Source organism: Brevundimonas sp., assembly GCF_047617075.1.
Taxonomy (GTDB): domain Bacteria; phylum Pseudomonadota; class Alphaproteobacteria; order Caulobacterales; family Caulobacteraceae; genus Brevundimonas.
Window position 1 is genome coordinate 110,684 of record NZ_JBLGCI010000004.1, and the last position, 183,255, is coordinate 293,938.

Genomic DNA, 183,255 nt, shown 5'->3' on the forward strand with positions numbered 1-183,255 from the left:
CGAGCGTTCAGCTCAGCCAGACGGGCGAGACGCTCAAGCTGCAGGTCCGGAACACTATTCAGCATCGCGAGCGCCCGGCGCCCCGACGGCATGGTCCGCAGGGTCGAGATAACATCCACGCCGTACCAACCGTATCCCGAGGGCGAATAGATCAGTCGCCAGAGCAGGCTGCGAAAGCGGAACGTCTTCGCCAGCGCGCGCCACAGCGGCCACACGGCCTCGGGGGCTAGCGGGTCTTCGTTTGCAGCCGCGCCGCCAGACTGGATGTGTCCCACCGATTACCCCCCATGGCCTGAACTTCTGAATAGAACTGATCTACCAGCGCCGTCACGGCCAGATGGCTGCCGTTGGCGCGGGCCTCGTCCAGCACCAGGCCCAGGTCCTTGCGCATCCAGTCCACGGCGAAGCCGAAGTCGAACTCGCCCTTGGCCATGGTGGCCCAGCGGTTGTCCATCTGCCACGACTGGGCCGCGCCCTTGGATATCGCCGCCTGCACCGCCTCGGGCTCCAGTCCGGCGTTCTGCGCAAAGTGAACCGCCTCGGCCAGCCCCTGAACCACCCCCGCGATGCAGATCTGGTTGACCATCTTGGTCAGCTGCCCCGACCCGGCCGGTCCCATCAGGCGCATGGCCTTGGCGTAGGCCGCCAGCACCGGCTCGACCCGGGCGAAGGCCGCCGCATCGCCGCCCGCCATGACCGTCAACTGGCCGTTCTCCGCGCCCGCCTGTCCCCCCGAAACCGGGGCGTCGACGAAGGCCCGCCCGCCCTCGCTGGCCAGCGCCGCCATCTCGCGCGCCACCGTGGCAGAGGTGGTGGTGTGGTCCACGATGACCGCACCCTCCGCCAGATGCGGCAGCGCCTCGCCCACCACCTGACGCACGTCGTCGTCATTTCCCACGCACAGGATGAACAGCTCTGCCCCCGCCGCCGCCTCGGCCACGGTGGGCGCAAAATTCCCGCCCGTCCGCTCGGCCCAGGCCCGCGCCTTGTCTGGCGAGCGGTTGAAGCCGGCCACATCGTGCCCGGCCTTGGCCAGATGCCCGGCCATGGGTCCGCCCATGACGCCCAGTCCGGCGAATGCGATCTTCACAGTCCGTCCTCCCCGATGCGGCCGTAATGTCCCCGGAAGAACACCAGCCCGTCTCCGCCCTCGGCCGCGAAGCTCTCCACCTCGCCCACGATGGTCACATGGTCGCCCATGGGAATGCGCTGAGTGGTGCGGCAGTCCAGCCGGGTGATGGCGTGCTTCAGGCGCGGCGCGCCCTCGCCCGCCCGCTCATATTCATCGTCCCTCAGCACGCAGTCGCCCCGCGCGAAGCGGGCGGCGATGTGCCGGTCCTCGGCGCCCAGCACATGGATGCTGAACCGCTGCGCCGCCTCGAACGCCTTCCACCGCTGCGAGCTTTCGTCCATGCACCACAGCACCAGACGCGGCTCCAGCGACACGGAGGTGAAGCTGTTGATAGTGACGCCCAGCGGCCCGTCGGCGGTGTCCGCCGTCACCACGCACACGCCGGTGGCGAAGCCGCCCAGCGCCCGGCGATAGGCCACGGCTTCCGGCACGTCGTCTTCGGTCTGGGGATCGATGGTCACGCGGTCTCCACGGTCGGCTCACCCGGACCTAGGCGGCGGGCGCGGCGGTGGCAACCGTCCCGTTTCGGGAAACTCCGCCTTAACCTCATTCAGGCAGGGTCCGCTCACCATTGCGGGGTGCGTTCCATGTCCATGAGCGATCGTCCGATCCTCATCAAGAAGGTCAAGAAGAGCGGCGGCCACGGCCACCACGGCGGCGCGTGGAAGGTGGCCTATGCCGACTTCGTCACCGCCATGATGGCCTTCTTCCTGCTCATGTGGCTGATCAACACCACGGACCCGGAACAGAAGCGTGGCATCGCCGAGTATTTCGCCCCCGCCAGCGTTTCGTCCACAACCAGCGGCTCTGGCGGTATTCTGGGCGGCACGGCGCTGGGCGACGACGGAGCCCAGGGCTCCGGCTCCCGCTCGGTCATCGAACAGCTGGCCCCCGAAGCTCCCGAACAGGTCGAGGACGCCGGCCAGAGCAGCAATCTGGCCGCCGCCACCGAGGCCGAGCTGCGCGAGGAGATCGCCCGCCGCGAGGCCCAGGAGTTCGCAAGCGCCGCCGCCTCCCTGCGCCAGGCCATGCAGGACATGCCCGAGCTGGCCGAGCTGTCGCGCCACCTTATAATCGACCAGACGCCCGAGGGCCTGCGCATCCAGCTGGTGGATCAGGAGGGCCGCTCCATGTTCGACAACAGCTCGGCCCAGCCCAACGAGCGCGCCCGCGTCCTGCTGCGCGCCGTATCCCGGGTCATCAACCAGCTGCCCAACCGGGTCACCATCACCGGCCACACGAGCGCCGTTGCGGGCCAGCGCCGCGCCAGCGCGCCGGGCGACTGGTCGCTGTCCTCAGCCCGCGCCGACGCCTCGCGCCAGCTGCTTCAGGGCGCCGGCGTCGATCCGGACCGGGTCTATCAGGTCTCCGGCAAGGCGGGATCCGATCCCCTCTATCCGGACGACCCCACCCTGGCCGGCAACCGCCGCATCTCCATCGTGCTGCTGCGCGAGGCGCCGGTGTTGCCCTCGGACACCAGTCTGTGAAACCCCGGCCCGCCTCTCGCGCGAAGGCGCTTGCGGCGGGCGGCGATTTGCCCCCAAATCCTGTCAGGTCGAACTATCGGCCTGATTTCGTACAGGTTGCTGGAGCGTGACCAGACACATTCCGACACGGCAGCTGCGGTTCTTCATGACCGCCACCGCGCCTTGTCCCTACCTGCCCGGACAGGTGGAGCGGAAGGTGTTCGCCAACCTGCCCTTTTCCGACGGGGCGGACGTCAACGACCAACTGACCAGCGCCGGCTTCCGCCGCAGCCAGAACATCGCCTATCGCCCCGCCTGTGAGGCCTGCGACGCCTGCGTCTCGGTGCGCCTGCCGGTGGCCGATTTCGTCTTCAGCCGGTCCCAGCGCAAGGTGATGAACCGCAACGCCGACCTCGTCCGCGCCCTGGTCGAGGCCGAGGCCACCATGGAGCAGTTCGACCTGCTGCGTCGCTATCTGACCACGCGCCACCCCGGCGGCGGCATGACCGACATGACCTGGCAGGACTATGTGGCCATGGTCGAGGACACGGCGGTCCGCACGCACTTGATCGAATACCGCCTGCCCTCCGACGACGGCGGCCCGGGCGAGCTGGTGGGCGTTTGCCTGACCGACCTGCTGTCGGACGGCTTGTCCATGGTCTACAGCTTCTTCGACCCGCGTCTTGAGCGGCGCAGCCTCGGCGTCTTCGCCGTGCTGGACCACGTCCGCCAGGCCGCTCTGATCGACGCGCCCTACGTCTATCTGGGCTACTGGGTCCAGGGCTCCAGCAAGATGGACTACAAGGGCCGCTTCCGCCCCATGGAGGTGCTGCGCCCACCCGGGTGGACTCTGGTGGTTTGAACGATCAGGCGGCGCGGGCGATGACCCGGTCGCGGCCCGAAGTCTTGGCCTCGTAAAGCGCCTCATCCGCCCGCTTGAGCAGGGCCTCGGGGGTATCGTGCTCGCCCTGCGTGGCCGCCACACCCGCCGATATGGTGATGGTCAATAGTTCCTTGCCGCCCATGATGCGGAAGGGGGCCCCGCCCACGTCGCGGCGGATACGGTCCGCGACCCGCTCGGCGGCCTCCAGCGAGGCGCCGGGCATGACCACCACGAACTCCTCCCCGCCATAGCGGCAAGGCAGGTCGATGGCCCGCACATTGGTGGCCAGGCGCACCGCGAACTCGCGCAGCACCTCGTCGCCCGCGTCATGGCCGAAGCCGTCGTTGACGGCTTTGAAGTGGTCGATGTCGAGCACCATCACCGCCGCCGGCTCTCCGCCGCGCGAGGCGCGGGTGGCGAGGGCCTGCAGCTGGGTGGTCATGTAGCGGCGGTTGTGTAGGCCGGTCAGCGGATCGGTGACGGCCATCTCCAGGCTGTGGTCCAGCTTGTCGCGCAGGAAGTCGGTATAGCGTTTGCGCCGGATCTGGGTGCGCGCGCGGGCCGCCAGTTCCTGGGCGTCCACCGGACGGGTCAGCACGTCGTTGACGCCCAGCTCCAGCGCCTTGACCAGACGCTGCCGATCCTCCGGCTCGATGATGATGAGCAGCGGCAAATGGCGCGTAGCTTCCGCGGAGCGGATGTGGGCGGCGAGGCGCAGGCCGTCGAAGCTGTCGGCCGCCGCGTTGATGATCATCAGGTCCACAGGCCCGCGCGACGCCATCAGGGCGTTGCCGGCGTCGGACTCGATGACAGGGCGATGCTCTTCCTTGAGCTGGTCGAAGATTTTCGCCGCCTGACGCGCGTTGTCATCCACGATCAGGACACGCCCGCCGATGCCGCGCATGCGGGCGGAGCCTTCCTCAAGGCCCAGCTTGCGCCCGGATTCCTCGCGCTCGCGCAGTTCGTCCATGACCAGCTTCAGCCGGCTGAGCGAGCGCACGCGGGCGAACAAAACCACGTCGTCGATGGGCTTGGTGACAAAGTCGTCGGCGCCGGCCTCCAGCCCCTTGATGCGGTCCTCGCGGCCGTCCAGGGCGGTGACCATGACCACCGGGATGTGGCGGGTGAGCGGGTCGGCCTTCAGCCTGCGGCAGGTTTCGAACCCGTCCATGCCGGGCATCATGACGTCCAGCAGGATGATGTCCGGCTGGTCGCGGGCCGCGATCTCGAGGGCCGTCGGACCGTCGGAGCATTTCAGAACGTCGTAGTACTCGATGGTCAGCTTGGCCTCGAGCACGCGGACGTTCGCCTCGACGTCGTCGACCACCAGAATGCGTGCGGTCATCGGCCTGCCTCGCTACGCCACATACCGTTTCACGGTGTCCAGGAAGCCCATCACCGAAATGGGCTTGGATATATACGCTTCACACCCCCCCTCGCGGATGCGTTCCTCGTCCCCTTTCATCGCAAAGGCGGTGACGGCGATAACGGGAATATGGGCCAGATCCTCGTCCTCCTTGAGCCACTTGGTGACCTCGAGGCCGGAGATTTCGGGCAGCTGGATGTCCATCAGGATCAGATTGGGGCGATGCTCGCGCGCCATGGCCAGGGCCTGCAGCCCCTCGCGGGTTTGCAGAGTCTCGTAGCCCTGGGAATCGAGCAGATCATGAAAGAGCTTCATGTTCAGCTCGTTATCCTCGACGATGAGGACTTTCTTGGACATCATCACCGGACCGGTCTGTTCCCTGCCGAGACGCTTCGGCCATCCCCATATGGTCAGGAACGGCCCGCATCTTGTTGAGCGCCACTATGGCCGGGCATCCTTAAGTTGGCGTGAAGGGCGAACACCGGGCGATGAAGGCCATCTGCCGTGACTGTCTGTGGACCGGCGACCGGGCGGTTTCGCGCTGTCCGGCGTGCGGATCGCCGCGCGTGGTGGCCCACGACGAGCTGGACCACCTTATCATCGCCCACCTGGACTGCGACGCCTTCTACGCCTCGGTTGAGAAACGCGACCGGCCCGAGCTGCGCGACAAGCCGGTGATCGTGGGCGGGGGTAAGCGCGGGGTGGTGTCCACCGCCTGCTATGTGGCGCGGCTGTACGGCGTCGGCTCGGCCATGCCCATGTTCAATGCGCTAAAGGCCTGCCCGGAAGCCGTTGTCATCAAACCGGATTTCGCCAAGTACAAGCATGAGAGCGGCCGCATTCTGGGCGCGCTGGCGAAGCTGACGCCTCTGATACAGACCTTGTCGCTGGACGAGGCCTGGGCCGACCTGTCGGGCACCGAGCGCTTGAACGGCGGACCGCCCGCCTTCCAGCTTATCCGGTTGCAAAAACAGATCGAGGAAGAGACCGGCCTGACCGTCTCCATCGGCCTGGCGCCCAACCGGTTCCTGGCCAAGATCGCGTCGGAACTGGACAAGCCGCGCGGTTTTTCGGTGATCGGCGCCGCCGAAGCGAAGAGCCTGCTGGCCGACAAGCCGGTCACTATCCTGCCCGGCGTGGGCAAGGTGTTCTCCAAAAGCCTGCGCAGCGACGGCTACGCCACCGTGGGGGATCTGGCGCGCGAAGACGTGAAGACGCTGGTGCGGCGCTATGGGGAATCCGGCCTGCGCCTGCATGATCTGTCCCACGCCCGCGACGCCCGTCCTGTGAACCCGGACCATGACCGCAAGGGCATGAGCGCCGAAACCACCTTCAACGACGACCTGAGCACGCTTGAATCGCTGGAGGCCGAGCTGTGGCCCCTGTGCGAGAAGCTGGCGGCCAAGGCCCGCCGCGACGGTGTGGCCAGCCGGGTGATCGTGCTGAAGCTGCGCGCCACCGACTTCCGCATCTACACGCGCCGACGCAGCGTGCCTGATCCGATCCAGACGGCGCGCGGCCTGTTCGCCGTGGGCCGCGAGCTGCTGAAGCCCGAGATCGGCCGCCCCTGGCGCCTGATCGGCATCGGCATGGCCGAGATCGTGGACGCCGAGGACGCGCCCGCCGGGCTGTTCGCCCACGACCAGACCCGCGCGCTGAAGACCGAAACCACCATCGACGCCCTGAGGGAAAAGTACGGCGCGGGCGCCGTGGTCGCCGGGCGGGCGTTGAAGCCGGGCGCCGGGACGTCTAAATCCCGTGCAAAGCCTCAGGAGCCCACATGACCATCGAAGCCCGCCTCAAAGACCTCGGCATCGACCTGCCGAAGCCCGCCGCCGCCGTGGCCAACTATGTGCCCTTCGTGCGCGCCGGAAATCTGGTCCACATCTCGGGCCAGCTGTCGAACGACGCCAAGGGCGGCATCAAGGGCACGGTCGGCGACGACGTGGATCTGGAGACGGCGGTGGCCGGCGCGCGCCTGTGCGGCATCAATCTGGTGGCCCAGATCAAGGCCGCCTGCGACGGCGATCTGGAGCGGGTGGTGCGCATCGTCAAGCTGGGCGGCTTCGTCCAGGCGGCGGGCGACTTCATCGAGATCCCCAAGGTCATCAACGGCTGTTCCGACCTGATGGTGGACGTGTTCGGCGACGCCGGCCGCCACGCCCGCTCGGCCGTGGGCGTCTATCGCCTGCCGCTGGGCTTCGCCGTCGAGGTGGACGCCGTCGTCGAGGTGCGGTGAGCACCGACGCCGACTTCATCCTGAAGGTCCACGGCCGCATCGAACAGATCGGTCGCGACGCCTGGGACGCCTGCGCGGCGCACGCGGGCGACCCGTTCGTGGGCTATGACTTCCTGAACGCCTGCGAGGAAGCGGGCTGTGCGGTGGAGGCGCAGGGTTGGGGCCCGCGCCACCTGTCGCTGCACGGCCCAGACGACGCCGTGCTGGGGGTCATGCCGCTCTATCTGAAGGGCCACAGCCAGGGCGAGTACGTCTTCGACCACGCCTGGGCCGACGCCTATGAGCGCGCGGGCGGGCGCTATTATCCCAAGCTGCTGTCGGCGGTGCCGTTCACGCCCGTGACGGGACCACGCCTGCTGAACGCGCCGGGGACCGACGCCGCCACCGTGGGCGCGGCGCTGCTGCAAGGCGCGCGGACCCTGTGCGACCGCACCGGCGCCTCGTCTCTGCATGTGAACTTCCCGGACGCCGATCAGTGGCGGCTGATGGGCGACCAGGGCCTGCTGCTGCGTCAGGACATGCAGTACGTCTGGCGCAACGACGGCTACGCCGCCTTTGACGACTTTCTGGCCGCCCTCTCCTCCTCCCGGCGCAAGACCATCCGGCGCGAGCGACGCGACGCCCAGGCGGGGCTGGACATCCGCGTGCTGACCGGCGGCGACATCACCGAGGCGCACTGGGACGCCTTCCACGAATTCTATCTGGACACCGGCGACCGCAAATGGGGCCGGCCCTATCTGAATCGGGCGTTCTTCAGCCTGATCGGCGCGCGCATGAACGACCGCATCGCCCTGGTCATGGCCTTCGACGGCGGCCGCCCCATCGCCGGCGCACTGAACTTCATCGGCCGCGACGCCCTGTACGGCCGCCAGTGGGGCACACTGGAGGACCGGCCGTTCCTGCATTTCGAGCTGTGCTACTATCAGGCCATCGCGTTCGCCATCGCGCGGGGCCTGTCCCGCGTCGAGGCCGGAGCCCAGGGCGAGCACAAGATGGCGCGCGGCTATCTGCCCACGCCGGTCTACTCGGCCCACCACATCGCCGATCCGATGCTGCGCGGCCCGGTGGCTGACTATCTGGATCAGGAACGCCCCGCCGTCGCCGCCGAGATCGAGGCCATGACGGCGGCGTATTCGCCGTTCCGATCGGCGTGATCTATGCTGGATGAAGCAACAGAAGGAGCCCGCCCATGAGCCTTCACGGCGCCTACGACCCCGACAACATCTTCGCCAAGATTCTGCGGGGCGAGATCCCGGCGGTGAAGGTGTGGGAGGACGAGCATGTCCTGGCCTTCATGGACGTGTTTCCCCAGTCCGAGGGCCATGTGCTGGTGATCTCGAAGACCTCCACCGCCCGCAACATGCTGGAGATCGAGCCCGAGGCGCTGGCGCGGATCACCGAGGCGGTGCGACGGCTGTCGGTGGCGGTGGACAAGGCGCTGAAGCCCGACGGGATCACGATCAGCCAGTTCAACGGGGACGCCGGCGGCCAGACCATCTTTCACCTGCATTTCCACATCGTGCCCCGCTGGGCCGATCGGCCCCTGAAGGGCCACGGCCATGCGCCCATGGCCGAGACTGACACGCTGCGCGCGCTGGCGGACCGGATCGCCGCGAAACTGGATTGATCGGACGGCTTGCGGTCACCGGCCGCACCCCTCATAACCCCACGCCGAAGCGCCGGTTTAGCTCAGCTGGTAGAGCAGCGGTTTTGTAAACCGAAGGTCGCGGGTTCGATTCCTGCAACCGGCACCATTCGCCTTCAGGGCCGCCCGTTCAGGGGACAAGCCCGCCTACATCGCCGACACCCTCGTCGTCCTTGTCCGGCTTGTCGCCGTCGGTTCGGCGCTGAAGGGCATCTGCTTCTTCCCCCAGGTCGTCGGCCTCCTTCTCGATCTGATCGGGGTCCAGGTTGTGCGGATCGGTGTGTTCGGTCATGGACCTGCTCCCTTGATGGCTGTCCCATGAGAATTCTTCAGCCCGACTGATGTTCCGCCCGCGACGCTTCGCCGATTTTCAAGCCGCGACCGGACTGGTAGGCCATGAGGCTCGTCATCGACGGTGGAATAACGGAGACCGCAATGCGCACAATCCGCACCATTGCCCTTGTGGGCGCTGTCACGGCTCTTGCTTCCTGCGGCTCAGGGGATGAACAGACCCCCGACGAGACTGCGGCGCCGCCCGCCCCGGCTCCCGAGGCCCGCGTGCTGACCGATGAGGAGCGCGCCGCGATCCTGGCCTCCCTCCCCGCCCCGTACAGCGAAGCGGACACCGAGAACGGCCGGCGGGTCTTCGCGCGCTGCCGGTCGTGCCACACCCTGCCCGAGGGCGGGCCGAACATGACGGGGCCGAACCTGTGGGGCGTGTTCGGGCGTCAGGCAGGATCGGTCGAGGGCTACAACTATTCCCCCGCCCTGCGCGAGGCGAACTTCACCTGGACGGCGGAGCAGCTGGACCAATGGCTGAACGACCCGCGCGGCTTTCTGCCCGGCAACAAGATGAGCTTCGCCGGGGTGCGCGACGAGACGGACCGCCGCGACCTGATCGCCTGGCTGAAGGTGGAGACCGGCTACACGCCTGAGTGAGCGGGGTTACTCCGCCGCGTGCTTGAGCGCGTCGTTGGCGGCGACCTCCTGGGCCTCCCACTCCTCGATCTTGCGGGCCGTGTACTCCGGCGAGCGGGTGAAGCGCGCCAGGGCGCCGTAGATCACCGGCACCACGAACAGGGTCAGCAGGGTGGCGAACAGGGCGCCGGAGAAGATCACCACGCCGATGGTCTGGCGGCTGGCCGCGCCCGCGCCCTGCCACAACACCAGCGGCAGGGCGCCGAAGGCGGTGGCGATGGAGGTCATGATGATGGGGCGCAGGCGGAGAGCCGAGGCCTCCACGATGGCTTCCTTCACCGTTCGTCCCTGATCGCGCAGCTGGTTGGCGAATTCCACGATCAGGATGCCGTTCTTGGCCGCCACCCCGATCAGGATGATCAGCCCGATCTGGGAATAGATGTTCAGGCTGGACCCGGCCATGACCAGGCCGAACAGCCCGCCGGCCGCGGCGAGCGGCACGGTCAGCATGATGACCGCCGGCGTGATCCAGCTCTCGAACTGCGCCGCCAGCACCAGAAACACCAGGATCAAGGCCAGACCGAAGGCCAGGGCCACCGCCCCGCCCGCCTCGGCCTGATCCCGGGCCGCGCCGCCCCAGCGGACCGTGGCCACGCCCTGCGGCTGCTGAGCGGCCTGTTCCTCGAACCACTCCACCGCATCGGTGATGGTGTAGCCGGGATTCAGGTCGGCGCTGAGGGTGATCTCGCGCTGACGATCCAGGCGGCGCCGGTCAGGCGTGTCGCCGGAGGTCTGGGTCTGGACCACCGACGACAGGGGCACAAGCTCGCCGGATCCCGTCGCGACATAGAGGGTGCGCAGGTCGTCGACGCTGGAGCGGTTCTCGCGATCCGTCTGCAGGATCACGTCGTACTCCTGACCGCCCCGGATGTAGGTGGTGGCGCGGCGGGAGCCGAACATGGTCTCCAGCGTTCGGCCAATGTTCTGGGAGGACACGCCCAGAGCGGCCGCCTGTTGCGGGTCCACGTCCACCAGCAGACGCGGTGCGTTGGGCTCGTAATTCAGGCGGGGGCGCGACAGGCCGGGATTGTCCAGCGATGCGTTCATGATCGGCTGGACCCACTCGTAAAGACGCTCGTATTCGGCGCCGACGATGATGAAGTCCACCGAGTTGCCGCCACCGCCCCGGAAGGAGCCGGGGGTGGAAGCGTTGACCTGGGCGCCGGTCTGGTTGCGCAGGGACTGGTTCAGCTCCTGAGCGATTTCGTCAGCGGAGCGATCCCGCTCGCCCCAGTCCGCCAAGGTCAGGATGGCGTTGCCAGCGTTGAAGCCGGAGCCCCAGCCCGGCGCGGAGATCAGATAGGAATCCGCCTCGCCCGACTGATGATATTCGGCAAGCTGCGGCTCCAGCCCCAGCATGATGTCGCGGGTGTAGTTGAACCCGGCGCCTTCCGGCCCCTGAACCCGAACCATGACCCGGCCGCGATCCTCGTTGGGCACCAGTTCGTTCGGCAGGCTCATGAACATCGCCACCGCGCCCACGACGACCAGAACGACCACGACCGCGACTCCGGCGACCGCCTGGCGTGCGCCAAGAAGGCCTTCCAAAGACGCCTGATATGATCGCTTCAGGGCGTCCATGCCCGCGTCCACCCGGCGCGCCACCCACCCCTGGCCCGAAGCCGGACGCAGGATCTTGGACGCCATCATCGGCGACAGGCTGAGCGCCAGGAAGGCGGAGAAGAAGATGGCGGCGGTGATGGCCACCGCCAGCTCCACGAACAGGCGCCCCACATAACCAGGCAGGAACATGAGCGGCGCGAACACCGAGATCAGCACGACGGTGGTGGCGACCACGGCGAAGAACACCTGACGGGCGCCGCGCTCGGCGCCGACCAGCGGGGGCTCGCCGTGATCGATACGGCGCTGGATGTTCTCGGTCACGACAATGGCGTCATCCACCACCAGTCCGATGGCCAGAACCAGGGCCAGCAGGGTCAACAGATTCAGCGAGAACCCGAAAGGCGCCAGGATGATAAAGGTGGACAGCAAACAGATGGGCGCCACCACCGACGGGATGATCGCGGCCCGCAGGGTGCCCAGGAAGATGAAGTTCACCAGCCCCACCAGCGCCAGGGCGATGCCGATGGTGATCCAGACCTCGTCGATGGCGTGCTTGGTGAAAACGGAGTTGTCCGAGCCCACAACGAGTTCGCTGCCTTCGGGCAGGCCGGGCTGAACCTCTTCCATCAGGGCGCGGACGCCCTCGGAAATCTCCAGGTCGTTGGCCTGGGACTGTCGGGTGATGGCCAGCCCGATCTGGTCCAGCCCGTTGCCCCGGAACAGACGGCGATCTTCGGCCGGCGCCTCTTCCACCCGGGCGATATCGCCCAGTCGGGTGACATAGGCGCCGTCACCGGAGCCCGAGGCGCTGACAGGCAGATTGGCGAACTCTGCGGGCGTCGCATAGTTGCGCGCGACCCGCACGGTGTAGTCCTTGTCCACGGACTCCAGCGTGCCGGCGGGCAGCTCGATGTTCTGGCGCGTCAGGGCGGATTCCACATCCGTCACCGTCAGCCCGCGCGCGCCCAGGGCGGCGGCGTCCAGCCAGATACGCATGCTGTATTCCTGGTCCCCGTAGATGTTCACGGCGGCCACGCCCGGCACTACCGAAAACCGGTCGACCAGATAGCGATCGGCGTAGTCGGTCAGCTCCAGCCGGTTCATGGTTTCGGAGCGCAGGAACAGGATCATGATGGGCTGGCCGTCGGTATCGGCCTTGGCCACCTCCGGCGGGTCCGCCTGATCCGGCAGGTTGCCCAGAACGCGAGAGATGCGGTCGCGCACGTCGTTGGCCGCGTCGTCGATGTTGCGGTCCAGAGAGAACTCGATGGTCACCCGAGAGCGGCCGTCCCGGCTGGACGAGGTGACGCGCTCGATGCCCTGGATGCCCGCGATGCGCTGCTCGATCGGTTCAGTGATCCGGCTCTCGATCACCTCGGCCGAGGCGCCCGGATAGTTGGTGCTGACCGAGACGATGGGCGGGTCAACGTCCGGCAGCTCGCGCACCGGCAGGAAGAAGAACGCCGCCGCGCCGATGACGCACAGAACGATGGCCGCGACAGCGGCGAAGACGGGGCGACGAACGGCGACGTCTGACAGCATCATGGCGCGGACGTCCTTGTAACGGCGCCGCCCTCGGGCGGATTCTGCGAAGAAGCGCTATCACCGGACGAACTGGCGACCTGCACCGCCGCGCCCGGCTGGATGCGGTTGAGGCCCGAGCCGATGACTCGGTCGCCGGGATCCAGCCCCTGCAGAATCTCGACCATCCCGGATTCTACAGCGCCGGTCTGGACCTCGATGCGCTGGGCGGTGCTGCGGTCGCCGTCTGTAGCGATCCGATAGACGAAGGCGCCGGAGCCTTCGTACTGCACCGCCGCCTCTGGCACAGCCGCGGCCGTGCGCTGACCCTGCTGCACCGAGACACGCATGCTCATGCCGGGCCGGATCGACAGATCGGGATTGGGGAACTCGGCCCGCGCGGTCAGGGCGCGGGTCTGCGGATCGATGCGGGTGTCCAGGTCGGCGATGCGGCCCGAGAACTCTCGGCCGGGATAGGCGTCGGCGCGCGCCGTGATCTCCACGCCAGGCCGCAGCACCGGCAGGTAGCGTTCAGGCACCTGGAAGTCCACGCGCACCACCGAGATGTCGTCCAGGGTGGCGATCACGGTTCCGGGGTTCACCAGGGTGCCGGGTGTGACGGTGCTGAGTCCCAGCACGCCCGCGAAGGGCGCCCGGATCATGCGCTCGCCGCGACGGGCCTGCGCGGCCTCCAGCGCCGCTTCGGCGGTTTCGAAATCGGTGCGGGCCTGTTCGGCCGTGACGCGCGGCGCGATGCCCCGCTCGGCGAGACCCTCCCAGCGCTCCATATCGCGGCGGGCCTGACGCACCCGCGCCTCGGCTTCGATGATGCCCGCGTCCTGCTCATCGGCGCGCAACTCAACCAAAGGCGCGCCGGCGGCCACCCGCTGCCCATCCGAGAAAAAGACTCGCGTGATGAGTTCGGTGTTGCTCGAGGTAATGTCCACGGACCGGCGGCCGCGCGCCACGCCCAGAACCTCGAAACTGTCGCTGAAGGCGCGGTCAACCACGCGGATCTCGGCCACTTCCTGAGCGCCGCGTCCGCCGCCCGGCCCGCCCGGCCCGCCGCCCTCCTCGCCCGCGAACGCCATGCGCAGAACCACCGCGACCACCATCAAGGCTACGGCGGCGACGGCGGCGAAGAGAAAGAAATGTCGTTTCAGCACAATGAGCGATCCGGCGGGTTGGGGAGTGGGCAAGCCCTTATCGGCCTCGCTCGTGGAAGCAAGCCCGATTGCACTAACGTGGTGAAGTTACGGAATCCGTCGCTTTCGGATGCGCTTTCTCAAAACCGTCGCCAGACGGCCAGGATCGGGCCGCTGGAGTCCGGGACATTGCGACCGGCCATGGTGTGCCGCCACCCGGCTTGCAGACTCCAGTCGCCCGAGGTGCGCACCACCGATGTCTCCAGATTGGCCCACTCGCTGCCCTGTTCGCTGCGTCCGGCGAACACCTGATTCAGCATGCTCCAGCCCGGCGCCAGCTCGGCGCCCGCCGTCAGGTCCAGCCGCGTCTCGTCCGGCAGGCCGTCACGCAGTCGCCGCGCCGCCTGCACCTCCACGAACGCCCCCCGCCACGCAAACGAGCGCCCGGCCAAAACACGCAGGTCCCAGTCACTGTCGCCTGCGCCCGGCGGCGCATAGACGGCGTTGCGCGCGTCGCCGCCCCAGGCATGGCCCGCATAGACGCTGAGAACCGTCCAGTCGTCTCGCCAGACATTGACCCGCACACCCAACTCCAGAGGCCCGCGGCCCTGATAGTCGAGAAAGGCGTCTTCCCCATCCTGCCAGTCGCCCTTGAACTGCAATGTGATGCGGTCGGTCAGGCCATGCTCGGCGAACAGTCCCAGCACCTGATCGATCTGGTCCGCAGGCAAGGGTGCGTGAGCACCGGACAGATCGAAGGCTTCGTCCGCCCGCATGCTCTCGAACTTGAGGATCAGCTGGGTTTCGCCCTTGGGGGTCGGCCATGCGCCGGCAGACGCGACCGCCGGCGCGAGCATCGCCATGGCGGTCGCCACCCCGATGACCTTCCTGATCAGGCGTCGTATCCCGGCGAGCGGCGGTCGAGCTGGCGCAAGGCGCCCGGCCACGCCAGGGACGAAATGAAGGCGATGGCCTGTCCTTGCTCCTTCGTTTCCGCCTGGGCTGCGTCGGGGGCGATGAGGACGCCGTCCCTTCCCGCGCTGAGAGCGCCGATCTGCTGACGGCAGGCTCGCTCCAGAAAGAATATCCCGACCCACGCTGCGGCCGCCGTCGCGCCCACCGCCATGGTGCCGTGGTTGCGCAGCAGCATCAGCGGCTTGTCACCCAGGTCGGCCACCAGACGCTCACGCTCATCGTGGTTCAGGGCCAGGCCCTCATAGCCGTGATAGGCCACCTGATGCTGAAGCAGGCAGGCGTTCTGGCTGAGGGGAAGCAAGCCGTCCTTCTGCGCCGCGACCGCCACGCCCGCATCGGTGTGCAGGTGGATGACGAATTTCGCATCCTCGCGCGCCGCATGGACCGCCGAATGGATCGTGAAGCCCGCCGGATTGATGAAGTTCGAGGTTTCCTGAACCACGTTGCCGTCGAGATCGACCTTGACCAGCAGCGAGGCGGTCATCTCCTCGAAATAGTAACCGTAGGGGTTGATCAGAAAGTGATGCTCAGGCCCCGGCACGCGGGCCGAGATGTGGGTGAAGATCATGTCGTCCCACCCGTGCAGGGCGACCAGCCGATACAGCGCCGCCAGTTCGACGCGAACCTGCCATTCCGCCTCGGAAACCTTCGATTTCAAGGATGTGGACGCGCCGTCCACCATGACCGTCTCCCAAAGCAACCTGCCATGAGCCACCGTCGCCCCGCCCGCCTCGAGCGTCAAGGTTAGCGGCGCGTTAACCGTGCTTTCACCCGGCTGCGGCCAAGGTGAAGCTCGACGGGACCGCCGTCGCGAATCGGAGGCATGCCTTGGCCACGGCCCTGACCCGAAACAGCGCTTCCGCTCCAGGCGCGGCGGACCTTCTGACCCTGGCGCGCAGCCGCGATGTCGGCGACCAGCAGCGACTGCTGCGCGGGGTCGCCGCCCTTTGCGAGGCGGCTCCGCCACAGGCCGGCGATCCGGCCCATCAAATTCTGGGCGAGATCTTTCTGACGCTCGCTGAAAAGGCCGAGCGCGATATTCGCCGCACCCTTGCCGAGTGTCTGGCCAAAGCAGAATGGGCGCCGCCTGCCCTGATCAACACTCTGGCGCTGGACGAGATCGAAATCGCCCGGCCGGTGATCGCCGGCAGCCCCCTGTTGAAGGATCAGGAACTGCTGAAAATCCTGGTCGAATGCACCATTGAACATCAGATCGAAGTCGCCCGCCGTCCGCGTATCAGCGGCCGGGTGGCCGACGCCATCCTCGATGCGGGCGAGCCGGCGGTCATGACCGCCCTGGCCGCCAACCGCACCGCCGAAATCGGCGAATCGGGCGTGCGCCGGCTGGTTGAGGCGTCCCAGCGCATCGCAGCCCTGCGGGCCCCGTTAGTGCGGCACCCGGCCATGAACGACCAACTGGCGCAGCAGCTCTACGCCTGGGTCGGCCATGCCTTGCGCCAGGCCCTGTCGGAACGGTTCAGCGTGGACGCCCCCTCGCTGGACAGCGCCATCGACGAGGCTGTCCGCGCGGCTTATGTGCGCAAGGGCGAAGCGCCCGCGCTGTCTCTTGAGGATGACCCCGCTCGCGACGAGATGGAGCGGCGGCTGGTGGCCAAGATGGACGCGGCCGGACAGCTGCGGCCCGGCTATCTGATCCGCGCGATCCGCGAAGGACGACTCAGCCTGTTCGAGCACGCCCTGTCGGCGCTGGGGGGCTTCCCCCTCAGCCAGGTGCGTGCGTCCGTGCGCGGCGATTCGCCCGAGCCCCTTCGTCTGGCCTGCGCGGCCGTGGGAATCGACCGCGCCGTCTTCCCCGCGATTCTCGAAGAAGTCCGCAAGCTGAGCGGCGGACTGCCCGGCGGCGAACTGCGCAAGGCCCGATTCATGGAGCGTTCGGGCGAAAGCGCCGCCCGCGCCTTCCGGGCGTCGCGCGCCGCCTGACTGCCTTGCCGGGTTTGACTTCCTCGTCGCGGTCCGGTTGCAGTGACGCGTGAATACATTGCCGCCCTCCCCCCGTATCGCCTTCGCCGCCAGTGACAGGCCGGAAGCCCAGGCGGCGCGCGACGCCCTGGCGACCCGTTACCCCTCGGCGCCCGAGGAGCAGGCCGACGTCATCGTGGCCTTGGGGGGCGACGGCTTCATGCTGGAAATCCTGCATACGCACATCAACAGGCGAACGCCCGTTTTCGGCATGAACCGCGGCTCTGTGGGCTTTCTGATGAATGACTTCAGCGAGGACGGGCTCATCGAACGGCTGACCGGGGCGGTCGCCACCGTCATCCATCCGCTCGAGATGCGGGCCTGGACCAGCGAGGCGCAGGTCCAGACGGGCCTGGCCATCAACGAGGTGTCGCTGCTGCGCCAGACCCGCCAGAGCGCCAAGCTGCGCATCATGGTGGACGGCCGGGTACGCATGGAAGAACTCAGCTGCGACGGCGCGCTGGTTTCGACGCCGGCGGGCTCTACGGCCTATAACCTGTCGGCGCATGGTCCCATCATTCCGCTCGACGCCAAGATGCTGGCCCTGACTCCCATCAGCGCCTTTCGCCCCCGGCGCTGGCGCGGCGCCCTGCTGCCCCACGACGCCGAGGTCTGCTTCGAGGTCATCGAGCCCGACAAGCGGCCGGTCAGCGCCGTGGCCGATAATTTCGAGGTCCGGCGGGCACGCAAGGTGGAGGTCCGCGAACGGCGCGACATCGCCCTGACCATGCTGTTCGACGCCGACCGGTCGTTCGAGGAACGGGTTCTGGCCGAACAATTCACCGCCTGAGTCACGGGTTCTTAAGGCGCGGCGGTCATTGTCATGGCGCGCCATAGTCAGGAGCCTGCCGTGACCAAGTCCGCCCATTTCATCCAGCCGCCCAACACCCTGCGCCAGAAGGTCGGCGGTGGTTTCAGCGGCATTGATGCAGGCGCGATCGCCAAGGCGGAAGAAGCGCTTGCCGCCATGGCCGACCAGTTCGGCGCATGGCTGCAGGACGAAATCGACAAGATGGATGTGGCCTGGGCCGCTATTCAGGCCGAGGGCTATACGACCGCCACGGCCGAGGGCCTGTATTTCCGCGCCCATGATCTGAAGGGTCTGGGCGGCACCTATCAATATCCGCTGGTGACACGTCTTGCCGGCTCCATGTGCCGCCTGCTGGACAACGCCGATCAGCGCATGGCCGCGCCCTTGCCGCTGCTGGAAGCTCACATTCACGCCATCAAGGCGGTGGTCCGCGACAAGATCCAGACCGACGACCATCCTGTCGGCAAGGCCCTGGCCGAGGAACTCGAAGGTCAGGTCGCCGCCTTCAAGGGCTGATTCAGAAAGACCTCCTCCCCATTTCATGGGGAGATGGCGCGGGCGCGCCTCAGCGCCCGTGACGGAGGGGGCGGCGCAGGCGGCAAGGATTCGTGGCGGGTCATGCGGCAAGCGCCGAGCCTCCCCCTCCACCACGCCCTGCGGGCGCGGTCCCCCTCCCCAGGAATGGGGAGGAGATAGTTGAGGCTCAGGCCGCGTTTGCGGCCGCCACCTCCGGCTCCGGCGTCCGGTCGAGGCGCTCGAGCAGGTAGGCCATGTCCTCGCGCGGCGTATGGGGCCGCTGGGTCAGGAATCGCTCGAGCATGCGCTGCTGGAACCGGTCTCCGGTCATGTCGGCGCCCTCGGACTGCATCGAACGCCAGGTGTCGACGCCTGCGCGGAAAGCCTGGAACAGCCGCGGCGGAAGCCCGGCGCGATCATAGATCGCCCTCAGCCCCAGAGGCCCGGCGTCATGCACCATCAGCCAGGCCCGCTCGTGTGAGACACCCGCCAGTTCCGACAAGCCATGCTCGAAAAACGCCATCTGTCCGCGCGCCAGGCCGCGCAGAAGCAGCGAGGCGTTCAGGGCCTTTCGAGCATTCAGGGTCGCCACGAAATTGGCCATGTCCGGCGCGGCGCCGGCCTGATCGATCAGATCGACCGTGGCCCGCTCGCGCGTGAACTGCGCCAGTTGAATGGCCACCTCGGGGGCCAGGGCATGGCGAGAAACCAGATGGTCGCGCACGGCTTCACTGGCCAGACCGATCAGCTTTTCGGTGATCGCCATGGGCAGGACCGGACGGTAGGCCAGGGCCGCCACCAGTTCCCTTGACGTCCCGAAGCGCTGGACCGCGCGGCCCATGGCGCTCTCGGACAGGTCGGCGTTGTCGTTTGCGGCCAGGGTCCGCACGGCCAGCTCGCCCGCCTCGGCGGCGATCACGTCCGCCACATCCCGCGAAACCTTCGGTCGCCCGGCCACGGCCGTCTGACGCGAGGAAGAGCCGCTGCGGACAATCTCGATCAGATCCTCGTCAGTGAAAGCCGGAGAAAAGGCGATCATGGGCATGGCCACGCTGTCCACGTCCCGGGCCAACCGCCGCGCCACGTCACGAGGAACCAGATCGGAGGATTTCAGGGTCACAGCTAACGCCCGACGCACCATCTCGGCCACATCACCCGCCAGCACGCGAAGGATCTTTTCGGCGGCCGCACGGTCCATGTCGCTCAGGTCGGCGCGATCCATGGCCCGGCACAGCTTGTGGGCGGCTGTTGCGCGCTCATCGTCATCACCGCTCTTGATCAGGCGGTGCAGGTCCAGGTCGGTCAGGCGGGCGCGTGATGCGGTCATGTCAGCTTCCGGAAATCAGGCGCAGATGATGTCGCCGGCATCCTTAAGGTCGCGTTTACCGTAACGCCCGGAAGCGAATTTCGAGCGCCGTTCGCTTAAGTCTGACGCGATTCCCCAGGCGGCGCGAACGCCCTCAGGAAGGTGCTCGCCTCTCCCTCCCCCTGGGTTCCCAGCAGCATGTTCAGCAGGCTTTGATCCTGGCTGAGCCGGTCCATCCGCGCGGCGATCATCTGGTCGCGCTCGCTCAGCTGCGGTGCGGCCGGCTGCTGGGGCGCGCCCACCGCCGGATGGTCGCCGGCCGTCCTCTGCAGATTGGCGTGAACCTCGGCCACGGTCGCCGCACGGCCGTCCCGGTAGAAGATCGAGCGGTTGGCCGCAGCAGCCCGGGGAAACAGCGCCGCCGCCGAGGCGCCCGGCCGGGTGGCCATCGCCTCCATCAGGGTCGCCGCGCCCGCCGGGCCAAGGAAGTGCGCGGCGTAAAGGTCGCCGCCCCCCGGCTCCCGGCCCGTGCGTCCCCTCAGATAGGCCGCGTTCGACGAGGCCAGCTCGGCCGCCATCACTGACGCGGCGTGGGCGTCAAAACGCAAATCCATCACCACGTTTCTGGCGGATCCCTGAACCCGCCAGCGCCCGTCCGAGCCTTGATGAATGAGATCGGCGTATTGGCCATAGCCATGCCGATGGCCGTGCTGCTTGAGGGTGGCCAGCCAGGTCTGCTCGATGAACTGGAACAGGCCCGCGGCCGTGGACGTGCGCGCCTGGGCCTGGGGGTTCAGGGCGCTTTCGCGGCGGGCCGTGCGCATCAGGAAATCGAAGTCCACGCCGGTCGCGCTGGAGGCACGCCGAATGGCCGCCTCCACGCCGCCCGATGAGGGAATCGCTCCAATGCTCATAGTGTTGACGCTCGTTTACGTTGGTTAACGAAACCCTAAGCTTCGTTAACGGGGCGTTGTGATCCACAGATGGCTCGCGCGACCATCACGGACTGCTGATCAAGCGGCGCCGTAAAGTCGCCACAACCCAGGCGCGACACTCTGTTCGTCGGACCCCGGTTTTCCGATGGTCTGACCTGGAAACGAGAGCCTGCCCACGGCCTCGGCGAAATCGCAGACGGTTCCGCTTCAGCCGATCAGGCTCCCGAAAAACAAGGGAGTGGACGGCCATGATGATGAAGCTCGCAGGCGGACCCGGTTCGGTTCATCCGCTGGATTTCAACAACCGCAAGAGACCGGTGCCGCGCTGGGTCTGGTTGGCGGTCGGCGCCTCGCTGCTGGTGCACGGCGCGGCCGGAGTGTGGCTGTACCAGCAAAGGTTCGAGCTGCGCGCGCCGGAAGCCAGGCCGGAGCCGCCGACCACTGTCATAGAGATCATGCAGCGGCCCCGCCCTCCCGAGCCCCAGACTGCCGAAACGCCGCCGCCGCCCACGGCCATCCACCGGCCCGCGCCCAGCCCCGTACACCCGACGGAAATCCTGCCGATACCGCCGCTGGACACGCCGTTCACCAGTGACTTCAACCCCATCGTCATCGCGCCGACACCCAACCCTCCGGCCGAGACACAGGCGGATCCGACGCCTCCGGGGCCGCCGGTCATCAACAATCCGAGATGGATCGCACGGCCCACGCCGGATCAGATGGGACGCGCCTATCCCGACCGCGCGGCGCGTGACGGGACTGAAGGCGCGGCCACACTCCAATGCTCCGTCACGGCGCGGGGCAGCCTGACCGGCTGTTCGGTGATGTCGGAGACCCCGGGCGGACAGGGCTTCGGCCGGGCGGCCATGCAGCTGTCGCGGCATTTCCGCCTCAGCCCCCGCACCGTGGACGGACAGGCGGTGGAAGGCGCCGTGGTCACCATCCCCCTGACCTTCCAGCTGAACTAGAAACGCAGTGGATCGAAGGCGGCCGCAAAGGCCGCCTTCGGTTCGCCCGCAATGGCGCCGGCCACTGTCTGCGCCACCGCCGGCGCCAGCAGCCAGCCATTGCGGCGCGGCGCCAGGGCGGCTAACAGCCCCTCCCCCAGCGCCCCCGCCATGGGCAGGCCGTCCGGAGAGGCGCCGCGCACGCCCACCCGGGTCCGCCGCACGCCCACGGACGTCAGATCGAAGAACCGTCCGGCCGCCTCAATCATGCGCTTGGCCTGCACTGAATCCGGCGCCAGGTCCCGGCGGTCGAAATCCATGCTGGCCCCAACCAGAACGCCGTCGGTCATGGGGGCGACATAGGCGCCAGGACCACGCCGCATACGCTCGATCTGAAGGCCGTAAATCTGTTCCAGCTGCCCCCGGATGGGCCGGATCAGGTCGATGATGCGGACCGCCTCGGGCGTCAGACCGGGGATCGCCGCCTCCGGTCCGGTGGCCAGGACCACGGATCGTGCGCTGACGACGTCGCCGGACTGAAGCCGCGCCTGCCAACGCGCGCCGTCGGGGATCAGTTCGACCGCGCGGTCCATGACGATATTCAAACCGGACCATGCCCTGAGGGCCGCCATCGCCGGCGCCGCCTCAACGCGCCAGTCGTCGGGCGTGGACGTCACGCCGCCCTCCACCCAGGCTGCAAATCCGAGGTTGAGCAGCCGTTCGCCTACGGAGGCGGCGTCCGGCCCGCACCATTCCGAACCCTCGGCCGACAGGGTGACGCCGATCCGTTCCGCGAACTCAGGCCACAGGTCGCGCGCCTCGCGCAGCAGTTCGGCTCGCTCTCGAGTGACATTCTCCAGCGCGCATTCCAGGGCCGGCGCGATCATGCCCGCCGCCACGGACGAAGCGTTGTCGCCACCGGGATCGACCACGGTCACGCGCCGCCCGCGAACGGTCAGTTCAACCGCCGTCGCCAGGCCCAGGACGCCTGCGCCGATGATCAGGATTTCGCTGGAGGAAGACACGCGCCGTCATCGACCGGCGCGCGTCCTTTTTCAAGCTATTCGGCCGCCATTCGCGCCGCCCGGGCACGATCCAGTCGCTTGGTCAGCGCCTCGTGCTGTTTCCACAGCGCCTTGGGCAGGCGGTCGCCGAACTGCTCGAAGAAACCCGGAATCAGGGCCGCTTCCTCGCTCCAGACCTCGGGATCCACATCCAGCAGCGTGTCCAGCTGCGCCTCGGTCAGGTCGACCCCGTCCAGATCCAGCGCCTCCGCCGTGGGCACCCGGCCCACCGGGGTATCGATCGCCTCGGCCTCATCCTCAAGGCGCTGGGTGATCCACTTCAGCACCCGCACGTTGTCGCCGAAGCCCGGCCAGATGAAGCGGCCGTCCTGATCCTTGCGAAACCAGTTGACGAAGAAGATGCGCGGCAGCTTCGCCGCGTCGGCCTTCTCGCCCAGCTCCAGCCAGTGGGCGAAATAGTCACCCATGTTGTAGCCGCAGAACGGCAGCATGGCGAAGGGATCGCGGCGCAGCTCGCCGACCCGGTTCTCCGCCGCCGCCGTGCCCTCGGACGCCACGGTGGAGCCCATGAACACGCCGTGCTCCCAGTCGAAGGCCTCGGTCACCAGCGGCACGGCGCTGGCCCGGCGCCCGCCGAAAAGGATGGCGCTGATGGGCACGCCCGCCGGGTCTTCCCACTCGGGCGCAATCGTCGGGCACTGCTCGGCGGGGGCCGCAAAGCGCGAATTGGGGTGCGCCGCCGGTTCGCCAGACGCGGGGTCGTAGGGGCGCCCCTTCCAGTCGGTAAGCCCCTCGGGCGCGTCCTTCGTCAGACCTTCCCACCACACGTCGTTGTCGGCGGTCAGGGCCACATTAGTGAAGACGGTGTTCTTCGTCAGGGTGGCCAGAGCGTTCTGGTTGGTGTTGCGGCTGGTGCCCGGCGCCACGCCGAAGAAGCCCGCCTCAGGGTTCACCGCATACAACCGCCCATCGTCGCCGAAGCGCATCCAGGCGATGTCGTCGCCCACCGTCTCGGCCTTCCAGCCGTCAAGCGTCGGCTGCAGCATGGCCAGATTGGTCTTGCCGCAGGCGCTGGGGAAGGCGGCGGCGACGTAGTGCACTCGCCCCTTGGGATCGGTCAGCTTCAGGATCAGCATGTGCTCGGCCAACCAGCCTTCGTCGCGGGCCATGACCGAGGCGATGCGCAGGGCGTAGCATTTCTTGCCCAGAAGGGCGTTGCCGCCATAGCCGGAGCCGTAAGACCAGATTTCCCGCGTCTCGGGGAAATGGACGATCCACTTTTCGTCGTTACAGGGCCAGGGCACATCCGCCTGACCCGTGGCGAGCGGCGCGCCAAGCGTATGAACGGCCGGTACGAAGACTCCATCCTCGCCCAGCTGATCCAGAGCGGCCTGACCCATGCGCGTCATGATCCGCATGGACAGGGCCACATAGCCGCTATCGGTGATCTCCACGCCCAGGGCGCTGATCTTCGAGCCCAGCGGCCCCATGCAGAACGGGACAACGTACATTGTGCGGCCCGCCATGCAGCCGTCGAACAGGCCGTTCAGCCGCTCGCGCATCTGAGTCGGATCGGACCAATTGTTGGTGGGCCCCGCGTCGGCCTGGTCCTGTGAACAGATGAAGGTGCGGCTTTCGACCCGCGCCACGTCCTTGGGGTCCGAGGCGGCGTAATAGCAACCGGGCCGGGTCTCGGGATTCAGCGGGCGCAAGGTGCCGCGCGCCACCAGATCGGCGGCGATCGCGTCGGCCTCGGCCTGCGAACCGTCGCACCAGTGGACCCGGTCGGGGCGAGTCAGGGCGGCGATCTCGGTCACCCATTGAATCAAGCCACGGTGCTGCGTCGGGGCGGCGTCCAGCCCCGGAATCATCTCGGTGTTCAACGCACGTCTCCCTGAGCATTCCCAGGCCCGGCGATCTGTCGCCGCCATGGCCTCACGACGATCACGCCGTGTTACATGCTGGCAGAAACACCCCTTCTGACGCGGCGTCAACCGGCGCAAGAATCCACCCCCGGGCGGCGCGGTTAGGCGACAAACAGGGCTTTTCCGTTCGCGGGAGGGCGCGTCGGCGGCTAATGAGTAACCATGCAGACCATGGATTCCATCACCGCCCTGCCCGACGGCGCCGCGTCCTCACCGGCCGCGAGCCGCAACGTGGAGCCCATCCTGAATGTGCTGAGGGCGCACCTGCCCGCGCGCGGCCGTGTGCTGGAAATCGCTTCGGGCAGTGGCGAACACGCACTCGCCTTCGCCCGCGCCTTGTCCGGTCTGGACTGGTCGCCCAGCGACCCGTCGCAGGACGCCCGCACCAGTATCGCCGCCTGGCGGAAAACGGCGGGCCCGGAGAATCTAAAGCCCCCGCTGGCCCTCGACGCCGCCGACCCGGCCATATGGCCGGAGGGACCATTCCACGCCGTGGTCTGCATCAACATGGCGCACATCAGCCCGTGGGCCGCGACCGATGGCCTGATACGCGGCGCGGCGCAGGTGCTGGTCCCCGGAGGCCTGCTTTATCTGTATGGTCCCTGGCGCGAGGCCGACGTCCCGCTGGCGCCGTCCAACGCGGAATTCGACCAGAATCTGAAAGCCCGCAACCCCGAGTGGGGATTGCGGGCTCTAGAAGACGTCTCAGCGCTGGCTCGCGATCACGGCCTGCGTCTGACCCTGCGGGTCGAGATGCCGGCCAACAACCTGAGCCTGCTGCTGCGCAAGGCCTAGCCCAAAGGCTTAACCCAGGGTCTGGGCGACCAGAGCCAGTTGCTCGCGCGTCATCAGCGGGGTCGCGCCCTCGCTGTCGATCACCGCGCCGGGCGCTTCCGCCAGGCTGGCCGGATCAATGTCCATGGCCCTCGCCGCCTGAAGCACACCTTCACCGAACGCCAGAACCGTCATGCCGTTCGCGCGCGCCGTGGTGATCATCTTGGCGACCTTCTCCTCGGCCGCCGGGTCCGGCGCGCCGCCCGGGATGACCAGACCGGCGACAGAGCCTTGCTCGATGTCGCTCATCTGGGCCGTCGGCAGGACGGTCACACCGCCGACCGACAGGCTGGCGTCTCCGGTGGAGATCGGCGCCATGGACAGGCCTTCGTACTGCATCATCTGCTCGACATCGCCCAAGGGGCCGAAGTTCATCGAGCGGCGCATGGCCAGGCCCACACGGGCGCGAATGGGCGTGCGACGAAATCCGCCGCGGGGTTTTCCAGATTTACCGGCGTTGCGTTGAGCGTTCATGCTTCTCCTGAAAGGTTGATCTCAAGTCGACGGACAGCACGACGCCGTCCATTTCCTCACGCTTTCGTGTCAAAGACACGAAAATGACGGCGTGAACCGCCGCCGCGTCAGGCGCGGGGCGGGACAAGACAATCCGTCATGTGGATGCCTTCTGATATAGGTCTTCGGCCCTTCGGGTCAACCGCTCAGCCTTGCCGTGAGGCGTGCGCCTCGCCAAAAGAAGCCTCCTTCACCACGGATCGACCATGGCCTTCACCCGCACCTATGACGGCGACGAACCCGTCCGCATCAACAAGTGGCTGGGCCAGACCGGCGTCTGTTCGCGCCGAGAAGCCGAAGGCCTCATCGGCCAGGGGCTGGTGCGCATCGACGGCGAGGTGGTCACCGACGCGGGCCGCAAGATCCAGCCGGGGCAAACCCTGATTCTCAGCGACGCCGCCGAGGCGGAACTGGCGTCTGGCGTCACGATCGTCCTGCACAAGCCCGTCGGCTACGTCTCGGGCCAGCCGGAGCCCGGCAAAATCCCGGCGGTGCGGCTGCTGACCGGCGCCAACCGCATTGGTGCGGGCCAGACCCCGGCGAAGGACGCTTCCCTGCCCCCCATCGGACGACTGGACGAGGATTCACGGGGCCTGCTGCTGCTGTCCACTGACGGCGTCGTGGCAAAGGCCGTGATCGGCCCGCAGTCCGAGCTGGACAAGGAGTATCTGGTCACGGTCCGGGGGCCCATCACTGAACGCAAGCTTAGCCTGCTGCGTCACGGCCTCGAGCTGGACGACCGCCAGCTGAAGCCCGCCCGCGTCACCGTTGTGCAGGGTCAGACGATGCGCTTCATCCTGACCGAAGGGCGAAACCGCCAGATCCGGCGCATGTGCGATCTTGTGGAACTACGCGTCACCGACCTGCACCGCATCCGCATCGGTCCGCTGGCGCTCGGCGATCTTCCCGAAGGGAAATGGCGCGTGCTTACCGCTGACGAGCGCTCGGCGCTGATCCGCGGCTCCACCGCGCGTTAGGTCGGGGGCACTGCGGTGGTCGGGGCGCCGCGAGCCTCAACGGGCGGCAGATCCCGCCCGCCCGCGAACCGCACTAGGGCGTCGATGCGTTTCTCGATCGGAGGGTGCGTGGCGAACAGGCCTGCGAAGCCGGCGCCCTTCTCCTGATTGTCCAGGAACATGCCGCGCAGTTCGTCAGGCGCTTCCAGCTTCGACTGACCCGACACCTTGCGCAGGGCCGAGATCATGGCGTCGGGGTTCTTGGTCAGCTCGGCCGCGCCCGCGTCGGCCACATATTCGCGGGTGCGCGACAGCATCATGCGGATGACCGCCGCCAGCACGAAGCCGATCACGGCGATAGCCAGGCCGATCAGGATCAGCGGCCCGGCGTTCTTGTTGTTGCCGCCACGCCCGCCGCGCGAGAAGAACAGGCCCCGGAACACCAGCTCGGCCATGACGCTGATGATGCCGGCGAAGATCGAGGCGATCACCATGGTGCGCACGTCCTTGTTGATGACGTGGGTCAGTTCGTGGGCCAGCACCGCTTCCATCTCGTCCCGGTCCAGGGCGCCCATCAGGCCGCGCGTGACGGTGACGGAATAGCGCCCTTCGTGCAGGCCCGAGGCGTAGGCGTTCAGTTCCTGCCGCTCGATGATGCGCAGGGTTGGGGTGCGCATGCCTCGCGAGATGGAGAGGTTTTCCAGCAGGTTGTAGAGCTCGGGCTCATCGCGCCGCTCCACCTTCCTGGCGCCGGTCATGGCGTCGATCATGGCCTGGCTGCCGAAATAGGAGATGGCGAACCAGACGGCGGCGACGATCAGAGCCGTCGGCACGGTCCAGCCCAGCATCGAGCCGGCCAGGGCCATGTCGTCGCCGAGGGTTCCGCCCGAGTTGGGGATGACCCCGAACCCCATCAGCACCAGCTGCAGCCCGTACAGGATCACCACCAGCAGCACCGGGAACCCGGCCAGCAGCAGGATCGAGCGGGTGTTGTTGGCCCAGATGTGGGTCTTGAGCCCGACGGCCTGACCGTAAAAAGCGGCCATGATCCCTTAGAACTTCACCTGCGGCGGGGCGGCGTTCATGGCCGCGCGATCCGCCTCGCCGAGATCGAAGAAGGGCTTGTCCGAGCCGAAGCCCACCACGGCGGCGAACAGCACGGTCGGGAACTGGCGACGCACGGCGTTGAACTCGGCCACGGCGTTGTTGAAGAACCGGCGGGCGGCGGCCAGCTTGTTCTCGATGTCCGACAGCTCGTTCTGCAGCTGCAGGAAGTTGGTGTTGGCCTTCAGGTCCGGATAGGCCTCGGCCACCGCGAACAGACGCCCGAGGGCGGCGGTCAGCATGTTCTCGGCCTGGACCTTCTCGTTGACGCTGCCGGCGCCCTGGGCGGCGGCGCGGGCCTGGGTGACGGCCTCCAGCGTGCCGCGCTCATGGCCCGCGTAGCCCTTCACGGCCTCCACTAGATTGGGGATCAGATCCTGACGCTGACGCAGTTGCACGTCGATGTCGGCGAACGCCTGATCCGCGCCCTGATCCAGCGCCACCAGCTTGTTGTAGGCGCCGACGACGAGAAACAGCAGAACGACGACGATGACGCCGATGATGATCCAGGTGATCATGAAGGTTACCTCCTGTGTGAAAGGCATTATCGCGTGAATGGGCGCCCGACCCCAAGTGAAATCGAGGTCAGGAATGCAAATGCCGCGGAGCCGCCCCTCGTTTAAAACCCGTCAGTCGCCCATCCACCAGCGGAACTGCTGGCCTTCGAACACGCGCTCGCCGACAGTCAGGGTTCCGGTGAGCACCGGCCCCTCGCTGGCGCCGAGGTTGCGACGGGCCAGCCCCAGCGCGTCGCCGTCCAGTTCCGCCTCCAGCGTGATGATGCCCACCTCCGGCGACCGGCCCTGGAACCGCACACCCGTGTCGGTGATCTCATAGGCCTCGGGAAGAACCCGCGCGGTTTCGGAATAGTACTCCTGCCCCAATTCGTTCACGCCTGTCGGGCTGGCCAAATTGTCGAACTCGACCATGATCGGGCCATAGGCATCGCTGCGCTCGCCGCCCTCCCAGGCGTCCATGTCGCTTTCCAGCAGCACGCTGATGTTACGAAGACGCCAGCTCCCGACCTGAACGGGGGTCGCCGGCATGTAATAGCCCGAGACATCCTGGCTAATCTCGTGGCTGAAGCCGCTGAGCCATTCAGACGCCTCCGGCGCCTCAGCTTCGACCGGCTCCGCTTCCACGGGCGGCTCGGCCGTCTGCCGTTCACAGGCGGCGACAGCCAGGGCCGCAGCCCCGACGATGATCCATTTGCGCATGACAGTCCCCCTCGCTTGACGCGTAAGGAAAGGAAGCACCCCTCGCCGCCGTCGTCTACCGCGCCAGACCCTGGTCCATGGCGCGGAAGCCCTGAACGATCAGCTCGGTGGCGGCGATGAAGCGGGCCGGCTCGACCCGTTCATAGTCGTCGGTCGGCTCGTGATAGTCGGGATGGAAGTCCACGCCGAAATAGACGAACGGAATGCGCTCCCGATGAAACACGGCGTGGTCCGAGCTGTTGACCCAGTTGTCCGCGCCCGTGTCGCTGGGCGTATCCTTGCCCATGACCAGCCGCACGCTGCCCACCGGCTGGATGGGCTCCAGCATCGGGCGCAGCTGCGGATACTGCCAGGTCCCGGTGGCCCACAGATAGCCGTCGTCCACCCGCGCGGTCATGTCCAGATTGACGTTCAGGGCGATGGACTCCAGCGGCACCGGCGGGCGCTGGATGAACTGGTCGGCCCCGATGAGGCCCCGCTCCTCCCCGTCCAGCGCCACGAACAGCACCGAGTGGGCCGGCGCCTCGGCCTTCAGTCGCGCGGCCAGCTCCAGCATGGACGCCACGCCCGAAGCGTTGTCGTCGGCGCCGTTGTACAGCCGCCCCTCGTAGGTGCCCATGTGGTCATAGTGCGCCGTGACCACGATGTAGCGGTCCGGCCGCGCAGTCCCGCGGATCAGGCCCACCACGTTCACCCCGTCATAGCTGACCGCCCCGATGCGGCTGCGGTTCGGCGCGCTCCATTCCTGCAGGCGCCCGGTCAGCGGCGCCTCGACGCCCAGCGCCTCCAGCCGAGCGACGATGTACTCGCGCGCCCGCTGACCGCCGGGCGAGCCGGTGTCGCGCCCCTCCATATCGTCGTGGGACAGGATGCGCAGGTCCTCCAGCAGTTGCCGCGACGCCGCCGGAATGGCGGGCGCCTCGACGGTCGTGGCGGCGTCCCCGCCAGCCGGAGGCGCGGCGGTCTCGCAAGACGCCAGGATCAGGGCGGCGACGGCGGCCGAAAGGACAGTAAGGCGCATCGGGAACTCCGTAAGGTTTCCATCCGCTCTAGCGGTTCGCGGACGCGTCGTCAGCTAAACGAACTGTCATTCAGCCTCGACCGATGACGCCGCCCGGCAAGGGCCCTAGATTGCGGCTCAATCAGCGGACGAATCCCCGATGCCTGACACCTCCGTCGAAAACCTGACCGAAGCCGAGGCGGCGGGCGAGCTGCAGCGCCTGGCCGAGGCCATCGCCCACCACGACCTGCTGTATCACGGCCAGGACGCGCCGGAGATCAGCGACGCCGACTATGACGCGCTCAAGGCCCGCAACGCCGCCATCGAGGCCCGCTTCCCCCATCTGGTCAGCGCGGATTCGCCGTCCCTGCGCGTCGGCGCTCCGGCCTCGACCCAGTTCGCGCCGGTGCGTCACGGCGCGCCCATGCTGTCGCTGGATAACGCCTTTGACGAGGGCGAGGTGCGCGAGTTCGCCGCCCGCGTGGCCCGATTCCTGAAGCTGCCCGGCGACGAGGTGGTGGCCTTCACCGCCGAGCCGAAGATCGACGGCCTGTCCGCCAGCCTGCTCTATGTGGACGGCGAACTGGTCACCGGCGCAACGCGCGGCGACGGCCGAACCGGCGAGGATGTCACCGCCAATCTGCGCACCATCGCCGAGATTCCACAGCGCTTGGCCGGCTCCGGCTGGCCCGACCGAATCGAGATCCGCGGCGAAGTTTACGCCCCCACCGAGGCCTTCGACGCCTTCAACGCCGCCGCCGAGGCGGACGGAAAGCGCACCTACGCCAACCCCCGCAATTTCGCCGCCGGCTCTTTGCGCCAGAAGGACCCGGCCATCACGGCCCAGCGCCCCCTGCACTTCTTCGCCTACGCCTGGGGCGAGTTCTCCGCCGACTTCGCCGAGACCCAGTGGGACGCCCTGCAAAAGCTCAAGGCCTGGGGCTTCCGCGTCAACGACCGCTCCAAGCGGGTCGAGGGCGCCGAAGAACTCATGGCGCTGTATCGCAGTCTGGAGACCGACCGCGCCACCCTCGGCTATGACATCGACGGCGTGGTCTACAAGGTCGACCGGCTGGACTGGCAGAAGCGCCTCGGCTTCGTCGCCCGCAGTCCCCGCTGGGCCGTCGCCCACAAGTTCCCGGCGCAGCAGGCCACCACGGTGCTGGAGGCCATCGACATCCAGGTTGGCCGCACCGGCTCCCTGACCCCCGTGGCCCGTCTGCACCCCGTCACCGTCGGCGGCGTGGTGGTGCGCAACGCCACCCTTCACAACGAGGACGAGATCGCCCGGCTGGACGTGCGCATCGGCGACACGGTGATCCTGCAGCGGGCCGGCGACGTCATCCCGCAGATCCTCGGCGTCGTCTCAGAAAAACGGCCCAAAACCGCGAAAGCTTTCGATTTTCCGGACCACTGCCCTGTCTGCGGTTCCGAAGCCGTGCGCGAGGGCGACGAGGTCAAGCGGCGCTGCACCGGCGGGTTGGTGTGCGAGGCCCAGATCATCGAGCGCCTCAAGCATTTTGTCAGCCGCCGCGCCTTCGACATTGAAGGTCTTGGGGAAAAACAGCTCACGGCCTTCCACGCTCGCGGCTGGATCAACGAGCCCGCCGACATCTTCCGCCTCGCCCGCGACGCCGAAAAGCTGGACGTGCTGCGCGAGGAAGACGGCTACGGCGAAACCAGCGTGGCCAATCTGGTCGCCGGCATCGACGCCCGCCGCACCATCGCCCTGGACCGCTTCCTGTTCGGACTGGGCATCCGCGATATCGGCGAGCAGACCTCGCTGGTTCTGGCCCGCGCCTACGAGACCTGGGACGCGCTCAAGGCCGCCTGCCTGGCCGCCGCCAAGGGCGTGCCCAGCGAGGCCTGGACCCGCCTGTCCGAAACCCACGCCGTATCGCCCCGCGTGCTGATCCTGATGGCCGAGGCGCGGCCGCCGGCCGAGGATCCATGGCCCGACGCGCCGCTGGACCAGAAGATCGCCCTCGCCTTCCCCGGCATGGCGGCGCCCGCCCGGCGCGGCCTCGCCGAACTGGCCGCCGACTGGCCCGCCATTGTCCAATGGGCCCGCGTGGCGCGTGAGGAAGGTCCCTCCGAGATCCTCAACCAGATCGCGGGCGTTTCCGGCGTCGGCCCCGTGGCCGCTCGCGAACTGGCACGCTTCTTCCATGAGCCGCACAACCTCGCCGTGGTCGCGGCGCTGGAAACCGAGCTGACAGCGATTGAAGCCGTCGAACGGCCGGTCCAGAACTCTCCCGTGTCCGGCAAGACCGTCGTCTTCACCGGCTCGCTGGAGCGCTTCACCCGCGACGAGGCCAAGGCCCGCGCGGAAAGCCTCGGGGCCAAGGTGTCCGGCTCCGTGTCGAAGAAAACCGACTACGTGGTCGCGGGCCCCGGCGCGGGTTCAAAGCTCAAGGACGCTGAGAAGCACGGCGTGACGGTGCTGACCGAGGACGAGTGGCTCGCCCTCATCGGCTGAGCCCCGTCACAGCGACCTGGCGAACGCTTCCAGCTCTTCCGGGCCGTTCAGAGCGACGCTTTCGGCGTCCGGGGCGATGCGCTTGGCCATGCCGGTCAGGACCTTGCCCGAACCGACCTCGGCGAATCGCTGCACGCCGCCTTCACCAGCCATCCATTCCATGGATTCGCGCCAGCGCACGCGGCCGGTGACCTGCTCCACCAGAAGGCGGCGGATGACTTCCGGATCTGTCTCGGGGCTGGCGGTGACGTTGGCGACCACCGGCACGACCGGCGCCACGATCTTCGCGTCGGCCAGGGCGTCGGCCATGGCCTGGGCCGCCGGCTGCATCAGGGGGCAGTGGAACGGCGCCGAGACGTTCAGCGGAATGGCGCGCGCGCCCAGCTCCTTGGCCTTCTCGATGGCCCGATCCACGGCGGCCTTCTCGCCGGAAATCACCACATTACCGTTGTTGTTGTCATTGGCCACGACGCAGACGCCCAGCGCCGAACCGGCCTTCGCCGCCTCCTCGGCCAGGGCCAGGTCGGACTTCGGCCCGATCAGCGAGGCCATGGCGCCCTTGCCCACCGGCACGGCCTTCTGCATCGACTGGCCGCGCAGCTTCAGCAGGCGCGCGGTGTCCGCCACCGACAGGGCGCCCGCCGCCGCCAGGGCCGAGTACTCACCCAGCGAATGACCCGCCACGAACGCGGCGCGCGACACGTCCACCCCGAACTCCACCTTCAGCGCCCGGATCACCGCCAGCGACACGGCCATCAGCGCCGGCTGGGCGTTTTCGGTCAGGGTCAGCTGATCCTCAGGCCCCTCGCGCATGATCATGCTGAGCTTCTGGCCCAGGGCGTCGTCCACTTCCTGAAACACCTCGCGCGCGGCGGGAAAGGCGTCGGCCAGCTGCGCGCCCATGCCCACGCTCTGGCTGCCCTGACCGGGGAAAAGAAGGGCCAGAAGGGGTCCTGCGGTCATGACATGTCTCCGTATGATTCCGGGCGCGAGGGGTAGGCCATGGGCCGGAAGCTGGCAAGCCGCCAGCTTTGCCGTATCATGGGTCTGGCGTGCCGCTAGAGACGCCGGAGACACAGCGATGAACCGTCTGACCGCAATGCTGGGGTTCGCCTATGTGGCGGTTATGGCGGGGGTGATCGTCGTCGGTCCCTTCGGCTATCCCGGGTACAATTCTCTCGGCCAGCACATCAGCGAAATGGGCGCGACCGGTGCGCCTGACGGGCCGCTGATCAGTACGCTGTTCATCGCCACCAGCGTGCTGCTGATCGCTTTCTGGCTGCTGTGTCTCAAAGCCCTGCCCTTCACTGGTTTGCGCGCGGCGGGCCTTATCCTTCTGGCCGCCAATGGAGCAGGCCTGCTCGGAGCGGGCGTCTATCCGTGTGACTTCGAGTGTGCGCGCAGCGACCCCAGCGTGGCCCAGCAACTGCACGACCTGTTCGGCGGCCTCGGCTATCTCAGCGGCGTGCTCGGCCTGTTCTTGTTGGCGCTTGGCCTGCGCAGTCTGGACGGCTGGTTGCGGCTGTTCCCGCTGGTCATGATCTGCGCTGTGGTCGCAGCGTTGAGCCTTCTTCTTATCGCCCCCGATTTCCCCTGGCACGGCGCCGCCCAGCGGGTGCTGGAGGCAAGCTTCATGATCGTGATCCTCGCGGTGGCGCTCCGCTTATGGCGTTCGTCCGCCCGCTGACATGAAACCGTGACCCGGGGTTGCTAGGACGCGGCCATGATCCAGTCCCGTCGCGCCTTCATGGCCTCCGCCACCGCCGCCGCCCTTTCCGCCTACGCCGCCCGCGCGCAAGCGGTCCAGCAGGGCCAGGTTCCCGCCGCACGTGGCTTCGTGGACGGCCCGTCCCGCAACGAGGTGTTCGGCTACGGCCCCATGCGGGCGGACCCCGAAGGCATTCTCGATCTGCCGGAGGGTTTCTCCTATCGCGTCATCTCGCGCGTGGGCCAGCGCATGGACGACGGTCTCGTGACCCCGGACAAGTTCGACGGCATGGGCTGTTTCGCTCTGGACGACGACCGAGTGGCTCTGGTGCGTAACCATGAGCTGGACCAGGAAGAAGCAAACCTCGGCGCCTTCGCACGGCCGGATCAGGACGACGACTTCAACTGGGACCGCATCTACGGCCGCCAGGCCGACGGCGCCCCGATCGCGGGCGGCACGTCCACGGTGGTCTACAACCTGCGCACCGGCCAGACCGAGCGCCAGCACCTGAGCCTGGCGGGCACCAACAACAACTGCGCCGGCGGCGTCACGCCATGGGGCTCGTGGCTGTCGTGCGAGGAGACCACGGACGGCGTGGCCGACGGCCTGCCCCAGGACCACGGCTGGGTCTTCGAGGTGCCCGCCGCCGACCGCCGGGCCGCCGAACCCCTGCCCATCCGCGCTATGGGCCGGTTCAAGCACGAGGCCGTGTGCATCGATCCGCGCACCGGCGTGGCCTATCTGACCGAGGATACGGGCGACAGCCTGTTCTACCGCTACCTGCCCAACGACCGGCGCAACCTGCATGCGGGTGGGCGGCTACAGGCCCTGGTGCTGATCGACGCCGAGCGTGGCGACACCCGCAACTGGCACGGCCACTACTGGAGCCAGGGCGAGCGCAAGGCCGTGCGCTGGATCGACATGGACGGGGTGGAGAGCCCCGACGCCGACCTGAACCTGCGCGGCCATGCGGCGGGCGCTGCGGTGTTCGCGCGCGGCGAGGGCGTCCATTGGGCGGGCGACCACCTGTACTTCACCTGCACCTCGGGCGGCCCGGCCGAGTGCGGCCAGATCATGCGCTATGATCCCAGCCGCTTCGAGGGCCAGTCCGGCGAGGCGGATGAGCCGGGCCACCTGACCCTGTTCGTGGAGTCCGGCGACCGGGCGGTGCTGGATTATGTGGACAACATCACCCTCGCCCCCAACGGCCACGTCATCGGCTGCGAGGACAAGCAGCGCGGCGTCCAGCACGTGAAGGGCGTCACGCCCGACGGCCGCGTCTACGCCATCGCGCGCAACGCCCTCGACATCGAGGAGCCGGGCGGATCGAACACCGAGTTCGCCGGGGCCTGCTGGTCGCCGGACGGGCGCGTCCTGTTCGTGAACCAGTATTCGCCGGGCCGCACCCTCGCCATCACCGGCCCCTGGGACGCGTTCAGGATCTAAGCGGTCGCCACCTTCGCCAGGGCCGCCGTCATGCGTTCGGCGGCCTTCAGGCGATCCTCCGGCGTGGGCCAGTCGCCCTTGACCACGATCTTCTGATCGGGACGGATTTTCCACGCGGCGGGGTTCTTCTGGATGATCCCCACCAGACCCATGGGGTTGGGGAAGCTGTCGTTCCTCAGAGTCAGCACGGCTCCCAGCGGGCCCATATCGATCTTGGCGATGTTGGCCGTGCGGCAGTTGGCCTTGATCTCCACGATGCGCAGCAACTGCGCCGCCTCGTCGGGCAGCGGGCCGAACCGGTCGATCAGTTCGGCGGCCAGGGCTTCGCGGTCCGTGGACTGCTCAGCGTCCGACAGGCGGCGATACAGGCTGAGGCGGACGTTGAGGTCCGGCACGTAATCTTCTGGAATAAGGACCGCCGCCCCGACATTGATCTGGGGTGACCAGCCGCGGTCCGGCGCTTGCTCGCCTTTCTCCCGCAGCTCGGCGACCGCGTCCTCCAGCATCTGCTGGTACAGCTCGACACCGACCTCGCGGATGTGGCCTGACTGTTCGTCGCCCAGCAGATTGCCGCCGCCGCGCTGGTCCAGATCGTGGCTGGCCAGCTGGAAGCCGGCGCCCAGATTGTCCAGCGACTGCAGCACCTGAAGGCGCCGTTCGGCCGACAGGGTCATGGGCTTCTTGGGATCAGTGGTCAGATAGGCGAAGGCGCGCGCCTTGGACCGGCCCACCCTTCCCCGGATCTGGTACAGCTGGGCCAGGCCGAACATGTCCGCCCGGTGCACGATCAGGGTATTGGCCGTGGGAATGTCCAGGCCCGATTCAACGATGGTGGTCGACACCAGCACGTCATAGGACCCGTCGTAGAAGGCGCCCATGACCTCTTCCAGCTGGGTCGGCGCCATCTGTCCGTGGCCGACCACGAACTTCACTTCGGGCACCTGTTCGCGCAGGAATTTCTCGATGTCCGGCAGGTCCGACAGGCGCGGCGCCACGTAATAGGCCTGGCCGCCGCGATACTTTTCGCGCAGCAGCGCCTCGCGCACCATCACCGGGTCCCACGGCGCCACATAGGTGCGCACGGCCAGACGGTCGACCGGCGGGGTGGCGATGATGGACATCTCGCGGATGCCGGTCAGGGCCATCTGCAAGGTGCGCGGAATGGGCGTGGCGGTCAGGGTCAGCAGGTGCACGTCCGCGCGCAGGTTCTTGAGCTTCTCCTTGTGCTTGACGCCGAAGTGCTGCTCCTCGTCCACGATCACCAGACCCAAGTTCTTGAACCCGACCTGTTCGGACAGCACCGCATGGGTGCCCACGATGATCTCGACTGAGCCGTCCTTCAGCCCGGCGCGGGTCTCGTTGGCTTCCTTGCCCGGCACCATGCGCGACAGCTGGCGCACCGTGACCGGCCAGCCGGCGAAGCGCTCGGTGAAGGTCTTGTAGTGCTGGCGCGACAACAGCGTGGTGGGGCAGACCACAGCCACCTGCATGCCGCTCATGGCCGCCACGAAGGCGGCGCGCAGGGCCACCTCGGTCTTGCCGAAGCCCACGTCGCCGCAGATCAGCCGGTCCATGGGCTGGCCCTTGCCCAGATCCTCCAGCACGTCGCCGATGGCGTTCAGCTGATCGTCCGTCTCCTCATAGGGGAAGCGGGCGCAGAATTCGTCGAACAGCCCCTGCGGCGGGGTCACCGCGTCGGTGGTGCGCAGGGCGCGCTTGGCGGCCAGGGCGATCAGCCCCTCGGCCATCTCGCGCAGACGTTCCTTGGCCTTGGCCTTGCGTCCCTGCCATCCGGCGCCGCCCAGTCGGTCCAGTTGAACGCCGTCGGAATCGGTCCCGTAGCGGGTCAGCAGGTCGATGTTCTCGACCGGCAGATACAGCTTCGACTCGCCCGCATAGAGCAGTTCCAGACAGTCGTGGGGCGCGTCCTGGATCTCGAGCGTCTTGAGCCCCTCATAGCGTCCGATGCCGTGATCCAGATGCACCACCAGATCGCCGGTGGTCAGGGCCGAGGCCTCGGCCAGGAAGTTCGACGCCCGGCGCTTGCGGCGCGGCCGCGCCAGACGGTCGCCCAGAATGTCGGTCTCGGAGATCACCGCCAGGTCGTCGGTGATGAAGCCGGTGTCCACCGGCAGCACCGCGCGCAGGTACAGTCCCTCCGGCGCCGCCTTCACATCGCGCCAGTCGCGCACGGCCACGATGTGATCCAGCCCGTGATCGGTCAGCATGGCGGACAGACGGTCGGACGAGCCCTCGGTCCACGAGGCGAACAGGACGCGCTGCCCTTGCCCTTTCAGACGCTTGGCGTGGTCGGCCACGGCGGCGAACAGATTGACGCTGTCCTGCGCCCGCTCGGCGGCGAAGTTGCGCCCCAGACGGCCGCCCGCTGCCTCGCCGTCCCGCTGGAACGGGGTGAACCGCCGGATCGGTCGCGGCGCCAGAGCGGCGCGCCAATCCTCGTCATCCAGATACAGCCGGTCCAGCGGCAGGGCGCGATAGGCCGATCCGCCCCGGCCCTGCGAGGCCTCGCGTCGGGACTCGTAGGCGTCGCGCGCCAGCGTCAACCGCTCGCCCCGCGCATCCTCCACATTGTGGTCGAGGAAGACGGGCGAACCCTCTGGCAGATAATCGAAAAAGGTCTCCATCCGCTCGTAGAACAGCGGTAGGAAATGCTCGGCGCCCTGACGCCGGGCGCCCGCGCTGACGGCGGCGTAGAGCGGATCATCGCCAGCCGCGCCGAACAGGTTCAGATAGCCCTGACGGAACCGCGAGATGGCGTCAGCATCCAGCAGCACCTCGGACACCGGCGACAACTCGACGGCCTTTAGTTGCTGCGTCGAGCGCTGGGTGGCCGGATCGAACGCGCGGATCGACTCCAGCTCCTGCCCGAACATGTCCAGGCGCACGGGCTCGTCGAAGCCCGGCGGGAATACGTCGATGACGCCGCCGCGAACGGCGTACTCGCCCCGCTCAGAAACGGTGGAGGCGCGCACATAGCCGTTGACGGCGAAATAGGCTTCCAGCGCCGCCGTATCCAGCTCGCGGCCAACGCGCGTTTCAAAAGCAGCGGCCGTGGTGGCCTCCCGCGGCGGCGTGCGCTGGGTCACCGCCCCGACCGTGGCGACGATCAGCAGCGGCGTCCGGTCTTTGGGATCGCGCCGCGCCAGCCGCGTGAGCGCGGCCATGCGCTGGGCCGACACCGCCGGCGTGGGGCTCATCCGGTCGTAGGGCAGACAGTCCCATGCTGGATATTCCAGCACTTCAACGTCATGGGCGAAAAAGCGGAATGCCTGAATGAAGGCGTTCGCCCGTGCGTAGTCCCGCGCCACGAACAGGGCCGCGCCGCCCGTCTCGGTCAGGTGCTCCGCCAGAACGCGGGCGTCCATACCCTCCGGCGTGCCCGACAACTCGTGGTCATCGACGGCGATGATCGAACCGTCCATCAGCCGATGCCCTTCTGCACCGCCACCGCCACATGCTCGGCCATGAACGCGCGGATGTCGGCCAGGACCGGCGTCTCGAACTCGGCCGGGGCCGGTTCACGCCCGATGATCCAGCCGTAGAGCGGCTGATCCTCATTGGTCATCAGGGCCTCCAGCTGATCCAGCTGATCGTCCGAGTAGGTCACGGCGACCCGGTCAACGAACGGGCCCAGCACCATGTCCGCCTCGCGGAAGCCCCGCCGCCAGGCGCGGAAGCTCAGGCGTTTCAGGCGCGCTTCACGCGCTTGCGGACGTGCGATTTCCTCGGCCACGGTCATTCCGTTCCGTCAAAACAAACAAGGGCGTTCACATAGCGTTCCCACAGGCGCTTCGCCACCGGCTATGTTCCTCAAATGCGGCCCGAGATTCTCTTTCCCCTGTTCGCCGAGGTCACGACCCTGAAGGGCGTGGGCGCCAAGGTCGCGCCCCAGATCACGAAGGTGGCCGGTCCGCTGGTGCGCGATCTGATGTTCCTGGCCCCCACCGGCCTGGTTCATCGCCGCGCCACCACGGCGGATCAGGCGCTGGAGGGCGAGGTGGCGATCCTGGACGTGATCGTTGACCGCCACATCCGTCCCCACAAGATCGGCGCCCCGTGGAAGGTGCGGGCCTCGGACCCCACCGGCTTCGTGCACCTGATCTGGTTCCGGGGCGGTCCGCATCTGGAGCGACTGCTCCCGCCGGGCGAGCGGCGCATCGTCAGCGGCAAGGTCGAAGTCTTCAACAACGAGATCCAGATTCTCCATCCCGATGTGGTCAAGGCCGAGGCCGCCGGCGACATCCCCCTCGCCGAGACGATCTATCCGTCGACCGAGGGGCTGGCGCGCCGCATCGTGCGCCGTCTGGCGCTGGAGGCGCTGAAAACCGCGCCGGAGCTGCCGGAATGGCAAGACCCCGCCTGGATAGAACGCAAGCGCTGGCCCGGCTGGCGCGCGGCGCTGGAGGTGCTGCACAATCCCCAGACCGAGGCCGACCTGTCGCCGGACGCCCCGCCGCGCCTTCGTCTGGCCTATGACGAACTGCTGGCGCACCAACTGGCCCTCGCCCGGCGCCGCCAGTCACGGCAAACCGTCGACGCCCCGGTCATCACGCCAGGCCCCGCCTCGGAACAGATGCTGGCCGCCCTGCCCTTCGACCTGACCGGCGCCCAGAAACAGGCCATCGTGGAAATCCGCGCCGATCTGGCCTCGGGCGAGCAGATGGGCCGTCTGCTGCAGGGCGATGTCGGCTCAGGCAAGACGGCGGTGGCGGCTATCGCCATGGCCGATGCGGCCGCCAGCGGGCGCCAGTCCGCCCTGATGGCGCCCACCGAGATTCTGGCCCGTCAGCACTACCAGCGCCTCGCCCCCATGCTGGAGAGCGCCGGCGTGCGCGCCGTGCTGCTGACCGGGCGCGATACGGCGGCGGAGCGGCGGCCCAAGCTGGCGGCTCTCGCGTCCGGCGATGCCCAGGTCGCCATCGGCACCCACGCCCTGTTTCAGGACGCCGTGGCCTTCCATGATCTGGCCCTCGCCGTCATCGACGAACAGCACCGCTTCGGCGTCAGCGAACGCCAGCGACTTCAGGCCAAGGGCAAGGGCGGGGTCCACCTCCTGACCATGTCCGCCACCCCCATTCCCCGCACGCTGGAGCTGACCCAGTACGGCGATCTGGACGTGTCCCGCCTGCGCGAGAAGCCGCCCGGCCGCACGCCGGTCACAACCGCTGTCCTCCCGCTGGCGCGCATCGAGGAAGTGGCCAACCGGCTCAAGGCGGCGGTGGCCGAGGGGGCGCAGGCCTACTGGATATGTCCGCTGGTGGCCGAGTCCGAGGCCGTGGATCTGGCGGCGGCCGAGGCCCGCGCCGTGGAGCTGCGCGCCCATCTGGGCCTGAACGTGGGCCTCGCCCACGGCCAGATGAACGGCGCCGACCGCGAAAGCGTCATGACCGCCTTCTCCGAGGGCCATGTGCCGGTGCTGGTGGCCACGACCGTTGTGGAGGTGGGTGTGGACGTGCCGAACGCCACCATCATGGTCATCGAGCACGCCGACCGCTTCGGCCTGGCCCAGCTGCACCAGCTGCGCGGCCGCGTGGGGCGCGGCTCGAAACAGAGCGCCTGCATCCTGCTGTACGGCGATCTGGGCGATGTGGCCCGCGAGCGGCTGGACGTCCTGCGCCGCTCGGAGGACGGCTTCGAGATCGCCGAGGAGGACTTCCGCCTGCGCGGCGGCGGCGATCCTCTGGGCCTGAAACAGAGTGGCTTTCCCGCCTACCGCTTCGCAGACCCGATCCGCCACCGAGAGCTGATCATGGCCGCATCCGACGACGCTCGTCTGATCCTGAATCGCGACCCGGACCTGACGTCAGAGCGCGGCAAGGCCGTTCAGGTGCTGGAGGCGCTGTTCGACTGGCGCGCGGACCGCCCTTCGGCGGACTGATCCCAAGCCCGCAGGCGCCGCTCCACATCGGCCTCAAGATCGGCATAGAACAGATTGTAGGACGCCGCTTTTCTACGATCCGCCCATGAGCCCGTCTGACGGAACGCGTCAGACTCCGGGCGGGAGTATCGCAGCACGCCGTCCTGGCACTGGACCGACACCTGCCGGTTCAGGAAGGCGGGGCGAACGCCCCACTCCAGGTCTGTGGCGTTGGCGCCGCCCAGATGCTCGCGCTGTTCGGCGTGGCGGTCCGTCAGCGTCCCCAGCACTGGATTGACGCAAAGGTAGGGCCGCTCCCCCAGCAGCTCCAGCGTGCCCTGCTCGGTCCAGGCCATGGCGCGCCGATCCAGCCGCCTCAGGGCTTCCTCGTCCATTTCGCGCACCTGAACCCAGGCGAAGACGCAGCCTGTCTCCGCCCGGTCGCGGCAGGCGGGCAGAGCCGCGGCCGGCCCGTATTCGTCGGCAGGAACCACCGCGTCCATCAGATAGGCCGCCACCAGACGCCCGCGCAGGCTTGCATCGGGAGCGACCCGCTCGCGCAGCAGCCGGGCGGCCAACTCCCCGCCCTGCTCTACGCCGGCGACGATGATGGGGCCGTCCGGGTTGCGCGTCAGCCAGGCGTCGAAGGCGGCGAGGACGTCCTGATAGGCGAAGGCCCGGGCCTCACGCGCATCCTCGCGGATAGTCAGGCGGGTGTAGAGGCTGGCCTGACGATAGAGTGGAACGCTCACCGCCCCCGACCGCGCGAACAGCGCGGCGTGATTGGGCAGGACCGAGCGCCTCAACCAGGCTTCAGCCCCGGGCTCGTCGATGGGCGCGTTCCAGTGATCACCGCCGTCATAGGTGGTGGGATGCACGAAGAAGACCGCAGGCTCACCCGTCGCGGCCTCCTCCAGCAGGGCCCAGGCCGAACGCTGGGCATAGTCGGGCGCGGGCGGCGGATCATAGGTCTGGAAAGGCACCTCGGGGTCCAGGCCCGAGCGCAGGATATCGCCGCGCCAGATCAGGATGGCGACAACAGCGAGGGTCACCAGCCCGATCAGCGCGCCGCCGATGATGCGGCGGATCAACAAACCGGAAGCGCGCTGGCTCAAGACGCCTTACGCCGCCTTCCGCGCCGCCTGGCGCTTGGCCAGGTCGTCGAAGGCGATCAGATCGGCGGCCAGAGCCTCGAACTGGTCCAGCGGCACCATGTTGGGGCCGTCCGAGGGCGCGTTGTCCGGATCCTGGTGGGTCTCCATGAATACCGCATCCACGCCCACGGCCACGGCGGCGCGCGCCAGAACGGGCACGAACTCGCGCTGGCCGCCCGAGGACGTGCCCTGCCCGCCCGGCTGCTGCACGCTGTGGGTGGCGTCGAACACCACCGGACAGCCGATGTCCCGCAGCACCGGCAGGGCGCGCATGTCCGACACCAGGGTGTTGTAGCCGAAGCTGGCGCCGCGCTCGCACGCCATGACGTTCGGGTTTCCGGCGCCCGTCACCTTGGCGATGACATTCTTCATGTCCCACGGGGCCAGGAACTGGCCCTTCTTGATGTTGATGGCCTTGCCCGTCTGCGCGGCGGCGATCAGCAGGTCCGTCTGGCGCGACAGGAATGCGGGGATCTGCAGCACATCCACCACTTCCCCGGCGATGCGGCACTGTTCTTCATTGTGCACGTCGGTCAGGACCGGCAGGCCCAGGGTCTCGCGAATCTCCGCGAAGATGGGCAGTGAGCCTTCGAGGCCAAAGCCCCGCGCCGCATTGGCCGAGGTGCGGTTCGCCTTGTCAAAGCTGGTTTTGTAGATGATCCCCACGTCCAGCCGCTCGCCGATCTCCTTCAGCGCTGACGCCATTTCCAGGGCGTGCTGTCGGCTTTCCAGCTGGCACGGTCCGGCGATGAAGACGATGCGGCCGCCTCCGCCGATGCGCACCGGACGCGACAGGCCCTGGGAGAGTTCGATCACAGCGTTGGGCTTCACGAAGGCAAATCCTTGTATGTTTTCAGCATGCGCGGCGTCCGCGCGCCGTTCATGACGTATCTATGCGGCGTTCAGGTGGCCTATGGGCCGCCGAAACGCAAGATTACCACGGAGACCGCCTGAGTGGCCAACGACACGCCTGCCCCCGTCATCGTCTGGTTCCGGCGCGATCTCAGGATCGCCGACAACCCCGCCCTGACCGAAGCGGCGGCGACCGGAACGCAGGTGATCCCTCTCTATATCCACGATGAGTCCCTGGACGGCCGCCCCATGGGCGCGGCGTCAAAATGGTGGCTGGACAAGTCCCTGCGCGCCCTGGCCGCCGACCTGAAGGATCGCGGCGCGTCACTGGTGCTGCGGTCCGGCGACGCCGAAGCGGTCTTGCGCGCGGTGATCAAGGAGACGGGCGCCCAGACCGTGCTGATGAACCGCATGTTCGAGCCCGCAGCGTGGGAGCAGGACGCCGAAATTGCGCACGGGCTGAAGGCGGACGGCGTGACCTGTCGCGGCTTCAACGGGACGATGCTGGCCCGGCCGGGCTCGGTCCGAACGGGTCAGGATGCCCCCTACAAGGTGTTCACCCCCTTCCTCAGGGCGCTGCTCGACGCCGCTGAGGAGCCCGCCCCCCGAGACGGACCGCGCACGCTGGACGGTGTCGAGGGTGTGAAAACCGAAACCATCGACGACTGGGGGCTGCACCCGGAAGGGCCGGATTGGTCGAAAGGGTTCGACTGGACCCCGGGCGAAGCGGGCGCTCGCGAGGCCTTGTCGCACTTTCTGGCGGGCCCGCTGAAGACCTACGGCGATGGCCGGGACATTCCCGGCGAGGACGGGACCAGCCGCCTGTCTCCGCATCTGCATTTCGGCGAGATCAGTCCGTGGCGCGCCGTCCGCGCGGCGCGTCAGGCCGCTGAGGATGGGCGGGTTTCGGGCAAACAGGCCGAAAAGTTCGTCAGCGAAGTGGGTTGGCGCGAGTTCTCGACCCACCTGCTGCACCAGTTTCCGTACATGGCCGAGCGCGCGTTCCGGCCCGAGTTCGACGCCATGGCCTGGCGCAACGACGCCAAGGGCCTGGAGGCCTGGAAACGCGGAATGACCGGCTATCCCATCGTGGACGCAGGGATGCGCCAGCTCTGGCGCACCGGCTGGATGCACAACCGCGTGCGCATGATCGTGGCGTCCTTCCTGATCAAGGACCTGCTCATCGACTGGCGCGAGGGAGAGGCGTGGTTCTGGGACACCCTTGTGGACGCCGACATGGGAAACAACATCCAAAACTGGCAATGGGTCGCCGGATCGGGTGCGGACGCCGCTCCGTACTTCCGCATTTTCAATCCTGTGACCCAGGGCGAGAAATTCGACGGGGACGGAAAGTATGTGCGACGCTGGATTCCTGAACTGGCCAGGCTGTCGGATCGCTGGATCCACGCGCCCTGGACCGCGCCGCGCGAGGTTCTGGACGGGGCGGGCGTCCGCCTGGGGCGTGACTATCCGGCGCCGATCGTCGACCATGCCAAGGCGCGACAGCGCGCCCTGGACGCTCTGGAGGACATCAAGTCCGCACGGGACAAGGACTGAGGGGAGGTTCGCATGACCGCTGTGACGCCCGATATCGCCGCAACCGCCGCCCGTACCCCCACGGGGTTCGGCATCCTGCTTAGAATTCTGGCCGGTAACTGGGCCATCGGCCGATTGACCGTGCGGCTGCCGAACGGCGCAGTGCACGAACTGGTCGGCAAGAAGACCGGACCCGCCGCAATCCTTGTGGTCAAGGACTACGCCTTCGCCAAGCGTGTGCTGACCTCCGGCGATATCGGTTTTGCGGAAGGCTACATGGCCGATGAATGGGACACGCCGCATCTGGCCGGCCTGCTTGAAGTGCTGGTGAGGAACTACGAAGGCATCGAACGCCTGTTCGACGGCAACCCCCTGATGCAGGCCGTTCACTGGGTTCGCCACAAGCTGAACCGCAACAGCCGGGAGGGCGCCCGCAAGAACATCCACGCCCATTATGATCTGGGCAACGCCTTCTATGAGGCGTGGCTGGACGAGACCATGACCTATTCTTCGGCGGTGTTCGAAAAGCCCGGCGAGGCGCTGGAGACCGCGCAGACCCGCAAGTACCGAAAACTGGCCGAAGCCATGGATCTCAAGGCGGGTCACCGGGTGCTGGAGATCGGTTGCGGTTGGGGGGGCTTCGCTGAGTATGCGGCGAAGGAAGTGGGCGCCCACGTCACGGGCATCACCATCTCGACAGAACAGCACGCCTACGCCACGCGGCGGCTGGCCGAAGCCGGCCTTTCAGACCGCGCCGACATCCAGATGATCGACTACCGGGACGTCCAGGGCCGTTTCGACCGCGTGGCGTCCGTCGAGATGTTCGAGGCGGTGGGTCAGGAATACTGGCCGACCTATTTCGCCAAGATTCATGACGTGCTGGTTCCCGGCGGCCGGGCGGCCCTTCAGATCATCACCATGGATGACGACCTGTTCGCCGGCTACGACAAGCGCACGGACTTCATCCAGAAGTATGTCTTTCCCGGCGGCATGCTGCCCAGCGAGGCGGTGTTGAAACCCGTCATCGAACGCACCGGGCTGGCCTGGACCGGCATTGATCGATTCGGCCATTCGTACGCCGACACCCTGAAACGCTGGGACGAGCGGTTCATGGCCGCGTGGGACCAGATCCAGAAGATGGGCTTCGATGACCGCTTCCGCCGGCTGTGGCGGTTCTATCTGGCCTATTGCGAGGCGGGCTTCCGCGCCGACCGGATCAATGTGGTGCAACTGGCCCTGAGCCGGAGCTGAGGGCTCAATCCGGCTTGACCGCGCCCAGTTCGGCACGCGCGTCGTCCGCTTCGCGCACCAGCGCCGCGCGCTGATCCTCTGACCAGCGGTCCAGTGTCCGGTACGGCATGGCCAGCCGGGGGTTGTCGCGCAGGCGCCCCCGGTTGCGCTCCAGAAAGCCCCAGTACAGCCGGTTGAACGGACAGGCCTTGGGCCCGGACTTGGCCTTAACATCGAAGGCGCAGCCGCTGCAGTAATCGCTCATCCGGTCGATGTAGGCGCCAGACGCCGCGTACGGCTTTGAGCCGACGATGCCGCCGTCCGCGAAGGTGGCCATGCCCCGCGTGTTGGGCATCTCGACCCACTCATAGGCGTCGGCGAAGACCACCATGTACCATTCGTCCACCTGGTCAGGATGGACGCCCAGCAACACGGCCAGGTTGCCCGTGACCATGAGCCGCTGGATGTGGTGGGCATAGGCGTGACGGCGCACCTGCTTCACCGCGTCCGCGACGCAGGCCATGTCGGTTTCGCCCGACCAGAAGAACCACGGCAGCTCCCGGTCGGCGTCCAGATGATTGCGGCGCAGGTACTCCGGCGCCTTCAGCCAGTAGATCCCCCGCACGAACTCCCGCCACCCCAGAATCTGGCGAATGAAGCCCTCCACCGCGTTCAGGGGCGCGCGGCCGGCGCGGTACTCCACCTCCGCCCGGCGACAGACCTCGAGCGGATCCAGCAGACCCATGTTGAGGGCCGTGGAGATCAGGCCGTGCCACAGGAAAGGCTCGTCCTGGGCCATGGCGTCCTGCCAGTCGCCGAAGCCGGGCAGGATGCGCTGGAGGAAATCCGCCAGCACCGCCTCGGCCTGATCGTGGGTCACCGGCCAGCCGAAGGCGTCCAGATCGCCAAAGTGATCCGCGAACCGGGCCTGCACCATGGCGATCACCTCGCGCGTGGCGTCATCCGGCGGACAGCGCACCCGCGACGGGGGGGCGATGGAAGCGGGCAGCCGCTTGCGGTTCTCGGCGTCGAAATTCCAGCGTCCGCTCTCCGGTTCTTCGCCGTCCATAAGCAGGCCGGTGCGCCGCCGCATTTCGCGATAGAAGAACTCCATGCGCAACTGACGCCGGCCCTCGGCCCAGCGCTCGAAAACCTCGTGCCCGCAGATGAAGCGGTCGTCCTCGCGCACCTGCACCGGCGCGGCGCAATCGGCGGCGAAGGCGCGAAAGGCCTCGGCCAGCCGCCACTCCCCCGGCTCGGTCAGGATAACACGCTCAGGGGCAAGGTCTTCGACGGCCCGGGCCAGCTCATCAACGATTGATTGGCGGTTATCCGGATCGTCCAACCGCACATAGCGAACCCTGACGCTCCGCTCGCTCAGCCGCGCGGCGAACGCCCGCATCCCGGCCAGCACCAGGGCGATCTTCTGCTTGTGGTGGCGCACATAGCCGGTCTCGCCCTCGACCTCGGCCATCAGCACCACATCGCGGGCGGGATCCAGATCGCGCAAGCTCGCCAGACCGTCGCTGAGCTGATCGCCCAGCACCAGACGCACGGCGCCCGTACGCTTCTCCGCCGTCATGCTAGTCTGCCCCCATGATCCATGATCCGCTCCTCTCTACAGACGGATTGGCCGCTCTTCTGGATGCGCCCGATGTCCGCATCATCGACGCCAGCTGGCGCATGGATGGAAGCCGTCCGGGCGACGATGCCCCCCGCATCCCCGGCGCCATTCGTTTCGATCTCGATGCGGTGGCGGACCACGCCAGCCCCCTGCCCCTTATGCTGCCTTCGCCCAGCGACTTCGCCGCGGCGGTCGGGGCCATGGGCATCGCGCACGACGATCACATCGTGGTCTATGACGAACAGGGCCTGTTCTCCGCAGCCCGGGTCTGGTGGACCTTCCGCACCATGGGCGCCCGGCGCGTCCAGGTACTGGACGGGGGCCTGCCCAAATGGAGGGCCGAAGGGCGTCCGGTTCAGGGCGGACCCGGCGCACCGCTGCCGCCCGCGGTCTTCCGACCTGACTTTCAGACCAGCAATGTCGCCGACCTTGATCACGTTCGGCGCGCGATGGACGACCCTGCGATCCATATTGTGGACGCCCGGCCCTCGGCGCGCTTTCTTGGAGAGGCGGTAGAGCCGCGCGCGGGCCTTCGCAGCGGCCACATGCCCGGGGCGCTCAACGTCCCCTTCGGCGACCTGTTGAACGCCGATGGCACATTGCGGACGCGCGATGAACTCGCCGAAGTCTTCTACCGCGCGGGCCTGAAGCCTGACCCATCGGTCATCACCACCTGCGGCTCGGGTGTAACGGCGGCGATCCTCACCCTGGCGCTGGCTGTGCTGGGCCGCGACAGCGCGGTCTATGACGGCTCGTGGGCCGAATGGGGAGCCCGGTCGGACACCCCGATCGAAACAGGCTAGGCCCATACCGCCGAAGCGGCCTATCGAATCGGCAGAGCGTACATCAGACCGCGCGGATTGGCGCTCCACTGCGCATTGAGGCCGCGGGCCAGATTCAATGACGACCGCGCCCCCAGATTGCGGTCGAAGATCTCGCCATAATTGCCCACGCCTGCGATAGCCTCCCGGGCCCAGGCGTCCGAAAGACCCATCATGGAGCCGAACCCGTCTTCCGCACCCAGCAGGCGCTGTACCCGAGGATCGGGCGAGTTCTCAGCAAGATCGTCCACGTTCTCCCGGGTCACGCCCAGCTCCTCGGCCAGGATCAGGGCGTTCAGGGTCCAGCGCACGATGTCAGCCCATTGGTCGTCGCCGCGCCGGACGACGGGGCCGAGCGGCTCCTTGGAGATCACGTCGGGCAGGATGGCGTGGGCCTGAGGGTTGCTCATCATGGTGCGCGCCGCCGCCAGCGCCGACACATCGCCGGTGAAGGCGTCGCAGTCCTCGGCCACATAGGCTTCGCGCGCCTCTTCCTCGCTCGCCGCCATGACCGGCTCGTAACGCAGGCTCCGCACCGAGAAATAGTCGCGCAGGTTCAGGGCCGTGGTGGAGTCCGACTGGACGCAGACACGCGCACCGTCCAGCTCCGTCGCACTGGTCAGGGCCAGAGACCGGCGCACCATGAAGCCCTGCCCGTCGTAATAGTTGACCCCGACGAACTCCATCCTCTCGCCCGCGTCGCGCGCCATCGTCCAGGAGGTGTTGCGCCACAGCACGTCGATGCGACCATCGGCCAGGGCCTCGAACCGGTCGCCGATCGCCAGCGGGACGAAGCGCACAGCGTCCGGATCGCCCAGCACCGCCGCCGCCGTGGCCCGGCAGAAGTCCACGTCGAACCCGCGCCACTGTCCGCGATTGTCCGTATAGGCGAAGCCCACCAGCCCCTCGTGCACGCCGCAGTTCAGCCGCCCGCGCGCCCGCACCGCCGCCAGGGTCTCGCTGGGCTCAGCGGCCTCCTCGGCCGGCAGCGGCGCGTCGGATGCGGGATCCGGTGCCTCGCGCTCGGGCTCGCGGTCACCGCAGGCCGCGAGCATCAGCAGCCCCGTCATCAGCCCCGCCCGGATTGCGCGCGCGATCATCATCCTCGCCTTCGTCTGAACCGTGCATCAGGTGTTAGAAGCCTTTGGCATGCCTCCGCAACCCGCGAGGCGCCTTTCAGCACCAGACGGGCGCATTCATGAGCCGACCCCCTTCCGACCGCACCCGCCTGATCCGTTCGGCGACCCGCAAGCCGACGCAGGGCCGCCGTCCGGTCAATCCACCCATCGAGCGTGCCTCCACGCTTTTGAACCCCAGCGCCTCGACCCTGCGCGATCCGTCGCTGGGGCCCGTCTACGCCATCGACGGCATGGCGGTTCAGCAGGAGCTCCGCGCCCTGATCGCCGAGATGGAGGGCGGGTCGGACGCCTGGCTGACCCCCACGGGACTGGCCGCCGTCACCATTCCGGTCCTGGCCCTGATGCGCCCCGGCGACACCGTCGTCGCCACCGACGCCATCTATGGCCCCAGCCGCCGGTTCCTAGACCGGTACATGGCCGCACGGGGCGTGACCACGCGCTATCATCCCGCCGACGCCACGACGGATCAGATCATCGCCGCCCTCGACGGCGCCAAGCTGCTGCTGATGGAATCCCCCGCCTCCCTGACCTTCGAGATGATCGACGTCCCCGCCGTCGCCGCGGCGGCGCGGGACAGGCGCGTGCTGACGGTCATGGACAACACCTGGTCCGCCGGGCTGGCCTTCCGGCCGCTGACCCACGGCGTCGACGTCAGCGTGCAGGCGGTCAGCAAATATGCAGCGGGCCATTCCGACCTGCTGATGGGCGCGATCGCCGTCGCCGATCCGCGCATCGGCAAGGCGATCCACGGCGCCATCGAGGACATGGGCTGGCACACGGCGCCGGACGAGGCCTGGCTGGCCCTGCGCGGCCTGCGCACCCTGCCCCTCCGTCTGGCCGAGCACGCCCGCTCGGCCCTGAAGGTCGCCCAGTGGCTGCAAGGTCGCCCGGAGGTCGCCCGCGTCCTCTACCCGCCCCTGCCCGGCTCGGTGGGCCATGACATCTGGAGCCACGACTACGCCGGCGCTGCGGGTCTGATGGGCGTGGTCCTGAACGACTCGAGCGAGGTGCAGGCCGAAGCGATGCTCGACGCCCTTACCCTGTTCGGCCTGGGCTATTCGTGGGGCGGCTTCGAGAGCCTGGCCACCCACGAGACGCACCAGCTGGCCATACGCCGTCACGCAGCCCCGCTGCCCGGCCCCCTGATCCGCCTGCACATCGGTCTGGAAGACCCGGACGACCTGATCGCCGACCTGGATCAGGCGATGATGACCGGGCGCGCGGCCTAGATCAGCCCCTGCATGAAGCGCACCCCGGTGCGTTCCGCGTACTTCTTCACCAGGACGCCGGCCTCCTGGATTTCTGGGTCGTCAGATTTGCGGGCCGCCGTGAAGGGGCGTTCCGCCTCCGGGATCGGGTGACCGAAAAGGGAGTTGGCGTACTGAACCTGAGCGATCAGACGCGCCTCCTCCGTGGGGTGCGACCCTTTGTGCAGGGCGCTGGTGTCCACCAGAAACACCGTGCCCGCGGGGCCGGTGATGCGCGCTTCCTTGTCCAGCAAGCCGTGCGCAGCCACGCTTTCGTCGGTATGCCGGCCGTCGGCCCACAGCGCGTCCGGGCGCTCTCTGTGTGTCCCCGGTATCATCGTGTGTGGACCCGATCCGGGCCCCACGTCCGTCAGATAGATGAACAGCTTCACGAACCCCAGGCGGTACATGTCGTGATGATAGAGCTGCGCCGTGTCGGACAGGCCCTTCTCGCTGCTGGGTGCGACGGAGTTGATGAACGACACCGGCACGTCGAAGATGGGCGGCACGCCCATGTATCGATGGACGATCGTGAGCAGCAGCGGATCCGAGGCGATCTGGTACATCTCCTCGAAACTGGTGATCCACTTGAAATTGGATTTGATCTGGAGCGGCGCATCCGGGGCGCCGGTCATCATGCGTTCGATGACGTCGCCATGGATGTCGGTCATGCGGCCGAGGATCTTGCCCTTGAGGCTCTCCACGATCTCCGGCGGGACGCGGAAGCGCGCCTTCCACATGCCCTTCTTCTGCAAGGACCTGACGGCGCCGCGAATGATTTCGTTGTGGTCGTCACCCTGAAACAGGCTGCGATTCAGGGCGTACTTCTCGGTCGGCACATGCGAAGCGAGGACGGAGCTGAAGACCTGATGGCTCTTTGATTTCGTCTCGGTGAAGGTCGAGCGCAACAGCATGTACTCGTCATGGGTGTTGCTGCGGGTTCGCGCATAGCGGCCATAGGCCTCGGCCATCTTGCGCACGTTGTAATTCGGCGGGAGGTAATCCCCCAGATTGCGGTTCAACTCCGCCGCCGCCAGACCCTCGATCTGCACCGAAGAGTTGCGCGCCTGGACAAGAATCCTGTCGCCGAATGCCATGTCAAAACCCCAGAGTGAGTATGAGACTGTCTATTCGCAAGCGACGCACCGGGCAAGCGGGCGGGCAAATTCGGCGTGGCGTCGGTGGGCTGTCTGGATTAGGTTGCCCCCATAGAGGGAGTGGTGCCTATGGCCGATGATAAAAGCGCTGATTTGATCCCGGCTGAAGCCCCAGTTCAGAAATATGCCGTGCGCGACGAGGCCAATCCTCGTTGGACGTCCCACTTCCGAAACAAGCTATTTACGGTGGCGAGGAAGCCTCTTTTTGATTCCAATGACAAGATATTCACGATTGGAAGCTGCTTCGCCGAAAGGATTCGCGCCTATCTTACTGCTGAAGGCTTTGACGTAGGCCCTCCGACATCTGGCATCCCGATGGATCTGGACAGGTTTCGGATCGATAGACTGCCCCAATACCCCCATCTTGACTATTATAATACATTCACCATCAGGCAGGAGTTTGAACGCCACATTGGCGAATGGACTCAGGATGATGACGACTACTGGACCGTGAAGGATCCGGTATGGGACGGCGAAACGGCCTATCAAGATCCCTATCGTCGCGCCACGTTTGGACGAACTCCGGAGGATTTAAGGGAAGCTGTCGGTCACGCCAGTTCTGCAATTGACCAGGGGATACGTGAGGCAGACGTCTTCTTCATGACGATGGGCATGGCCGAGGTGTTTCGCAACAAGCACAGCGGAAAGATCGCCTGTCAAAAGCCCGGTTACGCCCGAGGCGGCGGCGAAGAACAAACCGAATTTCATATGTCGTCGTATGAAGAAAACTACGCCAACCTAAAGAGAATAGTTGAAATCATAAAACAGGTAAGGCCCGGCGCCCGCATTGTCATGACGGTTTCTCCGGTCGCCCTGGCCCGAACTTTTGGTGATCAGGACATCGTCGCTGCGAACACAGAGGGTAAAAGCATCCTTCGCGCCGCTGTCGGCGCCATCGCCCGCGATTTTGCCGAAGTAACTTATTTTCCGTCATACGAACTGGTCATGGCGAATGCACCATACAGCTTCCGTGACGACGACGGACGGCATGTGTCGAACTGGATCGTGTCCAGAATTGTAAAGACATTCAAAGCGGCGCATTGCGCCACTGGGTGACCCCCGGGTGTTGATAGTTTTGCCGCCTCCCACATCGTTCTTCGCAAACCAACAAAGCCGATAGAAAGCCAAAATCGCCTCTGGTGAGACCGGTTTGGTTGGGCTAGTTGAACAACAAAATAGCCTTGCCCGCCCCTGTCCGGCACACTCAACCTTCACCGGGATTGTGAAAAATGACTGCAGTTGATCTCATCGTCAAAAAAGCAGGCGCGCGCACCAAGAAGAGTCAAGGAACCGCGTGGGGCAAAATTGGCGACAAGATCGACAAGATTTCTTCGGCGCGCCCTGACGATCACATCTCGACGATTCTCGCGGAGATGCGGGAACTCGACATTGGTCGACCTGATCCCAACAGCTTCTACAGAAAGAGAGAGCTGGTTCAGCCTCTGGGCAAAGCAGTCCTTAAACGCGTCGGGAAGACTTATGATGACTTCTTTATCTACCCTGATGTAACCAACGGACAATATACGACCTCTGCGGTCAGCTCGATCCGCTATCTGATGGGATGTGTTCGGGACGATACGACGGCCATCGTCGAACTGGGTAGCGGCTGGTCAGTTAACCTGTTCCAGATCTATGTCGGCCTAGGCCAGACTCGCTCAAAGACGATCGATTACCATGGCGCCGAATACACTGACGAGGGCCAGGCCGCTGCGCGCCGTCTGGCGGCCCATGACGGCAAAATCAATTATCATGCTCACAGCTTCGACTACCGGAACCCCGACATCTCGTTTCTAAACGACGTCAAAGGGCATATCCTGGTGTTCACGCGTCATTCGATCGAGCAGGTCGATGTGATCGACCCACGGCTTTACGACATGCTGGCCGCGCTCGACGCAGAGGTGACGCTCGTCCACATCGAGCCGACGGGATGGCAGCGCGACAAGACTCTCCTTTATCGCCGCAAGGCCAAGGACAACCGCTTCTTCGAGGATATCGGGGGTCTGATGCTCAGTGAAGTCAGCAGTCGGCGGCGCCAGCTCGAGAACGCGGCCTGGTGGTCGTGGCGTCTCGACTACAACCTCAACCTCAGCACGATTATAGGCCAAGCCAGCAAGAAGGGGCAGATTCGTATCGTCCGCCGCGAGTATGACTATGTTGCGGCCGCGAACATCCTCAATCCGTCGAGTCTCTATCACCTGGAATTCGTGCGCGGAGCCGCCGTCGAGCCGACGACCTGAAATCCATGCCGAATAGCGTCGCGGGGATTGGCTCTGATGATCTGGGCCGATTTCGCGTTGGCGCATGGGTGACGTCCGTTGAATCCCCTGAGCGCCGACAGCCGGTCAAATCAATCAACCTATCTTCAGGCGGATCACCATTCATTGCGCGGAAAATCTCGAAATTTCAGACGCGTATTGGATAGATTGATCGAGCTGACATAGAGTAGAAGTTATGCAGCCGACGCCGCTTGAACACGCCCGCTTTCTTGTCTTTCCACGACAATCCGACGGGCTCGCTATTTTCTTCTCGGACACCGGCAAGCCGGACCACGACTTCGCCTGGCGTGAGATCGGGAACCGGATCGACGCTTCGGTGATCCTCGTCAACAACGGCCCGAACCAGTGGTATCAGGGCGGGATCGACGGCCTGGGCGAAACCCGCGAGCAGGTCACGGCCACCTTTCGGGCATGGGCCGCTCATCTGGGGGCGACGCGCCTATACACCGTCGGCACGTCCATGGGCGGAACCGGCGCAATCCTGCACGGCGTTCCGCTGGGCGCCCGGGTGTTGGCCTTCGCCGCCGAAACCCGCATGGACTGGCCATGGTCCAATGTGCGCCGGCTGATGCAGGACGGTTTTCAACCGCCGATCATGGACCTGCGTCCGTTCATGGAGAAGGCGCGCGCGCCGATTTTCCTCTACGCCGGAGAGTGCGAACCGGTCGATCTGGTGTCGGCCCGGCATGTGGCGGATCTGGATTATGTCTTCGCGGACTCCATGCGCCGGGTTCAGCACGGCCCGCCGAACTACCTGAAAAAGCGTGATCGTCTGGACCCCCTGATCGACGCGTTCCTGCGCGATGAGATGCCCGCGCCGATGCCCGAGGGCGGCTGGGGCCTCGAGGGCGACTTCGCCCATGACCTGTACGGCGCCTATTGCGCGGACATGGAAAAACGGCATGCCGACACTGTACGCGCCGCCACCGCCGCCGTGCGCTTCTACCCCCGGTCAGAATACGCGAACTATCTGCTGGGCAAGGGGCTGTTGCTGACGAAGCAGTATGAGAAGGCCGAGGCGGCTCTGGCCGACGCCGTCCGGCTGCACCCCGGCCTGTGGCTGGCCCGGCTGCATCTGGCCAACGCCATAGCGAAACAGGGCCGGCTGGCCGAGGCCGTGGCGCTCTACAAGAAGATGGACCGGAACGTTATCGTGGGTGGCCGGGCCAACTACGCCCTGGGCCAGATATACCTCTCCAAGAACAGCCTCGCATCCGCCAGGAAACGGTTCGAAATGGCCGTAGAAATGGACCCGCACCGCGAGTCTTTCCGGGCCAAGCTGGATCAGGTTGCGGCTGAGCTGAACGCCTGAGGCGGCCAAATACGTCGGCGAGACGGGCTTTTTCGGCCTCGTCGTTCATTTGATCGGGGATGGCGCGCCCGGCAGGACTCGAACCTGCAACCGTCCGCTTAGAAGGCGGATGCTCTATCCGGTTGAGCTACGGGCGCCGTCAGGCATGCGGTGACGTAGCGCGAAGCGCCGCAGCCGCAAACAGAATCAGTGGGTCCAGGGCTGCTTGCGGCCCGGAGCGAAGTTGTCGGCGTACGCTTTGAGGATCAGCGGTGCGGCCTGGGGCTCGTGCAGCCGGAACGGGATGCCGTGCCGCTCAGCATAGGCCACCGCCTCCTCGGCCGTGTCGAAGGTCAGGCGCACCTGGCCGTTCATGTCGGTGGACGAGGTCCAGCCCATCAGCGGGTCGTTGGTGCGCGCGGTCGCCGGCTCGAACTCCAGAATCCAGTCGCGGGTCTTGGCGCGGCCGGACTGCATGGCGGTCTTAGCGGGACGGAAGATGCGCGCGAGCATGGCGGGCCCTGAAAAATCCAAAGGTCAGAAGCGGATCAGATAGCGCGCGTCGCGGCGCCGGTCCAGCATGCTCAAGCGGTCGCCGCCGACGCGTTGACCCTCAGCTTGCGCGCCACCCACCCTAGGGTCGGCCCCTGCACCAGGCTGGACACGATCACCACAAAGAAGACGATGTTGAAGATGGTCTGGGACCCCGGCACGCCCGCCACGATGGGAAACGTCGCCAGGACAATGGGCACCGCGCCGCGCAGGCCCGCCCAGGACACGAACAGCTTGGCGCGCCAGTCGAACTGTCGGAAGGGCGCCAAGCAGATGAACACGCTGATCGGCCGGGCCGCCAGCATCAGCACCGCCGTCACCGCCAGCCCCGGCAGCGCCACCCCGCCCAGCTGGCTGGGAAACACCAGCAACCCCAGCGACAGAAACATCACCACCTGCGCCAGCCACGCCAGACCGTCCTGGAACAGGCCGATAGTGCGCCGGGCCTGATACTCCCGATTGCCCGCCACGATGCCCGCGATATAGGCCGCCAGGAACCCGTTGCCGCCCAGCACGGCGGTCAGGCCGTAACTGAGCAGCGCCGCCCCGATCGACACCACCAGTGACAGCCCGCTGCCCCTCAGCCTCATTCGCTTGATCAGGGACGGTAGCGCATAGCCGATCACCACCCCCAGCACCGCGCCCAGTCCCATCTGCGTCAGGAACTGGGGCAAGAAGGGCAACAGGGACGCATCGGGCGTGGCCACCAGAACCAGCGCCGCCCCGACCAGAAAGATGGCCATGGGATCGTTGGAGCCGGACTCCAGCTCGATCAGCCCGGTAAGGTCTTCGCGAAGGTCGCCGCCCCCCTGCCCCCGCATGATGGCGAACACCGCCGCGGCGTCGGTGGACGCCACGACAGCGCCGAGCAGGAACCCCTGCGTGACCGTGAAGCCCAGCAGAAAGACCGCCGCAAGGCCGACGATCCCCGCGCTGATCATCACCCCGATGGTGGACAGCACCAGCGCCGGCCCGACCGAAGGCCGCACCAGCTTCCAGTTCGTATCCAGCCCGCCCGAGAACAGGATGAACACCAGGCACGCCACCCCGATCACCTGGGCGAAGGCGTAATCACTGAACACAATGCCGAACGGCCCGTCCGACCCGGCGATCATGCCAAGGGCCAGGAACCCGATCATGGCCGGCAGGCCGAACCGGCTGGACAGGCTGCCCGCCAGCACCGTGGACAGCAGCAGCACCGCGACCGCGAGAAAGGCGTAATCGATGGGGTTCATGCTGTCTTAGGACCGGACGAATCGTCCGAAGGCAACACCCATGCGGCCCCCGTCGCTTGAACCTCGGGGACTCAGGCGCTAGTCAGGCCGTCCCGTTGGGGAGTAGCCGCCGGCCGCCTTGAAGGTCGGGACCACGTCAACACATTCGCGCTTCGGCGCGTGGCGCGGTCAGCGGATGTCATCCGCCTGGCGAGACCAGCGCGTCCCACCGCCTCGCCGGCGGCGTGGGGTGCGCGTCTCGTCGTCCGGCGGAGCAGGCCCATGACCCCTGGCGCCATCGCCGTCCTGTCGATCAGCATGTCCACCGACGCCTTCGCGGCGGCCGTGGGACGCGGCGCCGCGCACCGGCCACAGCTGGCCCAGGCCCTGCGGGCAGGCCTGATTTTCGGAGTCATCGAGGCGGCCACCCCGGTGATCGGCTGGAGTCTCGGCCTGATCGCCGCTGGCGTGATCCAGCAGATCGACCACTGGATCGCCTTCGTGCTGCTGGCCGGCGTCGGCGCGCACATGGTCTGGCACGGCGTCCAGAGCGGCGGCGACGATCACCTCCCTGCCCGCCGCGGGCTGATGCCCCTGATCGCCACGGCGGTGGGCACCAGCATTGACGCCGCCGCCGTGGGCGTGGGTCTGGCCTTCATCGGGGTGAACATCTGGATCATCGCCCTCAGCATCGGCCTGACCACCTTCACCCTGACGACGATCGGCATGCTCATCGGCGCCCGCATCGGCGTCCGCACAGGCAAATACGCCGAACTCCTCGGAGGGCTGGCCCTCATCGGCATCGGAACATTCATCCTGGCCGAGCACATGGGCTGGTTGCAGGTCTAGACCCTCAGGCCCGCCTCACCTCGTCATCCGCCGCCCCTGCGTCATGCTGCACTGTGGCGATCGCCTCGATCAGCGATGCGGCGGTGATGGGTTTGGCCAGGTGCAGATCCGCGCCGGCGGCCAGGCTCTCAGCGATATGTTCAGGGAAACTGTTGGCCGTGAGCATCAGAACGGGCGTTCGTCCCCGACCCTCGCACGCCTCCACCGCCCGCAGGGCGCGCACCGCTGTCAGGCCATCCATCACCGGCATCATCATGTCCATCAGGACGATGTCGAAGGTCTGGGCCTCGAACGCCGCCACCGCCTGGGCGCCATCCTCCACCGCGATGCAGTCGGCGTCCATGGCGCCGAGGATCAGCTCCACCACCCGCCGATTAGTGACGTTGTCGTCGGCCAGCAGCACCCGCAGGGGCCCCAGCGCCGCCCTTGACGACGGCGCACCGGTCGGCTCGGCCGCGTCCGCAGCTGCGAGCCGCAGGTCGAACCAGAACGTCGCGCCTTCACCCGGTTCGCCGCGGCACTGGATTTCCCCGCCCATGGCCTTCACCAGATCACTGGAGATCGCCAATCCCAGACCGGTGCCGCCGAAGCGCCGGGTGATCGTGCCGTCCGCCTGCTTGAAGGGTTTGAATAGTTCAGCAGTCTGCTCGGGGCGGAAGCCGATCCCGGTGTCCGACACTTCGAAACGATATCGATCGCCGTCGACTGTGACGCTCAGGCGAACCGACCCAACGTCAGTGAATTTCACTGCATTGGAGACCAGATTGGTCAGCACCTGGCGCAGGCGCATCGCATCCACCATCACCCGCTCGTGCAGGTCGGGCGTGATCTCGGCACGCAGCTCCAGGCCCTTCTCGGACGCACGGAGACCGCAGAGGTCGATCACAGACCGGACCAGCGCCGCAATGCACGTGGGCTCCTGAACCAGCTTGAGCTCGCCGCTCTCGATGCGCGCCAGATCCAGAATATCGCCGATCAGTCCTTTCAACTGCTGCGACGAGGAGACGATGATGTCGTTGATCTCCTGCTGTCTCGGCGTCAGCCCGGTCGCGGCCAGCAGGTCGGCCATGCTGGTGACGCCGTTCAGGGGCGTGCGCAACTCATGGCTCATGTTGGCCAGGAAGGTCGACTTGGCCAGATTGGCGGCCTCGGCGTCCGCCTTCGCGCGAAGCAGGGCCTGGCGCTGCGCCTTGCGCTCGGAAATGTCTCGGATGTTGGCGTGGACATGGGCGCCGTCCTGATGACGGGACACAGACATCCAGAGCTCCACCTCAACAGCGCTCCCGTCACGGCGCACCGCCGTCAGCTCGAGGCGCCGGCCCAGCCGGGCGGTGCCCTGATCGCGCCAGCGGCCCATGGCGGCGCCGTGTGCGGGACGCATGTCTTCGGGAATGATGATCTCGACGCTCTTGCCGACGGCTTCGGCGCGGCTGTGACCGAAGAGGGTCTCGGCGCCGTCTGACCAGCTGACGATCATGCCCTGCTCATTGCAGTCAATGAGTGCGTCGGCCGAGGCATGCAGCGCCGTACGGACAGCGGTCATGCGATGACGCTGATGAAGGTCGGCGGCGGCGATGGCGGCGAGCCGCTTGAGCATCTGGCCCAGTTCAGGATCGAACGCTCGGGGTTCCGGACCCAGGACGCACAGGGCGCCCACCGCGCACCCGTTCACCAGCAGGGGGGCGCCAGCGTAAAAGCGGATGTAGGGATCCCCTTTGACGAAGGGATTGTTTTCAAAGCGCTCGTCCACCCGCGCATCTTCCACCCACATGACCTGATGCGGACGCTCGAGGGCGTGGGTGCAGAATGAATCCAGGCGGCGCGTTTCGCGCCGGTCAAAACCGACACTGCCCGCGAACCACTGGTTCTGCTCGTGCACCAGTGAGACCAGAGCCGTGGGCGCGCCGGCAAGCTCCGCCGCCAGCTGCGTCAACTCGCGGAAGATCGGCTCCTGCGGCTGGTTCATCAGGCACAGGGAGTCGAGCATAGCCAGACGCTGGCGTTCCGCGTTCGATTTCGGTTCGGAGGTCAAAATGCACACTCGCGTGAAAAAGGAATTCGGAATTCTTGCGGTTATTGAAACCCTGCAGTCATTGGAAGCGGAGTTCGGTTCGAAATAACGTCCAAAAATATGCGTTAACAGGGGCTCCAAGACGTGAATTATTCTTGAACGCACAACTATTCAGCGACCCAAAATGGGCGCTTTGGCTTGTTAGAAATCGGCCTTTCTTCCGCCATCTTGGGCGCATGCGGAAAAGGCAAAGCTTCGTCATGAGCGCGCCAGTTCCTCAGACGAGTGTCGCGGCTGCCTCGGCATCGGGGATTTCTTAACCCGTCCAGCGGATTGTGAGCTTCAGAAGGAGTTCCATGATGACTTGTGCAGCCTGTAAGGACGGCGTCGGTTTCGACCTGCCCATCACCATGGCGTTCCAGCCTATCGTCGATGTGAAGACAGAGACCGTCTTCGCCTATGAGGCCCTGGTCCGGGGTCAGGACGGCGGCGGCGCGGGCGGCGTCCTGGCGCAGGTGTCTGCAGAAAACCGGTATGCCTTCGATCAGCTGTGCCGCACCACCGCCATCGAATGGGCCTCAAAGCTGGACCTCACGGCCGAGGGCGCCAGCCTGTCGATCAACTTCCTGCCCAACGCCGTTTACGAGCCGCGCGCCTGTATCCGGGCGACCCTCGCCGCCGCCATGCGCACCAGCTTTCCGGTGAACCGGATCATCTTCGAGTTCACAGAGGATGAGTCCATGGACACGGCGCACATCCTGAACATCCTGCGCTCCTACCGGGCCATGGGCTTCAAGACCGCCATCGACGACTTCGGCGCCGGCTATGCGGGGCTGGGGCTGCTCAGCAAGTTTCAGCCGGACATCGTGAAGCTGGATATGGCGCTTATTCGCGGAATCGACACCGACCGCGTGAAGCGTGCAATCGTGTCCAACACCCTGAACATGCTGCGTGATCTGGGCATCGACCCCGTCTGCGAGGGGGTGGAGACGGTGGATGAACACGACGTCCTGCGGGATCTCGACGTGTCCCTCATGCAGGGCTATTTGCTCGCCAAACCTGCCGTTGAGGCTCTTTCGCCGGTTTCGTGGCCTCGCACGGCCGAGAGCCTTGCCCGCAGCGCATAGAAAGCCCTGGTCGGAGCGGCAGGATTCGAACCTGCGACCCTCTGCTCCCAAAGCAGATGCGCTACCAGGCTGCGCTACGCTCCGATCAGGCGGGGCTTATAGGCATGGCCGGGCGCCCGCCGCAATCGATCCCGGCGCGGACACGCCGTAATCTCAGTCGGCGTTGTTGAAGAAGGGGTGGCGCACGACGTCGCCCGGCTCAGCCCCGATCTCCTCCGTGCGGCCGGCACGAACCTCCAGCACCCCCTTGGCGGCGCCGTACGACGGAATGGTCTGGCGCGAGAACGGCGTGGTGTGCCGTGCGATGGAGACGATGCGGCCCTGATCGTCGATATAGACGATGTCCAGCGAGCTGGGCGTGTTCTCCATCCAGAAGCCCCGCTCGGCCATGTCGGGGAACTGGAACAGCATGCCCCGGTCGTCGGCCAGAGGCTCGCGGTACATCAGGCCGCGGGCGCGCTCGGCCTCGTCGTCGGCGATCTCGACCCAGAAGGCGTGCTCGCCGCTGTCCGTGACCACGGTCAGGGCCTCCAGCGGATTGCCCGACTCATCTCGCGGCGCGGACGACTGCGCACAGGCGGCCCCCGACAAAGCCATGGCCAGGGCGGCGGTCAGCAACAGGCGGCGGTGCATGGGCGGTATCCCGGATGAGGCGAGCAATGGCGGCATTACGCCTCAGCCGTCGCCAAATGTCATCCCTGTCCGGGTTCGATCTCGGCGACCACCAGACCCTTGGGTCCGCGCGCGAACCGCACCCGCACCGTGTGGCCCGGCAGCAGGTCGTCCAGCCCGCAGCGGCGCAGGGTCTCGATATGAATGAAGATGTCGTCCTGATCGCCGTCGCGGACCACGAAACCATAGCCCTTGGCGCGGTTGAACCATTTCACCGTCGCCGGCTCCATGGGACCGTCGGCCTCAAGGGGCGGACGCGCGGGGCGGCGTGTGAAGGCGTCCAGATTGCTGGTGGACCGGCGCAGGCCGTCATAGCCCGCGCCCTGACCGGGTTCCGGCTCGCTCAGCGACACGATCTCGGTGGCCTGCCAGCCCTTGGGACGGCGCACGGCGTCGCAGGTGATGGCGGCGCCCTCCGCCGCGTCGTCACGGCCGTGGTCGCGCAGGCTGGAGACATGCAGCAGCACGTCTTTCATGCCCGTGAGCGAAGGATCATCAGGCACGATGAAGCCGTACCCCTTCGCCGGGTCGAACCATTTGACATGACCGGACATGCGGACCGTCTCGGTCGTCACGTCCTCATCCACTTCGTACGCTGACATGCTTCCCCCGCCTGCGACCCTCGTGTGCAGACGCAACATGCTTAACACGGTTCGATGAACGTGGGAGGGGCAGAAACGGAAATTTCGCGCCTTACGCGAGAATCATCCGCAATACGCGCGCTGATTCGGGGCGAATGCCCGCGTTCCGCATGACGATTTCGGGGGAGCCCCGCGTGGCAGTCCCTAGGGGAATCGAACCCCTCTTTCTAGGTTGAAAACCTAGCGTCCTAACCGATAGACGAAGGGACCGCTGCGCGAGAGCCGGCGATATAGCGGCCCCTCCCGAACGTTGCAAGCGGGGTCTGACTAAAAATCGTCGCTCGTTTCACGGCGCGGGTCGTGGGCGTCCTCGATCTCGAACTGAACGCCCCGGCGGCCATTCCAGTCATCCGCCTTCAGACGACCCACAACGCTCAGCCCCGTGGCGCCGGACAGCAGCGCCCGGCCCAGCGGCAGGTCGGCGCAGCGCCAGGCGATGGCCTTGACCGAGGCGCCGTCCGCCGCCGTCAGCCGGCACCGCACGTGGCCGCCGTTCATGGCCACGGGCTCGCGCGCCGTCACCCGGTCCAGGGCGAACAGCGGCTCGGGATTGGATGGGCCATAGGGCGCCAGGCGCTCGAAGTCCTCGAACAGGCCACGATTGGCGGCGCGGCAGTCGAGCAGCGCGTCCACGTCCACCACGTCCAGAACCTCGGCCGCCGCCTGCTGATCGGCCAGCGTGTCTTCCAGAAAGGCGCGCGCGGCCTCGATGCGGTCCCCCGCCACGGTCAGGCCCGCCGCCATGGCATGCCCGCCGCCCGCCATGAGATGACCCGCCTCCCATGCCGCCTGCACCGCGCGGCCGAGATTCACGCCCGGCTGCGACCGGCCAGAGCCCTTGCCCACGCCTGTCGCAGGATCGACCCCGATGACGACCACCGGCTTTCTCCAGCGTTCGCGCAGCCGCCCGGCCACGATGCCCACCACGCCGGGATGCCAGCCCTCGCCCTCCACCACGATGATGGCGCGGTCCAGCGCGTCGGGGCCCCGGCTCTCCACCTTGCGCACGGCGGCCTCGGTGACCTCGCGCTCCACCTGGCGGCGGGACTGGTTCAGAGCGTCCAGTTCCGCAGCGATGCTCGCGGCTTCGGCTGGATCATCGGTGGACAGCAGGCGCGCGCCCAGATCGGCCCGGCCGATGCGCCCGCCCGCATTGATTCGCGGCCCCAGGATGAATCCCGCATGGCTGGCCTTGGCCGGCCCCGGCTCCATCCCGGCCACGGCCAGCAGCGCCGCCAGCCCAGGATTGCGCCAATCCGACATCACCTTCAGCCCCAAAGCCGCCAAGGCCCTGTTGAAGCCGTTCAGCGCCGTGACGTCGCAAATGGCCCCCAGCGCCGCCAGATCCAGCCACTGGCGCAGGTCCGGCTCGGCCCAGTCGGCGAACAGGCCCCGCGCCCGCGCCGCCCGGTTCAGCGCCGCCAGCAGCACGAACACCACCCCCGCCGCCGCCAGATTGCCCTGTCCAGAGTTGCAGCCCGGCCGGTTCGGATTGACCACCGCCTCGCAGGCGGGCGGCTGTTCGCGCATCAGGTGATGATCCACCACCACGACCTTCAGGCCTATGGCCGCCGCGTGGGCCACCGCCTCCACCGCCGCCGCGCCGCAGTCCACCGTGATGACCAGATCGGCGCCGCTGGCCTTCAGCGTCTCGAACGCCTTCGGACTGGGCCCGTACCCCTCGGTCAGCCGGTCGGGCACATAGATCGGCAGCGCCGCCCCCATGGCCCGGAACCAGCGCACCAGCAGCGCCGCGCTGGACGCCCCGTCCACGTCATAGTCCGCGAACACATGGATGCTCTGGCCCGCCGTCAGGGCGTCCAGAATGACCTCGGCGGCCTTGTCCATGTCCAGAAAGCTGGACGGATCGGGAAACAGCGCCCTCAGGGTCGGGCTCAGAAAGTGCTCGCCCTGGTCGGCGGTCACGCCCCGGGCCGCCAGCGCCCGCGCCAGCGGCTCGGCCAGCCCCAGCCCCTGCATGTGCGCGCGCACGGTCGCGCCCTCAGCGGGCCGCTGGCGCCACGCACGACCGGACAGGGAGCGCGACACGCCCAGAAAGTTCACCGCCGTCGCCGCGCCGCCGTCAGCCATGGAGCATACGCCTCGTCTTTTCGCATCAGTCTGAACGACAGGGTCGTCGGATTCGGTCGCAGGCGCGAAATCCGCCGGTCAGCGCGGATCGATGGGCGGCGGCGGTTCTGAACGTTCGCGCAGGGACCGGGCGAAGGCCTCCACCTCCGCGGCCGTGCGTGCCGTGTCGACGCTCATGCGCGCGCCCTCCACCCGCCGGCGGATCTCACTCGCATAGGCCTCAGGGTCGTCGTTCAGGGTCCAGTCGATGGCCGCTGCGCTGCGGTTGAGGGCCTCGCCCGTCTGATCCAGCCCTGCGACCTGCGCGGCGATCACCCCCGCGTCCGGCACATCCGTCGGCGCGCTCGGAAAATCAGCCCATCGCGGGTACTCGCGATTGGCGTCCACCAGCCCCTGAATACGCTCGGTCAACGGCGATTGCGGATCGGTCTTGGCCGCGAACGGCGCCCCGCATGCGCCCACCAGGCCGCAAACTGCCGAAATCGCCAGAATTTTCATCGCTGATGCGTTCATCTTGAGCCCGGTCATATGCCATCATGGTCCGGCGAGGAAGGGCGACGCCGCCTCACGTCGATCCAGCACGGAGCCGTTCATGGCCACGCCGCCGAAAAAGCCCCCGACGCGTAAGGCCAAGAAGGCCGCGCCGAAGACCGCCGCGCCTCGCGCCGCCAAGCCGACGACAGCAAAACCGAAGACCGCGAAACCCGCGCCTGAGCCTGAGGCGGCCACCGCCCCTCCCCCGCCCCGAATGGACGCCTTCGACCCGTTCTCCATCGGCGCCGAACAGCGCCGCATGCTGGAAACCCTGTCCCTGAACATCGCCAAGGCGGCCATGACGGCCCAGTCGGCCTTGGCCGAAGCGGCGCTCAGCCGCGCTGACCGGCCCGTGTCCCTGTCGCCCGATCCGCTCAATGTCGGCCCCGCCATGACCTCGGTCATGACCAGTCTCGCCTCCCGCCCCGAACGCCTGTTCCAGGCCCAGGCCGACCTGTTCGGCCGCTACATGACCCTGTGGACCGACACCGCCCGGCGCGCGGCGGGTGAGGACGTGCCGGTGACCGCCGCTCCGGACAAGCGGTTCAAGGACCCGGCGTGGGCGGAAAACCCCATGTTCGACGTGATGCGCCAGTCCTATCTGGTCACCGCAGACTGGATGAACAATCTCATCGCCAGCGCCGATGACGTGGACCCTCGCACCCGTCGCCGCGCCGAGTTCTTCACCAAGCTGCTGACCGACGCCTTCTCCCCGTCCAACTTCCTGGCCTCCAACCCCGCGGCGCTGAAGGCTCTGGCCGACACCAGCGGCGAGAGTCTGGTCAGGGGGATGCAGAATTTCGCCGCGGACCTGGAGCGCGGCGGCGGCAAGCTGGCCATCAGCCAGGCTGACTACGGCAAGTTCCGCGTGGGCGAGAATGTGGCCACCAGCCCCGGCCAGGTGGTCTGGCGCGACGAGCTGTTCGAGCTGATCCAGTACGACGCCGCGACGGACAAACAGCGCGCGATTCCGCTGCTGATCTTCCCGCCCTGGATCAACAAATTCTATATTCTGGACCTGCAGCCGGCGAACTCCATGATCCGCTGGCTCTCGGAACAGGGCTTCACCGTCTTCGTCTGTTCCTGGGTCAATCCGGACGCCGACAAGGCCGCCTTCGGTTTCGACGACTATCTGGAAAAGGGCATCTACCGCGCCACCTCCAAGGTGATGGAGCAATGCGGCACGGACCGGCTGAACACCGTCGGCTACTGCATCGGCGGCACCCTGATGGGCGCGGCCATGGCGCACATGGCGGCCAAGGGGGACAAGCGGGTCAACGCCTGCACCTTCTTCGCCGCCCAGCATGATTTCGAGGAAGCCGGCGACCTGCTGCTGTTCACCGACGATCACTGGCTGGCCGAGATCGAGGGCATGATGGACGAGGCGGGCGGCGTCCTGCCGGGCAGCGCCATGGCCGACACCTTCAACGCCCTGCGCGCCAATGACCTGATCTGGTCGTTCTTCGTCAGCAACTATCTGCTGGGCAAGGACCCGCCGTCCTTCGACCTGCTGTTCTGGAACGCCGACCAGACCCGCATGCCCAAGGCCCTGCACATGGCCTATCTGCGCCAGATGTACGGCAAGAACGCCCTGGCCAAGGGCGAGTTCGAGATCGGCGGCGTCCGCGTGGACCTGTCTCAGGTGAAAACGCCCATCTACGCCCAGGCCAGCCGCGAGGACCACATCGCGCCCATGAACTCGGTCTATCGCTCGACGCAACTGTTCGGCGGGCCGGTCACCTACACCCTGGCGGGCTCGGGCCACATCGCCGGCGTGGTCAACCACCCGGCGGCGGTGAAGTACCAGCACTGGACCAACGACGCCCTGCCCGAAACCCTCGCCGAATGGCAGGCGGGCGCCGAGCAGCACCCGGGGTCGTGGTGGCCGCACTGGGCCGCATGGCTGCATGAGCGGGCGGGCGACTGGATCGAGGCCCGCGATCCGAAGAAGGGCGCGCTCAAGCCCGTGGAACCTGCGCCCGGTTCCTATGTGAAGGTGAAGTCTTGAAGCGTATCGATCCCAACGTCCTGCTGGCCGTCAGCACCCTGCTCTCGCTGGCCGTTCTGGTGATGAGCGCCACGGTGTTTGGCCCGGCCGATCCCCCCTGGCGCTATGTGGCGACGGCGGCGGTCGTCACGGTCGCCTTCCTGGCGCTGCAACCGTTCGTTCCCCGTTTCATGAAGATGAACAAAGGCCCGCTGATCATCCCGGAGGCGCCCGGCGCGGCGGTGTGGGCGGCGATCTACCCCGGCCTCATCATGCTGGCCGCTATTCTGCCGCCCCTATTTCCCGGCGTCAGTTTCGGGCTGGCGGTGGTGATCGGCGGCGTGATCCTCGGTTCGACCATCGAGTCCGCGATCATGAGCATACGGCGCGCCTAGTCCCGCCGTTTCCCTCTCTCCATAGCTATCCGATCCGGAGCCCCTCCAGCACCTTTCGCACGGCGTCCGGGATGGGGACCGGGCGGCGGGTTTCGCGGTTCACATAGACGTGGGTGAAGTGGCCGAAGGCGGCGGCGTCCGGCTCGTCGCCCCTGAACAGGCCGACCTCGTAGCGCACGCTGCTGGTCCCGATGCGGGCCACGCGGACGCCGGCGTCCACCCGGTCCGGAAAGGTGATGGGCGCGGCGTAGCGGCAGCCGGTCTCGACCACCAGGCCGATGACGGGGCTGGTCGCGGGATCCAGCACGCCTTGTTCGATCAGGTGCGTGTTCACCGCGGTGTCGAAGAAGCTGTAATAGACCACATTGTTCACATGGCCGTAGACGTCGTTGTCCATCCAGCGCGTGGTGATGGACCGGATGGCCGGGAAGTCGGCGCGGGTCGGCAGCGGGTCGCTCACAGGGCTTCCTCGTACAGGGCGCGGGCGTCGGAGAGCGTCACCTCGCGCGGATTGTTGATGAGCAGCCGCTGCACCTGCATGGCGTCGTGGGCCAGGCGGTCCAGGTGCTGGACCTCGACCCCCAGCTCAGACAGGCGCTGCTCCATGGGCATTTCGGCGGTCAGGGCGGCGATCTCGTCCACGAAGGCCGCGGCGTCCGGCTTCAGCCCGATGGCGGCGGCCAGTTCGGCGTAGAGCGGCCCGGCGGCGGGCAGGTTGAACCGCAGCACCGGCCCCAGCACCAGGGCGTTGGACAGGCCGTGGGGCGCGTGGAAAATCCCGCCGATGGGATAGGCCAGCGCATGGACCGCGGCCACCGGCGCATTGGCGAAGGCCATGCCCGCCAGCAGCGAGCCCTGCAGCATGGCCCGGCGCGCGGGCAGGTCCGCGCCGTCGGCGATGACCCGCCGGATATTGCCGTGCAACAGTTTCAGCGCCGCCACCGCCAGACTGTCGGACACCGGGTTCTTCTTGTGCCTCGAGGTATAGGCCTCGATGGCGTGGACCATAGCGTCGACGCCCGTCATGGCTGTGACGCGCGGCGGCAGGCCCGTGGTCAGGGTGGCGTCCAGAATGGCCGCGTCGGGATACAGCAAGGGCGAGACGACGCCCTTCTTCTGATCGTCGGGCATGGTGACGATGGCGATGTTGGTGACTTCCGATCCGGTGCCCGCCGTGGTGGGCACCTGCACCAGCGGCAGGCGCGGTCCCTTGGCCAGGCCGATGCCGTAGATGTCCGGCAGGGCCTGATCGGTCCCTGCCAGCAAAGCGACCAGCTTGGCCGTGTCCAGCGACGAGCCGCCACCCAGCCCCACCACGCCGTCGGCTCCAGCCGCTCGCGCCGCCGTCACCGCCGCCATGACCGAGGCCTCGGGCGGATCGGCCAACACCTCGCTGAAGACCGAGGCGGTCACGCCCGCAGCCTTCAGGGCGTCCAGAATCGGCTGCACCACGCCCGCGCTCACCAGTCCCGCGTCGGTGACGATGAATGGACGGCTCACGCCCATGCCGTTCAGGAATTCCGCCAGCTTCAGGGCGGCGCCGTCCTCGCACAGGATTCGCGGCGTGGTCTCGAACGAAAAGCCGGTCATGGTCGCGTCCTCCGAGCGCCAGCGAAGCGCGGATGACGAGCGGCTGCAAGATCACGCAGGGTCAACTGGCGCGGGCGCATCAAGCGTGGCAATGGCGCGGGATGACCGCCGTTTCGATCCGCCTCTACGCAGCCGAAGATCTGGAAATGCTAATCGCCCTGTTCAACGGGGCGGTTCGGCGGGTGGCCAGCCGGCACTACACGCCCGCCCAGATCGCGGCATGGGCGCCCGAGACCCCTGACCGGGCGGCGTGGGCCGCGCGCCTGAGCGGACGACCGACCTTGGTGGCGGAGATCAACGGCGTGATCGCGGGCTTCAGCGATCTGGAGCCGGATGGCCACATCGACATGCTGTTCGTGGATGCCGGCCATCAAGGCCGGGGCGTCGCGGGCGCTCTTCTGGACCGGATCGAAGCCATGGCGCGGGAACAGGGTCTGGAACGGCTGTTCACAGAGGCCAGCATCACGGCCCGCCCGGTTTTCGAGCATCGGGGCTTCCGCGTCGAGGCGGCGCAGGACGTGGCGTTGCGCGGCCAGACCTTCCGCAACTACCGCATGGCCAAGGCGCTCTGAACACCTGTCGCCATGGCTGGCGCGGCGAATCCGTGGCACGGTTCGGTCATGACCGCGCATCGCCATCTGATCGTCTTCGCCGCCGCCAACGGGGCCATGGCCGTGATGCTGGGCGCCTTCGCCGCGCACGGGGCGGGCCCGGCGGTGAAGACGCTGCTGACCACCGGGGCCCAGTATCAGATGGTGCACGCCGTGCTGGCGGTAGCATGCGCCTTGTGGAGCGGCGGCGGACGACTGGCGCGGATGGCCGGCTGGCTGGCGGCGACGGGCGGGCTGGTGTTCTCGCTGGCGCTGTCCATGATCGCCCTGATGAGCCTGCCGGCCATGGGCATGGTCGCGCCGGTGGGCGGTGTGCTGATGATCGCGGGCTGGGCGGTTCTGCTGTTCGCGGCCCTGCGGAGCGACCGCTGATGGCGCGGGACGCCTGCGCGGTGATCGGCAGCGGCGGCCATGCGCGGGTCGTCATCGCCGCCCTGCGCGCCTCGGGGGCCCGGGTCACGGCCCTCTATGACGAGCGGCCGGAGCGTCACGGCGAAACGGTGGACGGCGCCGTGGTGTCCGGGGATTGCGAGGCCGGGCTGAACACGCCCCTGCCCGCCCATCTGGCCATCGGCGACAACGGCGTGCGGCGCGATCTGGCGGCGACGAAGCCGCCCGGCGGCTGGATGCAGGCGGTGCACCCTTCGGCCCTTGTGGACCCGGCGGCGCGGATCGGCGCGGGCAGTCTGGTGGCGCTGGGCGCCATCGTTCAGGCCGGAGCGTCCATCGGCGCCCATGTGATCGTCAACACCGGCGCCATCGTCGAGCATGACTGCGTGGTCGAGGATTTCGCCCATGTGGCCCCCGGCTCGGTGCTGGGCGGCGGCGTCCATGTGGGCGAAGGGGCGCTGATCGGTCTGGGGGCGCGCGTCCTGCCCGGCGTGCGCATCGGCGCCTGGGCCGTCATCGGCGCAGGGGCCGTGGTCATGAAGGACGTGGCCGACGGCCAGACGGTGGCGGGCGTGCCCGCCCGGCCCACCCGATGATCCCCCTGTCTGCGCCCGAGGTCGGCGCGCGGGAACAGGCGCTGGTCGCCCAGGCTCTGGCGGCGGGCGACGTGGCCATGGGGCCTCAGGTGGCCGCGTTCGAGACGGCCTTCGCGGCGCTGACCGGACGCGCCTACGCCCTGGCCGTGTCGTCGGGCACGGCGGCCCTGCATCTGGCCCTGCGCCTGCTGAACCTGAAGCCCGGCGAGGCGGTGATCTGCCCGACCCTGACTTTCATGGGCGGCGTCGCGCCGGTGATATACCAAGGGGCTACGCCCATCTTCGCCGATGTGGACCCGGTCACCTGGGGTCTGGACCCGGCCTGCCTGCCCGAGGCGTTCGACGCGGCGCGGGCGCGTGGCCTGACCGTGCGGGCGGTGGTCCCGGCGGACCTGTACGGCCAGTGCTGCGACATCGGACCGATCCTCGACATCGCGGCGGACCGGGGCGTGCCGGTGATCCTCGATTCGGCCGAGGCGGTGGGCGCGACGCTCAATGGACGCCACGCGGGGGCCGGGGCGCTGATGGCCGCCTATTCGTTCAACGGCAACAAGATCATCACCACCGGCGGCGGCGGCATGCTGGTCAGCGACGACGCGGCCCTGATGGAGCGGGCGCGCTATCTGTCCACCGCCGCGCGCAGGCCCGCCGTCCACTACGAGCACGACGAGGTCGGCTACAACTACCGCCTCGGCGCCGTGGCGGCTGCCATCGGCCTGGCGCAGATGGAAACGCTGGAGACGCGGGTGGCGCGCCGCCGGGCCATCTTCGAGACCTATCAGACGGCCCTGTCGGGTCTGCCCGGCGTCAGCTTCGCGCCCGGGGGGCCGGGGCGCAAGCACACCCGCTGGCTCAGCGTCATGCTGTTGGGCGACGAGGCCCGCATCACGCCGGACGCCCTGCGCCAGACCCTCCACGCTGAAGGGATCGAAAGTCGACCGGTGTGGAAGCCCATGCACCTGCAGCCGGTGTTTCGGGACGCGCCCCGCGTGGCCGGCGCCGTGGCCGAATCGCTTTTCGCCCAGGGGCTGTGCCTGCCGTCCAGTACAACCCTGACCGAGCCGGATCAGGCTCGCATCATCGACATAATCCGCGCCCGGCTGGCCTGATTTCCCGACGTTTTCCGCCGAACCCATCTAAAACTGACTCGCAACAGGCGAATGGGTTGGATTCACCCCGCACGCCCGTTACCCATGAGGGACAAGCCAAGCTTGGCCGTACGCAGTCAGAGAGAGTGTTGTTCCCATGACGATTTTCGCGGATCGGCCCGACCGTCGCACCCTGTATCCCGAGATCGAGCCCTTTGCGTCCGGCTTCATGTCCACCGGCACGGCGCATGAAATCTACTACGAGGAATCCGGGTCCCCGGACGGCAAGCCGGTGCTGGTGCTGCACGGCGGTCCGGGCGGGGCGGTCAATCCGACCATGCGGCGCTATTTCGACCCGGCGCGCTACCGCATCATCATGTTCGACCAGCGGGGCTGCGGCCAGTCACGGCCCAACGCCAGCCTAGACGACAACACCACCTGGGACCTGATCGAGGACATCGAGCGGCTGCGTGAACGTTGCGGCGTGGAAAAGTGGTCGGTGTTCGGCGGCTCGTGGGGCTCCACCCTGTCGCTGGCCTACGCCATCACCCACCCTGAGCGGGTCGAGAGCCTGATCCTGCGCGGCATCTTCCTGCTGACGAAGAAGGAGCTGCACTGGTTCTATCAGGACGGCGCCTCAATGATCTTCCCCGATGCGTGGGAAGCGTTCCTGAAGCCCATCCCCGAGGCCGAGCGCGGCGACCTGATGGCCGCCTATCACAAGCGGCTGCTCAGCGATGATGTGGCGGTGCGTAACGAGGCGGCGGTGGCCTGGTCCAGTTGGGAAGGCGACACGGTCAGCGTCGAGGGCCCCTCCGCCCGGCCCGAGAAGTTCGCCGAGCCGGAGTTCGCCGTCGCCTTCGCCCGGATCGAGTGCCACTATTTCACCAACGGCGGCTTCTTCCCCCAGGACGGCTGGATTCTGAACAACATCGAGCGGATCCGGCACATCCCCACCTGGATCGCCCAGGGCCGCTTCGACGTGGTCACCCCCATGTCCAGCGCCTGGGCCCTGCACCGCGCCTTCCCGGAAGCGAAGCTGGACGTGGTGGGCGACGCCGGCCATGCCTCCAGCGAGCCGGGCATCGTGGACAGCCTGATCCGCGCCACAGACTGGGCGGCGGCGCTGTAGCCGCTGCTGCCTGTGCGGATGTCTATCGCCTGAGCGACGGCGCTTCCGAAATCGCCCAGACCTCTGGCGTTTCGAGGGGGGAGTCGCAGACGGCCTCCAGCACCCTGCCGTCGCGCGCCTGGTAGCGTATGGGAAGGGACGCGGCGCAGCGCGCCTGTACGGCGTTGAACATCGCCGCGCTCTGCTGCTGCGGATCGAAACCCTCGACCGTATCGATGATCGGCTCACCCGACAGCGGGCCGCAGTCGGCCCCATCCAGCCTCAGAGCTCCGGGGTCGTTGTAGAAGCCATATGAGCCGTTTGAGCAGTTCTGCCGGGCAATATGGAACAGGGCGGCCGTCAGCAGGTCGCCTGCGCCGGGATCATTCACGAAGGTCACCCCGAGGTCCGTCATCCGGGCCCGGATCTGGTCCCATTGGATTTCGCCTTCTTCCTCAACGAGCAGGCGCACGGCGCTTGAGGCGGGCAAGGCGGTCATGAACTCGGTCACGCCGTAACCGTCGTCGCTGGCGCGGGCGTCGCGGAGGATATCGGCCCACAACGAGAAGAACGCCCCCTGCCCGGCGTTCTGGAGCTCGAGATCGGCGATCCACTGGATCAGCGCGCCGCAGTCGTACACGCTGCTGCCGGAACGGACGCTGGACATGCCGCCCTCGCGCGAGGCCAACGCCCGGCGGCAGCCATTGGTTTTCTGCGCCAGGGCGGAGCGCCCCTGATCTTCGGGCCTGGCGTTGGCCGACACGGCGCCGATGATCGAGGCGTATTCCGCAGCCCCCTCATGCAGCCAAGGCGCGGATTCGCCGTCGCGATTCTGAATCCCGTGACCGTTCCAGAGATGGAAGGTTTCGTGCCAGACGAACGGGGCGAGGAAGGCCTCGGCGCCTCTCCAGCTGTCGCCGGTGAAGCGCACAGATATGACGCCGGTGTCGGTTACGTCGCCGCGAAATATCGCGGGCCCGGGGCTGTCAACGCTGGCGATGACGGCGGGGTGATAGTCGAGGTCGAGGTTCAGGCGGGCCTGATAGAATTCCATCGAGGACCGGAAGGCGTCGCGGATCGGGGCGGCCAGTTCGGCTGAAAGCTCGGGATCGGCGATGAACGCCCCGTGCGCATCGTCCGTCACATGATCCGCCGGACCGAAGAAGACATAGCCGTCGACGGCGTCCACGGCCGGAACGGCGACATCGTCCGACGCGTCGTCAAATCGCAGGCTGGTGGAATAGCCTTCTGCCTTCAGAGCGGGTCCATAAAGGACGTACCCTTCGCCGGCGCGGCTCAAGCCCATGTAAATCCGGTCGACCTCCGCTGCGTCGGGAGTGATCCGGACCTCGAAAGTCGAAAAGCGCTCCGCTCCGGTCACCATCGCGCCGTCAAGAGTCAGGCCCTCGGTCACGATCTGCCACCGGTCACGAATGACGTCTTCATCGGCGAAGGCGAAGGCGTGGACCGGGGCTGGGAGGCTGTATTGCACCGAAACGCCATCGGGGCTGCGCTCAACCAGGACGGCGACCGACTCCTGAGACGCGGAATGGGCCGCGTGAGTCGTCAGGGCCGCCGCAGCCGCAAAAACCACAGTCAGCATCCTCGCCCTCCGCTTTTCATCACCCTAGCGGGAGCGAAGAACGCAGAGCAAGCCGTCTGTCGCGCGAGGTGAGGCCCCTAGCTGTCCAGGAAAGAACGCAGCTTGCGCGACCGCGAGGGGTGCTTGAGCTTGCGCAGGGCCTTGGCCTCGATCTGACGGATGCGTTCGCGGGTGACGCTGAACTGCTGGCCCACTTCCTCGAGGGTGTGGTCGGTGTTCATGCCGATGCCGAAGCGCATGCGCAGGACCCGCTCCTCGCGCGGCGTCAGGGACGCCAGCACGCGGGTGGTGGTTTCGCGAAGGTTCGACTGGATCGCCGCGTCGATGGGCAGGATCGCGTTCTTGTCCTCGATGAAGTCGCCCAGGTGCGAATCCTCCTCGTCGCCGATGGGCGTTTCGAGGCTGATGGGCTCCTTGGCGATCTTGAGGACCTTGCGGACCTTCTCCAGCGGCATGGCCAGGCGTTCGGCCAGTTCCTCCGGCGTCGCCTCGCGGCCGATCTCGTGAAGCATCTGGCGCTGGGTGCGGACGATCTTGTTGATCGTCTCGATCATGTGCACCGGAATGCGGATGGTGCGGGCCTGGTCGGCGATGGAGCGGGTGATGGCCTGACGAATCCACCAGGTGGCGTAGGTGGAGAATTTGTAGCCGCGGCGGTACTCGAACTTGTCCACCGCCTTCATCAGGCCGATGTTGCCTTCCTGAATGAGATCAAGGAATTGCAGGCCGCGGTTGGTGTATTTCTTGGCGATGGAGATGACCAGGCGCAGGTTGGCCTCGACCATTTCCTTCTTGGCCTGACGGGCCTCGCGCTCGCCCTTCTGCACCGTCTGGACGATGCGGCGATAGTCGTCGATGGGCAGGCCGGCCTCGGTGGCCACGGCGGCTACGTCCGAGCGGATCTGGGCGATCTGTTCGGCCTCGTTGTCGCTGAACTTGGTCCAGCGCACGCCCATTTCCTTGACGCGGTCGCTCCAGGTCGGGTCCAGCTCGGCGCCGAAATAGGCCTTGAGGAACTCGGCGCGTGAAATGCCGTAGCTGTCGGCCAGGCGCAGCAGACGGCCTTCCAGGCCGATCAGGCGCTTGTTGATGGCGTACAGCTGCTCGACCAGCGCCTCGATGCGGTTGTTGTTCAGCTTGAGGGTCTTGAGCCGGTCGGAGATGGCCTGGGTCAGGGCCTCGTAGTTCTTCTGGTCCTTGGTGGACAGTGCCTCGCCCTTCAGGCGCGCCTCGACCAGCTTGTCCTGCAGCTTTCGGAAGGCGTCGAAGTCCGCCGCCACGGCGTCCAGGATCTCCATGACCCCGTCGCGCAGCTCGGCTTCCATGGCCGAGATGGACAGGCCGCCGCCGTCGTCGAAGTCGTCGTCGTCCTCGTCGTCGTCGCTTTCGGGCTTCTCTTCCTTGGCCTCGGGCTCGGCCTCTTCGGTCTCTTCGTCGCCCTCGCCTTCACCCTCGCCGGTGTTCTGGCCGCCGTAGGTCTGGTCCAGGTCGATGACCTCGCGCAGCAGGATGCGGCCGTTGGCCAGCTCGTCCCGCCACACCATGATGGCCTCGAAGGTCAGGGCGCTTTCGCACAGGCCCGAGATCATGGCGTCGCGGCCGGCCTCGATGCGCTTGGCGATGGCGATCTCGCCCTCGCGGCTGAGCAGCTCCACCGAGCCCATTTCGCGCAGATACATGCGGACCGGGTCGTCCGTGCGGTCATAGGCGGGCTTGGCGCCCGTTTCGGCCACGGCGGTCTCGGCGCGCTCGGCCACCTCGGTGGACTGGGCCTCGCCGTCTTCCTCGGCCTCGACCACATTGACGCCCATCTCGGACAGCATGGCCAGGGTGTCTTCGATCTGGTCGGGCGTGAATTCCTCAGAGGGGAGAACCTTGTTCAGCTCCTCCATGGTCACGAAGCCGCGGGTCTTCGCCTGCCGGATAAATTTCTTGACGCCGGCGTCAGTCAGATCGAGCAGCGGCCCGTCATTGGTCGTTTCCGCTTCTTGAGTCTCGGTCTGCGCGCTCATTCAGTCTCTCCAGCCGCGATTGGTCGCCGGCTTTAACAACGTTCGAAGGCCCGGTTTGTTACGAACCGGCCGCCTCTTCCCATATGGTTCCAGTCTTGATGGCCCGTCGCAATGCGTCGCGCTCGGCTTTCAGGCGACTGAAAGCCGAGGCGTCGAAGGTGCGGTGCGCCTCCGACTTCGCTGAGCTAAGCGCGCCCTCCAACGCCGCCATGCGGGTCAGAGCGTCAAACGCCTGCGACCATCGGGCCCGCGCTTCGGCGAGGGGCGCGTTCGCTGCCAGGAATGGCGCACCGGACTTTGCCGCCGCCTTCTCGACCTCACGCATGAGCGTATCCAGACCCGATTGGGCCAGATGGCGTCGCAGGGCCGCGCTGTCAAGGGCGAGACCCGACATCCGCAGGCGCACCACCTCGTCCGCAAGCTCGGTCAGGGCCGGATCGCCGAAGCCGTGGCGGCCCACGGCCTCCAGGTGATCGTCCAACCGTTCGGGATCGTCGATGGCCGCGTGGGCCAGGGCGGCGGCGGTGGGTTCGATGGAGCGGGACAGGGCCGTGACCGCCGCCCTGCCCTCGTCCGTCGCCCCGATGAGGGCGGGTTTTCCGGGCGTCCAGCGGGCGCCGGGCTGGCGCGGCTGAAACGCCGAGCGGCGCGGGAACAGGGCGTCGAAGCGTTCGAACATCTCGCGCCGGTACTGTTCGGCCAGGTCCGCGTCCTGAATGGCCTGGGCCGCCTGACGCAGCCGGCCCTTCAGGCCCGCCTTGCGTTCGGGCGTGTCCAGCGGTTCGGCGTCGCGCTCCCGCTCGAACAGCATCTCGGCGAAGGGCCGGGTTTCAGCCAGGGCGTTTCGCAGCGCCGGGGCGCCCTTGTCGCGCAGGATGTCGTCCGGGTCCTGACCGCCGGTCAGAAGGGCGAAGCGGAACGAGCGGCCCGGCTTCAGCAGGGGCAGCGCCCGCTCCACCGCCCGGCCCGCCGCGCGCTGGCCCGCCGGGTCGCCGTCGAAGCACAGCACGGGCTCGGCGCTGACCCGCCACAACAGGGCCATCTGCTCCTCGGTCAGGGCCGTGCCCATGGGGGCCACGGCGGGGATGCCCGCGCGCTGGCACGCGATCACGTCCATATAGCCTTCCACCACCACGATGGCGGCGTCGGATTTGGAGCCGGCGCCCAGAATGCGCCGCGCCTCGGGCAGGCCGTACAGGGTGGCGCCCTTGTGGAAGAGGGTCGTTTCCGGCCCGTTCAGATATTTGGCCCGATCATCCGGGTTCATGGCCCGGCCGCCGAAGCTGACGATGCGGCCGCGCGCATCGTGAATGGGAAAGATCAACCGGTCGCGGAAGCGGTCGTAGGGCGACCCGCCGCCCTCCGGCGCGATCAGCAGGCCGGCCTCCACCAGTTCGGCGGGCTTGGCCCCGCGCTGGATCAGGGCGTTCTTCAGGCCCTCGCGGTCATTGGGGGCGTAGCCCAGGCCGAAACGGTCCCACTGGTCCTCGGGCAGGCCCCGGCGGTCCAGCATCTCGCGGGCGGCCTTGCCGGTCGAGCGACGCAGATTGGCGGCGAACCATTTCTGGGCCAGGTCCATCCAGTCGGCGAGGCCCTGGCGCTTCTGCTCCCGCTCGGCGGCCTGGGGGTCGGGGGCCGGCAGGGCCATGCCCGCCTCGGCCGCCAGGCGCTCCACCGCCTCCACGAACGACAGGCGTTCGGTTTCCTGCAGGAAGCTGATGATGTCCCCGTGCTTGCCGGAGCTGAAGTCGTGGAAGAAGCCCTTCTCGTCGTTGACGAAGAACGACGGCGACTTCTCCTTGGTGAAGGGCGACAGGCCCGCGAACTCCCGTCCCTGACGCTTGAGCTTCACCGTCCGCCCGATGACGTCCGAGGGACGCAGGCGGCTTTTCAGCTCATCAATGAAACGGTCGTCGAAGCGCACAGGGCCTTATAGACCAGTCCTTGCGGGATCGTGATCTTAGGATTTGATTAACCATAAAGGCGAAATCGAGACACAAGACACTGACTTTTATGTTCTTTTTGTTCTTCGAACGGAACTATCCACAGTCGCCTGTGGTTAACTATCCAACCCGTCCCCAGAAAGCGGACGATCAGGACCAGGGACGCCGAAGGCGAAAGGGTTCATCCGGAAGCTGACCATGTTCATCGCCATCGCCCGTCCGGCGGTGGAGCCGAAGGATCCCGACGCTGTCGCCGTTCCCGGTTCTCCCGCCATCGCCAACGACCACCCCCGTGCGCTGCACGCCCGGCTGGTGGAGAACGCGGCCCTCAGGCGGCGACGGGGCGTGGAGCGAAGGCGCGCGGGCCGGGCGGACGATGCGGACTACTGGCTCAGCGCCGCGCCGATGGCCTTGCGCAAGGCCGCCCAGTTGCGGCTGGAATGCCGGGCCTTCGCCCTGCCCTAGCCCGGCAGCTCAAACTACGCGACACGTTAGAGGATCAGGCACCAAATCGGCGCTTCCGGAAAGGACACTCTTTCCGACCATTCTCCTTCTGGAAGACGAACATCCACGACGTTTCGAGCGGCCTTGCCTTGCGGATAGGCCGGAAACTCGAACGATGCATCTCCGCCGACAATCAGGGTGGAACCATCATCGAAAACAACCTCAACAACGGCGCCCGTCATTCCTAATGACAGCGTCTCTCCTGCAAGGATTCTGTTGATATACGGAGGGGGAAGACGCGTCGGGCTTTCCCTTAAAGCAACGATGTCCTGTGGAAGGATATGAGTTTCCAGCGGCAGCAAACCGCCGTGGTGCGTGTCAACACCTCGGATGATGCACACGCGGTCAAGCCATGCCCCTGATTTCAGCTGGACTTCACAGGGCCAGTAATGTGCGCCGCTCCAGTAATCCGCGGGTGCGGGAACGATCCGTACAAGGTCGGCTCGCAGCGCCTCCGGAAATGGAAGCGACATTACACCATGTCGGCGAATTTCACCCCGAATCCAACGTTCGTAGGACAACCAGGGGCGAACGCGGAATTCATGTTTCCATGCCGGATCAGCTATCCGGACTTCGGGTGGCCAACCAGGTTCCGCCAAATCACTCGCCCCCTCCGCAAGAGAATACCTACCTTTGTCCCCGCGCCGCATCCATGTGTTCGGCGAAGCGGTCGAACAGGTAGAGGCTGTCGGCCGGGCCGGGGGAGGCTTCGGGGTGGTGCTGGACGCCGAAGACGGGGCGGTCCTTCAGGGCGATGCCGCAGTTGGTGCCGTCGAACAGGCTGACGTGGGTTTCGGTGACGGCCTCGGGCAGGGTGTCGCGGTCGACGGTGAAGCCGTGGTTCATGGAGACGATCTCCACCTTGCCGGTGGTGACGTCCTTGACCGGATGGTTGGCGCCGTGGTGGCCCTGATCCATCTTGACCGTCTTCGCGCCCAGGGCCAGGGCGAGCATCTGGTGGCCCAGGCAGATGCCCATGACGGGCTTGCCGCTGTCGACCAGCTTCTTGATTTCCGGCACCGCATATTCGCCGGTGGCCGCCGGGTCACCGGGGCCGTTGGACAGCATGACGCCGTCGGGATTGCGGGCCAGGATTTCCTCGGCCGTGGTGGTGGCGGGCACAACCGTGATCTTCGCGCCGGTGGCGGCCAGGGCGCGCAGGATGTTGCGCTTCACGCCATAGTCCACGACCACCACCTCGTTGCGGCGGCCCTCACCGGCGACATAGCCCTCGGGCCATTCCCAGGTCCCTTCACTCCAGTCGAAGGCCTGCAGGCACGACGCGTCCTTGGCCAGGTCGAGGCCCACAAGACCGGACCATTCGCGGGCCTGGGCGATCAGGGCGTCCAGATCGAACCGGCCCTCCGGGTCATGGGCGATAACGCCGTGGGGCGAGCCGCTGTCGCGGATGGCGGCGGTCAGGGCGCGGGTGTCCACGCCCGCCAGCCCCACCACGCCGCGCTTCTTCATCCAGGCGTCGAAGCCGTCGCCGCTGCGCCAGTTGGCCGGGTCGGTGGGCAGGTCGCGGAACACCGCGCCCACGGCCGCGGTCCCTGCCCCGCCGTCGCCGATCTGCTCCACATCCTCGGCGTTGGTCCCCACATTGCCCACGTGGGGAAAGGTGAAGACGAGCACCTGTTTCATGTAGCTGGGGTCCGTCAGGATCTCCTGATAGCCGGTCATGGCGGTGTTGAAGACCACCTCGCCCAGGGCCGATCCCGTCGCGCCGACGCCGACGCCCTGAAGCACGGTTCCATTAGCCAGGGCGAGCACGCCGGTGGCGCCGGGCAGCAGGGTGGTCATGGCGGGCTCCTGGGACTGTGGACGCGGCCTTCATGGGCCGAACCGACCCCGATGGCAAACGGCCGCGTTCCTATGGATTCGCAACTCGCAGGTCAAGCGTCGCCGGCGTGTCAGACGGTCAGTCGCCCCATGTCGCAGAAGACCGCGTGCGTCGCACCCGCTGCGGCGGCGGCCTCACCTCGCGATGGCGGCAGATTGACCAGCAGCACGTCATGCGCGACCCCCCTCGCCTGGGCGATCAGCTCGGCTGCGGCGCGCCAGTCCACGGCGCTCTCGGTCTCCACTCCGGCGAAGTCCAGCGAGACACAGCGAGGCTGCACCGGCGCCAGTCGGGCGATCATGCCCGGCTCGGGCGGGGCATGGACAATCACCCCTCGTCGCTGAGCGCCCAGGTGATCGAGAGCGGCGCGGACATCCTCTGCGGTGGCGCGCATGTCCACGCCCATGATTTCCACCAGCAGCAGGCCGGCGTCCACATCAGCCGCGAGCCCGGTGTACAGCAGCGAGAACCGCCCCGCCGACGACGCCACCGTGCGCCAGAAGGCCGGGGCCACGCCTGTCGCGCCGCCCGGCAGGTCCAGCAGTCCCACGCCGTGACGCAGGGTCTCCACGTCGATGCGTTTCAGGTCGGCCACTTCCAGCCGGACACGGTGCATCCCGGCCAGGGCGCTTTCGCCCCCGGCCCGGCGTACGGTGCGGCCCAGCCGGGCCCCCACATGGTTCTTCTGAACAAGATCAAAGACCGGCTTCGCGGCCAGGGTCACCGTCAGCTCGCGTCGAGCGTCGGTGACCAAAGGAAATGTCAAACTCTTGGTCCCAGCGGGACTGAAGCTGCGCGCTTCAACCGGGCGGTCCCCATCCGCCCCGGCTTGCGTGTCGCTCAATCCCGCCGGGAGCGAATGCCCCGTCGGGTAAGCCATCACAATGTCTCCCAGCATCATTTCCCCACGTGATGCGGGTTCATGAAGCCGGAAAATCTGCCATGGAAAACGGAACGTAACGCTAAGAAACGCGGTGAAGAATCGCGGTTAGCAAACGCGGTTATTCCGTTATGCGGTCACCCTTCCAGTCGAACACGAAGCCGGAATCGGACTGTTTCAGCCCATTGATCACACCCAGCAGACAGAATGCGGAATGGTCGGTTGAGAACAGCTTGTCCGGCGCCACGCCCTTCTGGAACGGCTCGCTCAGCGCTGTGTCCACTGTGCCGGGATGCAGGCCGACACAGATCATGCCCGGGTGGGTGCGGGCCAGCTCCACCGACAGGGTCTTCAGGATCATGTTCAGGGCCGCCTTGGACGCCCGATAACTGTGCCAGCCGCCCAGCCGGTTGTCGCCGATGCTGCCCACCCGCGCCGACAGGGCCGCGAACACCGCCCTGCCCTGTCGCGGCGCCAGCGGCAGGAAGGCCCGCGCCGCCAGGGCCGGGCCCATCGCGTTGATCTCAAAATCCCTTCTCAGGTGCTCGGGATCGAGGGCTCGCCAGCTACGCTCGGGCTGGAAGCCGTCATGCAGGACTCCGGTCGCCACGATGCACAGGTCCACCGGCTCCCCGACCGCCGCCGCAGCCGCTTCCAACGACGCCAGATCGGTGATGTCGGCCTGCAAGGCTGTGACGCCATCCGGGGCGCGGCCCGAGCGGGACACACCGAACACCGCCTCATACCGCTCGTCGGCCGCCAGCCGCGAAGCCAGCGCGCCGCCGATTCCCCCTGACGCCCCGATCACCACCGCACGCATTATCGCCTCCCGCTTTTCGCCCGTTCCGCCACCATGATAGGGAGCGATCATGCCCATCACCACCATCGGCCTGGATGCCGACGACACCCTCTGGCACAACGAAGCCATCTTCCGGCTGACCCACGACCGGTTCGCCGACTTGCTGTCAGAGCACCATGACCGCGACCGCATCGACGCCCGACTGGCGGCGACGGAGCAGCGCAACCTTCGCCTTTACGGCTACGGCATCAAGGGTTTCACCCTGTCGATGATCGAGACGGCCATGGAACTGACCGATGGCGCGCCCCCACCGCGAGTCATCAGCGAGATTCTGGCCGCCGGCCGCGAGATGCTGTCCCACCCGGTGGAGACCCTGCCGGGGGTGGCCGAGACCCTGAACCGGCTGTCGGAGCAGTACCGGCTGGTGCTCATCACCAAGGGCGACCTGATGGATCAGGAACGCAAGCTGGCCGCCTCGGGCCTGGGCGACCTGTTCTCGGGCGTGGAGATCGTGTCCGAGAAGACCGCCGAGGTCTATGACCGCGCCTTCCGCCGTCACGGCACGGGCGCGCAGCAGGCGGCCATGGTGGGCAACTCCATGAAGTCCGACGTGCTGCCCGCCCTTCAGGCCGGCGCCTGGGCCGCCCACATCCCCTACGCCGTCACCTGGGCCCACGAACTGGCCGACGCGCCGGAGGACGAGCCGAGGTTCGCCGCGCTGGAGGTGATCACCGAGGTCCCGCCGTGGGTAGAGGGAACGACCCAGGGCCGCTGACCATAGAAAAAGGGCGGGACCTTTCGGCCCCGCCCTTTGTCACTCAGCCGATCAGACTCAGCGCCAGAACAGCGCGTCGCCGACCGCACCGAGACTCATGCTGCCGCCCACGTAGAAGAAGCGGCCCAGGGCCCCGATCGGATAGACCGCGCTGCCGCGGTCCGGCTCCTGGTTCGTGAAATTGTTCACGCCGCCGTAGAGGGTGAAGCTGTCGTTGACGTTCCAGCGCGCCTGGATGTCGTGCTGCTCTCGCGCCGAGTACATGCGGAACTGGTCCTCGACGTAGTCCGGCTCGGCAGCAAGGGTCTGCGGATCAATGCGGTAGGTTTCATCATAGTAGGTGAAACCGTAGTTCACCGCGAAGTCACGCCACTGCCAAAGGGCGTCGAAGGTGGCGACCCACTCCGGTGCGCCGGGGAAGCCCAGTTGCTCGTCCGGCGTGTCCAGCTCGACGAAAACCAGCTCTTCCAGCTTCGTCGCCGCCAAGGCGAAGTTGAACCGCCCGATGTCCTGCTCGATGCCGAAATCAAGCGGGTTCAGGTTGTAACGGATCGTCATGTCGTAGCCGGAGGTCTGGTACGACGCGACGTTCACCGCCGACTGCTCGAAGTAGTTGATGAAGCCGTTCGTCTCATTGCGGCCGATCAGGTCGCAGAACTGGTTCGGCTGGGGCAGATCATAGCACTGATCCACGACCGTCTGCGCCTGGAAGAACTGGATCGCGTTGGTCAGGTCGATGTCATAGTAGTCCAGCGCCAGCGAGAAGCCCGGCGCAAACTGGGGCGTGAAAACGAAACCGGCGGTGAAGGTGTCGGCTTCCTCGGCCTCCAGGTCCGGGTTGCCCCCGACGATGCCCTCGATGGAAGACGACGACGTGTTGTCGAAATTATTCGGGTCGAACCCCAGCGAGCTCAGTTCGGCGGAGCAGTTGGCCTGACGGTTGTCCGTGCCCAGGTTCTGGTTGTCGGTGTCACACGGATCATCCAGCAGGGCGAACGTCTGGGTGCGCGGCAGGAACAGCTCACTGATGTTCGGCGCACGCACCGAACGGGCCTCGGTGGCGCGGAACATGATCCAGTCGTTCAGACGCCAGCGCGCGCCCAGCTTCCAGGTGTCGGTCGACCCAGCGGTGGAGTAGTCCGAGTAGCGATAGGCCGCATCCAGATTCAGCTCCTGAATGAAGGGCAGATCGCTGAGAAGCGGGGCGTTGAATTCGACGAAGACTTCCGAGACGTCGAACGCCCCGCTGCTGTCGACTCCGGCGCCCGACCACGAAACGTCATAGGCCAGCGCCGGATCATTCTCCGGGTCCAGCTCGTCACGCACGGATTGACCAAGGGCCTCCAGGTCGGAAACGCGGCTCTCACTGCTTTCGAAGCGTTGCTCCATGCCCACGGCGAACGACAGGGGTCCGCCCGGCAGGTTGAACCAGGCGGCGCTGTCGCCCGTCACGAAGGCGCTGAACACACGCTGCTCGATCTCTGCGGTCTGTAGCGAGTCCACGTGGATCCAGTCCAGGGCTTCCTGAGACGGCGAACCGTTGCCGAAAATGTTCAGCGGCACGCAGCCGCTGGCGGCGCCCGGCGTGAAGGTGCGCGCGCCGACGCGGCTGTCGACGTTCGGATTGTCGAGATACGACGACGGGTCCAGATCGCTGCGGCAGACGGGGCCGTTCGGGCCGTCCACCACGTCGATGGCGGCCAGGAACCGGTCGTTCAGACGGTTATTCAGATAGGTGGATTCCGTCTCGGTCTTGCCCCAGACATACGACACTTCATAGCGCATGCCGCTGTCGCCGATATCGCCTTCCAGACCGACCACGGTGCGGAAGGTGTCACGGGTGATATCGCGACCGGTGAAACCGAAGTCCAGGTTGTCGCGCTGCACGAACACGCCGGGATCGACTCCCAGCAGGGCCGCGTTGCCCGGATTGCCGAGGCCCGTGGGGTTGGTCAGGGCGTCCTCGCGGATCGCGTCGGGCATGAACGGATTGTCGATGCCGGTCCACAGGCCGGTGTAAACGTACTCGCCCGCCTCGCCGTAGCCGAAGTCATAGGTCGGCTGAGCGTTGAAGCCCGTCTCGATGCGGACGAATTTGCCTTCGAAGAAGAACGAATGACGCGGCGCGAAGTCGTAGCGGCCGCTGGTATTGAAGGCCATGCGGTCCTGGGCCGGCAGGATCTCGTCCTGGAACACGTCCAGCAGCGAACCGGAACCGCCAATGACGGTGAAGTCGTTGGTCAGCTGGCCGCTTTCCCAAAGCTGGCCGTCGCCCTGGTAGTCGAAGCCGTACAGCTCATCGTTGAAGTCCAGGTCCGTGTAGACGGAGCCGCCCAGCGAGGTGTCCGGATAACGGACATTTCGTTGCAGGATGTAGTCCGGCACGTTCGGATCATCGGCGAGGTCGTCGGGGTTGGCGGCCAACGTCTCACGCTGTCCGATACGAGTGTAGGAGCGGTCGTTGGGCGACAGAGCCTCGTCCTCGGCCCATTCGAAGCCGAAAGTCAGATTGAGACGGCCGTCCAGAAAGTTCTCACCGATCAGGCCGCTGACGAAGTGACGGTCGCCGCCGCCTTCGTCCGACCAGCCGGTCTGGGCGCGCAGGTCGATGCCCTCGAAGTCATCCTTCATCACGAAGTTGACCACGCCGGACACGCCGTCGGCGCCGTAGATGGCCGAGGCGCCGCCGGTCAGCACCTCCACCCGCTCGATCAGCGCCACGGGAATGGTGTTGGTGTCGATGGCGGCCGAACCCGGGTCGGAGGCCACGTGGCGACGGCCGTCGATCAGAACGAGGGTCCGATTCGTGCCCAGGCCACGAAGGTTGAGAAGGTTCAGGCCCACCGAGACCTGCCCGCCCGTATCGGCCGATTCCTGATTGTTGAACGAACCCACCAAAGCGGGATAGTCGCTCATGAAATCGGTCACGTTAGTGACGCCGGAGTATTCGATCTGTTCGGACGTCACCGACACCACAGGGTTCGACTGCACATAGTCCGCCAACCGGATGCGCGAACCGGTGATGACGATCTCCTCGACCGCCGTCACTTGGGGCTCGTCCTCGCCCGCCACCGTCTGTTCCTGCGACAAGGCGGGCGTGCCCACCATCACAGCGGCGAAAACTCCGCCAATAAGACAAGTGGTCTGCTTAAGACGACGACGTGAGGACATTCATTGACTCCGAACGGTGTTATTCAAGATTGCGGTGTGGATGTGGGCGGCAACTAGGCGTCATCTTGTCCTAAACGCAACTTTTTTGGACGAAATCTTCTAAAGTTTTAGGTAGATGGCGAAAAGTTGGCGAACAGTGTTCTTCGTTACAGGCCTCGCCTAATCCGCTTGTGCCAGTCGCTGAAGCCGCTTAAACGGGCCGCTTAACCGACAACCTCATCGTCTCGCCCCGCCCCGGCGCGGGCGTTCGCGCGCGTGAAACCCGGAGCCAGAACCGCCTTGTCCGACGCCCCCAGCCATGAAGAGCGCGACGCCATGGTGCGCGCCGCCCTGGGCGAGCACGGCGACAGCGGTCGGACGCCGCGTCACACCCTGTTCTATTTCCATGGCGCCGGGGCACACGAGGACCTGAACGAGGTGGCCCGGCGGGCCGGGTTCCTGACACGGGGTCAGGACGAAACCACCATTCTCGAAACTACGATCCCGGTGGACGAGGCGTCTTTCGCCTCCGTCTCCGCCATGATGCAATCCTGGGCCGCGGCCTTCCAGCTGGACTATGACGGCTGGGAGTGCGCGGTCGTGACGAACTGAGTAGGCGCCCATGCCCAAACGCAAAGACATCAAGTCCATCCTGATCATCGGCGCGGGGCCCATCGTGATCGGGCAGGCGTGCGAGTTCGACTATTCGGGCGTGCAGGCGTGCAAGGCGCTGAAGGCCGAGGGGTACCGGGTGATCCTGGTCAACTCGAACCCGGCCACCATCATGACCGACCCGGAGGTGGCCGACGCCACCTATATCGAGCCGATCACGCCGGAGATGGTCGAGAAGATCATCGAGAAGGAGCGGCCCGACGCCCTGCTGCCCACCATGGGCGGCCAGACGGCGCTGAATACAGCCCTGGCGCTGGACGCCTCGGGCGCGCTGAAGCGGCTGGGCGTGGAGATGATCGGGGCCCGCGCCGACGTCATCGACAAGGCCGAGGACCGCCAGAAATTCCGCGACGCCATGGACAAGCTGGGACTGGAAAGCCCGCGCTCCAAGGCCGTGCACCACATCGACGAGGCCGAGGACGCCCTGGCCTTCGTGGGCCTGCCGGCCATCATCCGCCCCAGCTTCACCCTGGCCGGCACCGGCGGCGGCATCGCCTATAATGTGGAGGAGTTCCGCGAGATCGTGGAGCGCGGGCTGGACCTGTCCCCCACCACCGAGGTGCTGATCGAGGAATCGGTGCTGGGCTGGAAGGAGTATGAGATGGAGGTGGTCCGCGACCATGCGGACAACTGCATCATCGTCTGCTCCATCGAGAACGTGGACCCCATGGGCGTCCACACCGGCGACTCCATCACCGTGGCCCCGGCCCTGACGCTGACCGACAAGGAATATCAGCGGATGCGCACCGGCTCGATCAATGTGCTGCGCGAGATCGGGGTGGAGACCGGCGGGTCGAACGTCCAGTGGGCGATCAATCCCAAGGACGGCCGCATGGTCGTCATCGAGATGAACCCGCGCGTGTCGCGTTCGTCGGCGCTTGCGTCCAAGGCCACGGGCTTCCCAATCGCCAAGGTCGCGGCCCGCCTGGCGGTCGGCTACACCTTGGACGAGTTGACCAACGACATCACCATGGTGACCCCGGCCAGCTTCGAGCCGTCCATCGACTATGTGGTCACCAAGATCCCGCGCTTCGCCTTCGAGAAGTACCCGGGCGCCGAGCCGATGCTGTCCACCTCCATGAAGTCGGTGGGCGAGGTCATGGCCATCGGCCGGACCTTCAAGGAGTCCATGCAGAAGGCCCTGCGCGGGCTGGAGACCGGACTGAACGGCTTCGACGAGATCGAGATCGACGGCGTGACGGGGGCCGAGGACGAAGCCGCCATCAAGGGCGCCGTGGTGCGCGCCCTGGGTCTGCCAACGCCGGACCGCATCCGCGTCATCGCCCAGGCTTTCCGCCACGGGCTGAACGTCGAGGAAGTGCAGGCCGCCTGTTCCTATGAACCCTGGTTCCTGCGCCAGATCGCCGAGATCGTGCGCGAGGAAGGCCATGTGCGGGTCAAGGGCCTGCCGACCGACGCCGCCGATTTCCGCCGCCTGAAGGGCATGGGCTTTTCCGACGCCCGCCTGGCCTCGCTGACCGGGACCACCGAGAAGGCCGTACGCGACGCCCGCCGGGGCCTGTCCGTCCGCCCGGTGTTCAAACGCATCGACACCTGCGCGGCCGAGTTCGCCAGCGCCACGGCCTATATGTATTCGACCTATGAGACCGGCGCCCTGGGCCAGGTCCCGGCCTGCGAGGCCGCGCCGTCGGACCGCCGGAAGGCGATCATCCTCGGCGGCGGGCCGAACCGCATCGGCCAGGGCATCGAGTTCGACTACTGCTGCTGTCACGCGGCCTTCGCCTTCGCCGACATCGGGGTGGAGTCGATCATGGTCAACTGCAACCCGGAGACGGTCTCCACCGACTACGACACCTCCGACCGGCTGTATTTCGAGCCGCTGACCGCCGAGGACGTGCTGGAACTGATCGGTGTGGAGCGCTCCAAGGGCGACCTGATCGGGGTTGTGGTGCAGTTCGGCGGCCAGACGCCGCTGAAGCTGGCCAATGCGCTGGAAGAAGACGGCGTGCCGATCCTGGGCACCAGCGTGGACTCCATCGACCTGGCCGAGGACCGCGAGCGGTTCCAGAAGATGCTGCATGACATCGGCCTGCAACAGCCGCCCAACGGCCTGGCCCGGTCTGCCGAGGAAGCGGCGGAGAAGGCCGAGGAGGTGGGCTATCCGGTTGTGCTGCGCCCCTCCTACGTGCTGGGCGGCCGAGGCATGATGATCGTGCATGATCGCGAGCAGTTGGACCGCTACGTCCATGAGGCCATGAAGGTCTCGGGCGACGACCCGGTCCTGATCGACCACTATCTGAACCGCGCCACCGAAGTGGACGTGGACGCCATCTGCGACGCCGACGACGTGTTCGTGGCGGGCGTGCTGGAGCACATCGAGGAAGCCGGCGTCCACTCGGGCGACAGCGCCTGCTCCATGCCCCCCTACTCGCTGTCCGAGGCGGTGGTGGCCGAGCTGATGCGCCAGACCACCGAAATGGCGAAAGCCCTGAAGGTGCGCGGCCTGATGAACGTGCAGTTCGCCATCGAGGAGCCGCACAGCGACCATCCCCGCATCTTTGTTCTGGAGGTCAATCCGCGCGCCAGCCGGACCGTGCCCTTCGTGGCCAAGACCATCGGCGAGCCTGTCGCCGCCATCGCCGCCAAGGTCATGGCGGGCGAAAAGCTTTCCTCCTTCGGGCTGAAGCACAAACCCTACGACCACATCGCGGTGAAGGAGGCGGTGTTCCCGTTCGCCCGGTTCGCAGGCGTCGACACGGTGCTGGGCCCGGAGATGCGCTCCACCGGCGAGGTCATGGGTCTGGACTGGAAGCGCGAGGACGAGGCGGACATGCAGGGCGCCTTCGCCCGCGCCTTCGCCAAGTCGCAGCTGGGCGGCGGCACCATCCTGCCCACCTCGGGCTGCGCCTTCGTCTCGGTGCGCAATGACGACAAGCCGTTCATCCTGGGCGCGGTGAAGAAGCTGATCGAGCAGGGCTTCTCGATCCTCGCCACCGGCGGCACCCACGCCTATCTGACCGAACAGGGCCTGGAGGTAGGCTTGGTCAAGAAGGTGCTGGAGGGCCGTCCCCACATCGTCGACGCCATGAAGAACGGCGAGGTCCAGCTGGTGTTCAACACCACCGAGGGCAAGCAGTCCCTGTCGGACAGCTTCTCCATCCGCCGCACGGCCCTGATGATGAAGATCCCCTACTACACCACCACCCCCGCCGCCCTCGCCTCCGCCCAGGCCATCGCCGCCATCAAGGCCGGCGAGCTGGATGTGCGGCCGTTGCAGGGGTACGCGTGATCAAAGCTCAACTGGACGCCCCGCCGGCGCCTGTGTTCCCTGCCCTTCGCATTTGGGGGATGGCGCATGGCGACGGAAAAACGGATCAACTGGGGCTTCCAGATTTGGCTGTTCGTGGCGGTGATCCTCACCTTCGCCCTTCACGAGGCGGGGCACTGGGCGGTCGGTGAACTACTCGGCCATGAGGCCTATTACGGCTTGAACAGCGCGGGCGTCCGAGGCGCGGTCCCGGACGACCATCGCCTGCTGATCACTGCCGGCGGGCCCGCCGTCACCGCCCTGCAGGCCTTGGTCGCTCTGGCGCTGGTCCTCGCTCGCGAGAGCCTCGCGGCCTATGCTGTCCTCTACGCCGCAGCCTTCATGCGCTTCATGGCGGCCGTCATCACGATCATGAATCCCAATGATGAGGCCCGCCTCAGCCTGGCCTTCGGTCTGGGAACATGGACCCTGCCCGTGGTCACGGTTCTGGTCCTGGTCGGCCTGGTCTGGATCGGCGCCCGTCGCCTGGGCGTGTCGGGGAAAACCAACATCGTCGCCTATGTGGTCGCAACGCTGGCCGTCAGCGGCGTGGTGGGCGCGGACATGCTGCTCAAGGCCTGATCAGGCGTATCGAGCAGGCAGACGCGGAGATTGCCTCGCCCTGCGGCTGGGCTACAGTCCCTGTCGAACAGACAGGGGCTGAACCATGAAACGACTGCTGATGCTGGCGGCCTGCGCGGCCGCCCTCGCCTCGCCCGTCTTCGCGCAGGACGCAGCGCTGGAGCGGGCGGTGGCGCAGGACTATCAGGCCAATCTGGCGGCGCTGTGGGACCACTTCCACCGCAATCCGGAGCTGTCGGGGCTGGAGGTCCAGACCGCCGCGCGCATGGCGCAGGAGCTGGAGGCGCTGGGTTATGAGGTGACCACCGGCGTCGGCGGTCACGGGGTCGTGGCGATCCTGCGCAACGGCGACGGGCCCACCGTCATGCTGCGCGCCGACATGGACGGGCTGCCCATCGCGGAAGATTCCGGTCTGGCCAACGCCTCCACAGCGCGGCAGGTGGACCACGACGGAACCGAGAAGCCGGTCATGCACGCCTGCGGCCACGACGTGCACATCACCGCTCTTGTGGGTACGGCCCGCCAGATGCAGGCGCGGCGGGACAACTGGTCCGGCACCCTGATTTTGATCGCCCAGCCCGCGGAGGAGACCATCTCCGGCGCCCGCACCATGATGGAGGATGGGCTGTACGAGCGGTTCCCGAAACCGGATTACGCCGTCGCCTTCCACGTGGCCTCGGGGCTTGAGGCCGGACGCATCATGGTGCCCGAGGCCATCGCCTATTCCAGCTCGGACAGCGTGGACATCACCGTGCGGGGCGTGGGGGCCCACGGCGCCTCGCCCCACATGGGCGTGGACCCGATCCTGGTGGCCAGTCAGATCGTGGTGTCGCTGCAATCGGTGGTCAGCCGCGAAATCGCGCCCCTAAGCCCCGGCGTCATCACGGTCGGGTCCATCCACGGCGGCATCAAGCACAACATCATCCCGGACCGGGTGGACCTTCAACTGACGGTGCGATCGGACGATTTCGAGGTGCGCGAGCAGCTTCTCGACGGCATCGACCGGGTGGCGCGGGGCACGGCGGTGGCGCTGGGGGTGCCGGAAGACCTGCTGCCGGTGGTCACGCGGTCAGAGACACAGACCACACCCCCAACCATCAATGACACCCCAACCGCCGCCATTGTGCGCTCCGCCATCGCGACGGGCATGGGCGAGGACATCCTGATCGATCGCCCGCGCGAGGGCATGGGGGCGGAGGACTTCTCCTATTTCATCGCCCCGGGCACGGGCGTGCGCGGGGTCTATTTCGCCGTGGGCGGCACGGCTCAGGGCGAGCTGGAGACGGCGTCGTCCCACCACTCGCCCTTCTTCCGCATCGAACCAGAGCCCTCCGTCACCGCCGGGGTGACCGCCATGGTGCTGGCGGCCGAGGCGCTGTTCGCAGCGGACTAGGCGTCAGGCGCCGGTTCCGGACGCGGGGCTCGCCTGGCCCTGGACGCCGATGGACTCGTCGATGCGCTCCACCGTATCGTTCTCGTCAGCGAGGCGCTCGTCCGCATCAACGGGCTGAACGCCACCGGGGTCGCGCTGGGCCTGCAGTTCGCGTTCGCCCACGCCCAGCCCTTGCTGGCGGGCACGATCGGCCTGGACTTCGTCGGTTTCGAAGTGGGGGTCTTCGGGGGTGGCTTTGGTGTCGGTCATGGCGATCTCCGTTCGGGCGGACCATCCGCCGTCCGCCAAGGCAACCGGGGGCCGTGATGAATGTTCCGGCGCGCCGGCGGCAACCTTTCAGCCCCCGCGCGCGTAGTTCAGCAAAGCTTCCATTTTCACGCCGGAGCGCCCCCATGTCCTCCATCATTCGCCCCACGCCAACCCAGCAAACCCGCCGCTTCATCGTGCTGGCCGCGGCCCTGTTCGCGCCGATCATCGGATACGGTCAGATTCTGCTGGGTTGGGGGCAGAGCCCGGCCGAGTTCTCGGCCGATGGCGACCAGACCCTGCGGGTGGCCAGCTACGCCTTCACCATCTGGGGCCTGATCTACACCTGGCTGATCGCCTATGGCGTGTGGCAGGTGCTGCCGCGCACCGGCGAGAGCCAGCTGCTCAGCCGAATGGGCTGGCCGTCGGCGGCGGCCATGTTCGGCATCGGCCTGTGGGTCATCGCCTCGGCCGCGGGCTGGGACGCGGCCACCATCGTGCTGATCGCCGGCTCGGGGCTGGTGCTGGTCGCGCCGATGCTGATGAGCACCCAATTGATCCGCGCGGCGCCGACCCGGGATTCGGACCGATGGCTGATCGCCTGGCCGCTGGGCCTGCTGGCCGGATGGCTGACCATCGCCACGGCGGCGAACGTCCTGACCGTCGCCACCGCGAACGACGCCCTGCCGCCGGGCCTGCCGCCCACCGGCTGGGCCCTGCTGGCCGTAGCCGTCGTCGTGGCCGCCGCCCTGCTGGTGACTTGGCGCCTGCGCCTGATGGCCTATCCCCTGCCCATCGCCTGGGGCCTGATGGCGGTGTTCGTGGCCGAGCAGGAGCGCAACCCCCTGCTGGGCTTCAGCGCCCTCGCCGCCTCCCTGCTGGTTCTGATCGTCTCATTGATCCTGGTGTTCCGCCTGAAGCGCGACATCGCGCGCTGACGTACACGAGAGGCTGACACGACTCCCCGGGGACGCTAGAAGCGCGCCCATGAGCGCGCACACCCCCACCATGGCCGAACTGGCCGCCGAATACGGCCTGGCCGAAAACGAATATCAGGTCGTCCTGGATCGCCTGGGCCGAGAGCCCAATCAGGTGGAGCTGGGCGTCTTCTCGGTGATGTGGTCCGAGCACTGCTCCTACAAGTCGTCCAAGATCCATCTGGGCAAGTTCCCCACCAAGGGCCCCCGTGTGATCTGCGGCCCGGGCGAGAACGCCGGGGTCATCGACATCGACGACGGCGACGCCTGCATCTTCAAGATGGAGAGCCATAACCATCCGTCCTTCATCGAGCCCTATCAGGGCGCGGCCACGGGCGTCGGCGGCATCATGCGCGACGTCTTCACCATGGGCGCGCGGCCGGTGGCTCTGCTGAACGCCCTGCGCTTCGGCGATCCGGAGCACGAGAAGACCCGCCGCCTCGTCACCGGCGTGGTGGCCGGCATCGGCGGCTACGGCAACTGCGTGGGCGTGCCCACCGTGGCGGGCGAGACCAATTTCCACCGGGGCTACAACGGAAACATTCTGGTCAACGCCATGTGCGTGGGCGTGGCCAAGGCGGACTCGATCTTCTATTCGGCCGCCCCGGCGGCGGGCCATTCGGTGGTCTATTTCGGCTCCAAGACCGGGCGGGACGGCATCCACGGCGCCACCATGTCCTCGGCCGAGTTCGACGACGAGTCCGACGCCAAGCGCCCGACGGTGCAGGTGGGCGACCCGTTCGCCGAAAAGCTGCTGATCGAGGCGACGCTGGAGCTGATGGCCTCCGGCGCCGTGGCCGCCATCCAGGACATGGGCGCGGCGGGCCTGACCTCCTCCTCCGTGGAGATGGCGGGCAAGGGCGGCGTCGGCGTCGAGCTGGACCTGGATCAGGTGCCCCAGCGCGAAGAGGGCATGACCGCCTATGAGATGATGCTGTCCGAAAGTCAGGAGCGCATGCTGGCGGTGCTCAAGCCGGGTCGGGAGGACGACGGCCGCCGCATCTTCGAGAAATGGGGTCTGGACGCCGCCGTCATCGGCAAGACCACCGACACCGGCCATCTGGTGCTGAAGCACAAGGGCGAGGTGGTCTGCGACGTGCCGCTGGCGCCCCTGTTCGACGACGCGCCCCTGTATGACCGGCCGTGGACACAGCCGGCCCTGCACCCGCGCATCGACCCCAAGGACGTGCCTGCTCCCGCCGACTGGACCGAGGCGGTGATCAAGGTCATCGCCTGCCCCGACATGGCGTCCAAGCGCTGGATCTGGGAGCAGTACGACCGCCACGTGATGGCCGACACCATCCAGGATTCCGCCACCGGCGCGGACGCCGGCGTGGTCCGGGTTCACGGCACGGACAAGGGTCTGGCGGTCACCAGCGACTGCACCCCCCGCTATGTGCAGAACGATCCCTATGAAGGCGGCAAGCAGGCGGTGGCCGAGGCGTGGCGCAACCTGACGGCCGTGGGTAGCCGCCCCATCGCCATCACCGACAACCTGAACTTCGGCAACCCTCAGCGCCCGGAGATCATGGGCCAGATCGTGCGGGCCATCGACGGCATGGCCGAGGCCTGCGCCGCCCTGGACTTCCCGGTCGTGAGCGGGAACGTGTCGCTCTACAACGAGACCAACGGCGTCGCCATTCCCCCCACCCCGACCGTGGGCGCGGTCGGCCTGCTGCCCAACTATGACGTGACCACCGGTTTCGCCGGCATGGTCGAGGGGGACACGCTGGTCCTGATCGGCGACACCCACGGCGAACTGGGCGCCTCCATCTATCTGCGCGAGGTGCTGGGCCGTGAGGACGGGGCGCCGCCGCCGGTGGACCTGGCGCTGGAGCGCAGGACCGGCGACTTCGTGCGCGGGCTGATCGAGGCGGGCAAGCTGACCGTGGTCCACGACCTGTCCGACGGCGGCCTGATCGGCGCGGCGGCGGACCTGGCCCTGGCGTCGGACACCGGCGTCGTTCTGGACGCCACCAGCGAGCAGCACGCCCACATCCTGCTCTTCGCCGAGGATCAGGCCCGCTATCTGGTCGCGGTTCAGGACGCCGAGGAGTTGATCGCGGCGGCGCGCGCCGGCGGTCTCCATGCCTCGGTCGTGGGCCGCGCCGAAGGAACCGACTTCGCCTCGAAGGGACTGTTCAGCATTCCTCTGAAGGACCTGCGCGCGAAACACGAAGGCTGGATGCCGGGGTGGATCAACGGCTGACAATCTTGCCTTGTCCACAAAATCCCTTAAATTGAGGACAAGGAGGCCCACATGTCGAATCCCATGACGCTCAACGTGCGGGTCAGCGGTCCCCTGAGCGATTTCGTCGCCGACAACGTCGGTGCGGACGGCGCCTATGAGAATGTCAGCGAATACGTGCGCGACCTGATCCGCCGTGACAAGGAACGGGTCGAGGCGGAACGGTTCTCGCGGCTGAAGGCTGAGTTGCACGCCGCTTTCAGCGCCCCGGAAGACAGCTATCGCCCTCTGACCGCCGACGATGTGATCCTGCGCCGCGCAGCGGTCTAGGTGGATGCCGGACGTACGCATCTCGCCATCGGCCGCGCGGCGCCTGGACGAGATACTGGTTCACACTCGGACCACCTGGGGCGCAGCGCAGGCCGAGCGATACATCAGGGGCCTGTTCGCCTGTTTTGAAGACATCGCCGCCCGCCGTGTGGTCTGGCGCGCCATTCCGGCGGAGTTCGGTGTGGAAGGCTTCTACACCCGGTATGAGCGGCATTACGTCTACTGGCGGGTGCTTTCCGGCAACGGGATCGGCATTATGACCGTCCTGCACGAACGCATGCACCAGCTGAATCAATTCCAGAACGACAGCACGGACTGACCCGCCGCGTCCTGACCGATCGCGTAAGCCGCCCCTTAAGGATTATCGGGCATCCTTAACGTCGTTATTCGGAGGCCGATTTCCCATGCCCATGCCTGTCGAGGCGCTGGAACAGCATCTGCGCGAGGCGTTTCCCGACGCCGAGATCGAAATTCAGGATCTGGCCGGCGACGGCGATCATTATCGCGCGCGCATCGTTTCCGCCGCCTTCGCCGGGCAGTCGCGGGTGAAACAGCATCAGGCCGTCTATGCGGCGCTGAAGGGCAAGATGGGCGGCGAACTTCACGCCCTGGCGCTGGAGACCAGCGCACCCGAGGGAGCCTGAACCATGCGCTATCGTCCATTCGGCCGGTCCGGCTCGGCGGTTTCCGCCCTCACCCTGAAGGTGGGCGCAGACGCGTTGGGCGGCGGCCCGTCGCGGGTCCACGATCTGGTGTTCGCCGGGCTCGAGGCAGGCATCAACACCTTCCACCTGACCACCGCCGATCCGGTTCTGGCGGAAGCGGCGGGCGAGGCCCTGGCGCAGGTGGACCGCAAGCTGATTCAGGTCTCGGTAGGTCTGGGTCGTTTCGAGGGCCGCCGGGGCGGACGAGATTTCTCGCCGCAAGGCCTGACGGGCTCCATCGACCGGGTGCTGCACGCTTCCGGTCTGGGCTGGATCGACCTGGCCATGCTGGACGAACCGGGCGAGGACGAGATGCCCCAGGCGGCGCTGACCGCGCTTAAGGCGCAGCGCACCTCGGGCCGTGTCCGCATGCTGGGCGTGGCGGGGGACACCGATGTGATGGACGCCTATGTCTCCACCGGCGCCTTCGATGTGCTGGCCACCGCCTATCATGTGAACGCGTCCTGGCAGACCAAGCACCGCATGCGCGCGGCGCTGGAACAGGACATGGCGGTCATGGCCTACGGCTATTTCCCCCGCGAACTGGACACGGTGAAAAAGGCCGAGGTCCTGCATGAGCCCAAAAAGGGTCTTTTCGGCTTGGGCGGCGGGCGGCCGAAACACGATCCGCTGGCGGGAGCCGGAACCTTCGCCTTCCTGCACCAGACCCACGGCTGGCAGGCCGAACACATCTGCCTGGCCTTCGCCCTGACCGATCCGTCGGTGGCGTCGGTGATGGTTGACGCCGGCTCGGCTGATCGCATCGAAGCCCTGGCCGCCGTGCCCGAGCGCGATCTGCCCCCAGGCCTCAGCGCCCAGATCGAGATGGCCCGTGTTCGCATGGCGGCGGCCTGACAGCCCTCAAGCAGCGAGCGTCCGCGACGCGAGCGATAGGGCAAAGGATTTCCCCTTGCCTTGACCCGGCCCTGATCGGTCCCTAGCTGACGGGTTCCTCCTGCACAGGCGAAATCCCGTGACCGATACGACCGAAAATCCCGTCCACGCCTTCATCGCCGCCACCGTGGCCGAGCATCCGGTGGTGCTGTTCATGAAAGGCACGCCAGATGCGCCCCGATGCGGCTTCTCGGCCGCGGTCGTGCAGATACTGGATCACGTGGGCGCGCCGTTCGTGGGGGTGGACGTGCTGCAGGACGAGGCCCTGCGCGACGGCATCAAGACCTTCACCGACTGGCCCACCATTCCGCAGTTGTATGTGAAGGGCGAATTCGTCGGCGGTTCGGACATCGTGCGCGAGATGTTTCAGTCCGGCGAGCTTCAGCAGGCCCTGACCGAAAAGGGCGTGGTCCTGGGCGAGGCCTGACCGTGGCGCGGCGGGAACTGACCCCGCGCGAGGACCGCCAGGTCTTCACACTGCCGCTGACGATCAAGGGCGAACACATCGACGACAACGGCCACGTCAACAATGTGGTCTATGTGAGCTGGCTGCAGGAAGCGGGCACGGCCCACTGGAACAGCTTGTTCAGCGCGGAAGACCGGGCCCGATGGTCCTGGGTCGCCCTGCGCCACGAGGTGGACTATTTCCGGCCCCTGCCCCCCGGCGCCACAGCCGTGGCCCGCACCTGGGTCGGCGATCCGCAGGGGCCGCGCTTCAACCGCTACGTCCGCATCGAGGACGGCGAGGGCCGCCTGTGCGCACAGGGCCTGTCCGAATGGTGCCTGGTGGACGCGAAAACCATGCGGCCCCACCGCATTCCGCCCGAAATGGTCAGGCCGTTCGAGGCCTGACCAATCGCGGTATTCAGGGCACGACCAGCGGGTTGGCCAGAACCAGGGCCGCGCCGCGCTCCAGGCCCAGCTCGTCATAGGTCCAGGACAGCTCAACGCCCTCGGCGACCAAGGCGCGGCAGAGGTCGGCTTCAGTGCGGACCAGGGTCATTTCCCCGGCCATGGCGCCGCCATCCACGATCTCAACGCTGAAATCGGACTTCTCGGTGCAGCCGTTGGAGGTGACGCGCACCACCGCCTGATCGCGCTCGAACCGGACGCCATGCACGCTTTCCAGTTCACGCGGCTGCAGGTCGATCGAGCTGGTCGAGGCGGCGCGCACCGTCGTCGTCTCACCGCTGTCGCTGGAATAGATAACGCAGCCGCCCAGCATCAGAGGGGCGGCCAGAATCAGAACAAGACCACGCATCAGTTGTTCGACTCGTCGCTGCTGGTGATGACGCGCGTGGTGGGCTCGTCGGTGGAAATGATGATGCAGCCGGACAGCAGCGGCGCGGCGATGGCGGCGATAAGCAGGATGCGAAGCATTGGATGACCCCTCGGCGATGACTTGATGCCCAATACTGCCAAGGCGCGTGTTCAAAGGCACGTGAACAATCGGAAAGGGTCGAAAGGCGCCGCCGCCTCACGCCGGCTAGAGTACGATCTTCTTCGGCGACCGGAAGGGTTGGTCGCCGGGCTCCAGCCGCAGGGCGGCCGGGGTGCGCAGATTGCGGGCGTGCCAGAAGGACCACCGCTCCCAGTAGATCAACCGATCCAGATTAAAGCCCCCGGACCCGAAACCGCTGTCCTTCGCTCCGGTCAGAGAATCAGCGCGCCACGCGCCGAGGATCAGGGGCGTGCGCGATATGGCGGCGCGGCGCGGCCCGAACAGCTGCACCAGCCGCCACCAGTATTCATTGTCGGCGCCGCTCAGCACCTGATGGAAATAGCCGGCCCGTTGCAGCACCGGCGCTCGCTCGAACATCAAAGTGGACGGCGCCCATCGTGTCAGGGGCCAGACGCCCCTCGCGTGGATCTCGCCCTCGGCGTCCACGCGCAGGCTGCGGCCGGAATGGGCGGTCAGCTTGCGGGCGCGCATCTCGGCGACCTGACGGGCCAGGCGGTCGGGGTGCGCCCATTCATCGGAATCCTGAACCGCCACCCAGTGGCCCTTGGCGCGGGCCAGCGCCGCGTTGCGGGCGGTGTAGGCGCCGCCCCGCTGCGACTGTCGGATCAGGACGAAGCGCGGGTCGCCGTCGGCCGCCGCCAGCGCCCGCTCGGCGTTGTCGTCGGTGGAGGCGTCGTCGACGAACAGGAACTCCAGATTGCGCCAGCTCTGATCCAGCACCGACCGCACCGCCCCTGCCACCCAGCGCGACGCGTTCCTCGACGGCATGATGACGCTGATCAGCGGGCCGTCCACGACGGGCGACGCGTCGGCGCGGGCGTTTGTGACACTGACCGGCAGGGCCGGATCAACCGGCTCGGGCGGCGACAGGCTCCATGCCGCGAAACCCTCGCGCCATGCGGGCGCGGCCCTGGCCGGATCATGCCGATCCAGCGAGGCGCGCAGGAACGCGGCCTGCGGACCGGATGCGGTATCGAGGGCGCGCCGGGCGTCGTCCTCGCGCCCCGCCGCGAGCATCAGCGCCGCGCGCAGGGAGGCATCGGGACCCGCATATTTCGTAAGGGCGAGGCCCGGATCGAAGGCGGAAAAGGACAGAGCCAGATCGTGTTGGGGCCGGGGCGCCAGGGTGCGGGCGAAATCCAGCGCCTCCCCTGCCCGCCCCGTGGCGGTCAGCGACCGGATCCGCTCGACTGGAAAGGCGTGGGCGGCGGCGGGGTCGCGATCAAAGGCGCGGACGGCGAGCCGGTGCAGCTCCAGCCGCGACAGGGCGACGGGATCGTGCAAGGCGCCCATGGCCATGGCGGCTGAGCGGCGGCGTTGTCGGATGAGGAAGCGGGCGATCGGGTTGTTCACCTGACGTCTCTCGCTTCCCATTCGCGCACAGGGTTGGTTGGGCGGCTGCGCGCAAGAAAGAATGGTGGATGCGACAGGGATTGAACCTGTGACCCCCTCGGTGTGAACCGGTTCAGACACATTTTCGCCGCGTTTCATGACGTTTCAACTGCAATATATTCAGCAGGTTAGCTTGAAACGGCGTTTCAGCGCAGTTACCCCAATCGCAGCGAACGCCGTCGCCGGCGCCCCACTAGCTACCCCACCGCAGAATCGCGGAGGGGTCACAGCCATCTCAGGATTTCCCAGCGGTTTCAACAGTCTTGCTCTTCGGGGCGCAATTTTACCCGATTTGCCCCCCCGGTGGCCGTTCGTAGGGGTCACAGAACGAACCCCAAAAGCCGCAACTACCTGTTTTATACGGCTTTCACAGAAGCGGAAAAGGCGATCCGCTGGGACAAATTCGCCAAAACCGTACGGGCCATTCAGGGGGTCACAGGAGAAAGGGCGTCAGGGGTCGAAAGCAAAGGAGCCGACCATGCCCGCATCCCGCCCCCTCTCCGCCGATCGGCAGATCGCCGCCCTGAAACCCCGCGCCAGTCCCTTCGAGGCAGCCGTCGGCGGGGCGAAAGGCCTCTATGTGCGCGTGTTCGCCTCAGGCATGCGCAAGTTCGAATTTCGCTACACCAGTCCCGAGGGCGCCCGCCGGCGCATGGTGCTGGGCGCCTGGCCGGATCTGTCGCTGGCAGAAGCCCGCCTGAGGGCAGCCGAACTGCGGCAGTCGGTTCACGACCGCGGCGACCCGGCAGCGGAGCGGGCGGCGCAAAAGCTTCAGGCCAGGACCGGAGAAACCCTCGCGGAACTGGCAGAAGCTTACTGGACCGCAGCGGCGCGGGGGCTTCACGGCGGCCGCCGCCGCCCCAAGCGCGAGGCGACCATAGACAAGGAACGGGCCTGGTGGCGAACGCACATCGCCAAGGATCTGGGTCACCGCCGCTATAAGGAACTGAGACGCGCAGACATCCGCGTTTTCATGAACGGACTGGTGCTGAACAGCCGCCTGTCTCCCGCAAGCATCGCCTCTCTCGGCGCCCTGGTTCAGGCGATCCTTCAGTACGCCGTGCTGGAGGAAAAACTCGACGCCAATCCCGCCGCGGGCCTGGCCCGCCCCCTGGCGCTCACGCCGAGGGACCGGCTTTTTTCCGACTCGGCCATGGGCGCGATCTGGCAGGCGGCCGGCGCGGCCGTGTCTCAGCCGGACCCGGGCCGCAGCCCCCGCGCGCAGCTCTCCCCGGAGATGGGCCTGGCCATTCAGTTTCTCATCCTCACCCTCACCCGGCGGACCGAAACCGCCGGCGCCAGATGGTCCGAGTTCGACATGCGGGCCGGCCTGTGGACCATCCCGGCGGGCCGCACCAAGGCGCTCCACGTTCATGTGGTGCCGCTGACCGGACCCATGGTGGCCGTTCTTGAGCAGATGCGGCGGCGCAATCCTTCACGGGCGGCTGTCTTCCCTCCCCTGCGCGGCGGCGGCGATCATCTGGACCCGCACGCGATCACGCGCGCGTTCTCCAGGATCTGCGAACAGAACCGCCTGCCCCATGGATCTCCCCACGATGTGCGGCGCACGGGCGTGACCACTCTCATCGGCCGCTACCGCGTCCCGCGCACGGTCGCCGGCCTGCTTCTGGGACATACGATCCGTGAGGGCGCGCCGGTTACGAGCATCTATGACCGCCACACCTATCTGCCAGAGAAATACGAAGCCCTTGAAATCTGGGGCCGGCATCTCGCGCAGCTTGCGGCTCACGGCGGCGGCGGCGCGCCCGGGGGCGCCGTGCAGCCGATCCCGGGCTCTGCAGGAGCGCTCCCCCTGCGGGATCCGCGGAACTGAATCCCGTCCTCAGGAGCCCGTCGGAGGCGCAGCCCGGGTCAGCGCGCCGCCCCGCGGAACAGGGCCCGCCCGGTCAGGCCCGGACCGCCGGCTATATGGCCGAGCCAGTTCCGCAGCGACGCCAGCGCCTGGACATCCAGACCGTCCGAACGCTCGCCCGACTTCAGATTGTCCAGCAGGACCTGGCAGACGATCAGCGCATCCTCGGGCGAGGAGATTTCGCGCCGAAGGATGACTTCCTCACAGGCCTGATAAAGCTCGTCCTGGTGTGCGGATTCATCACCCCCGTTCAGGCGGGGCCAGTGACGGGCGGCTTCTTCGAATGTTGGATGGGGCATAGGTCGCCTCCCTGGCGAACCTTCGGGCGGCCCAGGCTTCCCAGGCGCCGATTAACAGTGTGACGGACAGCAGCAGCCAGACCCCGATCCTCAGGGTGACGCCGGTCCAGACGAAATAGGCTCCGGGCTGAAACCACGGAATGACGAAGGTGATGACGGCGATCAGCTGAAACCCCGCGGCCATAACCAGCCACCAGCGGTCGTAGCGCTCGGCGAGAACCCAGAAGCCGATGAGCATGAGAGCGTCCACGCAGGCCGCTCCGGCCTTCCAGCTGCCCAGAACCACATGATCCACCAGAGGCGTGACGATCAGCGCCCCCGCGAACAAGGCGGCGCCGAGCCGATCCTCTCTGGCGCCGAAGCGCAGAAGCAGCGCGATGGCTATGAGATTGGCCGGAAGCAGAACAGCAGTCATCGGCCGCCGTTCACGCGCCGGCTGAGGCGCGGGTGGGCTGGTCGGGCATCGTCGAGCCGTCCTTGTCTTCCAGCGGGGCGAAGAGATTCCAGTCCATGCCCATGGCTCGCGCGTCCCGCTCGAAATAGCGGTGAGCGTCCACCACATGGCCCCGGGCGGTCAGCAGGCCCTGCAGCGCCGAGGCGAGCCGTTCAGCGCCCTTCTGGCCGACAGCCGCGGCGAGGTTCGCCGTCGTGCGCCCCGCCGAGAGCGTCATGAGCACCTGCCCGCCGCTGGCGATGGCGCGGTCGAGATTGTGTTCGAAGGTCTGCAGTTCGGCGGCCGTGACTGATGCGAAGTCATCGGCCTTGGGATTGCGGTTCATGGGTCACGCCTTCAGCGGTTGATCGAAAAGCGTCGTCCGCAAACCGGTCGATGGAGCCGAAGGCGGTAAGCACCCCGAAACCGGCGATGATCAGCATCAGACCAAACAGGGTCCAGATAAGGATCAGGCCGGTTCGCGAACCCACCCAGCGCGGCGGGGTTCGCAAAGGTCCGAGCGCGACATAGGCCTCATAAAGAGGATTGTAGCCTGGCCCACCGTCTTCGCCCCCCTCCTTGCGGCCGGCGGCGACGAGCGGATCTGGCCCGCTCAGATCCGCCCCGGACATGGGTATGGGTGGATCTGGGTAATTCCGGGCGACGATCGCCGCGGCGGCGTCCCGGCTTCTGGTGCCCAGTTTCTGATAGGCGCTGTGCAGGTGGTTGCTGACCGTCTTGGGCGACATGCCGCGGCCATGCGGGCGAAGCCGCTGGGCGATTTCCTTGTCCGTGAGTCCCTTGCCCGCCAGCACGACACACTGCACTTCGCGCTGGGTCAGGCGATTGTCCTGCATTGTCCCCTCCGTCCGTCAGGCAAGGTAGGAGGAGAAAGCAGCCAGCGTCCAGAGGGTTAGTCCGCGATCAGGCGTCCTGTTTGGGAGCCGAAAGAGCCTGAGCCAGGCCGAGAACCGCATCCTGGTCTCGCCGGGCGAGCCGTTCCCAGGCGGCCAGGAGCTTCTGGGCGGAGGCGTCGATTCCGCTGAGATCGCTGCCGCTGGGAGCCCCATGTTCGCCCATGAGCCAGCCGCAGCTCACGCCCAGAACTTTCGACATCTCGAAAAGACGGGACGCCGAAACCCGGTTGGCGCCCCGCTCGTATTTCTGAACCTGCTGGAAGGTGATTCCGACGCCCTGGCCGAGTTCTGTCTGGCTCAGTCCAAGCGCCCGCCGCCTCAACGCGATACGGGCGCCCACTTCAACGTCGAACGGATGCGGTTGGGTCACTGCGATGCGCGGCATGCTTCACTATACGGTGTGGACGCGCGTCGTCCAAACGGATTGAAGCCGCATGTCCGCCCCGGGCGGCTTTCTCTGTCCGGAAGCGCTTGATCTCAGGCCGCTGCTGAGCGGATAGTAGTCCGGCGCCGCGTGCGGCGCCGAGGCGTGAGAACCTCGCTTGAGACGACTTCGATAAACTTCCGCAGCAGCGGCGTGGCTGGCGCGTATGTCCAGGCCCCCACGGGCTAAAGGCGCCCGCGCATGCCTCAAGCATGTTCTCAACACCCGGTGCTTCGGCCGGGCTCGCCTCGATCAAGGAGGCGAGCCCGTGTCGAAATTCCCTGCTTCACCTCCCGCTCCGGAGGAAGAGAGTCCCGCCGCCGACATCCTGTTCAGAGGTCACGCGGCCTGGCTGCGCAGCATGCTGCGCCGCCGCTTCGAACCGGATCTGGCTGAAGACCTGGTGCAGGACACCTATCTGCGGGTCATCGGCTCCGGCCGCGCCGCCGATATTCGCCATCCGCGGGCCTTCCTCTGGCGGGTCGCCGCAAATCTTGCGGCGGACATGGGACGGCGTCAGTCGCGCCGCCCCTCTGCCGAGCCCATGCGAGACGGCGTGACGGAGCCCGGCTTTCCGGCCGATCAGGCCGAGCAACTGATGCTGAAGCAGATCATACTCGATCTGCCCGAACCGCTCCGTCAGGTTTTCCTTCTGAGCCGCGTTGGCGGGCTGACCTATGAATCCATCGCCCGTCACTTGAATATATCCGTGAAAACGGTCGAATGGCGCATGTCCAAAGCGCTCGCCCGGTGCGCCGAGCGGCTGGAAGACTGAGGCGCCCCATGCACAGACCGAACGCCCGCAGACGGATTCGCGATGAAGCCGCAGAATGGTTCGCGCGCCTGAACGCGCGCACAGTCAGCGTGAGCGATCTGGAAGCGTTCCGGGCCTGGAGAGCGGTCCCTGAGCACCGGACCGCATATGAGGCGGTGGAAACGGCATGGCGGACCGCGGGCGCCCTCAGAGACGACCCGGAGATACAGGCCGCTTTAGCAATCGCCGTGGTGCGCCCTGCAAGAAGACAGCGGGTGAGGCCGGTCTGGGCGTTCGCCGGCGCAGCAGCTGCCGCGGCAGCCGTGATCGCCGGCGTGTGGCTGGGCGCCCGGCCCGATGAGTTCAGCACCGGCATCGGCGAGCGCCGCGTGGTGCGCCTGGCCGACGGCTCTCAACTCCATCTGGATACGGCCAGCGCGGTGACCGTCCGGCTCGGCCGGGAACGGCGCGATCTGGAGCTGGTGCGGGGCCAGGCCCTGTTTCAGGTCGCACCCGATCCCGGGCGGCCCTTCACAGTGCGCGCCGGCGAAGTCCGGGTGACAGCCACAGGCACCCTGTTCGACGTCCGCCGGGCCGGAGAACAGGTGCGGGTCACCCTGGTCGAAGGCGGGGTGACCGTTCAGTCCTCAGCCGGCCGGCCCCGGACATGGCGTCTTGAACCCAGCCAGCAGATTATCGCAGGGTCGGCCGCCGGAGCAGGAGCGGACCCGGTCCACGTCGATACGAGAGCGGCTACCGCCTGGACAGAAGGCCGAATTGAGTTCGATGCGGTTCCGTTGTCGGCGGCCCTGGCCGAAGTGAATCGCTATGAAACGCGGCCGGTCCGCCTGGCGGGCGGCGTGGATCCCCGACTGCCGGTCAGCGGCGTGTTCGACGCAGGTCACGGTCTGGCCTTCGCCGAAGCGGCTGCGCGTATTCACGGCCTGAGGGTCGGCGCGGGGCCCGCCGTCATCCTCCTTGAGCCGCATCCGGACGAAAAATCGGAACGGCCGCCAGGGTGAGCCCGGTCCGCCGGCGTCTTCCCTCACGCCGCGGTTCGCGGCGAATTGAGGGGACCTCGCTGATGACACTAAGACAAATGCTCATGGCCGGGGCGATCGGCCTTGCGCCCGGCGCTTTCACACTCGCCGCCGTGCCGGCCGCCGCCCAGACCGCTCAGGCTGAGCTTAATCTGCCTGCCGGCTCCCTCGACAGTGCGCTGCGCGCGCTGGCAGCCCAGTCCGGCGAGCGCCTCCTGTTCGATCCGTCCGCGGTTGAGGGCTTCACGGTACCCGCGCTGCGCGGACGGATGTCCACCGACGAGGCCCTTCGGCGTCTCCTGACCGGATCGGAGCTCATTGCGGAGCGGACCGGGCGCAATGTTCTGGTGGTCCGCCGCCTGCGCGAGAACCGCGAGCCTTCTCCCGGCGCGACCACTGTCGATGAGATCGTCATCACAGGAAGCCTGATCCGCGGCGCCGGCGGCGGACCTTCGCCGGTGGTGACCCTGGACCGCGATGAGATCGACCGGCAGGGCTACGCCAGCATCGCGCAGGCGCTCCAGGCGCTGCCGCAGAATTTCGGAGGCACCGGCAATGAAGGCGCGCTGCAGACCGGAGCGGACACCAGCGCCTCTAATGTCAGCTACGCCTCGGGCGTAAACCTCCGGGGTCTTGGAAGCGACGCTACCCTGGTTCTGGTGAACGGCAGGCGCATGGCCGGGTCCGGCGCCCGGGCCGACTTCGCCGATATCTCCACCATCCCAACCTCGGCGGTCGAACGCATCGAGGTGCTTCTGGACGGCGCGTCCGCGCTTTACGGGTCAGACGCTGTGGGCGGCGTGGTCAACATCATCCTGCGCCGGGATTTCGAGGGCGGGGAAACACGTATGCGCGCCGGCTCCGTGACCGACGGGCCGAGCGGCGAGTACGGATTCGCGCAAAGCCTCGGAACCCGCTGGGACGGCGGCGGCGGCCTCATCAGCTATGAGTATCTGGACCGGGAAGCTTTGCCCGCCTCCGAACGGGACCGGGCCGGCGACGCCGACCTGCGCCGGTTCGGCGGGGCCGACCGGCGCCACATCTACAGCAATCCCGGCAATATCGTCGCCTACGACCCGGCCGCCGGGGGCTATGTTCCGCTGTTCGCCATCCCCGAAAATCAAAACGGCTCAGGCCTTCAGCCGGGCGATTTCCTGCCCGGCCTGGTCAATCTGGCCAACCAGCGCGAAGGCATGAACGTTCTGGGGCGTCAGACCCGGCACAGCATTTTCGCGGCAGGCCGCCAGGAGCTGGGCGAACGGCTCACCCTCGACGGCGATCTGCGGTGGGGACGGCGAAACTGGGAGAACGCGGGAGCGCCGCCCTCGGCGATGATCACCGTCGATGACCGCAACCCCCACTTCGTCTCTCCAACAGGCGCCGCCTCCCACCAGATCGCCTACTCATTCCGCGATGAGATCGGGCATACCCGGATCTTCGGCGAAACCGAAAATCTGGGGGTCAGCGCTGGCGGCGACCTTCGGCTGCCGGGCGACTGGCGCGCGAGCGTCTATGCCGCCTACGCACGGGAGATCAGCGAAGGCGGCTTCACCAACCAGGTCAATTCCACCTTTCTGAATGAAGCGCTGGGACGTACGCCCGACAACCCGGAAACCCCCTTCAGCGCACCCAGTGACGGATACTTCAATCCCTTCGGCGACGGCGCGGTAAACACCCCCGGGGTGCTGGCGTTTATTTCGTCAGGCCGGTCCCTCTCAATCAACGAATCCGAGGTGACCTCATTCAACCTGCAGGGAGACGGCACGCTGATGCGGCTGCCGGCAGGCGGCGTGCGGCTGGCCATCGGAGCAAACATCCGCCGGGAAGAGCAGCACGACGGCGGCTACTCCTTCACGTCAGGAAATGCGCCCAACGCTTTTACTCCACGCTCTTTTTCCCGTCAGGTCGCTGCGGTCTTCGCGGAGGCTCGCATACCCCTCTTCGGCGAATCCAACCGGCGAGCGGGCCTGGAACTGCTCGAGTTGTCCGTGGCGGGCCGGATTGAGGACTATGAGGACATCGGTTCGACCGCCAATCCCAAACTGGGCGTTGTTTGGGAGCCGGCGGCGGACTGGCGGGTGAGGGCCAGCTGGGGAACATCTTTCCGCGCGCCTGCCCTGGTTGAGCTGAATGACCGGCCTGCGAACAGTCCCAGCCTTCTGCCGCATGGCGACCTTACGACCCTGACCATGCTTCAGTACGGCGGCAATCCCGGCCTTCAGCCTGAGGAGGCGGAATCCTGGACCGCCGGCCTGGAATACCGGCCCCGGTCCCGGCCGGATCTCAGGCTGGGCGCCTCGTGGTTTTCGACAGCCTTTGACCAGCGCATCGGCCGGCCTGTGCTGGATAATATTCTGGGAGCGCTGAGTGATCCGGCGCTGGCGCCGTTCATACGGTTCATCTCCCCCGGTTCGGACCCCGCGGACCGCGCGCTCATCCAGGCCCTGCTCGACGACCCGGCCACGCAGCTTGCCGGCGCATTTCCCGCCGACGCCTACGGCGCTGTCGCTGATGCACGCTATGTGAACACCAACAGCCTGGTGGTGGAAGGTATAGACCTTTCAGGATCCTGGTCATTCTCGCGTGGCGACGATCGTTTCACGCTGGGCAGCTCGGCATCATGGCTCCTGCGCTACGAGACTCAGGCCACGCCGGCCGCGCCGGTGGTCAGCCGCCTGGACACCCCGAACAATCCGCTGGACCTGAGGCTGCGGGCGAGCGCGGACTGGTCAAGAGGCCCTTTGGGCATTGGCCTGACCCTGATCCATGCCGATTCCTACGCCGACCTGGACGGCCGCCCGATTGGCGCCTGGACGACGGCAGATGCGCAGTTGCGCTGGGCGCCGCGGGCCGGCTGGGCCGGCGGAACGAACGTGGCGCTGACCGTGCGCAACCTGTTCGACACCGATCCTCCCTTCTACAACGCGCCTCAGGGCATCGCCTATGACGCCGCCAATGCTGACGTTCTTGGCCGGTTCGTCGCGCTCCAGGTCTCGCGGCAATGGTGAGGCGGCTGATTGGAGCCGCCCTGATCCTCGCTATGTTTTCCGCCGGCTCCGCCGCAGCTCATACGGCAGGTTCCCGGCAGTTCACGGCGGAGACTCTGGTAGGAATGGAGGCGTTCGCAGGCGCTCGCGTCGAACGTTCAGGCCGGTGGGTGGTCTGGGAGCGCCGCGGCCGCTACGACGCGGCCCTGAGTTACCGGTACGGGACGATGACGCCGGATCTGCTTACCGATCTGGTCATCGCCGATGCATCCGGCCACAGGCCCGATCTGGTGATCGGCGCGGATGACGACGCAGGCTACAGGGCCGGCCCCATCTCGCCCGACGGCGCCCGGATGATGATCCACCGTCTCACTGCCGACGGGAGGACGCTCGGCGTCGTCACATTCGAAACAGGAGACGTCACATGGTTCGGCCTTTCGGCGGACCTCGCCGTCCTCGGACGAACGGCCGCATGGCGGAACAATCACGAGATCGCAGCTCTCGTTACCCCGGCCGGGCGGCAGCCGCTCTTCTATCGTCTGGGGTGGGAGACCCAGGCGGTCACAGCGGCCGCGTGGGAGGCCGCTCTGGAAGGAAGCACGGCGACAGGGCTCCAGATATGGAGCGGGCCGCGCCGAGACCGGCGGGCCCAGGCGGCGCCCGGGCGACTGGTCCTGCTCGACCCCGGCAGCGGCAGGGTCCGCACCCTGGCGGAAGGCGAATTCTTCGACCTTGAGATCTCTCCGGGGGGGCGCAGCGCCGCTGTGCTTGAGAACGCGGAAGACCTTCAGCCGGCGGCCGGCCGCCTGACCATCGGCGATCCGACGCGGCGGCGGCGCCTGCGGATGATCGATCTGAGCTCCGGCCGCACGACCGAGCCGATGCCTGATCGCGATGTCATGAGCCACCTGCTGAGCTGGTCGCACGATGGCGAAGATCTGCTCGTGTTCTCAAGACTCCGAGGGGCGCAATGGTCCAGCGGCGACTTTCATGTGGTGTCGAGTGAAGGCGTGGTTTCGGCCCTGAACCTGGCCGGCTCGGCGCCTGCCATCGTGCGTGCGTCCGCAGAGCAGTTTCCGATTGTTCGCGGCGGATGGACAGACACCGGTCCCGCAGTGCTTGTCGAAACTGCGCATGGACAGCAGCGATGGCTTGAAGCCTCCAGCGGCCGCCTCATTGACGCCGACCCCTATGGACGTCTGGTCAGGCCGGAAGGACGCCTAATGTTTGAATCCTCCGCAGGCCTTGGCCGCTGGGGAGAAACGCCACAATCGGGCGTCAGCTTGGCCGAGGACGGATCGGCCTACGACGCGGGAAGCCGCGGACGCTGGAATCCATCGGGGCCCGCCGCCTCAACATTCGCCGGCCCAGGCGGCTGCCTGATCGGTCCGGACCGGGCGGCGCCGGTCTGTCCGGGCCTCTCAGGCCGGCGCGTGGCGGCCGCCGGAGCGACAGCAGTGTTCGTTGAGAGGCAGGCTGACGGCTCCACTGCAGTGCGCATGGCAGGCCCGGCCGGCGGCCGGGTTCTGGGCGTTCTGAACCCGGAACTCGCGAACCTGCAGTGGGGCGAGATCGCCGAAATATCCCACGCCGGCGCTGACGGCGAAGCGCTGAAAAGCTGGCTTCTCCTGCCGCCGGGCGAACCTCCCTCTCAGGGCTGGCCGCTCGTGGTGCTGATCTATCCCGGCCATACACACGAAACGGCGCCGGACATGCTCCGCCCGGGCGCCGCCCGATCGCAGCTCAGCCCCCTCGTCTTCGCGGGGGCCGGATACGCGGTCCTTGTTCCCAGCCTGCCGCTTTCCACCGAGCGTGACGGGACCCTCTCGGACCTTTCTGAGAGGATCGGCGTGGCGCTCGATGCGGCTCTGGCCCGCGGAGGCCTGGATGCGGACCGGGTCGCCCTGATGGGGCACAGCTTCGGCGGACGCGGCGCAATGGTCGCGGCTGCTCGAACTGACCGCTACAGGACCGTTGTGTCCTCGGCGGGTATGGCCGACTACGGTGCCGCAATGCGTGACACGCTGCACTTCTCTGCCGTGCCGTCCGATGGCGTCCTGAGCAATCCCCGCATCGCCTATTTTGAAACGGGTCAGGGCGGCATGGGAGCCCTGCCGTGGGAGTCTCCCGGAACCTACACGGCGGCGAGCCCCCTCTACTACGCCGACGACATTCGCATCCCGGCGCTGCTGATCCACGGCGACCTGGATCCGGTATCGGCGGAGGCAATGTTCGGCGCGCTGTACAGGCTGAACCGTGATGCATCACTGCTCACCTATCGGGGAGAAGGGCACGTCCTGGCGAGCCCGGCCAACATCGTCGACATGCACCGTCGCATCCTGGAGTGGCTCGAAGAACGTCTGAGTCCGCGCGGCCAGCCGGGCGCGCCACTTGCGGAGCCATAGCTCGAGCACCAGCCGAATGAGGATCAGATTATAGGCGCCGTCGGCAATAAGAACGCGCGGGTCGAGGGCCTCATCCAGGCTCCGCCTGTCCAGCAATCCTGCCTGCACGAGTTCGCCGCCGATGAGGAGATCCCGCGCCAGCGGCAGGGTCTGAAGAACCACCTGGCCATAATAAACGCTCAGCTCTCCCTTGCCTTTCCGGCTCAATACCTCCTCCGGAAGCCGATCGGCGAAAATGCTGCGGGCCAGGGCGCGGTCACGTCCACCCCCGACGAGAACATCCACCGGAATGCCGAGCGCCACCTCCATAACCGGTTGGGTCAGCAGCGGGTGCAGCAGTTCCCCTGCCCGCGCGCGAAGGCAGTCGCCGTGGAAGATCTGGGCGTTGACGAGTTGGCGGATCTGACCCCGTTTGGCCGGCGCCAGGTTCTCCAGACCCGCCAGCCAGGGATGAATGCCTGGCCCCGGCGGAGCCGCTCCTTCGGGATCGCGGGGCGGCTGCAGGCCGAAACGATCGCGCAGGGCCTCCGCCCCCACCGCCCAGACGGGACGGCGCGTCCAACGCGCCAGGCGATACAGGAAGCGCGGATCGAGCCCGCGCAGCCCCATGCGCCGCACCCGGTCTGCGGCCACCGCGGGAGTTCCATACTGAAAGAAGACTGCATCTCCACCCTGCCCCGTCAGCAGGGCTCCGGCGCGTCGCCTCATCATCTGTTCAGAGACGTATCCATCATACTCCACATCCAGCCCCTGGAGCGCAGGGCGGAAACCCGAGGCGAGATGCTCGAGGTCAGCAAGCGCCAGAGGCGCAGGCGTCTTGGGCCTTTCTGTCAGCTCAAGGCGGGCCGTGCGGGCGACGGCGCGGGCCCAGGTCCGCTCGTCGCCTTCCGGCTCCCGTCCATGAAAGTTCAGCCACGCAGCCGCGCGATCCTTCAGTCCCTGGGCTTCAGCGCTGGCGGCGACGACCGCAGAGTCGAAGCCGCCGGATATCTCTCCAATGAAAAGCCGATGAGGCGCCAGCAGCTCGCGCACCGCCCCATCGACAGCCGGACGCAGCATCGACGGATCGGCGTGCCTGCCGGCGGCAAGAGCCGGCGTCCAGGCCTGGAACGCGCGCGGGGCGCTCCCCGCTCCAAGTACGAGCCCGCCACCCGGATGAACCGCATGGATGCCGCTGAGCGCCGCCTCGCCCGAAACCGCCGCAGCATGAGCCAGCATGGCGGCGACACGATCCAGATCGACAGCCGCGTCAGGGGGCAGGAGGTCGTCGAGACCTGGGTGGGCCCCGGATGCGGCGACCCACATGCCGCCGCAGCGCCATACAAAAGCATCGAGCGCGCCGGAGGGGTCGCGCAGAACAGTCACCCCCGATCGCAACGGGAGCACGGCCACCCATCGTCCCCAGCCTCCGCTCATCATCCTTTCGGCCCAGACGTTGAGGCCGGCTTCTGCCGGCCGCTGCGCCGGTTCGCCGTGGTATCGGCCTATCAGAGCGCCTGAGGGATTCAGCGTGCGCAGGGGCAGGTCATGCTGAGCGGCGAGCCATACGGCCGGTGATCCGGACGCACAGCGCCAACCCAGCCTTCGCAGGCGCGCTGTCAGCGCAGCCGTCCGCGACCGGCCGGCTTCGGGATTTAGCGGGCCGAACGCCAGCCAGTCGCCCGGTCCCGGCATCAGACCGCAAGGATCGGCGTATAGGCCGCCAACCGCTCCACATCGTCGTTGAGACAGATATCGCCGGCCTGAAGCCAGCAGTGGGCGGCGAACGGCCAGGTTCGGACACCGAACACCCACCGGGCGCGAAGACCGCGGCGCCGGAGAAACGCAGCGAGCAGCGCCGACCGGCGCAGACACGCCCCCTCGAACGGGAGCCACGGGAGTAAATGGGAAAAGGCGGCGGCAGCACGGACTATCGGGGCGGGATCACCTGAAGCTCCCGGAGTCTCCCGCGTCAGGGTCAGCAGCCGCTCGACGGCCGGGTCGCGGCCGAGGCGAGCGAGATCCGTCAACGCCAGGGCGAGGGCGACAAGGTCGCCGGCGCCGGGCTTCACACCGGAATGGTCACGAAGGTCGAGGCGCGGCTGTGGTAGATCGGGGTGCGGCGGAGCTTCAACCGCAGCCGGACCCTCCACCAGGAAGCCGGCTTGCAGGAGCACCTGCCTGGATGGCGCGGACAACTTTTCCTGGCGAAAAGGGCCCGAACTCATAACGGCGTCCGGCAGGCAGAAATAGGCGTCCGCAGACAGGTCCAGAAGAACCAGGTCGCGCCTTACAACGGCGCACCGGACATCGGGTCGGAGACAGCAGGTCATCGGGAGAAAAGAGCGTTCGGACGCCGGACCGGAGGCCCGGCGTCCGGCCGGTCAGCGGGACCAGCCCGGGACACGCCAGAGACTGGTGGGGATCAGCTCCGGCGCGCCCTGCTCCATATCGGCGCGAGTGCGCCGCCGGGCCGCGCCCAGACCGATGAGACGGGGGGTGGGAAGGATGGTCATGTTGCCCTCCTCAGGCCGTCTCAAGGGTGCGGAAACGGTGCACCGGAATTTCTTCCAGCACGCCGGAATCCTGGTCGGCGCGGGTGCGCCTGCGGGCTTGCCCGAGGTGGACCAGGGCTTTCGGAAGGGACTGGATCATCGTCTGCTCCTTGGGGTTATGCGCCCGCTCGGTGCGGGCCCGGATCAGCAGGCGGCCGGACCGGCGTATACTCAAACAATATTCGGGCTATATCTTCTCCCGGCCAGCGCGCTGCATATGCACGGCGACGGCTTCGGCCAGCGCGCAGCGCTGCCGGTGGTGAGCTTCGAACAGTTCAAGAAAGTCAGCGTGCCTTCCCTCGCGCGCCGCGGAAATGAGATCAGCAGGGCCTGGCGTCCAATGCGGGCTCAAGGCGGATTCCGCGCGGCGCACCGGGATCAGACGATCCGCCAGCTGGCCATGCGCCCGGCCGAGCGCAGAGTTGCCGGAGCAGGCGATCAATGCCGTGAAGAGGTCTTCGAACGCCGCACGGCCCACTCCTCCGGCGGCCTTTTGAAGGCCCGTCAGGCGCGGGTCATGAAGGCGCAGCGCCGCATGCAGGTAGGCCCAGTCCAGATCCCACAAGTCGATAACGTCGGCCGCAGTAAGGGATGGAAAGAAGTATCCGCGGCCACGCCGCCTTTCGAAAAGACCCTCGCCCGCAAGGCAGGCCAGCGCCTCACGCACAGGCGTGTGGCTGTAACCGATCTCCTCGGCGAGGTCCTTGACCACCAAAGGTTCGCCCCAGCCAAACCGGCCTGCGGCGGCCAGTTCGCGCAGAGCCCGCAGGGCGTCTCCGTAAGGATCCCGGAGAGCATGCTCCATGCCGAATCCTCCCGCGCGCCGGCGCGGGTCTCGCGCCGACGCTACGCAGCCTCGCCCCGGCGAACGCCGGTCTCAAGCCAGGGCCGCCCATAATCCTTCGGCATACTGTTTATTCCGCAAAACCATTGCGGCTGCCCCGCAAGATCATTGCGGATGCCTAAAGTCGTTCTGGACAGCTCCGGTCTGTCGCGCTCTGGTTGAAACATGGGTTCCATCAAGTTCTTCGATTCCGCCCACGGGCGCCTTCTGTCGGCGGCGCTGAAAGCCGTCCGGCGGCGGCGAAGGCGGACCGCGCCGGAAGCCGCGGCCGCACTGGGAATGCCGCTTCGTTCCTATGAGCATTTCGAAGCCGGGGCCGGCCGTCTGGATATGGCCAAGGTTCAGCGTTTCGCCGGGGCGCTTGAAGCGGACCCGTTCGCCATATTGACGGCTGTCCAGATCGGCTGCCCCGAGTTCGCCGCCCGCTGCGCCGACAACAAGGTTATGCTCGCGCTCATGATCCGGTTGGAGGAGTTCAACAGAGACGCCGGCGAGGCGGTGGCGGACCTCGATCCAGCCCTGGTCCTGGCGGAGTTCGGGGATGCCTTCCAGCGCCTCGAGCAAGAACTGCGGCGCCGGGCGCGGCTCTCAGACCCGGCCGTGCCCTATTTTCCCTGAGGCGGATCCCGAGCGGGCGGTCCGCAGACGCGCCGCAGCCAGCAGCTCCCGGTCTCCTTCCTCATGGCCCATTTCAAAACACAGCCGCTGAATGCGCCAGCCTGCACCCCGGGCAAGGCTGATGTGATAGGCGCCGGAGACACGCCACATCCGCTCGCCGAGGAAGTATCGGATATCGGCGGAGCAGGTCGTTTCGGCCCGGTCACCACCCACAGCCGCCCGCACCGGCCCGAGGTCATGACGTACACCGTCCAGCCCACCGATGACCCCACGCCAGTTCTCAACGAGATCATCAGCGTTCAGGCGAAGAGGCGGCGTCTTCCATAAAGCGCCGGCGTCAACTTCCACCACCGGGTCCAGGCATCGCCGGACAGCTTGGAAATCGCCCATATCCAGCGCAGCCCAGAGACCACGCACAGTGGCGGCGGCGCGCGCTTCGGCCACGACTCTCATTGCCCGCCTCCGTCGGACTCCACCATGGGGCGCCCCGCAGCAGAGCCGGGGGCGGTCAGGACCAGTCTGCCCGACCAAGCTTACCCCTGGCTGACGGCTGGATTACGCCTGCACACCCGCGGGCGCCGAAAACGATGTCGTCCCGGCCCGCCGCGGGAGGACCAGGCTGGCCTCCACTACGCCCGAACCGTTGGCCACCTGAGCTTTCCCCCCATGCATGCGCGCCACCGCAGCGACGATCGCGAGGCCCAAACCGTGACTGCGGCCATCGGAGGCGCGGGAAGCGTCACCGCAGAAAAATCGCTCAAAGAGACGCGGCAGATGTTCTTCAGGAATGGGCCCGCCGGGGTTGATGACGGTGATGATCGCTGCGTCCCCCCGGTCCACGATCAGGAGGCGCACACGCCCGGACCGGCCGTGCCGCACGGCATTGTCCAGCAGATTGGTCAGAGCCCTGCCGAGCAGCGTCCGGTCAACCCTGGCCACAGCATCGCCTTCCACCACCGCTTCAAGACCAGCTTCATCCAGCAACACCTCCATGAACTCAGCCGCCCGCCGGCACTCCGCCGCGAGGCTTACCTCGGCAAACCCTGCAACAGCCTCCCCCGCTTCCGCGCGGGCCACCAGCAGCATATCGTTGATCATGAGGCGAAGCCGCTCCAGATCCTCCAGGTTCGACTGGAGCGTCATTCTGAGCGCATCCGCGTCCCGCGCACCCGCCAAGCTGATCTCCGTTTCGCCGATGAGATTGGTCAGAGGCGTGCGCAGCTCATGCGCAACATCGGCGTTGAAATCGGAGAGCTGGCGATGGGAGTCCTCAAGACGCTGAAGGGCGTCATTGAATGCAAGCACCAGGCCGGCCAGTTCTGAGGGCAGATTCTGCGCAGGAAGCCGGAGCGAAGGATCTTCCCCCCGCAGCCTCCGGGCGTGATCGGACAGGCGGTCCACCGGCTGCATTCCGCGCCGAGCGATGAACCACCCCAGCCCCGACACGATCAGCATCTGGGCGAAAGATGTGGCGATGATGACGATGGCTAGGGTGGCCGCCGCGGCATCGCGGCGAGCCTGATTTCCGGCGACCACCAGCTTCACCGCCGGGCGCTCGCCCTTGGCCGGAATCATGCCGGCAAGCGTCAGATACCGGCTCGATCCGGCAGTCGCAGACTGAAAGCCGAGAGGGGCGGCCGCCAGGACCGCCCGGGGCGAGCCTGCGGCGGCGAACCCGTAGGCAGGATCCGGCGAAACCACAAAGAAGCGCACTGACTCATCCGCCGGGCTGAACTGCTCCAGCATTTCCCGGCGTTTGGCCCAGTCCTGGAGTCCGTCGTCAGTGGCGATCTGCCGCTCAACGATAGAAAAGCGGTCCTGGATTTCGTCACGGGCGCGGCGCTCAAGTTCGGTGTTGAGCAGAATGTAGACAACGCACCCCACCACTGCCGAAGTGACGGCCGCGGCCGCCCCGAACATTGAAGCAAGACGCAGAGCTATGGAACCGCGCCGCATCACTCTGACTCGCCGGGGCGATGCTCGATCACGTAACCCATACCCCTCACCGTGTGGATGAGTTTTGCTTCCCCCGGAGCTTCCAGCTTCGCTCTCAGCCGGCGTATGGCCACCTCAACGACATTGGTCCCCGTGTCGAAGTTGATGTCCCAAACCCGTTCGGCGATGACCGTCTTGGAGACGATCTGCGATGGCCGGCGGGCGAGCTCCTCCAGCAGGGCGAACTCTTTCGCCGTAAGCCGAAGGGGCCGGGCCCCGCGTGTGGCGCGCCGTCCCAGAAGATCGATCTTCAGGTCCGCGATAGTCAGAACGGGCTGAACCTGTGCCGCCGCCCGGCGGGAAATGTTATCCAGGCGCGCGACCAGCTCAAGAAATGAGAAGGGCTTGACCAGATAGTCGTCCGCACCGCCGGTGAGTCCTCGCAGGCGGTCATCCAGCTGGTCCCGTGCTGTCAGCATGAGCACCGGCGTCTGATGGCTTCGCCGCAGTTCGGCCAGAACTGCGAAGCCGTCAAGACCGGGAAGCATCACATCCAGAACAATGGCGTCGTAGAGCCCGGTCTGGGCCTGGTGAAGACCGGCCCGACCATCCCGCGCCACATCCGCAACCCACCCGCGCTCCGAGAGTCCCCGGCGTAAATAATCACCGATCTTCGCCTCATCTTCGATGATGAGAACCTTCATGGGTCGCAGTCTCCGCGGCCGATGGCGGAGCCGGGTCCGGAGCCATCATGGTCCCTGCACGGCCAGCCGTCCAAACCGCTCCCCATGCCCGCATCGGATTGGGACGCCGTCAGCGGCCAGCCCCCGGCGAGGGCCTGGTGGAGCGCAGCGTGGGCCTGCCCATGACGCATACGGCTCAGGACAGCCTCGCTCTGCGCAGAAAGCAAAGTACGCTCGGCATCCAGAACGTCCAGCCCATCCGCCTCCCCCGCCCTGTACCGGGCTCTGGCCGCCAGGACCGCCCGGCCGGCCGCCTCAGCCGCCCGTGTACGGTGATCGGTCTCGGCGGCCGCACCGCCGGCGAGGACCAAAGCCGTCTCGATGTCTTCCACCGCCAGCAGCACCGCCTGCTCCCACACAGCGAGCGCCTCGCGAGCCTCGGCGTCCGCGTGCGAGACTGCCGCGCCGGTGCGACCGAAGTCCAGAACCCATGCGGCTGCAAGGGCGCCCTGGCGCAGAGAACCGCCGCCCTCGCTCCATCCGATCAGACTGCCGAGACTGATTTGAGGGAAATAGCTGGCGCGGGCGGAGCCTGAGCGCGCCCAGGCGGCGGCAAGCCGCCGCTCGGCGGCCGCCACGTCGGGTCTTCTCAGAAGAACTTCCGCCGGAGTGTCCAAGCGCGGGGCGGGAAAGTTCACTGGAAGCGGACCGGGCTCCTCCAGCAGAGAGCCCGCCTGCGAGGGGAGCAGGCCCGCCAGAACCGCGACGCGGTGAATAAGCGCCGCCACTTCTCCTTCGAGCGCCGGGGTGAGAGCGCGGGTCGTTTCAAGCTGTCCGAGCGCACGGTCCACATCCAGACCGGCGGCGGCACCGGCATCGGCCCTGCGCCGGAACATCTCGAGAGTCTCGCCCTGGCTCCGGGCGGTCTCTCGGGCGATACGCAACTGCTCCTGCCGCCCCCGCAGCTCAAAATAGGCGTGGGTCAGATCACCGGCCAGAGCGACCCGCACCGCCTCCACGTCGGCCGCACTCGCCTGCCAGCCGGCGTTGCTCGCGTCGATCTGGCGCCGGATCCGGCCAAACAAGTCAGCTTCCCACGCAGCCTCGAGATCAACGCGCCATGGTGCAGAAGCGTCCTCGGCCAGGACGCTGCCCGTTGCCTGCTGAAGCGCTGCGCGAGTCGAGATCTGTGGCCGCAGCTCCGCCCGGGACGCCTGCAGCAAAGCCCGGGCCTGATCGAGCCGCGCCATAGCGGTGGCGACGTCTCTGTTGTTCTCAAGTGCAGTCTCGATCAAACCGCTTAACGTCCGGTCCCCATAGGCTTCCCAGAACGGATGGGCGGGCGGCCAGCCCCGTTCCTCACCCTCCCCTGCGCGCAGAAAAGGCTCAGCCGGCAGCTCAGGAGTCCGGTACGCAGGCAGACCTGCGCAGGCGGCTGCCGCCCCGGCGGCCGCGAGCGCCGCCAGCCGGGAGATGAGGGGCTTCCGGATCATTGCACGCCCTCTTTCAGCCCAGGCAGCCAGCGGCTGACACGCGCACGAACGTCGCTCACCTCAACGAGCAGCGCGGGCAGGAACGTGACGGATACCACGGTCGAAATCGCGATCCCCGCCAGCATGACCACGCCCAGTCCCCGGTAAAGCTCCGTACCTGCCCCCGGCAGAACAACCAGGGGCGCCATGCCTATGATCGTCGAAAAGGTCGACATAAGGATGGGACGAAGCCTGAGCCTCACGGCTTCGTTCGCCGCCTCAACGGCCGGCACGCCCTCCTCCACCGCGCGGCAGGTTTCCATCACAATGAGGATCGGGTTGTTGATGACCGACCCGAGAAGCACGAGAAATCCCAGGAAGGTGATCATGTCCAGCGGCTGATCGATCCGCCCCAGGCCAAGGTTTTCCAGCGCCGCTCCGGCGCCGTTGAGAAGCGCGAGCCCAAGCATCCCGCCCGCCACCCCCACAGGCACGGTGATGAGGATGTAGAACGGTCGCCACCAGTGCCGGAACGTCGCCACCAGGAGGAAATAGCAGAGCGCGACCGCCAGTCCGAAGTTGGCCAGCAGAGAGGTCCGGGTGGCATCCAGCTGGTCCGCGGCGCCGGAAATGGTGATGGAGACGCCTTGCGGGATTTCTCCCTCATCGTTCATCTGGTCCAGCAGGTCGCGGCGCACCTGCTGAACACCCGTCTCCAGCGGTATGGACCGCGGAGGCACGATGCTCAGGGTCACGGTCCGGCGGCCGTCCAGCCTGCGAATGGTGTCGGAGTCGATGGTCTCGCGAACTTCGGCGAGGCTGCTGAGCGGGACGACCCCGCCTTGCGGTGTAACGATCGGCTGACCGGCGATTCCGCCGGCAGGATCTGCGCCGTCGCGCCGGTTGAAAAGAGATATATCGACCCGGCGATCATCCAGGATCATCTCGTCAGCGAAAGCACCGTCGCCCAGGGCGGCGACAGCATATCCCAGGCGCGATGCGTCGAGCCCCACCTCCGCCAGCCGATCATGGGCAGGTCTGATCTCTATGAGGGGCTGGTCCAGCGTCAGCGCTCCGGGATCTGTGCTTAGCTGGGCGCCCTCGAAGAGCTGCTGCGCCCTTTCATAGGCACGATCTGCCACCTGAAAGATTTCCGCCAGGTCCGCCCCTGAGATGTTCAGGTTGATACTGCGGGTTCCCCCCTCTTCCGAGGATATGATTGTGCCGCGCTGCGAGTACGCGCGCATGCCGGGCCAGCTGCGCAGGCGGTTTTCCAGGGTGTTCCTCAGCTCCTCCACGTCTCCCGGCCGGCGCGGATCGGCGATCACGGAGATCCCGTCCGGACGCACAAACAGGGTGTAGAAATTGAGCGCGGGGAACCGGCTTTCATGCCGGCCGGACTCTGAAGCAGCAGGAGTCACGGCTGGCTGCAGGTCCGCGATCAACTCCTGTGCAATGTCCCGCATCTCCGCGAGATTGTAGCCGGGCGGCGCAACCATGTCGGCGAACACCCGCGCCTCCTCTCCTTCCGGAAGATACTCGGCCGGCGGCGTAAGAAGAAGCAGAACGCCGATGGCGCCCACGCCGGCGCCGGCCAGAACCCCTACGCGCCGCTTGGGCGTCGCTGTGAACCAAGCCAGACGCCGGGACAGCCCTTCGAAATAATCGGGGCGATCGTCGGACACCGCCCTCCCCCCTCCGCCCAGGCGTGCAGCCATGGCGGGCACCACCGTCACCGCCACCACCAGCGAGGCGACGATGCAGGCGGCGATGGCGATGGCGATGTCCGAGAACAACTGCCCGGCTTCTTCCTGAATAAGCAGGATGGGGATGAATACGATGACGGACGTCAGGGTGCAGGCCAGGACAGCGGGCCAGACACGCCGAACGCCCTCGGCCGCTGCTTCCAGCGGCTTCAGCCCGCGGCGGCGCGCCTGATCGATGCTTTCTATCACCACCACGGCGTTATCGACCGCCATTCCCATGGCGAAGGCCACGCCCGCCAGCGAAATGACGTTGAGTGTCCGGCCGGCCAGCAACAGACCCACAAAGGCGGCAATGGTGCAGATCGGCATGGAAATGACGCCGATCAGGGTCGTACGGGCCGAACGCAGAAACAGGTACATGATGGCGGTCGCCAGCAGGGCGCCGACGACAAGACTGCGCCAAACGCTGACGATGGAGGCTTCTACATAGCGGGCGTCCTCGCTGACGAGCGCCATCCGCAGCCCCTCCGGGGCCAGAACCTCTTCGTTGATCGCCGCCACCTCGGGAAGGATGGCGTATTTGGTGTCGATGACATTGGCCCCCGGCTCGCGCCGCACCGCCACAATCAGGATGGCGTCACCGTTCAGGAAGGTGATCTCGCGCTGCTCATGATGAGCCAGCCGGATATCCGCAACGTCCGAAAGCCGCGTGATTGCGCCTTCCTCTGCGGTCAGAATGAGCGCTCCCAGGCTGCTCACGTCCTCGAAGCGCGAGACGGTGCGCACGAGCACCCGCCTCTTGCCCCGGTCCACGTCTCCGGCCGAGACGTCGAGGTTACGCTCTCGCAGCGCCTGCCTGACGTCGGTCAGATCCAGGCCGCGCTGCGCGAGGCGGTCAGGATCCACCTCAATTTGCACCTGCCGCTCGGCTCCCCCGTTCACCTCCACCAGAGATACGCCGGGAACCCGCTCGAGCCGCGGGCGCACCTCGTTCTCTACGAAGGTGGTGATCATCGCCAGATCGAGGTCCTCCCCGCGCCCGGACTCCGGCCCAAGACGCAGATAGAGGAACGGGGCGCTGGAGGCTGATTCCGTCGTCAGCGCGGGTGCATCGACATTCTCGGGATACCCCGGCACCTGGCTCAGTGCGTTGTTGGTCCGGATCAGGGCTTCGTTGATATCCACGCCGAAAGGAAACTCCAGCCTGATGGACGCCTGGCCCGAGCTGGCCGTCCCCACCATTCGGCTGAGACCGGGCAGGCTGCGCAGATACTGTTCCTGCTCAATCAGGATTTCCTGCTCGACATCCTGGGGCGTCGCCCCGGGCCAGCGCGTCTCCACGCTTATGACGCGCGTTTCGACGTCCGGAATCATCTGCACCGGAACGCGCGCCGCCGCGGCAATGCCGAGAATGCAGAACACCAGCACAGCAACGGCGACGAGGTTGCTGTGGCGCAGGAGGCTGTCAAAGCTCATGGGCGGTCCGCCACCAGAATCGACTGGCCGTCCTCAAGGCCCTCATTGCCCCTCACCACCACCATGTCCCCCAGCCGAAGTCCTGAGGTGATCAAAGCGTCTGTCCCGCCCTCGCGGCCGACACGCACACGTCTGCGGCGGGCGACTAAGCCGCCGTTCTGGACCTCCGCGACGAATACCTCACGGCCTCCATCCGGCCGAATGAGCAGCGCATCGCGGGCCACCGAAACCGCCGTTTCCGGCGGCGGGATCAGTAAGGTGGCGCGTGCGAACGACCCGGGAATGAGCCGCCCTTGGGGATCGTCCACGACAAGCCGCAGGAGGAAGGTCCGGTCCTGAGCGTCGGCCACCGGAACACGCGCCTGAACCCGAGCCGGCAGAACGGCGGAGCCCAGAGCGTCCGCGGTGACTTCGACAGCTGCGCCAGGACCGAAGTCCTCAAAGCGCTCCTGCGGAACCCTCAGGTCAAGACGGACCCGGTCCGTGGATACCAGCTCCAGTACAGCCGAGCCGGTCTGGGCCCAGGACCCGGCCTCTGTGATCTTGCGCGAGATCACCCCTGAAAATGGAGCCGGAAGCCTGTGCCGCTGCAAACGTTCGGCTTGCTCCCTGACGTCCGCTTCGGCCGCCTCAACTCCGGCGTTCGCGAGCGCAGCCTCCGCCTGGCGGGCCTCGATCTGAGAAGGCGCTATTCCACCCTCGGCGCCCAGCGTTACGGCAAGGGCGAGCAGACGGCCGGCCTCCCTGGACGACGCCCGTGCTCGGGCGAGCTCGGCCCGGGCGCGCGCGAGAGACTCCTGCGCCAGAGCGGGGTCCAGATCCAGGAGGATCTGGCCGCGGCGCACCTGTTGTCCGGCGTCGACGTGAACCGCCTGCACGAGCCCGTCGGCGCGCGACGACAGAAGTGCGCTGCGCTCCGCAGTCACTGTTCCGCTCAGGACGTAGCGTTCGCCCACCTCGGGCTGTTCCACCTGAGCGGTCTCGACGCGTGCGGACCCCGCTGCCTCATGGACTGGCGGAGCGGAGCAGGCGGCCAGGAGCAGCGTAAGGACCGGCGGAAGGAGCGGACGCAGGGCGCGGCCGCTGTGCGAACTGACGGAAAGCGCCGTGGGACGATGAAAAAAGCTCATGGCTCCCGAATACGGCCGGGCCCCATCGTTCCGCTGACGCCAGCCTTACAATTTTGTCAGGGATCGCCCGGCGTCCGGCGTGCCCGCCCCCTACCGGATGCAGAGATTGACCATTTTTGCCAGGCTGGCGGCTTCCTCCCCCTTAATGCGAGGCTGTCCATTGCCCTTCTGCCCGGCTCTGCCCCCCGCTGCCGCCCGGCCCCTCCTGCACCGGGCCGGACCGGCGGCCCCTCCCCCGCTGCCTTCCGGTCATTTTTCTCTCGTCCTCATCAGAGCGGAAGAGCCGGACGCCGGCGGCCTTGCGCGCCGCCATGCGGCCGCCGGGCGGACCGTCCTGTTGACCTACCTCACCTACAAGGCCGCCCTGGAGGACCTGATCGCCGACATCTGGGACGCCGGCGGCGACATCCGCGCCTTTCCCGCGCCACAGCAGAGTAGCCTACTCCGCGATCTGGCCCCTGGGCGCCCGCCAGCCGGCTGAGCGGGCTTCCTCTTCACTGCAGAACCACCTCTCGCCGGCGCTCTCGTCGATACGGGCGCCGGCCCAGGAGCGCATCCCGGGCGAATGATAGATGCGTTCCCCGTCCCGGTTGATATTGCCTTTGATCCGGCAGCCGCTCGCCGGCGCGCTCTCGTCGTTCGAGGCCTCCCGCCGGAGTTCACGCCACTCCCAAGGCGGCGTGAACTCCCCGGCCCAAATACCCCTTCGCGCCTGGCGCGCCTCCGACTGCTCCGCCGCGAACGCGCCCCCGCTGAACCGGTGGTAATCCATGGCGTGTCCCCTGCGGACCAGCTCGGCTCCGAGATCCGGTATCGTGCTCGTGAGATGATCCACGGAGATCTGGGCCGTGCAGCGCGCCACCGTACGGCCGTACCTGTCGGGCCGCCCCTGCGGAGCGCAATAAACTGTGCTGAGGCTCAGCCAGCCCTCGAGCGCCGCCGCCGCGTCCTGACCGCAGGGGTAGAGCCCGCCGGCCCGCCGGCAGGGTTGCCCGGCCTCGGGAGCATCGATGCCCCACAGCCGGATGGTCTCGCCCGCTATTTCAATCGTGTCGCCGTCGATCACGGTTGCCCGTCCCGTGATCTGATCCGCCTCTGCGCCCGCACAGCACGCGGCTGAGAACGCGACGACCAGAAGCCCCACCCTTGCATGCATCATGGGCCGGATTGGAGCACCCGGGTTCGAAAGCCACAAGCCTGCCAGACATCAGCCCCCGGTTCGCGAAATGGCGAACCGATCGCCCTCTCCTGGGTCAGCTGACCCTTCTCCAAGAGACATCCAATCCATCTTGTCAGAGTTGATCCTTCCGGACCTTCAGACGGTCCAGCGCCGGCGCAAACGCGTCCTTGGCTTCGTTTCAGTCGTCATGCTGTTCGCCGTGCTGACCATCGGGTCTGCCTGGCCCCAGTCATCATGGCCCCGGGTGGCGGTCGAAAGCATCGGCCTCCTCCTCATCCTGGCCGCCATTGTCGGCCGTGCCTGGTGCTCGCTCTACATTGGGGGCCGCAAGAAGAGCGAGCTGGTCCAGGAGGGCCCCTACTCCCTGTGCCGAAATCCTCTTTACGTCTTCAGCGTCATGGGGGTCTTCGGAGCGCTCTCCCAAACGGGAAGCATCAGCCTGGCCGCAGCGTTCACGGCGGTCACCGCCGCGGTCTTTATTCCCGTCGTTCGGCAGGAGGAAGCATACCTCTCGGCGGCCTTTCCCGGCGACTATGATGACTACGCGCGCCGGACGCCCCGCTTTTTGCCGGCCCCCGCACTTTGGCGAACAAGTTCGGAACTGACCGTCAGGCCGAAATTCTTGGTACGGACGCTTCTGGACGGACTTCCGTTCCTCGCTGCATGGCCCGCTTTTGAACTGCTCTCCGCTCTTCACGACGGGCCGCTGAAGCCGCTCCTCAGGCTTCCCTAGGCGCTGGCGCCGCTTCCGGGTCAACGTGTCCTTGAGTCGGCTCCGTCCACTCCACCGGCGGCCGCTTGGGTACATGCAGCCGCAGCCTGATCCGCGATCTCATCGGCGATGGCTTCGTCCATCGGACCAAAAAGATGATCTTCACCCAACGTGTGGCCCCGCTCAGGATGGATGATGAACCGCCCGGTCTCCAGGCCTGCCGTTTCAGCCGCGCGCTGCTGGCGCTCGGCCCGGGTTTGAGAATCGAGTGCGCCATAATGGAGGATCATTGGGGTGTTCCAGTCGGTGAAAGCCTCCGCAACGGGATCCGCATCCACAAACCAGGTCTTCCACCAGGATGACGCAAAAACCGGAGTGTCTGCGCTGGGATAAGGCGCCTCGTCAGTGCGGCTGAGCGCGTCTTCACGCGACTGGGCGAAGATTGCTCTCTGGTTGGAACTGAGCGTTTCCAGTTCCTCTTCGCTCCAGGCGCCGTCGGGCTGAAGCAGCAGGTCGAGCCGACCGAAAACCGCCGAGGGTGTCGATTGCCAGTTGTCGCGAACTTCCGCGTTGGTGGTTATGCCGTTCCCATCCGCGTCCATCATTCGCAGGGAATAGGCGTCCCTCTCCGTCGATTGCCACAACAGCACGTCGACCTTGCTCTCAAGCAAAGCTCCGATGCCGATGATCAGATCCGGTTCCGGCTGATTTTTGCGGGCGGCGACACCGGCCAGGTGAACAGAGCCTTCGGAATGCACCAACATAACGATGCAACCTGCTGCGAGACCTGAGTCCGACCTGGTCCAATCGTAAACGGCTTCCAGATCCCGGCTGAAGTTTTCGGCTGTAAAACCGGGGACCGCAGCCGGATCGAAAGGACCAGGCATGGACGAATGGCTGACGCCCCTACGATCATACCGCACGGCGGCAAGGCCTCGCCGGGTGAACCGGCGGGCGAGATCGGCAAATATAGCATCTCGATCAGTGCCGCTTCGGCCGAAGCGCACATCGCGATCAAAAGCGCCGGTGCCCGCAACAAGAACAACAGCTCCGCTTGGCCGGGATGTCGGCAGATCGGCCTGGCCGTTAATGACATGGCCGTCATCCGAAGGAACTGCGAAGGGGCGATCCTGCGGGTCTGCTGCCGATGCAGCCAGCACAGCAAGTAGAACTGGTATCAACATGTTCAGCTCCTCAGACAAGTTATTGGGCCGAGGAGATAGTCATTGGCTGTAGGCACCCGTCCCAGATTTGGCGGCGAGAATGTGGAATCTCCGGCATCCCCTGACCAGCATCGGCGTGCTTTGTCTGTTGCGCAGCCTTCCGCGTCGTGATCGACTTTGGTTGTGATCATCGTCGGCCTCCTTGTTTCTTCGCTTTATGTTGCGCTGCTCGCAGCGATTTCCTTGTGCGCCAACAAGCGTCTGAGAAATCATGATCGCCTGCCGATGCAGTGGGGCGCAAACGGGCGCCCGACCTGGTCGGCCCCGAGGCAGGTCGCCTTGAGCTTTACCCCTGGGTTGTGCGCCGCCACAACATTGCCTCTCGCTGCACTTTTCGGGGTCATCGCCCCTCCTGACGAAGCCGTTGCGGTGCTGGTGCCGCTTTGGCTGGGGTCTGCATGGTTGGCCGGCCATCTGCTGCATCTTTGGCTGATCCGAAGGTGGATTGACCGCAGCGGAGCCTGACTGACCCATCAGACCTGCATTCCGGACCAGGCCCTATCCTGCCGGAAACCGAGGGGAAATACACCCCTAGCTAGCCAGAAACCGCTCTTCTGCAACTTTTTATAGACACAGGATTTGTTACTCACTACAACTCAGGGTAAGCCGCCCCGTTTTATCCAGGCGAGCCTCACGCGGCTTGAAGCGACGAAGATTTAGGTGACAAACCGATTTTCCGTGGAAGGGACCTGAGCACCATGCACACACCTGCAGTAGAAAACTCCGTAGACAATCTCGTTGGCACCCTGCGGTCTGACGAAGGATTCCGGCGCCATTTTCTGGCCTCTCCAGCCGCCGCCCTGCGGCAAAGAGGCTACGACCCCAAGGCGATTGAACTGCCTGACTCTGCCGACATGGAAGCGCTTGAAGCGCGGCTGCGACTTCTCGCTCCTGCCGAAGGGGAAGGAGACGTCTGGGACGGGCTGAAGGAACTTCTGGCGGATCCGGGAGACACGCCGGATTTCCCGCCGATGATCCTCGGGCCTGGAGGTCCGAGCACGGCTGTCACTATCGCGATCGCCATCTATGGAGTCGCTATCGCCGTCGGGCCGGGTAACCCAGTCACCGCGGTCGTTACGGGGGGGCCGGGACCCGGCGATGACGAGCAGCAGGGCGTCAACGCGGCCGCTGACCTGAAAACCCTCCGCGCACTTTCCAAATCGCAGAAAGAGGGCCTGACTTTCAGCGTCCATGGGCCTGACGGGTTATCCGCGGATAATCTCTCCCGCGATGTGTTGGAGTCCTTCCTTTCGCGGCTGAACTGATGAGCGCCGCCCCAAGGGCGGCCGCGGTGTTCGACGGGGACATCTCCCGCGTCGTCCGGCAGTGGCGCGCCGGCGCGCCGCCGGCATTCGTTGTCTGGGAAATCACGCTCAGGTGCGATCTGGCCTGCCGTCACTGCGGGTCGCGGGCCGGGCCGCAGCGAACTGACGAGCTTTCCACAACGGAAGCGCTGGATGTCGTTCGTCAGCTGGCGGAACTCGGCGTCAAAGAAGTGACCCTGATCGGCGGCGAAGCATACCTGAGGGATGACTGGGTCGATATTGCCGCAGAGGTCGTCAAGCGCGGCATGACCTGCTCGATGGTGACTGGTGGACGCGGGCTGGACGCCTGGCGGCTCGCAGAAGCAGCAGCAGCAGGCGTGAGCCAGATCGGCGTCTCAATCGACGGCATAGGCCTGACCCACGACAAGCTACGCGGCGCCCCAGGCAGTTTTGAGGCGGCAGTCGACTGCGCTCGCCGGATCGCCGGCACCCCCGGCATCGGTCTTGGCGTGAACACTCAGATCAACCGGCTCTCTGCGCCGGAACTCCCCGCTCTGGCCGACCTACTGATCGACATAGGCGTCAACGCCTGGCAGGTGCAGCTCACAGTGCCGCTCGGCCGTGCGGCGGACAGGCCTGAGCTCATCCTGCAGCCCTATGATCTGCTGGAGGTGATGCCGATCCTGAACTGGATCAAAACGCGTAAACTGAAAGGCACAACAGTCAATTTGGTGCCCGGAAACAACGTTGGATACTTCGGACCCTATGAACGCGACCTTCGGATTGGCGGCGAAGTGGGCCACATCTGGAAGGGCTGCATGGCGGGGCAGGCCAGCCTGGGCATCGAAGCTGATGGGAAGATCAAGGGCTGCCCTTCCCTGCCAAGCGGCGCCTATACCGGCGGGAACGTGCGCGAAGAGTCCATTGAGACGATCTGGCGGTCAAAATCGCAGGTGACCGGGCTCGGCCGGCGCACCCGCGAAGACCTCTGGGGATTCTGTCATACCTGCGTGCATGCAGATACCTGCCTGGGAGGCTGCACGTGGACCTCCCACGCCCTTTTTGGACGGCCTGGCAATAATCCATATTGCCATCACCGGGCTCTTGATCTGCACGCCAGAGGAAAGCGCGAACGGCTCGACCTGGTGGCTGCGGCGCCTGGACTGCCTTTCGACCATGGCCGCTTCTCCCTGACAGTGGAAGATGATGACGATCAGGATGCCGAGGCCGGAAAGCTTCGGCTCGGCGCACTTCTCAGCGCGATCCTGCCCCCTGACGAGCTGGGCCGCCCGTCAGGACGCCATTCTCCCTCGACCCTGAACAAGCTGATCGCGAAGCGAAAGCCTTCGCTTTCCACGCCCGCGATCTCCCCAGCCGGTGATGGAGCCGCGAACTGATGCCAAACGTGAACGAACTGGGGATCATGTATTCCCACACCTGCAACATCGAGTGCCGCCACTGCGGGATCAACTCCGGACCCAAGAACCGTGACCGTATGTCTCTGGAGCTTGCGGAACGGATCATCGACGAGGCCGCGCTGATAACCCCGGCTATTCGAACCATTGTCTTCACGGGCGGTGAGGCGCTCGTTCATCCTGAGGACATCGAAACCTTGGTGGAGCGCGCGGCCGATCTCGATTTCGAGACGCGTATCGTGACAAACGGCTTTTGGGGAAAGCACCCGGAAAAAGGCCGGCGTCTGCTGAGCCGTCTTCGCTTCGCCGGGCTGACGTCGCTGAACTTCAGCGCCGACAAGTACCACCTGGAGTTTCAGCCGGCCTCAACCCTTCGGAGCGCGATCACTATAGCCCGCGACATGGGTTATCCGATTACGGTCAGCTTCACGCATAATGGACCGGAAGACATCTGCGACGTCTTCGCCGAGCTTTACGGCATGGATCGTGAGGAACTCGTGCGCTACGACCCGGACAGCACGACCATGCTGGAAGAATTCCACGCCCAAAGCGCGTCCAAGATCCTCGTCTCCGGCGGACGTCTTGTGGGCATGGGCCGAGCGGCCGAATATCCCGAGGAGCACTACCTCACTTCCCTGAACACCTTCAGCTATGGCGCCTGCCAGGAAGTCGGCCAGCGGCCAGTGATCTATCCGGACGGAACCCTTCAGGCATGCTGCTGTGCTGGAGGAAAGCTCTCTACCTTCGCGGCCGGCAATGTTCACCGCGAGCCGCTCGCCGAGATCTGCGCCCGCCTCCCCAAGCGTACGCACTTTCGCTTCATCAACACGTTCGGCCCCCGACGGCTCTATGAAGTCATGGCTGAGGCCAGGGGATTGGATGTTACGGCGCCACACCCTTCTCTCTGTGATCTCTGCGTTAAGGCGACAACCGGCTCTGCACCAGCCACGGTGGACGCCATTCTTGAGGACTGGGCTGCTGCACAGCTTCTTTCCGGGAAGGTGAAGTCTGGCGAGGCCGCGGGAAACCCGCCCGGGGCGCTTCGAGGCTGACAGTGAATGTCGTGCGCCGTCACGTAAGCGGGACTTTCTGATGAAGCGTCCCGGATTCCTGCGCATTCCAGAGACCCCGCTGCTTCAACGGGTGGTTATTGCCGCAGCCATAGCTCTTGCCCTGACGCTGGTCTTGGTCCGGTACGAGAAGCGTGAGACGGCAGCAGGTCATGCTGTGCCGCCGGCAGGCGTAGTCACACTCGCTGCCCCCAGAGGTGGTGTGATCCAAAGCCTGGCTGTTGCCCCCGGCGAAGCCGTCTCCGCTGGTTCTGAGGTTGCCCTTCTCTCCGTGTCAGAAGCGGTGAGTCAGGGCAGTGCGGCTGGGCTGCGGCTGGCCTTCATCGACGAAGAAGAAGCGGCGGCAGCTCAGGACACCGAAGCCAGGCTGCGGGAGATCGATGCACGAACCCGGCAGCTGCACATGGCGGCCGAGAGTCTTCGCACAGAGCGGACAATGCTGCTGGAACAGCGCCGGATGTCTGAACAGCGGCTGGCCATCGCAGAAGACGCCCTGGCCGACGCAGAACCGGTTGCTGAGCGCGGGTTCATCTCTCGCCGGGAGATGGACAGCAGACGCCTGGCGGCCCTGGCCGGCCGCCAGGAGATCGGGACGCTTGATGTGCGGCTGGAGGCGTTGAACCGCGAGATGGCCGAGGTGGAGGAATCGGTCCGTCTCGCCGTGCTCGAGCGGGAACGGCTTGGTCTCGACAATACGCGCACAGCGGCGGCACTCGGCGCGCGACGGGTGCAGGAGCAGGCGGCGGACCAGATACTGGTGACCAGCACGATCTCAGGCACGGTGGCGGTGCTGTTCAGGGATGCGGGGTCTTCGGTATCTCAGGGCGACCTCATCGCCTCTGTCCTGCCTTCGGGTGAAGCCCTGGAAGTTCGCCTTTACGCATCAGGTGCCGCGGTGGCCCGTCTCAAAAACGGCGATGCCGTACGACTCAAGTTCGACGCATATCCGTTTCGCCAGTACGGCGCCGGGTCCGGGCGCGTATCCAGCATTTCGTCAACCACGCTCCCGCCGCAGGAGCTCGCCCGGTTGGGTCTGTCGCCCAGCCCGGCTCTTTACCTGGTAACGGTCGGCGATGTCACGGCGCCGGCGCGCAGCGAAGGTCAGCTCCTATCGGGAATGGGAGTTACGGCGGAATTTGTGACCCATCGCCGTCGGCTGATTCATTGGTTCTGGACACGGACCCTCGGGCGATGAGCAGCATCACATCCCGGTCGATCCTGCCGCCGGTCGCCCTTGTCTGCCTGCTCGAGGCGGCCCGGAGGATAGGTCTGGACGACAAAAACGCCGCAGCACTACGTACATTGTGGTCGCAGGCAGGAGGCGTAAGGCTGGAGGACCTGCCCGATCTGTGCCGTTCGGCCGGGATTGCTGCACGCCTTCCACCCGCATCCGGCCTCCAGGCGGATGTCTACTCCTACCCGATGATCCGGCTCGATGGAGATACCGGGCTGCTCCTGCTGGAGGATCCGAGTTCGGGCGGCCATCCTGCCTGGGATCCATCCACAGGCGCAGTGACGAGAGTTCATCTCGCCCCATCCGACAGCGTTCGGCTTATAGAGATTTCCCGGGGCGTTCGATTTGCAGCTTCCGAGCGCCGCTTCGGTTTCGCCGATATAGCTCGCGCGATCGACCGCTTCTGGCCCAACACATTCAATGTTCTTGTGTTGTCCGCCCTGCTCCAGATATGCGCATTCTTGGGACCACTGTTCGTTCAGTTCGTCGTGGATGACGTTATCCCCACTTTCGACACGCATCTTCTCGCAGTGCTGCTTGCCGGGTTCGTTTTGATCTCGGTCCTTCAGCATCTGACTGATGCGCTGCGCACAGCGACTGTCGTGCAGTTCGGGTCCGCTGCGGTTTACCAGCTGATGGGAGGGATGATCTCTCACCTCCTGCGCCTGCCTTCGGGCTATTTTGAGAACCGCGCTCCAGGCGACGTGTTAATGCGCGTTTCCGCCATGGTGAGTCTTCAGGACTTCATTTCCCGCGGCGTGGTGACGGCTGCGGTGGATGGGGTCATGGCCTTGTTCGCAGCGGCCATCCTATTCGCCTACTCCTGGAAACTGACGGCCATCGTTGTGACCGGCGTGGTCGTGCATTCCGTCGTGACCGCCCTCGTTCAACCGCATTCGCGCAGGCTCGTCGAGCGTCAGATGGAGCTGTCAGGCGCCGAACAGAGTCATCTGATTGAGACGCTTGGCGCAATCAGCTCGGTGAAGAGCGCCGGCGCCGAGAGCGTGCGCGAAGACGGCTGGCTGACCATTCAGCGCCGCGTGACGCGCGTCGGCATTTCGCAGGTCCGGCTTCAGCTCCTTTCGGGGCTCTCTCAAAAGCTGACAAGCTCGCTGCAGCATCTGCTGGTGCTCTATTTTGGTGCGCTGGCGGTCATGGACTCCACCCTCACCCTGGGAATGCTTTTCGCCTTTCTTGCCTTCAGGACCCTGTTCACAGACCGCGTCACTTCACTGATCAACCAAGTGGCCGCTTATCGCCTGATGGACGCCAACTTTGCGCGGGTGTCTGACATCGTTGATCGGCCTGAGGAAACCCCCAGGACATGGAAGCAGGTCGCACCTGGACCGGCAGGTCTGGAAATCGAAAACGTCGCATATTCCTACGGACAGACGCAGGTTCTGGCCGGCGTCACCCTGACCGTTTCCCCCGGCGAGATTGTCGGACTGACGGGGGCTTCCGGGAGCGGAAAGACCACCCTGGTCAAACTTATCCTCGGCCTGCTGGAGCCGCAGGAAGGCCGGATTACGGCAGGAGGCGTCTTAATACGTCCGGACACGGTCCGTCAGGGTCGTGCGGCGATGGCTTCGGTGCTGCAGGACGAACGCCTGTTTGAGGGCAGCATCCTTGAGAACGTCTCGTTCTTCCGGCGCGATCCCGATCGCGAGGAAGCGCAGAGAGCTCTTCGCACCGCATGCCTGTGGGCTGATGTCGAGCAGTTGCCGGACGGAATGGATCAGGCACTGGGGCCGGGCGGATCCGGGCTGTCGGGCGGGCAACGCCAGAGGCTGACGATCGCCAGAGCGCTATACACAGGTCACCGGATTCTCATTCTGGATGAAGCGACCTCCAGCCTCGACGCCGGCACAGCAAGGGCCGTTCTCCAAAATCTTCGGTCCCAGGGCGCTTCCGCGCTGGTTATTACTCACCAGAGCGGCATGTCCGAACTGATGGACAAAACTTACGTACTTAACGGGGGACGCGTAACCATGACATAGGCGTCGACCGCTCCAGCTCCAATAGTCGCCAGGTCGAACCAGTACTGCATAGAAGTACTGGACGGCATTTCTTTGCCTATATTATCGCCACCAACTGAAGCGCTAGGCGCTATATTCGGCCATACAATTTCGACGGGCATTTTTTATTGCCAATATTATTCTTGCGTGCATTATCGGCACCTCACAGACATTGCGGAGGCCGGTCATGGACAGCGTAATCGGATACTTGAGCGAGGACGCCGTTGGGCGCCTCAGAGACCTCAAGGCAATTTGCGACAACGATGCGGACCTGACAGCGTCCTTGCTGACACAGCCGCGCGAGACGCTGACGGCTCAGGACCTGGACGTACTGTTCGGCCTGTCGCCAAGCGAACAGACGATGCTTTCCGACGTTCTGGAAAGCATAAGCGTTCACCAGAGAGCTGACATCCTGCGTGCTCTTCTGGACTTTGACGCCTGCGGGACAATACGCCGAGCCAACGATACTGACACCCAAGCCGTCATACCCGTCAACGTTTTGCTCGTGGTAAACGCCGCCGTCGCCGTGAACGTCGGGGGCTTCGTCAACGTGGCTATGGTGACCAATGCCGGAACCGCTGTGAACGCAGGCGTGGCCGTGAATGCGATCGAGTACACCAACGTGCACACGTCCGTTAACGGGGATCAGCAGCAGGTCTCAGGGACGCTTTCTTCCGAAAAGATTGTCATCACAGACGAGTTCGTCAACTCGGAGTTGAATAGCCGGTTTGTCGATCTGGGACTGACAAAGCATCGTCAGATCGCGCTATTCGGAAGCATTATCGGCGATCGTAAAGAAGACATTGCGCGAATATTGGACGGCGAGCCAATCGATTACGAATTTCACTATCGCAACGGGCATTACCGCATGACCGTGAGCCTCGGTGACGACGAAAGCATCCTGGTCACCGGCGGCGCCGTCCTAAACTGATCGAAGGCCGGAGGCGCCAGATGTACGTGCCGAGAACACTCACTATCCTGACAACCGACCGATGCACCGCCGAGTGTGACCACTGCAGCGTTTTCAGCGACAAAAAGAGAACCGACCGGCTGACAGCAGCTCAAATGATCGACTCGATCGGACAAGCCAGCGAGCTGGGCGGGTTGCAGACGGTCGTATTCGCCGGCGGCGAGCCCACCCTCCTGAAAGAAGATCTTCTGGAGGCGATAGCTTACGCCTACAGCCTCGGCATCAACACGCGCCTCATCACCAATGCATCTTGGGCCGTGTCCGATCAGAAGGCGCGGAAGAAACTTCTCGACCTGCGCCAGGCGGGACTGGTGGAGATAAACTTCTCCCTGGACAAGTATCATTCCCCATACATTCCGGTCGGACACGTCCTAAACGCATGGCGCGCTGCCAAAGGCATAGGATTTCGATCCGTCGTGCTGGCCACCCACCATTCGAACGAGAACCCTTACACGGAAGATGTCGTTTTCGAGATGATCGGCGAGCAGATTCCCGTGATCAATATAGGCGATCCGGACAGCATTGTAGAAGAACTCCGAGCAGATGACGGGACTTTTTACTGCCTATCTTACGGGCCTCTGCAGAAACTGGGGCGGGCAGCGCAAAAGATCCCCGACGAGGTGTTTGGCTGGTACCATCTGGATCAACTTGAGATGGGCTGCCAATATTACGCAGTCAGCCCAGCACTATCACCACGAAATTCCCTCCTGTCTTGCTGTGGCGTCGAGGCCAATCGAAATCCCCTGCTCGATTTTGGCGTAGTTGAGGAAGATGGCAGTGTCGAGAAAATGCTCAGGGAGCGCAGCGAAGACCTGTTCTCCAGCGCCTTTTCAGTAATCGGTCCGGTCGGCATGGCGCGCGTCTTGCGGGATAACGACGAGAATTCCGGCATCCATGAACGCTACACTTCTGTCTGTCAGGTGTGCGAGCATATCACTACGGACCCGGTGATCCGGGACAAGCTGAGCCGCCTTACGCCGCAGATCGCCCAGGCATGCGTGAAACGGCACCTCCTGCGCCGGGCAAGCTGAGATGTTGCACACGCTGCGCGCAGCCGTGGATCGATGCGGCTATCTGGATCTTATCTCGGCATTCACCACCGACCCCGATCCCGGCAAGATGAGAGATTTCATCGACACCGAGGTCGGGCCGGACCTGGCGGATGCGGTGAGGCTCTTTCACCTGGCCGATCCTGTCTCGAGCGAAGCTGCGGACCGCCTGACCGGCGGGCTCTGCAGTCAGCTTACGCAGGCGGGCCTGTTTCAGCTCAACGACGGCCAGGTCAGAACAAAGAACCTGAAGCTGAGATTTGTGGACGGCCTCGTGTTCTTCACGGGCGCCCCGTCGGCGCGATTTCCGCTGTATTTCGGAGACGACTCCCTGGGCCTGCTTCGACGGCAGCGCATCCGCCAGGGTGAGCGCGGCCTCGATCTGTGCACCGGCACCGGCGTGCAAGCCCTTAAGCTGGCCTTGGCAGGAGGAGTGGTCACGGGCGTGGACATCAACCCGTTCGCCATTCAGGTCGCGCGGCTCAACGCTGAGTTCAACGGCGTCTCGGCCAAAGTCGAATTCCGGCGGGGGGACCTCTGGGCAGGCCTGAAGGACGGAGAGCGTTTCGACTGGATCTGCGCCAATCCTCCCATGGTTCCGGCGCTTCCCGGCGGGCTTTACCCGCTTGTCGGGGATGGAGGCGATGACGGCCTGGAGATCACCTGGCGGTTTCTGGCAGGCCTCCCAGGAGCTCTCGCCGAAAATGGTCAGGCCATCACGCTGGGCGTCGCCTGGAGCGACGGCGTCCTTCCCCAATGCCTGGATCGAATGCGCATCGTAGCAGATGAACAGGACCTCAACATCCGGATGACGATTACCCGCACTCTGGACGCTCGCCCAGGATCCGGCTGGTATGAGGCCCTGAAACAGACCTATCTGGGAGCCACAGCCATGGATGAAGCCCAGGTGACCCAGGCGCTCGGGGAGCAGCTGGACCGCAATCAAGCTACGCACTCGGTGATGTACTTTTTGAACGTCACTCGCGCGTCACGAGGGTCGCTGACGCTGGCAGACCTTTCACCATTTCGCTCTCAACGACTCTGGGACATCTGACGATCAAACTTTAACTTGGAGAAACCTCATGCTGAAATCAGTGGCTGCCCCAGCCGCGATTACAATCATGATCCTCATCGTGATTTCCATGGTCGCGCTTCTTAAGCTGCCTGCCGGCGCATCCATTCCCATGCAATGGAATCTTCAGGGGGGGGTCAACTGGAGCGCACCCAAGGCCGTGGGCGTGTGGTTTACACCGGCCATTGCATTACTGGTGCTTGGGACCTTCGCCTATGCGAGCTCGCAGAGCGAGGCCATCGCTACGCGCATGTGGCCGGTCGCATATACTATTGGATTTGTTCTCATTCTTGTACACTCCGCACACCTTTGGTTCGCTTCAAAACACTTGGGGTGACCGTATTTGGAGCGAGGATGGCAGGTCTGTTTCGACGCGAGCGAAACGCCTGATCCGAGATCGTCGCCAAAGTCGGCGCTGATCCGTTGCGCCATTAGGACGAAGAACCAAGCCCTGCCGGCAGTTCGATATCGGCGGGCAACTCCCGGACAGAGCCGCCACGGCGACGGAAGTCTGGATGTTCCTCAGACTTGGGCGGAGTCGAACCGGGGCCGCCCTGTTCGCCCCCCGGCGCGTCGCAGCCTCAAAGCAAGGCCGCACGAGCATTCAGTCGGCCTGGCGTACTTACACAACGAACATGACGTCGCTCGCCTCATCTATGCGCGTTGAATAGACATCGCGCCCGTCAGCCAGGACAGTGATGAAGCGGCCGGCCAGCGTGTTGAGATCGCCATCAATTCGGTGACGGATGACGGCCTGATCGCGGGGCCCCATCTCTGCCCGACCGATCTCCTGAACTTCGTGATCCTGGGTGTCATCGACGAAGATCTGTATGGAAAGCGGCTCGTCGGCCAGTCCCTTTTGCTTTGTCGCCGAACGCACAAGGTCCCGACAGGAGAGGTTCATCACAACGCCCTGCTTCTCGGGTATCACGCGGATCTGGCAGATCAATCGCTGATCGAGATGACGCAGCAGGCGAGCCAGTACCTCATCCTCCTTTCGCCCCGGGCTGTCGAAGAACAGCCTGGCCAGACGCACCATCGCGACGCGAGCGAGGGCGGCGACCTCATCGTCCTGGGAGAACATCAGTGGGCTGAGGTGCTCGCTCAGCCCTACGGCCAGTCGGTGGGCGTCAGCAATACTTCCGGGGTCAAAGTCCCCTTCCGGCAGCTTCTCCGTAACCTCCGACACCAGCGCCCGCACGTCTATCCCTGTGGATGCGTGATTGTGACGCGAAAGCATGCGGAAAGCAGACGTCATGGTGACGATATCCGGCTTGCTGGCGGGCGGAGCTTGCCCCGAATCAAGCTCATCATCAACGATGCCCCCAAAGGAAATCTCCGCGGTCGAATCCGGCGCAGGGGCTCGATGTTCAGCATGAACGTCAGCCTTCAGAGCGACGCCGGCGCCTGCATAAGCGAGCGCACGACTGTCGATCCGTTCACGCTCCCCGTCACCTGCTTCTCTTCGGGCTCGATCCGATCGTGAGCTCTGTCGCTCAGCGATCCTGGCCGATTTACCGCGGCGGTCGCGAAGATAGTAAAGTTTGGCGCGGCGAACGACGCCCCGACGTTTGACCTCGATACCGGCGATGTTCGGCGAAAGTATCGGGAATTTGCGCTCCACTCCTTCGCCGAACGAAATCTTGCGTACCGTGAAGCTCTCGTTCACATCGCGTCCTTCCCGAGCGATGCACACGCCTTCGAAGGCCTGTATGCGTTCTCGGTCGCCCTCTTTGACGCGGACACTTACGCGCAGCGTATCGCCCGGTCGAAATTCGGGAATGGACCTGATCGCGAGCAGGCGGCCCGCCTCCTCGGCCTCAAGCATTTGCACCAGGTTCATGCGAAGCTAGCCCCGGCGCCGAAATGTGATCTCGACCGCCCCCCTGGCCTCTGCCTCCGCGCCTCCGACGAGGAAACCGAGCTCTGCGCTGGCCGTCAGTTCCGCCGTGAGCTTGATCTCATCCAGCTGAAAGCCCCCCGGGCCGGCAGCTTCGCGTTCAAACTCCGGCCCCGATACGACGCGCCTCATCTTGGCGATCTGGTCGCGCAGCTTGTCTATTGAAATGCGGGACGAGACCGCCCCGCCTCGCACAGCGGTGTCTGTCACGTAGTGGGCTGCTTCACTACCGATCAGAGGAAAAGAATCATCGTCAGACATTGGCTGTCTCCAGGATTTTATCGACTGGTTGAAGGGTCACGTCCTGCCGGCCATAGGTCCGGTAAAGGTAGCCGGCGGCCAGGTCCTGATCCCAGAGTTCCAGACGCGCAGCCATAAGGGCATCCGCCGCAGACCTTCCGGGGTGTTGGTTCGATTGCGGCAGAAAACCTGCATAGAACGCCGACGCCATCGCCACGGCCGCGGTGCTCCTGACAGGCGTCAGCGATGCCAGAACTCCTCCTGCGTAGTGTTGCTTCGCCAGGTAATCGAGCAGGGAGAATGTCCTGTTGTCCGGGTTCGGGGCTCCATTGCAGACATTCAGGAAGTGGAATGCATTCGTGGGGAAAGCCGCTTCGTGTTCGAAGAAATCGGTTCTGCTGAGATCGACCGAGTCCGAGACCCTCAGCCGAAACTCCCGGCCTTCGTAATCACAGTGCGCGAACACATGGACGAGGTCGTAACCCAAAGGACCGAAGTGACTGAAAAGCGGATCCTTAGGCCCTCCTCTGACCAGCTCCGGCGCGATTGACCCCGTCGTCATCATATTCGGAGCCTTGACCAAAAGCGCTTCAGCCGCAGCTCCGTCCAAAGCCGTATTGCCGATCGCGCGAAGCCTGATCGGGTTGGGTATGGCCAGCACGTTTGTGCGGGGCTTGGGCCGGTATCCGGCGCGCCCGCCGAGCGAGTTCAATCGGACTTCGGGATCGGTGGATCCCACAATGTGCATCCGGCCACCCAACATCTCGCCGCTGTCAGACGATCGCTCGGGGGAGGTCAGCTCCCATGGGATCATGCGCATTGCGCCGCTCACGATCATCGTCGGGAGGCTAGGTCCGGACAGAACCCGCATCATCACATCCCGGAGCGTCCGACCATCTTCAGCAACCCGTATGCCGTAGAGCGACAGATTCAGCCTGTTCAGCAAAGAGACGAGCGAGGCGTCGGCCAGTGAGGCCCGACTGAACTCGCCGGCATTGACCAGCTCGCCCACCCGGCGAAAAACGGCGCCGGAAAGATCTATCACCTGCTGAAAGTCAAAGATGTAGATCCTGTCCCGGGTGGAGCCTCCGCCGGGGCCGTGAACCGTCAGAGCGCCATGGTAATCCTGCCCGACGGGCATGGCGTCGAGGCGAAGATCAAAAGGCTGCAGTCCGACCTGTTTCACGCACGCCCCCCGGTGTTGCGAACAAAATCAATACGACCGTTACGCGAACTTCAAGCCTTCAAATCGAACCGCCTGGCGCTTCCGGCATCAGCGATCAAATTTTACCTGCAATTTCCAGTTGCACATTCCACGATTAAAGAACATGGTTCGTCGAATTTCAGATCGTGGGGCGCGACGTGACGGAGGTTCGTTTCAAAAGGAAGTTCAAGGACGCCGGCAACAGGGCCTTCGGCTTTGTTTTCGTAACCTACAACCTGCCCGACGGCGACGTCGTCAACGCGCAGGTAGCGCTTACGAACGGCTCGGGGGAGCACACGTTTCCGACAGGCGTCTCCGGTTTCATTCTCGCCTGCCATACGGCGGGTAATCCCGGCGGGACGCTCGAGCTGACACTGACCGTAGGCGATCGCACCCTGAAACCCGAGTTCAAGGTGGAGTTCGAAGACGACACACCGGCGTACATCAAACAGTGGAGGACGCTGTGACAGGCTTTGAAGCCCCGATCCTTGCAGCTGTTCTGGCGGCGTCCTTCGCTCAGGAGGAGCCGGACGCCTCCGCACCGAGACCGGAGCTGCGCCCCGTAGCCGAAGCCCACCTGCCATGGGGAAGGGACTTTTCCGGCCTCTTCGAAATCGAGGCGGCCACGAACAAGACCGACGCCACGCTCGGACTTACGTACTCGCGGGAGCGAGAAAATGTACCGCCCGGCGGCCTGCTGCGCCTCCACACCATTTCCGCGGCCTTCACCACTCCTCTGGGAGATGACGAGGAGAGCGCGGATTTCATAACCGATCAGGGCCTCGCCGGAGTCGGTTCGGTCACCCTGGCCTATTCGCTTGCCAGCACACGGCGCATTCGAGACGAAGTCTCGCCGGCCGTTTTTGAACGCATCATAAGGGATGCGCGCACTGCCTGCCTCAGCCAGGGCCGTCACGACACGGCGATCTGCGACAGCCTTCGAAGTGATCTCCTTGCGTCCTATGTAACCTCTGCAGAGGATCGGGAAGCCCTCGGCGTCATCCCCGCCGACCACTGGACCACCCATCTGCGGATCGAGGCTACCCTTGGCGCAAAGACCTATGCGTTCCGCGACCCGACCACATTTGCGGAAGAAGAGGACCGCCGCGAACCGGTGGATGTGCTCGCGCAGATCGGCGGGGCCTATCGAGGCACCGGCGCCTGGTGGAGCGGGTGGTATCGGGGCGTGGGTCTGCACTACCGGGAGGCTTATGAGGAAGCTAGCTCCCGCACGCTGTGCCCGGCCCCGCCCCCGACCGGCCCCCAGGAGTGCTTCACCGGAGCATTTGCACCTCCTGAGCTTGATCGCACGGCGGCCCTGTTCGGCGAACTGCGGCGCGGCGGTCTCGGGGAGCTGTTCGGCTTCAACCTGAGCGCGCGAGCACGAGCGGCCTACGATTTCGAGGACGAGGTGTGGGGACTGGAGGGCACGCTCTATGTGCTCCCCGGAGGAAACGGCCGACTGAGGGGCGGCGTGCGCTTCAAGCTCCAGACCGAAGACGACGACCCGAATACGGATGACGACACAGCCGGGATCGGAATTTTTGTCGGCAGCGAGTTCTAGGTCGGCGCACACCTGCCCGCGATCTGAAAATGGGCAGTGCAGAACGCCTGACGCCCCCGGGGGCCGGCTGCCCGGCGCCTCCGCCGATACGTCCCTCGTCGGCTCCGGGACCCGTGGACAATTGCCGTTCTCTCGGACACTGTTTCGGCCGGGGGAGACGGCAGATGCACATTACCATCGACATCCTGCTGACCGTTCTGGGGGTGATCGCCGCGCCCTTTCTGGTGCAGGGCATTCGTCGCTCCCGAACACGCGCCGGGCGATGGCTGAAGATCGCGCTCGGCGTCGGTCTGGTGGCGTTCTTCCTTGTTGTCTGGGGACAGTTTGGCCGCGATCCGCTGCAGATCGTGTACTGCTGGGCGGTCCCGTCGGCTCCCACCTGCCCCGCCCCCCCGGCCGACACCCTGATCTCGGGAGCATGGCGTCTGGATGAAGCCGGCAGCCGATGCGACAGGACCATCCGGCGGAACGGAAATGATGTTGTCCTCGAAATCGAGGGCTTGCGCTTTCGAGAACAGATCGAACGCGTTGAGGACGACGCGGTCTACCTGGTGGTCACAGGGCCCGAACAGGCCGCCGGGCAGCGCTACCGCGTCGCCCCGGATCGTCGGGGCGACACCCTCACAATGACTCCCCTCCTGGGCGGTCCGGTCGAGAGATGGACAAGATGCGCAGACTGACAGCTCCCCTGCTTGCAATCCTTGCCCTGACCCCGCTTTCGGCCGGGTCCGCCAAAGCCCTGCTGGTTCAGACAGCAGAGGACGTCGCATGGGTCCGGGTCTCAGACTGCGCTTCTCTGGCCGCATTTGCAGATCGCTACGAAACGTCGCGTTATCGCCTCGTTCTGGAAGCACGGCGCGTCTCCTACGGATGCGGCGCTGCAGCTGCGTCGGGAACCGGCGCCCAGCGCGAGCGCGCAGGATCCTCCCGGAGTGTCGAAAGCCCCGGCTCCTGGTCCGGTCCTCCTGCAGTCGCCACGCGTTTGAGACTGGCGCACTCCCTGGCGACCGAGCTCGGACCGTGCCCTTCGTCCCCTGCAGCGGGAGGCGACTGCAGGGGACGTCTTCTCGGACTCGCCCCCGGCGCTTCCCGGGTCGCCCTGACCCTGGAGGCACGCGGCCCCGGCGATCAGGACCGGCTGGGCCCCAGGCTGGGATGGCTGGAGTTCCAGAATGCCGTGCAGGTCTGGGACGTCCGCCAGGGGCGGATGATCACGGTGATCGGGCCGCTGCCGGGGGAAGTATCCACCCAGAGCACCCCCGCCGGAATGTTGAGCGATGTCCTTTTCCCTGCAGCCTCCGACGTGGTGGGCATTCAGGTCGACGATCACAGCTACGCCTTCGCGCTGAGCCTGGCTTCCGGCGCATTCTCGGGTTGGGGTATTCCCCACGGACGGATTGTCAGTTCGGCCGGTGGTGATCGTTTCGCCGCAATCCTCGCGGGCGCCGGGAACTACTGCAACATCATCCTCTATGGATCTACATTCGAGAACGCGGGCGGTGTCATGGCCGCGACGGACGACCCCAACGCCTGCCTGGCTCGTCCCATAAATTTTTCTGACAATCTGTCCCGCCTGGCCGCCGTCGTCACGGACTTGGGGCCCTTGCCGCAGGAAGGGGAGCCGCCGCCGGATCAGACCGATACGATCCAGGTGATCGACCTCGAAGATGACCGGGTGTTGCTGTCCGTTCCCGGGCAGGCCGGAGCCGTCAGCCCCGACGGCCGCAGGCTGGCCGTCTGGGACGACTCCTCCGGGGGCGCCGGCCGCGGGGCGATCTACGATATCGCCTCAGGTCGACGGATGGTCACCCTGACAGGGCATGCCAGCCCGGCGATCGCTCTGGCCTGGTCCCCGGACGGAAGGACGCTCGCGACGGGCGGCATGGATTCGCTGGTCTATCTCTGGGATGCGACCACAGGCAATGAACGGCTCATGTTCGGGGGATTTCCAGGGCCGGTCTGCGGGCTGGTGTTCAGCGGCGGAGGCGAAGGCCTGATCACGCGCTGCAGACAAATGATCCGGGTCTACGACGTGGTGACGGGCAGACTTCTCGGGGGCTTCGAGATCGGTGACGACGGCGTTGAAGACCTGCTGCACGCGCCGGACGGGTCGGCAGTGGCCATACTGCGCCGCGAAAGCACATCGGCCACTGCTGTTGAAATCTGGCGGCTTGAAGAGGCCTGAGCCGAACGCAGAAGGGAGAGCGGCGGCCTTCCGCCCGCGCAACTCGACGGGAGCCGGTCTCCGGAATACTCAGGCCGCCGCCCTTCCTCTGGCGTCGTCGCCGACAACAGCCGCTTCGATGTAGGGCTTCATCGCGTCAGCGATAAACTCCACCACCGGCACCACGACCGAGTTTCCGAATTGCCGATAAGCCTGGGTGTCGGATCCGTGCAGTCGGAAGCTTCGGCTTTCCGTTTCGAAACCCATGAGCCGCGCGCACTCCAGCGGAGTGAGCCGGCGCGGCCGTTTGCCAGGCTGATCGATCAGGATCTCGGACCCGTCCTTATAATAGCGGGCCGAAAGGGTGCGGGCGACCTGATCGGGCCCGAACAGGCTGTAGCCGAAACCATTCCCCTTCCCTGCGTGCTTGGCTTTGTAGGCCTGGAGATACTCCCAGAGGCGGGGCGTCAGGGTGTATTTGGCGTCCACTTCTTCGTGGGGCTGCAGTATGGAACCCAGCTTCGGACCGGCGGCCGGATCCGGCAGCTTGAGCTTCCGGATGTCGAAATCCGTGGGCTCCCTGAACCCGACGATGAAGATCCGCTCCCGCTTCTGGGGCACCCAGGCTTCCGAGCTGATCACCCTGGCGGTGACCTGATAATTCAGTTCGTTCTCGAGCACATTCATGATCGTGCGGAAGGTGTTTCCGCCGTCATGGCGCTCAAGGTTCTTGACGTTCTCCAGCACAAACGCCGCCGGACGCTTCGCCCGGATGATCTCGGCGGTGTCGTAGAACAGCGTCCCCTGGGTGTCGCAAAGAAAGCCGTGCGGACGACCAAGGGCATTCTTCTTCGACACCCCGGCGATGGAGAAGGGCTGACAGGGAAACCCTGCCAGCAGAACGTCATGATCGGGGATCAGCGTCGGATCGGCGCTGTACTCCCTGATATCCCCGGCCAGCTCGTGATTGTCGCGGAAGTTCAGCTGATAGGTCTGCTGTGCGAACCGGTCCCACTCAGAGGTGAACACGCAGTGTCCGCCGATGCCCTGGAATCCCAGTCTCAGCCCGCCGATACCGGCAAACAGGTCGATGAAGGTGAATGCGCGCGGCGAGAAAGGGTCAGCGATGGCGCGCTTCTGAGCTGCCTGGGTGATCGTGTCCATCGCCAGTGCCGAGGGCGTCGACCTGCCCTCATCATAGCGCTTGATGCTGCGCTCCCCGACCTTCAGAAGAGCGGCGGTTTCCGCCGGGGTCAGACCCGCCTGAACGCGCAGCTGCCGGAAGGCGAGCCTTCGATCGTGTCGCGTCTGAGTCCGTGGCACCGATTCGCCCCCATCCTGTGTCGATTTTGGTCAGGCTGTCAGAAAGATTCCCGCCGAGCAACTCTGGGGGGTTCCCGCCATGTTCACCGCTCGTATCGGGCTTTTCTCCGTCATTTTCGGACGTACCGGACGGCAGGTGAGATAACGGCGCTTCAACTTTCGCCCGTTATGGTTGAGGAGAGGTAGATGGGCGCCACCCGATATCGAGTCCGCTGACACGGCGCCCGGCGTCCACCGTCCGGCGAGGAGAAACAGATGACGACGAACACACCCGGCGATGACCTTCGTAATCTGCCGGATCCCTCACGGCTCATCTACGGGCTTCGCGACACCGGCTACGATTTCAACACCGCGGCGGCGGACATCATCGACAATGCGATCGCAGCCAACGCCACCGAGGTGAATGTCCAGGTCGAGCTGCAGCAGGACGGCCGCAAGTTCGTCTACTTCGGCGACAACGGCGACGGGATGGACGCCGACGGCCTTTTCAGCGCCATGCGTTACGGGGCCCCGAAACGCGCCAGTGCGAAGAGCCTCGGCAAGTTCGGCCTCGGCCTGAAGACGGCGTCCAGCTCGATCTGCCTTCGTTACGGCCTGCTCTCCAGGTCGACGCCGGGCGCTCCGCTGGGCAAACTGGAATGGGACCTGGAGCACGTCGAGGACATCAACGACTGGAAGATGCTGCAGGAACCGGTGACGGCCATGGAGCAGCACTGGTACGATGAGCTCTGCGGCGAAGACAGCGGCACCCTGGTCGTGTGGTCCAAATGCGACCGGCTGCTGTCCCGCGATTACCTCGATGCTGGGGGCGCCCAGGAACGCCGCGCAGTGCGCAATCGCATCGACCGGCTGAAGGAGCACCTCGCCCTGGTGTTCCATCGCTATCTGGAACCTGCGGACACCACCTACCCCACGGTGAAGATCACCGTGAACGGAGAACAGGTCGCGCCCTGGAATCCGTTCTTTCCCGAGAAGGCCGAGCAGGTGCTGCCGGATCACGCCCGGATCCTGAAAATCCAGCTGGAAGACGGCTCGGTACACGAAGCGCGTATGAACGCGTGGATCCTGCCCCACAGCAAGGACCTCTCCAAGGAGGAGAATGAGCAGAAGGCGCGGATATCGAGCCGCGCCCAGGGCTTCTATATCCACCGGGAAGGCCGCATCATTCACAACGGCGGCTGGCTGGGCGTCTTCCGTTCGGACGACCCGCACTACTCCCTGCTGCGGGTGGAGTTCGATTTCGACCACCAGCTGGACGACGCCTTCAAGATCGATGTGAAGAAGTCGCGAATTCTGTTCGATCCGGCGCTCGAAGAGTCTCTGCGAAAAACCCTCACGCCCTTCTGGAACGAGGCAGACAGTCGGTACCGCCGAAGAAACAGGGAGGCGGCCAGCGACGTGGCCATCAACCACGGCAGCTCCAACAAGACGATCGCCAAGGTCTCCCCCAAGGCCGCTGCTGTGGTGGGTGTGGACGCGGACGCTCAGGAAGTGACGGTCAACAACAACCGCGGCGCCGGCATCCGCCTGCATATTCCGGTCAACAATAATGTGGACCCCGAGCGGATCTTCATCGAAGCCGTTGACGACATCACCAGTGGTCATGTCTGGGAGCCGGCTATGCGCAGCGTCGGCAGCAGCGGCCACCGCATCGGCGTGCGCATCAACCGGCACCATGACTTCTTCCAGAAGATTTATCTGCGGGCCGCCGCCCTGGGCGATGCGGTCGAGGGGATAGATTTTCTTCTGTGGGCCTTCGCCGCCGCCGAACAGAACAATTCCGATCCCGAGCTGGCCAATATGTTCGAGGACATTCGCGAGGAGATCTCGGGCAATCTTCGAAGACTTCTGAAGGATACGCCCGCGCCCTCCGCCAGAGACCTGGAGGAGATCGCCGAAGCCGTGGCTGAGGGCGGAGCAGACGCTTGACGCCCCAGCGCACCGAAACCTTACGCTCGGTGCTGGAAGACGGCACGGGCGCAGCGGTGCATGTGGACACCGACACGTCTCAGGTCCGCACCGGGCTGACGGCCTGGTTTTCGGATCTCGGATCGCGGTCGGGACCGGTGCTCAGCCTTCATCCGAGTGGTCTGCGACGCCACAAGGTTTCCGTGCGCTTCGGAAAGTTCGCGAGGCCCTGCATCGACCAGATGGGCGCGGCCTCGGCTGAACGACAAACCACGGCCCGGGCCCTGCTGCGGCGCGCAGCCTCGCAGGGCGAATGCTCCATCGCTCCTGACCAGAAGATCGACGAGTGGCGCGTAACCGGCAGCGAGTTCGCCATAGACATCCTCGTCAGGGACGTTTCGTCCCCCAGGGACGAGGAAGCCATAGTGCGGACCGCCGAGACGGTGATGGTGCCGCTTATGGCGGCCATGGCCGAACTCATCGGCTACGAGGATGAGGAGCCGGAAGAGCACGATACCGAAGGGCGTCTCACGCACAGCGTTGTTACCCGGCGCGAGCGAAGCGCCCGTAATCGCCTCCTGTGTCTTTCCATCCACGGCCATCGGTGCGCCGCCTGCGGGCTCGAGCCAGGCGACCTTTACGGCGATGCGGGCTCGATCATCGAGGTGCATCACCTTGAGCCCGTATCGATGCTGAGCGAACCGCGGCCGTACGATCCCGCCATCGATCTGGTGCCGCTGTGCCCGAACTGCCACCGCGCCGTCCATACGCGCAGGCCCGTGCCCTGGACGGTGGAGGATATCCGCAGGAAGCTCGGCCATGGCCCTGCCTGATCTCTCCGCTCTGCCCCGCAGCTTCCAGGACGCAGCATCTGTCGTCGGCGCCGAACTGGCCGTCATCGACAGTGTGCTGGACCCCGTCCTGGTCATCCGCCGCGACGAGGGCCGATACCGCGCCTTTCTGGAAGCCGTACGCATGCGCCGCGGCGAAGCGTTCCCCATGCGCGCACCGGGGCTGGACTTCGCGTGGGTGCACGATGAGACCTCGATCAGGCCTCTGCCGCTGGATATCGCAGGAATCGTCGCCGAACGGCTCGAGGGCCTCGATCCGGATGACCTCGCCTTCCCCGAGGTGCTGGCCCTGGAGCGCAGGTCCGACGACCGGCTGGGGGTGCGCATCGCACCGGACTCTCTCGCCGACGCCAGCACGCGGACTCTCGCTTCACCGGACGGGTTCGATGTTCCGGGGCTCAACGCGACCCTCTACCCCTATCAGGCGGGCGGGGTGGCGTGGATAAGCGATACGGTTCGCGAGGCGGGGGGGATCGTGCTTGCCGACGAGATGGGATTGGGCAAGACGGTTCAGATCATCGGCGCCCTGCTTCTGGATCCGCCTTCGTCCGATGCGCCTGCCCTGATCCTGGCCCCCACGACCCTGATCGCCAATTGGGTTCGGGAGCTGACACGCTTCTCTCCGGGTCTCAGTGTGCGCGTGCACCGGGGACCTGACCGAGCCCGACTGCCTCGCGACCTTCTGGGCGCGCAGGTGCTGATCACCACATACGATACGGCCGTCAACGACCTGGTGCTGTTCAGGGCGCTGGAATGGTCATGGCTGGTCTGCGACGAAGCCCAGGCGGTAAAGAATCCGGTTTCCCAGAGACGACTGGCCGTGGCGTCGATTCCGCGCCGGCGCACCGTTCCTGTGACCGGGACCCCGGTCGAGAACCATCTGCTTGATCTCTGGTCGCTGGTGGATCTGGCGGTGCCGGGACTCCTGGGAGATCAGAGCGTGTTCGAAACGCGGTTCCCGGACGATGAGCAGGCGGCGCGAGAACTGGCCGGTATCACGGCGCCGGTCGTCCTGCGGCGCCGGGTCAAGGACGTGGCCAACGACCTGCCGCCCCGCACCGACGTGGAGGTTCCGGTGGAGCTGGGCGCAGCGCTTGCGGCCGACTATGACGCCGTCCTCGATGAAACCCTGGAGCGCTATCCGGCCGCAGGGGCCCTTGTGGCCACAGGCCAGCTGCAGCTCTTCTGCGCTCATCCATGGCTTCGCTCACCAGACACCGCCGCAACGGACTGGGAAGATCGCACCGAAATCGCACGCGGATCGGGCTCGGATCTGATGACCCCCAAGCTTGAACGGGCGGTCCAGCTTCTGACCGAGGCTTTTCACAATCGTCGCAAGGTTCTGATCTTCGCCAACTTCAATGCCTGCGGACCGATCCTGAGGGAGGCCGCAGAACGCGTCGGCGCGCCAAAAGCCTTCTGGGGCGCGATCAACGGCTCAACGCCTTCAGACGAGCGCCAGCCCATGGTCGACGCCTTCACAGCCTTCGAAGGGCCCGCGGTTCTCGTGCTTAACCCCCGTGCAGCCGGCGCTGGACTGAATATCACGGCCGCAACGGTCGTGATCCACTTCACCCAGGTCTGGAACCCGGCTCTGGAGCTGCAGGCCAGCGCCCGTGCGCACCGCCGGGGCCAGACCGAGCCGGTGACGGTCTATCACATGTACTACGTCGACACCGTGGAGGAGGTGATGATGGAAAGAGCGCGTCGCAGGCGGGAGATGGGCGCAGAAGCCGTTCCGCCCAGCGGACAGGAACGCGAGGATCTGCAGCGGGCCCTCAGCCTGAGGCCGACCCCATGACGGAGATCTCATTTTCCAAGACACTCAGCGCCAACGACACCGGTCTGACCGGCGGACATCAGGCCGGCATTCTCGTGCCGAAGGGCGACCTGGAACTGCTCGCCTTTTTCCCGTTTCTCGACCCGGCGATGGAGAATCCCAGCGCCTGGATCGATGTCACGGACGAGCACGGGCAGGAGCGGCGGCTTCGCTATATCTGGTACAACAAAAAGCTCCACGGGACCGGGACGCGCAACGAGTACCGCATCACCCATCTGACCGGCTATCTCCGCGGCGCCCGCCCGGGCGATGCCCTGGTCTTCGCCGGAACGCCCGGCTCGGGCCGCTACCGCATCCATCTCGAAAAGGCCGGCGGATCGGACGTCGCTGGCGGCGAGCCGGGTGTGATCCAGCTGTCGGGCTGGCGGCGCGTACACTGAAGGTCTCTGTGGGCAGCCTGACAGACATCGGCCGTGAAGAGCGGCTTCGCCCGGTATCGGTGCTGGGCCTTGGCCCCAAGACCGCCCGCCTTCAGCAGGCCGGTTTCAGCACGCTGGGAGAGGTTCTCGATGACGCCGTGAGCGACTTCGAGCGGCTTCGGCGCCTGCCCGCCCTGGGTCAGCGGACGATCGCCCTGGTGCGCGAGCGTGTCGGCGCTGTCCTGAGCGCCACAGGCGCCTCCGGCGAGGTCGATTGGCAGGCGTTCAGTCGCCTGTGCGGGCTGCCTCAGGGAGACGGCAGTGGAGATCTTCAGCCCTTTTCCGAGACCGATCGCGCCGCTTCGGCCGAGCGACTGCATCTGGGAGTACGCACCGAACGCATCATGGCCGCAGGACTGACCACGGTGGGCTGTCTCATGGACGACTACGGTCAGGGGTTCGCAGAGCTGTTTCGCGCGCCACGCCTCGGCCAGGCCGCTGCAGCTCTGGTCGAACGTCGGCTGCGCACCCTGGACGCCTGCCGGGACCAGAACGGCGCCGTGGACTGGACGGCGTTCGAAGCGGTCTGCACCGGTCGGATCCTTACATCTGCAGCCTCGGCTGAAGAACCCGCGGCGCCGCGTTTTTCCCCGGCCGCTCTGGCCCGGCCTGTGGAAGTCCTGCGCCTGGGAACAAAAGCAAAATACCTGCGACATGCCGGGCTGAGAACGATCGGTCACCTTGAGCAGGATGACGTGTCGCTGCGTTTGGCTCGGCTGGATGGCATAGGCGCCGGCACGGCGCATATCATCCACACGCGGCTGGCCGATCTCGCCGCCAGCGCCGACGAGACCGGCGAACCCCGATGGGACGCAGCGGCCGCCTCCTGGGGCTATCCCCTCACTCCGGGCCATTCCCTGCCCACCGGAGAAGCCTTTCTCGCATCGACAGCTCACGTCATCGAACAGTGGATCGAGGCTCATGACAACGAAGCGGACCGTCTGATCCTCGGCGAACGGCTGGTGCGGTCGCGCGAAGGCAGGCTGAAACTCGACGAGCTTGGCAAACGGCTGGGCATTACCCGCGAACGCGTACGGCAGCGGGAAAGGAAGCTGCTGGACGGTCTGTGCGACGCCCTTCTGGCCGATGACCAGTCACGCTCGCCGGTGCAGTTCAGCAGCGATTTCACCGGCTGGTGGTCGCGGGCCCGTGCGGCCTTCGCCGGAAGCTCCACCCTCACCTACCCGGCTTTCGTGAGCGGACTGGAGCGGGCCTGGGGCGTACCGGCCGCGCGGCTCACGGAGATTCTGCCTCTGGCGCTGGCGGTCCTGACCGAAGGAGGACAGGTCGTACCGCCGCGTACGCCGATACCTCCGCGCCTGCTCGAGCCGCTCGACCCTGCGCTTCTTCGCATGACGATTCGCAGCTTCCCGGTGGGCCGGGCCCTGAACGACCTCGAAGACGCAGGCTGCACATCCTTCGGCGCTCTGCTTCTGGCGGCCATGGAAAACAGGCTGCCGCAGGGACGCAGCGGAGAAATCGGAGCCCGCATCCTCACGGCGGTGGCCGGCGCCCTGGACCCGGCCGGCGACATCGACGGACCGCGCCTGGCGGCCGCACTCGACCTGCCGCTGCTGCCGGAGGAGGAAGTGAGGACGCCCGGCGAGTTCCTCGAAGCATTTGACCTTTGCGCCGAAAAAGCCGCGGGGCTGGGACGCACCACCGGACGCGCTGCGGACATCTGGCGGTTTCGCACGTGCCGGCCGGCGGCGATCCGGCCCACCCTGGAAGAGACCGCCGGCAGCTTCGGCACCTGGGCGCCGAGCGTCAAACGAGAAGAATCTCTGCTGCTGGCGAGCCTGAATGCTCAGCTCGTGGACAACGAACAGGTCGCGGCCGGAGTGGTGTGGCGAGCTGAATTCCTGGCCCGGGTCGCCGAAGCGGGGAGCGTGCGTGAAGAAGCCGGCGGCGATTTCGATGACTTCATCCGCCGCCTCTCCGATCTCTGGCGGATCGATGAGATACGGCTGCTTCGGGAGGCGGCCGGCCTCTGGGCCGTGCTCTCTCTTTATCCCGGGGACAAACGCAGAAGCCGGCAGGCGCCGCGCCGTGCGCCCCCGCCGGAGGCGGCGGATGCGCCGCCCCAGGCGTCCGAGGCCATCGTGCTGAGGGGATTTCGGCGTGTTCACTGACGCGCCCGGACACTGATCAGGAACGCAGGCCGATCCGGCCTGCACGGGGAGGAAGACATGAAAGGCAGCGACGTTGTCGAGGCGGTTCGAAAGGACCTGAAGAAGAAGGGTGAGCCCGCCACCGACCGCGCTGTTGCGGAGCGGCTGGGCATCACGGTGACGACACTCGCGAACTGGAAGGCGCGAGACGAGTTGACGGCAGTCCAGGTCGCCCGCCTCCTGGCCTCCACCGAGAAAGCCACGGAAAAGCGGACCCATGAGGCGGTGATACGGCCCGTCGTCGAGTTCTTCGAGATTCAGCCGGAATGGAGCCGAGGGGGAGCCAACGTTGAGATATTCTCACCGAGTGCGGGCGATGACGCTCACCCCTATCTCGCCGGCCTCAAGGCGGAGTTGCTCGCCGCACGCGGGGTTTACCTGTTCTACGACAGCCGGGGTCGGGCGCTTTATGCCGGCCAGGCACGCTCCCAGTCCCTGTGGAAGGAGATCAACCTAGCCTTCAACCGGGATCGCGGCGTTCAGAAAATCCGCCGCGTGAACCATCCCGTCCAGCGGCAGGATTTTCGGACATTCGACGAGATGAGACGGCAGATCCGCAGCACAAATGTCCGGCTGTACGACCTCGCCGCCTATGTGAGCGCCTGGAGGGTCGCGGACGGCATGATCTGCGATCTGGAGGCGCTGCTGATCCGCGCCTTCCCCAACGACCTGCTGAACACAAAGATGGAGAACTTCGGTTGATCCTCCGTTCGGTAGAGCCCGATCGGACGGAGCCGGTCGGATGAGCCAGGAACGGTTCGTCGGGCCGCTGTTCAAGCGGCTCACCCAGACCGATGCCGGCGTCGGTCTGGCAAAGATCAGCGGCCCCACCATGCTGCGGGAGATCCGCGACTTTCTTCCGCGCCCCCTGGGCAGAGCTCGGCGGGTCAGCGTCAGGGCCAGGCTGGTGGATGACGGGCTTCACGGCCGGCGCCAGCTGGGGGAAGTCGTGGCGACCCTTCAGGCCCAGGGCGGCGGCGCCAAGGCTGTGGAGGTCTACCTCTCAGACATCAGCGAACTGCGCACGCTCTGTGAGGAAGACGACCTGCTGCTGATCGAGCCCGCCGCAGACGAACCGGATCTTATGCGGGTGACGCGCGTCGCAAAGGCATCGCCACGCTTCGCTGCGACGGACGCGAGGACGGGCGAGCGGAGCGCAGGCCTGCTCAGCGGCGGGATCCTGCCCAGGACATGGGAACACGGGCGGCTCAGGCCCGTAACCGACACCGGACAGGTTCTGCTCGCCGACTTCAGCCTGGAAGGATCCTGGCCGCGCTTCGAAGCGACGTTTGAGTCCAAGGACGGGCACGGTCGCAACACCGACTACGAGCAGGGCATTGCCGTGGTGCTGGAGCGTCTTGGCGGCCTGAGCGCCACGCTTCTCACAGCGCGGATCACGAGCGCCCCCATGCTCGCGAGAGCCGCCCAGGGCGAGGATGTTTCCTTCTCACCTGTCGGCGATCTGCTGCCGATCGGTCTGGCCGGCCGCGACCCCGGGATGCTTCGAAAGGCCCTCGTCCTTGCCGGCTCCAAAGTCGGCGTGCTTCCGGAGGGAGACGGCAATACGACGCGCCGGATGACGCTGACGGTCCAGATACCGGGCTCCCCCCTCAGTCTGCACGAGTTGCAGGAACGTCTGGCAGGCGTCGAGCTTGCTCCGCTCGAAGACGTCTCGGCTGAGCCCCCTCCCCCCACGCTCGCGCCGCCGCTTGAGCTGCTGACCGACCTTGAAGACATCGACGCTGCTTTCGGCCACTGGCGCGAAACGCTCCAGGGGCCCTCTCGTCAGATCAGAGGGCCATTTCGCTGGCTGGACAGCGAAGGGTTCGGGTTCCGTTTCGACCGGTCACACCGCCGTGAAGGAGCCGTCGACGTCCGGATTGGCGTGCGTCATTCCGGGCCGCCCTGGGCGGTGGAGATAAACTCTCCCCGCGTCGCAGCAGACGCCAATGGTCTGTCGACCGTGGCGACAGACCAGAACGGACGACGGGTGCTGATCCGACAGGGCCGACTGCATGCGAATCCGGACTCCGACGGGGACATCAGGGGCGAGCAGTTCACATCCTTCAGCGGCCTGGCTCCCGTGGAGGTGACCGAAGAGACCACGCCCCAGAAGCGTGAATGGTACGTAGTGGCCGACCTTGAGGCCTCTGCGGCTCAGATCCGCTCCAGCACTGCCCTGTTCGTCCAGGCCTGCGCTGTGGCGCGCGCGCGCTCCCTCGGGCTGGAAATCCCCGCATCGGCCCCGCCGCTTGAGGCGCCCGGCGAGATCGGGGGGACCTACGTGCTGCCGGCGGCCGCTGCGCTTCCGGAGCGTCTTGCACGCAGACTGCACGGCGACGTCTGGCAGGCGCTGCATCGCAGGCTGGGCGAGCATGGTGTCAGCCTGGTGAAACTGCGCCACGAAAAGGGCTACGAGGTCGACGGCGTGGTGCACACGGCGGACGGCACGATCCTCGTGGAGATCAAGAGCCAGGCGTCCGCCGCCGATGTCTATGAGGGCGTCGGTCAGCTCATTCTCTATTCAGAGATGATGAAGCTGGGACTTTGCCGACGCGTTCTGCTGCTGCCGTTTCTTCCGAGTTCGACGCTGATTGAGGCGATGGCCGCCTGTGGCATTCTCATCGAGACCTTCCAGGTGACCGGGGATGATGCCGCAGAGAGCATTTCCTTTTCGGAAGACCTGATCGAGCGCTGCTTTGGCGGCGCGATTCCGAGTCCTGCCGGAGCTGCTTCATAATCGACGGGAGCGGCAGCGCTTCTAGGTATGATGGTATCGTCAGGACTTAAAGAATGCGGTAGGTTGTGTGCACGCGGGAGGGGCCTGTGGCGGACGACGAAGCGATTCTGCTGGCTATAAAGGAGCGCCAGGCCGAGGTCGCCGACGCCCTGTTTTCGCTTCAGGCCGATCACGGCGTCGTCTGCTCGCTGGACACCCTCACCGCTGTCGCCGCGACGGTCGATACCCCAAGAGCTGAATACATTCTGCACCACTTCCTGGAGCCCAAAGGGCTTAAGGCGGCCTTCATCGAAGCACTGCGCGCGCGCGGCGTGCCTCTGGCGGAAACGCCCCCGACCGGGCCCGACGTTCTGCTGTTCAGTAATGCCGCGTTCCTCGGTCGAGCCCAGGCGTTCCGTTGCAAGATTGAAGCTGGCGATCCCGTAGCGAGTATTGGTTCCGGATGCCTCGTCAGCCCGCATCTGGTTATGACGGCGAGCCATGTGGTCAAGAGCGCCCCCCCGGATTCTGAGCGAATTGAACCTGTCCGGGTCATCCTGTCGGACGGTTCTTCCCGCCGTGTCGTTGGTCCGCCAGTTTACATTTCCGACTGCGCCGGGGTCGACTACGCAGGCGCCTGGCCCGGTGACGACGCGCCCTTCGCAGACCTCCACGACATCGCGCTTCTCAGACTTGAGACCGCCGAAGGGGCGAAGTTCGGATATCCCGAACTGCCGCCTCCCGTAGACCCAAATGGGCCGGCGAGACCTCGCCACATCATGGTTGTTCACTTTCCCGAGGGCGCGGATATCGGAGGGGTCACCCTTGGCCGCACGAAGGCGTTCAGAAAGATCCGCGCCAGGGTCGGCCATAATGCCGAAACCGCTGCAGGCTCCTCGGGCGGCCCCTGCTTCAGCCTGGACTGCAGACTTGTGGGAATTCACCAGGGACGATGGCTTGATAGGCGGAGGTTCGTACCCTCGGAACGCTTCGTCGACGCCGTGCGGCCACTGATCGAGAAGGACGTCGCCCCACCCGCGCTCTGGTCCCTGTCCGAAACGCCTGCGGGCCCCATTGTTTTCGGGCGGGACGATTTGTTCGAAGCGTTCGCAGAGGCCGCCGGCCCGACCTCGCGTGCTCGCGGCCTGCGCCTGCTCAGGGCCGATGATGACACGGCTGATGCGATGGCTCTGAACTTCCAGATTGTCCAACGCCTGGTCCAGCTGAGACCCGGGCGCGCGACGCTTGTTCGGGTGCCGCTCTCTGCCGGGGACGAAGACGTTCTTGATGTCTTGAGCCAAGCGGCTCGAGCGGCCGGGGTAGATGCGGATCTGCCTTTGGCTGGTGAAGGCGTAACCCCCGGCGACACCACCCCGGAAGCCTCCATCCGCGACAGAGCCATCCGGTTCCTTTCGGCACTCAATCAGGCCGCTGATCAGTCACAGGTCTGGCTATATTTCGAGCAGGACACGCCGCTGTCCGGTCTCAACCTCGTTACGCTCGAAATGATTGTTGAGGCCGCCTTCAGCCAGCCGTCGATCCGGCTTGTGCTCGCCGGTTGCGAAAGCGTGGCCACGCCCGGCGAGGTTTTTGACACACCGGGCATGGCGGTCGCCGCCGTGGCCGCCGGCATCATAGATGTTCCTGTCCAGGCTTTTACAGCGGCGGACGTCCGCCTCTGCCTCCAGCGCGCATGGGCCGCGCTCGGTAAGCCGGAGCTCTCGGCCGAAGCGTCCAACTCGCTCGTCGAGCATGTTATCCTGCAGGGAATTCCTCCGTTCAACGCGCGCTTTGTTCTTTCCCGCTACGGTGCTGTGGAGAAAAGGCTGCATGACCTGATTTGGGATCAAGCCGGCGAAGAGGAGGAGGCCGCATGACGCACGCGCTCCCCGAAAGCTCTCCGGTTCTGCGCTACGCAGCGCTGTCGGCCCGTTTTGACCCGCGGGACGCGCTTCAGCTCGCCAACCTGAGCTCCGAGCAGCTTCTGGAGACCGCCGCCCTGCTCGGCGCCATCTGCGATACTGCGGCCGGCAAGCGGTGGCTGATGCGGCCGGCGGTTCGCCGCCGCACGATCGAAGCCCTCGCGGAACGCGGCGAGCTGCATCAGGCTCTGGAAGAGCGCAGCAGCTGGCCGGGCTACGATGCTGACGCTCGCGCGCTGGGGGAACTGCTGCGGGGTGGTTTCGAAAGCCCCCACCTGTTGAGCGACCCGGAACTGCGCAGCACCCTCGAGGCGGTCCTGAACGACCGGCAGCCGTCCAGCCCGAAAGGACTGAGCCGCCTTTGGGGACTTCTGGCTATGGCCGCTCCGGTTGCGGGCCCCGCAATGGCCCGAAGAGCCCAGGCGCTGATCGACTTAAGCTTAGCTGATCTTCGTGCTTCCGCCCTTCTTGGGTCCGGATTCGAGGGCCGGCAAGACGAAAGGGAGCGCCTGGAGACCTGGCTCAGAACGCCGACAAGGAACCCGCCTCTCAAGGCGCTCTATGTCCAGGGCCTCCCCGCCATCGGCAAGTCGAGCCTGCTGGAAAGGGTCATCTTCGACCCGACTGCGCTTGCGGGTGCCGTGGTCATACGTCTCGACTTCGACCGAACAGGCCTGGATCCGCGGGATCGCCTGCGAATGACCGTGGAGCTCGCCCGTCAGCTTGCCGCACAGGCGCCGTCCGCCGCCGAAGGCCTCAACACTGCGGTTCGCGGCGCGCTGCGAAGTCTGGCGACGGGCGGCTCGAGCGCACGTGACGTCATTCCGGAAGACCTCGTACGCGCTCTTCGCCTCGTTTTGGGTGACGGACGGCACATAGCTGCGGTGCTGGACACGCTCGAGTCTCTGGATGCGCGCGGACCGCGGCAGGTGGAACAACTGTTCGCCTGGCTGGACGACATCATGAGCATGACGGGGCTCCCGATTTCCGTCGTCGCGGGCGGTCGCGGTGAGGGCCGAAGCGTGCTGGGACCGCGCTTGTCGGACCAGTCCCTCGTTCTGGACACTCTGCCGCCGGATGACCAATACCGCCTCATGGCGCGCATGGACGTGCCTGAGAATCTCAGAGCCCCGGTCGCGAGCGCGGCCGAAGGGAATCCGCTGCGCCTGAAAATGGCCGCTCGCCTCGCTCTGGAGGACCCCCACGCCATCCCCGAAAAAAGCGGCATGGACGCCGCACACCTCTATCGGAGCCTCCAGTCCCGAATTGCGGATCCGCGCGTCAGGGAACTTTTGGATCCCGGCCTGCTGCTTCGACGGCTAGACAGAGAGAGTTTCCGCGGAATCATCGCACCGTTCTTCCGGCTCGGGACCGATCCTCAGTTTCTGGATCCAATGTTTAAGGCGCTGGTCGCCCAGTCCTGGCTGTTTGAGCCGGACCGGCGACAGGACGGCTGGTTTCGCCAGCCTGAGCCCGTACGCAAGCTGATCGCGTCGCTTATGTCCTCAGGATCGCGCGCGAAGAGCCTCCACCGGCAGGCCTCCCGGTGGCTCATGCAGCGGCCTTCTGTTCTGGAACAGGCCGATGGCCTTTTCCACCGCCTGCAGGGAGGCTGGGTTCCGGAACCCGCCGCCATCAATCCCGACCTTGCGGCCCAGTTCGACGAGGCCATGCTCGAAGAACTGTCTCATGAGGCGCGAAGGGCGATCCTGTGGGTTCGGGGAGACCTGTCCAGTCGATTTGACAGCATAAGAGGCGCCGACCGGAGCCCCTCAAGGAGCGATGCCCGCAACCTCGCCATAAGCCTAAACCGAGGTGTCTCAGAGGAAGCCGAGTATCTGTTTCGGGAGACCTTCGAAAGCCGGTACATCGACCCGCAGTCTGAACAGGCGGATGTCCAAAGGGCGTTCCTCTGGCGCTCCGGACGCTGGAAGGAAGCGATTGCCGCCCTGCGTGAACGAGATCTGGTCAGGGCGGACGATTTCGACCTGCCGGATCTGATCGAGGCACTTCCACGCGATATCGCCTTCTGCCGCGCAGAGATGCGTGCCGAAACAGCGCCTCACGACTTCACGCGAACGCTCTCGTCGAATGACAAGATGAGAGGCGCTTTCTGGGAGCTGTTCTCAGCGGATTCTTTCGGCAGGCTTCGCGGGGGCGCGACCGACTTCCTTGTTCGTCAGATCGACATACGGGCTCAGGGGGACAGGAGAGGCGACGTCGTGGAGATGACGATGGGCGTCTGGGCCAACGGCGGCTGGGACAGCATCGCCGGCGAACTCCACGTGCCGTTCCCGCCCGGAGACGACCCACCGGATTCGGTGGAAGGGCGGGCCGAGATCTGCCGAACTCTGGCGCGCTTCAACCCCATCGCGGCGCCCGTCCGGACCTATATCGGTCGGCAGGAAGTTGAAGACCGCATCGCCGAAATGCCCATGGAGCTCAAGGACCGGATCGAGGAGCGCGCGCCGCTCGTCTACGAGAGCCTGCCCACGGGCTTCGATTCCCTGGTGGCGACCGGATGGTTTGCCGAATGGCTGAGCATGGAGGCTTACCACCGCCGCGACGGCAACCTGTCCGTACTCAGCCAGAGAGCCGAGGCCTGGCGTCAGACCATAGCCGGCAGATGGCGTTTCGGATTCGTCCCCAGGTATTGGGACAAGAGCAGTCAGACTCTGGATGTGGTGATCACCGCCCGCATCGCCCGACTCCTGCGTGAGCCCTCCCCGACCGACGAAGCCTTCCACGACCTTCGGGTGTGGGGCTGTTCGCTGGATGATCCGCGGCTGGCGAAGCGTGTGGATCAGGCCGCCCGAGCCATTCCCAGAGGCGGTGGCGTGAGTTCTTTCCAGACGGCGCTGGCCGCGGCCCGGCGCCTTCGGAGTGCGCGTACCCCGGTCGCGGTCATTCCGGCGCTCGCTGTCCTTGCAGCGAGATGGTGAGGAGAAAAGCACATGACTGTTGAGGACGAAGAGAGCGCGGCGCGCGCTGCTCGGCTGATTGAAAATCGCGCGCTTTATGAGGCAGTGCAGGAGAAGCTGGGCGAGAGCGGAAAAAAAATGGTCGCGCTGGAAGGCGCGAAGAATTTGTCGGTCCCGGGGGATGCTGCCCGCTTGCTGGAAACCCGAAAAGGTCCGCCCGGCCTGCTGGAGGCGATCATCCGGCAGGTCGGCCGCCCCCCCATGGAGATCCGGGACGGCCGGATCGTCTGGGAGACGCCGGGCGAGCTGGCCTTCACCCGCCAGCAGGCCCTGCAGATCGCGCCCCTGACGGAGTCCGTAGGACGCATTGATTTCCTCAATCACGACCTGACCTACGGCGGCACCGGTTGGGTCCTCGATACTGAGGGCGAAGATCGGCTGGTGGTGACCAATCGGCACGTTGCCGTATCGGTCTGCCGGCGGCTGGCTGACGGCCGGGGCGTCCTCGCACGTTCCCCCTGGAATGGCGCACGCTACGGGCTTGAGGTCGATTTCAACGAAACGCCGGGCAGTCAGCCTCGAAGGCTTGCGCGAGGCACGCTTGTCGAAGCGGTGTTCCTGGCGGAGGATCTGCAGAGCGACGCAGCCCTGCTGCGGATCGGCCTCATGAGCGGACAGCGCCTCCCCGACCCTCTGCCGCTCGCTGATCGGGAAGCCAAGCGGGGCGAGGTCGTGGCACTGGTCGGCTATCCGGCCTGGGACAGCCGGAATGATCGCACAGCGATGGCCCGCTACTTCAAGGACCTGTATGATGTCAAAAGGTTCGCCCCCGGTCTTGTCATGCAGTCTGCAAAGGATGGGGTGATCACTCACGACTGCACCTCTCTGGGCGGCAACTCCGGCTCTCCGCTCCTGAGCGTGGAAGAAAGGAAGGTCGTCGGGCTGCACTTCGCCGGGCTGTACGGCGTCGCCAACAGCGCCGTCGGACGAGAAACCCTCGCTGAGCTCCTGCGAGCCCGTCGGCTTGTCTCGGTCATTCATCCTGAGCGCCAAGGCGATGACGAGACCCGAAATGACGGGCGCAGTTCGCCGGAGAAGCTCTCCGGGCGGGCAGGCTTCGACCCCGGGTTTCTCGGCGACGGAGACCTGGCTACGCCCTGGCCCAGGCTGTCAGCAGAAATGCAGGCCGGGCTCGCCCGTCCCTGTGATGCCACCGAAGACCGTCCGAACGAGCTTCGCTACACCCACTTCGGCGTACTCTTTTCCGAGACGTTCGGGCTGCCGCTGATGACAGCCGTCAACATCGACGGTGAGCAGACCGTCCGCCTCAAGCGCGGCAGGGATCGCTGGTTCTTTGACGGGCGGATTCCTGAAGAGGTCCAGTTCAGCAGCCACGCTTACGACGTCCGGGGCATAGACCGAGGTCACATGGTCCGCCGCGAGGATCCGAACTGGGGTCCGCAGGCCGAGCTGGCGAACGACGACACATTCCACCTGACGAATGCGGCGCCTCAGCACTCCCGCTTCAATCAAAACAGCGAACAGTGGCTGGGCCTGGAAACCTATATCCTCGAAAGCGCGCGAACAGAGGGGTTCAGGGCCTGCGTGTTCACCGGGCCGGTCCACCTACCTGATGACCCTCCGCTTGAGGAAGACGGCATGACCGTGCCTCTGGAGTTCTGGAAACTGGCTGTGATGAAAGCCGCCGACGGCTCGGGCCTTCACGCTACCGCTTATCTGCTCAGCCAGGGACAGCTGATAAGAAAGCTGCTGGAAGATCGGGATCGCCGCGAAGCCCGGGAAGGCTTCCGGCTGGGGGCGTTTCGGACCTTCCAGGTCTCCGTCGCTGATCTCGGCGAAGCGCTTGGCTATGATTTCGGGCCCTATGTCGCGGCGGACCCCTTCCACCGCGTTCAGCAGAGCGCTGACGAGACCCAGGCGCCCGTTGCGCGGGAGATCAGATCCGCAGCCGACATGCTGCTATGACGATCAGCGTCGGCTGGTGCGCTCCCACGCGCATCTCCGGCAGTGAGGACCCGCAGGCGACGGGCGGTCTCTCCTGGGAGGCGCGCTGAATTCGGCAGTTCTCGCGCGGTAAGGGATTCCAATCGGCAGCTGGTTGGGCCAGGGTGGAACATGCGGCGAACGCCTCTAGGGCGGCCGTCCTTCAGTGGCATTTCGACAGGCCTGTCCATGACGTTTGATATCGACGCCGACGAGCGCCTGTACCTTCGCCGGGGCGTCAATGCGCCGTGGTACAAGGCGCGGGATCTCACCGACGACGAACGCGAGCGGTTCCGGCAGATCAGCGAAGCGTCGCGAAACGCCAAGGCTCTGGCCGAATCCGGCGGGAGCCGGCCCCTTCATCCGATTCCCACCCCTCGCCTTGATCCGCTCGACCTGATGCCCGCCCTGCCCGCCAACGGGCTGCGGGCCCTGAGCCTGTTCAGCGGCGGAGGCGGGCTCGACATCGGCTTCGACCGCGCCGGCTACGCCCACGTGGCGTCCTACGACATCCTGGAGATGACCGGGGAAGTCCTCTCCCGTGCGCGCCCGGACTGGAAAGTGTTTTCCGGCGCCGCCGGTGACGTGACGGCCGTCAGCTGGAAGGACTACCGCAATCAGGTGGACGTGCTTCACGGCGGCCCCCCCTGCCAGCCGTTCAGCCATGCGGGCCGCCAGCAGGGCGCCGAGGACGCACGCGACATGGTGCCGGAAATGGTCCGGGCGGTGCTCGAGATGCAGCCGCGCGCATTTGTTCTGGAGAATGTCTCAGGACTGGGGGCGTCCAAGTTCAGGGACTACCTCGACAGCACCATATTCGCCCCCCTGTCCAAGACCTACTCAGTGCAGCGGTTCGCGCTGGAGGCGGCGGACTTCGGCGTGCCGCAGCGTCGCAAAAGGCTGTTCTTCGTCGGCTTCCGCAAACAGAAGGACGCGTCCCGCTTTGTCGTTCCGGCCGCCACCCACGCGCTGACTCCACAGGGCGATCTCATGCAGACCATGGGAGCTCGTGAAGCCCTGGGGCTGCCGGATATCGGCGTCGATGGTCTTGCGCCGACGATCCGCAGCGGTCTCACCGGCCCGCGGCACACCACCAGCATCGTGAACAGTTCAACCGCGGCGCGCCACTGGGCCGAACTGCAGATATGGCCCAACGGCGTGGCGAAGGATCGCGAGGCGGCAGCGCGGTTCCCCTCAAACAGCGGCGCGTTCCGTCTTTCGGTGGCCGACTGCATGATCCTGCAGGGCTTCCCGGCGGACTGGCCGATCCTGAACGGTGCGGTGTATAGGGCGCTGGGGCTCATCGGGAACTCGGTCGCGCCGCCGATGGGATATGCAGTGGCTGCGGCGGTCGCGCAGGCGCTCAGCCGGGATTAGCGGTCATCCACTCCCGCACGAGCGTCCGCAGCGCCTCGGCGTGATTGGATGTGATTGCCGGCCAGGACGCCAGGTACTGCGGGCTGACCTTGGGATTGTTCAGCGTGGATCCGCGCTCGATCACATAGCGCAGCCGATCCCGGAAAATCGTCAGCATGCGTTCGGGCGTGATGTGTCGCTCGTCCCCCATGGCGGCGCTGTACTGTGCGGCGCTGTACTGCATCTTGTGCAGCTTGCGGGCGTCGGCGACGGTGTACGCAGCCTTCTCGCCGAGCACAGCATACATATCTTCGAGAGTAAGGCGGGCAGGCGCCAGCTTTGCCAGCTCGAAGTCGGGGCGGATGTACTCCCACCGGCCCTCGATCCATGGGCGCATGGCTTCGGGGCTGCCATAGCGGCACAGGGTGAGGTCGCTGCCGGTGTAGACGCTCACGAGCCAGTGCTTGGTGCGCCATTTCTCAATGTGGTCGCGGCCGAAGTCCCGCACCGTCGTCAGGCCGCCGCCCGTGGTGATGGATTTCAGCTCGAACTCCAGCTCCCGGCCGTCGATGCGAAGCACCGCATCAACCCCGTGGCGCGTCCGGTTCTCCGGCCGCTCCAGGTTGAACAGGTCCACCATTCGATTTTCTCTGACGTCGTCCTGCGCGCTCAACCGACCTTCTCCCCGCTCTGCTTCTCTTATGGCCGACGCCGCACCAAGAAGTCACTACTTCAGGATGCAGGGGGTGTCCGGGGAAGACGTTCGCCGCACGGCGGCGGGTCGCGAGCAAGGGTTGTTTCGACCCAATTAAAACCGCTCTCAGGTCTGCGCTCAAATGAGACTGGGGTGTTTCGCAGCAACCGGACCGCCCGCCAGCGGCCAGCCGCTCAGGACGCGAATTCATCCCGGGGCCATTTGTCCCGGATGTTCGCGTCGGAGAACCGTTTCCCCTCAACGAGCAGCCAGGCAAGGTGCGCGCCCCGGCTGTTCACGTCGATATGATCGTCCTCGATCTCCGCGATCTGATGTTCATCAACGACGCCTTCCCCATGGAACCGGATGAGGTGCCGCCTTTGATGGAAGAGGTTCAGACATCTCCGCCGGTGTTCGTCGAAACTCTGTACGGCCGCAATCATCTCGCGATTGTTCTGGGCCCGCTCCCCTGCGGCCTGGCGGTCATACTCCGGCCGTTCGTGCGGTCTCGCGGAAATCAGCAGCACGCGCAGATCGGCCACGCTCAGACAGTCGTCGATCAGATTGTGGCCGGTCGAACGAACATCTGTGATGATCTGGCGGCAATCCTTGCAGACCCAGACATATTCGAAATCGCCATAGGTCAGGCCCGGGTTGTACCAACCGTTGCGAGCCCAGAGCGCTTCTGGCCGCATCTCAACGGAGAACACCCGGCGACGGTGGGCTCCGGCCGTCCACAGGCCGCTTTTGGGCGCCTTGCGCAGCATTTCCAGACGGGATCGGTCGCAGACTCCGCAGCACCAATCAGCAGGCGGCGCATGCCAGAAGTCGCCGGGGCGGGCCGCGGCTGTGAACCGCTCAAGGTCCTGCATCGTGGGGATGGCGACCCGCGCCTTGCCCGCCGGCTTGACCGAAGAGGCGAAGCCGTCGCGCTGGATGGAGCGCTTAGCCACGACGCCGGGCAGCCACTCAGCGCGCCACCGATCGCCGAACGCCTCGCCGAGGATGTCCGTCATCAGGGCCGCCTTGGCATCCGGCCGGTAACCCGATCCTTCGCGGGCGTGCCGCCCTTCCGCGATACGCCCGGCCATGACCCTCATGAAGGCCAGCCGGTCCCTGACGTCCTCGGCCACCTCTCGCCAGACGGTCAAGGCGGTAGGGACATCTACCACGTGTGTTCTGTTTGGCGCGACGCTGATGAAGCGGCCGATCTCGGACGGCGCGAAGCTGAAGTTCGGGTCGATCTCTTCGGCTAGAGCCAGTTTGGCGGCGCCGTCGGCAGCGTTGCAGTCATTGCAGACCAAGACTGTGTGGAAGCGCTCCGCAAGCCCCATACAGGCCTGGACAGCGCTGTGAAGCGCGTCGTTCCGCGCCCGCTCGGTGGTCTTCCGCTGGCTGCGCCACAGGATGCGGACGCCTTCGTCCCCCAGATGATCGTGATGGCGGTCGAGCTGGCAAAGGACGACGCCCGCAGGTGTCAGTCTCGCGATCTCGGGCTTGCGCCGCCGGCAGACCGGACAGCGCCAATCCGTGGCGACGCCCGCCCAGTTTGCGTTGAGCTCCAGCCGGGCCGAGCCCAAGGCTCGCAGGATCTCCCGCGTCTGTTCGCTCCAACGCCCGTCAAGAGACGGCAGAAAACGCTGGAGCGCTGCGTCGTCCGCGACCGCAAAATCCGGAATGGGCGATGTCTCCACCATCATCTCAGAACCGGTCGATTTCGTCAGGCCGGGCGTCGCGCTTTTCGACGATGAGCGCCATGTAATCACCGAAGCCCTTCGGTTTGAAATAACGGGCTTTTACGTCCCAGACGGTGCGGGAGGCTCCTGCCCTCGAGGCGCTGATGAAGTCGCCGGGGGCCGGACCGAGGCCACCACACTCCTCGAGCCCCATCTCATGTTGGAGGTCTTCGAAGTGACCATGCGATTCACGGCCGTACAGGCACAGGACAGTCATGGAGATCTCCGTACTTCGGCCCAGCCATGCCTAGCCAGGCGATACGTCAGATTTGGTCGTGCGGCCTCCCTTTTTCCTCAGCTTGAGGTAGAACGGGGCGCAAGCGTTGTGGCAGGAACAATACAAGAACCAGTCCGAAGCGGAAACATGCTGGCGCGTTTAGGTTGGCGACGGCGCAAGGAGCATGGATGGCGGCCGTTCACGAGTTCGACATCGATCGCGACCTGGTGGATCACTGCGAGTACGTAGACGCCCTTCTGGCGGGATCTCTGCGCAAGGGTCGATGCTCGCGCCTGCTCCGAAACCAACTCGTGATCTTCTCCGCCAACATCGCCATGGGCCCGGCCGGGAATCGCCACTGGTTCGATCCCGCAGCCGTCTGTGAAACCATCGCCGTCCTCGAAGGCTCAGGTTCGCGCGATATAACCAAGGGACCGTCCCAGTTCACCAAGGGGCCGTTGAGAGGGCTGGAGTACAAGCATTTCTTCCAGGCCAGCTTCATGGCCCAGAACCTACTCAACGAATCCAGCCGCGCCGGGGCAGACCTGATTTATCGCAAGCTGATCCGCCATCACGGCTCCTATGGCGCGGTCGATGGTCGTCTGCTGACAGAGGAAGACATTGGCCTGATCGCGGATGCTTTTGTGACCGATGGATATGAAAGACGGGCGGCTCAGCGGGCCAAGGGGCCGCGCTGGGGACTGACAGGCGAACATCTGATCTTCGCGCGCGCCGTAGGCGGGAACCGCTATCTCTTCGTCGCCCCTCACACCGCAGAGGAGACAGCGCTGGTGGCCAGCGCGCGCGCCTGCCTAGAGGACTTTCCCGAAGTCGCCGCGATCGCCGCGTCCCTTCCAGCGGCCTGAGCTAGCGTATCAGCATAAACCGCCGTTCCGTGACTGGCGGCGCGTCCTCCGGGCGCCCATCTAGAAAGTCCCCCAGTTGTCACTTAGCCCCCCATGACCACGCCGCTCTATTTCGATGAATCCGGCTACACGGGCCGGCAGCTGATGGATCCGCTTCAGCGGCATTTCGTGCTCGCTTCCAGCCGCATCTCAGACGAAACAGCCAAGGCGTTGATGCAGCAGAGCTTCCCTGCCTATCAGGGCGACGAGTTCAAGTTCGAGAAGATCTGGAACCGTCCGCGTTCGCGTCGGCGTCTGCCCGAGTTCGTTCGCGCGGTCGGCGTCCACGCCGAGGACCTCTACGTCTGGCAAATCGACAAGCGGTTCTCGTTGCTGATCAAGATGCTGGAATATCTGGTCGAGCCGGACCTCTATGAGGCGGGCTTCGACTGGTACAGCGGCTTTGGCTATCGCGTGTCGAACCACTTCCAGTTCGGCCTGACGCATGTGGCGCGCAAGGGGCTCTATGAGGACACTCTGGCCGCCTACTACGCCTTTGCGCGCAAGCCCACGGATGAGGGGCTGGGCATCCTAGCCAAGGCCCTAGTCTCGTTGAGCCGGCGCGCGCCCAAGGAAATCCGGCATGTTTTCAACGCGTGCGGCATGGGCGTCGCCAACTTCCACCGTCACCACGACATGGGCACATTCAAGGACACCCTGGAGGTCTATGTCACCAGCATGCTCAATGCGGTCGGCTATTGGGCCCAGCGCGGCCTCACCGATCTGGAACTACATCACGACGAGTCGAGCGCCTTCTTCCGGCAATCCGAATTGTGGGCCTCCCTGACGTCGCCCACCGTTGCCGCGCAACTCCATCCGGTGCTCAACGGACCCCCGATCGCGTTCCCCCTGCCCGTCGCCGCGACGATCTCAAGGAAGTCCGAAGAGAGCCCCGGGGTCCAGCTATGCGACCTCGTCGCCGGCCTGTCCGTCAAGCTGTTCACCCGGGAAGTGCAGTCGGACGAGGCCTTGGTCGAGGCCCTGAAATCCGGCGGCTTCGGCGAGATCACGACCAACGGTGTCACCCCGGGCACCGATTTCCCCGAGGGGCCGCCGCCTCGGCGGGTCGGCAAGGACGCAGTCGATAAAATGGTGGACCTCATCCACTCGGGTCAGTCTCAGAGCTGATACACTGGAACTCTGATAAGGAAGACGCCGGCGCGCCTATGGAGCCCGTTCCGACCGGGATCAGCTTCCTTTCGCCCGATCGCCACGTCCGAGGTTGAGGTGATGCTGGGTTCTTCTGCCACCGTCGCCGATTTCCTCAACCAGCCCTGAAAGCTCCGAGAAAGGCCCGGCCCGCCGGGTTTCCAGAAGTTTGACCGGCAGCGCTGCCCTTGAGCCCAGTGCCGACGCTTCGACCTCTGCCCTCCCAGCGTCCGAAACGGGCTCAAAGCCGAAGTTGGGAAGGTCCGCTCTTTGGCTCCAGCGTCGCTCAACTTAGGATGGCCGTAGCGAAGGTTGCGCGATAGAGTCGCACTCGCTCAAGGGGGGAGGGGCGGCTTTGAAGATCTACGCGGTGTCGATCGAGAACTTCCGGGGCATTAGGTCTGCGAAACTGGTGTTGCCCGACCACGCTGTCCTTATTGGCGACAACAACACGGGAAAATCCTCGGTCCTAGAAGCGATAGATCTGACGCTTGGACCTGATCGCCTGAGCCGACGCCCCCCAGTCGATGAGCATGATTTCTTCCAAGGTAAGTACCTACCCACGGCAGCTAAGGCCGCCGAGACTGAGGCTTCGCCGGATGACGAAGGGCCACCGCTAGCCAAGGCTCCGAAGATCACAGTAGAGGTGACCGTCATCGGCCTCTCGGAAGAGCAGGAAGCTAGGTTCGGTGGTAACATCGAGTGGCTCAATGTCGAATCCGGCGAGTTCTTCACTGAGGCCAACCCGGCGGGTGTCGATACTGCGAGCATCAAGGCGGCGCTGCGCGTCATCTTCATCGGGGCTTATGACGCCGAGGAAGACGATTTCGTCGGCAGCACCTTCTATTCGCGCAGCCTTACTGAGGCAGACAAGCCAGAGCCATTCTCGAAAAGGGACAAGCAACACTGCGGCTTCCTTTTCCTGCGATCCCTCCGCACGGGCTCGCGCGCGCTCAGCCTGGAACATGGCAGCCTGCTGGATATCATCTTGCGGCTGAAGGAAATCCGGCCGCAGATGTGGGAGGGTACGATCGGCACGCTTGCCGCCTTTGACGTCGCGAGCGATCCCGCGCTCGGTATTTCCGGCGTCCTCGACAGCATCGACAAGTCATTGAAGAAGTACGTACCGCGCGAATGGGGCGTGAAGCCGCATCTCAAGGTATCGAACCTCACGCGAGACCATCTGCGCAAGGTCGTAACCGCCTTCATCGCCACCGGCGACGGCGATCACGCGGCGCCCTTCTTCCGTCAAGGCACTGGGACGATCAACATGCTGGTCCTGGCGATGCTCTCGCAGATCGCCGAAGACAAGCAGAACGTCATCTTCGCCATGGAGGAGGTCGAAACCGCAATCCCGCCCTATGCCCAGAAGCGGATCGTCCATGAACTGCGCAAGTTAGCCGCGCAGTCGATCGTTACGTCTCACTCGCCCTACGTCCTTGAAGAATTCAAGCTCGACGAGACGGTGATCCTGTCGCGAGCCAATGACGGTGTGCTCGGTCAGGCGAAGATAACGCTGCCTGACAGCGTCAAACACAAGCGCTATCGGCAGGAGTTTCGCACGCGCTTCTGCGAGGGTCTCCTGTCGCGCCGCGTTCTCATCGCAGAGGGTGGCACCGAGGCCAGCGCCTTCCCAGTCGCAGCACGCCGGCTGTCGGAGCTCAACCCTGCCACCTATGCCTCGATCGAGGCGCTCGGCATTTGCATCATAGATGCGGGCACCGAGTCCCAGATCGCCGATCTCGCCGCGCTGTATAGGGGTCTTGGAAAGCAGACGTTCGGGCTTTGCGACAAGCAGACCGACCCGGCGAAGGCGGCGATCGAAGCCCAGGTCGAGTGGCTGTTCATGCATGAGGAAAAAGGCATCGAGGATCTCATCCTAAAGAACACGACGACGGAAGCACTTGAGCGCTTTTCCGATGAGCTCGACTGGCCGCCGCACCTTCTCGGGAAATATCCAGATCCGAAGGCCAATCTGATCGCGTCGCTGAGAGATTACTTCGGTTGGGCAAAGGGTAACTGGGGCATCGCCGATTTCCTGGGCCAGTGCTCGGAGGCCGAAATCCCGTCGTGGATTCGCGATGCCTGCCGGACCCTGAAGTCGATCTGTGATCCGCAGCCTGCGCCGGCCGCGCCCGCTGGTGATGCCGGGGAGGTCGTCGCGGTGGCCGACGCGTAGAGGGCGAGATGGTCGATCTGACCCCTGCGCAGAAGGATGTGCTTACCGCCGAGGGGCACCAACTCGTCGTGGGAGGGCCTGGCTCGGGCAAGACTACCGTGTCGATCCTGAAGGCGGCGACGATCGCGCGCGAGAACCTGAGACCGGGGCAGCGGATTCTCTTCCTCAGCTTTGCGCGCGCTACGGTTTCCCGCGTATTCGAGGCGATCGATGAGGAACGGTCTGTAACCAAGAAGGAGAAGGAGCGGATCGAGGTCGATACCTATCACTCGTTCTTCTGGCGCATCCTCAAGGCGCACGGCTATCTGGTCGGGTTTCCCCGCAGGATGACGATTTTAACGCCGCCAAACGAGGCGATCGCCTTATCGGGAATTCGCAGCGCCTTTGGTGTGGCTCACAAGCTTTCGGACGAGGAGAAAGCGCAGAAGGCCGCGCTGGAAGCCGCAGAGCGCATGCGGCTTGCGACTGAGGAGGGCAAGGTCTGTTTTGACCTATTCGCTGAGCGCGTGGCTCTTCTGATGCATGGCTCGGCCAAGGTCCGCGAGCTTGTCTCGACCATGTACCCGTTCACCATCCTAGACGAGTTTCAGGACACAAGCGCCGAGCAGTGGCGTGTGGTTGAGGCGATCGGGAAGAGCAGCACGCTGATCGCATTGGCCGACCCCGAGCAAAGAATATTCGATTTCATTGGCGCAGATCCCGAGCGCCTCAACCATTTCAAGGAGGCGTTCAAACCCTCCGAGCACGACCTCGCTGGAGACAACCACCGGAGCAAGGGCACCGATATTGCGCTCTTCGGCAATCACGTCCTCACGGGCAAATTTCGAAAGGAGCCGTATCAAGGCATCGAGTACGAGGGGTTTTCGTCCAATCCAAACCAGGCCTATGCGTCATTGGTCGCGCAGGTTCTGAAAGCCCGCCAACGCTTGATCGCACTAGGTCGCCGGGACTGGTCGCTCGCCATCCTGGTTCCGACAAAGCGCATGACCCGTATGGTTTCCGATAACCTGCGCGCGCCATTTGGCAATGTACCACCGATCACGCACACCGCGGCAGTGGATATGGAGGGGCCGATCCTGGCCGCTGAAGTTATCGCGTTCCTCCTTCAGCAGCGTAGCCACAAAGGTTGCTTCGATGAGTTCGTCGGCGTGCTCTGCAGCTATTTTGGGGGACGAGGCGGGGCTGCACCCACAAAGGGCGACCTCAATGAAGTCGCGAGCCTCAGATCCGCCCTTGAGAAGTGGAATGGATGCCTCCTCAAGGGCAAGGCTCCGCCGGGAAACAGCGTCCTCCAGAACACCTTCTCGGTTCATCAGACCGCGAGTGCCATCAAGCTGACGGGACAGCCCGATACCGACTGGACAGCGGTTCGAACCGTACTAGAAGCCGGAGCTTGCAAGCGGCTCGCCGAGGTCGCGCAGGAAGCCCGAAATATCCGCCTGCTGGAACGCGGGACGCAACTGCGTCAGCGCCTCTCACAGGATTGGCGCGATACTGGCGGCTACGAGAACGCGCTTGCTGTTACGCGCCAGTCGTTCGTTCAGGAACACTTCGCTACTGCCCACAAACCCGAGTCCGGCATCATCGTGATGAACATGCACAAGGCAAAGGGAAAGCAGTTCGACGAGGTCATCATCTTCGAGGGGTGGCCAAAGCGGGTCATGGGCAAGCAGGTTGGCAATCCCGATCGGATCGTCGGCGGAAACGTGAACTCAGGCGCGATGACGCAAGCCCGGCAGAATTTCCGCGTGAGCGTAACCCGCGCGAAAATCCGCACGACAATCATGTCGCCCAAGGATGATGTCTGCATCCTGCTGCTCCCGGCTTAGTGGCGAGGTCCGCTTTCGGGCGCCACGTAAAGAGCCGCTGCTGGCGCGTTGCGCCCTGGTCACATACTCGCCGCACGAACGTCCGCTAAGGGGTCGACAACGGTTATTGGGCTGACGAGCTGACGTGTCTCACTCTGCCTGAAAGCGCACCGGCGAATGTCCGAGGTGGATGGGAAGCGAACGTTTGCAGGTCCGGTCTAAGCGCGGGTTCGCGACGTCAAGCAACAGAGGCCCAAAATGACGTGAGGCCGGCGGTTGTGCCGCCGGCCCCAGTTGAACCTGGCAAGACACTGTCCAGCCAAGCTCTCAGTTTGACGGATTCAGGCTCCGTCAAAGCCTGACTACGAATTTAGGCCCGCTCCACTGCGGAATCAAGCGGGCAGCTTGAGGCTGGAGATGCGGTCGAAAATCTTGCCGGACACCATGAGCAGGACGATGACGATGAGAGCCGCTCCGCACAGACCTTGACTGATCACAGCGAGCGCTGGGCTCATCGTCCAATAACCGACCGCTCCGGCCGTCAGACATAGCAAGGCCAGCGCCGTCATGGCCCAGAACAGGCGTCTGGCCCATGTTGTGTACCCCAGGCTCAGCTTCGACCGGCCATGATGCGCCTGGACCTGTTTGCGATCGAGGATGCAGGAGTCGAACAAAACTCGCGCGCCCAAGGCTCCGTCGAAATAACTTCCATGTGCTGCAGCCGGGTCTGGCGCATGGCTGCTCGAGGCCTCGATCTCGATAATCTCCTCGCGATTGGGCAGCCGGCCACGCGGCGAAAACAGTCGGCTCGCGACAGGGTCGGCGGCATCGCGAATGTTGATCCACTGCAGGGTGCGCGCCTTCTGAACCCGGAATGGCGAGTCAGAGACCGTGCCGCGTAGATCATCCACCACCCGATTGAAGCGATGGTATCGCGAGTATTGCAGGCTGAAGAAATAGGCGATCCGATCGATCGGACTGCCGAAGGTCACGAAGTGGGACAGTTTGGAGAAGAGCGGCTCCAGCCGAAGACCGTTTGCTAGGGCGTCACGGTTCTCTTGGGCGCGCGAGCGTCGACCGAGGTTAAGCAGGGTCTCATACGCGATCGCCGTGCCCAGGCTGTGCGCGACGATCACGACCCGCTCGCATTGCGGGTCGGACAGGGCGTGGATCAGCGTGGCCTCGCAAGCCTTCAGTATGTCCCGGCGCTTTTGGTAGCGGACGTCTTTCTCGAAGATGGTCGTCCAGAAGACGACGTCTGAGAGGAAGTTCCGGAAAAAGGCGCTGACCCCTACCGCGCCGAGCGGCAGGCCGATGGCCGCCCCCAGGAGAATCCAGCCCGGGAGGATGGCGTTACGCGCCTCCAAGCCAGAGGCGTAGGCGAGCGGAAGACCGATGATCTGAAACAGGGCGACGAGGACCGCGATCGCCAAGGTCGCAACCCCGAACAACAGGGCCGCGACGAAGACCGCAACGACCAGAACCTGTAGCTGGGCCGCGATCAGACTGCGGCGCCAGGCGCGAGCGTCGGCCGCGAGCTGGGCAGCCTCGGCCTTGTCATCCGTTGCGGCGGTGACGCTTCTCAAGAACTCATGAAACCAGCCTGCCGGGTGTAGACGGCGCTGGTCCATGCCTTCGAAGCTGCGGTAGGAGGTCATAAGCCTCTGGAACCGAGCGACCGGGATTTTCCGCCGGTCGAAGGCAAGCCGATACAGAAAGGTCAGAGCCAGTCTCTGGTGTGCGCGCCAAGGCCGCAGGAGCACCGCGAAGGGATTGCGGATGCGGCCGATCACCCACAGCAGGACCGACAGCGGCGAAACGCCGCCGGCTGCCTGGGGGCTCCAGTAGCTCTCGTAGAGTCTGAACAAGCCTACGCGCCGCTTTCCCTTGTTGGGAACCTCGAGCAGTCGGGAGAAGGCGATGTACGCGACGGGCTCATCAACGCCCGCGCGGGAAGGTTCAAGCTTGACGATCTGTTCGCGCAGCCGGCCGATCCGCAGGTCGTCGTTCGCGGCCTCGGCGAACCGATCCAGACTGTCCAGGACCCGGGTCAGCTCCTCGTACCGCTTGGGCGTGCCCATGCCGTGGAAGTAGAGAATGCTCGTATGACGCGGGCCTGCCTCGATCGTGAATCCGCTCACGCCGCGGGCGTCCTGGCCGAGCCATTGGCAGCGCTCGAGCGGCGAGGCGCTCTCGCCTTGCGAGCAGGGGTGGCCTTGATCGCGGGCGGCGTGGTCGCCGGCCGTTGTCTCAGGATTTCGGGGACCGCACGGAGCCGACGCAGCTCTGCGATCATTGCCGGGTAGTCGTCGATCGGCATCGCAGGATCGTCCGCCAGCTTCATCGCGGTGCGGAGCTGATTGATTCGGGCGCAGATTTCGCCCGCCTCGTCGGAATCGTCCATCTGGATGACCAGATGATCGAGCAGATTGGACACCTGTTCGCGGGTCGCCTTGCCCTGACGATCGCGCTGGAAGATCTGGATCTGCGCCTCGATCAGCCCGGAGAGTTTGGCGTGCTGGGCCAGGCTTTCGGCCCTGCGGCGACGGATGTTCAGCTCGGTGAACACAGTCTCCATAGCGTCGAGCCAGCTCGAGATCGCCGTGGCCAACGGTCCTTCCAGAGACGGCTTCGCTGCCACCTCAACGACGGCCCGGGCGAAGGCCAGCTTGCCGATCGTCCGCTTCTTCCTAGCGGCTGCCGCTTCGATACGGTCAAACACGGACTCGCCCGCCCTGGCCGCGGGAAGAGCGGACTCGACGAGCTCCGGGGCCTCGCCCTCACGGAATGCGGCGGCCTCCTCGAGCACCACATTGGCGGCCGCCAAGGCAAGCGGTGTCGGAATGAGGTCTTCCAGCTCTGCAACGGTCACCCTCGGAATCTGGACGAGTTCGCCGAGCTGCAGCACGAATTCGACCGGCAGGTGACGCTTGAACCGGTCTTCCGTGCGCATGACGGCCGCCGCCTTGTCGCCTTCGCCGTCGGAATCTAGCAGCGCGACAACCGCCGGCTTTCGGGTGTCCCGGCCTCGGATGAGGTAGGCCATATAGGGTACCTGGCTGGCCGAACCGCAGGGCACGATGGTCAGACGGTTCAGGTCCAGGGTGATGTTTTCGCGGCCGGGACGACGGACCCGCGTCAACCGGCTGGCTCCGGCCAAGAGGATCTGGTCCGCAGGGCCCTCGACGAGCAGGTTCACGGCACCCACGAAGGCCGTTTCGCCGGCCGAGGCGCCGAAGGCCGAGCGAAGCGGCTCATAGTGATTCTGGGACACCACCCGGATGACGCGCGTTCCGTCCAGGTTATGACCCTTCTCAAGCACGCGAATGCGTTCGGCGTGGTTCTTGTCGAGCAGGAAGGGGGAATGGGTCACATAGAGGACCTGCAGCGGTGCCGCTCCGTCCGCCGGATCGGCGAGGCCGGCAAACACGCGCAGTAGATCCTGCTGGGCTTCGGCCGAAAGATGGGCGTCCGGCTCGTCCATCAGCAGGATCTGCGCCTGACCATCCGCGCCGCGGTTGGTCAGGGACTGAATCAGATAGGAGAGGAAGAACTTCAGGCCGTTGCTTCGCTCCTCGAAGGTGTATTCCGTGCCCGTGCGATCGCGGATCGTCAGGACGAGCTCGTGCTCGCGGGCCGAAACCCGCAACGCGAAGTCGCGATCCTGAACCCACCAGCGGCGGAAATTCATCCGCTCTGCGATCTGTTCGTTCATGCTCTCGATGATGGCGTTGACATAGCCGTCGTGACCGTCACGGATCGCCTCTACGAGGTCGGCGAACCGTTTTGGTTCGATCCGGGCTAGGTCGAGCAAAAGCGCGCGGGCTAAATTGAGCTCCGCTGCTAAGGCCGACTGCATCGCGGCCATGGCTTGGGTGGCTGGCTGGAGCGTTTGATGGATCGCCGCGCCGTTCTTGGCGGCGGCCTCGGGATCGGACGCCAGATTTGTCGCCCTTTGCAAGCTATCAAGCAGCGCGCCCCGCGTCCGACGATCAGTCGTAAGCGGCGTGGTCGTCTGGTCTGCGAGCCAGGCTAGAGGGACGGAGGACGGAAGTCCTTCCGAGGGTTCGATACGGAATGTCGAGGGGAGGCGGGCCGAAAGGGCCGCACTCATCGATTCATCGAGCTGGGTTGGGCGGAACCCGTCGCCTTCGGGCAGCCATAGAGTGATCTGGTCAGGGGTTTCCCGGAACATCAGAAAGCGATCGAAGGATGAGACGTCTCCGGCGATTTCGCCAATGGCCGTCGCTTCCTCTACCGACAGATCGCTCCAGGCGAGGCCGACGTGAGGCCAGAAACGTCGGCCTCGCTCCACATCGAAGAAGTCGCAATAGCGGCAGAGGTCTCTCTGACTGAACCCCTTGCCGGTGATCGCCCGCTCCACGGCGCCGAGTAGGTGGCTTTTGCCCGATTCATTGGCGCCGACAATCGCGGTTATGCCGTCTTCGACAGTCACCTCGACGTACGGATACCAATCTCCCTCAAAATCTTCCCAATCGCCCCGCTTCGAGGCGTTTGGCGTTGCCTTGAGGACATCGTCGAAATTGAACGACTTGTAGAAGCGGGCGTAAATCTTCGAGAGCTTCATAGTTCGTTCCAGCGGCAGGACCCCGTCTGCCGATTAAACCGGGAAAAAAAGAACCGCTTGCAACCTATAGGCATTCTCCTGCACGGTCCAGCTTGGGGCCGCTTCTGCACAGCCAGTGCCACTGGTTGAGCGTGACAGTTGTGAGCGAACATTTGATCCAGAACTAAATGGACTGCGCGCTGGCTCTGTGACTCACACTACGCTGACAAGCTGGGCGCGCTGGGCATCCGTCTGACGCTGACATCTGAATCCCGGCAGCCCAGCAATGTCCGCTGCTGGCGCGATGCGGACGGCAGCCAGCACTAACCTGCGCGCAGCGCCAGAATGCGGGCCTCACTTGAAGCCCGGACCAGAGCTGCGAGCTGAGCGGCAGCGTCTTTAAGCCAGTCAAGGTCCTCAGGAGAGACGTCATATTGGTCTGAATAGCGAGCCTCGACATAGGCGCGCTTCAGCATTTCGAACCGGCGCCGATCCTGTTTGGATTCTCGCGGCCAAGCGCTGACGAGCGAATTGTCAACGTCCTCCGCGAGAGAGCGTAGAAATTTGATGTTGTGAGAACGTGGAAAATAGAGGGTATGGACGAGGAGCAGGCATGCGTACGCTCGCTCGACTGCTTGGTGCAGCAGAAAGGCGGCGTCCCTCCGATTTCCTCGTTCTAGGTAAAAGGCAGCGCCTGCAAGCGCCTCCGTCACCTTATCGCTCCACCGGATCAGGTGCTCTTCGGCCGACCGCGCGGCTGCGGTAACCGTCATCGGGCGAGGCGATGCGACCGAGTATCCCGGCAGCTCGTAAAGGACCACTCCATCACGCAGAATGTCAGTCCAGAAGTACTCGCCTCGGTCGATGGCCTGGTTCACCTCGGCCAAGGTATGCACGATGATGTTGACTGTGCGGCCGATGGCGGGATCGCGAAGGATCTTGTCCTCAGCGACGTACCAGTAGTCGGCGATGTCGGTCAGCTTGGGGTGGCTGACGACGATCAGGAGGTCGAAATCGGACAGGTACCCGTTGTCAGGCTCGTCCACCCAGTCGTTGCGGGCATAGCTGCCGAACAGGATGATCTTAAGGACCTGGCCGTTCTTTCGCCACTCGGACGTACCGCCGGAGCCCTGCTTCTTCGCGGCCTCGAACTCGTCCAGCAGAATGGTCCGGACGTGCGCCAGTTCGTCCTGCTGCTTTTCCGGGAGATGGTCCAGATCGGTCTTCATCCGATGGAGTCTAGCGGAACGGCGGCGTCCCGGGCGAGTATATTTGGAGCGATGCTGATCAGGAACGGCGAATGACGGACGGCGGCACAGCCAGACGGCGCGCGACGCGGCCGGATCCGCACTCGCCCGAGCAGCGCAGCCGTAACATGGCCCGCATTCGTGGCAAGGACACCAAACCCGAACTCCTGCTGAGACGCGCGCTCCATGCCCTGGGTCTGCGCTACCGCCTTCATGATCGGCGACTGCCGGGGGCTCCTGACCTGGTCTTCTCCCGCCGGCGGGCGGTTGTGTTCGTGCACGGCTGCTTCTGGCACGCTCACAGCTGCCCCCGGGGCGTGACCCCCGGCTCGAATGTCGCGTTCTGGACCGACAAGATCGAGGGCAATGCGGCGCGGGACCAGCGCACCGAAGCAGCTCTGCGGCAGGCCGGATGGCGTGTTCTCGTGGTCTGGGAATGCGCTCTGACCGGAAGGCAGCGACGCGGGGCGGACGAGACAGCCGCCGAGGTCGCGGCGTGGCTGGAAGGCGATGATCCGGTCGGCGAGATCAGCGGGCGATGGCCCGCCGACCAAGCGAACTGATCGGTGGTGGCGCCGGGCGTTGAGAACATGGTTGAGCCATGCGCCGCCGCCTTTAGCCGAAGCCTGGACATGCGCGGGGGCCGCCCGGGCGGCGGCATGCTAGCGGCTTCGCATTTTAGGTGCGAGCCTCAGATCGCTCTCAGGCGAGGCGGCGGAATTTTACTCGGTCCTGGCCGGCGATCAGAAAGGCGTCGTAGCCCGCTTCCATCCAGGCGCGGCACTGGACATGGGCCGACTCCCGCGAGCCCTCATTGGCCCACCACTGCGGGCGGGCGGCGCTTTTGGGCAGCATCGCCGCCAGCAGACTCTCGATTTCCGAAAAGCTCAGTTCCAGCTCGGAGGCGGACTGGCGACGGAGATATCGTTTCAGTGGATCGTACTTGGCCATGGTCCAGCATAGCCGAACCAGGCCGTGAATCACGAGCACGGCAGGTCGAAGGCCTTGCTGGCAGGACTTGCTGACCGTGATTGCGAGCCACTTACAAAACACTTCCTCCCGGCCCGCAGCACCTCCCCTGCCCTCTCCTCAGAAATCAAAGGCGATCTGACCCTCTGCCACAGCCGGACCTCGGGGGCGGCGTTTTCGCTGGCCGGAGGGGCCTGAAGTGCGCCGTCGCGGCGGCAGGGGCGCCGGGGGCGGGACCAGCCGGAAGGGCCGGAGCGGCCGTGTGGCGAACACGGCGTGCTCGAACAAGGGCTGGAACTGCGGGGGTGTCGCTTCTGAACGGCAGGTCCTCTGGCGGAGCTGGGGTGGCTGTAGCCGTTCTGCGGCTGGCGGTGGCGGGGGCTTGCGGGCCGGGCGGCGCATCAGGAACACCGAGCGGCTGGAGCGGCGCGTGCGCTCCTGGCACCAGGCATCGATGTCCGTCTTGCGCCACGCGACCCTGTTGGGAGAGACCTGGACAGGATCCGGGAACAGGCCGTTCCTCTGCATGCGCCAGGCAGTGGTGCGGCTGACGCCCACGATCTCGCGCACCTGTGGCCACAGCAACAAACGCTCCGGCGCGGGCTCCGGCGGCGGGAGCACGTCCGTCAGCATGGCCGCCCCCTTCGCTTCTGGAGGTCTCTCTCTCGGGCTGACGAAGCCAGTTCGCTGATCTGCGCCTCCGCCCAGGCGTGCAGGATCCGGCGGGGATAGAAGGGCCGCCCGCGGATGTGGCGGCAGGGCGGACCGGACGGCGTGCCGGTGGACCAGGCGCGGGCCAGGGTCCCGACGTTCATGCGGATGCCGAACCGGGCAAGCTCGGCGGAGGCCTCTGCCCGGGTCAGCAGATCCTCCGGAGCCTCAGGAAGACGGACGGCATCATCGGTCATGGGCCCGACGCGCCTGAGGCGCACTCCCGGGCCGAGCGCACCCGCCGTCCTGCGGTCAGGGCGAGGTAGCACTCGATTACGGCCGCCACATAGGCGCGCGTCTCCGGAATGTCCGGAACGCGGCCCAGACGCGCCACACGGCCAGGGCCGGCGTTGTAGGCCGCCAGCGCCAGGCGGAGATCTCCGAAGCGAGCGATCTGCTCGGCCAGATAGCGGGCGCCGCCGTGGACATTTGAGGTCGGGTCGAACCGGTCCTGCACGCCGAGCTCGCCTGCGGTGGCGGGCATCAGCTGGGCCAGGCCGCAGGCGCCGGCCGGTGAGCAGACATGGGCCTGATAGGCGCTCTCGACGATCACCACCGCATGCATCAGCTTCTCGTCCAGTCCATGAGCGGCCGAGGCGGTTGCGATCACCTCCGCCCAAGGCTGAACCGGAGCCGTGACGAACGCAGGGGCGCCGGGTGAAGCATCGCCGGATCCAGCATCGTTGCGTACGCCGGGGAACAGGCCGCCGCCTGCCTCGCGCCAGTCCGACCCCGCGGACAAGGCTTGGGCGTGAGCCTGTGCCTGGGCGCCGGATGCGGCCAGGGCCAGTATGACGATCAGAACTGGGGGCCTCACCATGTGATGGCCTCCCGGTAGATCCCGAGGATCTGATTGCGGCGAACGGGGCCGAAATAGCGGCCGTCGAAGCTGTTGGGGCTGTCGCCGAGCAGCAGAAGCTCATCGGCCTCCAGGATGCGGCAGCCGCGCCAGACCGGAAGCGGACGGCCCTGCCGGTCGCGGGAGCGCACCGCCACCACGCGGTAGGGCGCGATCAGCCCCTGCCCGTCCGCGCAAACGCGGTCCCCGCCCGCCGCCGCCACCCGCTTGATCAGAGGCAGCTCAGGCGGCACGCCAAGCCGCGCCAGATAGGCGCCGGCCGCGTCGGGCTGCGGAACAGCTGCGATCGAGCCCCTGGCGGGTTCGGCGCGCGGGATGCGCAGATAGAGGCCGCGCTGCAGGCTGGCGGTCTCGTTGATGAGGATGGGCGGCGGGCCGGACCGGACCACAGCGCCGGCCGTCAGAAGCAGGACCAGCGGGACGGCCCAGAACGCGGCGCGGCGAAGGGTGCGTGATCCCCGGGCGCGGCGGGCCGGAGGATGCCAGGTGACGAGAGTCATGATGTCCAGGGCTCCAGTATGAGATCGCGGATGATCAGCACCCGCACCGGCGCGCCTGGCGAGACCCGTATGGAGGGACGGACATCCAGCTCCCGGTCCACCATGCGACCACCCACCCGGGCCGCTTCGATGGACGCGGCGTCACCGGCGGAGACCGACCAGGAGCGGTCATCGCGGCTGCCGCCCCGAGCGAACTCGCCCAGGGTGGTGATGGCCCCGGCGAACAGGGCGGCGACGCCCAGCGGCACGAGGCGGCGGTCCGCCTGACCGCGCACGCCCGCGGCGCCCTGGGCGTCCACGCCGGGCGACTCCGCCAGACGCACGCTGCGGCCGTCCGGCAGGATCAGCCGCTCCCAGACCACGAAGGCCCGGCGTTCGCCCCAGGCGCTGTCGCCGTCCTGGCGGCCGATCAGCCGCGCCCCCTGGGGCACCAGACGGTGGCGCCCCGTCACGCTGTCGAACACGTCCTGGCTGACCAGGGCGATCACCGGACCGGGACGGCCCGTGTCGATGGCGGTGAGCAGGGTGGCGGGCAGCATCGCTCCGGCCTGCAGCTCGTAGGGAGACAAAGGATCGATGAGACCGTGGGGGCTGTAGACCGCGGCATACTCGCCTGCGGGCGCTCTGCCGGAGTCCGCCGCGGCCGCTGCGACGGGCGGGGCCGCAGATGCGGCGGTTGTCTGGGGGACCGCTGCCCGGGCGAAGAACAGACCCGAAGCAGCGGCCGTCTCGGCAGGTGACGGGCCCGGGCGGGCCTGAGCGGGCCGCGGGGCCGGACCGGCCGCCGGGCCAGGGGCGGGTTCAGCGGGGGCCGGGCGGCCCCGGGGCGGGGGCAGAGTCTCGTTCAGATGATCGTATCGGGCGGGCTGATCCCAGATCTGCTGCGAGGGCCGGGCGGCGCCGGCGTCGGGCTCGGCCGTCTCGGCCGCCCGGCGCGCAAAGGCTGAGGCCCGAAGCTCAGGCTGGACGACGAAGGCCCAGGTCAGGGCGCCCGCGACCAGGGCGCCGGCGCCGAACACGGCCAGGCGGATGACCGGCGCGCGGATGCGAACGGCGGAAGGACGAGGCGCGCGAAGGTCCAGGGGCGGCGGCGCCTTGGGCGCGGGCGCGTCATCCGGCGGGGCGGCAGCGGGGTCAGGATCGGTGTTGGGGGTCATCGGTCGCTCTCCAGACGGGTCAGGCGCACGACCTGAGGCCTGCGCACGCCGAGCCTCAGCTCAGCCCGTTCGAACACCCGGTCCACGACCAGCACCCCTTCGCTCTGCCGATAGTTTGCCAGCTCCGCCTCGCCCGAGGCGGACAGGACGAACAGGGCCGGGCTGTCTTGCCGGCGCGCTTCCGGGGCCAGGGTGATGAAGGTGCGGGTCCCGTCATCGAACACGGCCACGGGAGACCAGCCGGGCGAGCGGCCGCGCGGCTCGATGCGGTAGCGGGCGTGGATCGGCCCCTCCGGCTCAGCCGGGCTGAGCCTGAGGGGCTCTGGCGGCGGCGGCGGGGGCGGGGGCGGGGGCGCTGCCCTCGGCGGGACGTCCCAGGCGACAGCCGCGTTGAACCCGTCGGCGGCGCGGCCGCTACGC

The 183,255-nt window shown here is 66.1% G+C and carries 164 protein-coding genes, 4 tRNA genes and 2 pseudogenes (1 of these 170 running past the window's edge); 85 read left to right on the plus strand and 85 right to left on the minus strand.

The features are described from left to right. The 3 genes in view from ACI8U3_RS05630 to ACI8U3_RS05640 are tightly spaced (each overlapping or abutting the next) and all read right to left on the minus strand, a layout consistent with a single transcriptional unit that may run on beyond the window. Positions 1 to 275, minus strand: partial view of a hypothetical protein gene (locus ACI8U3_RS05630; RefSeq protein WP_415014054.1) — the 5' end (the start) only. 289 nt of this gene lie to the left of the window's left edge; 275 of the gene's 564 nt are visible here — the first part of the coding sequence; it begins with the start codon at positions 273 to 275; its stop codon lies beyond the left edge, outside the window. Then, positions 227 to 1,090: an NAD(P)-dependent oxidoreductase gene (locus tag ACI8U3_RS05635; protein ID WP_415013883.1), complete on the minus strand. Its 864-nt coding sequence runs from the start codon at positions 1,088 to 1,090 to the stop codon at positions 227 to 229. The genes ACI8U3_RS05630 and ACI8U3_RS05635 overlap by 49 nt, the downstream gene beginning before the upstream one ends. Further along, on the minus strand, positions 1,087 to 1,593 hold the full coding sequence (locus ACI8U3_RS05640; protein WP_415013884.1) for a flavin reductase family protein: 507 nt from the start codon (positions 1,591 to 1,593) through the stop codon (positions 1,087 to 1,089). Before ACI8U3_RS05640 ends, ACI8U3_RS05635 begins: the two co-directional genes overlap by 4 nt. Before the next feature lie 126 nt (positions 1,594 to 1,719). On the opposite strand from ACI8U3_RS05640, the gene ACI8U3_RS05645 reads away from it, so the two are divergent. Beyond that, positions 1,720 to 2,619: a flagellar motor protein MotB gene (locus ACI8U3_RS05645; protein WP_415013885.1), complete on the plus strand. Its 900-nt coding sequence runs from the start codon at positions 1,720 to 1,722 to the stop codon at positions 2,617 to 2,619. A gap of 106 nt (positions 2,620 to 2,725) precedes the next feature. Continuing rightward, positions 2,726 to 3,460, plus strand: a complete 735-nt coding sequence (locus ACI8U3_RS05650) for an arginyltransferase (RefSeq protein ID WP_415013886.1) — start codon at positions 2,726 to 2,728, stop codon at positions 3,458 to 3,460. Positions 3,461 to 3,464: 4 nt separating this feature from the next. Here the strand turns inward: ACI8U3_RS05650 and ACI8U3_RS05655 are convergent, their stop codons facing one another. Together ACI8U3_RS05655 and ACI8U3_RS05660 are read right to left on the minus strand one after the other, a co-directional pair. Further along, the gene (locus ACI8U3_RS05655; protein WP_415013887.1) at positions 3,465 to 4,826 is read right to left on the minus strand and encodes a PleD family two-component system response regulator; all 1,362 of its coding nucleotides are present in this window, start codon (positions 4,824 to 4,826) and stop codon (positions 3,465 to 3,467) included. A 12-nt stretch (positions 4,827 to 4,838) separates the two neighbouring features. Next, positions 4,839 to 5,204, minus strand: coding sequence for a response regulator (locus ACI8U3_RS05660; protein WP_415013888.1), 366 nt, complete (start codon positions 5,202 to 5,204; stop codon positions 4,839 to 4,841). Positions 5,205 to 5,335: 131 nt separating this feature from the next. Here ACI8U3_RS05660 and ACI8U3_RS05665 point away from each other — a divergent pair, with 131 nt between their 5' ends. The 5 genes from ACI8U3_RS05665 to ACI8U3_RS05685 all read left to right on the plus strand — a co-directional run bounded on the left by ACI8U3_RS05665 (position 5,336) and on the right by ACI8U3_RS05685 (position 8,840). Beyond that, positions 5,336 to 6,631, plus strand: coding sequence for a DNA polymerase IV (locus tag ACI8U3_RS05665; protein WP_415014051.1), 1,296 nt, complete (start codon positions 5,336 to 5,338; stop codon positions 6,629 to 6,631). Beyond that, positions 6,628 to 7,086 carry a RidA family protein gene (locus tag ACI8U3_RS05670; RefSeq protein WP_415013889.1) on the plus strand — a complete coding sequence of 153 codons (459 nt, stop codon included), beginning with the start codon at positions 6,628 to 6,630 and terminating at the stop codon, positions 7,084 to 7,086. The genes ACI8U3_RS05665 and ACI8U3_RS05670 overlap by 4 nt, the downstream gene beginning before the upstream one ends. Continuing rightward, entirely contained in the window at positions 7,083 to 8,240 is a 1,158-nt protein-coding gene (locus tag ACI8U3_RS05675; RefSeq protein WP_415013890.1) for a GNAT family N-acetyltransferase, read from the plus strand. The genes ACI8U3_RS05670 and ACI8U3_RS05675 overlap by 4 nt, the downstream gene beginning before the upstream one ends. A gap of 35 nt (positions 8,241 to 8,275) precedes the next feature. Continuing rightward, on the plus strand, positions 8,276 to 8,713 hold the full coding sequence (locus tag ACI8U3_RS05680; protein WP_415013891.1) for an HIT family protein: 438 nt from the start codon (positions 8,276 to 8,278) through the stop codon (positions 8,711 to 8,713). A 51-nt stretch (positions 8,714 to 8,764) separates the two neighbouring features. Beyond that, positions 8,765 to 8,840, plus strand: a tRNA-Thr gene (locus ACI8U3_RS05685). A gap of 21 nt (positions 8,841 to 8,861) precedes the next feature. Here ACI8U3_RS05685 and ACI8U3_RS05690 read toward each other — a convergent pair. Beyond that, positions 8,862 to 9,023 carry a hypothetical protein gene (locus ACI8U3_RS05690; RefSeq protein ID WP_415013892.1) on the minus strand — a complete coding sequence of 54 codons (162 nt, stop codon included), beginning with the start codon at positions 9,021 to 9,023 and terminating at the stop codon, positions 8,862 to 8,864. A gap of 143 nt (positions 9,024 to 9,166) precedes the next feature. On the opposite strand from ACI8U3_RS05690, the gene ACI8U3_RS05695 reads away from it, so the two are divergent. Beyond that, entirely contained in the window at positions 9,167 to 9,670 is a 504-nt protein-coding gene (locus tag ACI8U3_RS05695; RefSeq protein WP_415013893.1) for a c-type cytochrome, read from the plus strand. A 6-nt stretch (positions 9,671 to 9,676) separates the two neighbouring features. On the opposite strand, the gene ACI8U3_RS05700 is transcribed toward ACI8U3_RS05695, so the two are convergent. The 4 genes from ACI8U3_RS05700 to ACI8U3_RS05715 form a co-directional block, all read right to left on the minus strand. After that, positions 9,677 to 12,814 carry an efflux RND transporter permease subunit gene (locus ACI8U3_RS05700; protein WP_415014052.1) on the minus strand — a complete coding sequence of 1,046 codons (3,138 nt, stop codon included), beginning with the start codon at positions 12,812 to 12,814 and terminating at the stop codon, positions 9,677 to 9,679. Then, complete coding sequence (locus ACI8U3_RS05705; protein ID WP_415013894.1) at positions 12,814 to 13,959, minus strand: efflux RND transporter periplasmic adaptor subunit; 1,146 nt, start codon at positions 13,957 to 13,959, stop codon at positions 12,814 to 12,816. The genes ACI8U3_RS05700 and ACI8U3_RS05705 overlap by 1 nt, the downstream gene beginning before the upstream one ends. A 119-nt stretch (positions 13,960 to 14,078) precedes the next feature. Further along, entirely contained in the window at positions 14,079 to 14,801 is a 723-nt protein-coding gene (locus ACI8U3_RS05710) for a hypothetical protein (protein ID WP_415013895.1), read from the minus strand. Between the two features lie 29 nt (positions 14,802 to 14,830). Then, positions 14,831 to 15,595 (minus strand): class II aldolase/adducin family protein, encoded by a 765-nt coding sequence (locus ACI8U3_RS05715; protein ID WP_415013896.1) that lies wholly within the window; start codon positions 15,593 to 15,595, stop codon positions 14,831 to 14,833. Positions 15,596 to 15,741: 146 nt separating this feature from the next. On the opposite strand from ACI8U3_RS05715, the gene ACI8U3_RS05720 reads away from it, so the two are divergent. The 3 genes from ACI8U3_RS05720 to ACI8U3_RS05730 are packed head-to-tail and all read left to right on the plus strand — an operon-like array spanning position 15,742 to position 18,220. After that, positions 15,742 to 16,854, plus strand: coding sequence for a DUF2336 domain-containing protein (locus tag ACI8U3_RS05720; protein WP_415013897.1), 1,113 nt, complete (start codon positions 15,742 to 15,744; stop codon positions 16,852 to 16,854). A 49-nt stretch (positions 16,855 to 16,903) separates the two neighbouring features. After that, positions 16,904 to 17,683 (plus strand): NAD kinase, encoded by a 780-nt coding sequence (locus tag ACI8U3_RS05725; RefSeq protein ID WP_415013898.1) that lies wholly within the window; start codon positions 16,904 to 16,906, stop codon positions 17,681 to 17,683. 33 nt (positions 17,684 to 17,716) lie between these two features. Beyond that, the gene (locus ACI8U3_RS05730) at positions 17,717 to 18,220 is read left to right on the plus strand and encodes an Hpt domain-containing protein (RefSeq protein WP_415013899.1); all 504 of its coding nucleotides are present in this window, start codon (positions 17,717 to 17,719) and stop codon (positions 18,218 to 18,220) included. A gap of 187 nt (positions 18,221 to 18,407) precedes the next feature. Here the strand turns inward: ACI8U3_RS05730 and ACI8U3_RS05735 are convergent, their stop codons facing one another. After that, on the minus strand, positions 18,408 to 19,547 hold the full coding sequence (locus ACI8U3_RS05735) for a DUF2336 domain-containing protein (protein WP_415013900.1): 1,140 nt from the start codon (positions 19,545 to 19,547) through the stop codon (positions 18,408 to 18,410). 95 nt (positions 19,548 to 19,642) lie between these two features. Continuing rightward, positions 19,643 to 20,440, minus strand: a complete 798-nt coding sequence (locus ACI8U3_RS05740; RefSeq protein WP_415013901.1) for a transglycosylase SLT domain-containing protein — start codon at positions 20,438 to 20,440, stop codon at positions 19,643 to 19,645. 269 nt (positions 20,441 to 20,709) lie between these two features. Between ACI8U3_RS05740 and ACI8U3_RS05745 the strand changes: the two genes are divergently transcribed. Continuing rightward, positions 20,710 to 21,429, plus strand: a complete 720-nt coding sequence (locus tag ACI8U3_RS05745; RefSeq protein WP_415013902.1) for a TonB family protein — start codon at positions 20,710 to 20,712, stop codon at positions 21,427 to 21,429. On the opposite strand, the gene ACI8U3_RS05750 is transcribed toward ACI8U3_RS05745, so the two are convergent. Both ACI8U3_RS05750 and ACI8U3_RS05755 read right to left on the minus strand, forming a co-directional pair. Next, positions 21,426 to 22,433, minus strand: coding sequence for an NAD(P)/FAD-dependent oxidoreductase (locus ACI8U3_RS05750; protein WP_415013903.1), 1,008 nt, complete (start codon positions 22,431 to 22,433; stop codon positions 21,426 to 21,428). The genes ACI8U3_RS05745 and ACI8U3_RS05750 overlap by 4 nt on opposite strands. Positions 22,434 to 22,468: 35 nt before the next feature. Continuing rightward, positions 22,469 to 24,304: a phosphoenolpyruvate carboxykinase (GTP) gene (locus tag ACI8U3_RS05755; RefSeq protein ID WP_415014053.1), complete on the minus strand. Its 1,836-nt coding sequence runs from the start codon at positions 24,302 to 24,304 to the stop codon at positions 22,469 to 22,471. A gap of 216 nt (positions 24,305 to 24,520) precedes the next feature. On the opposite strand from ACI8U3_RS05755, the gene ACI8U3_RS05760 reads away from it, so the two are divergent. Next, complete coding sequence (locus tag ACI8U3_RS05760; RefSeq protein WP_415013904.1) at positions 24,521 to 25,153, plus strand: DUF938 domain-containing protein; 633 nt, start codon at positions 24,521 to 24,523, stop codon at positions 25,151 to 25,153. A gap of 9 nt (positions 25,154 to 25,162) precedes the next feature. Here the strand turns inward: ACI8U3_RS05760 and ACI8U3_RS05765 are convergent, their stop codons facing one another. Next, on the minus strand, positions 25,163 to 25,666 hold the full coding sequence (locus ACI8U3_RS05765) for a hypothetical protein (RefSeq protein WP_415013905.1): 504 nt from the start codon (positions 25,664 to 25,666) through the stop codon (positions 25,163 to 25,165). 245 nt (positions 25,667 to 25,911) lie between these two features. Here ACI8U3_RS05765 and ACI8U3_RS05770 point away from each other — a divergent pair, with 245 nt between their 5' ends. Beyond that, the gene (locus tag ACI8U3_RS05770) at positions 25,912 to 26,682 is read left to right on the plus strand and encodes a pseudouridine synthase (RefSeq protein WP_415013906.1); all 771 of its coding nucleotides are present in this window, start codon (positions 25,912 to 25,914) and stop codon (positions 26,680 to 26,682) included. On the opposite strand, the gene ACI8U3_RS05775 is transcribed toward ACI8U3_RS05770, so the two are convergent. The 4 genes from ACI8U3_RS05775 to ACI8U3_RS05790 all read right to left on the minus strand — a co-directional run bounded on the left by ACI8U3_RS05775 (position 26,679) and on the right by ACI8U3_RS05790 (position 30,003). Beyond that, entirely contained in the window at positions 26,679 to 27,707 is a 1,029-nt protein-coding gene (locus ACI8U3_RS05775) for a M48 family metallopeptidase (RefSeq protein ID WP_415013907.1), read from the minus strand. The genes ACI8U3_RS05770 and ACI8U3_RS05775 overlap by 4 nt on opposite strands. 6 nt (positions 27,708 to 27,713) lie before the next feature. Continuing rightward, positions 27,714 to 28,283: a LemA family protein gene (locus tag ACI8U3_RS05780; protein WP_415013908.1), complete on the minus strand. Its 570-nt coding sequence runs from the start codon at positions 28,281 to 28,283 to the stop codon at positions 27,714 to 27,716. Between the two features lie 111 nt (positions 28,284 to 28,394). Continuing rightward, a complete protein-coding gene (locus ACI8U3_RS05785; RefSeq protein ID WP_415013909.1) occupies positions 28,395 to 28,982 on the minus strand; it encodes a hypothetical protein in 588 nt (195 codons plus the stop codon). Positions 28,983 to 29,037: 55 nt separating this feature from the next. Then, the gene (locus ACI8U3_RS05790) at positions 29,038 to 30,003 is read right to left on the minus strand and encodes a M28 family peptidase (protein ID WP_415013910.1); all 966 of its coding nucleotides are present in this window, start codon (positions 30,001 to 30,003) and stop codon (positions 29,038 to 29,040) included. A gap of 139 nt (positions 30,004 to 30,142) precedes the next feature. On the opposite strand from ACI8U3_RS05790, the gene ligA reads away from it, so the two are divergent. Beyond that, the gene (gene ligA, locus ACI8U3_RS05795; protein ID WP_415013911.1) at positions 30,143 to 32,461 is read left to right on the plus strand and encodes an NAD-dependent DNA ligase LigA; all 2,319 of its coding nucleotides are present in this window, start codon (positions 30,143 to 30,145) and stop codon (positions 32,459 to 32,461) included. 6 nt (positions 32,462 to 32,467) lie between these two features. Here ligA and fabD read toward each other — a convergent pair whose 3' ends face one another. Next, a complete protein-coding gene (fabD, locus tag ACI8U3_RS05800; RefSeq protein ID WP_415013912.1) occupies positions 32,468 to 33,424 on the minus strand; it encodes an ACP S-malonyltransferase in 957 nt (318 codons plus the stop codon). Between the two features lie 118 nt (positions 33,425 to 33,542). On the opposite strand from fabD, the gene ACI8U3_RS05805 reads away from it, so the two are divergent. Together ACI8U3_RS05805 and ACI8U3_RS05810 are read left to right on the plus strand one after the other, a co-directional pair. Then, complete coding sequence (locus tag ACI8U3_RS05805; protein WP_415013913.1) at positions 33,543 to 34,148, plus strand: DUF998 domain-containing protein; 606 nt, start codon at positions 33,543 to 33,545, stop codon at positions 34,146 to 34,148. Between the two features lie 36 nt (positions 34,149 to 34,184). After that, positions 34,185 to 35,615: an alkaline phosphatase PhoX gene (locus ACI8U3_RS05810; RefSeq protein WP_415013914.1), complete on the plus strand. Its 1,431-nt coding sequence runs from the start codon at positions 34,185 to 34,187 to the stop codon at positions 35,613 to 35,615. On the opposite strand, the gene mfd is transcribed toward ACI8U3_RS05810, so the two are convergent. Both mfd and ACI8U3_RS05820 read right to left on the minus strand, forming a co-directional pair. After that, positions 35,612 to 39,058: a transcription-repair coupling factor gene (gene mfd, locus ACI8U3_RS05815; RefSeq protein ID WP_415013915.1), complete on the minus strand. Its 3,447-nt coding sequence runs from the start codon at positions 39,056 to 39,058 to the stop codon at positions 35,612 to 35,614. The two genes, ACI8U3_RS05810 and mfd, sit on opposite strands and share 4 nt — an antisense overlap. Then, complete coding sequence (locus ACI8U3_RS05820) at positions 39,058 to 39,369, minus strand: succinate dehydrogenase assembly factor 2 (protein WP_415013916.1); 312 nt, start codon at positions 39,367 to 39,369, stop codon at positions 39,058 to 39,060. The genes mfd and ACI8U3_RS05820 overlap by 1 nt, the downstream gene beginning before the upstream one ends. 81 nt (positions 39,370 to 39,450) lie before the next feature. Between ACI8U3_RS05820 and recG the strand changes: the two genes are divergently transcribed. Continuing rightward, positions 39,451 to 41,514, plus strand: a complete 2,064-nt coding sequence (recG, locus tag ACI8U3_RS05825) for an ATP-dependent DNA helicase RecG (protein ID WP_415013917.1) — start codon at positions 39,451 to 39,453, stop codon at positions 41,512 to 41,514. Here recG and ACI8U3_RS05830 read toward each other — a convergent pair. Next, positions 41,460 to 42,608 (minus strand): DUF3089 domain-containing protein, encoded by a 1,149-nt coding sequence (locus ACI8U3_RS05830; RefSeq protein WP_415013918.1) that lies wholly within the window; start codon positions 42,606 to 42,608, stop codon positions 41,460 to 41,462. The two genes, recG and ACI8U3_RS05830, sit on opposite strands and share 55 nt — an antisense overlap. A gap of 6 nt (positions 42,609 to 42,614) precedes the next feature. Continuing rightward, the gene (gene kdsA, locus ACI8U3_RS05835; RefSeq protein WP_415013919.1) at positions 42,615 to 43,478 is read right to left on the minus strand and encodes a 3-deoxy-8-phosphooctulonate synthase; all 864 of its coding nucleotides are present in this window, start codon (positions 43,476 to 43,478) and stop codon (positions 42,615 to 42,617) included. Between the two features lie 123 nt (positions 43,479 to 43,601). On the opposite strand from kdsA, the gene ACI8U3_RS05840 reads away from it, so the two are divergent. Both ACI8U3_RS05840 and ACI8U3_RS05845 read left to right on the plus strand, forming a co-directional pair. Then, positions 43,602 to 45,056, plus strand: coding sequence for a cryptochrome/photolyase family protein (locus ACI8U3_RS05840; RefSeq protein WP_415013920.1), 1,455 nt, complete (start codon positions 43,602 to 43,604; stop codon positions 45,054 to 45,056). Between the two features lie 12 nt (positions 45,057 to 45,068). Beyond that, positions 45,069 to 46,286 (plus strand): class I SAM-dependent methyltransferase, encoded by a 1,218-nt coding sequence (locus ACI8U3_RS05845; RefSeq protein ID WP_415013921.1) that lies wholly within the window; start codon positions 45,069 to 45,071, stop codon positions 46,284 to 46,286. Between the two features lie 4 nt (positions 46,287 to 46,290). On the opposite strand, the gene ACI8U3_RS05850 is transcribed toward ACI8U3_RS05845, so the two are convergent. Further along, a complete protein-coding gene (locus ACI8U3_RS05850; RefSeq protein ID WP_415013922.1) occupies positions 46,291 to 47,847 on the minus strand; it encodes a cryptochrome/photolyase family protein in 1,557 nt (518 codons plus the stop codon). A 14-nt stretch (positions 47,848 to 47,861) separates the two neighbouring features. Here ACI8U3_RS05850 and sseA point away from each other — a divergent pair, with 14 nt between their 5' ends. Next, positions 47,862 to 48,692 (plus strand): 3-mercaptopyruvate sulfurtransferase, encoded by an 831-nt coding sequence (sseA, locus tag ACI8U3_RS05855; protein ID WP_415013923.1) that lies wholly within the window; start codon positions 47,862 to 47,864, stop codon positions 48,690 to 48,692. Between the two features lie 20 nt (positions 48,693 to 48,712). Here sseA and ACI8U3_RS05860 read toward each other — a convergent pair whose 3' ends face one another. Then, entirely contained in the window at positions 48,713 to 49,810 is a 1,098-nt protein-coding gene (locus ACI8U3_RS05860) for an amino acid ABC transporter substrate-binding protein (protein WP_415013924.1), read from the minus strand. 98 nt (positions 49,811 to 49,908) lie between these two features. Between ACI8U3_RS05860 and metC the strand changes: the two genes are divergently transcribed. Continuing rightward, on the plus strand, positions 49,909 to 51,078 hold the full coding sequence (metC, locus tag ACI8U3_RS05865) for a cystathionine beta-lyase (RefSeq protein WP_415013925.1): 1,170 nt from the start codon (positions 49,909 to 49,911) through the stop codon (positions 51,076 to 51,078). Here metC and ACI8U3_RS05870 read toward each other — a convergent pair. Continuing rightward, positions 51,075 to 52,193: a phytanoyl-CoA dioxygenase family protein gene (locus ACI8U3_RS05870; RefSeq protein ID WP_415013926.1), complete on the minus strand. Its 1,119-nt coding sequence runs from the start codon at positions 52,191 to 52,193 to the stop codon at positions 51,075 to 51,077. The genes metC and ACI8U3_RS05870 overlap by 4 nt on opposite strands. 129 nt (positions 52,194 to 52,322) lie before the next feature. Here ACI8U3_RS05870 and ACI8U3_RS05875 point away from each other — a divergent pair, with 129 nt between their 5' ends. From ACI8U3_RS05875 to ACI8U3_RS05885, 3 genes are all read left to right on the plus strand, one after another. Further along, positions 52,323 to 53,309 (plus strand): GSCFA domain-containing protein, encoded by a 987-nt coding sequence (locus ACI8U3_RS05875; protein ID WP_415013927.1) that lies wholly within the window; start codon positions 52,323 to 52,325, stop codon positions 53,307 to 53,309. A gap of 173 nt (positions 53,310 to 53,482) precedes the next feature. Next, positions 53,483 to 54,490 (plus strand): hypothetical protein, encoded by a 1,008-nt coding sequence (locus ACI8U3_RS05880; RefSeq protein WP_415013928.1) that lies wholly within the window; start codon positions 53,483 to 53,485, stop codon positions 54,488 to 54,490. 214 nt (positions 54,491 to 54,704) lie between these two features. Continuing rightward, a complete protein-coding gene (locus ACI8U3_RS05885; protein WP_415013929.1) occupies positions 54,705 to 55,841 on the plus strand; it encodes a tetratricopeptide repeat protein in 1,137 nt (378 codons plus the stop codon). Positions 55,842 to 55,901: 60 nt separating this feature from the next. On the opposite strand, the gene ACI8U3_RS05890 is transcribed toward ACI8U3_RS05885, so the two are convergent. From ACI8U3_RS05890 to ACI8U3_RS05900, 3 genes are all read right to left on the minus strand, one after another. After that, positions 55,902 to 55,978 (minus strand) — tRNA-Arg (locus ACI8U3_RS05890). A 49-nt stretch (positions 55,979 to 56,027) separates the two neighbouring features. Continuing rightward, positions 56,028 to 56,333 carry an ETC complex I subunit gene (locus ACI8U3_RS05895; RefSeq protein ID WP_415013930.1) on the minus strand — a complete coding sequence of 102 codons (306 nt, stop codon included), beginning with the start codon at positions 56,331 to 56,333 and terminating at the stop codon, positions 56,028 to 56,030. 71 nt (positions 56,334 to 56,404) lie between these two features. Continuing rightward, on the minus strand, positions 56,405 to 57,607 hold the full coding sequence (locus ACI8U3_RS05900) for a potassium/proton antiporter (protein WP_415013931.1): 1,203 nt from the start codon (positions 57,605 to 57,607) through the stop codon (positions 56,405 to 56,407). Between the two features lie 261 nt (positions 57,608 to 57,868). On the opposite strand from ACI8U3_RS05900, the gene ACI8U3_RS05905 reads away from it, so the two are divergent. Further along, entirely contained in the window at positions 57,869 to 58,435 is a 567-nt protein-coding gene (locus tag ACI8U3_RS05905; protein ID WP_415013932.1) for a manganese efflux pump MntP family protein, read from the plus strand. Positions 58,436 to 58,439: 4 nt separating this feature from the next. On the opposite strand, the gene ACI8U3_RS05910 is transcribed toward ACI8U3_RS05905, so the two are convergent. Next, positions 58,440 to 60,422: an ATP-binding protein gene (locus tag ACI8U3_RS05910; protein ID WP_415013933.1), complete on the minus strand. Its 1,983-nt coding sequence runs from the start codon at positions 60,420 to 60,422 to the stop codon at positions 58,440 to 58,442. 380 nt (positions 60,423 to 60,802) lie between these two features. Here ACI8U3_RS05910 and ACI8U3_RS05915 point away from each other — a divergent pair, with 380 nt between their 5' ends. Further along, positions 60,803 to 61,573, plus strand: a complete 771-nt coding sequence (locus ACI8U3_RS05915; RefSeq protein WP_415013934.1) for an EAL domain-containing protein — start codon at positions 60,803 to 60,805, stop codon at positions 61,571 to 61,573. A 7-nt stretch (positions 61,574 to 61,580) separates the two neighbouring features. On the opposite strand, the gene ACI8U3_RS05920 is transcribed toward ACI8U3_RS05915, so the two are convergent. From ACI8U3_RS05920 to ACI8U3_RS05945, 6 genes are all read right to left on the minus strand, one after another. Further along, a tRNA-Pro gene (locus tag ACI8U3_RS05920) sits at positions 61,581 to 61,657 on the minus strand. 69 nt (positions 61,658 to 61,726) lie between these two features. Next, positions 61,727 to 62,206 (minus strand): DUF192 domain-containing protein, encoded by a 480-nt coding sequence (locus tag ACI8U3_RS05925; protein WP_415013935.1) that lies wholly within the window; start codon positions 62,204 to 62,206, stop codon positions 61,727 to 61,729. 59 nt (positions 62,207 to 62,265) lie between these two features. Then, positions 62,266 to 62,847 carry a cold-shock protein gene (locus ACI8U3_RS05930; protein WP_415013936.1) on the minus strand — a complete coding sequence of 194 codons (582 nt, stop codon included), beginning with the start codon at positions 62,845 to 62,847 and terminating at the stop codon, positions 62,266 to 62,268. Between the two features lie 174 nt (positions 62,848 to 63,021). Continuing rightward, positions 63,022 to 63,096, minus strand: a tRNA-Glu gene (locus ACI8U3_RS05935). Between the two features lie 57 nt (positions 63,097 to 63,153). After that, entirely contained in the window at positions 63,154 to 64,977 is a 1,824-nt protein-coding gene (recJ, locus tag ACI8U3_RS05940; protein ID WP_415013937.1) for a single-stranded-DNA-specific exonuclease RecJ, read from the minus strand. A 78-nt stretch (positions 64,978 to 65,055) separates the two neighbouring features. Next, a complete protein-coding gene (locus tag ACI8U3_RS05945; RefSeq protein ID WP_415013938.1) occupies positions 65,056 to 65,505 on the minus strand; it encodes a hypothetical protein in 450 nt (149 codons plus the stop codon). Positions 65,506 to 65,569: 64 nt separating this feature from the next. Here ACI8U3_RS05945 and phaC point away from each other — a divergent pair, with 64 nt between their 5' ends. Then, positions 65,570 to 67,519 carry a class I poly(R)-hydroxyalkanoic acid synthase gene (gene phaC, locus ACI8U3_RS05950; protein WP_415013939.1) on the plus strand — a complete coding sequence of 650 codons (1,950 nt, stop codon included), beginning with the start codon at positions 65,570 to 65,572 and terminating at the stop codon, positions 67,517 to 67,519. Further along, entirely contained in the window at positions 67,516 to 67,893 is a 378-nt protein-coding gene (locus ACI8U3_RS05955) for a hypothetical protein (protein ID WP_415013940.1), read from the plus strand. The genes phaC and ACI8U3_RS05955 overlap by 4 nt, the downstream gene beginning before the upstream one ends. 25 nt (positions 67,894 to 67,918) lie before the next feature. Here the strand turns inward: ACI8U3_RS05955 and ACI8U3_RS05960 are convergent, their stop codons facing one another. Further along, complete coding sequence (locus ACI8U3_RS05960; RefSeq protein WP_415013941.1) at positions 67,919 to 68,353, minus strand: acyl-CoA thioesterase; 435 nt, start codon at positions 68,351 to 68,353, stop codon at positions 67,919 to 67,921. Then, positions 68,350 to 69,483, minus strand: coding sequence for an iron-containing alcohol dehydrogenase (locus ACI8U3_RS05965; RefSeq protein ID WP_415013942.1), 1,134 nt, complete (start codon positions 69,481 to 69,483; stop codon positions 68,350 to 68,352). Before ACI8U3_RS05965 ends, ACI8U3_RS05960 begins: the two co-directional genes overlap by 4 nt. 101 nt (positions 69,484 to 69,584) lie before the next feature. Here ACI8U3_RS05965 and ACI8U3_RS05970 point away from each other — a divergent pair, with 101 nt between their 5' ends. The 5 genes from ACI8U3_RS05970 (at position 69,585) to pip (ending at position 73,300) form a co-directional block, all read left to right on the plus strand. After that, a complete protein-coding gene (locus tag ACI8U3_RS05970) occupies positions 69,585 to 70,055 on the plus strand; it encodes a GNAT family N-acetyltransferase (protein ID WP_415013943.1) in 471 nt (156 codons plus the stop codon). 48 nt (positions 70,056 to 70,103) lie between these two features. After that, positions 70,104 to 70,466 (plus strand): DUF423 domain-containing protein, encoded by a 363-nt coding sequence (locus tag ACI8U3_RS05975; RefSeq protein WP_415013944.1) that lies wholly within the window; start codon positions 70,104 to 70,106, stop codon positions 70,464 to 70,466. Then, entirely contained in the window at positions 70,466 to 71,080 is a 615-nt protein-coding gene (locus ACI8U3_RS05980) for an acetyltransferase (protein ID WP_415013945.1), read from the plus strand. The genes ACI8U3_RS05975 and ACI8U3_RS05980 overlap by 1 nt, the downstream gene beginning before the upstream one ends. After that, the gene (locus tag ACI8U3_RS05985) at positions 71,077 to 72,189 is read left to right on the plus strand and encodes a DegT/DnrJ/EryC1/StrS family aminotransferase (RefSeq protein WP_415013946.1); all 1,113 of its coding nucleotides are present in this window, start codon (positions 71,077 to 71,079) and stop codon (positions 72,187 to 72,189) included. The genes ACI8U3_RS05980 and ACI8U3_RS05985 overlap by 4 nt, the downstream gene beginning before the upstream one ends. 136 nt (positions 72,190 to 72,325) lie before the next feature. Continuing rightward, complete coding sequence (gene pip, locus ACI8U3_RS05990; RefSeq protein ID WP_415013947.1) at positions 72,326 to 73,300, plus strand: prolyl aminopeptidase; 975 nt, start codon at positions 72,326 to 72,328, stop codon at positions 73,298 to 73,300. Positions 73,301 to 73,322: 22 nt separating this feature from the next. Here pip and ACI8U3_RS05995 read toward each other — a convergent pair whose 3' ends face one another. The 3 genes from ACI8U3_RS05995 to dnaG all read right to left on the minus strand — a co-directional run bounded on the left by ACI8U3_RS05995 (position 73,323) and on the right by dnaG (position 78,818). Beyond that, on the minus strand, positions 73,323 to 74,693 hold the full coding sequence (locus ACI8U3_RS05995) for a hypothetical protein (RefSeq protein ID WP_415013948.1): 1,371 nt from the start codon (positions 74,691 to 74,693) through the stop codon (positions 73,323 to 73,325). A gap of 266 nt (positions 74,694 to 74,959) precedes the next feature. Continuing rightward, positions 74,960 to 76,894: an RNA polymerase sigma factor RpoD gene (gene rpoD, locus ACI8U3_RS06000; RefSeq protein WP_415013949.1), complete on the minus strand. Its 1,935-nt coding sequence runs from the start codon at positions 76,892 to 76,894 to the stop codon at positions 74,960 to 74,962. A gap of 58 nt (positions 76,895 to 76,952) precedes the next feature. After that, positions 76,953 to 78,818: a DNA primase gene (dnaG, locus tag ACI8U3_RS06005; RefSeq protein ID WP_415013950.1), complete on the minus strand. Its 1,866-nt coding sequence runs from the start codon at positions 78,816 to 78,818 to the stop codon at positions 76,953 to 76,955. A gap of 217 nt (positions 78,819 to 79,035) precedes the next feature. Between dnaG and ACI8U3_RS06010 the strand changes: the two genes are divergently transcribed. Then, entirely contained in the window at positions 79,036 to 79,302 is a 267-nt protein-coding gene (locus ACI8U3_RS06010) for a hypothetical protein (RefSeq protein WP_415013951.1), read from the plus strand. Positions 79,303 to 79,328: 26 nt separating this feature from the next. Here the strand turns inward: ACI8U3_RS06010 and ACI8U3_RS06015 are convergent, their stop codons facing one another. The 4 genes from ACI8U3_RS06015 to ACI8U3_RS06030 form a co-directional block, all read right to left on the minus strand. Further along, positions 79,329 to 79,940, minus strand: coding sequence for a hypothetical protein (locus ACI8U3_RS06015; RefSeq protein WP_415013952.1), 612 nt, complete (start codon positions 79,938 to 79,940; stop codon positions 79,329 to 79,331). A gap of 28 nt (positions 79,941 to 79,968) precedes the next feature. Then, entirely contained in the window at positions 79,969 to 81,144 is a 1,176-nt protein-coding gene (gene carA / locus ACI8U3_RS06020) for a glutamine-hydrolyzing carbamoyl-phosphate synthase small subunit (protein WP_415013953.1), read from the minus strand. Between the two features lie 110 nt (positions 81,145 to 81,254). Then, positions 81,255 to 81,950, minus strand: coding sequence for a hypothetical protein (locus ACI8U3_RS06025; protein WP_415013954.1), 696 nt, complete (start codon positions 81,948 to 81,950; stop codon positions 81,255 to 81,257). 235 nt (positions 81,951 to 82,185) lie between these two features. Beyond that, entirely contained in the window at positions 82,186 to 82,884 is a 699-nt protein-coding gene (locus ACI8U3_RS06030) for an SDR family NAD(P)-dependent oxidoreductase (RefSeq protein ID WP_415013955.1), read from the minus strand. 49 nt (positions 82,885 to 82,933) lie between these two features. Between ACI8U3_RS06030 and ACI8U3_RS06035 the strand changes: the two genes are divergently transcribed. Continuing rightward, positions 82,934 to 83,638, plus strand: a complete 705-nt coding sequence (locus ACI8U3_RS06035; RefSeq protein ID WP_415013956.1) for an HAD family hydrolase — start codon at positions 82,934 to 82,936, stop codon at positions 83,636 to 83,638. Positions 83,639 to 83,695: 57 nt separating this feature from the next. Here the strand turns inward: ACI8U3_RS06035 and ACI8U3_RS06040 are convergent, their stop codons facing one another. Then, positions 83,696 to 86,746 (minus strand): TonB-dependent receptor domain-containing protein, encoded by a 3,051-nt coding sequence (locus ACI8U3_RS06040; protein WP_415013957.1) that lies wholly within the window; start codon positions 86,744 to 86,746, stop codon positions 83,696 to 83,698. 342 nt (positions 86,747 to 87,088) lie between these two features. Between ACI8U3_RS06040 and ACI8U3_RS06045 the strand changes: the two genes are divergently transcribed. The 4 genes from ACI8U3_RS06045 (at position 87,089) to ACI8U3_RS06060 (ending at position 92,703) form a co-directional block, all read left to right on the plus strand. Next, complete coding sequence (locus ACI8U3_RS06045) at positions 87,089 to 87,400, plus strand: hypothetical protein (RefSeq protein ID WP_415013958.1); 312 nt, start codon at positions 87,089 to 87,091, stop codon at positions 87,398 to 87,400. 10 nt (positions 87,401 to 87,410) lie between these two features. After that, positions 87,411 to 90,710: a carbamoyl-phosphate synthase large subunit gene (carB, locus tag ACI8U3_RS06050; RefSeq protein ID WP_415013959.1), complete on the plus strand. Its 3,300-nt coding sequence runs from the start codon at positions 87,411 to 87,413 to the stop codon at positions 90,708 to 90,710. A gap of 66 nt (positions 90,711 to 90,776) precedes the next feature. Beyond that, positions 90,777 to 91,310 carry a hypothetical protein gene (locus ACI8U3_RS06055; protein ID WP_415013960.1) on the plus strand — a complete coding sequence of 178 codons (534 nt, stop codon included), beginning with the start codon at positions 90,777 to 90,779 and terminating at the stop codon, positions 91,308 to 91,310. 85 nt (positions 91,311 to 91,395) lie between these two features. Next, positions 91,396 to 92,703, plus strand: a complete 1,308-nt coding sequence (locus ACI8U3_RS06060; protein ID WP_415013961.1) for an amidohydrolase — start codon at positions 91,396 to 91,398, stop codon at positions 92,701 to 92,703. Between the two features lie 3 nt (positions 92,704 to 92,706). Here the strand turns inward: ACI8U3_RS06060 and ACI8U3_RS06065 are convergent, their stop codons facing one another. Then, positions 92,707 to 92,952, minus strand: a complete 246-nt coding sequence (locus ACI8U3_RS06065; protein ID WP_415013962.1) for a hypothetical protein — start codon at positions 92,950 to 92,952, stop codon at positions 92,707 to 92,709. A 143-nt stretch (positions 92,953 to 93,095) separates the two neighbouring features. On the opposite strand from ACI8U3_RS06065, the gene ACI8U3_RS06070 reads away from it, so the two are divergent. From ACI8U3_RS06070 to ACI8U3_RS06105, 8 genes are all read left to right on the plus strand, one after another. Continuing rightward, entirely contained in the window at positions 93,096 to 93,887 is a 792-nt protein-coding gene (locus ACI8U3_RS06070) for a hypothetical protein (protein WP_415013963.1), read from the plus strand. A 49-nt stretch (positions 93,888 to 93,936) separates the two neighbouring features. Further along, positions 93,937 to 96,135, plus strand: coding sequence for a phosphoribosylformylglycinamidine synthase subunit PurL (gene purL / locus ACI8U3_RS06075; protein ID WP_415013964.1), 2,199 nt, complete (start codon positions 93,937 to 93,939; stop codon positions 96,133 to 96,135). A 51-nt stretch (positions 96,136 to 96,186) separates the two neighbouring features. Next, positions 96,187 to 96,444, plus strand: a complete 258-nt coding sequence (locus ACI8U3_RS06080) for a ribbon-helix-helix domain-containing protein (protein WP_415013965.1) — start codon at positions 96,187 to 96,189, stop codon at positions 96,442 to 96,444. Positions 96,445 to 96,448: 4 nt separating this feature from the next. Continuing rightward, on the plus strand, positions 96,449 to 96,763 hold the full coding sequence (locus ACI8U3_RS06085; protein ID WP_415013966.1) for a type II toxin-antitoxin system RelE/ParE family toxin: 315 nt from the start codon (positions 96,449 to 96,451) through the stop codon (positions 96,761 to 96,763). Between the two features lie 85 nt (positions 96,764 to 96,848). Beyond that, complete coding sequence (locus ACI8U3_RS06090) at positions 96,849 to 97,088, plus strand: BolA family protein (protein ID WP_415013967.1); 240 nt, start codon at positions 96,849 to 96,851, stop codon at positions 97,086 to 97,088. Between the two features lie 3 nt (positions 97,089 to 97,091). Beyond that, on the plus strand, positions 97,092 to 98,003 hold the full coding sequence (locus ACI8U3_RS06095) for an aldo/keto reductase (RefSeq protein WP_415013968.1): 912 nt from the start codon (positions 97,092 to 97,094) through the stop codon (positions 98,001 to 98,003). Between the two features lie 118 nt (positions 98,004 to 98,121). After that, positions 98,122 to 98,469 (plus strand): Grx4 family monothiol glutaredoxin, encoded by a 348-nt coding sequence (gene grxD / locus ACI8U3_RS06100; protein ID WP_415013969.1) that lies wholly within the window; start codon positions 98,122 to 98,124, stop codon positions 98,467 to 98,469. Between the two features lie 2 nt (positions 98,470 to 98,471). After that, positions 98,472 to 98,894 carry an acyl-CoA thioesterase gene (locus tag ACI8U3_RS06105; protein ID WP_415013970.1) on the plus strand — a complete coding sequence of 141 codons (423 nt, stop codon included), beginning with the start codon at positions 98,472 to 98,474 and terminating at the stop codon, positions 98,892 to 98,894. 13 nt (positions 98,895 to 98,907) lie between these two features. Here the strand turns inward: ACI8U3_RS06105 and ACI8U3_RS06110 are convergent, their stop codons facing one another. Both ACI8U3_RS06110 and ACI8U3_RS06115 read right to left on the minus strand, forming a co-directional pair. Beyond that, positions 98,908 to 99,303 carry a hypothetical protein gene (locus tag ACI8U3_RS06110; RefSeq protein WP_415013971.1) on the minus strand — a complete coding sequence of 132 codons (396 nt, stop codon included), beginning with the start codon at positions 99,301 to 99,303 and terminating at the stop codon, positions 98,908 to 98,910. A 225-nt stretch (positions 99,304 to 99,528) separates the two neighbouring features. Further along, positions 99,529 to 100,857, minus strand: coding sequence for a glycosyltransferase family 2 protein (locus ACI8U3_RS06115; RefSeq protein WP_415013972.1), 1,329 nt, complete (start codon positions 100,855 to 100,857; stop codon positions 99,529 to 99,531). 517 nt (positions 100,858 to 101,374) lie between these two features. Here ACI8U3_RS06115 and ACI8U3_RS06120 point away from each other — a divergent pair. Beyond that, on the plus strand, positions 101,375 to 102,730 hold the full coding sequence (locus ACI8U3_RS06120; RefSeq protein WP_415013973.1) for a tyrosine-type recombinase/integrase: 1,356 nt from the start codon (positions 101,375 to 101,377) through the stop codon (positions 102,728 to 102,730). Between the two features lie 38 nt (positions 102,731 to 102,768). Here ACI8U3_RS06120 and ACI8U3_RS06125 read toward each other — a convergent pair whose 3' ends face one another. From ACI8U3_RS06125 to ACI8U3_RS06145, 5 genes are all read right to left on the minus strand, one after another. Further along, positions 102,769 to 103,068 carry a hypothetical protein gene (locus ACI8U3_RS06125; RefSeq protein WP_415013974.1) on the minus strand — a complete coding sequence of 100 codons (300 nt, stop codon included), beginning with the start codon at positions 103,066 to 103,068 and terminating at the stop codon, positions 102,769 to 102,771. After that, entirely contained in the window at positions 103,010 to 103,483 is a 474-nt protein-coding gene (locus ACI8U3_RS06130) for a hypothetical protein (protein WP_415013975.1), read from the minus strand. Before ACI8U3_RS06130 ends, ACI8U3_RS06125 begins: the two co-directional genes overlap by 59 nt. Before the next feature lie 10 nt (positions 103,484 to 103,493). After that, entirely contained in the window at positions 103,494 to 103,847 is a 354-nt protein-coding gene (locus ACI8U3_RS06135) for a hypothetical protein (RefSeq protein WP_415013976.1), read from the minus strand. Then, on the minus strand, positions 103,822 to 104,358 hold the full coding sequence (locus ACI8U3_RS06140) for a helix-turn-helix domain-containing protein (protein ID WP_415013977.1): 537 nt from the start codon (positions 104,356 to 104,358) through the stop codon (positions 103,822 to 103,824). The genes ACI8U3_RS06135 and ACI8U3_RS06140 overlap by 26 nt, the downstream gene beginning before the upstream one ends. Positions 104,359 to 104,425: 67 nt before the next feature. Then, positions 104,426 to 104,803, minus strand: coding sequence for a helix-turn-helix domain-containing protein (locus ACI8U3_RS06145; protein ID WP_415013978.1), 378 nt, complete (start codon positions 104,801 to 104,803; stop codon positions 104,426 to 104,428). Positions 104,804 to 105,110: 307 nt separating this feature from the next. On the opposite strand from ACI8U3_RS06145, the gene ACI8U3_RS06150 reads away from it, so the two are divergent. From ACI8U3_RS06150 to ACI8U3_RS06165, 4 genes are all read left to right on the plus strand, one after another. Then, positions 105,111 to 105,617 carry an RNA polymerase sigma factor gene (locus ACI8U3_RS06150; RefSeq protein WP_415013979.1) on the plus strand — a complete coding sequence of 169 codons (507 nt, stop codon included), beginning with the start codon at positions 105,111 to 105,113 and terminating at the stop codon, positions 105,615 to 105,617. Positions 105,618 to 105,625: 8 nt separating this feature from the next. After that, positions 105,626 to 106,618: a FecR family protein gene (locus ACI8U3_RS06155; protein WP_415013980.1), complete on the plus strand. Its 993-nt coding sequence runs from the start codon at positions 105,626 to 105,628 to the stop codon at positions 106,616 to 106,618. Positions 106,619 to 106,680: 62 nt separating this feature from the next. Next, positions 106,681 to 109,644 carry a TonB-dependent receptor domain-containing protein gene (locus tag ACI8U3_RS06160; protein ID WP_415013981.1) on the plus strand — a complete coding sequence of 988 codons (2,964 nt, stop codon included), beginning with the start codon at positions 106,681 to 106,683 and terminating at the stop codon, positions 109,642 to 109,644. 104 nt (positions 109,645 to 109,748) lie between these two features. Then, positions 109,749 to 112,028, plus strand: coding sequence for an alpha/beta hydrolase family protein (locus ACI8U3_RS06165; protein ID WP_415013982.1), 2,280 nt, complete (start codon positions 109,749 to 109,751; stop codon positions 112,026 to 112,028). A 48-nt stretch (positions 112,029 to 112,076) separates the two neighbouring features. On the opposite strand, the pseudogene ACI8U3_RS06170 reads toward ACI8U3_RS06165, so the two are convergent. The 5 genes and pseudogenes from ACI8U3_RS06170 to ACI8U3_RS06190 all read right to left on the minus strand — a co-directional run. Further along, positions 112,077 to 113,702 (minus strand): annotated as a pseudogene (locus tag ACI8U3_RS06170) (asparagine synthase-related protein); the annotation flags it as partial. Further along, positions 113,702 to 114,235, minus strand: coding sequence for a lasso peptide biosynthesis B2 protein (locus ACI8U3_RS06175; RefSeq protein ID WP_415013983.1), 534 nt, complete (start codon positions 114,233 to 114,235; stop codon positions 113,702 to 113,704). The gene ACI8U3_RS06175 and the pseudogene ACI8U3_RS06170, both read right to left, overlap by 1 nt. Before the next feature lie 156 nt (positions 114,236 to 114,391). Next, complete coding sequence (locus ACI8U3_RS06180) at positions 114,392 to 114,523, minus strand: hypothetical protein (RefSeq protein ID WP_415013984.1); 132 nt, start codon at positions 114,521 to 114,523, stop codon at positions 114,392 to 114,394. A 10-nt stretch (positions 114,524 to 114,533) separates the two neighbouring features. Further along, positions 114,534 to 114,662 carry a hypothetical protein gene (locus ACI8U3_RS06185; RefSeq protein WP_415013985.1) on the minus strand — a complete coding sequence of 43 codons (129 nt, stop codon included), beginning with the start codon at positions 114,660 to 114,662 and terminating at the stop codon, positions 114,534 to 114,536. An 87-nt stretch (positions 114,663 to 114,749) separates the two neighbouring features. After that, on the minus strand, positions 114,750 to 115,367 hold the full coding sequence (locus ACI8U3_RS06190; protein WP_415013986.1) for a GntR family transcriptional regulator: 618 nt from the start codon (positions 115,365 to 115,367) through the stop codon (positions 114,750 to 114,752). A 369-nt stretch (positions 115,368 to 115,736) separates the two neighbouring features. Between ACI8U3_RS06190 and ACI8U3_RS06195 the strand changes: the two genes are divergently transcribed. Next, positions 115,737 to 116,024 carry a hypothetical protein gene (locus tag ACI8U3_RS06195; RefSeq protein WP_415013987.1) on the plus strand — a complete coding sequence of 96 codons (288 nt, stop codon included), beginning with the start codon at positions 115,737 to 115,739 and terminating at the stop codon, positions 116,022 to 116,024. On the opposite strand, the gene ACI8U3_RS06200 is transcribed toward ACI8U3_RS06195, so the two are convergent. The 7 genes from ACI8U3_RS06200 to ACI8U3_RS06230 form a co-directional block, all read right to left on the minus strand. Beyond that, entirely contained in the window at positions 115,995 to 116,477 is a 483-nt protein-coding gene (locus tag ACI8U3_RS06200) for a nuclear transport factor 2 family protein (RefSeq protein WP_415013988.1), read from the minus strand. The genes ACI8U3_RS06195 and ACI8U3_RS06200 overlap by 30 nt on opposite strands. A 102-nt stretch (positions 116,478 to 116,579) precedes the next feature. Beyond that, complete coding sequence (locus tag ACI8U3_RS06205) at positions 116,580 to 117,980, minus strand: heavy metal sensor histidine kinase (RefSeq protein ID WP_415013989.1); 1,401 nt, start codon at positions 117,978 to 117,980, stop codon at positions 116,580 to 116,582. Next, entirely contained in the window at positions 117,980 to 118,663 is a 684-nt protein-coding gene (locus ACI8U3_RS06210; protein WP_415013990.1) for a heavy metal response regulator transcription factor, read from the minus strand. The genes ACI8U3_RS06205 and ACI8U3_RS06210 overlap by 1 nt, the downstream gene beginning before the upstream one ends. Then, positions 118,660 to 120,135 (minus strand): efflux transporter outer membrane subunit, encoded by a 1,476-nt coding sequence (locus ACI8U3_RS06215; protein WP_415013991.1) that lies wholly within the window; start codon positions 120,133 to 120,135, stop codon positions 118,660 to 118,662. The genes ACI8U3_RS06210 and ACI8U3_RS06215 overlap by 4 nt, the downstream gene beginning before the upstream one ends. Continuing rightward, positions 120,132 to 123,296 carry an efflux RND transporter permease subunit gene (locus tag ACI8U3_RS06220; protein WP_415013992.1) on the minus strand — a complete coding sequence of 1,055 codons (3,165 nt, stop codon included), beginning with the start codon at positions 123,294 to 123,296 and terminating at the stop codon, positions 120,132 to 120,134. The genes ACI8U3_RS06215 and ACI8U3_RS06220 overlap by 4 nt, the downstream gene beginning before the upstream one ends. Beyond that, positions 123,293 to 124,426, minus strand: coding sequence for an efflux RND transporter periplasmic adaptor subunit (locus ACI8U3_RS06225; protein ID WP_415013993.1), 1,134 nt, complete (start codon positions 124,424 to 124,426; stop codon positions 123,293 to 123,295). Before ACI8U3_RS06225 ends, ACI8U3_RS06220 begins: the two co-directional genes overlap by 4 nt. Positions 124,427 to 124,865: 439 nt before the next feature. Next, entirely contained in the window at positions 124,866 to 125,492 is a 627-nt protein-coding gene (locus ACI8U3_RS06230) for a thermonuclease family protein (RefSeq protein ID WP_415013994.1), read from the minus strand. A 223-nt stretch (positions 125,493 to 125,715) separates the two neighbouring features. On the opposite strand from ACI8U3_RS06230, the gene ACI8U3_RS06235 reads away from it, so the two are divergent. Continuing rightward, complete coding sequence (locus ACI8U3_RS06235) at positions 125,716 to 126,339, plus strand: methyltransferase family protein (RefSeq protein WP_415013995.1); 624 nt, start codon at positions 125,716 to 125,718, stop codon at positions 126,337 to 126,339. Positions 126,340 to 126,359: 20 nt separating this feature from the next. Here ACI8U3_RS06235 and ACI8U3_RS06240 read toward each other — a convergent pair whose 3' ends face one another. Beyond that, positions 126,360 to 127,520: an alpha/beta hydrolase gene (locus ACI8U3_RS06240; RefSeq protein ID WP_415013996.1), complete on the minus strand. Its 1,161-nt coding sequence runs from the start codon at positions 127,518 to 127,520 to the stop codon at positions 126,360 to 126,362. Positions 127,521 to 127,658: 138 nt separating this feature from the next. Here ACI8U3_RS06240 and ACI8U3_RS06245 point away from each other — a divergent pair, with 138 nt between their 5' ends. From ACI8U3_RS06245 to ACI8U3_RS06290, 10 genes are all read left to right on the plus strand, one after another. Continuing rightward, entirely contained in the window at positions 127,659 to 128,006 is a 348-nt protein-coding gene (locus tag ACI8U3_RS06245; protein ID WP_415013997.1) for a hypothetical protein, read from the plus strand. 233 nt (positions 128,007 to 128,239) lie between these two features. Further along, positions 128,240 to 128,806 (plus strand): hypothetical protein, encoded by a 567-nt coding sequence (locus ACI8U3_RS06250; RefSeq protein WP_415013998.1) that lies wholly within the window; start codon positions 128,240 to 128,242, stop codon positions 128,804 to 128,806. After that, positions 128,806 to 130,203: a radical SAM protein gene (locus tag ACI8U3_RS06255; protein ID WP_415013999.1), complete on the plus strand. Its 1,398-nt coding sequence runs from the start codon at positions 128,806 to 128,808 to the stop codon at positions 130,201 to 130,203. Before ACI8U3_RS06250 ends, ACI8U3_RS06255 begins: the two co-directional genes overlap by 1 nt. An 8-nt stretch (positions 130,204 to 130,211) precedes the next feature. Further along, the gene (locus ACI8U3_RS06260) at positions 130,212 to 131,273 is read left to right on the plus strand and encodes a radical SAM protein (protein ID WP_415014000.1); all 1,062 of its coding nucleotides are present in this window, start codon (positions 130,212 to 130,214) and stop codon (positions 131,271 to 131,273) included. A 40-nt stretch (positions 131,274 to 131,313) separates the two neighbouring features. Beyond that, complete coding sequence (locus ACI8U3_RS06265) at positions 131,314 to 132,486, plus strand: HlyD family secretion protein (RefSeq protein WP_415014001.1); 1,173 nt, start codon at positions 131,314 to 131,316, stop codon at positions 132,484 to 132,486. After that, positions 132,483 to 134,522 carry a peptidase domain-containing ABC transporter gene (locus tag ACI8U3_RS06270; protein WP_415014002.1) on the plus strand — a complete coding sequence of 680 codons (2,040 nt, stop codon included), beginning with the start codon at positions 132,483 to 132,485 and terminating at the stop codon, positions 134,520 to 134,522. Before ACI8U3_RS06265 ends, ACI8U3_RS06270 begins: the two co-directional genes overlap by 4 nt. Before the next feature lie 205 nt (positions 134,523 to 134,727). Beyond that, positions 134,728 to 135,471 carry a hypothetical protein gene (locus ACI8U3_RS06275; RefSeq protein ID WP_415014003.1) on the plus strand — a complete coding sequence of 248 codons (744 nt, stop codon included), beginning with the start codon at positions 134,728 to 134,730 and terminating at the stop codon, positions 135,469 to 135,471. Positions 135,472 to 135,491: 20 nt separating this feature from the next. Next, positions 135,492 to 136,541, plus strand: a complete 1,050-nt coding sequence (locus ACI8U3_RS06280) for a radical SAM protein (protein ID WP_415014004.1) — start codon at positions 135,492 to 135,494, stop codon at positions 136,539 to 136,541. A gap of 1 nt (position 136,542) precedes the next feature. Next, entirely contained in the window at positions 136,543 to 137,613 is a 1,071-nt protein-coding gene (locus tag ACI8U3_RS06285) for a methyltransferase (protein ID WP_415014005.1), read from the plus strand. A 28-nt stretch (positions 137,614 to 137,641) separates the two neighbouring features. Beyond that, positions 137,642 to 137,968, plus strand: a complete 327-nt coding sequence (locus ACI8U3_RS06290) for a DUF1648 domain-containing protein (protein ID WP_415014006.1) — start codon at positions 137,642 to 137,644, stop codon at positions 137,966 to 137,968. A gap of 1,134 nt (positions 137,969 to 139,102) precedes the next feature. Here ACI8U3_RS06290 and rplS read toward each other — a convergent pair. From rplS to ACI8U3_RS06305, 3 genes and pseudogenes are all read right to left on the minus strand, one after another. Next, a pseudogene (gene rplS, locus ACI8U3_RS06295) lies at positions 139,103 to 139,474 on the minus strand (50S ribosomal protein L19); the annotation flags it as partial. A gap of 6 nt (positions 139,475 to 139,480) precedes the next feature. Continuing rightward, positions 139,481 to 139,792 (minus strand): hypothetical protein, encoded by a 312-nt coding sequence (locus ACI8U3_RS06300; RefSeq protein ID WP_415014007.1) that lies wholly within the window; start codon positions 139,790 to 139,792, stop codon positions 139,481 to 139,483. Then, positions 139,785 to 140,957, minus strand: a complete 1,173-nt coding sequence (locus ACI8U3_RS06305; RefSeq protein WP_415014008.1) for a CHAT domain-containing protein — start codon at positions 140,955 to 140,957, stop codon at positions 139,785 to 139,787. Before ACI8U3_RS06305 ends, ACI8U3_RS06300 begins: the two co-directional genes overlap by 8 nt. 164 nt (positions 140,958 to 141,121) lie before the next feature. Here ACI8U3_RS06305 and ACI8U3_RS06310 point away from each other — a divergent pair, with 164 nt between their 5' ends. The 4 genes from ACI8U3_RS06310 to ACI8U3_RS06325 all read left to right on the plus strand — a co-directional run bounded on the left by ACI8U3_RS06310 (position 141,122) and on the right by ACI8U3_RS06325 (position 144,724). Then, positions 141,122 to 141,442, plus strand: coding sequence for a hypothetical protein (locus ACI8U3_RS06310; protein ID WP_415014009.1), 321 nt, complete (start codon positions 141,122 to 141,124; stop codon positions 141,440 to 141,442). Then, a complete protein-coding gene (locus ACI8U3_RS06315) occupies positions 141,439 to 142,539 on the plus strand; it encodes a hypothetical protein (RefSeq protein ID WP_415014010.1) in 1,101 nt (366 codons plus the stop codon). Before ACI8U3_RS06310 ends, ACI8U3_RS06315 begins: the two co-directional genes overlap by 4 nt. A gap of 164 nt (positions 142,540 to 142,703) precedes the next feature. Further along, on the plus strand, positions 142,704 to 143,219 hold the full coding sequence (locus ACI8U3_RS06320) for a hypothetical protein (protein WP_415014011.1): 516 nt from the start codon (positions 142,704 to 142,706) through the stop codon (positions 143,217 to 143,219). A 497-nt stretch (positions 143,220 to 143,716) separates the two neighbouring features. Further along, entirely contained in the window at positions 143,717 to 144,724 is a 1,008-nt protein-coding gene (locus ACI8U3_RS06325; RefSeq protein ID WP_415014012.1) for a WD40 repeat domain-containing protein, read from the plus strand. Between the two features lie 69 nt (positions 144,725 to 144,793). Here the strand turns inward: ACI8U3_RS06325 and dcm are convergent, their stop codons facing one another. Beyond that, positions 144,794 to 145,867 carry a DNA (cytosine-5-)-methyltransferase gene (gene dcm, locus ACI8U3_RS06330; RefSeq protein ID WP_415014013.1) on the minus strand — a complete coding sequence of 358 codons (1,074 nt, stop codon included), beginning with the start codon at positions 145,865 to 145,867 and terminating at the stop codon, positions 144,794 to 144,796. Between the two features lie 414 nt (positions 145,868 to 146,281). Between dcm and ACI8U3_RS06335 the strand changes: the two genes are divergently transcribed. From ACI8U3_RS06335 to ACI8U3_RS06385, 11 genes are all read left to right on the plus strand, one after another. Continuing rightward, on the plus strand, positions 146,282 to 147,955 hold the full coding sequence (locus tag ACI8U3_RS06335) for an ATP-binding protein (protein WP_415014014.1): 1,674 nt from the start codon (positions 146,282 to 146,284) through the stop codon (positions 147,953 to 147,955). Then, positions 147,952 to 148,767 (plus strand): HNH endonuclease, encoded by an 816-nt coding sequence (locus tag ACI8U3_RS06340; RefSeq protein WP_415014015.1) that lies wholly within the window; start codon positions 147,952 to 147,954, stop codon positions 148,765 to 148,767. The genes ACI8U3_RS06335 and ACI8U3_RS06340 overlap by 4 nt, the downstream gene beginning before the upstream one ends. Continuing rightward, positions 148,754 to 150,586, plus strand: a complete 1,833-nt coding sequence (locus ACI8U3_RS06345) for a DEAD/DEAH box helicase (RefSeq protein WP_415014016.1) — start codon at positions 148,754 to 148,756, stop codon at positions 150,584 to 150,586. Before ACI8U3_RS06340 ends, ACI8U3_RS06345 begins: the two co-directional genes overlap by 14 nt. Further along, on the plus strand, positions 150,583 to 151,005 hold the full coding sequence (locus ACI8U3_RS06350; protein ID WP_415014017.1) for an EcoRII N-terminal effector-binding domain-containing protein: 423 nt from the start codon (positions 150,583 to 150,585) through the stop codon (positions 151,003 to 151,005). Before ACI8U3_RS06345 ends, ACI8U3_RS06350 begins: the two co-directional genes overlap by 4 nt. Positions 151,006 to 151,013: 8 nt before the next feature. Beyond that, complete coding sequence (locus ACI8U3_RS06355; protein ID WP_415014018.1) at positions 151,014 to 153,176, plus strand: sigma factor-like helix-turn-helix DNA-binding protein; 2,163 nt, start codon at positions 151,014 to 151,016, stop codon at positions 153,174 to 153,176. A gap of 57 nt (positions 153,177 to 153,233) precedes the next feature. Then, positions 153,234 to 153,917, plus strand: a complete 684-nt coding sequence (locus ACI8U3_RS06360) for a hypothetical protein (protein ID WP_415014019.1) — start codon at positions 153,234 to 153,236, stop codon at positions 153,915 to 153,917. A gap of 40 nt (positions 153,918 to 153,957) precedes the next feature. Then, positions 153,958 to 155,955 (plus strand): hypothetical protein, encoded by a 1,998-nt coding sequence (locus ACI8U3_RS06365; protein WP_415014020.1) that lies wholly within the window; start codon positions 153,958 to 153,960, stop codon positions 155,953 to 155,955. An 86-nt stretch (positions 155,956 to 156,041) separates the two neighbouring features. After that, positions 156,042 to 157,811: a trypsin-like serine peptidase gene (locus ACI8U3_RS06370; protein WP_415014021.1), complete on the plus strand. Its 1,770-nt coding sequence runs from the start codon at positions 156,042 to 156,044 to the stop codon at positions 157,809 to 157,811. Continuing rightward, positions 157,808 to 160,798 carry an ATP-binding protein gene (locus ACI8U3_RS06375; RefSeq protein ID WP_415014022.1) on the plus strand — a complete coding sequence of 997 codons (2,991 nt, stop codon included), beginning with the start codon at positions 157,808 to 157,810 and terminating at the stop codon, positions 160,796 to 160,798. Before ACI8U3_RS06370 ends, ACI8U3_RS06375 begins: the two co-directional genes overlap by 4 nt. Before the next feature lie 12 nt (positions 160,799 to 160,810). After that, entirely contained in the window at positions 160,811 to 162,763 is a 1,953-nt protein-coding gene (locus ACI8U3_RS06380) for a DNA/RNA non-specific endonuclease (protein ID WP_415014023.1), read from the plus strand. A gap of 207 nt (positions 162,764 to 162,970) precedes the next feature. Then, the gene (locus ACI8U3_RS06385; protein ID WP_415014024.1) at positions 162,971 to 164,158 is read left to right on the plus strand and encodes a DNA cytosine methyltransferase; all 1,188 of its coding nucleotides are present in this window, start codon (positions 162,971 to 162,973) and stop codon (positions 164,156 to 164,158) included. On the opposite strand, the gene ACI8U3_RS06390 is transcribed toward ACI8U3_RS06385, so the two are convergent. The 3 genes from ACI8U3_RS06390 to ACI8U3_RS06400 all read right to left on the minus strand — a co-directional run bounded on the left by ACI8U3_RS06390 (position 164,145) and on the right by ACI8U3_RS06400 (position 166,784). Further along, positions 164,145 to 164,810, minus strand: a complete 666-nt coding sequence (locus tag ACI8U3_RS06390) for a hypothetical protein (RefSeq protein ID WP_415014025.1) — start codon at positions 164,808 to 164,810, stop codon at positions 164,145 to 164,147. The genes ACI8U3_RS06385 and ACI8U3_RS06390 overlap by 14 nt on opposite strands. 215 nt (positions 164,811 to 165,025) lie before the next feature. Further along, positions 165,026 to 166,411 (minus strand): hypothetical protein, encoded by a 1,386-nt coding sequence (locus ACI8U3_RS06395; RefSeq protein ID WP_415014026.1) that lies wholly within the window; start codon positions 166,409 to 166,411, stop codon positions 165,026 to 165,028. 121 nt (positions 166,412 to 166,532) lie between these two features. Next, the gene (locus ACI8U3_RS06400; RefSeq protein WP_415014027.1) at positions 166,533 to 166,784 is read right to left on the minus strand and encodes a hypothetical protein; all 252 of its coding nucleotides are present in this window, start codon (positions 166,782 to 166,784) and stop codon (positions 166,533 to 166,535) included. A gap of 188 nt (positions 166,785 to 166,972) precedes the next feature. Between ACI8U3_RS06400 and ACI8U3_RS06405 the strand changes: the two genes are divergently transcribed. From ACI8U3_RS06405 to ACI8U3_RS06420, 4 genes are all read left to right on the plus strand, one after another. Next, positions 166,973 to 167,650, plus strand: coding sequence for a hypothetical protein (locus tag ACI8U3_RS06405; RefSeq protein ID WP_415014028.1), 678 nt, complete (start codon positions 166,973 to 166,975; stop codon positions 167,648 to 167,650). Between the two features lie 93 nt (positions 167,651 to 167,743). After that, the gene (locus ACI8U3_RS06410; RefSeq protein ID WP_415014029.1) at positions 167,744 to 168,817 is read left to right on the plus strand and encodes a DUF3800 domain-containing protein; all 1,074 of its coding nucleotides are present in this window, start codon (positions 167,744 to 167,746) and stop codon (positions 168,815 to 168,817) included. A gap of 376 nt (positions 168,818 to 169,193) precedes the next feature. Continuing rightward, positions 169,194 to 171,017 (plus strand): ATP-dependent nuclease, encoded by a 1,824-nt coding sequence (locus ACI8U3_RS06415; RefSeq protein WP_415014030.1) that lies wholly within the window; start codon positions 169,194 to 169,196, stop codon positions 171,015 to 171,017. An 8-nt stretch (positions 171,018 to 171,025) separates the two neighbouring features. Further along, positions 171,026 to 172,846 carry a UvrD-helicase domain-containing protein gene (locus ACI8U3_RS06420; protein ID WP_415014031.1) on the plus strand — a complete coding sequence of 607 codons (1,821 nt, stop codon included), beginning with the start codon at positions 171,026 to 171,028 and terminating at the stop codon, positions 172,844 to 172,846. 371 nt (positions 172,847 to 173,217) lie between these two features. Here ACI8U3_RS06420 and ACI8U3_RS06425 read toward each other — a convergent pair whose 3' ends face one another. From ACI8U3_RS06425 to ACI8U3_RS06435, 3 genes are all read right to left on the minus strand, one after another. Further along, positions 173,218 to 174,966: a hypothetical protein gene (locus tag ACI8U3_RS06425; RefSeq protein ID WP_415014032.1), complete on the minus strand. Its 1,749-nt coding sequence runs from the start codon at positions 174,964 to 174,966 to the stop codon at positions 173,218 to 173,220. Further along, entirely contained in the window at positions 174,963 to 177,413 is a 2,451-nt protein-coding gene (locus ACI8U3_RS06430; RefSeq protein ID WP_415014033.1) for an AAA family ATPase, read from the minus strand. Before ACI8U3_RS06430 ends, ACI8U3_RS06425 begins: the two co-directional genes overlap by 4 nt. 302 nt (positions 177,414 to 177,715) lie before the next feature. Beyond that, on the minus strand, positions 177,716 to 178,621 hold the full coding sequence (locus tag ACI8U3_RS06435) for a HEPN domain-containing protein (protein ID WP_415014034.1): 906 nt from the start codon (positions 178,619 to 178,621) through the stop codon (positions 177,716 to 177,718). 71 nt (positions 178,622 to 178,692) lie between these two features. Here ACI8U3_RS06435 and ACI8U3_RS06440 point away from each other — a divergent pair, with 71 nt between their 5' ends. Next, the gene (locus ACI8U3_RS06440; protein ID WP_415014035.1) at positions 178,693 to 179,202 is read left to right on the plus strand and encodes a very short patch repair endonuclease; all 510 of its coding nucleotides are present in this window, start codon (positions 178,693 to 178,695) and stop codon (positions 179,200 to 179,202) included. Positions 179,203 to 179,341: 139 nt separating this feature from the next. Here ACI8U3_RS06440 and ACI8U3_RS06445 read toward each other — a convergent pair whose 3' ends face one another. The 7 genes from ACI8U3_RS06445 to ACI8U3_RS06475 all read right to left on the minus strand — a co-directional run. Further along, on the minus strand, positions 179,342 to 179,590 hold the full coding sequence (locus tag ACI8U3_RS06445; protein WP_415014036.1) for a hypothetical protein: 249 nt from the start codon (positions 179,588 to 179,590) through the stop codon (positions 179,342 to 179,344). 138 nt (positions 179,591 to 179,728) lie between these two features. Next, on the minus strand, positions 179,729 to 180,241 hold the full coding sequence (locus ACI8U3_RS06450; protein ID WP_415014037.1) for a helix-turn-helix transcriptional regulator: 513 nt from the start codon (positions 180,239 to 180,241) through the stop codon (positions 179,729 to 179,731). Beyond that, positions 180,235 to 180,516, minus strand: coding sequence for a hypothetical protein (locus tag ACI8U3_RS06455; protein WP_415014038.1), 282 nt, complete (start codon positions 180,514 to 180,516; stop codon positions 180,235 to 180,237). Before ACI8U3_RS06455 ends, ACI8U3_RS06450 begins: the two co-directional genes overlap by 7 nt. After that, positions 180,513 to 181,139, minus strand: coding sequence for a lytic transglycosylase domain-containing protein (locus tag ACI8U3_RS06460; RefSeq protein ID WP_415014039.1), 627 nt, complete (start codon positions 181,137 to 181,139; stop codon positions 180,513 to 180,515). The genes ACI8U3_RS06455 and ACI8U3_RS06460 overlap by 4 nt, the downstream gene beginning before the upstream one ends. Continuing rightward, entirely contained in the window at positions 181,133 to 181,678 is a 546-nt protein-coding gene (locus ACI8U3_RS06465; RefSeq protein WP_415014040.1) for a S26 family signal peptidase, read from the minus strand. Before ACI8U3_RS06465 ends, ACI8U3_RS06460 begins: the two co-directional genes overlap by 7 nt. Continuing rightward, entirely contained in the window at positions 181,675 to 182,835 is a 1,161-nt protein-coding gene (locus ACI8U3_RS06470) for a TrbI/VirB10 family protein (protein ID WP_415014041.1), read from the minus strand. The genes ACI8U3_RS06465 and ACI8U3_RS06470 overlap by 4 nt, the downstream gene beginning before the upstream one ends. Beyond that, on the minus strand, positions 182,832 to 183,255 hold a 424-nt coding region (locus ACI8U3_RS06475; RefSeq protein ID WP_415014042.1), incomplete at its 5' end, for a TrbG/VirB9 family P-type conjugative transfer protein. The genes ACI8U3_RS06475 and ACI8U3_RS06470, both read right to left, overlap by 4 nt.

Excerpts from the sequence above, each read along its gene's own strand:
- ACI8U3_RS05905 (WP_415013932.1), top strand. The coding sequence starts at position 57,869 with ATGACCCCTGGCGCCATCGCCGTCCTGTCGATCAGCATGTCCACCGAC.
- ACI8U3_RS05980 (WP_415013945.1), top strand. The coding sequence starts at position 70,466 with ATGGCGCGGGACGCCTGCGCGGTGATCGGCAGCGGCGGCCATGCGCGG.
- ACI8U3_RS06225 (WP_415013993.1), bottom strand. The coding sequence starts at position 124,426 with ATGAGCTTTTTTCATCGTCCCACGGCGCTTTCCGTCAGTTCGCACAGC.
- ACI8U3_RS05730 (WP_415013899.1), top strand. The coding sequence starts at position 17,717 with ATGGCGCGCCATAGTCAGGAGCCTGCCGTGACCAAGTCCGCCCATTTC.
- ACI8U3_RS05845 (WP_415013921.1), top strand. The coding sequence starts at position 45,069 with ATGACCGCTGTGACGCCCGATATCGCCGCAACCGCCGCCCGTACCCCC.
- ACI8U3_RS05810 (WP_415013914.1), top strand. The coding sequence starts at position 34,185 with ATGATCCAGTCCCGTCGCGCCTTCATGGCCTCCGCCACCGCCGCCGCC.
- ACI8U3_RS06065 (WP_415013962.1), bottom strand. The coding sequence starts at position 92,952 with ATGACCGACACCAAAGCCACCCCCGAAGACCCCCACTTCGAAACCGAC.
- ACI8U3_RS05985 (WP_415013946.1), top strand. The coding sequence starts at position 71,077 with ATGATCCCCCTGTCTGCGCCCGAGGTCGGCGCGCGGGAACAGGCGCTG.
- ACI8U3_RS06080 (WP_415013965.1), top strand. The coding sequence starts at position 96,187 with ATGTCGAATCCCATGACGCTCAACGTGCGGGTCAGCGGTCCCCTGAGC.
- ACI8U3_RS05645 (WP_415013885.1), top strand. The coding sequence starts at position 1,720 with ATGTCCATGAGCGATCGTCCGATCCTCATCAAGAAGGTCAAGAAGAGC.
- ACI8U3_RS06190 (WP_415013986.1), bottom strand. The coding sequence starts at position 115,367 with ATGGAGCATGCTCTCCGGGATCCTTACGGAGACGCCCTGCGGGCTCTG.
- ACI8U3_RS06350 (WP_415014017.1), top strand. The coding sequence starts at position 150,583 with ATGACGGAGATCTCATTTTCCAAGACACTCAGCGCCAACGACACCGGT.
- ACI8U3_RS06210 (WP_415013990.1), bottom strand. The coding sequence starts at position 118,663 with ATGAAGGTTCTCATCATCGAAGATGAGGCGAAGATCGGTGATTATTTA.
- ACI8U3_RS06130 (WP_415013975.1), bottom strand. The coding sequence starts at position 103,483 with ATGACTGCTGTTCTGCTTCCGGCCAATCTCATAGCCATCGCGCTGCTT.
- ACI8U3_RS06405 (WP_415014028.1), top strand. The coding sequence starts at position 166,973 with ATGGCGGCCGTTCACGAGTTCGACATCGATCGCGACCTGGTGGATCAC.
- metC (WP_415013925.1), top strand. The coding sequence starts at position 49,909 with ATGAGCCGACCCCCTTCCGACCGCACCCGCCTGATCCGTTCGGCGACC.
- ACI8U3_RS05780 (WP_415013908.1), bottom strand. The coding sequence starts at position 28,283 with ATGATCACCTGGATCATCATCGGCGTCATCGTCGTCGTTCTGCTGTTT.
- ACI8U3_RS05925 (WP_415013935.1), bottom strand. The coding sequence starts at position 62,206 with ATGCACCGCCGCCTGTTGCTGACCGCCGCCCTGGCCATGGCTTTGTCG.
- ACI8U3_RS06410 (WP_415014029.1), top strand. The coding sequence starts at position 167,744 with ATGACCACGCCGCTCTATTTCGATGAATCCGGCTACACGGGCCGGCAG.
- dcm (WP_415014013.1), bottom strand. The coding sequence starts at position 145,867 with ATGGACACGATCACCCAGGCAGCTCAGAAGCGCGCCATCGCTGACCCT.
- ACI8U3_RS05930 (WP_415013936.1), bottom strand. The coding sequence starts at position 62,847 with ATGTCAGCGTACGAAGTGGATGAGGACGTGACGACCGAGACGGTCCGC.
- ACI8U3_RS06200 (WP_415013988.1), bottom strand. The coding sequence starts at position 116,477 with ATGAGAGTCGTGGCCGAAGCGCGCGCCGCCGCCACTGTGCGTGGTCTC.
- recG (WP_415013917.1), top strand. The coding sequence starts at position 39,451 with ATGCGGCCCGAGATTCTCTTTCCCCTGTTCGCCGAGGTCACGACCCTG.
- ACI8U3_RS06155 (WP_415013980.1), top strand. The coding sequence starts at position 105,626 with ATGCACAGACCGAACGCCCGCAGACGGATTCGCGATGAAGCCGCAGAA.
- ACI8U3_RS05680 (WP_415013891.1), top strand. The coding sequence starts at position 8,276 with ATGAGCCTTCACGGCGCCTACGACCCCGACAACATCTTCGCCAAGATT.
- ACI8U3_RS06430 (WP_415014033.1), bottom strand. The coding sequence starts at position 177,413 with ATGAAGCTCTCGAAGATTTACGCCCGCTTCTACAAGTCGTTCAATTTC.
- ACI8U3_RS06440 (WP_415014035.1), top strand. The coding sequence starts at position 178,693 with ATGACGGACGGCGGCACAGCCAGACGGCGCGCGACGCGGCCGGATCCG.
- ACI8U3_RS06365 (WP_415014020.1), top strand. The coding sequence starts at position 153,958 with ATGAGCCAGGAACGGTTCGTCGGGCCGCTGTTCAAGCGGCTCACCCAG.
- ACI8U3_RS06060 (WP_415013961.1), top strand. The coding sequence starts at position 91,396 with ATGAAACGACTGCTGATGCTGGCGGCCTGCGCGGCCGCCCTCGCCTCG.
- ACI8U3_RS05970 (WP_415013943.1), top strand. The coding sequence starts at position 69,585 with ATGACCGCCGTTTCGATCCGCCTCTACGCAGCCGAAGATCTGGAAATG.
- ACI8U3_RS05770 (WP_415013906.1), top strand. The coding sequence starts at position 25,912 with ATGGCCTTCACCCGCACCTATGACGGCGACGAACCCGTCCGCATCAAC.
- ACI8U3_RS05655 (WP_415013887.1), bottom strand. The coding sequence starts at position 4,826 with ATGACCGCACGCATTCTGGTGGTCGACGACGTCGAGGCGAACGTCCGC.
- carB (WP_415013959.1), top strand. The coding sequence starts at position 87,411 with ATGCCCAAACGCAAAGACATCAAGTCCATCCTGATCATCGGCGCGGGG.
- ACI8U3_RS06375 (WP_415014022.1), top strand. The coding sequence starts at position 157,808 with ATGACGCACGCGCTCCCCGAAAGCTCTCCGGTTCTGCGCTACGCAGCG.
- ACI8U3_RS05880 (WP_415013928.1), top strand. The coding sequence starts at position 53,483 with ATGACTGCAGTTGATCTCATCGTCAAAAAAGCAGGCGCGCGCACCAAG.
- ACI8U3_RS06455 (WP_415014038.1), bottom strand. The coding sequence starts at position 180,516 with ATGACCGATGATGCCGTCCGTCTTCCTGAGGCTCCGGAGGATCTGCTG.
- ACI8U3_RS05745 (WP_415013902.1), top strand. The coding sequence starts at position 20,710 with ATGATGATGAAGCTCGCAGGCGGACCCGGTTCGGTTCATCCGCTGGAT.
- ACI8U3_RS06160 (WP_415013981.1), top strand. The coding sequence starts at position 106,681 with ATGACACTAAGACAAATGCTCATGGCCGGGGCGATCGGCCTTGCGCCC.
- phaC (WP_415013939.1), top strand. The coding sequence starts at position 65,570 with ATGGCCACGCCGCCGAAAAAGCCCCCGACGCGTAAGGCCAAGAAGGCC.
- ACI8U3_RS05975 (WP_415013944.1), top strand. The coding sequence starts at position 70,104 with ATGACCGCGCATCGCCATCTGATCGTCTTCGCCGCCGCCAACGGGGCC.
- ACI8U3_RS06450 (WP_415014037.1), bottom strand. The coding sequence starts at position 180,241 with ATGCTGACGGACGTGCTCCCGCCGCCGGAGCCCGCGCCGGAGCGTTTG.
- ACI8U3_RS06470 (WP_415014041.1), bottom strand. The coding sequence starts at position 182,835 with ATGACCCCCAACACCGATCCTGACCCCGCTGCCGCCCCGCCGGATGAC.
- ACI8U3_RS05900 (WP_415013931.1), bottom strand. The coding sequence starts at position 57,607 with ATGAACCCCATCGATTACGCCTTTCTCGCGGTCGCGGTGCTGCTGCTG.
- carA (WP_415013953.1), bottom strand. The coding sequence starts at position 81,144 with ATGACCACCCTGCTGCCCGGCGCCACCGGCGTGCTCGCCCTGGCTAAT.
- ACI8U3_RS06300 (WP_415014007.1), bottom strand. The coding sequence starts at position 139,792 with ATGTCTGACGATGATTCTTTTCCTCTGATCGGTAGTGAAGCAGCCCAC.
- ACI8U3_RS05735 (WP_415013900.1), bottom strand. The coding sequence starts at position 19,547 with ATGACCGCATCACGCGCCCGCCTGACCGACCTGGACCTGCACCGCCTG.
- ACI8U3_RS05850 (WP_415013922.1), bottom strand. The coding sequence starts at position 47,847 with ATGACGGCGGAGAAGCGTACGGGCGCCGTGCGTCTGGTGCTGGGCGAT.
- ACI8U3_RS06040 (WP_415013957.1), bottom strand. The coding sequence starts at position 86,746 with ATGGTGGGCACGCCCGCCTTGTCGCAGGAACAGACGGTGGCGGGCGAG.
- ACI8U3_RS06360 (WP_415014019.1), top strand. The coding sequence starts at position 153,234 with ATGAAAGGCAGCGACGTTGTCGAGGCGGTTCGAAAGGACCTGAAGAAG.
- fabD (WP_415013912.1), bottom strand. The coding sequence starts at position 33,424 with ATGACCGCAGGACCCCTTCTGGCCCTTCTTTTCCCCGGTCAGGGCAGC.
- ACI8U3_RS06420 (WP_415014031.1), top strand. The coding sequence starts at position 171,026 with ATGGTCGATCTGACCCCTGCGCAGAAGGATGTGCTTACCGCCGAGGGG.
- ACI8U3_RS05660 (WP_415013888.1), bottom strand. The coding sequence starts at position 5,204 with ATGTCCAAGAAAGTCCTCATCGTCGAGGATAACGAGCTGAACATGAAG.
- ACI8U3_RS06030 (WP_415013955.1), bottom strand. The coding sequence starts at position 82,884 with ATGCGTGCGGTGGTGATCGGGGCGTCAGGGGGAATCGGCGGCGCGCTG.
- ACI8U3_RS06135 (WP_415013976.1), bottom strand. The coding sequence starts at position 103,847 with ATGAACCGCAATCCCAAGGCCGATGACTTCGCATCAGTCACGGCCGCC.
- ligA (WP_415013911.1), top strand. The coding sequence starts at position 30,143 with ATGCCTGACACCTCCGTCGAAAACCTGACCGAAGCCGAGGCGGCGGGC.
- ACI8U3_RS06175 (WP_415013983.1), bottom strand. The coding sequence starts at position 114,235 with ATGAGTTCGGGCCCTTTTCGCCAGGAAAAGTTGTCCGCGCCATCCAGG.
- ACI8U3_RS06380 (WP_415014023.1), top strand. The coding sequence starts at position 160,811 with ATGACTGTTGAGGACGAAGAGAGCGCGGCGCGCGCTGCTCGGCTGATT.
- ACI8U3_RS05860 (WP_415013924.1), bottom strand. The coding sequence starts at position 49,810 with ATGATCGCGCGCGCAATCCGGGCGGGGCTGATGACGGGGCTGCTGATG.
- ACI8U3_RS06215 (WP_415013991.1), bottom strand. The coding sequence starts at position 120,135 with ATGATCCGGAAGCCCCTCATCTCCCGGCTGGCGGCGCTCGCGGCCGCC.
- ACI8U3_RS05700 (WP_415014052.1), bottom strand. The coding sequence starts at position 12,814 with ATGCTGTCAGACGTCGCCGTTCGTCGCCCCGTCTTCGCCGCTGTCGCG.
- ACI8U3_RS06145 (WP_415013978.1), bottom strand. The coding sequence starts at position 104,803 with ATGCCGCGCATCGCAGTGACCCAACCGCATCCGTTCGACGTTGAAGTG.
- ACI8U3_RS06140 (WP_415013977.1), bottom strand. The coding sequence starts at position 104,358 with ATGCAGGACAATCGCCTGACCCAGCGCGAAGTGCAGTGTGTCGTGCTG.
- ACI8U3_RS06195 (WP_415013987.1), top strand. The coding sequence starts at position 115,737 with ATGGCCAAGGTTCAGCGTTTCGCCGGGGCGCTTGAAGCGGACCCGTTC.
- ACI8U3_RS06070 (WP_415013963.1), top strand. The coding sequence starts at position 93,096 with ATGTCCTCCATCATTCGCCCCACGCCAACCCAGCAAACCCGCCGCTTC.
- ACI8U3_RS05915 (WP_415013934.1), top strand. The coding sequence starts at position 60,803 with ATGATGACTTGTGCAGCCTGTAAGGACGGCGTCGGTTTCGACCTGCCC.
- ACI8U3_RS05965 (WP_415013942.1), bottom strand. The coding sequence starts at position 69,483 with ATGACCGGCTTTTCGTTCGAGACCACGCCGCGAATCCTGTGCGAGGAC.
- ACI8U3_RS05765 (WP_415013905.1), bottom strand. The coding sequence starts at position 25,666 with ATGAACGCTCAACGCAACGCCGGTAAATCTGGAAAACCCCGCGGCGGA.
- ACI8U3_RS06335 (WP_415014014.1), top strand. The coding sequence starts at position 146,282 with ATGACGACGAACACACCCGGCGATGACCTTCGTAATCTGCCGGATCCC.
- ACI8U3_RS05870 (WP_415013926.1), bottom strand. The coding sequence starts at position 52,193 with ATGGCATTCGGCGACAGGATTCTTGTCCAGGCGCGCAACTCTTCGGTG.
- ACI8U3_RS06290 (WP_415014006.1), top strand. The coding sequence starts at position 137,642 with ATGCTGAAATCAGTGGCTGCCCCAGCCGCGATTACAATCATGATCCTC.
- ACI8U3_RS06185 (WP_415013985.1), bottom strand. The coding sequence starts at position 114,662 with ATGATCCAGTCCCTTCCGAAAGCCCTGGTCCACCTCGGGCAAGCCCGC.
- purL (WP_415013964.1), top strand. The coding sequence starts at position 93,937 with ATGAGCGCGCACACCCCCACCATGGCCGAACTGGCCGCCGAATACGGC.
- ACI8U3_RS05790 (WP_415013910.1), bottom strand. The coding sequence starts at position 30,003 with ATGCGCCTTACTGTCCTTTCGGCCGCCGTCGCCGCCCTGATCCTGGCG.
- ACI8U3_RS05785 (WP_415013909.1), bottom strand. The coding sequence starts at position 28,982 with ATGCGCAAATGGATCATCGTCGGGGCTGCGGCCCTGGCTGTCGCCGCC.
- ACI8U3_RS06125 (WP_415013974.1), bottom strand. The coding sequence starts at position 103,068 with ATGCCCCATCCAACATTCGAAGAAGCCGCCCGTCACTGGCCCCGCCTG.
- ACI8U3_RS05755 (WP_415014053.1), bottom strand. The coding sequence starts at position 24,304 with ATGATTCCGGGGCTGGACGCCGCCCCGACGCAGCACCGTGGCTTGATT.
- ACI8U3_RS05665 (WP_415014051.1), top strand. The coding sequence starts at position 5,336 with ATGAAGGCCATCTGCCGTGACTGTCTGTGGACCGGCGACCGGGCGGTT.
- ACI8U3_RS06270 (WP_415014002.1), top strand. The coding sequence starts at position 132,483 with ATGAGCAGCATCACATCCCGGTCGATCCTGCCGCCGGTCGCCCTTGTC.
- ACI8U3_RS06285 (WP_415014005.1), top strand. The coding sequence starts at position 136,543 with ATGTTGCACACGCTGCGCGCAGCCGTGGATCGATGCGGCTATCTGGAT.
- rpoD (WP_415013949.1), bottom strand. The coding sequence starts at position 76,894 with ATGAGCGCGCAGACCGAGACTCAAGAAGCGGAAACGACCAATGACGGG.
- ACI8U3_RS06055 (WP_415013960.1), top strand. The coding sequence starts at position 90,777 with ATGGCGACGGAAAAACGGATCAACTGGGGCTTCCAGATTTGGCTGTTC.
- ACI8U3_RS06280 (WP_415014004.1), top strand. The coding sequence starts at position 135,492 with ATGTACGTGCCGAGAACACTCACTATCCTGACAACCGACCGATGCACC.
- ACI8U3_RS06120 (WP_415013973.1), top strand. The coding sequence starts at position 101,375 with ATGCCCGCATCCCGCCCCCTCTCCGCCGATCGGCAGATCGCCGCCCTG.
- ACI8U3_RS06445 (WP_415014036.1), bottom strand. The coding sequence starts at position 179,590 with ATGGCCAAGTACGATCCACTGAAACGATATCTCCGTCGCCAGTCCGCC.
- sseA (WP_415013923.1), top strand. The coding sequence starts at position 47,862 with ATGATCCATGATCCGCTCCTCTCTACAGACGGATTGGCCGCTCTTCTG.
- ACI8U3_RS06320 (WP_415014011.1), top strand. The coding sequence starts at position 142,704 with ATGCACATTACCATCGACATCCTGCTGACCGTTCTGGGGGTGATCGCC.
- ACI8U3_RS06345 (WP_415014016.1), top strand. The coding sequence starts at position 148,754 with ATGGCCCTGCCTGATCTCTCCGCTCTGCCCCGCAGCTTCCAGGACGCA.
- ACI8U3_RS05885 (WP_415013929.1), top strand. The coding sequence starts at position 54,705 with ATGCAGCCGACGCCGCTTGAACACGCCCGCTTTCTTGTCTTTCCACGA.
- ACI8U3_RS06180 (WP_415013984.1), bottom strand. The coding sequence starts at position 114,523 with ATGACCATCCTTCCCACCCCCCGTCTCATCGGTCTGGGCGCGGCCCGG.
- ACI8U3_RS06385 (WP_415014024.1), top strand. The coding sequence starts at position 162,971 with ATGACGTTTGATATCGACGCCGACGAGCGCCTGTACCTTCGCCGGGGC.
- ACI8U3_RS05710 (WP_415013895.1), bottom strand. The coding sequence starts at position 14,801 with ATGGCGATGCTCGCGCCGGCGGTCGCGTCTGCCGGCGCATGGCCGACC.
- ACI8U3_RS06460 (WP_415014039.1), bottom strand. The coding sequence starts at position 181,139 with ATGGTGAGGCCCCCAGTTCTGATCGTCATACTGGCCCTGGCCGCATCC.
- ACI8U3_RS06095 (WP_415013968.1), top strand. The coding sequence starts at position 97,092 with ATGCGCTATCGTCCATTCGGCCGGTCCGGCTCGGCGGTTTCCGCCCTC.
- ACI8U3_RS06165 (WP_415013982.1), top strand. The coding sequence starts at position 109,749 with ATGGAGGCGTTCGCAGGCGCTCGCGTCGAACGTTCAGGCCGGTGGGTG.
- mfd (WP_415013915.1), bottom strand. The coding sequence starts at position 39,058 with ATGGACGGTTCGATCATCGCCGTCGATGACCACGAGTTGTCGGGCACG.
- ACI8U3_RS06035 (WP_415013956.1), top strand. The coding sequence starts at position 82,934 with ATGCCCATCACCACCATCGGCCTGGATGCCGACGACACCCTCTGGCAC.
- ACI8U3_RS06265 (WP_415014001.1), top strand. The coding sequence starts at position 131,314 with ATGAAGCGTCCCGGATTCCTGCGCATTCCAGAGACCCCGCTGCTTCAA.
- ACI8U3_RS06275 (WP_415014003.1), top strand. The coding sequence starts at position 134,728 with ATGGACAGCGTAATCGGATACTTGAGCGAGGACGCCGTTGGGCGCCTC.
- ACI8U3_RS06205 (WP_415013989.1), bottom strand. The coding sequence starts at position 117,980 with ATGCGGCGCGGTTCCATAGCTCTGCGTCTTGCTTCAATGTTCGGGGCG.
- ACI8U3_RS05775 (WP_415013907.1), bottom strand. The coding sequence starts at position 27,707 with ATGGCCGCTTTTTACGGTCAGGCCGTCGGGCTCAAGACCCACATCTGG.
- ACI8U3_RS06010 (WP_415013951.1), top strand. The coding sequence starts at position 79,036 with ATGTTCATCGCCATCGCCCGTCCGGCGGTGGAGCCGAAGGATCCCGAC.
- ACI8U3_RS06110 (WP_415013971.1), bottom strand. The coding sequence starts at position 99,303 with ATGCGTGGTCTTGTTCTGATTCTGGCCGCCCCTCTGATGCTGGGCGGC.
- ACI8U3_RS05945 (WP_415013938.1), bottom strand. The coding sequence starts at position 65,505 with ATGACCGGGCTCAAGATGAACGCATCAGCGATGAAAATTCTGGCGATT.
- ACI8U3_RS05875 (WP_415013927.1), top strand. The coding sequence starts at position 52,323 with ATGGCCGATGATAAAAGCGCTGATTTGATCCCGGCTGAAGCCCCAGTT.
- ACI8U3_RS05695 (WP_415013893.1), top strand. The coding sequence starts at position 9,167 with ATGCGCACAATCCGCACCATTGCCCTTGTGGGCGCTGTCACGGCTCTT.
- ACI8U3_RS05760 (WP_415013904.1), top strand. The coding sequence starts at position 24,521 with ATGCAGACCATGGATTCCATCACCGCCCTGCCCGACGGCGCCGCGTCC.
- ACI8U3_RS05690 (WP_415013892.1), bottom strand. The coding sequence starts at position 9,023 with ATGACCGAACACACCGATCCGCACAACCTGGACCCCGATCAGATCGAG.
- ACI8U3_RS06250 (WP_415013998.1), top strand. The coding sequence starts at position 128,240 with ATGCACACACCTGCAGTAGAAAACTCCGTAGACAATCTCGTTGGCACC.
- ACI8U3_RS05895 (WP_415013930.1), bottom strand. The coding sequence starts at position 56,333 with ATGCTCGCGCGCATCTTCCGTCCCGCTAAGACCGCCATGCAGTCCGGC.
- ACI8U3_RS05910 (WP_415013933.1), bottom strand. The coding sequence starts at position 60,422 with ATGCTCGACTCCCTGTGCCTGATGAACCAGCCGCAGGAGCCGATCTTC.
- ACI8U3_RS05805 (WP_415013913.1), top strand. The coding sequence starts at position 33,543 with ATGAACCGTCTGACCGCAATGCTGGGGTTCGCCTATGTGGCGGTTATG.
- ACI8U3_RS06090 (WP_415013967.1), top strand. The coding sequence starts at position 96,849 with ATGCCCATGCCTGTCGAGGCGCTGGAACAGCATCTGCGCGAGGCGTTT.
- ACI8U3_RS06220 (WP_415013992.1), bottom strand. The coding sequence starts at position 123,296 with ATGAGCTTTGACAGCCTCCTGCGCCACAGCAACCTCGTCGCCGTTGCT.
- ACI8U3_RS06400 (WP_415014027.1), bottom strand. The coding sequence starts at position 166,784 with ATGACTGTCCTGTGCCTGTACGGCCGTGAATCGCATGGTCACTTCGAA.
- ACI8U3_RS06255 (WP_415013999.1), top strand. The coding sequence starts at position 128,806 with ATGAGCGCCGCCCCAAGGGCGGCCGCGGTGTTCGACGGGGACATCTCC.
- ACI8U3_RS05715 (WP_415013896.1), bottom strand. The coding sequence starts at position 15,595 with ATGGTGGACGGCGCGTCCACATCCTTGAAATCGAAGGTTTCCGAGGCG.
- ACI8U3_RS06085 (WP_415013966.1), top strand. The coding sequence starts at position 96,449 with ATGCCGGACGTACGCATCTCGCCATCGGCCGCGCGGCGCCTGGACGAG.
- ACI8U3_RS05740 (WP_415013901.1), bottom strand. The coding sequence starts at position 20,440 with ATGAGCATTGGAGCGATTCCCTCATCGGGCGGCGTGGAGGCGGCCATT.
- ACI8U3_RS06435 (WP_415014034.1), bottom strand. The coding sequence starts at position 178,621 with ATGAAGACCGATCTGGACCATCTCCCGGAAAAGCAGCAGGACGAACTG.
- pip (WP_415013947.1), top strand. The coding sequence starts at position 72,326 with ATGACGATTTTCGCGGATCGGCCCGACCGTCGCACCCTGTATCCCGAG.
- ACI8U3_RS06465 (WP_415014040.1), bottom strand. The coding sequence starts at position 181,678 with ATGACTCTCGTCACCTGGCATCCTCCGGCCCGCCGCGCCCGGGGATCA.
- ACI8U3_RS05670 (WP_415013889.1), top strand. The coding sequence starts at position 6,628 with ATGACCATCGAAGCCCGCCTCAAAGACCTCGGCATCGACCTGCCGAAG.
- recJ (WP_415013937.1), bottom strand. The coding sequence starts at position 64,977 with ATGGCTGACGGCGGCGCGGCGACGGCGGTGAACTTTCTGGGCGTGTCG.